Origin of the sequence: Bradyrhizobium sp. CCBAU 53340, from assembly GCF_015291645.1 — a bacterium.
GTDB lineage: Bacteria > Pseudomonadota > Alphaproteobacteria > Rhizobiales > Xanthobacteraceae > Bradyrhizobium.
Window position 1 is genome coordinate 2834131 of record NZ_CP030055.1, and the last position, 226539, is coordinate 3060669.

The 226539-nt window shown below is 63.0% G+C and carries 213 protein-coding genes, 3 tRNA genes and 11 pseudogenes (1 of these 227 only partly in view); 124 read left to right on the forward strand and 103 right to left on the reverse strand.

The features are described from left to right. Positions 1-92 precede the first annotated feature (92 nt). The 3 genes from XH89_RS13340 to XH89_RS13350 all read left to right on the forward strand — a co-directional run bounded on the left by XH89_RS13340 (position 93) and on the right by XH89_RS13350 (position 2516). Complete coding sequence (locus XH89_RS13340) at positions 93-794, forward strand: glutathione S-transferase N-terminal domain-containing protein (protein WP_194467493.1); 702 nt, start codon at positions 93-95, stop codon at positions 792-794. 136 nt (positions 795-930) lie between these two features. After that, positions 931-1539 (forward strand): 2-hydroxychromene-2-carboxylate isomerase, encoded by a 609-nt coding sequence (locus XH89_RS13345; RefSeq protein ID WP_194467494.1) that lies wholly within the window; start codon positions 931-933, stop codon positions 1537-1539. Continuing rightward, complete coding sequence (locus XH89_RS13350; protein WP_194467495.1) at positions 1539-2516, forward strand: NADPH:quinone oxidoreductase family protein; 978 nt, start codon at positions 1539-1541, stop codon at positions 2514-2516. Before XH89_RS13345 ends, XH89_RS13350 begins: the two co-directional genes overlap by 1 nt. A 107-nt stretch (positions 2517-2623) precedes the next feature. Here XH89_RS13350 and XH89_RS13355 read toward each other — a convergent pair whose 3' ends face one another. The 8 genes from XH89_RS13355 to XH89_RS13390 all read right to left on the reverse strand — a co-directional run bounded on the left by XH89_RS13355 (position 2624) and on the right by XH89_RS13390 (position 12810). Further along, a complete protein-coding gene (locus XH89_RS13355; RefSeq protein ID WP_194467496.1) occupies positions 2624-3514 on the reverse strand; it encodes a crotonase/enoyl-CoA hydratase family protein in 891 nt (296 codons plus the stop codon). 86 nt (positions 3515-3600) lie between these two features. Then, complete coding sequence (locus XH89_RS13360; protein ID WP_194467497.1) at positions 3601-5022, reverse strand: amidase; 1422 nt, start codon at positions 5020-5022, stop codon at positions 3601-3603. A 2-nt stretch (positions 5023-5024) separates the two neighbouring features. Beyond that, the gene (locus tag XH89_RS13365) at positions 5025-6188 is read right to left on the reverse strand and encodes a M20 aminoacylase family protein (RefSeq protein WP_194467498.1); all 1164 of its coding nucleotides are present in this window, start codon (positions 6186-6188) and stop codon (positions 5025-5027) included. A gap of 13 nt (positions 6189-6201) precedes the next feature. Then, positions 6202-7707, reverse strand: a complete 1506-nt coding sequence (locus tag XH89_RS13370) for a M81 family metallopeptidase (RefSeq protein WP_194467499.1) — start codon at positions 7705-7707, stop codon at positions 6202-6204. A gap of 213 nt (positions 7708-7920) precedes the next feature. After that, the gene (locus XH89_RS13375) at positions 7921-9588 is read right to left on the reverse strand and encodes an ABC transporter ATP-binding protein (protein ID WP_371825212.1); all 1668 of its coding nucleotides are present in this window, start codon (positions 9586-9588) and stop codon (positions 7921-7923) included. Next, entirely contained in the window at positions 9588-10475 is an 888-nt protein-coding gene (locus tag XH89_RS13380; protein ID WP_194467500.1) for an ABC transporter permease, read from the reverse strand. Before XH89_RS13380 ends, XH89_RS13375 begins: the two co-directional genes overlap by 1 nt. 17 nt (positions 10476-10492) lie before the next feature. Next, positions 10493-11434 carry an ABC transporter permease gene (locus XH89_RS13385; RefSeq protein ID WP_194467501.1) on the reverse strand — a complete coding sequence of 314 codons (942 nt, stop codon included), beginning with the start codon at positions 11432-11434 and terminating at the stop codon, positions 10493-10495. 245 nt (positions 11435-11679) lie between these two features. Further along, positions 11680-12810 (reverse strand): M20/M25/M40 family metallo-hydrolase, encoded by a 1131-nt coding sequence (locus tag XH89_RS13390; protein WP_194467502.1) that lies wholly within the window; start codon positions 12808-12810, stop codon positions 11680-11682. A gap of 267 nt (positions 12811-13077) precedes the next feature. Here XH89_RS13390 and XH89_RS13395 point away from each other — a divergent pair, with 267 nt between their 5' ends. Further along, positions 13078-14688, forward strand: coding sequence for an ABC transporter substrate-binding protein (locus XH89_RS13395; RefSeq protein ID WP_194467503.1), 1611 nt, complete (start codon positions 13078-13080; stop codon positions 14686-14688). A gap of 438 nt (positions 14689-15126) precedes the next feature. After that, positions 15127-16725, forward strand: a complete 1599-nt coding sequence (locus XH89_RS13400; protein WP_194468470.1) for a glycosyltransferase family 39 protein — start codon at positions 15127-15129, stop codon at positions 16723-16725. 202 nt (positions 16726-16927) lie between these two features. Here the strand turns inward: XH89_RS13400 and XH89_RS13405 are convergent, their stop codons facing one another. Both XH89_RS13405 and XH89_RS13410 read right to left on the reverse strand, forming a co-directional pair. Then, positions 16928-18178, reverse strand: a complete 1251-nt coding sequence (locus tag XH89_RS13405; protein WP_194467504.1) for a multidrug effflux MFS transporter — start codon at positions 18176-18178, stop codon at positions 16928-16930. Between the two features lie 134 nt (positions 18179-18312). Continuing rightward, the gene (locus XH89_RS13410; protein WP_194467505.1) at positions 18313-18894 is read right to left on the reverse strand and encodes a TetR/AcrR family transcriptional regulator; all 582 of its coding nucleotides are present in this window, start codon (positions 18892-18894) and stop codon (positions 18313-18315) included. A gap of 86 nt (positions 18895-18980) precedes the next feature. Here XH89_RS13410 and XH89_RS13415 point away from each other — a divergent pair, with 86 nt between their 5' ends. Beyond that, the gene (locus XH89_RS13415; protein WP_194467506.1) at positions 18981-19760 is read left to right on the forward strand and encodes a crotonase/enoyl-CoA hydratase family protein; all 780 of its coding nucleotides are present in this window, start codon (positions 18981-18983) and stop codon (positions 19758-19760) included. A gap of 56 nt (positions 19761-19816) precedes the next feature. Here the strand turns inward: XH89_RS13415 and XH89_RS13420 are convergent, their stop codons facing one another. Then, positions 19817-20956, reverse strand: coding sequence for a hypothetical protein (locus tag XH89_RS13420; RefSeq protein WP_194467507.1), 1140 nt, complete (start codon positions 20954-20956; stop codon positions 19817-19819). 283 nt (positions 20957-21239) lie between these two features. After that, positions 21240-21328 (reverse strand) — tRNA-Leu (locus XH89_RS13425). A 173-nt stretch (positions 21329-21501) separates the two neighbouring features. Between XH89_RS13425 and XH89_RS13430 the strand changes: the two genes are divergently transcribed. Next, entirely contained in the window at positions 21502-21912 is a 411-nt protein-coding gene (locus tag XH89_RS13430) for a twin-arginine translocation pathway signal (RefSeq protein ID WP_194467508.1), read from the forward strand. A gap of 96 nt (positions 21913-22008) precedes the next feature. Here the strand turns inward: XH89_RS13430 and XH89_RS13435 are convergent, their stop codons facing one another. Further along, positions 22009-23211 carry an FAD-dependent monooxygenase gene (locus XH89_RS13435; protein ID WP_194467509.1) on the reverse strand — a complete coding sequence of 401 codons (1203 nt, stop codon included), beginning with the start codon at positions 23209-23211 and terminating at the stop codon, positions 22009-22011. A 19-nt stretch (positions 23212-23230) separates the two neighbouring features. Then, positions 23231-23476, reverse strand: a complete 246-nt coding sequence (locus XH89_RS13440; RefSeq protein ID WP_007602543.1) for a zinc-finger domain-containing protein — start codon at positions 23474-23476, stop codon at positions 23231-23233. 319 nt (positions 23477-23795) lie between these two features. Here XH89_RS13440 and XH89_RS13445 point away from each other — a divergent pair, with 319 nt between their 5' ends. Together XH89_RS13445 and XH89_RS13450 are read left to right on the forward strand one after the other, a co-directional pair. Beyond that, positions 23796-24932 (forward strand): hypothetical protein, encoded by a 1137-nt coding sequence (locus XH89_RS13445; RefSeq protein ID WP_194467510.1) that lies wholly within the window; start codon positions 23796-23798, stop codon positions 24930-24932. Positions 24933-25045: 113 nt separating this feature from the next. Beyond that, the gene (locus tag XH89_RS13450) at positions 25046-25801 is read left to right on the forward strand and encodes an alpha/beta fold hydrolase (RefSeq protein ID WP_194467511.1); all 756 of its coding nucleotides are present in this window, start codon (positions 25046-25048) and stop codon (positions 25799-25801) included. Here the strand turns inward: XH89_RS13450 and XH89_RS13455 are convergent. Then, positions 25787-27163, reverse strand: coding sequence for a hypothetical protein (locus XH89_RS13455; RefSeq protein WP_194467512.1), 1377 nt, complete (start codon positions 27161-27163; stop codon positions 25787-25789). The two genes, XH89_RS13450 and XH89_RS13455, sit on opposite strands and share 15 nt — an antisense overlap. Positions 27164-27437: 274 nt before the next feature. Here XH89_RS13455 and cysE point away from each other — a divergent pair, with 274 nt between their 5' ends. Beyond that, positions 27438-28262, forward strand: a complete 825-nt coding sequence (gene cysE, locus XH89_RS13460) for a serine O-acetyltransferase (protein WP_194467513.1) — start codon at positions 27438-27440, stop codon at positions 28260-28262. Positions 28263-28385: 123 nt separating this feature from the next. Then, positions 28386-28604, forward strand: coding sequence for a DUF3126 family protein (locus XH89_RS13465; RefSeq protein WP_007602550.1), 219 nt, complete (start codon positions 28386-28388; stop codon positions 28602-28604). An 89-nt stretch (positions 28605-28693) separates the two neighbouring features. Here XH89_RS13465 and XH89_RS13470 read toward each other — a convergent pair whose 3' ends face one another. Together XH89_RS13470 and XH89_RS13475 are read right to left on the reverse strand one after the other, a co-directional pair. Further along, positions 28694-28957 carry a helix-turn-helix domain-containing protein gene (locus XH89_RS13470; protein ID WP_194467514.1) on the reverse strand — a complete coding sequence of 88 codons (264 nt, stop codon included), beginning with the start codon at positions 28955-28957 and terminating at the stop codon, positions 28694-28696. A 188-nt stretch (positions 28958-29145) separates the two neighbouring features. After that, positions 29146-29472, reverse strand: coding sequence for a nuclear transport factor 2 family protein (locus XH89_RS13475; RefSeq protein ID WP_194467515.1), 327 nt, complete (start codon positions 29470-29472; stop codon positions 29146-29148). Positions 29473-29585: 113 nt separating this feature from the next. Here XH89_RS13475 and XH89_RS13480 point away from each other — a divergent pair, with 113 nt between their 5' ends. Both XH89_RS13480 and XH89_RS13485 read left to right on the forward strand, forming a co-directional pair. After that, positions 29586-33824, forward strand: coding sequence for a LuxR C-terminal-related transcriptional regulator (locus tag XH89_RS13480; RefSeq protein ID WP_194467516.1), 4239 nt, complete (start codon positions 29586-29588; stop codon positions 33822-33824). A 53-nt stretch (positions 33825-33877) separates the two neighbouring features. Then, positions 33878-34093, forward strand: a complete 216-nt coding sequence (locus XH89_RS13485) for a hypothetical protein (protein ID WP_194467517.1) — start codon at positions 33878-33880, stop codon at positions 34091-34093. Positions 34094-34167: 74 nt separating this feature from the next. On the opposite strand, the gene XH89_RS13490 is transcribed toward XH89_RS13485, so the two are convergent. Beyond that, on the reverse strand, positions 34168-34563 hold the full coding sequence (locus XH89_RS13490) for a PaaI family thioesterase (RefSeq protein WP_246767823.1): 396 nt from the start codon (positions 34561-34563) through the stop codon (positions 34168-34170). Between the two features lie 130 nt (positions 34564-34693). Here XH89_RS13490 and XH89_RS13495 point away from each other — a divergent pair, with 130 nt between their 5' ends. Continuing rightward, on the forward strand, positions 34694-36298 hold the full coding sequence (locus XH89_RS13495; protein WP_194461977.1) for an IS1182 family transposase: 1605 nt from the start codon (positions 34694-34696) through the stop codon (positions 36296-36298). A 139-nt stretch (positions 36299-36437) separates the two neighbouring features. On the opposite strand, the gene XH89_RS13500 is transcribed toward XH89_RS13495, so the two are convergent. Then, complete coding sequence (locus tag XH89_RS13500; RefSeq protein ID WP_194467519.1) at positions 36438-37157, reverse strand: hypothetical protein; 720 nt, start codon at positions 37155-37157, stop codon at positions 36438-36440. A gap of 222 nt (positions 37158-37379) precedes the next feature. Between XH89_RS13500 and XH89_RS13505 the strand changes: the two genes are divergently transcribed. From XH89_RS13505 to XH89_RS13515, 3 genes are all read left to right on the forward strand, one after another. Then, on the forward strand, positions 37380-37709 hold the full coding sequence (locus XH89_RS13505; protein ID WP_194467520.1) for a hypothetical protein: 330 nt from the start codon (positions 37380-37382) through the stop codon (positions 37707-37709). A 78-nt stretch (positions 37710-37787) separates the two neighbouring features. Next, positions 37788-38318: a gamma carbonic anhydrase family protein gene (locus XH89_RS13510; RefSeq protein ID WP_194467521.1), complete on the forward strand. Its 531-nt coding sequence runs from the start codon at positions 37788-37790 to the stop codon at positions 38316-38318. 114 nt (positions 38319-38432) lie between these two features. Next, a complete protein-coding gene (locus XH89_RS13515; RefSeq protein WP_194467522.1) occupies positions 38433-40130 on the forward strand; it encodes a PAS-domain containing protein in 1698 nt (565 codons plus the stop codon). Between the two features lie 28 nt (positions 40131-40158). Here the strand turns inward: XH89_RS13515 and XH89_RS13520 are convergent, their stop codons facing one another. Continuing rightward, the gene (locus XH89_RS13520) at positions 40159-40323 is read right to left on the reverse strand and encodes a hypothetical protein (RefSeq protein WP_194467523.1); all 165 of its coding nucleotides are present in this window, start codon (positions 40321-40323) and stop codon (positions 40159-40161) included. Continuing rightward, positions 40320-40550, reverse strand: coding sequence for a hypothetical protein (locus XH89_RS13525; protein WP_194467524.1), 231 nt, complete (start codon positions 40548-40550; stop codon positions 40320-40322). The genes XH89_RS13520 and XH89_RS13525 overlap by 4 nt, the downstream gene beginning before the upstream one ends. Before the next feature lie 95 nt (positions 40551-40645). Between XH89_RS13525 and XH89_RS13530 the strand changes: the two genes are divergently transcribed. After that, positions 40646-40954, forward strand: a complete 309-nt coding sequence (locus XH89_RS13530) for a hypothetical protein (RefSeq protein WP_194467525.1) — start codon at positions 40646-40648, stop codon at positions 40952-40954. Between the two features lie 102 nt (positions 40955-41056). Continuing rightward, positions 41057-41341 (forward strand): hypothetical protein, encoded by a 285-nt coding sequence (locus XH89_RS13535; protein ID WP_194467526.1) that lies wholly within the window; start codon positions 41057-41059, stop codon positions 41339-41341. 218 nt (positions 41342-41559) lie between these two features. On the opposite strand, the gene XH89_RS13540 is transcribed toward XH89_RS13535, so the two are convergent. The 6 genes from XH89_RS13540 to XH89_RS13565 form a co-directional block, all read right to left on the reverse strand. Next, entirely contained in the window at positions 41560-42051 is a 492-nt protein-coding gene (locus tag XH89_RS13540; RefSeq protein WP_194467527.1) for a hypothetical protein, read from the reverse strand. 217 nt (positions 42052-42268) lie between these two features. Further along, a complete protein-coding gene (locus XH89_RS13545) occupies positions 42269-43000 on the reverse strand; it encodes an aspartate/glutamate racemase family protein (protein ID WP_194467528.1) in 732 nt (243 codons plus the stop codon). A gap of 5 nt (positions 43001-43005) precedes the next feature. After that, positions 43006-43884, reverse strand: coding sequence for an ABC transporter permease (locus XH89_RS13550; RefSeq protein WP_194467529.1), 879 nt, complete (start codon positions 43882-43884; stop codon positions 43006-43008). Between the two features lie 3 nt (positions 43885-43887). Continuing rightward, positions 43888-44847: an ABC transporter permease gene (locus tag XH89_RS13555; protein ID WP_194467530.1), complete on the reverse strand. Its 960-nt coding sequence runs from the start codon at positions 44845-44847 to the stop codon at positions 43888-43890. Next, positions 44847-46136, reverse strand: a complete 1290-nt coding sequence (locus XH89_RS13560) for a PotD/PotF family extracellular solute-binding protein (protein WP_194467531.1) — start codon at positions 46134-46136, stop codon at positions 44847-44849. Before XH89_RS13560 ends, XH89_RS13555 begins: the two co-directional genes overlap by 1 nt. 43 nt (positions 46137-46179) lie before the next feature. Then, entirely contained in the window at positions 46180-47166 is a 987-nt protein-coding gene (locus XH89_RS13565; RefSeq protein ID WP_194467532.1) for an ABC transporter ATP-binding protein, read from the reverse strand. A gap of 263 nt (positions 47167-47429) precedes the next feature. Between XH89_RS13565 and XH89_RS13570 the strand changes: the two genes are divergently transcribed. After that, the gene (locus tag XH89_RS13570; protein WP_194467533.1) at positions 47430-48137 is read left to right on the forward strand and encodes a GntR family transcriptional regulator; all 708 of its coding nucleotides are present in this window, start codon (positions 47430-47432) and stop codon (positions 48135-48137) included. Positions 48138-48253: 116 nt separating this feature from the next. On the opposite strand, the gene XH89_RS13575 is transcribed toward XH89_RS13570, so the two are convergent. The 3 genes from XH89_RS13575 to XH89_RS13585 form a co-directional block, all read right to left on the reverse strand. Then, positions 48254-48880 (reverse strand): transglutaminase-like cysteine peptidase, encoded by a 627-nt coding sequence (locus XH89_RS13575; protein WP_194467534.1) that lies wholly within the window; start codon positions 48878-48880, stop codon positions 48254-48256. 329 nt (positions 48881-49209) lie between these two features. Beyond that, positions 49210-49821, reverse strand: a complete 612-nt coding sequence (locus XH89_RS13580) for a PilZ domain-containing protein (RefSeq protein WP_194467535.1) — start codon at positions 49819-49821, stop codon at positions 49210-49212. A 172-nt stretch (positions 49822-49993) separates the two neighbouring features. Continuing rightward, positions 49994-50527, reverse strand: a complete 534-nt coding sequence (locus XH89_RS13585) for an AAA family ATPase (protein ID WP_194467536.1) — start codon at positions 50525-50527, stop codon at positions 49994-49996. 122 nt (positions 50528-50649) lie between these two features. On the opposite strand from XH89_RS13585, the gene XH89_RS13590 reads away from it, so the two are divergent. The 3 genes and pseudogenes from XH89_RS13590 to XH89_RS13600 all read left to right on the forward strand — a co-directional run bounded on the left by XH89_RS13590 (position 50650) and on the right by XH89_RS13600 (position 52657). Beyond that, positions 50650-51801 carry a zinc-binding dehydrogenase gene (locus XH89_RS13590; RefSeq protein ID WP_194467537.1) on the forward strand — a complete coding sequence of 384 codons (1152 nt, stop codon included), beginning with the start codon at positions 50650-50652 and terminating at the stop codon, positions 51799-51801. A gap of 39 nt (positions 51802-51840) precedes the next feature. Continuing rightward, a pseudogene (locus XH89_RS13595) lies at positions 51841-52037 on the forward strand (glyoxalase/bleomycin resistance/dioxygenase family protein); the annotation flags it as partial. A 107-nt stretch (positions 52038-52144) separates the two neighbouring features. Continuing rightward, a complete protein-coding gene (locus XH89_RS13600; RefSeq protein WP_194467538.1) occupies positions 52145-52657 on the forward strand; it encodes a hypothetical protein in 513 nt (170 codons plus the stop codon). Here the strand turns inward: XH89_RS13600 and XH89_RS13605 are convergent. Then, complete coding sequence (locus XH89_RS13605) at positions 52654-53205, reverse strand: hypothetical protein (protein WP_194467539.1); 552 nt, start codon at positions 53203-53205, stop codon at positions 52654-52656. The two genes, XH89_RS13600 and XH89_RS13605, sit on opposite strands and share 4 nt — an antisense overlap. Positions 53206-53490: 285 nt before the next feature. On the opposite strand from XH89_RS13605, the gene XH89_RS13610 reads away from it, so the two are divergent. Beyond that, positions 53491-55500, forward strand: a complete 2010-nt coding sequence (locus XH89_RS13610) for a DEAD/DEAH box helicase (RefSeq protein ID WP_194467540.1) — start codon at positions 53491-53493, stop codon at positions 55498-55500. A gap of 75 nt (positions 55501-55575) precedes the next feature. Here the strand turns inward: XH89_RS13610 and XH89_RS13615 are convergent, their stop codons facing one another. Together XH89_RS13615 and XH89_RS13620 are read right to left on the reverse strand one after the other, a co-directional pair. After that, complete coding sequence (locus XH89_RS13615) at positions 55576-55875, reverse strand: hypothetical protein (protein ID WP_194467541.1); 300 nt, start codon at positions 55873-55875, stop codon at positions 55576-55578. 135 nt (positions 55876-56010) lie between these two features. Then, on the reverse strand, positions 56011-56514 hold the full coding sequence (locus tag XH89_RS13620; protein ID WP_194467542.1) for a GNAT family N-acetyltransferase: 504 nt from the start codon (positions 56512-56514) through the stop codon (positions 56011-56013). Between the two features lie 153 nt (positions 56515-56667). Here XH89_RS13620 and XH89_RS13625 point away from each other — a divergent pair, with 153 nt between their 5' ends. Further along, positions 56668-57057 (forward strand): hypothetical protein, encoded by a 390-nt coding sequence (locus tag XH89_RS13625; RefSeq protein WP_194467543.1) that lies wholly within the window; start codon positions 56668-56670, stop codon positions 57055-57057. Between the two features lie 353 nt (positions 57058-57410). Continuing rightward, the gene (locus tag XH89_RS13630; RefSeq protein WP_194467544.1) at positions 57411-57896 is read left to right on the forward strand and encodes a phasin; all 486 of its coding nucleotides are present in this window, start codon (positions 57411-57413) and stop codon (positions 57894-57896) included. Between the two features lie 276 nt (positions 57897-58172). Here the strand turns inward: XH89_RS13630 and XH89_RS13635 are convergent, their stop codons facing one another. Further along, on the reverse strand, positions 58173-58964 hold the full coding sequence (locus XH89_RS13635) for a Crp/Fnr family transcriptional regulator (RefSeq protein ID WP_246767886.1): 792 nt from the start codon (positions 58962-58964) through the stop codon (positions 58173-58175). A 193-nt stretch (positions 58965-59157) separates the two neighbouring features. Continuing rightward, a complete protein-coding gene (locus tag XH89_RS13640; protein WP_194467546.1) occupies positions 59158-59712 on the reverse strand; it encodes a PAS domain-containing protein in 555 nt (184 codons plus the stop codon). A 453-nt stretch (positions 59713-60165) separates the two neighbouring features. Here XH89_RS13640 and XH89_RS13645 point away from each other — a divergent pair, with 453 nt between their 5' ends. Together XH89_RS13645 and XH89_RS13650 are read left to right on the forward strand one after the other, a co-directional pair. Then, positions 60166-60975: a rhomboid family intramembrane serine protease gene (locus XH89_RS13645; RefSeq protein WP_194467547.1), complete on the forward strand. Its 810-nt coding sequence runs from the start codon at positions 60166-60168 to the stop codon at positions 60973-60975. 187 nt (positions 60976-61162) lie between these two features. Beyond that, the gene (locus XH89_RS13650; protein WP_194467548.1) at positions 61163-61591 is read left to right on the forward strand and encodes a CBS domain-containing protein; all 429 of its coding nucleotides are present in this window, start codon (positions 61163-61165) and stop codon (positions 61589-61591) included. A 19-nt stretch (positions 61592-61610) separates the two neighbouring features. Here the strand turns inward: XH89_RS13650 and XH89_RS13655 are convergent, their stop codons facing one another. Further along, entirely contained in the window at positions 61611-62636 is a 1026-nt protein-coding gene (locus tag XH89_RS13655; RefSeq protein ID WP_194467549.1) for a patatin-like phospholipase family protein, read from the reverse strand. Between the two features lie 245 nt (positions 62637-62881). On the opposite strand from XH89_RS13655, the gene XH89_RS13660 reads away from it, so the two are divergent. Both XH89_RS13660 and XH89_RS13665 read left to right on the forward strand, forming a co-directional pair. Next, a complete protein-coding gene (locus XH89_RS13660; protein ID WP_194467550.1) occupies positions 62882-63955 on the forward strand; it encodes a hypothetical protein in 1074 nt (357 codons plus the stop codon). A 554-nt stretch (positions 63956-64509) separates the two neighbouring features. After that, positions 64510-64704, forward strand: coding sequence for a hypothetical protein (locus tag XH89_RS13665; RefSeq protein ID WP_194467551.1), 195 nt, complete (start codon positions 64510-64512; stop codon positions 64702-64704). Positions 64705-64721: 17 nt separating this feature from the next. On the opposite strand, the gene XH89_RS13670 is transcribed toward XH89_RS13665, so the two are convergent. Next, positions 64722-65714, reverse strand: a complete 993-nt coding sequence (locus XH89_RS13670; RefSeq protein ID WP_246767824.1) for a zinc-dependent alcohol dehydrogenase family protein — start codon at positions 65712-65714, stop codon at positions 64722-64724. A gap of 105 nt (positions 65715-65819) precedes the next feature. On the opposite strand from XH89_RS13670, the gene XH89_RS13675 reads away from it, so the two are divergent. Then, the gene (locus XH89_RS13675; protein WP_194467552.1) at positions 65820-66680 is read left to right on the forward strand and encodes a LysR family transcriptional regulator; all 861 of its coding nucleotides are present in this window, start codon (positions 65820-65822) and stop codon (positions 66678-66680) included. A 121-nt stretch (positions 66681-66801) separates the two neighbouring features. Here XH89_RS13675 and XH89_RS13680 read toward each other — a convergent pair whose 3' ends face one another. Continuing rightward, positions 66802-68406, reverse strand: coding sequence for an IS1182 family transposase (locus XH89_RS13680; protein WP_194464140.1), 1605 nt, complete (start codon positions 68404-68406; stop codon positions 66802-66804). Between the two features lie 1253 nt (positions 68407-69659). Between XH89_RS13680 and XH89_RS13685 the strand changes: the two genes are divergently transcribed. Next, positions 69660-72122, forward strand: coding sequence for a bifunctional diguanylate cyclase/phosphodiesterase (locus XH89_RS13685; protein ID WP_194467553.1), 2463 nt, complete (start codon positions 69660-69662; stop codon positions 72120-72122). Here the strand turns inward: XH89_RS13685 and XH89_RS13690 are convergent. The 3 genes from XH89_RS13690 to thrS form a co-directional block, all read right to left on the reverse strand. Beyond that, the gene (locus XH89_RS13690; protein WP_194467554.1) at positions 72108-73376 is read right to left on the reverse strand and encodes a serine hydrolase; all 1269 of its coding nucleotides are present in this window, start codon (positions 73374-73376) and stop codon (positions 72108-72110) included. The genes XH89_RS13685 and XH89_RS13690 overlap by 15 nt on opposite strands. A gap of 66 nt (positions 73377-73442) precedes the next feature. After that, positions 73443-74006: a nitroreductase gene (locus XH89_RS13695; RefSeq protein ID WP_194467555.1), complete on the reverse strand. Its 564-nt coding sequence runs from the start codon at positions 74004-74006 to the stop codon at positions 73443-73445. 93 nt (positions 74007-74099) lie between these two features. After that, on the reverse strand, positions 74100-76142 hold the full coding sequence (gene thrS, locus XH89_RS13700; protein ID WP_194467556.1) for a threonine--tRNA ligase: 2043 nt from the start codon (positions 76140-76142) through the stop codon (positions 74100-74102). Positions 76143-76328: 186 nt separating this feature from the next. On the opposite strand from thrS, the gene XH89_RS13705 reads away from it, so the two are divergent. Further along, entirely contained in the window at positions 76329-77501 is a 1173-nt protein-coding gene (locus tag XH89_RS13705; RefSeq protein ID WP_194467557.1) for an MFS transporter, read from the forward strand. 91 nt (positions 77502-77592) lie between these two features. Further along, on the forward strand, positions 77593-77985 hold the full coding sequence (locus XH89_RS13710; protein ID WP_194467558.1) for a hypothetical protein: 393 nt from the start codon (positions 77593-77595) through the stop codon (positions 77983-77985). A gap of 25 nt (positions 77986-78010) precedes the next feature. On the opposite strand, the gene XH89_RS13715 is transcribed toward XH89_RS13710, so the two are convergent. Then, positions 78011-79306 carry an alpha/beta hydrolase gene (locus XH89_RS13715; protein ID WP_194467559.1) on the reverse strand — a complete coding sequence of 432 codons (1296 nt, stop codon included), beginning with the start codon at positions 79304-79306 and terminating at the stop codon, positions 78011-78013. A gap of 355 nt (positions 79307-79661) precedes the next feature. Here XH89_RS13715 and XH89_RS13720 point away from each other — a divergent pair, with 355 nt between their 5' ends. After that, positions 79662-81029, forward strand: a complete 1368-nt coding sequence (locus XH89_RS13720) for an APC family permease (RefSeq protein WP_194467560.1) — start codon at positions 79662-79664, stop codon at positions 81027-81029. Positions 81030-81031: 2 nt separating this feature from the next. Beyond that, entirely contained in the window at positions 81032-82246 is a 1215-nt protein-coding gene (locus tag XH89_RS13725; RefSeq protein WP_194467561.1) for a hypothetical protein, read from the forward strand. Here XH89_RS13725 and XH89_RS13730 read toward each other — a convergent pair whose 3' ends face one another. Together XH89_RS13730 and yidD are read right to left on the reverse strand one after the other, a co-directional pair. Further along, positions 82247-82459, reverse strand: a complete 213-nt coding sequence (locus XH89_RS13730; protein WP_194467562.1) for a hypothetical protein — start codon at positions 82457-82459, stop codon at positions 82247-82249. It abuts the gene before it with no gap. An 85-nt stretch (positions 82460-82544) separates the two neighbouring features. After that, positions 82545-82883 carry a membrane protein insertion efficiency factor YidD gene (yidD, locus tag XH89_RS13735; protein WP_194467563.1) on the reverse strand — a complete coding sequence of 113 codons (339 nt, stop codon included), beginning with the start codon at positions 82881-82883 and terminating at the stop codon, positions 82545-82547. Between the two features lie 230 nt (positions 82884-83113). Here yidD and XH89_RS13740 point away from each other — a divergent pair, with 230 nt between their 5' ends. Beyond that, positions 83114-84004, forward strand: coding sequence for a hypothetical protein (locus tag XH89_RS13740; RefSeq protein WP_194467564.1), 891 nt, complete (start codon positions 83114-83116; stop codon positions 84002-84004). A 28-nt stretch (positions 84005-84032) separates the two neighbouring features. Here XH89_RS13740 and XH89_RS13745 read toward each other — a convergent pair whose 3' ends face one another. Then, a complete protein-coding gene (locus XH89_RS13745) occupies positions 84033-84488 on the reverse strand; it encodes an iron-sulfur cluster assembly scaffold protein (RefSeq protein WP_194467565.1) in 456 nt (151 codons plus the stop codon). Positions 84489-84728: 240 nt separating this feature from the next. On the opposite strand from XH89_RS13745, the gene folE reads away from it, so the two are divergent. From folE to XH89_RS13765, 4 genes are all read left to right on the forward strand, one after another. Next, positions 84729-85409 (forward strand): GTP cyclohydrolase I FolE, encoded by a 681-nt coding sequence (gene folE / locus XH89_RS13750; RefSeq protein WP_194467566.1) that lies wholly within the window; start codon positions 84729-84731, stop codon positions 85407-85409. Positions 85410-85436: 27 nt separating this feature from the next. Further along, a complete protein-coding gene (hisI, locus tag XH89_RS13755; RefSeq protein ID WP_194467567.1) occupies positions 85437-85859 on the forward strand; it encodes a phosphoribosyl-AMP cyclohydrolase in 423 nt (140 codons plus the stop codon). 97 nt (positions 85860-85956) lie between these two features. Next, complete coding sequence (locus XH89_RS13760) at positions 85957-87015, forward strand: lytic transglycosylase domain-containing protein (protein ID WP_194467568.1); 1059 nt, start codon at positions 85957-85959, stop codon at positions 87013-87015. Positions 87016-87174: 159 nt separating this feature from the next. Further along, a complete protein-coding gene (locus XH89_RS13765; RefSeq protein ID WP_194467569.1) occupies positions 87175-88350 on the forward strand; it encodes a DUF2336 domain-containing protein in 1176 nt (391 codons plus the stop codon). A 118-nt stretch (positions 88351-88468) separates the two neighbouring features. Here XH89_RS13765 and XH89_RS13770 read toward each other — a convergent pair whose 3' ends face one another. Further along, positions 88469-89047: an Hpt domain-containing protein gene (locus XH89_RS13770; protein WP_194467570.1), complete on the reverse strand. Its 579-nt coding sequence runs from the start codon at positions 89045-89047 to the stop codon at positions 88469-88471. A 31-nt stretch (positions 89048-89078) separates the two neighbouring features. Further along, on the reverse strand, positions 89079-89624 hold the full coding sequence (locus tag XH89_RS13775) for a response regulator (RefSeq protein ID WP_008133731.1): 546 nt from the start codon (positions 89622-89624) through the stop codon (positions 89079-89081). Positions 89625-89794: 170 nt separating this feature from the next. Between XH89_RS13775 and XH89_RS13780 the strand changes: the two genes are divergently transcribed. Genes XH89_RS13780 through XH89_RS13790 form a run of 3 tightly spaced genes read left to right on the forward strand, consistent with a single transcriptional unit; the run spans position 89795 to position 91235 of the window. Next, complete coding sequence (locus XH89_RS13780) at positions 89795-90358, forward strand: DUF2975 domain-containing protein (protein WP_194467571.1); 564 nt, start codon at positions 89795-89797, stop codon at positions 90356-90358. Positions 90359-90360: 2 nt separating this feature from the next. Beyond that, positions 90361-90615, forward strand: coding sequence for a helix-turn-helix transcriptional regulator (locus XH89_RS13785; protein ID WP_194467572.1), 255 nt, complete (start codon positions 90361-90363; stop codon positions 90613-90615). A 35-nt stretch (positions 90616-90650) separates the two neighbouring features. Further along, a complete protein-coding gene (locus XH89_RS13790) occupies positions 90651-91235 on the forward strand; it encodes a hypothetical protein (protein WP_194467573.1) in 585 nt (194 codons plus the stop codon). Positions 91236-91248: 13 nt separating this feature from the next. On the opposite strand, the gene XH89_RS13795 is transcribed toward XH89_RS13790, so the two are convergent. After that, positions 91249-92028: an NAD kinase gene (locus XH89_RS13795; protein ID WP_194467574.1), complete on the reverse strand. Its 780-nt coding sequence runs from the start codon at positions 92026-92028 to the stop codon at positions 91249-91251. Between the two features lie 253 nt (positions 92029-92281). Between XH89_RS13795 and XH89_RS13800 the strand changes: the two genes are divergently transcribed. Next, on the forward strand, positions 92282-93841 hold the full coding sequence (locus XH89_RS13800) for a S10 family peptidase (RefSeq protein ID WP_194467575.1): 1560 nt from the start codon (positions 92282-92284) through the stop codon (positions 93839-93841). On the opposite strand, the gene XH89_RS13805 is transcribed toward XH89_RS13800, so the two are convergent. After that, complete coding sequence (locus XH89_RS13805; RefSeq protein ID WP_194467576.1) at positions 93831-95216, reverse strand: serine hydrolase; 1386 nt, start codon at positions 95214-95216, stop codon at positions 93831-93833. The genes XH89_RS13800 and XH89_RS13805 overlap by 11 nt on opposite strands. Before the next feature lie 109 nt (positions 95217-95325). Continuing rightward, entirely contained in the window at positions 95326-95865 is a 540-nt protein-coding gene (locus XH89_RS13810) for a lipopolysaccharide assembly protein LapB (protein WP_194467577.1), read from the reverse strand. Between the two features lie 254 nt (positions 95866-96119). Between XH89_RS13810 and XH89_RS13815 the strand changes: the two genes are divergently transcribed. The 4 genes from XH89_RS13815 to XH89_RS13830 all read left to right on the forward strand — a co-directional run bounded on the left by XH89_RS13815 (position 96120) and on the right by XH89_RS13830 (position 98598). After that, complete coding sequence (locus XH89_RS13815; protein ID WP_194467578.1) at positions 96120-96512, forward strand: His-rich protein BRANT; 393 nt, start codon at positions 96120-96122, stop codon at positions 96510-96512. Positions 96513-96707: 195 nt separating this feature from the next. Continuing rightward, positions 96708-97130 carry a hypothetical protein gene (locus XH89_RS13820; protein WP_194467579.1) on the forward strand — a complete coding sequence of 141 codons (423 nt, stop codon included), beginning with the start codon at positions 96708-96710 and terminating at the stop codon, positions 97128-97130. A gap of 283 nt (positions 97131-97413) precedes the next feature. Beyond that, positions 97414-98121 carry an outer membrane protein gene (locus tag XH89_RS13825; protein WP_194467580.1) on the forward strand — a complete coding sequence of 236 codons (708 nt, stop codon included), beginning with the start codon at positions 97414-97416 and terminating at the stop codon, positions 98119-98121. A gap of 237 nt (positions 98122-98358) precedes the next feature. Further along, the gene (locus XH89_RS13830; protein ID WP_194467581.1) at positions 98359-98598 is read left to right on the forward strand and encodes a hypothetical protein; all 240 of its coding nucleotides are present in this window, start codon (positions 98359-98361) and stop codon (positions 98596-98598) included. Positions 98599-98618: 20 nt separating this feature from the next. On the opposite strand, the gene XH89_RS13835 is transcribed toward XH89_RS13830, so the two are convergent. Both XH89_RS13835 and XH89_RS13840 read right to left on the reverse strand, forming a co-directional pair. Then, entirely contained in the window at positions 98619-98873 is a 255-nt protein-coding gene (locus XH89_RS13835) for a hypothetical protein (protein WP_194467582.1), read from the reverse strand. 310 nt (positions 98874-99183) lie between these two features. Beyond that, positions 99184-99570: a hypothetical protein gene (locus XH89_RS13840; protein ID WP_194467583.1), complete on the reverse strand. Its 387-nt coding sequence runs from the start codon at positions 99568-99570 to the stop codon at positions 99184-99186. A gap of 106 nt (positions 99571-99676) precedes the next feature. Here XH89_RS13840 and XH89_RS13845 point away from each other — a divergent pair, with 106 nt between their 5' ends. Together XH89_RS13845 and XH89_RS13850 are read left to right on the forward strand one after the other, a co-directional pair. Beyond that, on the forward strand, positions 99677-99841 hold the full coding sequence (locus tag XH89_RS13845; RefSeq protein WP_194467584.1) for a hypothetical protein: 165 nt from the start codon (positions 99677-99679) through the stop codon (positions 99839-99841). A 237-nt stretch (positions 99842-100078) separates the two neighbouring features. Then, positions 100079-100798, forward strand: a complete 720-nt coding sequence (locus XH89_RS13850; protein ID WP_194467585.1) for a bifunctional 2-polyprenyl-6-hydroxyphenol methylase/3-demethylubiquinol 3-O-methyltransferase UbiG — start codon at positions 100079-100081, stop codon at positions 100796-100798. A 10-nt stretch (positions 100799-100808) separates the two neighbouring features. Here the strand turns inward: XH89_RS13850 and XH89_RS13855 are convergent, their stop codons facing one another. Beyond that, on the reverse strand, positions 100809-101564 hold the full coding sequence (locus XH89_RS13855) for a dienelactone hydrolase family protein (protein WP_194467586.1): 756 nt from the start codon (positions 101562-101564) through the stop codon (positions 100809-100811). An 87-nt stretch (positions 101565-101651) separates the two neighbouring features. Here XH89_RS13855 and XH89_RS13860 point away from each other — a divergent pair, with 87 nt between their 5' ends. Further along, positions 101652-102365, forward strand: a complete 714-nt coding sequence (locus XH89_RS13860; protein WP_194467587.1) for a class I SAM-dependent methyltransferase — start codon at positions 101652-101654, stop codon at positions 102363-102365. Here the strand turns inward: XH89_RS13860 and XH89_RS13865 are convergent. Then, positions 102355-103389 carry an acyltransferase gene (locus XH89_RS13865; RefSeq protein WP_194467588.1) on the reverse strand — a complete coding sequence of 345 codons (1035 nt, stop codon included), beginning with the start codon at positions 103387-103389 and terminating at the stop codon, positions 102355-102357. The genes XH89_RS13860 and XH89_RS13865 overlap by 11 nt on opposite strands. A 159-nt stretch (positions 103390-103548) precedes the next feature. On the opposite strand from XH89_RS13865, the gene XH89_RS13870 reads away from it, so the two are divergent. Then, positions 103549-103965, forward strand: a complete 417-nt coding sequence (locus XH89_RS13870) for a GFA family protein (protein WP_194467589.1) — start codon at positions 103549-103551, stop codon at positions 103963-103965. Positions 103966-103980: 15 nt separating this feature from the next. On the opposite strand, the gene XH89_RS13875 is transcribed toward XH89_RS13870, so the two are convergent. Next, positions 103981-104055: transfer RNA gene (locus tag XH89_RS13875), tRNA-Thr, on the reverse strand. 164 nt (positions 104056-104219) lie between these two features. Then, positions 104220-104687 (reverse strand): hypothetical protein, encoded by a 468-nt coding sequence (locus tag XH89_RS13880; protein WP_194467590.1) that lies wholly within the window; start codon positions 104685-104687, stop codon positions 104220-104222. 268 nt (positions 104688-104955) lie between these two features. Here XH89_RS13880 and XH89_RS13885 point away from each other — a divergent pair, with 268 nt between their 5' ends. Continuing rightward, on the forward strand, positions 104956-105441 hold the full coding sequence (locus XH89_RS13885) for a hypothetical protein (protein ID WP_194467591.1): 486 nt from the start codon (positions 104956-104958) through the stop codon (positions 105439-105441). A gap of 43 nt (positions 105442-105484) precedes the next feature. After that, entirely contained in the window at positions 105485-105970 is a 486-nt protein-coding gene (locus XH89_RS13890) for a hypothetical protein (RefSeq protein WP_194467592.1), read from the forward strand. Between the two features lie 351 nt (positions 105971-106321). Here XH89_RS13890 and rlmB read toward each other — a convergent pair whose 3' ends face one another. Continuing rightward, a complete protein-coding gene (rlmB, locus tag XH89_RS13895) occupies positions 106322-107152 on the reverse strand; it encodes a 23S rRNA (guanosine(2251)-2'-O)-methyltransferase RlmB (RefSeq protein WP_194467593.1) in 831 nt (276 codons plus the stop codon). A 207-nt stretch (positions 107153-107359) separates the two neighbouring features. On the opposite strand from rlmB, the gene XH89_RS13900 reads away from it, so the two are divergent. Beyond that, a tRNA-Tyr gene (locus XH89_RS13900) sits at positions 107360-107445 on the forward strand. A gap of 79 nt (positions 107446-107524) precedes the next feature. Here XH89_RS13900 and XH89_RS13905 read toward each other — a convergent pair. From XH89_RS13905 to XH89_RS13920, 4 genes are all read right to left on the reverse strand, one after another. Further along, complete coding sequence (locus XH89_RS13905; protein WP_194467594.1) at positions 107525-108505, reverse strand: site-specific integrase; 981 nt, start codon at positions 108503-108505, stop codon at positions 107525-107527. Positions 108506-108549: 44 nt separating this feature from the next. Next, complete coding sequence (locus XH89_RS13910) at positions 108550-108894, reverse strand: hypothetical protein (protein WP_194467595.1); 345 nt, start codon at positions 108892-108894, stop codon at positions 108550-108552. A gap of 230 nt (positions 108895-109124) precedes the next feature. Further along, a complete protein-coding gene (locus XH89_RS13915) occupies positions 109125-110051 on the reverse strand; it encodes a response regulator (RefSeq protein WP_194467596.1) in 927 nt (308 codons plus the stop codon). Beyond that, positions 110035-113406, reverse strand: a complete 3372-nt coding sequence (locus tag XH89_RS13920) for an ATP-binding protein (RefSeq protein WP_194467597.1) — start codon at positions 113404-113406, stop codon at positions 110035-110037. The genes XH89_RS13915 and XH89_RS13920 overlap by 17 nt, the downstream gene beginning before the upstream one ends. A gap of 171 nt (positions 113407-113577) precedes the next feature. Here XH89_RS13920 and urtA point away from each other — a divergent pair, with 171 nt between their 5' ends. The 18 genes from urtA to XH89_RS14010 all read left to right on the forward strand — a co-directional run bounded on the left by urtA (position 113578) and on the right by XH89_RS14010 (position 133207). Beyond that, the gene (urtA, locus tag XH89_RS13925) at positions 113578-114837 is read left to right on the forward strand and encodes an urea ABC transporter substrate-binding protein (RefSeq protein WP_194467598.1); all 1260 of its coding nucleotides are present in this window, start codon (positions 113578-113580) and stop codon (positions 114835-114837) included. A 131-nt stretch (positions 114838-114968) separates the two neighbouring features. Continuing rightward, positions 114969-115895: an urea ABC transporter permease subunit UrtB gene (urtB, locus tag XH89_RS13930; protein ID WP_092295354.1), complete on the forward strand. Its 927-nt coding sequence runs from the start codon at positions 114969-114971 to the stop codon at positions 115893-115895. 18 nt (positions 115896-115913) lie between these two features. Then, complete coding sequence (urtC, locus tag XH89_RS13935; protein WP_194467599.1) at positions 115914-117056, forward strand: urea ABC transporter permease subunit UrtC; 1143 nt, start codon at positions 115914-115916, stop codon at positions 117054-117056. A gap of 10 nt (positions 117057-117066) precedes the next feature. Further along, a complete protein-coding gene (urtD, locus tag XH89_RS13940; RefSeq protein WP_194467600.1) occupies positions 117067-117822 on the forward strand; it encodes an urea ABC transporter ATP-binding protein UrtD in 756 nt (251 codons plus the stop codon). A 12-nt stretch (positions 117823-117834) separates the two neighbouring features. Next, complete coding sequence (gene urtE / locus XH89_RS13945) at positions 117835-118524, forward strand: urea ABC transporter ATP-binding subunit UrtE (RefSeq protein ID WP_092295360.1); 690 nt, start codon at positions 117835-117837, stop codon at positions 118522-118524. 28 nt (positions 118525-118552) lie between these two features. Continuing rightward, positions 118553-119782: a formamidase gene (gene fmdA / locus XH89_RS13950; protein WP_194467601.1), complete on the forward strand. Its 1230-nt coding sequence runs from the start codon at positions 118553-118555 to the stop codon at positions 119780-119782. Between the two features lie 82 nt (positions 119783-119864). Continuing rightward, entirely contained in the window at positions 119865-120242 is a 378-nt protein-coding gene (locus XH89_RS13955) for a zinc ribbon domain-containing protein (RefSeq protein WP_194467602.1), read from the forward strand. Between the two features lie 45 nt (positions 120243-120287). Continuing rightward, complete coding sequence (locus XH89_RS13960; protein ID WP_194467603.1) at positions 120288-121328, forward strand: aliphatic amidase; 1041 nt, start codon at positions 120288-120290, stop codon at positions 121326-121328. Between the two features lie 752 nt (positions 121329-122080). Continuing rightward, positions 122081-123367 carry a 3-oxo-tetronate kinase gene (gene otnK, locus XH89_RS13965; protein ID WP_246767827.1) on the forward strand — a complete coding sequence of 429 codons (1287 nt, stop codon included), beginning with the start codon at positions 122081-122083 and terminating at the stop codon, positions 123365-123367. Further along, positions 123364-124011, forward strand: a complete 648-nt coding sequence (locus XH89_RS13970; RefSeq protein ID WP_194467604.1) for a class II aldolase/adducin family protein — start codon at positions 123364-123366, stop codon at positions 124009-124011. Before otnK ends, XH89_RS13970 begins: the two co-directional genes overlap by 4 nt. A gap of 40 nt (positions 124012-124051) precedes the next feature. Further along, entirely contained in the window at positions 124052-124813 is a 762-nt protein-coding gene (locus XH89_RS13975) for a shikimate dehydrogenase (protein ID WP_246767828.1), read from the forward strand. Positions 124814-124925: 112 nt separating this feature from the next. Then, entirely contained in the window at positions 124926-126035 is a 1110-nt protein-coding gene (locus XH89_RS13980) for an ABC transporter ATP-binding protein (RefSeq protein WP_194468473.1), read from the forward strand. Further along, a complete protein-coding gene (locus tag XH89_RS13985; protein WP_246767829.1) occupies positions 126032-126910 on the forward strand; it encodes an ABC transporter permease in 879 nt (292 codons plus the stop codon). Before XH89_RS13980 ends, XH89_RS13985 begins: the two co-directional genes overlap by 4 nt. Further along, positions 126907-127713 carry an ABC transporter permease gene (locus XH89_RS13990; protein WP_194467606.1) on the forward strand — a complete coding sequence of 269 codons (807 nt, stop codon included), beginning with the start codon at positions 126907-126909 and terminating at the stop codon, positions 127711-127713. The genes XH89_RS13985 and XH89_RS13990 overlap by 4 nt, the downstream gene beginning before the upstream one ends. A 21-nt stretch (positions 127714-127734) precedes the next feature. Beyond that, positions 127735-128802, forward strand: a complete 1068-nt coding sequence (locus XH89_RS13995; protein WP_194467607.1) for an extracellular solute-binding protein — start codon at positions 127735-127737, stop codon at positions 128800-128802. Positions 128803-128851: 49 nt separating this feature from the next. After that, positions 128852-129202 carry a hypothetical protein gene (locus tag XH89_RS14000; protein ID WP_194467608.1) on the forward strand — a complete coding sequence of 117 codons (351 nt, stop codon included), beginning with the start codon at positions 128852-128854 and terminating at the stop codon, positions 129200-129202. After that, positions 129192-131453 carry a N,N-dimethylformamidase beta subunit family domain-containing protein gene (locus XH89_RS14005; RefSeq protein ID WP_194467609.1) on the forward strand — a complete coding sequence of 754 codons (2262 nt, stop codon included), beginning with the start codon at positions 129192-129194 and terminating at the stop codon, positions 131451-131453. The genes XH89_RS14000 and XH89_RS14005 overlap by 11 nt, the downstream gene beginning before the upstream one ends. Positions 131454-131530: 77 nt before the next feature. Further along, the gene (locus XH89_RS14010; protein ID WP_246767830.1) at positions 131531-133207 is read left to right on the forward strand and encodes a N,N-dimethylformamidase beta subunit family domain-containing protein; all 1677 of its coding nucleotides are present in this window, start codon (positions 131531-131533) and stop codon (positions 133205-133207) included. Between the two features lie 109 nt (positions 133208-133316). Here XH89_RS14010 and XH89_RS14015 read toward each other — a convergent pair. After that, positions 133317-134021, reverse strand: a pseudogene (locus XH89_RS14015) (GntR family transcriptional regulator); the annotation flags it as partial. Positions 134022-134238: 217 nt separating this feature from the next. On the opposite strand from XH89_RS14015, the gene XH89_RS14020 reads away from it, so the two are divergent. Continuing rightward, positions 134239-135396, forward strand: coding sequence for an aminotransferase class III-fold pyridoxal phosphate-dependent enzyme (locus tag XH89_RS14020; protein ID WP_371825230.1), 1158 nt, complete (start codon positions 134239-134241; stop codon positions 135394-135396). A gap of 531 nt (positions 135397-135927) precedes the next feature. Here XH89_RS14020 and XH89_RS41255 read toward each other — a convergent pair. Both XH89_RS41255 and XH89_RS14030 read right to left on the reverse strand, forming a co-directional pair. Then, complete coding sequence (locus XH89_RS41255; RefSeq protein WP_246767832.1) at positions 135928-136128, reverse strand: tripartite tricarboxylate transporter substrate-binding protein; 201 nt, start codon at positions 136126-136128, stop codon at positions 135928-135930. A 455-nt stretch (positions 136129-136583) separates the two neighbouring features. Then, on the reverse strand, positions 136584-137543 hold the full coding sequence (locus XH89_RS14030; RefSeq protein ID WP_194468476.1) for a LysR family transcriptional regulator: 960 nt from the start codon (positions 137541-137543) through the stop codon (positions 136584-136586). Positions 137544-137707: 164 nt separating this feature from the next. On the opposite strand from XH89_RS14030, the gene XH89_RS14035 reads away from it, so the two are divergent. From XH89_RS14035 to XH89_RS14080, 10 genes are all read left to right on the forward strand, one after another. After that, entirely contained in the window at positions 137708-138328 is a 621-nt protein-coding gene (locus XH89_RS14035) for a UbiX family flavin prenyltransferase (protein ID WP_194467611.1), read from the forward strand. A 25-nt stretch (positions 138329-138353) separates the two neighbouring features. After that, entirely contained in the window at positions 138354-139766 is a 1413-nt protein-coding gene (locus XH89_RS14040; RefSeq protein ID WP_194467612.1) for a UbiD family decarboxylase, read from the forward strand. A 127-nt stretch (positions 139767-139893) separates the two neighbouring features. Continuing rightward, a complete protein-coding gene (locus tag XH89_RS14045) occupies positions 139894-140733 on the forward strand; it encodes a helix-turn-helix transcriptional regulator (protein ID WP_194467613.1) in 840 nt (279 codons plus the stop codon). A gap of 143 nt (positions 140734-140876) precedes the next feature. Next, entirely contained in the window at positions 140877-143879 is a 3003-nt protein-coding gene (locus XH89_RS14050) for a molybdopterin cofactor-binding domain-containing protein (RefSeq protein WP_194467614.1), read from the forward strand. Then, positions 143876-144691: a xanthine dehydrogenase family protein subunit M gene (locus XH89_RS14055; RefSeq protein ID WP_194467615.1), complete on the forward strand. Its 816-nt coding sequence runs from the start codon at positions 143876-143878 to the stop codon at positions 144689-144691. The genes XH89_RS14050 and XH89_RS14055 overlap by 4 nt, the downstream gene beginning before the upstream one ends. Further along, positions 144688-145206 (forward strand): (2Fe-2S)-binding protein, encoded by a 519-nt coding sequence (locus tag XH89_RS14060; RefSeq protein ID WP_194467616.1) that lies wholly within the window; start codon positions 144688-144690, stop codon positions 145204-145206. Before XH89_RS14055 ends, XH89_RS14060 begins: the two co-directional genes overlap by 4 nt. Continuing rightward, positions 145199-146743 (forward strand): AMP-binding protein, encoded by a 1545-nt coding sequence (locus XH89_RS14065; protein WP_194467617.1) that lies wholly within the window; start codon positions 145199-145201, stop codon positions 146741-146743. The genes XH89_RS14060 and XH89_RS14065 overlap by 8 nt, the downstream gene beginning before the upstream one ends. A gap of 28 nt (positions 146744-146771) precedes the next feature. Beyond that, the gene (locus tag XH89_RS14070) at positions 146772-147578 is read left to right on the forward strand and encodes an enoyl-CoA hydratase/isomerase family protein (RefSeq protein WP_194467618.1); all 807 of its coding nucleotides are present in this window, start codon (positions 146772-146774) and stop codon (positions 147576-147578) included. A 76-nt stretch (positions 147579-147654) separates the two neighbouring features. Then, positions 147655-148986: an MFS transporter gene (locus tag XH89_RS14075; RefSeq protein WP_194467619.1), complete on the forward strand. Its 1332-nt coding sequence runs from the start codon at positions 147655-147657 to the stop codon at positions 148984-148986. A 63-nt stretch (positions 148987-149049) separates the two neighbouring features. Then, positions 149050-150747 carry a GMC family oxidoreductase gene (locus tag XH89_RS14080; RefSeq protein WP_194467620.1) on the forward strand — a complete coding sequence of 566 codons (1698 nt, stop codon included), beginning with the start codon at positions 149050-149052 and terminating at the stop codon, positions 150745-150747. A gap of 692 nt (positions 150748-151439) precedes the next feature. Here XH89_RS14080 and XH89_RS14085 read toward each other — a convergent pair. Next, complete coding sequence (locus XH89_RS14085) at positions 151440-152474, reverse strand: aldo/keto reductase (RefSeq protein ID WP_194467621.1); 1035 nt, start codon at positions 152472-152474, stop codon at positions 151440-151442. A 63-nt stretch (positions 152475-152537) separates the two neighbouring features. Beyond that, positions 152538-153218, reverse strand: coding sequence for a GntR family transcriptional regulator (locus tag XH89_RS14090; RefSeq protein ID WP_194467622.1), 681 nt, complete (start codon positions 153216-153218; stop codon positions 152538-152540). 186 nt (positions 153219-153404) lie between these two features. Between XH89_RS14090 and XH89_RS14095 the strand changes: the two genes are divergently transcribed. The 9 genes from XH89_RS14095 to XH89_RS14135 all read left to right on the forward strand — a co-directional run bounded on the left by XH89_RS14095 (position 153405) and on the right by XH89_RS14135 (position 162824). After that, a complete protein-coding gene (locus tag XH89_RS14095) occupies positions 153405-154625 on the forward strand; it encodes an FAD-dependent monooxygenase (protein WP_194467623.1) in 1221 nt (406 codons plus the stop codon). A gap of 92 nt (positions 154626-154717) precedes the next feature. Next, positions 154718-156067, forward strand: a complete 1350-nt coding sequence (locus XH89_RS14100; protein WP_194467624.1) for an extracellular solute-binding protein — start codon at positions 154718-154720, stop codon at positions 156065-156067. A 66-nt stretch (positions 156068-156133) separates the two neighbouring features. After that, complete coding sequence (locus XH89_RS14105; RefSeq protein WP_194467625.1) at positions 156134-157072, forward strand: carbohydrate ABC transporter permease; 939 nt, start codon at positions 156134-156136, stop codon at positions 157070-157072. Next, complete coding sequence (locus tag XH89_RS14110; RefSeq protein WP_194467626.1) at positions 157072-157944, forward strand: carbohydrate ABC transporter permease; 873 nt, start codon at positions 157072-157074, stop codon at positions 157942-157944. Before XH89_RS14105 ends, XH89_RS14110 begins: the two co-directional genes overlap by 1 nt. 24 nt (positions 157945-157968) lie before the next feature. Continuing rightward, positions 157969-158907 carry an ABC transporter substrate-binding protein gene (locus tag XH89_RS14115; protein WP_194467627.1) on the forward strand — a complete coding sequence of 313 codons (939 nt, stop codon included), beginning with the start codon at positions 157969-157971 and terminating at the stop codon, positions 158905-158907. An 11-nt stretch (positions 158908-158918) separates the two neighbouring features. After that, positions 158919-160019, forward strand: a complete 1101-nt coding sequence (locus tag XH89_RS14120; RefSeq protein WP_194467628.1) for an ABC transporter ATP-binding protein — start codon at positions 158919-158921, stop codon at positions 160017-160019. A 69-nt stretch (positions 160020-160088) separates the two neighbouring features. Beyond that, positions 160089-160946 (forward strand): NAD(P)-dependent oxidoreductase, encoded by an 858-nt coding sequence (locus tag XH89_RS14125; RefSeq protein ID WP_194467629.1) that lies wholly within the window; start codon positions 160089-160091, stop codon positions 160944-160946. A 41-nt stretch (positions 160947-160987) separates the two neighbouring features. Next, positions 160988-161890: an NAD(P)-dependent oxidoreductase gene (locus tag XH89_RS14130; RefSeq protein ID WP_194467630.1), complete on the forward strand. Its 903-nt coding sequence runs from the start codon at positions 160988-160990 to the stop codon at positions 161888-161890. A 106-nt stretch (positions 161891-161996) separates the two neighbouring features. Further along, a complete protein-coding gene (locus XH89_RS14135) occupies positions 161997-162824 on the forward strand; it encodes an amidohydrolase (protein ID WP_246767833.1) in 828 nt (275 codons plus the stop codon). A gap of 91 nt (positions 162825-162915) precedes the next feature. Here the strand turns inward: XH89_RS14135 and XH89_RS14140 are convergent, their stop codons facing one another. Next, positions 162916-163320, reverse strand: a complete 405-nt coding sequence (locus XH89_RS14140; RefSeq protein WP_194467632.1) for a carboxymuconolactone decarboxylase family protein — start codon at positions 163318-163320, stop codon at positions 162916-162918. Positions 163321-163421: 101 nt separating this feature from the next. Between XH89_RS14140 and XH89_RS14145 the strand changes: the two genes are divergently transcribed. Then, positions 163422-164399, forward strand: a complete 978-nt coding sequence (locus tag XH89_RS14145; protein WP_194467633.1) for a Gfo/Idh/MocA family protein — start codon at positions 163422-163424, stop codon at positions 164397-164399. Positions 164400-164592: 193 nt separating this feature from the next. Here the strand turns inward: XH89_RS14145 and XH89_RS14150 are convergent, their stop codons facing one another. Genes XH89_RS14150 through XH89_RS14175 form a run of 6 tightly spaced genes read right to left on the reverse strand, consistent with a single transcriptional unit; the run spans position 164593 to position 172052 of the window. Continuing rightward, complete coding sequence (locus XH89_RS14150) at positions 164593-165807, reverse strand: M20 family metallopeptidase (RefSeq protein WP_194467634.1); 1215 nt, start codon at positions 165805-165807, stop codon at positions 164593-164595. A gap of 15 nt (positions 165808-165822) precedes the next feature. Then, the gene (locus XH89_RS14155) at positions 165823-167397 is read right to left on the reverse strand and encodes an ABC transporter ATP-binding protein (RefSeq protein ID WP_194467635.1); all 1575 of its coding nucleotides are present in this window, start codon (positions 167395-167397) and stop codon (positions 165823-165825) included. After that, entirely contained in the window at positions 167394-168224 is an 831-nt protein-coding gene (locus XH89_RS14160; protein ID WP_194467636.1) for an ABC transporter permease, read from the reverse strand. The genes XH89_RS14155 and XH89_RS14160 overlap by 4 nt, the downstream gene beginning before the upstream one ends. Then, positions 168217-169164 carry an ABC transporter permease gene (locus XH89_RS14165; protein ID WP_246767834.1) on the reverse strand — a complete coding sequence of 316 codons (948 nt, stop codon included), beginning with the start codon at positions 169162-169164 and terminating at the stop codon, positions 168217-168219. The genes XH89_RS14160 and XH89_RS14165 overlap by 8 nt, the downstream gene beginning before the upstream one ends. A 15-nt stretch (positions 169165-169179) precedes the next feature. Further along, positions 169180-170727 carry an ABC transporter substrate-binding protein gene (locus XH89_RS14170; protein WP_194467637.1) on the reverse strand — a complete coding sequence of 516 codons (1548 nt, stop codon included), beginning with the start codon at positions 170725-170727 and terminating at the stop codon, positions 169180-169182. Positions 170728-170744: 17 nt separating this feature from the next. Then, complete coding sequence (locus tag XH89_RS14175; RefSeq protein ID WP_194467638.1) at positions 170745-172052, reverse strand: M20 family metallopeptidase; 1308 nt, start codon at positions 172050-172052, stop codon at positions 170745-170747. An 81-nt stretch (positions 172053-172133) separates the two neighbouring features. Here XH89_RS14175 and XH89_RS14180 point away from each other — a divergent pair, with 81 nt between their 5' ends. Beyond that, positions 172134-172892 (forward strand): GntR family transcriptional regulator, encoded by a 759-nt coding sequence (locus XH89_RS14180; RefSeq protein ID WP_194467639.1) that lies wholly within the window; start codon positions 172134-172136, stop codon positions 172890-172892. An 819-nt stretch (positions 172893-173711) separates the two neighbouring features. Next, positions 173712-173958 (forward strand): annotated as a pseudogene (locus tag XH89_RS14185) (helix-turn-helix domain-containing protein); the annotation flags it as partial. A 282-nt stretch (positions 173959-174240) separates the two neighbouring features. Here the strand turns inward: XH89_RS14185 and XH89_RS14190 are convergent. From XH89_RS14190 to XH89_RS14230, 9 genes are read right to left on the reverse strand one after another with little or no spacing between them, the layout of a single operon-like run. Then, positions 174241-175215 carry an ABC transporter ATP-binding protein gene (locus XH89_RS14190; protein ID WP_194467640.1) on the reverse strand — a complete coding sequence of 325 codons (975 nt, stop codon included), beginning with the start codon at positions 175213-175215 and terminating at the stop codon, positions 174241-174243. Further along, complete coding sequence (locus XH89_RS14195; RefSeq protein WP_194467641.1) at positions 175212-176081, reverse strand: ABC transporter permease; 870 nt, start codon at positions 176079-176081, stop codon at positions 175212-175214. The genes XH89_RS14190 and XH89_RS14195 overlap by 4 nt, the downstream gene beginning before the upstream one ends. Continuing rightward, positions 176078-177016: an ABC transporter permease gene (locus XH89_RS14200; RefSeq protein WP_194467642.1), complete on the reverse strand. Its 939-nt coding sequence runs from the start codon at positions 177014-177016 to the stop codon at positions 176078-176080. Before XH89_RS14200 ends, XH89_RS14195 begins: the two co-directional genes overlap by 4 nt. 30 nt (positions 177017-177046) lie before the next feature. Further along, positions 177047-178597 carry an ABC transporter substrate-binding protein gene (locus XH89_RS14205; RefSeq protein ID WP_194467643.1) on the reverse strand — a complete coding sequence of 517 codons (1551 nt, stop codon included), beginning with the start codon at positions 178595-178597 and terminating at the stop codon, positions 177047-177049. Next, positions 178575-179735: an FAD-binding oxidoreductase gene (locus tag XH89_RS14210; protein ID WP_194467644.1), complete on the reverse strand. Its 1161-nt coding sequence runs from the start codon at positions 179733-179735 to the stop codon at positions 178575-178577. The genes XH89_RS14205 and XH89_RS14210 overlap by 23 nt, the downstream gene beginning before the upstream one ends. Beyond that, a complete protein-coding gene (locus XH89_RS14215) occupies positions 179732-181126 on the reverse strand; it encodes an NAD(P)/FAD-dependent oxidoreductase (RefSeq protein ID WP_194467645.1) in 1395 nt (464 codons plus the stop codon). Before XH89_RS14215 ends, XH89_RS14210 begins: the two co-directional genes overlap by 4 nt. Further along, positions 181123-181407: a (2Fe-2S)-binding protein gene (locus tag XH89_RS14220; protein WP_194467646.1), complete on the reverse strand. Its 285-nt coding sequence runs from the start codon at positions 181405-181407 to the stop codon at positions 181123-181125. The genes XH89_RS14215 and XH89_RS14220 overlap by 4 nt, the downstream gene beginning before the upstream one ends. Further along, complete coding sequence (locus XH89_RS14225) at positions 181404-182099, reverse strand: SDR family NAD(P)-dependent oxidoreductase (protein ID WP_194467647.1); 696 nt, start codon at positions 182097-182099, stop codon at positions 181404-181406. Before XH89_RS14225 ends, XH89_RS14220 begins: the two co-directional genes overlap by 4 nt. Then, on the reverse strand, positions 182092-183087 hold the full coding sequence (locus tag XH89_RS14230) for an ABC transporter ATP-binding protein (protein WP_194467648.1): 996 nt from the start codon (positions 183085-183087) through the stop codon (positions 182092-182094). The genes XH89_RS14225 and XH89_RS14230 overlap by 8 nt, the downstream gene beginning before the upstream one ends. A 151-nt stretch (positions 183088-183238) precedes the next feature. Here XH89_RS14230 and XH89_RS14235 point away from each other — a divergent pair, with 151 nt between their 5' ends. After that, on the forward strand, positions 183239-184060 hold the full coding sequence (locus XH89_RS14235) for an IclR family transcriptional regulator (RefSeq protein WP_194467649.1): 822 nt from the start codon (positions 183239-183241) through the stop codon (positions 184058-184060). 657 nt (positions 184061-184717) lie between these two features. Here the strand turns inward: XH89_RS14235 and XH89_RS14240 are convergent. Beyond that, on the reverse strand, positions 184718-185161 hold the full coding sequence (locus XH89_RS14240) for a hypothetical protein (protein WP_194467650.1): 444 nt from the start codon (positions 185159-185161) through the stop codon (positions 184718-184720). A 304-nt stretch (positions 185162-185465) separates the two neighbouring features. On the opposite strand from XH89_RS14240, the gene XH89_RS14245 reads away from it, so the two are divergent. Together XH89_RS14245 and XH89_RS14250 are read left to right on the forward strand one after the other, a co-directional pair. Then, positions 185466-185918: an Hsp20 family protein gene (locus XH89_RS14245; RefSeq protein ID WP_194467651.1), complete on the forward strand. Its 453-nt coding sequence runs from the start codon at positions 185466-185468 to the stop codon at positions 185916-185918. Between the two features lie 85 nt (positions 185919-186003). Next, positions 186004-186327 carry a hypothetical protein gene (locus tag XH89_RS14250; protein WP_194467652.1) on the forward strand — a complete coding sequence of 108 codons (324 nt, stop codon included), beginning with the start codon at positions 186004-186006 and terminating at the stop codon, positions 186325-186327. A 187-nt stretch (positions 186328-186514) separates the two neighbouring features. On the opposite strand, the gene XH89_RS14255 is transcribed toward XH89_RS14250, so the two are convergent. After that, complete coding sequence (locus XH89_RS14255; protein ID WP_194467653.1) at positions 186515-186658, reverse strand: hypothetical protein; 144 nt, start codon at positions 186656-186658, stop codon at positions 186515-186517. Positions 186659-187064: 406 nt separating this feature from the next. On the opposite strand from XH89_RS14255, the gene XH89_RS14260 reads away from it, so the two are divergent. Continuing rightward, positions 187065-188603, forward strand: coding sequence for a Do family serine endopeptidase (locus XH89_RS14260; RefSeq protein WP_194468478.1), 1539 nt, complete (start codon positions 187065-187067; stop codon positions 188601-188603). 1659 nt (positions 188604-190262) lie between these two features. On the opposite strand, the pseudogene XH89_RS41265 reads toward XH89_RS14260, so the two are convergent. Continuing rightward, positions 190263-190364, reverse strand: a pseudogene (locus XH89_RS41265) (NYN domain-containing protein); the annotation flags it as partial. 1110 nt (positions 190365-191474) lie between these two features. On the opposite strand from XH89_RS41265, the gene XH89_RS14265 reads away from it, so the two are divergent. Beyond that, complete coding sequence (locus XH89_RS14265) at positions 191475-192215, forward strand: hypothetical protein (protein WP_194467654.1); 741 nt, start codon at positions 191475-191477, stop codon at positions 192213-192215. A gap of 373 nt (positions 192216-192588) precedes the next feature. On the opposite strand, the gene XH89_RS14270 is transcribed toward XH89_RS14265, so the two are convergent. Beyond that, positions 192589-192750: a DUF2934 domain-containing protein gene (locus tag XH89_RS14270; protein WP_194467655.1), complete on the reverse strand. Its 162-nt coding sequence runs from the start codon at positions 192748-192750 to the stop codon at positions 192589-192591. A 703-nt stretch (positions 192751-193453) separates the two neighbouring features. Here XH89_RS14270 and XH89_RS41270 point away from each other — a divergent pair. Beyond that, on the forward strand, positions 193454-193840 hold the full coding sequence (locus XH89_RS41270) for a hypothetical protein (RefSeq protein ID WP_246767836.1): 387 nt from the start codon (positions 193454-193456) through the stop codon (positions 193838-193840). A gap of 35 nt (positions 193841-193875) precedes the next feature. Continuing rightward, positions 193876-194814, forward strand: coding sequence for a non-homologous end-joining DNA ligase (gene ligD, locus XH89_RS14280; protein ID WP_246767837.1), 939 nt, complete (start codon positions 193876-193878; stop codon positions 194812-194814). A 227-nt stretch (positions 194815-195041) separates the two neighbouring features. On the opposite strand, the gene XH89_RS14285 is transcribed toward ligD, so the two are convergent. Continuing rightward, positions 195042-196442 carry a carbohydrate porin gene (locus tag XH89_RS14285; protein ID WP_194468479.1) on the reverse strand — a complete coding sequence of 467 codons (1401 nt, stop codon included), beginning with the start codon at positions 196440-196442 and terminating at the stop codon, positions 195042-195044. Between XH89_RS14285 and XH89_RS14290 the strand changes: the two are divergent. Then, positions 196353-196613 (forward strand): annotated as a pseudogene (locus tag XH89_RS14290) (transposase); the annotation flags it as partial. The gene XH89_RS14285 and the pseudogene XH89_RS14290 sit on opposite strands and share 90 nt — an antisense overlap. Then, positions 196596-196730 carry a hypothetical protein gene (locus XH89_RS41825; RefSeq protein WP_256440141.1) on the forward strand — a complete coding sequence of 45 codons (135 nt, stop codon included), beginning with the start codon at positions 196596-196598 and terminating at the stop codon, positions 196728-196730. The pseudogene XH89_RS14290 and the gene XH89_RS41825, both read left to right, overlap by 18 nt. Positions 196731-196733: 3 nt before the next feature. Here XH89_RS41825 and XH89_RS14295 read toward each other — a convergent pair whose 3' ends face one another. Genes XH89_RS14295 through XH89_RS14315 form a run of 5 tightly spaced genes read right to left on the reverse strand, consistent with a single transcriptional unit; the run spans position 196734 to position 200568 of the window. Then, the gene (locus tag XH89_RS14295) at positions 196734-197009 is read right to left on the reverse strand and encodes a cytochrome C oxidase subunit IV family protein (RefSeq protein WP_194467656.1); all 276 of its coding nucleotides are present in this window, start codon (positions 197007-197009) and stop codon (positions 196734-196736) included. Next, a complete protein-coding gene (locus XH89_RS14300) occupies positions 197006-197650 on the reverse strand; it encodes a cytochrome c oxidase subunit 3 (protein WP_194467657.1) in 645 nt (214 codons plus the stop codon). Before XH89_RS14300 ends, XH89_RS14295 begins: the two co-directional genes overlap by 4 nt. Beyond that, positions 197643-199250: a cytochrome c oxidase subunit I gene (ctaD, locus tag XH89_RS14305; protein WP_194467658.1), complete on the reverse strand. Its 1608-nt coding sequence runs from the start codon at positions 199248-199250 to the stop codon at positions 197643-197645. The genes XH89_RS14300 and ctaD overlap by 8 nt, the downstream gene beginning before the upstream one ends. Next, on the reverse strand, positions 199247-200188 hold the full coding sequence (locus XH89_RS14310) for a cytochrome c oxidase subunit II (protein WP_194467659.1): 942 nt from the start codon (positions 200186-200188) through the stop codon (positions 199247-199249). The genes ctaD and XH89_RS14310 overlap by 4 nt, the downstream gene beginning before the upstream one ends. Before the next feature lie 26 nt (positions 200189-200214). Next, positions 200215-200568 carry a hypothetical protein gene (locus XH89_RS14315; protein ID WP_194467660.1) on the reverse strand — a complete coding sequence of 118 codons (354 nt, stop codon included), beginning with the start codon at positions 200566-200568 and terminating at the stop codon, positions 200215-200217. A 119-nt stretch (positions 200569-200687) separates the two neighbouring features. Between XH89_RS14315 and XH89_RS14320 the strand changes: the two genes are divergently transcribed. Genes XH89_RS14320 through XH89_RS14345 form a run of 6 tightly spaced genes read left to right on the forward strand, consistent with a single transcriptional unit; the run spans position 200688 to position 207737 of the window. After that, positions 200688-201344 carry a cytochrome c3 family protein gene (locus XH89_RS14320; RefSeq protein ID WP_194467661.1) on the forward strand — a complete coding sequence of 219 codons (657 nt, stop codon included), beginning with the start codon at positions 200688-200690 and terminating at the stop codon, positions 201342-201344. Then, positions 201341-204229: a TAT-variant-translocated molybdopterin oxidoreductase gene (locus tag XH89_RS14325; protein ID WP_194467662.1), complete on the forward strand. Its 2889-nt coding sequence runs from the start codon at positions 201341-201343 to the stop codon at positions 204227-204229. The genes XH89_RS14320 and XH89_RS14325 overlap by 4 nt, the downstream gene beginning before the upstream one ends. Continuing rightward, complete coding sequence (nrfD, locus tag XH89_RS14330; protein ID WP_194467663.1) at positions 204226-205581, forward strand: NrfD/PsrC family molybdoenzyme membrane anchor subunit; 1356 nt, start codon at positions 204226-204228, stop codon at positions 205579-205581. The genes XH89_RS14325 and nrfD overlap by 4 nt, the downstream gene beginning before the upstream one ends. Further along, complete coding sequence (locus XH89_RS14335; RefSeq protein ID WP_194467664.1) at positions 205574-206104, forward strand: DUF3341 domain-containing protein; 531 nt, start codon at positions 205574-205576, stop codon at positions 206102-206104. The genes nrfD and XH89_RS14335 overlap by 8 nt, the downstream gene beginning before the upstream one ends. Further along, entirely contained in the window at positions 206101-206631 is a 531-nt protein-coding gene (locus XH89_RS14340; protein ID WP_194467665.1) for a cytochrome c, read from the forward strand. Before XH89_RS14335 ends, XH89_RS14340 begins: the two co-directional genes overlap by 4 nt. After that, positions 206628-207737: a hypothetical protein gene (locus tag XH89_RS14345; RefSeq protein ID WP_194467666.1), complete on the forward strand. Its 1110-nt coding sequence runs from the start codon at positions 206628-206630 to the stop codon at positions 207735-207737. Before XH89_RS14340 ends, XH89_RS14345 begins: the two co-directional genes overlap by 4 nt. On the opposite strand, the gene XH89_RS14350 is transcribed toward XH89_RS14345, so the two are convergent. After that, positions 207679-208326: an SCO family protein gene (locus tag XH89_RS14350; RefSeq protein ID WP_194467667.1), complete on the reverse strand. Its 648-nt coding sequence runs from the start codon at positions 208324-208326 to the stop codon at positions 207679-207681. The two genes, XH89_RS14345 and XH89_RS14350, sit on opposite strands and share 59 nt — an antisense overlap. 283 nt (positions 208327-208609) lie before the next feature. On the opposite strand from XH89_RS14350, the pseudogene XH89_RS14355 reads away from it, so the two are divergent. Then, positions 208610-208780 (forward strand): annotated as a pseudogene (locus tag XH89_RS14355) (ribonuclease HII); the annotation flags it as partial. Between the two features lie 893 nt (positions 208781-209673). Here the strand turns inward: XH89_RS14355 and XH89_RS14360 are convergent. Both XH89_RS14360 and XH89_RS14365 read right to left on the reverse strand, forming a co-directional pair. After that, positions 209674-210189 carry an inorganic diphosphatase gene (locus XH89_RS14360; protein WP_194467668.1) on the reverse strand — a complete coding sequence of 172 codons (516 nt, stop codon included), beginning with the start codon at positions 210187-210189 and terminating at the stop codon, positions 209674-209676. Between the two features lie 77 nt (positions 210190-210266). Continuing rightward, entirely contained in the window at positions 210267-210782 is a 516-nt protein-coding gene (locus XH89_RS14365) for a ferritin-like domain-containing protein (RefSeq protein WP_194467669.1), read from the reverse strand. Between the two features lie 196 nt (positions 210783-210978). Here XH89_RS14365 and XH89_RS14370 point away from each other — a divergent pair. After that, positions 210979-211237 (forward strand): annotated as a pseudogene (locus XH89_RS14370) (FAD-dependent oxidoreductase); the annotation flags it as partial. A 259-nt stretch (positions 211238-211496) separates the two neighbouring features. Here XH89_RS14370 and XH89_RS14375 read toward each other — a convergent pair. The 5 genes and pseudogenes from XH89_RS14375 to XH89_RS41275 all read right to left on the reverse strand — a co-directional run. Continuing rightward, the gene (locus XH89_RS14375) at positions 211497-212417 is read right to left on the reverse strand and encodes a carbohydrate ABC transporter permease (RefSeq protein ID WP_194467670.1); all 921 of its coding nucleotides are present in this window, start codon (positions 212415-212417) and stop codon (positions 211497-211499) included. A gap of 25 nt (positions 212418-212442) precedes the next feature. Continuing rightward, positions 212443-213561, reverse strand: coding sequence for a carbohydrate ABC transporter permease (locus tag XH89_RS14380; protein ID WP_194467671.1), 1119 nt, complete (start codon positions 213559-213561; stop codon positions 212443-212445). A 94-nt stretch (positions 213562-213655) separates the two neighbouring features. After that, entirely contained in the window at positions 213656-215314 is a 1659-nt protein-coding gene (locus XH89_RS14385) for an extracellular solute-binding protein (RefSeq protein ID WP_194467672.1), read from the reverse strand. A gap of 340 nt (positions 215315-215654) precedes the next feature. After that, positions 215655-215912: pseudogene (locus XH89_RS42080) on the reverse strand (RbsD/FucU family protein); the annotation flags it as partial. A 58-nt stretch (positions 215913-215970) separates the two neighbouring features. Continuing rightward, a pseudogene (locus XH89_RS41275) lies at positions 215971-216219 on the reverse strand (hypothetical protein); the annotation flags it as partial. 390 nt (positions 216220-216609) lie between these two features. Here XH89_RS41275 and XH89_RS14400 point away from each other — a divergent pair. The 4 genes from XH89_RS14400 to XH89_RS14415 all read left to right on the forward strand — a co-directional run bounded on the left by XH89_RS14400 (position 216610) and on the right by XH89_RS14415 (position 218839). After that, a complete protein-coding gene (locus XH89_RS14400) occupies positions 216610-216846 on the forward strand; it encodes a hypothetical protein (protein WP_194467674.1) in 237 nt (78 codons plus the stop codon). A 663-nt stretch (positions 216847-217509) separates the two neighbouring features. After that, positions 217510-217734 (forward strand): hypothetical protein, encoded by a 225-nt coding sequence (locus XH89_RS14405; protein WP_194467675.1) that lies wholly within the window; start codon positions 217510-217512, stop codon positions 217732-217734. 357 nt (positions 217735-218091) lie between these two features. After that, entirely contained in the window at positions 218092-218448 is a 357-nt protein-coding gene (locus XH89_RS14410) for a hypothetical protein (protein ID WP_194467676.1), read from the forward strand. A gap of 172 nt (positions 218449-218620) precedes the next feature. Next, positions 218621-218839, forward strand: a complete 219-nt coding sequence (locus tag XH89_RS14415) for a hypothetical protein (RefSeq protein WP_194467677.1) — start codon at positions 218621-218623, stop codon at positions 218837-218839. A gap of 1520 nt (positions 218840-220359) precedes the next feature. Here XH89_RS14415 and XH89_RS14420 read toward each other — a convergent pair. Then, complete coding sequence (locus tag XH89_RS14420; RefSeq protein WP_194467678.1) at positions 220360-220794, reverse strand: hypothetical protein; 435 nt, start codon at positions 220792-220794, stop codon at positions 220360-220362. A gap of 505 nt (positions 220795-221299) precedes the next feature. Between XH89_RS14420 and XH89_RS14425 the strand changes: the two are divergent. Both XH89_RS14425 and XH89_RS14430 read left to right on the forward strand, forming a co-directional pair. After that, a pseudogene (locus XH89_RS14425) lies at positions 221300-221674 on the forward strand (fumarylacetoacetate hydrolase family protein); the annotation flags it as partial. A 300-nt stretch (positions 221675-221974) separates the two neighbouring features. Then, positions 221975-222250: pseudogene (locus XH89_RS14430) on the forward strand (MFS transporter); the annotation flags it as partial. 170 nt (positions 222251-222420) lie between these two features. On the opposite strand, the gene XH89_RS41835 reads toward XH89_RS14430, so the two are convergent. Further along, a complete protein-coding gene (locus XH89_RS41835) occupies positions 222421-222552 on the reverse strand; it encodes a hypothetical protein (protein WP_256440145.1) in 132 nt (43 codons plus the stop codon). Positions 222553-222650: 98 nt separating this feature from the next. Further along, entirely contained in the window at positions 222651-223556 is a 906-nt protein-coding gene (locus XH89_RS14435; RefSeq protein ID WP_194467679.1) for a LysR family transcriptional regulator, read from the reverse strand. A gap of 123 nt (positions 223557-223679) precedes the next feature. Here XH89_RS14435 and XH89_RS14440 point away from each other — a divergent pair, with 123 nt between their 5' ends. From XH89_RS14440 to XH89_RS14455, 4 genes are all read left to right on the forward strand, one after another. After that, positions 223680-224564: an alpha/beta fold hydrolase gene (locus tag XH89_RS14440; RefSeq protein WP_194467680.1), complete on the forward strand. Its 885-nt coding sequence runs from the start codon at positions 223680-223682 to the stop codon at positions 224562-224564. Positions 224565-224628: 64 nt separating this feature from the next. Continuing rightward, positions 224629-225258, forward strand: coding sequence for an FMN-dependent NADH-azoreductase (locus tag XH89_RS14445; RefSeq protein ID WP_194467681.1), 630 nt, complete (start codon positions 224629-224631; stop codon positions 225256-225258). 24 nt (positions 225259-225282) lie between these two features. Continuing rightward, on the forward strand, positions 225283-226464 hold the full coding sequence (locus XH89_RS14450) for an MFS transporter (RefSeq protein ID WP_194467682.1): 1182 nt from the start codon (positions 225283-225285) through the stop codon (positions 226462-226464). A gap of 35 nt (positions 226465-226499) precedes the next feature. Further along, positions 226500-226539, forward strand: partial view of a nuclear transport factor 2 family protein gene (locus XH89_RS14455; protein ID WP_194467683.1) — the 5' portion only. Its footprint extends 395 nt past the window's final position; the window shows 40 of its 435 coding nt (coding positions 1-40); it begins with the start codon at positions 226500-226502; its stop codon lies beyond the right edge, outside the window.

Consider the following 226539-nt stretch of genomic DNA (forward strand, 5'->3'; position numbering starts at 1 on the left):
CCCTTCCTGCCATGTCCTAACGTCAAGGTACAGAACAACAAAAGTCGCCCTCTATTCCGGCGATGATGACAGGGAAGGCCAGAGGACGGGTCATGATCGACCTCCATTACGCGCCGACGCCGAACGGCTGGAAAATCTCGATCATGCTGGAGGAGCTCGGGCTTCCCTATCGAGTGAAGCCCGTCAACATCCGCGCCGGCGAGCAGTTCAACCCTGAATTCCTGGCGATCTCGCCCAACAACCGCATTCCCGCGATCGTCGACCACGAACCCGCCGATGGCGGCGCGCCGTTCTCGGTGTTCGAGACCGGCGCGATCCTGATTTATCTGGCGGAGAAGACCGGCCGCTTCCTGCCCACGGACTTGCGCGGCCGTTCCACCACCATCCAATGGGTGATGTGGCAGATGGCAGGGCTGGGGCCGATGCTCGGCCAGCACGGCCATTTCGCGCTCTATGCGGCCGAGAAAATCCCTTATGCGATCGAGCGCTACCGCGACGAGGCAACGCGGCTCTACGGCGTGCTCGACCGGCAGCTTGCCAAAACCGGCGCCTATGTCGCCGGCGACTATTCCATCGCCGACATCGCCTGCTTCCCCTGGACCATGACGCACAAGGCGCAGGGTTTTACCCTCGACGACTATCCAAACGTGAAGCGCTGGTACGCCGAGGTCCGGGCCCGGCCGCAGGTGCAGGCGGGGCTCGCGATCGGAAAGTTTGTCAAAGAGCCGTTCGATGAGGAATCACGCAAGATCATGTTCGGCCAGCGCGCTAAGGAAGTGTTGGGAAGGAAGTGACGGCTACGCCGTCATTCCGGGGCGCGCGTAGCGCGAACCCGGAATCCATCGGGCCGCAATAAATTAGGTGAAATGGATTCCGGGCTCGCGCCCAAGAAGGCGCGCCCCGGAATGACGCGAAACACAAGGAAATCCCATGATCGAATTCTTCTTCGACTGCTCCAGCCCCTGGACCTATCTCGCCTTCCACAACATCCAGCCTCTGGCCAAAGAACTCGGCGCCGAGATCATCTGGCGGCCGATCTTGGTCGGCGGCATCTTCAACACGGTCAATCCGAGCGTCTACGCGCAGCGCGAGAAGCCGGTGCCGCTGAAGGCGCGCTACATGAAGAAAGACCTTGCCGACTGGGCGCGCTCGGCGGGTCTGTCGATCAAGATGCCGCCCACAGTCTTCCCGGTGAACAGCGTCAAGGCGATGCGCGGCTGCATCTGGCTCGGCAAGGACATGGTGCCGTTCGCGACTGCAGTGTTCGAGGCCTATTGGGGCGAGGACAAGGACATCTCGCAGGACGCGGTGCTGGCGGAGCTCTGCAAGAAGAGCGGCATCGACGAGCAGAAGTTTCTCGCCGGCATTTCCGAGCAGGGCATCAAGGATCAGCTCAAGGCCAATACTGAAGAGGTCGTCGCCCGCGGCGGCTTCGGCTCGCCGACCATTTTCGTGAACAAGACCGACATGTATTTTGGCAACGACCGCCTGCCGTTGATCCGCGAGGCGCTGTTGCGCAGCAAGGCAAGCGCGGCCTGATGGTACGGGCTGTCGTCTGCCGCGCGCTCGGCGCGCCCGAAACGTTGCGACTGGAAGAGTTTCCGTCGCGCCCGCTGAAGCCGGGTGAAGTCCGCGTCGCGATCCGCGCCGCCGGGCTGAATTTCCCTGACGTGCTGATGGCTGCGGGTGAGTATCAGCTCAAGCCCGAGCTGCCGTTCACGCCCGGCATGGAAGCCGCCGGCGACATCACCGAGATTAGCGCGGAGGCGAGGGGCGTTTCGGTCGGTGACAAGGTCATCGTCAAGATGCGTCACGGCGCGTTCACGGATGAAGCGGTGGTGATGCCGTCGCAACTCACGCCGATGCCGTCGACCTTCGACTATGCGGAGGCCGCAACCTATCTCGCCGGCCACGGCACCGCCTATCATGCGTTGATCGATCGCGGCCGGGTCGAACCGGGTGAAGTGCTGCTGGTGCACGGCGCCGGCGGTGGTGTCGGCCTTGCGGCCGTCGAGATCGGCAAGATGCTGGGCGCAACCGTGATCGCGACCGCGTCCAGCGACGAAAAGCTCGCGGTCGCGAAATCGCGCGGCGCCGATCATCTCGTGCGTTACGACCGCGAGCCGTTTCGCGATGCCGTCAAGCGTATCACCGATGGCCGCGGCGCCGATGTCGTGTTCGATCCTGTCGGCGGCCAGGTCTTTGAGGACTCGATGCGCTGCATCGCCTGGGGCGCGCGGCTACTGGTCATTGGCTTCACCGGCGGCATCGGCTCGGCGAAGACCAATTTGTTGTTGATCAAGGGCGCCAGCGTGCTCGGCGTGCGTGCGGGCGAAGCAGTGCGGAAAAATCCGGCTCTGGGGGAAATGCGCCTGAAGGCGCTGCTGCAATGGGCGGAGGGGGGCAAGCTGCGCCCGAACATCTCACATCGCCTGCCGCTCGAGGATTTTGCGAAGGCGATGCGGCTGTTGCTTGATCGCAAGGCGATCGGGCGTGTGGCGCTGGTGATGGAGTGACGGTGCCGTAACGACGGTGCTGTAGGGTGGGCAAAGCGAAGCGTGCCCACCACCTGTCGCGATTGCCAAGAGATGGTGGGCACGGTGCAAGAGCGCCTTTGCCCACTCTATTTATACTCCCGCTCCGTCCACCACGGAAAATAATCCGGCATATCGTTCGACACCTTGTTCTTGAACTGCGCCGGCCGCTTCTCCAGGAACGACACCACGCCTTCCTTGACGTCGTCCGAGCGGCCGCGGGCGTAGATGCCACGGCTGTCGACCTTGTGCGCTTCCATGGGATCGTCCGCGCCCATCATGCGCCACATCATCTGGCGGATCAGCGCGACCGACACCGGCGCTGTCTTGGCGGCAAATTCCTTGGCGAGCGCGCGGGCGGTCGGAAGCAGATCATCCGGCGGCACGACCTTGCTGACGAGACGGCCGGCGAGGGCTTCCTGCGCCGGGAAGACGCGACCCGAATAGCACCATTCCAGCGCTTGCGAGATTCCGACGATGCGGGGCAGGAACCAGCTCGAGGCCGCCTCCGGCACGATGCCGCGCTGGGAGAACACGAAGCCGAACCGTGCGGCCTCCGACGCAATGCGGATGTCCATCGCGAGCTGCATGGTGACCCCGATGCCGACCGCGGGACCATTCACCGCGGCGATCACAGGCTTCAGGCATTTGAAGATGCGCAAGGTGACCTGGCCGCCGCCGTCGCGCACCTGAGGGTCGCTGTAATCGACCTTGCCGTCGGCAAAGCGCTTCACCGGCCCGCGCCGCGCGTCGCGATCGAAGGTGTTGGCGCCCGAGGACAGATCCGCGCCCGCGCAAAAGCCGCGGCCGGCGCCTGTCACGATGATGGCGCGGACATTGTCGTCCTTGTCGGCGGCGTCGAACGCGTCGATCAGCTCGGCTTGCATCTGCGCGTTGAAGGCGTTGAGCTTGTCGGGCCGGTTCAGCGCAATGGTGAGGATCTGCTCGGCGACCTCGTATTTGATCGTCTCATACGCCATGGCGGGGTTTCCTTCCTTGTCTTGAATGCGGTCTCGATGAGACGAGACGCACGCTCGCCGCTGTCCGTCTTGCGCGGACTGGGCATCTACTTCGCCGGCGGCTTGGGCCAGGGCTTCTGCGCTCCGCGCAGGCCTTCAAACGCCTTGGCGAGGCCGAGCACGCCGATGTCGTCGAAGCGACGGCCGACGATCTGCACGCCGATGGGAAAACCCTGGATATCGAAACCGCCATTGATGGAGACGGCGGGATTCTCCGACATATTCCACGGTACGGTATAGCAGATGTGCTCGAACGGTCGCATCGGATCGTTGGTGGGCGAAGCCCATTCCGCCTCATAGTTCACGTTCGGTGCCGTCGGCGAGATCACATAGTCGAGCTCGCAGAACAGCTTTGAGGCCGCCGCGCGGATCGCCATGGTCTGGTTGAAGCCCCGGATCACGTCGACGCCAGAGAGCTTCGCGCCGGACGCGCCCCACTTGAAGATGTAGGGCAGCACCTTTGCCTGTTCGGCCGGTGTCAGCTTCGACAGATCGTCCCACATCCGCGCACGCCAGAAATTGTCGAGACCATCGAGCATCTCGCGGGTGAGGATGCCATCGACTTCGGTGACGACACTGCCCGCGGATTCGAATGCCTTTGCAGCCTTCACCGCGACGTCGCGGACGGCTCGTTCCGCCGGCAGGCCGACGCCGGCATCCAGCATCAGGCCAATCCGCAACTTGCGCGGAGACTTCTCCAAGCCCTTCCAGTTCAGCGGCTCCGCCGGCAGGCTCATGCCGTCGCGCCGGTCGGGCTTGGCGATCACGCTCATCATCAGCGCGCAATCATCGACGGTGCGGGTCATCGGGCCGGCGACGCGGCCGACATAGGCGGGATCGATCGGCACACGGCCGAAGCTCGGCTTTAGCCCGACGAGGCCACACCAGCCTGCGGGCAGGCGCACCGAGCCGCCGATGTCGGTGCCGAGATGCAAGGGACCATAGCCGGCTGCTGCCGCGGCGCCCGCGCCCGCGCTGGAGCCGCCGGGGTTCTTGGAGAGGTCCCAGGGATTGCGCGCGAGCGCATGGAATGAAGAGAGCCCCGAAGACAGCATGCCGTAATCGGGCATGGTGGTCTTGGCGAAGATGATCGCGCCCGCCTCACGCAGCCGCGCGGCGGGCGGGGCGTCCTTCTCGGCGGGTACCAGCTTGACGCTGGCGGCCCCGAGCGGCACCGGCACGCCCCTGGTCGCGATATTGTCCTTGATGGTCACAGGCACGCCATCGAGCGGGCCGCAAGGCTCACCGCCGGTCCAGCGCGCGGTCGAGGCCTTTGCGGCCTCGCGCGCGCCATCAGGATCGAACGCATAGAGCGCCTTCAGATGCGGCTCCCACGCAGCGACATGCGTGAGCAGATCCTCAAGCACCTCGCTGGGCGAGAACTGCTTGGCGCGATAGCCCGCGATCAGATCGACCGCGGAGAGATCGTGCAACGAGGTGACCGCCTCTTCGACGCTCTTCTTCTGCATTGCTAGCCCACCGGCATGCGCGTTTCGATGATGCGGGCGAACATGCTGGCACCGATCGGCAGGATCTTGTCGTCGAGCACGAAGCCGGGATTGTGCACCGGCACCGAGCCGTCATGGCCGACCCAGAAATAAGCGCCCGGAATGGTCTCCAGCATGTCGGCGAAATCCTCGCTACCCATCTTCGGCTGGGTGCGGGTGATCACCTTGGCGGGGTCGACGACGGTGCGCGCGACCTCCTCGACCACCTTGGACTGCTCGACCTGGTTGATCAGCACGTTGAAGGTGTCGCGGATGTCGACGTCGATCTCGCATTGATAGGCGCTGGCGATGCCGGCGCAGATGGTGCGGATGCGTTCGCCGACCAGGGTGCGGACTTCCTTCGAGAAGGTCCGGATGGTGCCGCAAAGATGCGCATCGCCGGGAATGACGTTGTAGGCGGAGCCCGCATGGATCTGGGTGATCGACACCACGGCAGCCTGCAGCGGCTCGACGTTGCGGCTGACGACGGTCTGGATCGCCTGTGCCAGCGTGGTCGCGATCACGACCGCGTCCTTGGAGCGCTCGGGCATCGCACCATGCGCGCCATAGCCAGTGATGCGAAGGTCGAAGAAGTCGGCAGCGGCCATGGCCGGGCCGGGCAGGATCGCGATCTCGCCGTGGTTCAGATCAGGCGCGTTGTGCAGGCCATAAAGCTCGTCGCAGGGAAACTTCTCGAACAACCCGTCCTTGATCATGGCGCGGGCGCCGCCAAGGCCTTCCTCGGCCGGCTGGAAGATCAGGTGCACGGTACCGTCGAAATTCCGGGTCTCGGCCAAATAGCGCGCGGTGCCGAGCAGCATGGTGGTGTGGCCGTCATGGCCGCAGCCGTGGAAGCGGCCTGGAATCTTCGAGCTCCATTTCAGATTGGTGTTCTCTTCCATCGGCAGCGCGTCCATGTCGGCGCGGAGGCCAATGCGCTTGCTGCCCGAGCCCTTGCCCTTGATGATTCCGATCACGCCGGTGCCGCCGAGGCCGCGATGCACCTCGATGCCCCAGCTCGTCAGCTTGTCGGCGACGATGCCTGACGTGCGCACTTCCTCGAAGCCGATCTCGGGATGGGCGTGGAGGTCGCGGCGGATGGCGGTGAGTTCGTCGGCGTAGCCGTCGATGCGGTCGATGGTGGGCATGTGTCCTGTCCGGTTAGCGTGAAGGGGGCGTGAAAACGGGGCCGTTCGGCTTGATGCGGATGCCCGGACGCAGCCGCGTCCAGGGCAGCGAGGCGGTGTCGGCCGGCATCGCGCCGGGGGCGGCGCAGATCATCAGCTTTTCGGCGATCGGCTCGAAATCGGCACGGAAGTGTACCGAGCTCTTGTTGACCAGGATTTTCTCCCTGGTCGGCTCGATCCCGACATAGCGATACATCGCCTGGTCGGCGAGCTGCGCCTTGTGCGAAGACACGACGACGCGGACGTCGCCGATACGCAAGGCTGCGGACAGACCCATCTCCATCTCGCGGCCGCCAAAATAGGGGCCGGGCGCGATGAAGCGGCCGTCGGAGAGTTTTTCGACGACGAAGGACTCGGTATAGGGTTCGTCGCCGGCGATCCCTGATTTGCCGCCGAGCGAGAGCGTCACGGTGGCGCCGACGCCGGCTGCATGCGCGGCCTTGGCCGATTCAGGATCGTAGATCACGCCGGTTGCGGCGCTCGCCCTGTTGCGGACCAGCGCGCGCAGCATGCCTGTCGTATCGGAATCGCCGCCGGCGCCGGGATTGTCCTGGGTGTCGGCGATGATGATCGGCTTGCTGGCGGTCTTCGCAAGCTCCATGGCGTGGCGCACGCCGTCGTCGGGTGACCAGATCTTGCCGTCGAAATCGTCCTCGTGGCTTTCGATCAGTTTTACAATTGCATCAGCAGCACGATCAGCATCGGCTTGGGTCTTGCCATAGGCGAACACGCTCGGCCCGCAATCGCGGAAATCGGCGGCGGGGAAACCGGGCGCAAAGGACAGCGTCGGAACCGCATCGCTCTCCAGCGCGGCGAGCTTGTCGTAGATGCCTTTGGTCGGAAAGTCGTTGGTGCATTGCCAGCTGATCGCGATCAGGAACGGCAGTTGCCGGAACGACTTTGCGAAGCGCTGTTTCGTCTTCAGCAGCAGCGCGAGGTGCTTTGCCGCGGCGCGGCCGGTCTCGGCCATGTCGACGTGGGGATAGGTGCGGTAGGCGATCAGCGCGTCCGCATGGTCCATCATCTCAGGGGTGACGTTGGCGTGCAGGTCGAGGCTTGCGACCAGCGGAACATCGTTGCCGATGACGCGGCGCACGCGCGCCAGGATCTCCCCTTCGCCGTCGTCGAGATGCTCGGTCACCATGGCGCCGTGCAGATCGAGATAGACCGCGTCGATCGGGCCGGCGGCTTTGATGCCGTCCACCATCACCTTCACGATGCGTTCGAACGCATCCTCGGTGACATGCGCTGATGGGCTCGCGCCGCAGGCGATGGTCGGAACCAGTTCCCAGCCATTGGCTTCAGCGCTGTCGACGAAGCCGGCGAGCCCAACATTGATGCGCCGCATCACCTTCAGCACGTCGGGTCCGACAGTCATCGCGGGCCAGCCGCCGCCATGCTGGAAGTCCGCGAACGTCGCCTTCGTAGGGGCGAAGGTGTTGGTCTCGTGCAGGAAGCCGCCGATGGCGATGCGTGTCATCAATTCAGGTCCAGCCGATTGAAAGTGCGCGACGTTAGCCTTGGCCTTGCGAGGAGAGCAAGGCGAGAAGCAATCGCGCCGTGCATGGGGTCAAGCTGTTTTGGGAATGTGTGCTGCGCACACCGTCATTGCGAGCGTAGCGAAGCAATCCAGAGTCTTTCCGCGGAGGGATGCTGGATTGCTTCGCTGCGCTCGCAATGACGAACGGAGAGGTTACGCGCTCGCCCCCACGCCCTCCGACACCGGCCGGAAGTTCGCAAAATCCCAGTTGCGCCCCGGTGCGGCGTCGAGCAGCGCCCTGGTGTAGGCCTCCTTCGGGTGCGTCAGCACTTCGCCGGCCGGGCCCTGTTCGACGACGCGGCCGTGCTGCATCACCACGACCTCGTCGCAGATTTGCGCGGCAACGCGCAGATCATGGGTGATGAACAGGATGGCGATGCCGAGCCGCCGCTGGATCTCGTCGAGCAGTTCCAGCACCTGCGCCTGCACCGAGACGTCGAGCGCGGAAACCGCTTCGTCCGCGACCAGCACGTCCGGATCGAGCGCAAGCGCGCGCGCAATGGCGATGCGCTGGCGCTGGCCGCCGGAGAACTGGTGCGGATAGCGCGACACGGCGTCGGCCGGCAGGCCGACGAGCTCGAGCAGCTCGCGCGCCCGCTTCATCGCGTTGCCGTGCGAGATGCCGTAGTTGATCGGGCCTTCCGCGATGCTCTCGCCGACCGTGATGCGCGGGTTGAGCGAGCGGTAGGGATCCTGGAATACGATCTGGATCTTCTGCCGGTGCGGCTGCAGCAGGCGGCGCGAGATGTCCGAGATCTCGCGGCCGGAGAGGCGCACGCCGCCCGAGGTCGGATCGATCAGGCGGACGATGCAGCGCGCCACGGTCGATTTGCCGGAGCCGCTTTCGCCGACGATGCCGAGCGTGCGGCCCTTGCGTAGCGTCAGCGTCACCTTGTCGGCGGCGACGACCTCGCGGCCTTTGCCGAAGAAGGCGCGCTCCTTGTAGACCTTGCTGAGGTCGTTGGCCTCGAGCACGACGGGCTCGCGGCTCTCCTCGCGCGGCGGCCGCGGCACCAGGCTCGGCACGGACGCGAGCAAATTGCGGGTGTATTCCATGGTCGGGTTGCGCAGCACGGTCTCGAGCGCGCCGGTCTCGACCAGGCGGCCCTGCCGCATCACCGCGACGCGGTCGGCGATCTCCGCGACCACGCCCATGTCGTGGGTGATGAACAGCACCGCGGTGCCGTGATCGCGCTGGAGCTCGCGGATCAGCGACAGGATCTGCTTCTGCGTGGTGACGTCGAGCGCGGTGGTGGGCTCATCCGCGATCAAGAGCTTCGGCTCCAGCACCAGTGCCATCGCGATCATGATGCGCTGGCGCTGACCGCCGGAGAGGCGGTGCGGGTAGGAGGCGAAGATGCGCTCGACCTGGGGCAGGTGGACCTGCTCCATCATGTCGAGGATGCGCTTCTTGCGTGCCTTCGCGTCGAGCCTGGTGTGGGCGCGCAGGACCTCGTCGATCTGGCGGCCGACCGGAACCACCGGATTGAGGGCGGTCATCGGCTCCTGAAAGATCATCGCCATCTTGGTGGCGCGCAGCTGGCGCAGGCGGCGGTCGGTCGCGGTGAGGATCTCCTCGCCGACGAGCTTGACGCTGCCGCCTGATGGAACCAGCGTGCCCTTCGGCAAGAGGCCCATCGTGGTCAGCGAGGTTACCGACTTGCCCGAGCCGCTTTCGCCGACGAGGCACAGCGTCTCGCCTTCGCGCACCTGGATCGAGATGCCGTCGATGATCTTGTGGCCGCCGGGCTTCCTGCCGACGGACACGACGAGGTTGTTGATGTCGAGGGCGATGTCTTTGGTCATCACGCGATCAGCCATCACTTCCCCTCCCGCTGCTTCATGCGGGGATCGAGTGCGTCGCGGGCGGCGTCGCCGATCAGGTTGATGCTGAGGATGGCGATCGAGAGCAACAGGCCCGGCCAGAAGATCAGCGTCGGCTTGAGCTGAAAATACTGGCGGCCTTCGGCCATGATGTTGCCCCAGGTCGGCGTCTCCGGCGAGATGCCGGCGCCGAGGAAGGAGAGGATCGCCTCGGTGAGGATGGCGGAGGCGCAGACATAGGTGCCCTGGACGATCAGCGGTGCGATCGTGTTCGGCATCAGGTGCCGCCACATGATTTTCGGCAAGGACGAGCCGACCGAGATCGCGGCTTCCACATAGGGTTCTTCACGCGCGGACAGCACCACCGAGCGCACCAGGCGCGCGACGCGCGGGACTTCAGGAATGGTGATCGCGATCAGCACGGTCCAGATGCTGGCACCCGACAGCGAGACCACGGCGATCGCGAGCAGGATGCTCGGCATCGCCATCAGGCCGTCCATGACGCGCATCATCACGGAATCGACCAGCTTGAAGAAGCCGGAGACGAGGCCGATCACAAGCCCGATGGCGATCGAGAAGATCGCCGAGCCGATGCCGATCAGCAGCGAGATGCGGCCGCCATAGATGACGCGCGACAACAGGTCGCGACCATAGGCGTCGGTGCCAAGCAGGAATTGCGCTGATGCGGGCTTGAGCCGCTGCGAGGGCGCAAGCTGGATCGGATCATGCGGCGCGATCAGCGGCGCGAAAATCGAGATCACCACGATCAAGGCGAGCAGGATCGTGGCCGCCGCGATGATCGGCGTCGAGGTGAGGAATCCGAGGCGCGGCCGCAGCGGCGACGTGATCGGAATGGAAGACTGGGGAAGGCTATCGACCGTCATTGTTGTTGTCCTTCGCCCTAGTACCGGATCCGGGGATCGAGCAGCGTGTAGGCGACATCGATCAGGAGATTGACCACGACGTAGATCAGCGAGGTCAGCAGGATCATGGCCTGGATCACCGGATAGTCGCGCGCCAGCACCGCGTCCACGGTGAGGCGGCCGATGCCGGGGATGTTGAACACGCTCTCGGTGACGACGACGCCGGAGATCAGAAGCGCAAAGCCGGTTCCGATCACGGTGATCACGGGCACCGCGGCATTGCGCAGCGCGTGCCGCATCATCACGGCGACCTCGGTGATGCCTTTGGCGCGCGCCGTTCGCACATAGTCTTCGCCGAGCACGTCGAGCATCGCCGCGCGCGTCATGCGTGCGATCAGCGCGATGTAGATGAAGGAGAGCGCGCAGGTCGGCAGGATGATGCGCTCGAAGAACGGCCCGAAGCCGGCCGAGATGCTCTTGAAGCCCTGCACCGGTACCCAGCGCAGGTCGATCGCAAACACCTCGATCAGCACATAGCCGACCACGAACACCGGCACCGAGAAGCCGAGCACCGACAGCCCCATCACGAAGCGGTCGATCCAGGTGCCGTGCTTCCACGCTGCGATCACGCCGAGGGGGACGGCGACGATGACGGCGAGGATGATGGTCGACAGCGCGATCGAAATCGACGGCTCGACGCGCTGGCCGATCATCTTGATGACGGGCAGGTTGGAAATCAGGGAGGTTCCGAGATCGCCGTGCAGCAGCTTATTCACCCAGGTGATGAACTGCACGATCAAGGGCTCGTTGAGGCCGAGCGAGGTGCGGATGCGCTCCAGTCGTTCCGGCGTGGCGTTGTCGCCGGCGAGGATCGCCGCAGGGTCGCCCGGCGTCAGCCGCAGCAGCAGGAACACGAAAAGCGCGACGACGCCCATCACGGGTACGGCAGCGAAAATTCGGCGAAGGAGATATCCGAGCAAGTTGGATCCGTCAGATGAGAGTCAAATCAGCGGCAGCGGTCATGGCCTGTTCTGCCATCAGCCTAACATTTCAGCAATTCCCGTGCCATCCACCCGGTCGTCATGCCCGGGCTTGACCCGCCTGCGCGGCCGAAGCCGCTTCGGCGCGGCGAAGGCCCGGGCATCCACGTCTTTCTTCGCGTTCGGGCGCAAAGGCGTGGATGGCCGGGTCGAGCCCGGCCATGACGGCGGTGATCGCAGTGCGATCACTCCAGCGTCGCCAGCAGTCCCGCCATCAGGCGGCCACGTTCGACCAGGCTTTCGACCTCGATATGCTCTTCCAACGTGTGGGCATTGGCGCCGCGCACGCCCAGGCCGTCGAGAGTCGGAATGCCCATGGCGCCGGTGAAGTTGCCGTCGGAGCCGCCGCCGGAGCTGGCATGCGGTAATTCCGCGCCGAGCGCTTTGGCGATGCCGCGTGCCTTGTCATAGAGCGCCATGGTGCCGGCATCCGGTTCCCACACTGGCCGTGTCACCCCGCGCGTGACCTTGAAGGTCACGTCGTTGCTGGTGCCCGACAGCGCCAGCATCCGCTCGACGCCGCGGTCGAGGTCGGCCTGGCGCTTGGCCATGGAGAGCGCTTCGCCGGTGGCGGTGGTTGCAACGCAATTCACCCATTGGCCGCCATGCACGATTCCGACCGAGAAGGTGCAATCCTCCGTCGTCATCGCGTCGATCGCAAGGATCTGCCGCGCCATCTCGCGGATGGCGGAACGTCCGGCCGATAATGTCGCGCCGGCATGGCTCGGCCGTCCCGTCGCTTCCAGATTGAATCGCGCGATGGCGTAACGTCCGGTGGTGACACCGTTGTCGGCGCGGCCGGGCTCGGGCACCAGCACATATTTGTTGCGCGCGGCCTCCGCCTCGATGATGTCGCGCGTCGAGGGCGTGCCGACTTCCTCGTCCGGCGTGAACAGGACGGTGATCGGCAGGGGCGTGGTGAAAGAGGCGCGCGCAAGCTGCCGGATCGCTTCCAGCGAGAGGTAGTTGCCGCCCTTCATGTCGAAGATGCCGGGGCCGTAGCATCTGTTGCCCTCGCGGCGCCATTTCAGCGTCTCGATGGTGCCGACCGGATGGACAGTATCCATGTGCCCGGCGATCAGGATGCCCGGCTCGCCTTGCCTGGGATGGGGAAACCGCGCGCGCATGACGCCGCCAAAGCCCTGACGGCCGGCGATGCGTTCGATGGTTGCACCCATGATCGCCATATCCCGCGCTGCAATATCGAGCATCCGGTTAACGGCGCCCGCGTCCCAGGTCGGGCTTTCGCATTCCACCCAGGTGCGCAGGCCCGCGAGCATGGCCTCGGAATCGAAGGGAAGATTGGCTGGATTCATCTCAATGTCTCTCAGGCTTCGAAAGATGGAATGCGCATTGCATCAGCATCGGCAGGACGAGCGGAGAGAGTTGTAGAGCCAAACCGAACTTTGTAGAGCCCGTGCATGCGATGCCATGGCTGCACGGAAACCGGATTGACGCGCTCAAGACTGTCTGCAAGTCTCGAAAGATAAAGGCATTGCATGAGGTTAGTTCGCCTAAGGAACGAACCAGGTGCTCAATCAATAATCCGCCTTTGAACAGTTTCACGTCAGGAGAAACTTTCTATGTTGAGCTTGATGCGCCGGGGGCGTCGCGCGTTCGCCTCCACACTCGCGCTGTCGGTCGTCGCGCTTGCCACGGCGATGGCCTCGCCCGTATTTGCGGCCGGCAAGACCATCACTGCGGTGATGCATTCGGATCTGCGCATCATCGATCCGATCTTCACCACCGCCTACATCGCGCGCGACCACGGCTACATGGTCTACGACACGCTGATCGCGACGGATGCGAACTTCAAGATCCAGCCGCAGATGGCGGACTGGAAGATCTCCGACGACAAGCTCACCTACACCTTCACGCTGCGCGACGGCCTGAAGTGGCATGACGGCGCGCCGGTGACGGCGGAAGATTGCGTCGCCTCGCTGAAGCGCTGGGCCGCGGTCGACGGCATGGGCCAGAAGCTGATGGATTTCACCGCCAGCATCGAGGCGACCGACGCCAAGACCATCACGCTGAAGCTGAAGGAGCCTTACGGTCTCGTTCTCGAGTCGATCGGCAAGCCGTCCTCGCGCGTGGCCTTCATGATGCCGAAGCGCCTGGCCGAGACGCCGCCGGACAAGCAGATTCCCGAGCAGATCGGCTCCGGCCCGTTCAAGTTCGTGCAGGGCGAATTCCAGCCCGGCGTGAAGGCGGTCTACGAGAAGAATCCCGACTACGTGCCGCGCAAGGAGCCGCCGAGCTGGACGGCCGGCGGCAAGGTGGTGAAGGTCGATCGCGTCGAATGGATCACCATGCCGGACGCGCAGACTGCGGTGAATGCGCTGCAATCGGGCGACATCGACTTCATGGAAGTTCCGCCGTGGGACATCCTGCCGATGCTCGAGAGCAATTCAGATATCAAAGTCGAGACGCTGAACAAGTTCGGCTATCAGACCGTCGGGCGCATGAACTTCCTCTATCCGCCCTTCGACAATCCGAAGATCCGCCGCGCCGCGCTTCTGGCGATGAACCAGAAGGACGTGCTCGACGCGCTCGTCGGCAATCCCAAATACTACAAGATCTGCGGCGCCTTCTTCATCTGCGACACGCCGTTTGCGACCGACGTCGGCTCCGAATCGCTGGTCAAGGGCAACGGCATGGCGGAAGCCAAGAAGCTGCTCGCCGAGGCCGGCTATGACGGCACGCCCGTCGTCGTCATGGTGCCCGGCGATGTCGTGACGCTGAAGGCACAGCCGACGGTCGCGGTGCAGCTGCTCCGCGAAGCCGGCTTCAAGGTCGATGCGCAAGCGACCGACTGGCAGACGGTGGTAAGCCGCAGAGCCAGCCAGAAGCCTCCGAAGGAGGGCGGCTGGAATATGTTCTTCACCAACTGGGTCAGCGCCGACGTGTCCAACCCGATCACCAATCTCTCGATCGGCGGCCAGGGCAAGAAGGGCGGCTGGTTCGGCTGGGCGGAAGATCTCAAGATCGAGCAGCTCAAGGACCAATTCGTCCGCGCCGCTTCGCTCGACGACCAAAAGAAGATCGCGACCGAGATCCAGAAGGAAGCCTATGACCAGGTGATCTACATCCCGCTTGGCCAGTACCTGGCGCCGAGCGCGTGGCGGAAGTCGCTCTCCGGCGTGCTCGACGGCCCGGCGACGCCGATCTTCTGGAACATCGACAAGTCGGAGTAAGACGGCCGAGCTCGGGCAGGGCGTATCCTGCCTCTTCGCCACGCGGCGCCGCTGTCATCAGCGGCGTCGTTGTCTTTCGCCGTTCTTCCTTCGGCGAGAGCCAAAGCCATCGCTTTTGAGACCCGTTTCCTTGCGCATCCTTCGAGACACCCGCCTCTGGAGGGCCGTCAGGATGAGGGCTGAGTGTGTGTTGGCCGTTGCTGCTTAGCCTCATCCTGAGGAGACCGCGGAGCGGTCGTCTCGAAGGACGAGGCGTGCGCGCAGGTCGCTCAAAAGGCTCCTATGCGATCGCCTTTCGCTGAGCGGGGGCGGCTTTTAACTCTTCCAGTTTCCAATTGTTGCTATTTGTTTCCGATCTGGAATAGATGGTTTGCCTTCCGGCATTACTTTTCTCTGTTCGATTTGAATCTTGTGCCGATCGATTTTGCATTCCAGGCGATGGCCGAACGGTCGGATCGCACGCCTTCGCGCTGGCGGCGGCCGTTGCTGCGCTGGCTCGACGGCGTCGAGGCGGGCTGGGCCGTTCCGCTTCTCATTGCGTGCTTCGTTGCGGTCTGGACGCTCTATCTCGTCATCGCCTATGCCGGCGGCGGCCTGCACCCAGACACGCTCGAGGCCTGGACGCTGGGGCGGAATTTCGCGTGGGGCTATCACAAGCATCCGCCGCTGATGGGGTGGATCGCCGCCAGCTGGACCTCCGTCTTTCCGCTCAACGACTGGTCACTGCAAGCGATGGCGATGGTGAACGCGGGGCTTGCGCTGTTCTTCGTCGACCTAGTGACGCGGCAGTTCGTGACCGGGCACAAGCGCGTCCTGGTGCTGCTGCTCCTGATGCTGACGCCGGCCTATCAGTTTCACGCCCAGCGCTTCAACGCCAACTCGGTGCTGCTCGCGACCTGGCCGCTCGCCACATGGTGTTTTCTGCGCGCGTTCGAGACCCGGTCCGTCCTTTGGGCGATTGCGGTCGGATGCACCACGGCGCTTGCCATGGTCGGAAAATATTACTCGGTCTTCCTGGTCGCGAGCTTCGCCTTTGCGGCGCTGGCGCATCCGGCACGGCGCGCCTATTTCACCTCGGCTTCGCCGTGGATCTCGGTCGTGACAGGGCTCGCGGTGCTGTCGCCGCACATGAGCTGGCTCGCGACCACGGGCGCGTCGACCTTCACCTATGCGCTGGCCCATGCCAACGGCAATACTTTCAGCTCGCTCGGCGAGGTGAAGAATTTTCTGCTGGGACTGGTGGCGGCCATCAGCGTCGCTGCCCTGATCTGGGTGCTCATTGCAGGCCGGCGCCTCAAGCAGTTTCCCGCCGACTTTGTCGCGATGAGCCTGGGCCTTCGGCTTCTCTTCTATGTGGCCATCGGCACGATTGCACTGCCGGTGCTGACCTCGCTCGCGATGGGCACGGACTTGCCATCGCTATGGGCCTTGCAGGGCTTGTTCCTGTTCGTCGTGCTGGTCGTCTGTGGCACCAGCTATTCGATCGAACGCTTCTACACCGTCAATGCCGCGGTCGTCGTTGCCGGGGTTGCGCTTGTCGCCGTTCTGATCGTCGCCCCGATCCACGCGGTCTATCGCAATAGCCACGGCTATGAAGAGGGACGGAATTTCTACGTGCAGGCCGCAGGCGAGCTCACCCGGCAGTGGCGTGAATTGACCGGCGAGCCGCTCGGTGCCGTCAGTGGCGATGATTCACTCGCATTCGCCACCGCCTTCTACAGCCCGGATCATCCGGATTATGCGCGGCCATTCGAGCACCAATACAATTGGGGACTGCCGCGCAGGACGACGCTCGATCGCGGCTGGGCCGCGCTCTGTTTCGATGGGCAAGACTCTTGCGGCCGCTGGATGGAATTCGTGTCCTCAAGGGCCGGCAATTATGTCAGGCGGGAATTCACCGTGCAGGCATCGCTGTGGGGCCGGCAAGGCCTCACACGGAACGTCGTCGTGTTGATGGTACCGCCGCGCGCAAATGGTGGCACGTCACCCGAAAGCGCGGCGGACGATTTCAGTGCGAGCAAGCGCAGCCCGCAGTAGGGCGCGCATTTCAGCAATGACTGTCGCGAACCTGCTCGAGCCCATCACGCGCAAAGGGCGGATTGAAGTCGGCATGCTCGGCTGACGACGTCGACCTTTCAGTTGGCTGACCGTCCTGCTCGTGAGCTTCGTCGCGCTGCTGTGGTTCCATCAAGACCTCTCGAATTGCTGCAGGACAACATCGCGGGGCCTTTGAAGTTCCTCAGACGATCGGACGATGATGCGGTTTGAACAGCCGTCCTTTCTCCACCACCAGCACGATTGCAAGCGCCGCAAGCGTCGACAGGAAGAAACCGACCGAGAACGGCAGCAGCGTGCCGTCGAAACTCTGGCCGATCGCAGTGCCGACCACGATGCCGATCAGTGTCGTGATCGAGCCGTAGAGCGAGGAGGCGGTGCCGGCGATGTGGCCCTGCGGCTCCATCGCGAGCGCGGTGAAATTGGCGACCATCATGCCGAACGAGAACATCATCAGCGCGGACAGCAGCATGAACAAGGACAGCGGCAGCACGCCGAGGATCTCTGTCAGAAGCATCACGCCCGCCACCGCGGCATAGAGCGAGAGCGCGCCGTGCGAGATCACGCGCATGCCGAGCCGCCCGACCAGCCTGGAATTGAGAAACCCTGCAACGGCGGTGCCGGCCGCAATCGCGGCAAAGGCGAGCGGGAAGTAATGGCCGAGATGATAGATGCCGGTGAAGACCTGCTGCGCGGAGAACACGAAAGCGAAGAGCGCGCCCATGACGCTGCCCGCGGCCGTCGCATAGCCGATGGTCTGGCGGTTGGTGACAGTCTGGCGGAACGCCGCGAGCACGTCGGCGGGCGCGAGCGATCTGCGCTCCGTCTCAGGCAGTGTTTCGGGAAGCCGCCACACGCTCCATGCCAGCGCGATGATGCCGTAGAGCATCAGCACGACGAAGATGCCGCGCCAATGCGTGACCAGCAGCACCGCCTGTCCGAACGAGGGCGCGATCACGGGCACCGCGATGAAGATCATCATCGCAAGCGACATCACGCTGGCCATGCGGCGGCCCGCATAACAATCGCGCACGATCGAGGTTGCGATCACGCGCGTCGCCGAGGTGCCGAGCCCTTGCAGCGCGCGGGCGAGCAGCAGCGTCTCGAACGAGGGCGCTGCGACCGCAAGCACGCTTGCCACCGCATAAACCGCCATGCCGCCGAGCAGCACCGGCCGACGTCCGAACCGGTCGGACAACGGGCCCATGATGAACTGGCCGGCGCCGAAGCCGATCAGGAAGGTCGACAGCACGAGCTGGAGATGGTTGGCGACCGGGATGTCGAAGGCCGCCCCGATATTGGGAAGCGCCGGCAGCATCATGTCCATCGCGAGCGGATTCAGCGCCATGATGGACGCGATCACGATGACGAATTCCGGAAAACCCATCGGACGGTGTCCCGAGGACACCCAACTGTCGGCATTGACGTCGGACAAGAAGCCACCTCTGATTTCAGAGGTGATATCTAGCGTCCATGCTGCGACGCACAACCCACGATTTGGGATGGGAGGTAGGCGGGACGGGGAACGGACAACAATTGGTGAAGAGCCCGCGCAGGCAGCCGCTGGCGTCAGCTCGCGTGGCGGGCCTGCTTGACCAGATCCAGCGCCAACCGTCCCGCCGTCTCGACATAGTCGAGATCGCGATGGATCAGCATCACGGTCGTGGCGCCGTCGAGCAGGATCATGATCTGTCGCGCGAGTGCCGCTGCACCGGCAATGCCATGACCGTGCAATTCCGCCGCCAACCAGGCTTCAAAGCGTTTCTTGTGAACCGCGCCGGCCTTCACGGCCGGATGTGCCGGCGTGTTTGCGAGCTCGGCGATCGTGCGCAGGAATCCGCAGCCGCGCCATCGCGGCGTAGCCACGGAGCGTCCGAGCTTGGTGAAGAGGCCACGGACCTTGTCGGCCACCGTGCCCTCGGTTTCGGCGAACCAGCGCATGTAGAGCTCCAGCGTCGGCTGGTCCCTGGCGGCAATGGTCTCGGCGACCAGCTCGTCCTTGCTGGTGAAGTGATAATAGAGCGTCTTCTTGGTGACCCCGGCCTTTTCGGCGACGGCGTCCATGCTGACTGCCCGGATGCCCTCGCCATAGAACAGGCGCGTCGCCGCAACGACGATCTGCTCGCGTGTGGTGTCACCACTTCTGGACATGAGCCAATGTATACTGCCTAGTGAGTATACACGGCAAGGTCGATATGGCTGACTTCCGCCCCTGTTGACCTGCAAGGAGCCGGCACTTGTCTGACCTGATACTCTCGGAAACGCGGGGCGCCGTCGCGCTGCTGACGTTCAATCGCCCGAACAAGCTCAATGCGCTGAGCTACGCGCTCATCGACCAGCTGATGGCGATGCTCGACCGCATCGAGGACGATGCGAGCGTGCGCGCCGTTGTCCTGACCGGCGCGGGAGAACGCGCCTTCTCGGCTGGCGCCGACATCGCCGAGTTCTCCGAGAGCGTCAGGTGCGGCCCCGATGAAGCGGTGAAGGCCTTCGTGCGGCGCGGGCAGGCGATGACGGCGCGGATGGAGGCATTCCCGAAACCCATTATTGCCGCGGTCAACGGCATCGCCTTCGGCGGCGGCTGCGAGATCACCGAAGCGGTGCATCTGGCCGTGGCGAGCGAGCGGGCCAGCTTTGCAAAGCCCGAGATCGCGATCGGCATCACGCCGACCTTCGGCGGCACGCAACGCCTGCCGCGGCTCGCAGGGCGGAAGCGGGCGCTGGACTACCTGCTGACGGGAGATTCCTTTTCACCGCAGCGGGCGTACGAGATGGGATTGGTCAACCGCGTCGTGCCGCATGAGCAGCTTCTGGAGACGGCCTTCGCGCTGGCCCATCGCATCGCGCGACATTCGCGCCTGGCGGTGGCCCGGGTCATCACCGCCGCAACGCGCGGCCTCAACGTCTCGATTTCGGAGGGCCTCGCCATCGAGCGGGAACAGTTTGCGCGCATGGCGGCGACGCAGGATACGCGCGAGGCACTCGATGCCTGGCTCGCCGCCCGCGCGTCGCGGTAAGCGCTTGCCACAGCCGGGACGGCAACCTCACTGTCCTCGGGACGGAAACCGAAGATTCACCATAACGACGGGGACGCCCCATCGGGGAGATGAATCCGCAACGCATCCTGTCCAGTGTGGCCTGACCGGACGCCGGTCAGGCGCCCGGGGAACTCGAGCCACAGGCGGGATTGGATTTGTCTGAGATCACCGGGACAGCACGATGGCCGGGCTCGCCGGTCAGCGCGGCCGGCAGGCGCAACGTCTGGCTCGGCGGCCTGATCGTGCTGGTGGTGCTGCTGGTGCTCGGCAATCTCGTCAGCGACCTCAGGCTCGATGTGAACTTCGGCTGGGACGTGCGGGTCAATTGCGCGGCGGTGGATGCGCATGCCAGTGGGCTCGATCCCTACTTCGTGAAAAATCTGAAGGACACGAAGCTCTCTTATCCCTATCTGCCGGTGACGCTCGACGCCTTCCGTCCGCTGTGCGCGGGAGGCTTTCTCGTCGGCCATTATCGCGGCGTGTTCTTCGCGCTCGCCATGCTCTGCGGCCTGCTGCTGCCGGGGCTCGGCCGCGGGCGCGGCGGCCGACGCGATATTGCGCTCAGGCTGTCCTGGGCGCTCGGCGCCTTCGTCGGCTTCGAATGGGTCCTGGCCTCGGGCAATTTTACCATCATGAGCGGCACGCTGAGCGCGGCTGCGCTGGCGCTGCTGCTTCGTTTCCCTTCGCCTGACGCGGACGATGGCCGGAGCTTCGGCCTTCGCGTGGTCGGCGCTGCGCTGCTCGGCCTCGTCGCCTCGTTCAAGCTGGTCTACAGCCCGGTGCTCGCCGCGCTCTATTTCCTGCCGTTGCCGCGCCGTCAAAAGATCGGCTTGATCGCGGCTGCCGCCGCAGGTCTGGCGCTGCCGGTTCTGCTCTCGATCGCGCTCTATCCCGATCTGTTCTCGAGCTGGCTGCTCGCCATCAAGGGGCAAATTCCCGGCCAGCATTCGATCTATGTGATGGACACCACGCCGTCGCTGCTGCTGCTCACGCAGGGCGCGCTGGACCATGCGGGGCTCGGCGGCAGCAAGGTGCTCGTGTTCGCGCTCTACGCGCTTGCGGCTGTCGCGCTGGTGCTTGCGCCGTTTGCCCTCACCGTGCTGCGCATGACCGGCGGACAAGTCCGTATCGGAGGCGCTTTGCCGGCGCGGCTCGATCGCTGGCTGATCGATCATCGGCGCGAGGCCCTGCGCATCACCGTACTGGCGATGTATGGGCTCTATCTCTGTTCGCCGCGCCTGAAGGAATATGCCTTCTTCGAGCTCGCGCTCTACGGCGCCATTCTCATCGTCGATCTTCCGGCCGCTGCCCTTGCAGCCGTCCTGACCGTCGGCATCGCGGTCCCGACGCTGGCCTCCTATCTCGGGATGTCGATCGAAGGCAGCTCCGTCCAGATGGCGGTCGCGCTTGCCTGCTTCTGGATCATGCTGCGGGCGTGGTGGGTGCCGTCAGCTCAAGTGGTGCGGGCAGCCGGGGTCGAACCGGCACAGCGCTTGCGCACCGAGGGATTTTAAGTCCCTTGCGTCTACCAATTCCGCCATGCCCGCTTGATCCAACGAGATCAAACACTTAAGTCCCGTCCAGCGGTCTGGAATTGGCGCTCATGGGCCGGACAGGGGGTTCTTCCTTAAGCGAGCCGGCGGCACAAGGCAAAGCCTCAATCCGGACATCTGGCCCTGCTTTAGGCATTCTCAATTCACGAAGGACTATTTTTCTGCCCATGCCAGCTTCGCTTTCCCTTTCCCTGCGGCCGTGGTGCGCGGTTGCCACGCTGCTCACGGCCGGCTTCGCGCTGTCCGGCTGTGCTGGCATGAGCGAGACGATCGCTCCGGCCTTTGCCGATCCTGCCAAATACGAATTGTACGACTGCAAGCAGCTTGAGGCGGAACGCAAGAGCCTCGCCGCCCGCACCGCTCAACTGCAGCAGCTGATGGACAAGGCGGAGACCGGAGCTGGCGGCGCGGTCGTGTCCGAGCTCGCCTATCGCAATGATTACGTCGCGGTCCGCGGCTCGGCGCAACTGGCCGAAGACGCCTGGCGCAGCAACAGGTGCCATGAAACGCCGCCCGATGCGACGCCGGCGGCCACCACGCCGCAACGGCCGGTCATCAAGCCGGCGCCGAAGCGCTGAGGGCTGCGGCGTCTCCCATTTTGAGCATGGTCTCCGCGCAAACGCGTTCCGCGTTTGTCGCGAGGGACAACCGTTCCACACTTTTCCGCACCATGCTCAGGGACGCCAGCCGTAGATCCAGTCCTGCCGTGCCAGCATGCGATCCGGCCCGAGCGCACGGATCGCAAGATCGCGCGCGATCGCGAACGCGCCGCCGAGATGATAGATGCGGCCCTGCTGCCGCGCCGTGCCTTGCACCTTCCTGACACGGACCTGACGCATCAGGCCATATTGCTTCAGCGCCGCCGCGATGCTGGCTGTGTCCTCCGCGGCCTCGAGGCTCAGATGCCGGGCCAGCACGGCGGCATCCTCGATCGCCATGCCGGCGCCTTGCGCGGCGAACGGCAGCATCGCGTGCACGGCATCGCCGAGCAGCGCAACCGGGCCCTTGCTCCACGGGCAGCCATCGGGCACGCCGAACAGCGCCCATTTGCGCCAGCTGTCGACGGTTGCCAGCATCATCCGTGCGATCGGCGGCCAGCGCGGCGCGGCGAAGGCTTCCATCACCTCCAGGGGATCGCCTGGCGTGCTCCAGCCCGGCCTGTTCCAGGTGCCCGGCAGCACCGCCACGACATTGAGCTGCCGGCCGCCTGCGATCGGGTAGGCGACCAGATGGGCGTTCGGGCCCATCCAGAGCTGCACCCGCCGCGCCGTAAGATCCTTCGGCAATTGCGTGGCATCGAGCGTGCCGCGCCAGGCAATCAGGCCCGAGAAGCGCGGTTGCACGTCCGGGAACAGATGCTGGCGGACTGTCGACCAGATACCATCGGCGCCGATCAGCGCGCTGGCGAGATCGCTGCGGCGGATCGTGCCGCTGCGATGGACGACCGTCAGTCCCCTGGCGTGGGGCGCGACATCCTCGAAGGTCGCGCCCAGTTTCAAATCGATGTCGGGATGGTCGGCGACCGCGCCTGACAGTGCGGTTTGCAGATCGGCGCGATGCACCACCCAATAGGGGGCGCCGGCGCGTGCGGAGGCCGCTTCGCCGAGCGGCATGCGCACGAGCTCGCCGCCTGCGCGCGCGCTCATGATCGAGACCGCTTCCGGAACGACGGCGCGCAGCTTCAGCCGCTCGGCGAGACCAAGATCGACAAGCACGCGGCTGGCATTGGGAGAGAGCTGCAGGCCGGCGCCGACTTCCTCGAGCCGCTCGGCCTTTTCCAGCACGACGATGCGGAAACCGCGCTGTGCGAGCGCAAGCGCAGCCGTCAGTCCTCCGATTCCGGCACCGGCAATGACGATCGTTCGCGGGAGGGCCACCCCTGACCGAAGGGAACGGTCAGGCCACCTTGTCCTTCAAGACGCATTCGGGGGGGCGAGCCTCGCCCGCCTTCAGGTCGGCGGCGAAGCGGTACAGCGTCGAGCAGTACGGGCAGATGATCTCGTTGTCGTTGCCGAGGTCCAGGAACACGTGCGGATGATCGAACGGAGGATTGGCGCCGACGCACATGAACTCTTGCGAGCCGATCTCGATGACGGGAACACCGGCATCGTTATGGAAGTGCGGGACGACATGGTCGGACATCGTAGTTCATCCTGGAGTGGCAATGGCAGCAGACACAATCAGCAGTGACGCAGCATAATTTCGACGCCGCGGACCATACTGATGGGTGCTTGTGATTGCTAGCCCGCCGGAACCGAAAGGTTCGCAATTGCCCCATGCTCATTTGCTCATGCAAATTCGACACAATCTTGTCGCCTCAGAGAAGCCCTTCTTTCGTCGGGGACGTTGTGTCGCAATTTTGGCATACTATGTCTGTGGACACGCGCAATTGCGACGAAAGACGTACCATCGGACGCAAATGGTCCGGCGCAAATATCCTCTGGATGTCCAGGCTTTCAGCATGAAGTGGCTGCGAATCGGCTCAGCATTGGCAGGAATTGCTGCATGCAGCCTCGTGCTCGCGCAGGTAGCACCGCATGCTCGGCAGGCCGGCGCTGTTCTCGCCGCCCAGGACGATCCGGCGGCGCTGTCCGAGCTCAAGCTCGATGCGGCCCTCGCGAAGAACGATCACCTGGTTCAGGACAATATCGAGGCGGCGCTTAGCGCCGGCGATGCCGATCTCGCCGACAGCTTTGTCGCGCTCGCGCGTGACCGCAACATCGCGCTGCCTGACGATCTGCCGAGCCGCGTCAGCGATGCCGTCAAGTCAGAAACCTCCACCTCGCATTTTGCCAAGCGCTTTGCCACCGGGCTCGTCACCGGCAATGCCGATGATGTCGCGAGCCTGTCGGGGACCGTGGCCGGCGATCTTTTCGTGATTGGCGACATCAGGGACGTCGTGCGCGAGGGCAAGCATCTTGCGATGGGCGAGGACACCGATCGCCTGGTGCTCGGCCTTGCCACTGCAGGCCTCGCGGTGACGGCCGTCACCTATGCGTCGGCCGGCGGCGCGACGCCGGTGCGCGCCGGGCTGTCGCTGGTGAAAGATGCGCGCAAGGTCGGACGGCTCGGCGAGGGTCTCGCCGCATGGGCCGGCCGCTCGGCACGCGAAGTGGTCGACACGCCGATGCTCCAGAACGCGGTCACCAAGGGATCGGTGTTCCGCCCGGGTGAGACCGTGAGCGCGATCAAGGCCGCGTTCCGCGTCGAGAAGGCCGGTGCGCTGGTCCGGCTCGGCAAGGACGTCACGCGCGTCGCCGAGAAGACCGGCACGCGCGGCGCCATGGATAGCTTGCGGATTGCCGAGGGCCCGAAGGACGTCGCGCGCGCGGCGCGGCTGGCGGAAGCGCAGGGCGGCAAGACTCGCGCGATCATGAAGCTGCTCGGCCGCGGCGCGCTGCTGCTCGTCGGCGGCGCGTTCGATCTCACGCTGTGGCTCCTCGGTGCGGCGCTGACGCTGTTCGGCCTGTTGTCCTCGATCAAGGCGACCACCGAACGCCTGACGCAAGCGTGGTGCGATCGCAGACGGGCCCGGCGCCTTCGCCGGGCGCAGCTGGCTGCCGAAGCCGCACTGGCAAACACGGCCGCCACGGCCTAAAGCGCTGCGCGCTTTAGGTTATTGTTTGAGCATGATCTTGCCGGAAAACCGCTGCACACTTTTCCGGATCATGCTCTAAGATCAACCTTTCCCTCAAATCTGCGGAACTGCTGATGCCGAGCTTTCACAACGGCGCCGTTGAAATGGCCTATCTCGACGAAGGCGAGGGTGATCCGATCATCCTGGTGCACGGCTTTGCCTCGAGCAAGAACGTGAACTGGGTCTATCCGACTTGGGTCTCGGAGCTGCGCAAGAACGGCCGCCGCGTCATCGCGCTGGACAATCGCGGCCATGGCGAAAGCGCAAAGCTCTACGAGCCCGCGCAATACTCGATCCCCACGATGGCGGGCGACGTGCTCGCGCTGATGGATCATCTCGCCATCCCGCAGGCCGACATCATGGGCTATTCGATGGGCGGACGGATGACGGCCTGGCTCGGGCTGAACGAGCCGCAGCGCCTGCGTTCGGCGATTCTCGGCGGCATCGGCATCGGCGGCCTGATCGAGGGCACCGGGCCCGGCGAAAACGTCGCCAGGGCGCTGGAGGCGCCCTCGCTCGACGACGTCACCGATCCCGTCGGCCGCACGTTTCGTGCGTTTGCAGACCAAACCCGCTCCGACCGCGTCGCGCTTGCCGCCTGCCTGCGTGGCACGCGCGATCTCATGACCAGGGAGGAAGCCGCTCGCATCGAGGTGCCCGTGCTGATCGCGGTCGGCTCGACCGACGACGTTGCGGGCTCGGCCAGCGCGTTAGGCGAGATCATCCCCGGTTCGGAAGTGCTCGATATTCCGGGCCGCGATCACATGCGCGCGGTCGGCGACAAGGTCTACAAGACAGGCGTTTTGGATTTTCTGTCACGCCGCGCCTGAGGCCGCGTTGGCCGGTTCGTCGTCGCCAAACCCGCGAAACAGCGCCATCAGCACCACAAAGGTCGCAACCCACACCATCCGCGCGCCATAGCGGTCGTGCGGCCCCGAGATCACGCCGCAGATGAAGGCGTTGCCGAGCAAGGACAGCGTCACGGTCGCGGCCAGCAGCGTCAGATCGTCGAGCCTTCTGGTGGCGAACGCGTGTCCGAGCAGCACGACCAGCCCCAGCATCGAGACCAGCGCCACCGGCACGTGCAGCCAGTTGACGTAGTCGAAATTCAGCTCCCAATTCTGCTGGCGCGCCGCGCGCATCGGTGCGACCTGCGCCGGGATGTATCGCTCGATGATGCCGTAGGTGTGCGGGATCCAGACACTGGCCCCTTCGCCGGTCGCCACATGCAGCAATTGCTGGCCCATCGCCCGCAGCGCCGCTCCGGCCTGCCAGGCCGGATAGTCGCCGAGCGATCGCACCACGATGGTGCCCATCTCGTCGTTGAGACCATCGAAGCGGCCGAGCGCGTTGAACATGCTCTTGCCCCACAGGAATTCGTCGGCGGTGGCCGGCAATTCATTGCGATAGGGACAGAGCTTGAACTCTTCGTGCGGGCAGTGATCATTGAGGAAGCGTGCGACGATGCCGTCCTGCATCATGCGGCCGAAGGCAACGCCATAGCCGCCGGGCGTCCAGGCCCATTGGCCCGACAATGCGTGATTGGCCGCGACCAGCATCAGGCTACCCGCGACGATCGTGCAGCTCGCCTGGGCCAGCCCGGCGATCGGCAAGCGACGCCCCAGGAAGGGCCGCGCCATCCAGCCGGCGGCGCAGAGCCCGAGCAGCACACCGAGCGTGGCGCTGTGGGTCGCGGCGGCAAAGGCGGTGAAGACGAACAGCGAGGCCTTCTCCAGCCCCGAGATGCGGTTGCCCCCGACGATCAGGAGAAACAGCGACAGGATCGAAAGCCCGGCAAAGATATCGGTGAGCAGCATGCTGGCGAGCCAGGGCAGGGCGGTCGACAGGATCAGCACCACGCTGATCGCGACGAAGCGAAACGTCTGCATCATCGAGAGCACGCGCAGCGTCAGCTGCAACAGCCACAGCGTTGCCAGCGACTGGACCGCGAGGTTGATCCAGAAACCGAAGTTCTCGCCATAATGCAGATAGAGCCCGAACACGGTCGAACGGCTGGGGACGAGATAACCCTCATACCAGCGCGCCAGATAGCCGCCGGTATCCCATTGCAACAGCGGATAGCCATTCCAGAATGCGGGCGCGATCATGAGGAGGGGCAGGACCACCGCCGCCAGCCGCAGCCATAACGTACTCGCGGCCTGCGCGCGCAATTGATCGGTGGTGATGCTCAAAACCGTTCCGTCCTCGTCCCGACCATGCCCGCAATAACGGTTGCGACGAAATTCACCAATAGTTTGACGCCGCCCGGCTTGAATTTGGCGAGACTCTGACCATTTTGAGCCGACCTTCCCGCCCGGGAGCGCCAGAAGAACCTGTTGTGTTTCAACGTGTTGGCATTCTTTCGCGAGGCAAGGCGCTGTTCACTCTCAGGCAAGCCCGTCAGGACTTTGTCGCCTACACTGTGCTATAGAGCCAACAAAACCCGCCTATTCGAAGAGAAAATCCATGGCAGTGCATCAGGTCAATCCGGGAGGAAAGCTCGCAACGCTCGATCCGATCTGGGATCGGATTCGCAGCGAAGCCGAGGACATCGTCCACCGCGAGCCCGAGCTTGCGACCTTCATCTATTCGACGGTGCTGCATCACAGCCGCCTCGAGGATTCGGTCGTCCACCGCGTCGCCGACCGCCTCGATCACTCGGCGCTGTCAGGCGATCTGGTGCGCCAGACCTATGACGAGGCCCTGCGCGACGACCCCGATCTCGGCAATGCCTTCCGCGCCGATCTCGTTGCCGTCTACGACCGCGATCCCGCGACCTCGCGCTTCATCGATCCCTTGCTCTACTTCAAGGGCTTTCACGCGCTCCAGACCCATCGCCTGGCGCACTGGCTGTATCTGAAGGGCCGCAAGGACTTTGCGTATTATCTGCAGAGCCGCGCCTCCGCGGTGTTCCAGACCGACATCAACCCCGCCGCGCGCATCGGCCGCGGCATCTTCCTCGATCACGCCACCGGCTTCGTCTGCGGCGAGACCGCTGTCATCGAGGACGACGTCTCGATTCTGCACGGCGTCACGCTCGGTGGCACCGGCAAGGAGAACGAGGACCGCCATCCGAAGATTCGTCACGGCGTGCTGATCGGCGCCGGCGCCAAGATCCTCGGCAACATCGAGATCGGTCATTGCGCGCGCATCGCGGCAGGCTCGGTCGTGGTCAAGCCGGTGCCGCACAACGTCACGGTCGCGGGCGTGCCTGCCAAGGTCGTCGGCGAGGCCGGCTGCGCCGAGCCGTCGCGCACGATGGACCAGATGATCAACGCGATGGGGCTTTGATCGCGTGCGTTCAGGGCCGGATTTGCCGGCCCTCTTCGTCCCCAAATTCTTTGGCAATTCATGCTGGCGGTTCGCCGCATCTCGTCCTAAAACCCGCCGACCAATTTTGATCGGAGACTTGCCGTGGACGTCAAAGAAGTCAGAAAGCTGGACGCGTATCTGAAACGCGTATTCGGCAATCCCAAGATCCGCGTCGTGCCGCGGCCGAAGAAGGACGACTCCGCCGAGGTCTATATCGGCGAGGAGTTCATCGGCGTGCTGTTCGTCGACGACGAGGACGACGATCGCTCGTTCCAGTTCCAGATGGCGATCCTCGAGGACGATCTGGTCGATCAAGAGTAGTGCGGCGATCCGCCCCGCGATGGGACCGCAGATGCCGCGGTCTCGTCGCCTTGTTTCCTTGCAAGCACGCGAAGCTGCGCGGTGCGGCCTCAGCCCTGCTTCCGTCTGGGAGTTATTTGCACGCGAAAACCCTTCGCCTCGATCGCGCGGATCAGATCCTGAAGATCGGGGGGCGGTGCTTTTTCGGGGGCAGCGGCTTCAGTCCGCGGCTCCATCAGTGCAGTCGGATTGACGTCAAAAATCTGCGCCACACGTCGTATCGTCGAGGCGATCGGAACGCGATTGCGATTTTCCCAAAGCCATACTGAAGCTGTGGTGACGCCGAGTTGATCGGCTAGCGCGGCGAGCGTCATCTTCCTCGCCTGCCGGAGTTCGCGGAGGCGTACTCCGAAGATTTGGTTCTTGCTCGTTCTCGGCAACCTCGGCCCCCCAGCGCTGAGGGCCTACGAGTTTCCGAGCGTTGCCGACATAACATATGTTAAGAAGGGCGAACCTGAGCGTCCTTTGGAGCCGCCATTGCGGTCAGGATCGCGCCGCAGGTCTAGTGTGAGCGAGCCAGGTTCAGCTCTTTGATCCTGCCAGCGGCGTCGAACGCAAAAAGCGCGTTCACAACGCCTGTACTCGTGACGTACGAGAGAATGGTCCCGTCGTGGTAGGGATTGAGATCATCCAATGACCCTGCCGGATATTTTTGGAGGCGATCAATCCAATCGGCACGAAGCGCCTCGCGGCCGGTAATGGTCTTGAAGCCGCCGAAGCCGCAGTGAACCACGGCGTCTTCGGCATACATATCCAAAATCGATTCAATATCTCCCGCGCGGTAGGCATCGAGCCAATCCACCGCCACGGCCATCGGGTCAAAGGACATATTGCTTACCTGCATACCGTCAAGAGACCGCGATTTAGGTAGGGTTAACCCTCCTAAGTCTCTTTCTACCAACGATTAATTGTATTTTAATGCGCCTACCCGGCCCCGGCCATATGCCGAAGGACATAGACGGCCGGGCCGAGGCACAGTTCATGTTAGACGTGACTGCGAAGCAGTGGATATTTCAGCGCATCCGGCTCTTGATCGTAGATCGACAACCCATCGTTCTACAGGGACTGAAATCGGTATTGGGGGCACAGCAGGACTTCGACGTGGTCGGATCGTCCTGCGATGGGGCGAGCTGCCTCGAAGCAATTCGGAAGCTGACACCCGACGTCGCGCTTGTTGCGGACACCTTGCCGGATCTGACGGTCTCCGAGATCCTCGCCATTGCGAAAGCTGAGAATCTTTCCACCCGCCTGGTCTTCTTTGCCGAGTCCGACACCAACGACGACCTGACCGCGGCTGTTGCTGCCGGCGAATGCAGCGCAATCTCGAAATATGCCTCCCCCGAGACGATGCTGCGATCGCTGAGGCTGATGGCCAAGCGCGGCGTGTCGCTGGAGCAGTCCGATCTCTCCTCAACCGGCGAGAACGCTGACGGCGGCAAGATTGAAAAGCTGCTGGAGCAATTGACGCAACGGGAGCGTCAAATCGTGCGGCTGGTGTCGGAAGGCATGTCGAACAAGGAGATCGCGCGCCAGCTCAACGTTTCCCAGGGGACGGTCAAAGTCCATCTGTACAATATTTTTCAGAAGCTCGAGATCACCAATAGAACGGTGCTCGCGACCATCGCGTTGCTGCAACGAACCTCGGTCTTCGGCACGCTCGCGCTGGCCTTTCTGGCGTTCGCCATTGCGGACGAACTCAAGGCGGCGGAAGCGAATGAGACGCTTCCGAACGGCATGCCTCCGAATGATGACAACGTCGGCCACGTGGCCGAGCACGGCGAATATGAACCCTGGAAGAAAGCCATTCTCCGGCACCGCGTCGCCTGGGAATCCAGCGAGACGCCCCCGCACACTCTGAGAGATTTCTTCGCCAAGCTGGGCCAAGTCGCGAGCCCGGCCGCAGCCATGGATGCGCTGCGCGCGGCCGAGGAATCCGCAAGCGCGAACCTGTGGAAAGGCTACGTTGGATCAAGCACGCTCAATCTTCTCGCGCTCTTGCCGCGAGGAACCGGCGACACCCAGGCTGGAAGTGACCCGGCGCCGGAACATCAAATCCCGCGCCCCACGTTCAATCCGATGTCGTTTGCAGGAGGATTGGGCACCTTCGCAAGTCTCGCCGGAGCGTTGATCTACGCCCTCCAAGACCCTCATCTCGCCGCACAGGCACACGAGGCAAGCAATGTCTCGATCGACAGTCCCCTGGGCCCCACCGGAGAGCATGCGGCGACGAAGGTGGCCACCATCACCGATGCCGACGCTCATCATGCACACAATGCGGCCCAAGCTTTTCTTTCGCAGGAGTCCCAGCAGCCTTCCGCGCTTGCGACCACCGATAGCGTGGCCAGCGGCAACCTTCATCATGTTGGCTTGACGGACCCTGGTCACGATGCCGGGCTTGGAGCCTATGATCAACTGATTGGTGGCAACGTTGTTCAGCGTTCCCCGATCGATTCCGGTTCGACCTCTTCCTCCTCCGCTTTCGATTTCGGATCCGGCTCGGGCAGGGTCAATCTTGCGGCTTTCGGAGCGCTGGCCTGGCTGCATATGACGGCAACAAGCAAGTCGATACCGCCCCATACAGTTGCCTGGATCTACAACGCCGCAACCAATGAAACGATCGTCTATGTGAATTCGACCGATCATAGTCTCGATATCGGCGATCACGGCCTGCTGGAAGTCCATCTGCAAGGGATGGTTTCCGTTGCGGAGTCGGATCTCGTCTCTCAGCCGGAAGTCGCGGCTGTTGCGATCACCCTGGAGCAACTCGAACAAGCGCTGCCATCGGCAACCGTCACCGACGAAACCGTTCAGAGTGCGGACAATGTCCATGCCACCGTCGCAGCGAGCGAGAGCACATCAGGGACTTCAGGATCTTGGAGCGTTCTGGCCGACGACGCTTCAAAGTTTCAGGTCGGACAGACTAGCGCCGGCTCAGGGGGATCGAAGAGCTCCGGTGGTTCGTCCACCGATGCAGCGGATACCGAGGAGAGCGATGGCGCCTCTGACGTACCTGCCCAACCGGTCGGGCTTGCTCATGGCGCGAAGCTTGCGGCAGTTGAAGCTCACGCATTGAAGAGCGAACCGATCGATGCGGACACCGGCGTTTCGCCGACCGCGCAGAACGAGATCGTCCAACCGAGCGTCGCACCAGCCACGGAGGCGGTTAATTCGGCGCCGGGCGATAGTTCCGAGCATCGCGCCGCGGCTTCAGAAGCAGACGGCATGGATCGCGGCAATTCCGGGCACGGAAAATCTGCCAACGCAGAGGAAGCAGCCGACAGTGTCGCGTCTGACGGCGCAACGGCCGACAGCGCGAGCCAGGGCAACTCGCAGCACGAGTCGGAGCCGGGATCCGCGAAGGCGGCAGAAGCACAGGACAAGGAGCACGGCAACTCGGCTCATTCGAACTCTGCAAGCGCAGCGCAAGCGGCCGAGAATGTCGCGCCGGACGCTGCCCCGGTCGACAGCGCGAGCCACGGCAATTCGCAGCACGCGTCGGAGCCGGGGTCCGCGAAGGCGGCCGAAGCACAGGACAAGGAGCAGGGCAACTCGGCTCACTCGAACTCTGTAAGCGCAGCGCAAGCGGCCGAGAGTGTCGCGCCGGACGCTGGTCCGGTCGTCAGCGCGAGCCACGGCAATTCGCAGCACGCGTCGGAGCCAGGATCCGCGAAGGCCGCAGCCACGGAGTTGGTTGAAGTTGGTCCGGGCAACGGCAGTGGAAATGGGCATCCCGATCCGGCATCGGACGCTGCGGCTGCGCCAGCGGGAGTGGCGGCGGCGGATCAGGGCGAGCATGGCAACTCCGGGCACCGTGCACAGTCAACCTCCACAAATACACCGGAAGCCGGGCTCGTCGGACCGAGCGACGCAACGGGCGGAAACGCCGGAGGTAACTCGCAGCACGCTGCGGAGCCAGGGCCTGCAAAGGCGGCCACCGAATTGGCCGAAGCTGACCTCGCGCCAGGCAACGGCGTCGGCAATGACAACGGGCATCCTGATCCAGCTCCGCACGCCGCGGACGTGTCGGCGTCGGCGACATCAGATCGAGGCGAACACGGCAACTCCGGGCACGATGCACAGTCGACCTCTGCAAACCCACCGGAGGCCGGGCTCGTCGAGCCGAACAACGCAACGGACGGGAACGCCGGAGGTAACTCGCAGCACGCTGCGGAGCCAGGTTCTGCAAAGGCGGCCACCGAATTGGCCGAAGCGGACCCCACACCGGCTAACGGCGGCGGCAATGATAACGGGCATCCCGATCCGGCATCGGACGCTGCGGCTGCGTCAGCGGGAGTGACGGCGGCGGATCAGGGCGATCACGGCACCTCCGGGCACGATGCACAGTCGACCTCTACAAATACACCGGAAGCCGGGCTCGTCGGACCGAGCGACACAACGGGCGGAAACGCCGGAGGTAACTCGCAGGACGCTGTGGAGCCTGGTCCTGCAAAGGCGACAGCTACCGAATTGGCCGAAGCTGACCTCGCGCCGGGCAACGGCGTCGGCAATGACAACGGGCATCCCGATCCGGCATCGGACGCTGCGGCTGCGTCAGCGGGAGTGACGGCGGCGGATCAGGGCGATCACGGCAACTCCGGGCACGATGCGCAGTCGACCCCTGCAAACACACCGGATGCCGGGCTCGTCGAGCCGAACAACGCAACGGGCGGGAGCGCCGGAGGTAACTCGCAGGACGCTGCGGAGCCAGGTCCTACAAAGACGACCGCCACCGAATTGGCCGAAGCTGACCCCACACCGGCTAACGGCGTCGGCAATGACAACGGGCATCCCGATCCAGCTTCGCACGCCGCGGATGCATCAACGGTTGTGGCGACGGCAGATCAGGCCGGACCCGGCGACGCGCAGCACGCCGTGCAATCTCCTGCAACCGCGGAAGAAGCCGCACAGCCGGCTAATGCTGCGCCCGAGGCCATCGCAGCAGATCAAGGATTGGTGTTCCGTTTCGATAGCGTGGCAACTCCTCCCGCTGTCGTCGCGGTCGTTGGGCCTGAACAGCTCAATGATCTGGTCGATTCGCACGTCCCGCCCGGCCAGGTCGAGGTCCTCGGGATGATCGTCAATACAGTCTCGGACGTACCGGACGCGCACGCCGCCAACCATGGCAACAGCGCCGCTCCGCATCATCTCATTGTATCTGCGACTCATGATCTGCTGATTTGAAGTGCTGCATTCTCATCGACTGAATATGCGCCGGCGCGCGATAAGAGGACCGGATGTTGAACAGGCGACAAACGAGGACTGGAGACGCGGCTTTCGTCGATATCAATAGCCGGGACCGGGACAAGCGAATATTGGAAGAACGCCTTGAACGCTGCCGCCAACTCGCCAAGGACTTCTCGACCGGGCCGACGGCGGCGCATATCCGCGAGATAGAGGCCGCGCTCCTAGACGACCTTCGCGCCCTGGCAAGCGAAGATCCACAATCTTAAGGGCGAAATCCGGAAGGCTGGATCTGCCGACGACTGCGATGAAGAAAAGCGTCTGTGCTGTTCGCTGCGGCGTCCTATGCCTTCGCGAGAATCCGTAGCCGCGCGACGGCGTCTGCGACAGTGATGCCCGCGGCGTCGATCAGCTCGGCCTGCACGACCATGTCGCGCTCCGTCCGTTCAATCACTCGCGCCCGCGCAGTGATAATTCCCACTGCTGCAGGTTTCAGGAAGCGCGTGTCGAGACTCCTCGTGACCACGATCAGGCCAGGCGAGAGCTTTGCGAGGGCGCAAATCCCGGTTGCGGAGTCCAGCATCGCCGCCAGGAATCCGCCCTGAATGGTCCCATGCCTGTTGGTGAATGCGACCTGGGCCTGAAAGCGGATCAGCGCTTGCCCGCTCTCGTCAAAGCCAAGCCATTCGCGGCCGAGCAATCGAGCCCCGGGCGGAAGATTTGCCGTCGCGTCGCTCACATCGATCACCCTGACTTTGAGCCCGGCTTTGCATCATTCGAATTTTCCGATGATGACACGATGCCCCTGTTTTGCCCGACGAGGCTGGGCAAGAACGTTGGATCTCAGGAGTTGATGTAGGATTCGTCTTATGGCGAATCGCACATTCAAGACCGGAGAGAGCCGGGAGCAACCCAGTCTGCTTCCCGCTCGGATTGAGGACTATGTCGGGCCGGACAATCCGGTCCGGGCGATCGAGAGCTTCGTTCATGTCCTCGACCTTGCCAAACTCGGCTTTCGCCATGCGGGCCGCAAGGCTGAAGGGGCCGGCCAGCCGCCGTACGATCCGGCCGATCTGCTGAAGCTCTACCTTTACGGCTACATCAACCAAATCAGGTCGTCGCGTCGGTTAGAGCGGGAGGCCTGCCGCAATCTGGAACTAATCTGGCTTCTGAAGAATCTGAAGCCGGGTTATCGGACGATCGGCAACTTCCGCAAAGAGAACTGGGCGGCTCTGAAGGCGGCCAACCGCAGCTTCGTGCTGCTGATGCGCGAGCTCGGTCTTGTCGGCGGCAGCGTTGTTGCGATTGACGGCTCGTTCTTCCATGGCAACGCCAGCAAGGCCAGCATCTTTACGCGCAAGAGGCTTGCCGATCAGATCGCAAAGCTGGACCAGGAGATCGAGGCTTACGGCAAGTCTCTTGAGGACAATGATGCCGCGGAAGCCAAGAAGCCGGGCAAGGATGGGGCTGATGGCGGCGACGGAGATGGTGGCGACATCGGCGAGAAGGTTGCGGCGCTGATGACAAAGCGCTCGCGCGCCCAAGCCGATCTTGTTCGGTTGGAAGAGAATGACCAGACGCAGCTGTCCCTGACAGATCCGGATGCCCGGCTTCTGGTCAAGAGCGGCCAAGGGGTTGCAGGCTACAATGTGCAGACCGCAGTCGACGACAAGCACAAGCTCATTGTCGCCAGCGAGGTGGTGAACGACAGCAGCGATGTCGGCCAGCTACATGCACTGGCCGTAGCGGCAAAGGAGTCCCTTGAGGTCAAGGCCCTGCAGGCGCTGGCAGATGAGGGCTATTACAGCAGTCGCGAACTGAAGGCCTGTGAGGACGATGGCATCACGGCCTATGTTCCGGTGCCGGAGGGCAACGCCCGGCTCGAGAAGCAAGGCCGCTTCGCCCTCAAGGACTTCAACTATGATGGCGCATCCGACACCTACCGTTGTCCCGCCGGCCATCAGCTACATCCGATGAAGAGCAGGCAGAAGAACACCAGTGGCCGCATCGAGATCCGCTACGCGGCGCGCGGAGCGACCTGCAAGACCTGCCCACTCAAGGTCTGTTGCCTCGCGTCGAACGCGACCAACCGGACGATCGGTCGCTGGGAGCATGAAGACGTTCTTGAACGTCACCGCGCGCGGATGCAGGGCGCAGGCGAGCTGATGCGCCGTCGTTCGGGGATTGTCGAGCATCCGTTTGGCACGCTCAAATGCCGTGCCGGCTACCGTCATTTCCTGGTCCGCGGTTTCGACAAGGTCCGCGGCGAGTGGAGCCTGATGGCGCTCTGCTACAACTTCACACGCGTGCTCAACATCCTTGGGTTCGACGCGTTTCTGGCTGCGCTGGCAAAGACGCTCGCTCCTTGCCGATCCACCCTCGCAGCCCTGCTGAAGGGCATCCAGGTTGCTCTAGGGGCCTTCTGGGCCAATATACAGCCACGGCTAGCAATCGGCCGGTTCGCTCCGGCCTGAGGGCGCCAACGACCAATTCTTGCCCAGCCTCGACGGGTCAAGCAAAATTCGAAAAAGACGAAGTTGCGAAAATGCAGGAGCTGCCAGTCGCCCGGCTACTGTGCATGGGGTTGTTTTCGAGTTTTTGTCGCGGCCGGGCTCAGCCCTTCGGCCCGCGCAGCTGCGCCGTCAGCTTGTCCATCGCCTCCGCGACGTCGCGCCATTGCGACAGCCAGCTGCGTGGAAAGCGGAAGGTGAGGTCGGCGGCGCCGACGCGGCGCTCGGACAGGCACATGCCGGGCGTCGATGCATCGCGCGTGCAGCGCGCCGTCAGCACAGGCGAGCTTGCGGAATACAGATCCTCGCTGCCATAGGGCGTGTCGCTGCGGAACGGGCGCATCGTCAGTCCGTCCTCCGTGGTCGTGGCTGACAGCTCGAGATAGCGCGGATAGATCGTCGTCGTTCGCTGCTCCGGCGAGAGCGCATCGTGATGCGCCGCGATCGACAGGAAGATGCGGTCGATCGGCTGCATGGCCGTGTCGACGGTGTCGGCGGTCACGTGCCGCGGTCCATTCGGTGCTTGCAGCGACGGATAGAGGAAATCGAGATCGATGCGCTCCTGCGGCCCGGAGTGCCGCTGGATCTTCATCCGGATCGCGGAGATCGGCAGGTTGAACAGCGTGCCGCCGACGCTCACCGGCAGCTTGTCCGGCGCCTCCGCGCCGCCCGTGCTCCAGGTCGGCCACAGCAGATAGGCAACCAGCGCGATCGCGCTCGCCGCGAACACGCCGGTGAGGGCGAGCGGGATGAGATGCGCCCGGGCGCGCGACCTTGCGCTTGTCCTGGAAGGTCGAGGGGAGATTGCCGAAAACACCGTCATGACGTCGCGCAAATGGACCGGAAGTCGGCCGGTGGCCGACGAATCACCGGCGAATATGCCACGCGGCGGCGATTTCGCGGAAGGTTCCCGGCTGCTGGGAACGGGAGGGGGCCCTGCGCGGAGCGGGCGGCGCCGTTAACCTTCGCTTAAGGATAATGTAGCGTTAACCGGCACTATTTGTCACAGGAAGCCACTCGTGTTGCGTATGGGCGGACCGTTCCGATGACACCCGAAGCTCTCAATACTCTCTTCTCGATCTGCATCGGTTTTGCGCTCGCGGGCGCCCTCGCCAATGGCTACCAGGCGCTGTCGCAGAGGCCGGCCGGATTCGGCCTGTTGCAGGAGGGCGTGGCCCCCAGGACGTTTGCGGCGGTGCCGTTCCTGGTGTTTGCGGCCCCCTTCATCATCATGCGCAACACGCTGCGGGGCATGCGGCTGGAAAGCCGCCGCGTGGAGTTCGTGATGATGGCGACCATCATTGCCGGCTTCTGGAGCATGATGAGCGGCACCTTCTTCCTGATGACGCTGCGCGCGACCGGCGTGCTGGGCTGACGCCTTGCCGGGCTGCGCGGGCGGCCCTTTGCCTCCGCGCCGTCGTTTCGCTATGGCTTAGGGCGACAGGAGACCTCTATGGCGATCTACGAGCTCGACGGGCAGGCGCCCGATCTTCCCGCTGACGGCAATTACTTCATTGCGGAGACTGCGACCGTGATCGGCCGCGTGCGCCTGAAGCCGGGCGCCAGCGTCTGGTTCGGCGCAGTGCTGCGCGGCGACAATGAGTGGATCGAGATCGGCGAGGGCGCCAACGTGCAGGACGGCTCGACCTGCCATACCGATCTCGGTTTCCCGCTCGTGATCGGAAAGAATTGCACCGTCGGCCACAACGTCATCCTGCACGGCTGCACCATCGAGGAGGGTGCGCTGATCGGCATGGGCTCGATCGTGATGAACGGTGCGAAGATCGGACGCAACAGCATCGTCGGCGCCGGCTCGGTCATCACCGAGGGCAAGGAGTTTCCCGAACGCTCGCTGATCATCGGCTCGCCCGCACGAGTGATCCGCACTCTCGACGATGCCCAGGTCCAGAGGATGGGAAGCGCCGCGAAGTTCTATGTCGCCAACGGCCCGCGCTTCAAGAAGGGCCTGAAGCGGATCGGCTGACGTCCTCGACGCAGCACGCGGGTTCCATACCGTAAGAATACCGGATGGTACTTTAATCCTCCGCTAGCGCAATTGTGGCTATCGTGGACCGTTTCAACCAGTGGGAGCGGCGCCATGGACGCTGCAGTGGGAACCGGCCTCGCTTCCGGAACCAGGTTTTTAAAGAAATTTGTCCGGTTTGCGCGCGGCGTCGACACTCTGAGCGTTGCGGAGAAGGTGTACAGCATCGCGGGCTTCCTCGCGATCGTCACCATCTTCCTGCTCGTGATGTCGATCCAGACGGTACGATTGCAGACGACCTATCGCCACATGCATGTGACCTCCGCAGAGGCCGAGATCGGCATCGGCCGCATCAACGCGCTGATCTACGCCATTGTGATGGAATCGCGCGGCATCTACATGTCCGCCGATCGTGGTGCGGCGAAACCGTTCGCCGACGCACTGGTGCGACGCAACAGCGAGCTTGCGGAGACCGTGAAGAGCATGGAGCGGACCGTCGATGGCGACGAGGCCGAACTATTCTCCACTTTCCAGCAGCGCATCGCTCAGTTCATTGATTTCCGCCAGGAGCTGGTGCGGCGCGGACTCGAGATCAGTCCCGCCGCAGCCCGCGAGTGGGGCGACAATGATGCCAACCGAACCCTGCGCAGCAAGCTCAACAGCGACCTCGAGGCACTCGAACGCATTTATGGCGAGCGCGCCCGCCGGGCGGATGAACTCGCCGACGAGAACCGCTACGCCGCCGCGTATCTGTTCATGCTCGGCCTGGCGGCTCTGCTTCTGGCGGGGCTGAACGTCGTCGTGATGCGCGGCTCGGTGGTCGGCGCGCTGGCCGACATCACGCAGGCGACCGACCGGATCGCGCAAGGCGACGTCAAGAGCGAGGTGCCGCATCTGAGCCGCCATGACGAGATCGGGCGTCTTGCACGCGCCGTCCAGAACTTCCGTGACGCCATAGCGCGCATCTTCGAGCTCGAAGAGCTCGAGCTCGGCACTGCGCAGGCGCGCGATGCGGCGATGACCGAGCGCGACAAGTTCAACGACAAATACCAGGCCAAGAAGTGGCAGCTCTCGGCCGCGATCAACAGCATGCCGCAGGGCCTGATCATGCTCGACGGCAAGGCCGAGGTGGTCGCCATGAACGCCAATTACCGCAAGATCTACAATCTGCCCGAGACGATCCAGGCGGGCTCGACGCTCGAGGAGATCCTCCAGCACCGGGTCAAGAGCGGATTGTTCAGCGGCGACGCCACGAAATATGTTGGGGCTGTTCTCGAACGCATCGCCAAGCGTGAGCCGACGGCCTATGAGATCAACTTGAATGACGGCCGCACCATCAAGATCTACGAAAGGCCAATGGACGGCGGCGGCTGGGTATCGGTGCAGGAGGACGTGACCGAACAACGTCAGCGCGAGCGCATGCTGGAGCGGATGGAGCGCTTCCTCGCCACCATCATCGAGAACGTGACCGAAGGCATCATCGCCAAGGATGCGCGCAATTTGCGCTATCTGTTCATCAACAAGGCTGCCGAAAAGCAGATTGGCATGTCGCGCGGCGACATCGTCGGCAAGACAGCGCGTGAGCTGTTTTCCACGGAAACCGCCGATCTGATCGAGCAGCGCGACAAGCAGCTGCTAGCCCAGCAGCAGCAACTCGAGCCGATTACGGATACGATCAACAACCCGATCCGCGGTCTGCGCCGGGTGTCATGGCGGCGCCTCCAAATCGGCGGAACCGGAGAGGACTCGCATATCTTCGTGACCATGGTCCAGGATCTCGGCAAGGACAAGGAGATCGGCGCCGCCGCGTAGCGGCTGGCGCGGGCCAGGCGGGGGAGCGTCAGTTTCCCTCGGATTCGCGCTCGTCGATCGCGCCCGCGACTTTCTCGTGGCCAGCTGCCCACAGGGCGTGCTCGTCACTGCCGTCTGAGTAAGGATTGGCTTCAGCCGGAATGTTCTCGCGCGCCGCGCGTTCGCCCTCTGCGAAGGGATCGCGATCCATCATCGTGATCTTGCCTTTCTGGTTCTGGAGCGCGCCGCAGCCTTGTCCGTCATGTCGTCAAGCCGCGCGCTCTTGCGCAAGGCGTCCCTGAGGTCGATGGGAATGCCGTGCTTCTTCAGAAGGTCGGCGAAGGCCTCATCTGCGAGCTCTTGAAACGTCGCCATCCGGTCGCGCCCCAATTGCTTCAGCTTGTCGAACGTATCCTCGTCGAACGCGATCAGTTTGCGCATGATCGTGCTTGCCTTTCTGTTTCAAGCTGATGTGAGGGGATTTGTTCCGGAACCTGTCTTTGCTGCAACCGTTGATGGAGCGAGGAGAATTTCCGATGAGCAAATTGTCCGCAAGCGCTTCGATCAGGACGTTGATCGTCGTCTTCGGCCTTGCCGCGATGCCGGCGATGTCCTTCGCGCAAGGCGCCGGCGGGTCGAGCGGATCAACTGGCGGCGTTACCAATGCACCGGCGCCGCCACCCGGCACCAACAGCCTTGGCACGGCGCAATCCTCCGGCGCCAACACGGCGCCCGGCGTCACCACCGGCGCAGCCTCCGGTACCAATCCCGACGCTGATGCGACGGTGAGCGCCGAGAATCGGTTGCTCGACAAGAAGATGAAGAGCATCTGTCGCGGCTGCTGAGGCTCGCGTGGAAGTGAGCCCGTCCGCCTATCATCAAGGCGCGAGTGACATTAGCTTGGCCTCGTTTTGAAGCTTGGAGCGTTTCCACGCGGGGGATGAGTGATGTTACGCAAGAAGGTGATGGCTGCATTGGCCGTCGCGGCAGTCGGTCTCGCAGCGCCCCAGGCGGCGCAGGCGCGGGGTGGTTTCTGGCCGGGCGTCGCAATCGGCGCCGGTATCGCAGGCGCCGGTTATTACGGCCCGTATGGCTATGGCTATCCTTACTACGGCGCTCCCTATTATTACGGCCTCGGCTATGAGGATTACGGCGCGCAGTGCTACCCCGCGCGGCAGCGCGTGATGACGCAATGGGGCTGGCGCGTTCGCCGCGTTCAGGTCTGCGAATAGGGGCTGCGACTGGCGCGGGTGCCCGGCTGAGGCACCCGAATACCGCGGGGCCAAAAAACAAGGCCGTTGACGCAGTATACCGTCAACGACCTTGCCAGCCCCGGACATTGAAATCGGCTCACGCCATCCGGTATGCGCGAACATCGCGCGGAATCACACGGACGAATGTGATCCATTTCACAAGTGACGAAAATAAAAGGGTATGACGCGGGATCTAATCAGCCCCGAGAGCGTTTGGCGGCGCTGGCGTGCCGGTGGCGCGCGGGTTTCCTCGGAGTAACCGAGGGCGTGTCGGCCTCGTTAGCCCGGACGCTGGCAAAAGACTGCCGCAACCCGTCGATGGATTCGTTCAGATTGGCGACCTGCTCCGACAGGCGCTTGGTGTCGGCCTGCTGCGAGGCGAGCAGCTTCTTCATGGTCAAAAGCTGATCCTGCACGACCTGGAGCTGGTCGATCGATTCCTGCTGGGTCGCCTCCAGCCCCTTGGTCTTCTCGACGAGCTGCTCGGAGGCCTGTGCGGCCCGCGCCTGAAGCTGCCGCGACACCACAACCCGGTCGGTCTCCGGCGTGGCGCCGGTATAGGCGCGCCAGATCGCGATCGAGGTGACCCCGGCAATCAGCAGCAGCAGCGCCGCCGCCGTCAGCGCGATCGGCTGGGCACCGAGACGAAGGAGGGAATTGGACGATGTGTCCTCTGCGAGATCGATCATCGCTGACAAAATCCAAATTGAATCTTGGTGAGTGGCGAAGAGCGGCAGCACTAGAGCGCAGTACGAGGCGGCCGGGACGTCCCGAAAGCGCTACAGTTCGGCAACAAATGGGACCAAAAAGAGGCTGACGGCCAAGAAAAGGGGCATCAGCCGGGCATCGAGATCCGGCGATACCCGTAGAAATACGGGCTTCGCTGACGGCCCAGGCTGGACGGGCTCAGGGCTGAAAGCTTGCGAGCGGACCGGAATAGGGCTTCGAGCGCGGCGCCGCGTAGGGGCCGAGCCGGGACGTCTTCAGGCCGAGCCGGACCAGCCCTTCGGCCAGCGTGATGGCCGCCGCGACGCCGTCGACCACCGGCAGGCCATGGGTGGCGGCCAGCTCAGCGGCGAGGTCGGCCATGCCGGCACAGCCGAGCACGACGGCCTCGGCGCGATCGTCTCTGATCGCGGCCGTGATCTCCGCGGAGATCTTTGCGAGCGCCTCGGTGTTGCGCTCCTCGAGCGCGAGCACCGGGACGTCGGCGGCGCGGACGCGGACGCAGCGCTCGGCCAGGCCGTATTTCTTCAGATTGTGCTCGATCGGCACGATGGAGACACTGAGCGTCGTCACCACGGCAAAGCGCGCCGCAATCAGGCTCGCCGCATGGAAGCCGGCTTCGCCGATGCCGATGACGGGCGCTTTCGCCGCGGCGCGCGCGGCATCGAGGCCGGTGTCGTCGAAGCAGGCGATGATATGCGCGTCGGCACCGTCGCGGTCGGCCTCGCGGATACAGCCGAGCATGCCGGGAACGGCGAAGGCCTCGTCGTAAAATCCTTCGATCGAAACCGGCCCCATTGTCGGTTCGCGTGGGTCGATCACCGTGTCCGGCAGCGCGATTGCACGGGCGGCCGCGGCGATCTTTACCGTCATCGAGGCGGTGGTGTTGGGATTGACGACGTGAAGCCGCATCTCGGTCAGACCAGCCCTTTGCCAGCGTCCGAACCCTTGGCCGCCTGCCGCTTGTTGAGCAGGTGGATGGTGCCGAGCGCAAGCGTGATCACTGCGAAAGAGACCGCGGAGATGATGGTGCCGAGCGCATAGATGTCCGGATTGGTCACCGTCGTGGTGAGGCCCTGGAGATCGAGCGGCAATGTATTCACCGCGCCGATCGCCTGGCTGGAGCGCGCCAGTTCATCCCATGACAGCGTGAAGCCGAACAGGCCGATCCCGATCACCGAGGGCAGGATGATCGGCAGCACGACATGACGGAAGGCCTGCCACGGCGTCGCACCGAGATCGCGCGCGGCTTCCTCGAGCCGGGGATCGAAGCGGTTGAAGATCGCAAACATGATCAGGAGACCGAACGGCAGCGTCCAGGTCAGATGCGCGCCGAGCCCGGAAGTGAGCAGGCCCATCGACGTCTCGAAGTTCTCGTTCCAATGCGCCTTGATCAGATCGTCGATGATGCGGAATTCAAGGGAGATGCCAAGCGAGGTGATGATCGAGGGCACGATCAGGCTCGCAATCGCCGAGTAGAACAGGATGCTCTGCGCCTTGAACTTCCTGCGGAACGCCATGCCGGCGGCAACCGACAGCACGACGGTGACGGCCATCACGATCACGCCGAGCAGCAGCGAGCGGCGGAAGGAGGCGCCGAGATCGATGATGCCGGTGCCCTGGAACAGCTTTGTCAGCCAGTAGGTCGACACGCCGTTCATCGGGAAGGTGAGGCCGCCTTGCGGCCCCTGGAACGACAGCACGTAGATCGCGATCATCGGGCCGTAGAGAAACAGCACATAGGCCGCAAAGAAGATCGCGAGAACGTAGAAGCTGCGCGGGCGTCCTTCCTTCATCGCCTACAGCTCCTTCTTGATGTCGACGATGCGCGACATCATGGTGATGATCAGGAAGGTGATGACCAGCAGGATCACGGCATTGGCGGCCGCGGCCGGGAATTGCAGCGCGTTCACCCGCGTCTCGATGATCTTGCCGGCGGCGGCGATCTGCTGGCCGCCCATCACGCCGATGGTGATGAAATCGCCCATCACGATGGTGATGACGAAGATCGAGCCGATCACGATGCCCGGCTTGGCGAGGGGAATAATGACGTTGATCAGTGTCTGAAGACCGGTGGCGCCGGCGTCATAGGCCGCCTCGATCAGCGATTTGTCGATGCGGATCATCGAATTGAATATCGGCACCACCATGAAGAAGGTGAAGAGGTGCACCAGCGCCAGCACCACGGAGAATTCGGAGAACAGCAGCCATTCCACCGGCTGGTTGATCAGTCCCGTCTTGATCAGGCCGGAGTTGACGAGGCCGTTGCGGCCGAGCAGCGGGATCCAGGCGATCATGCGAATGACGTTGGAGGTCCAGAACGGGATCGTGCAGAGCAGCGATAGTCCCATCTGCCAGGTCTTCGACTTGACGTGGAAGGCGAGGAAATAGGCGACCCAGAAGCCGATGAAGAGCGTGATGGCCCAGACCAGGAAGCACAGCTTGAGCGTCTTCAGATAGGTCTTGGCGATGGTGCAGAGATCGGGGAACTGCGCGATGCAGCCCTCGAACGTGTCGGTGTAGCCGCGACCCGAGAAGGCCGGCAGCAATTGATATTCATTGTAGTCCCAGAACGAGACGATGACGACGAAGACGAGCGGAATGAGAAAGAAGGCGAGAAACACCAGCATCATCGGCCCGGCCTGGAGCCAGGAGACGAAGGAGGGCGACAGGCGCGCCGCTTTCGCAGGGCGCGCCGTGTCCGATCCCCGGACGAGATCCGGGGATACCTGCTGCAGGATGTCTTCCGACGTATCCATCACGCGGCGATGAACTCGTTCCACTTGCGGACCATGTAGTCGTTCTCGTCCATCACGGCATTCCAGCACGCGACCGCGCCCATGCGATCCTCGTAGGAGCCGCCGTCACGAACCGCGCCGGCCTTCTCCAGCAGCGAGCCGTCGGGCGCCTTAATGTCCTTCTCGGCGGGCTTGCCTTCCATCCAGTAGGCCCACTCGTAGGGCTCCATGTTCGCCTTCGCGGTCGAGAGCACGGCCGAGTAGTAGCCCTGGCGGTTGAGATAGGCGCCGGCATAGCCTGACAGGAACCAGTTCACGAACTCATAGGCCCAGTCGAGCTTCGGACCAGATACGCCCTTGGAGACGCAGAAGCCGGACGCCCAGGAGCGATAGCCTTCCTTCAGCGGCTGGAAGGTGCAGGCGATGCCCATCGAGCGGACCTTCGTGACGGCCGGGGACCACATCGACTGAATGACGGTTTCACCCGAGGCCATCAGGTTGACGCTCTCGTTGAAATCCTTCCAGAACGCGCGGAACTGGCCGGCCTTCTTCGCCTCGGTCATCACCTTCATGGTGAGATCGATCTCTTCCTTGGTCATGTTGCCCTTGTCGGCATATTTGTGTTTGCCGGTGGCTTCCACGACCATCGCGGCATCCATGATGCCGATCGAGGGGATGTTGAGGATCGAGGCCTTGCCCTTGAACTCGGGATTGAGCAGCTCGGACCACGAGTTGATCGGGCGCTTGATAAGATCAGGACGGATGCCGAGCGTGTCGGCATTGTAGACGGTCGGGATCAGCGTAACGAACTCGGTCGCCGTCTTGGAGAAGGTCTTGGAGTCCTTGCCTTCGAGATAGAGCACCTTCCAGGGCGCGGTGCCCTGGCCGCCGATCTTCTTGCCGCCGGGCGTCTCGCCCTTGGTGAAGACGGGGGTGATGTTGTCGAATTCCTTGATCTTCTTGGCGTCGAGGGCAAGGATGTTGCCCGACGGCACCAGCTTCTTCAGCGAGAAATATTCGGTGTCCAGCACGTCGAAGGAGTTCGGCTGCGTCATCACGCGCTTGGTGACGTCGTCGGTGGTCGCGGTGATGTATTCGATCTTGATGCCGGTGTCCTTCAGGCACTGCTTCGAGATGTCGTCGCCTTCGTTCACGGCCGTGCCGAGATAGCGCAGCACCTTCGGCTCGGCCGACATCACATAGGGGAAGCCGGTGATGGCGCCGGAGCCGGCGGCAAGGCCGGCGAGACCCGCGGTGCCCTTGAGTAGCGTACGGCGGCTGACGCCGGTCTTCTTGGTGGTCTCGGTCATTCCAGTCACTCCTCTGTGTTGCGCATTTTCTATGATGACGGCGCTATTGCAGACGTTGCGCCTTGGTGGGATCCCAGGTGGCCAGCACGCGGTCGCCCGGCCGGAACGGATGGACGTCGAAGGTGGTTTCGGGAACGTGGGAGAACAGGGCGGTGCCGTCGTCGAGCGTGAGCGAGACGGCGATGTAGGAGCCCTGGTACTCGGTCTGGGTCAGCAGCGCCGGCGCGCCGAACGCGCCGTCAGTGAACGGCACGATGCCGAGCTGATCGGCGCGCACGGCGATGAGGTTGCCGGCGTCGCTGAGCACGTTGTGGCCGCCGATGAAGCGCGCCACGAATTCGGTGCGGGGATGGTGGAAGATGTCGCGGGCCGTGCCCTGCTGCTCGATCCTGCCGTGGTTCATCACCACGATGTGGTCGGCGAGCGCCATCGCCTCTTCCTGGCCGTGGGTGACCTGGATGAAGCTGATGCCGAGCTCGCGCTGCAGCCGTTTCAGCTCGCCGCGCATCTTCACCCGCAGGAACGGATCGAGCGCGGAGAGCGGCTCGTCGAGCAAGAGGATCTGCGGCTCGGTGATCAATGCGCGGGCGAGCGCGACGCGCTGCTGCTGGCCACCGGAGAGCTGGGCCGGCAGGCGGCCGGCATAGGGGCTCATCGCGACGAGCTCGAGCAGCTCGCCGGCACGCTTGTGGCGCGTCGGCTTGTCGATGCCGCGCATTTTCAAGGCAAACGCCACGTTGTCGAGCACAGAGAGGTGCGGAAACAACGCATAGGACTGAAACATCATCGCCGTGCCGCGCTTGGCGGGCTCGAGGTCAGTGACGTTCTGCGCGCCGAGGATGATGTCGCCCGCGCTGACCGCCTCATGGCCGGCGATCATGCGCAACGTCGAGGTCTTGCCGCAGCCGGACGGACCGAGCAGGCAGCAATAAGTGCCAGCGGGGATCTTCAGGTTGACGGTGTCGACCGCCAGCGTCGTGTCATAGCGCTTGGTGACGGCGACCAGTTCGAGAGCGGCGGGAGTGGCCATGGCGTGTCCGCTGGGAGGGCGATGCTGCGCTTCTCTCCGCAAGGTCCGTGCCAACAACGCCAAAATCGGCGAATTCAAAAACTGTGCAATGGAGTCAGGTCGTTAGATCATCCGGCGCGATTGTGCGGAGCAGCGGAGGGCAGGGGTCTGCACACGAAATGGGCGTAGATTGTATAAAGTTTCGCCTGTGATTGGATACAGCTCGTCGATTACCATTCGAGACTGACCGCCGCCGATCGCCCTCAAACTCAACCTTCGAACCGATGGCCGCCAAATCCCGCCCGAAATCCGATGCGCCCGACGTGAGCGATCGCGTCAGCCGGATCAGGGAGGGCGTCACCGCGGCGATCCTCGAGCACCGCCTGCTGCCGGGCACCAAGCTCGGTGAGGACGAGATCGGCGAGATCTACGGCGCGAGCCGCACGCTGGTCCGCACCGCGCTACAACAGCTTGCGCATGAGGGCATCGTCAACATCGAGAAGAATCGCGGCGCCTTCGTCGCGCGCCCGACACCGGCGGACGCCCGCGAGGTCTTCGAGGCGCGCCGCCTGATCGAGCCCAGCATCGTCGATCACGCCGTCGATGCCGTCTCGCCGGCCTGGATCGAACGGCTTCAGCAGCATCTCACTGAAGAGCGCGAGGCCGAGTTGCGGGGCGATGCGCGCGCCTCGGTCCGGCTCTCCGGCGAATTTCACAAGCTCGTCGCCGAGATGAGCGGCCACAGCATCTATCTCGGCTTCCTGAAAGAACTGATCGCGCGCTCGTCGCTGATCATCCTGCTCTATCGCCGTCACGACACGCCGGCCTGCGGCACCGATCATCATGCCGAGATCGTCACCGCGATCCGCAAACGCGACAGGGAGGCCGCGCGCGCGCAGATGCTGTCGCATCTGAACGAGATCGAAGCCGAGCTGTTCCTGAAAGATCCCGCCGCCGACGAGCTGCGGCTTGCGGATGTGCTCGGCGCGTAGGGCACTCGCAAAAAAAGTTGCGCCCAGCCATTGGGGGATGGCTGGGCGCGCGCGAACCGGTCTGGGACGGGGAGGGGTGGGGATGTGACCGGGTCGCGTAACTCGTCCTCTCGTAACTACTGATCTCTTGCGCTGGCGGTGGAGACCGCCGGCTTGGTATCGCCGAGCGACACCCAGACATTGGGATCGCTCTGCGACTGGCGTTTGACGAAGCGGTAGCCGGTCTCCGTCCAGGCAACGACGTTCTCGTTCTGATTGTCGAGAACGAACTCGCCCTTGTCGGTCTTCACCGTCAGCACCGCGTGCCCTTCGCCCTTCTTGTCGCGCACGACGGTGATGAGCAGGGCCTCGCGTGGCCAGCCGGCGTCCATCAGCATCTTGCGCTTCAACAGCACGTAGTCTTCACAGTCGCCGTAACCGTCTGTCGGCAGCGACCATTTTTCGATCACGCCCCAGTGGTCTTGGTCGGTCAAAGGCTTGACGGTCTCGTTGACCCAGCGATTGACCTTGACGAGGTCGCGCCACGCGGTCTGCGACATCACGATGTCGCGCGGCTGCGTCGGTCCGCCCTGGCACTGGGCGGCATTCTCGGCACAAAATTCGACCCAGCCGATCGGCGCACGCGTGGTGTCGCCGAGGCTCGCGTAGAGCAGGCGGCCTTCACCGGCCTGCGCTGCCGCGCCAACCCCGAAGAGCATGGCAGCCAGTGCCAATGCCTTCCCCTGTCCCCTGAAATCAAACATTGCGGCCCCCGTTTCTTGTTGGGACCACATTGCGCATGGAGCTTTTGAGTTGCCGCTAAGTCAGCCAAGTCAACTCGAGACGAATGCAAGTAAAAGGCTCCGCGAATTCGATCTATACTTGAATCGAATTCGAATAAAATTTGAGACAACTGCAATTGATTCAAATTGTAGGGATTAACGCGGGGACGCTGGCGGAACTGCTGTTTCTGCCCCGGGAAGGTCGCGCGTTAACCCGCGCAAGGCTGCAGCCAGATGCAAGAAAGGCGGTGTCCGCATCGCGGAGGCCGCCTTTGAGGCTGGACTATCGGGGATTCCGGCGCGCTTTCGCTTTACCGCGCGGTAACGCTCTCTTCGAGAGTCTCGATCGGCTGCTCGTGCAGAAACTCCAGCGCGAAGCCGTCTTCGAGGTTTCGGACCACGCGGCCCTGGACCCGGCCGAGCAGGACGATCGATTTCAGCGGTGGGCGGTTCTCCGCGGCGATCGCCGCGCCTGACAGCGACAGGTCGATGATGCGGCAGGTCATCTTGGTGCCGTCCTCGAGCGTCAGCACCGCGATCGGGTTGCGCGGCACGATACGGTCGTGGCGGCGATCCTCCGGCAGGTTGAGGATGTCCCGGTTGGCAAGCCACGTCAGCTGGGCCGCGAGCTTGTCGCGCTTGCGCGGCGTTGCGCCCACCGTCATGGCGAAGCCGTTGTCGATGATCCTTGTGATCTTGCCCTCGACCCGGCCGATATGGTCGAGATAGGCGACCACGCGGTCGCCGACATTGCCGATGCCGGGCGCGAGCAGCGCAAGGCCCCCCGGCGACATGTTGATGACCTGGCAGGGGAATTCACGGCGATCCGGCAGCATGTAACGGCCGAGCAGGTGCACCTTCACCCGCTGGAAACGCCGACGCTCCTCGGCGGCCGGAAGAAATTTTTTGTTCGCCAACGCCATTTTCACAACCCGACCCCCCGCCTGGCGGAGTCCAGGACGACCCTAAGGTGCATAGGGTTAATGCCGCGTTATGATTTCGCGCGGCGATTACGAACAGACACAATCGGTTCAAACGGCCATATCGGTGACCGAGAGGACGCCCAAATTGTGTGCAATCGCGACCGTTACGAGACTACGAAGCCGAGTCGCCGATCTTGCCGCGAACATAGGCTTTCGCCTGTTCGACGAGATCATCGACCGTGCCGACGGCTGCATCGAGCACGAGATGCTCCTGATCCCACGGCTCATAATCGCGGTTCACGATCTCGTCCCAGCCTGGCAGCTCCTGACCGCTGACGTCGGGGGATCTGCTTTCCACGCGTTGCCGATGCAGGGACAGGTCGGTGCAGATCATCTCGATCTCGATGATGCAGGCCGAGCTCTGCAAGGCGGTCTGCTGCCAGCCGGCCCGGCTTGCAAATACCGGGTTGACGCAATCGGCAACAACGGGGCGGCCGATCTTGAGATTTTCGGCCGCGAGTGCGTTTGCGATCGCGTAGCCCGTTGGCCCGACTGCGAGGCCTGCTTGCCGTAAGCCCTGTTCGATAGCGTCGATTCGAAGGTAGGTCGCTGCAAGCCGCGTTGCCAGCTTGCGGGAAATCGCCGTCTTTCCCGTGCCGGGCAGACCTCCGAATACGATCAGTGCTGGTGGTCGATGGCTCGTCATGTCTCGTGATCAGTCAGCGTTCGAACGTATACAACCACACCTTGGCACGATCGCGCATCTCACATACGCTTCGCCTCAGCCCGCAACAATCAATCACAACAAGCGGCATCGAGGAAACGGCCATGGACCAGATCCGCGTATGCACTCACGCCGGACCCGGCTCGAAGCCCGTCATCAAGACGGTGCCGTGGCCGAAGGTCGGCCGCAAAGGCGCGCTGATCAAGATCGGCGCATGCGGCGTCTGCGGCACCGATCTGCATATCCTGAAAGGACATTGGCCGAAGCCGCTGCCCTGGCCGTTCACGCTCGGCCACGAGCTTGGCGGCGTCATCGTCGAATGCGGCGACGAGTTCACCGAAGACTTCATGAGCAAGCCGCTCAAGGTCGGCTCGAAAGTGATGATCCCGCCGCTGATGCCGTGCGGCAAATGCTATTATTGCATCCACTATCCGCTAGTAGCCAACAAATGCCTCACGCCGGTCTATTACGGACGCTATCTCGGCTTCGACAAGGCGCCGCATATGTGGGGCGGCTGGGCCGAATATGTCTATGTCGATCTCGACATGCTACCCGGCACCAAGATCTACAAATTGCCCGACGACATGTCGCTGCGGCTCGGTGCACTGTCGGAGCCGCTGACCTCCTGCATCCGCGCCTTCAACCGCGCAAGCCGCGCCGGCGGCTTCACCTGGGCCGACACCGTCGTGATCCAGGGCTCTGGCCCGATCGGCATTCTGGCGGTCGCGGCGGCGAAGGAGATGGGGGCAGGGCGCGTGATTTGCGTCGGTGCGCCGGAAGAGCCGCGGCTCAAGCTCGCGCGCGAGTTCGGCGCGGAAGCCACCGTGAACATCGAGGAGATCACATCGCCGCAAGAGCGCATCGCGCGCGTCCGCGAGATCGTCGGCGGTTTCGGCGCTGATCTCGTGATGGATTGCTCGGGCCACCCCTCAGCCGGCCCCGAAGGCATCGAGATGCTGCGCGACGGCGGCACTTATGTGGAGATGGGCCAGTTCACCGACGCCGGCTCGATCGAGACGTCCTGGCATCGCATCTGCACCAAGGACCTCAACGTGCTGGGATCCTGGGGCTTTACCGGCAATGATCTGCCGCTCGGCGTCGACATGCTCTATCGCACGGCGAGCAAATATCCCTGGCTGAAGATGCAGACGATCTATCCGTTCACGGAGGAGGGCGTCGCGCAGGCCGTCAACGACGCGATGGCGATGAAGACGGTGAAGTCGACCATCGTGCCCTGGCCGGATCTGGTGGAGTGAGGTCTCGTAGCGAGATTTTAGCCCGAGTTTGGAATAAGGATGATAAACGAACCAGGCCGCACCTGCTCATCCATCGACTACACCGTCATCTTCGTCCGCGACATGATCGCGATGCGTCGCTTCTATGAGGATGTGCTCGCTCTATCCGCGCTACGCGAGCTGTCGCCCAACTGGATCGAGTACGGCCTGGGCAGCACACGCTGGCGCTGACAAGGCCGAGCCGGCCGAGCTGTGAACCCGGCAGGTCCACTGCCCCAAAAGTTCCACAAGGAATCCGCGAATGATCCATGTGGAGGGGAAACTTTAGCCCAGGTTCCGGTTTTCAGTTCACGGGAGAGATATCGTGAAGCGAATCCTGAAACCGGTCACCTACATCCTGGCTGCCATCTACTTTCTGGTGGATGCGGTGTTCATGGCCGTGGCGCGGCCGATCTCCCGATGGCTGGCGCAGCATTTCGAGTTCAAGCGGTTGCGCGCCTGGATCAGGTCGTTGCCGCCTTATCCGTCGCTCGCGTTGTTCTCCGTGCCCGTGATCATTCTGGAGCCGATCAAGCCGGTGGCGGCGTACCTCGTCGCGACCGGTCAGTTCCTGAGCGGGGCGGCCGCGTTCATCGGCTGCGAGCTGCTCAAGCTCGTGTTGGTCGAACGCCTGTTCCATCTGACGCGTGACAAGCTGATGCGAATTCCGGCATTCGCGTGGGCCTATACCAGGTTCGCTGAGATGAAGGCATGGCTGCAGGCGACCGAAGCCTGGCGGGCCATCCGCGCCTTGAGCTTCGCCGCAAGAGACTATGTGGTGCGCACCAGGGCAAAGCTGACCGGCGGTGTCAGCAGGCTCGTCACCTCGAGGGATTAGAGCCGCGTCGCGGTCGATCTCATTCCGTCGACCTCCGGGGACGCATCAAGCTCACTTGCCTTCACCACCGTCGCACCCACCACCTTCGTGCCCTCGAGCTCCCGAACGATGCGTTCGTCGGGTCTGACAATGCCGAGGTCGAACTCGCGCTCGGGCGTGACCAGGATCATGCGCTGGCCGACCATCACGACGACCGTCATGTCGTTGCGCTCGCCTTCCTTGGCCCAGGCGCGGATATCGCTGGCGTAGGGCTCCCGACGCCACGCGTTGGGAGAGCCCGGGTCGCAGCGGATCTCGATGCCGTCCTCGGACGTCGTCAGAACCAGCTTCGAGCGGCTCGGCTTCCAGCTCGCATCGAGGAGGTCGTTGACGAGCCAGAGGCAGGCGAACGCCTCGCATTCGGCTGGCCGCCTGTCATAGATCGCGCAGCCGCGGCCGGGCTTGCAATGCGGGCACCAGGCGCTGGCCGGCTTGGCGAGTGCTTCGATAGCCATCACCTTGCAGCAGAGCGTGCAGTCGCCGCACTGACGTTCGCCCGACATGGTCATACATGCATCCCTGGCACGTCCGAATGCGTGCAATTTAAGCGAGATGACCGCGAAAGTCCGCCGTTCCGGGCCAAAACCGCGCAGAATGAGCAGGGGCGAGCGTCCCGGGCTTGTTCACCTTCTCGCCAATGCCATGCATCAAAGGCATGGTGATTTGGCCGCCACTGGCGTAAAGAGCGTCCAAATCAAGATCATCATGGGTGTGACCGGGCCTTCTGCCGCGACGGCAGCATCAGGCCCTCGGCTTTCCGTTCCGCGCCCGGACCAACCAAGGTTTTCCATCTCGTGTCTTTTCCGGCCCTGACCCCGCCGCTCGCCCGTGCCCTGGCCGAGCGCAATTACGATTCACCGACACCGGTTCAGCTCGCCGTGCTCGGCGAGGAGGCTGTCGACCGCGATTTGCTGGTGTCGGCCCAAACAGGCTCCGGCAAGACCGTCGCTTACGGTCTGGCCATGGCCAGGGACCTGCTCGATGACGCCGAGCGGTTCGCGCAGGCCGACGCGCCGCTCGCTCTGATCGTCGCGCCGACCCGCGAGCTCGCCTTGCAGGTCCAGCGCGAGCTGACCTGGCTCTATGCGAATGCTGGGGCGCGCGTCGTCTCCTGCGTCGGCGGCATGGACCCTCGCCGCGAGCAGCGCGAGCTTGCCGCCGGCGCCCACATCGTCGTCGGCACGCCCGGCCGCCTGTGCGATCATTTGCGGCGCGGCCGCCTCGACATTTCGGAATTGAAGGTCGTCGTGCTCGACGAGGCCGACGAGATGCTCAATCTCGGCTTTCGCGAGGACATGGAGTTTATCCTCGAGACCACTCCGGAGACGCGGCGCACGCTGCTGTTCTCGGCGACCTTTCCGCGCGGCATCGTGGCGCTGGCAAAACAGTATCAGCAGGATGCGTTTCGCATCGAAGTGGCGGGCGACGAAGGCGGGCACGCCGATATCGAGTATCGCGCCATCCGGGTCGCTGCAGGTGATGTCGAGCATGCGGCCGTCAATATCCTGAGGTTCTACGAGGCGCCGAGCGCGCTCGTGTTCTGCAACACGCGCGACGCCGTCCGGCATTTGCAGGCGGCGCTGCTGGAGCGCGGCTTCTCCGTGGTCGCTCTGTCGGGCGAGTTGACGCAGAACGAGCGCACGTTGGCGCTTCAGTCGCTCCGGGACGGGCGCGCCCGCGTTTGTGTCGCGACGGACGTTGCCGCCCGCGGCATCGATCTGCCGAGCCTCGACCTCGTCATTCATGCCGACCTGCCGAACGACCCTGAAGTGATGCAGCATCGCTCGGGCCGCACCGGACGCGCGGGCCGCAAGGGTACAAGCGTGCTGCTGGTGCCGCCAGCCCGGCGCCGTCGTGCAGAGTTGCTGCTCAATCTGTCAGGCACCGAGGCTGTCTGGGGTTTGGCACCGCAGGCCGACGAGATCCGCAAGCTCGATCATGAGCGCATGAAGGACGTGTTGTTCACCGAGGAGACGACATCAGACGATCTGGAGTTGGCGAAGGCCCTGCTGGCCGAGCGCTCGGCCGAGGAGATCGCCGCCGCGCTCGCGCGGCTCTATCGTGCGCGGCTGCCGTCGCCTGAGGACATCATCGATCCCGGCGAGGATCGCGGACGGCGCGAACATCGCAGCCGCGACGATCGTGCATCGCGCGGCGACGATCGCTCCGAGCGGCCTCGCGCCAAAACGGGCAAGGGATCGTCGAAGCATGGCATGACCGAGCCCACCGTCTGGTTCCGGGCCGCGATCGGGCGTCGCAAGAATGCCGAGGCGCGCTGGCTGCTGCCGATGATCTGCCGCCGCGGCGGCATCGACAAGCGCGACATCGGCGCGATCAAGATCATGGACACCACGACCGAGTTCGAGATTTCCGAGCGCGTCGCGGACGCCTTCGCCGTCAAGATCAAGCGCCCGGACAAGGAGGATAGCATCCGCATCGAGCCGATGACGGGTGCGCCGCAAGCGAAGGCGCCGGCGGAAAAAGGCTCACGTGCTCCGCTGCGCGATGAAGGAGACGACGATCACGTCGTTCGTCGCAGCGACGATCCGTGGAACGCGGACGAGCCGAAGTCGCACGACAGGCCGCGCGGAAAGGCTGAAGCCATGCACCAGGGCAAGGCACACGCCAAGCCTCAAGTTAAGCCCCACGGTAAGCCCCACGACGGCGGCAAATTCGGCAAGCCGGCCTTCGGGAAGAAGAACAAGAAGTTGGGAAACAAATCCGGTGACGCCAAATATGCCCCGTCGGTCACCGAATGGCCGGGTGCCTCCAGGGAGAAGAAAAAGAAGAAGCGCCGCGGCTGAACTGCCGCTGGTTGCGGACGGCAACGATGCCGCCGGATTGCACCGGCGACATCATCTGAAAAGCCAGCTGTGAGCTCAGCGTCCGCCGCCGCCACCGCCGCCTCCGCCACCTCCACCGCCGCCACCACCGGCGTCACGCATGGCGGAGCTGTAGCGCGGGTCGGACTGCTTCATGTAGGTCGGCGAGGTATCGCGGTCTAGGCGAATGACGAGGCGCCGTCCGGGGCTCGGCTCTTGCAGGTTGATCCCGCAGCTTTCGAACAAGCCGAGGTCGCAGCCATAGGTTCGCAACTGCGCCGCGTTGGCACTGGTTGCGGTGAATGCGGTCGTCGCAGCAAATGCAATCAAAGCAATTTTGGGCAATGTGAGTTTCATGGAAATTCTCCAGCCTCGGTTTTGCGAGACCGGAACGGCTCGCACAGTCCTTCGACGGAGGCTGATCGAAACCGGTTCGAGGCTTGTTCGAGGCTTGGCTTCACGCCCGCGTGAGGAGCTGCAACCTGGTAGGGGCTACGTGGCGAGATCGCGCAGCATGTAGGTCGCGCTTGCGCCATAGGCTGCGAGCTTGGCACGTAGCGCCGAGTCCGGTGTGACGGCATGAAATCCGAGATGCTCCCACATCGGGCGCGTGGTGTAGACCGAGACCAGCGCCAGCGTCGCGATGCCTGATTGGCGCGCGAGCGTTTCGATCGTTGCGACATAAGCGCGCGCCACGCCGCCGCGGAAGCCGGGCAGCACGGCGATATCGTGCACATAGAGGCACTCCGCAGCCTCCGGCAAACGATGCAGGAAGCCGTCGAGCGGCGGGATCTGGTGTTGCATCCAGGGATGCGTAAGGCCGTAGCCGGCGATCTCATGTCCCGCGGCAAGCACACAGCAGCCGTCAGGATAGAGCCGCATCTTTTCTGCGAACACGTCGGGGCGCTCAGGGAGATCAGGGTGAATCCGCGCCGCGATCGCGCCGATCGCGGGAAGATCGCCGGCGTGTGCCCGGCGCCAATGCGGCTTGGTCATCTGATGTTCCGTATCAACCACCGCAATTTATTCCGTTGCCTTGGCGCGCGCAGCCAAAAATATCTTTGCCGGCCTTCGAGGAATAGTGCGCGCGGTGCGGCGTCCTACCCATGCAAGTCAATTTTGCTGGCCAATTGTATGACAGGAGACACCATGACGACATCTTCGATCCGCCTCGCGCTCACGCTCGTTGCGTCCCTCGCGATCACATCTGCTGCGTTCGCCGCACCGCCGACCAAGACCGGCAAGACCGACAAGGGCAACGTGCTGACCGACGCCAAGGGCATGTCGCTCTACACCTTTGACAAGGATATGGATGGCAAGTCGGCCTGCAACGGCCCGTGTGCGACAAACTGGCCGGCGCTGAAGGCCGAGGCCAGCGACGCGCCGGGCGACGGCTACACCATCATCACCCGCGATGACGGCTCCAAGCAGTGGGCCCACAAGGGCAAGCCGCTCTACACCTTTGCAAAGGACACCAAGCCCGGCGACATCACCGGCGACGGTTTCCTGAATGGTGCCTGGCATCTGGCGATGCCGTGATGGATTGATAGCGAGGGGCCGGGCATCGCCGGTGCAGGCGGTGTCCGGCACCCACGCCGGAACTGATCTCAGGTTGGCGTGTACGCCCGCAACAACTTCAAAGATGCAAAATGCAGTCTGCGCCGCTTCGCCGCATGAGTTGATTTAATTTACGCCGAGAGTCCGAAAGCGAACCGAACCCCAGACTTTCGTCGGTCATAGTCGGCTCAGCAAGGGGCGGGGGCGGTTATCCGCAGCAACAATCCTACCGCATTGAGAGTGGGAGTACTGGTGTCCCGGTGCCGCAGGCACTGCTGGATGCCTCGGGGAGTCTTCAATCCATTATCTAGTTTCGCTTGAGAGGATGAAAGCCCGTGAGTGATGCCAATCTGAACGCCGATACGAATGCCGCTCCGCAGAACGGAGGAGCCAATGGAAGCGCAAAGCTCCAGTTCGACGTACCGTTCTTCAACATGCAGACGATCTTCGGCAACCTCGCCGAACAGGGCGCGACACGGGCCCAGGCAAATTTTGCGCAGATCAAGGCGACCTCCGAGGAGATGACCGCAGCTCTCTGCGATGCCTGCTCGACCAATGCCAGGCGGGCCGCCGACTACCGCAGCAAGCTCATCGAGATATCCCACGTCAACACCACTTCCACGCTCGAATTCATTTCCCAGCTTGTCGATGCGAGGTCGTTTGCCGATCTCGTAGATCTCTCCACCGCCCACAGTCGAAGGATCCTCGAAACAGCTTCGGCCCAGAATTGCGAGCTCTGGGATCTCGCTCAGAAGGCTGCGACCGAAACGGCTGAGCCGATCAAGCAGAGCTTGAACCGGGTTTTGCGTAGCGCTGCTTGAATCGAAGCGGTTGGCCGCGCGGACCGGCTGGATGAGCGTCTTCGCAAGAAGAGATGCCGTCCAGCCGGTTGCGGGCCATCATAATCGAGGTGATGCCAATCTGGAGGAAATCAGGATGGGTATGGTCATGATCAAGTGCCCGGAAACGGGAAGCGCCATTCCGACGGGCATCGAGATGGATGATGAAAGGTTCCGGTGCAGCACGGTGTTCTTCTCGCGCACCTATTGCAGGATGTGCGCCGCGACGCACGAATGGTTCGCCAGAGAGGCGTGGGTTTACGAGTCAGTCTTGGCGAATGGTGGGTCCGGAGGGAGGCCGCCGAGCCGCGCCGGTGCGGCGTGAAGCAGCCTTGGTGCATCCTGGGAAATGATCCGATCGATCCTGCGGCTCATCACCTTGTAGCACTCACAGGCGACGGCCTCGAGCCGATGCCTGTCGATCTCGAGCTGGCCGCGCCGGCTGGATTTGATCGCCCGTGATGTTCTGAGCGCGCTCACCACGTGCGTGACCGTGGTGCGCCGGACCCCGAGCAATTCCGACAGCGTCTCCTGCGTTAAGGACAGGACGTCACCACCGTCGGTCCGGTCGTGGATGTGCAGAAGCCAGCGGGCGAGGCGCGCTTCGACGGAATGCAGCGCATTGCAGGCCGCGACGTGCTGGAATTGCGTGAGCAGCGCCCTGGTGAGAAGCTGAATCGAATTGGCGATGGCGGGACTGCGTTCGAGCGCCATGTGAAATCTCGCGGGCGAAATCTGTAGCGCTGTCCCCGCCACGCGGACGACGGCGGTCATGGGTGATCGGGTCGGGGCGAGCGCTGTCATCAGCCCGATGCTCCCTTCGTTGCCGATCACGGCAGTTGCCGCCGTCTGTCCGTTCGGCAGCTCCATGATGAGGGCGATCGCGCCGGTGCAGGGAAACCAGAGATGCTCGACCTTGTCGCCCGACCGAACCAGGACTGTGTCGTGTGGGAGTGGTACTTTCCGCAAGTGCGGTGCAAGCAACGCGAAGTCCGCCGGCGGTAACGCAGCTAACAGGCGATTGCCAACTCTAGTCGCGTGCTCCATCACGGGAATCGTCCCTGGACGGAGGCCCGGCAGATGCAGCTTCACCGGCCGAGCCGCGTGGCCGCTTGCCCATAGTGGACTGGGCAAACGCACCTTGAATGTTAAGGTTCCAGTGACGGATTGCAGGTCCGCGCGCAACTATGACCGGACGCATTGGGCTGCTTGCGATGCTGCGCGTCGGACGCGAGGGCTGGTCCTAACGCAGCCCCTCATACACCATCAGCCCGCGTGCGACCTGCAGTTTGCGGATCGCGCGCGGCAGCAGCTTCTCGGGCTGGTGCAGGTAGCGCCAGGAGGTGACGGTGAACGGGCCGAGCGCGCCGCATTCGTCGTCGAACGGCGCGAGCACGCCGGTCACGCTGACCGGCGTGTGCGGGCGGGCGTTGAAGGGCAGCAGCAGCAGTTCGAGATGGGCCTTGCTGCCGTCCTCGCGCTGCGCGGTGAGGCCGGCGATCGCACCCAGCGTCTCGTCGGCGACGATGGTCGTGATCTCCTCGATCTCGCCGCGGCTGCCTTCCGTGAACAGCGCGGCGAAGCCCTGGTCCTTGAGATCGACGCCTGCGAGTGCGCAGACGCGGGTGCCGGCGACGCGGAACGGAAAGCCGAGTTTTGGCTCGCACGACAGCACGAAGATGTCGCCCAGCAGCTCGCGCACGGCGGCCGGGTCGATATCGGCCCGGTCGGGGGCTCGCGCGCTGCCGCGCTTTTTGTCCCAATATGCGAAGAACGCGCGGCTCGATGGATGTTTCATGACTGACGCTCACTCTCGGCGCAACCTCGTGGGACAAACCTGTCCCGCTTCAGCGCACCTGAGATCCCTTTGATGTTGTGCAGGAGGGGAATTGCAGCGTCCATGCCGCGGGGGCGTTTTCAGCCCGTTACGCGCCGCCTTTGTGTCGTTAACGTTAAATTAACTATGCGCTTTCGCCCTGCCTCGCGGCTGCTATGGTGATCGCAGTCGCAAGCCTCGCCGCTTTTCTCCAGGTTCTCGGCGAGGCCTGTACACGGGCGTCAAACAGTTTGGTCACTGGCCGCGGGGAGGGGTGGGGATGCACCTTGTTCTTCCGTTGCGTCGGAAAGGCCGACACGGACAGGCAGGGCTTTCCCAGGGCCCTGCCTTTTCCTTTTGTGCACTTGCGCAAGGCCGGTAAAGGCGACTATCTCCAAGCCTCTTGCTTGGATCGCGCCTGAAAGCGAAACCGCCTTGGATTCCTCGCCACAACCCCCGTCGGACCATCAGGTCGTCGTCGAACAGGCCCCGCGCGAACCGATTCTGACGTTGCCGTGGCCGCTGACGGCCTATGTTGTCCTCCTGGCGCTGATCCATCTGCGGGTGCTGCTGCCGCCGGAACTTGAGAACTGGACCATCGACGCGTTCGGCTTCATCCCGAAGCGCTACGATTCCTCGCTGGTCAATTTGCAGTTCGAGGGCGGCGCGGGGGCCAAGGTCTGGACCTTCGTCACCTATTCGCTGCTGCACGCCAATCTCACCCATCTGGCCTTCAACGTGTTGTGGCTGTTGCCGTTCGGCAGCGCGCTGGCGCGGCGCTTCGGTGCGTTGCGTTTCTTCGTGTTCCTGGCGGTGACGGCGGCAGCCGGCGCGCTCGCCCATCTCCTCACCCACGAGCACGCTCTGGTGCCGATGATCGGCGCCTCGGCCTCGGTGTCGGGCGCGATGGCGGCGGCGATCCGCTTCGCCTTCGTGCACGGCAGCTTCCTGTCGTTCAGCCGTTCGGATGCCGATACCGCCGCCAAGGTTCCGGCGCTACCGCTGTTGCGGGCCCTGCGCGACGGGCGCATCATCGGCTTCCTGGGCGTGTGGTTCGTCCTCAACTTCGCCTTCGGTGCCAGCGGAATTGGCGTCGACGGCGACAGCGCCAGCGTTGCCTGGCAGGCGCATATCGGCGGCTTCTTCGCGGGCCTGTTGCTGTTCGCGCTGTTCGATCCCGTGCCGCGTGTGCGAAACGATGATGCTGCGGATGCGTCATCACAGGACATTTCAAACGGTATTTGAAGCGGCGCTTGCGGCGCCGCCCGAATTCATCCATCATCCGGAAGAAGAATGTTCCGAAGCAGCAAGCGCATAGAAGCTGCGCTTCGCAAAGCGCCTGAACGTGAACCGGCGCCATAACTGTTAGTTGAAGACTCGCGAACAAGTCCGGACCGCGCAAAGCGGACGGGTCCAATTCAGGGAGGCAACAATGACGGTACGTTCCATTCTCAACACCAAGGGCCACCAGATCATGAGCGTCGAGCCCGACGCGAAGCTGGCCGCTGCAGTCAAGCTGCTCGGCGAGAAGAAGATCGGTGCGGTGCTGGTGATGAACCAGAGCCGGCTCGAAGGCATCCTGTCGGAGCGTGACATCGTCCGTGTGCTCGGCGAGCGCGGTGCTGGCGTCCTGGATGAACCGGTGAGCCAGGTCATGACCCGCAAGGTCGTCACCTGCAAGGAGACCGACACGGTCGCCGAGCTCATGGAGATGATGACCAAAGGCAAGTTCCGCCACTTGCCCGTGCTCGAGAACAACAAGGTGGTCGGCCTGATCTCGATCGGCGACATCGTCAAGCGTCGCGTCCAGGAGTACGAGTCCGAGCAGGAAGCCTTGCGCGACTACATCAAGACGGCCTGAGCCGCTTGATGCGCTGAGCTTACTCGACCGCTTTGGGTGCGGCGCCGTCGGGCGCCGGCGCCAGCACCTCGATCGTTTCCTGGATCTGCTCAAGCGCGCGTTCGGCGGCGCGCACGCCGTGCGCGATCAGATCCTCGGCGCGATGAAAATCGAACCAGCCGAACTGGCCGACCCGCGGCGTGATCAAGAGGTCCGGCGGATCGCCGGCCAGCCGCGCACGGGTGATGCGGTCCTGCATGATGTTGAAGGCATCCACCATCACGGACGAAATGCCAGGGCGGCCGGCGGTGCCGAAGAATTCGCGCTTGACGGTTCGCTCCGGCGAGAACAGGCGCTGAAAGCGCCGCTTGACCGGGACCTCCTCGGCGACAGGGGCGGCGACGGGCATCGTCCCATGCGCATGGATCGTCGTCGAATGGGTGAAGACGTCGGTGGACAGGTTGACGGCGATGACGATCTCGGCGCCGAGCGCCCGCGCCGCCGACACCGGCACCGGATTGACCAGCGCGCCGTCGACCAGCCAGCGGTCGCCGATCATCACGGGCGAGAAGATGCCGGGCAGCGCATAGGAGGCGCGCATCGCCTCGACCAGCCGGCCGCGCGTCAGCCAGATCTCATGACCGGTGCGAACCTCGGTCGCGACCGAGGCGTATTTCATCGGCAGGTCCTCGATCAGGGTCTGGCCGATCGACTCTTCCAGCCGGCTTGCGAGCTTCTCGCCGCCGATCAGGCCGGAGCCGTTGAGGCGGATGTCGAGATAGCCGAGGATGTTGCGCATGCCCTGCAGGCTGCGCGCCCAATCCTCCAGCGCGTCGAGCCGGTCGGCCGCATAGGCGCCGCCGACCGCGGCGCCGATCGAGGTGCCGACCACGACATCGGGCACGATGCCGTTGGCCAGCAGCGTTCTCATGATACCGATATGGGCAAAGCCGCGCGCCGCACCGCCGCCCAGCGCCAGGCCGAGGACGGGCCGGCGGATACTGCCGAGACCGACCTTCTCGCTGTTTGCGCCGTTCACGCCCCGACCTTTCAAGATATCCAGCACCGAAACTCTCCTACTCCGGGCCAGCCCTCACTCCAGAGTAGGCACCGTGCTTCCGCTTCGCCAGCAACAGGGCAAAGCTTGGTTTACAGCGTTCGGGACGCAGGGGGCAGGAGTGTGGCGAGGGCCGGTTGCCTCTGATGTAATCACGCAGGCGTCAACCAGGTTCCTATGTTCGGTCGCGAGGCCGTATTTCCCGGGGTTTCAGAGGCTTGAATTTGCCGCGTTTTCGGTGAAAAGCAGGGGGCATGACTCTAGGGGGTGACGGCATCATCGGATGGCGGCGCGGCGGCAGGCTGCTGCCGGCGCTTGTCGTTGTCGGTTGCCTCCTTGGCCTGGGCCAAAATACGGCTCAGGCGCAACTGTTCTCCGATCGCCCGCCGCCGGTGCCGCCGGCTTCGGTGCCCGACCCCGGCGGCGCCGTCAGCCTGGCGCCGCCCTCCGGCCCAGGCGCAGGTCCCCCGAGCCTGCCGCCGACCCTGACCCAGCCGAGCACGCCGAGCATGCCGCCCCCTGCGGTGTCGAGCGTGCCACCGGCCGCCCCCCTCAATGCTGCCGCGCCCGGGCAGGCCGTGCTGTCGCTGTCCGCCAAATACGGCAAGGACACGCCTGCGATCACCAGCGGCCTGGTCTGGCGGGTGTTCGCCGACCGGCCCGATGAGAATGGCACCTTCAAGCTGATCCGCGAGGATCGCAACGCCACGCCCAACATCGTGCTGCCGCCGGGCAACTATGTCGTGCACGTCGCCTTCGGCCTTGTCAGCGCGGTCCGCACCGTCAGCCTGAAGGCCGAGACCGACCGCGAATCCTTCGTGTTGCCGGCCGGCGGCCTGCGCATCGAGGGCCGCGTCGGCACCAGCCGCATTCCGCAGAACCAGATATCGTTCGCGATCTACAAGGGCAGCCAGTTCGAATCCGGCGAGCGCGCCGCGCTGGTGCCGAACGTCTCAGCCGGCGATGTCGTGCTGATTCCGGAGGGCACCTACTACATCATCTCCAATTACGGCGACGCCAATTCGGTGGTGCGCTCGGACATCCGCGTCCAGGCCGGCAAGCTAACCGACGTCACCATCACCCACCGCGCCGCCGTCATCACGCTCAAGCTCGTCAGCGACAAGGGCGGCGAGGCGCTCGCCAACACCGCCTGGTCGGTGCTGACCCCCGGCGGTGACGTCATCAAGGAATCGATCGGCGCCTTCCCGCGCGTCGTGCTCTCCGAAGGCGAATACCGCGCCATCGCCAAGAACGAGGGCAAGGTCTATGAGCGCGGCTTCAACGTCGTGAACGGCGTCGACGGCGAAGTCGAAGTGGTGGCGCGGTAGCGCACTTCGTATCCCGGGCCGTGCGGCATGAAATGCCGCTCCGCAGAGCCGGCAACCATCAAGCAACACGGCACAGTGCGGAGGCACGGGCCCCGGCTCAGCAGCGCACCGTCGAAGAGACGCCGCGCTGCGTCCGGGGCACGAAAGTGCGCTCCCTCACGTCCGGGACCGCGGGCGCTCCCACCAGCAGGCTGTCGCAGCGATTTCCGCAGCATCGTACCGCGCTTCTCATCCAGCGCACGCAACGCCAATCAGGCGCTGGTTCGGTGAGTGTTCGCTTACCGGACATTCGTGTTGTGTTTCTGTTTGAATATCCCGGCCGGCACCACCGCGCCGCGCCGCAAAGGCTTTAGAAAAACACCGCCAGCATCGGCTTATTCCCGTCTTGCCGCGACTTCCCCATCTCAGGTGCAAGATACGCATTTCCGATAATCAATTTCATTCGCTTTCCGTACTGCTGCGTTATATGTCGGGCATCCGTCCAATGGGGGAGGCCGGCGCAGCCTTGGTAGGTTTGCGGGACCGGCAGGGAGCAGGGGACCAAGCGCGTCGGCATGTTCGAAGTGATCCTTACCAGGCGCAAACGGTTCGGTTGGCGGTGGCAAGTCTCCGACCAGTCCGGCAAGATTTTTGCCGACGGCTTCGAGCGCTCGCGTCCTTCAGCCAAATATCACGGCGAGCGGGCACTATTCTTCCTGTTGTCGCAGGCTTATCTGCGCAACCGCTCCGCGGCGTCCAGCGAGGATTAGCGGCGCGTGCTGCGCCCTCAAATCTCGACCACCAACTTGCCCTTGGCGGCGTGATCGCGGATCAGCGCATAGGCCTCGCCAACATTCTCCATCGTAAAGCGCCTGGGATCGAGCAGCGGCACCAGCTTGCCGGCCTCAGTGAGGCGCGTCGCTTCCGCCATGATCTCCCCGTGATGCGCGCGGCCTTCGCCCGAGAGCAGCGGCAGCAGCGTGAACACGCCGGAATAGGTGGCGGCGCGGAATGACAGCGGCGCCAGCGCATGCGTGCCCCAGCCGAGAGCACTCACGACATAGCCGAAGCGTCGCACCGCAGTGAAGGACGCATCGAGCACCTTGCCACCGACGGTGTCGTAGACGATGTCGAAGCCGCGGCCTCCGGTGTGTTCGGCGACGTAAGACTCAACCGTGGTGTCGCGGTCGATGAAGACAGCGCCAAATCCGTCGATTGTTGTGCGCTGCGAGGCCGAGCCGGTTGAAAACACCTCTGCGCCGAAGGCGCGCGCGATCTGGATCGCGACATGGCCGACGCCGCCCGCACCGCCATGGATCAACACCCTCTCGCCGGCTTTCAACGCGGCGCGGTCGATCAGGCCTTCCCACGCTGTGATAAAGATCAGGGGCAGGGCGGCCGCTTCGCGCATGCTGAGATTGGTCGGCTTCAATGCCAGGAGATCGGCATCGACCACGGCGAATTCCGCCAGCGATCCCTGCACGCCACCGACGCCTCCGGTCATGCCGTAGACTTCTTCGCCGACCTTGAAGCGCGAGACCTCGCGTCCGGTCTGCTCGACCACGCCGGCGAGATCGATCCCGGGAATCGCCGGCAGCGGATGGCGCGCGTGCGCGGCAGCACCGGTGTGGATCTTGGTGTCGAGCGGATTGACCCCGCTTGCGCGCACCCGCACCAGCACCTCGCGCGGGCCGATCTCGGGCGTGGAGATGGTTGAGACTCGCAATGGCGCGTTGTGGGTCTCCAGTACGCCTGCACGCATTATCGATGGTCTGGTCATGTTCGTCTTGCTCCGTTGTCGCCCTCCAATATGCCCATGATTTTTTGCATGGGAAGGAACAAGGATGTACGATGATCGTGCATTTTTGAATGAGCGGGATTTCAGATGGAATGGAGCGACCTGCGCATTTTCCTCGCAATTGCGCGCGAGGGCACGCTAGGGGCGGCCGCGCGAAAAATCGGCCAGACCCAGCCGACGATGGGGCGGCGGCTGCGTGCGCTCGAACAGGCGCTCGGGCAGACGCTGTTCCAGCGTACGGCGGACGGTTTTTTCCTGACCGATGAAGGCACCGCCGTGCTGGCGCATGCCGAGCGGATCGAGGAGGAAGCGCTCGCGCTGCAGCGGCAGGCGACGGGGACGGAGACGCAGCTCGACGGCACCTTGCGTCTGTCCTCGTCGGACTGGTTCGGCACGCTGATGCTGTCGCCGGTAATCGCGGCCTTCGGCAAGCGCTATCCCAAGGTTATCGTCGAACTCCTGACCGATGCGCGGCTCTACAGCCTGCCGCGGCGCGAGGCCGACCTCGTGTTTCGCATCAAGCCGTTCGACGAGCCCGAAATCATCTCCCGAAAGCTCCTTCACATTCCCTATGCGCTTTACGGCAAGAAGGGCTTTAAGCCGCCGCGTGCCGGTGACGGCAGCGGCGTCCGCGTCGTGACCATGAACGCTGAATTCGCCGACATGCCCGACGCCGTCTGGTTGAAGCGCACGCTACCGAAGGCGGAGATCGCCGCGCGCAGCAACAACAGGCAAGTGCAGGCCGAGCTCTGCGCGGGCGGCAGTGGGCTCGCCGTGCTGCCGTGCCCGCTCGGCGACCGTGATCGGCGTCTCGTCGCGCTCGACATCGGCGTGAGTCCACCTGGCCGCGACACCTATATCGGCTATCACCGCGATCTCAGGCGGCTGGCGCGCCTGCGTGCTCTGGTGGATCTGGTGATCGAGAAATTAGCCAACACAACTCCGTAGCCCGGATGGAGTGAAGCGAAATCCGGGGTCGCCGTGTCGCGATGGATGGAATTCGCTCCATCCGGGCTACAAGAGCTTGCGTTGTCCGTCGAGGCTGGGCAAGAATTGGTCGTTGGCGCCCTCAGGCCGGAGCGAACCGGCCGATTGCTAGCCGTGGCTGTATATTGGCCCAGAAGGCCCCTAGAGCAACCTGGATGCCCTTCAGCAGGGCTGCGAGGGTGGATCGGCAAGGAGCGAGCGTCTTTGCCAGCGCAGCCAGAAACGCGTCGAACCCAAGGATGTTGAGCACGCGTGTGAAGTTGTAGCAGAGCGCCATCAGGCTCCACTCGCCGCGGACCTTGTCGAAACCGCGGACCAGGAAATGACGGTAGCCGGCACGGCATTTGAGCGTGCCAAACGGATGCTCGACAATCCCCGAACGACGGCGCATCAGCTCGCCTGCGCCCTGCATCCGCGCGCGGTGACGTTCAAGAACGTCTTCATGCTCCCAGCGACCGATCGTCCGGTTGGTCGCGTTCGACGCGAGGCAACAGACCTTGAGTGGGCAGGTCTTGCAGGTCGCTCCGCGCGCCGCGTAGCGGATCTCGATGCGGCCACTGGTGTTCTTCTGCCTGCTCTTCATCGGATGTAGCTGATGGCCGGCGGGACAACGGTAGGTGTCGGATGCGCCATCATAGTTGAAGTCCTTGAGGGCGAAGCGGCCTTGCTTCTCGAGCCGGGCGTTGCCCTCCGGCACCGGAACATAGGCCGTGATGCCATCGTCCTCACAGGCCTTCAGTTCGCGACTGCTGTAATAGCCCTCATCTGCCAGCGCCTGCAGGGCCTTGACCTCAAGGGACTCCTTTGCCGCTACGGCCAGTGCATGTAGCTGGCCGACATCGCTGCTGTCGTTCACCACCTCGCTGGCGACAATGAGCTTGTGCTTGTCGTCGACTGCGGTCTGCACATTGTAGCCTGCAACCCCTTGGCCGCTCTTGACCAGAAGCCGGGCATCCGGATCTGTCAGGGACAGCTGCGTCTGGTCATTCTCTTCCAACCGAACAAGATCGGCTTGGGCGCGCGAGCGCTTTGTCATCAGCGCCGCAACCTTCTCGCCGATGTCGCCACCATCTCCGTCGTCGCCATCGGCCCCATCCTTGCCCGGCTTCTTGGCTTCCGCGGCATCATTGTCCTCAAGAGACTTGCCGTAAGCCTCGATCTCCTGGTCCAGCTTTGCGATCTGATCGGCAAGCCTCTTGCGCGTAAAGATGCTGGCCTTGCTGGCGTTGCCATGGAAGAACGAGCCGTCAATCGCAACAACGCTGCCGCCGACAAGACCGAGCTCGCGCATCAGCAGCACGAAGCTGCGGTTGGCCGCCTTCAGAGCCGCCCAGTTCTCTTTGCGGAAGTTGCCGATCGTCCGATAACCCGGCTTCAGATTCTTCAGAAGCCAGATTAGTTCCAGATTGCGGCAGGCCTCCCGCTCTAACCGACGCGACGACCTGATTTGGTTGATGTAGCCGTAAAGGTAGAGCTTCAGCAGATCGGCCGGATCGTACGGCGGCTGGCCGGCCCCTTCAGCCTTGCGGCCCGCATGGCGAAAGCCGAGTTTGGCAAGGTCGAGGACATGAACGAAGCTCTCGATCGCCCGGACCGGATTGTCCGGCCCGACATAGTCCTCAATCCGAGCGGGAAGCAGACTGGGTTGCTCCCGGCTCTCTCCGGTCTTGAATGTGCGATTCGCCATAAGACGAATCCTACATCAACTCCTGAGATCCAACGTTCTTGCCCAGCCTCGTCGGGCAAAACACCCAACATCTTCGTCAATCCGCACACCTGCAAATATTCCGCTTTACCGAAATTCGGAAATGGCGTATGTGTCGTGGCGACCCGGCCCAAGGAAGAGGGGCGTATCGCGATCGTCACGACGCGGGCCGGGCGGCGGTGGACGCTAGTCACATCGGCGCGAAGGGTCTTGCAGGGCGGGCAACCGTGGGCGAGGCCGTCGCGCACACGACCGGTGTGACTGCGTACGGCAAAATCGTGTGGTCCTGGCGCCCGGAGCCTGTGCGCCAAGTCTCGTGGTGATGTGCGATGTCCAACCGGATGCGCACATCGGTCATCTGCGAGACGACGGGGGCAATAGTGCATCGCTCCCCGGGGAGATCACGACATAAGCCGTCAAACCACTGCGCAGGGAAGGCCGGATGTTTCGGCTTCACCTGTATGCCGCTGTGCAGCCTCTTGTAGCGCAATCTTCGCACAGTGGACCGCGGGTGCCAGTCGGGCACCCGGCCTTCCCTGCGCCCTCTTTCAGATGAGGGTGAGGTTGATGAAGCAAAGCTCGGGCGAGATGAGCCGCGAGGCTGCGAAGGTGCGTCTGTGATTGAAAGATCGAATGCTAACGTTGCCGCGAACACTGTCCTCTGACCGTCGCCCTGAGGCGGCCGCTACTTCAGCGGCCCTCGAAGGGCGACAGCCCGGCTGCATCTCGGCCGTTCATCCGTCGAGGCTCGCAACGCAGTGCAGATGCACTGCGTCACTCGCACCTCCAGCGACAACCGCTTCGCGGTTGCGCGGGGATGACGGAATGGGCATTGCAGGTGCGGAAAGATTCTGGATTGCTTCGCTGCGCTCGCAATGACGATCTGGAGATATTTGCGCGTGACCGCGCCGCTCTCGTGCCCCGGACGCTGCGCAGCACTCCCGGCGATGCGAAGCATCGTCCGACGTGATGCGCTGCAGAGCCGGGGCCCATGCGTCAGCGTGCTCGGTCGCTTCCTGGGTCCCGGCGCTGCGCAGCAGCGTAAGAACGCTGCAGCGCGTCCGGGACACGAGAGCTGCGCATTTCAAGCCACTGTCATAGTCTCTAACGCGCACTAACCAATACGCGACTTAAAACTGTCATAATCACTGAAGCGAGACCCGCGCCGCATCGTTTTTACATGGCATTAAGCGCGCCCGCATTGGATGCGGCCGGAAAGTGCGTTGGGGACTGCTATGAGTGCCGCGAAGAAGATGCCGGGCAAACCGGCCACCGAAATGTTCGACGACATCCCGGTGCTTCAGCGCAAATGGCGCGCCGCGTTGAAGCCGGGTGACCGGCTGCCACGCTATGAAGACGTGATGCTTGGCAGCCTCGGGCGGCTCGCCGACCACATCGCGCTGCTCAAGAGCGACGGTACACTCGAACTGTCACGCAGCGGACGTTACGTCCAGACATGGCTCGGCGAGGAGCGCTGGGACATTCCGATCACGGAGCTGTCGCCGGATTGTGCCACCGCGCTGTCGGAAGCGGCGGTGAATGCGCTTGCAACCGGGCAGCCACATCATGCGAGCGCGCATTGCGTGCGCGATGGCATGGTCAGGACATACGACGTGCTGGCGCTGCCGACCGCCTCGCGCTGGGGCGCAACGCTGGTCGGCGCCTACGTCAACGAGCGCGGTGCGCAATATAATCTGCTCGACGCAATCTTCTCGTCGACCGACGATGCGGTCATTTCGCTGGCGACCCTGCGCGACGCCGGCGGTGCGCCGTTCGATCTTCAAGTCGTGCACCACAACAAGAGCGCCGCGCTGCTGCTGAAAGCGCCGACCGGAGCGCTGCTGTGGCGGCGGATCGGCGAGGGCAGCACGCTGCTGGCCGCACCCGAGATCATGGAATTCCTGCTCAGGGCCGTCTCCGGCGGCCGCGGCGAACAGCTCGAGATCGAGCACGAGGGCCGTTATCTGCGACTGAGCGCCACCGCGTTTGCCGACGTGATCTCGCTGACGATCTCCGACGTCACGGCGTTGAAGCGGCGCGACGCCTCGTTCCGGTTGCTGTTCGACAACAATCCGATGCCGATGTGGGTGTTCGACGCTGAGACCAAGCAGTTCCTTGGCGTCAACGACGCCGCGGTCCAGCATTACGGCTACAGCCGCGCGGCGTTCCTGCGCATGAAGCTGCACGAGATCTGGCCCGAGGACGAGTGGGACAGCCACGCCCAGGCGCTGGAGCGCATCGGCGATACCTATCATTCCTCGCGCAACTGGCGGCACCTGCGCGCCGACGGCAGCGAGATCGAGGTGCTGACCTTCGGCCGCCGGGTCGCGTTTGACGATCGCGACGGCTATCTGGTCGCCGTGGTCGACATCACCGAGCGGCGCAAGGCCGAGGCACGGATCGCCCACATGGCCCATCATGACGGGCTCACCGACCTGCCGAACCGCGAATATTTCCAGGAACGGTTGAAGCAGGCGCTCGACCAGGCCGGCGGCAAGCGTGTCGGCGTGCTCTATATCGACCTCGACCTGTTCAAGAACGTCAACGATTCCTTCGGCCATCCGGCGGGGGACCGCGTGCTCAAGGACGTCGCCGGACGCCTGACCACCGCGGTCCGCGGCGCCAATCTCGCAGCAAGGCTCGGCGGCGACGAGTTCGCCGTGATCCTGGCGGCCGACGTCTCGCCGAACGAGGCAAGCGGCTGCGCGAGCCTGCTGATCGACATGCTGAAGGCCCCCTACGACGTCGACGGCCAGGAGATGGTGATCGGCGCCAGTATCGGCATCGCGCTGTCGCCGGGCGACGGCGTGACCACGGAGGAGCTGATGCGCAACGCCGACATGGCGTTGTACCGGGCGAAGTCCGATGGCGGCGGTGTGCACCATTTCTTCGAGCGCGAGATGGACCTTCAGGCGCAGAAGCGCCGCGATATGGAGGTCGACCTGCGACGCGCGTTTGCCCATGGCGAGTTCGAGCTGCACTACCAGCCGCTGGTGTCGATCGCCTCCGACCGCATCTCCGGTTTCGAGACGCTATTGCGCTGGCGTCATCCCGAGAAGGGCATGATCTCGCCGGCGGAATTCATTCCGGTCGCCGAAGATATCGGCCTGATCACGCCGGTCGGCGAGTGGGTGCTGCGCGAAGCCTGTGCCGAAGCTGTGAAATGGCCCAACGACGTCAAGGTCGCGGTCAATCTGTCGCCGGCGCAATTCCGCAGCCGCAACCTGGTGCAGGTCGTGATCTCGGCGCTGGCGCAATCGGGCTTGTCGCCGAAGCGGCTCGAGCTCGAGATTACCGAGTCGATCTTCCTTGCCGAGACCGACGCCAACCTTGCGATCCTGCATCAGCTCCGCGAGCTCGGCGTCGGCATCTCCATGGACGATTTCGGCACCGGCTATTCCAGCCTGAGCTATCTGCGCAGCTTCCCGTTCGACAAGATCAAGATCGACCGGTCCTTCGTGAAGGATCTGGCGCAGCGGCCCGATTGCGTCGCGATCGTGCGCGCGATCTCGGGCCTCGGCCGCAGCCTCAACATCACCACCACCGCGGAGGGCGTCGAGACCGAGGACCAGCTCGACTGGCTGCGCGCCGAAGGCTGCAACGAGGTGCAGGGATTTCTGTTCAGCGCGGCGCGGCCGGCCGCAGAGATCGCAAAGCTGCTGGCCGATTTCGGCCAGCGCACCTCACGGGCGGCGTAGCTCCTCGGGGTAGCAGTCATAGACCAGCGCCTTGAATGCGGGCGTAATGCGGCCGCGCTCATTCTGGGTCTGCTGCATCAGGAGGTAGACCATGTCGAGCTTGGGATCGACGCCGAAATAGGTGCCGCTGCCACTGTCCCATTTCAATTCGCCGAGCGATCCCGGCGGCGGCGGTTTCGCGTCGCCGGGCTCGGTGCGTACCGCGAGACCATAGCCGTAGCCAAAGCCGTCGCCCGGGAAATAGAAATAGTCGCGCCCGACGCCGGAGCCCGGTCCGATCTGGTCGGTCGTCATGTCCTTGAAGGCGGCCGGGCTGAGATAGCGCTTGCCGTCGAACTCGCCGCCATTGAGCAGCATCTGCGAAAAGCGCTGGTAGTCGGTGATGGTCGAGAGCAGGCCGCCACCGCCGGATTGCCATTCCCGATGGGCAAGCCGTTCGCGCTCGGCATCGAGCAGGATCTGGTCGCTCGGCAGCGGCCGCGCCATGCGCTCGATCTCGTCCGGTGTCGACAGTACGAATTTCGTGTTGGTCATGCCGAGCGGATCGAGAACGCGTTGCTTCAAGGCGTCGTACAAATTCTGCCCGGTGATGATCTCGATGACGCTGCCGAGCACATCGGTGGAATGACCGTAACGCCACAACGTGCCCGGCTGCCGCGCCAGCGGCAGCTTGGCGATGCGATCGGCAAATTCCCTGTTGTCGAACTGGCCGGCAAAGATGTCGGCTTCCTTGTAGGCGAGCTCGACCCATTTGCCGCCGATATAGTCGTAGCTGATGCCGGAGGTGTGCCGCATCAAATCCCTGATCGTCACGGGACGAATTGGAGGCACCAGATCGAGCGCCAGCGAACCGTCGGGCTTGGTGACCTCAAGACCCACCTTGGTGCCGGCGAAGAGCGGGACGTATTTCGACACGGGATCGGTGAGCGCCAGCTTGCCCTCGTCGATCAGCATCATCGCAGCGAGGCTGGTGATCGGCTTGGTCATGGAATGGATCGCGAAGATCGTGTCCGGTGTCATGGACAGCCGGGTCCTGACGTCGCGCACGCCGAACATCTTGAAATAGACAGGCTTGCCATGCTGCTGGATCAGCACGATGGCCCCCGGCAATCGGCCGGTGGTGACCTCGTTCTCGAAGAACGAGGTGATGGGGCGCAGCTTGTCAGGCGCGGGGGCAGGAATGTCGCCGGCGCGGCTGCGTGTCATTCCGCCGGCCAGCAGCGCAGCCCCGACCAGAAATTCGCGACGCTTCATCCGGGCTCCCTCCCTCGCGGCAGGGATCAAAGCCGCAAGACGTCAGAGGCGTCAACAAGACTTCGATTAAAACCGCGTCACGATGTCGGAAAGGACCGGTCGCGGACGATCCTCGCTGGGCTTGGTCGGCTTGCCCACGTGGACGAAGCCGGCGAGCTTTTCGTCCGCCTTCAGGCCGAGGCCATCAAGCACGTCGCGATCGAACGAGAACCAGCCGGTCAGCCAGCAGGCGCCGTAGCCGAGTGCGGTCGCCGCCGTGACAATGTTCATGACGCTGGCGCCCGCCGACAATTCCTGCTCCCACGCCGGCACCTTCGGATGCGGCTTGGTGAAGCTGACGACGCCGATCACCAGCGGCGCATCGGTGAGGCGCTTGCGTTCGGTCTCGATATCGGCGGCGGGGGCGCCGGGATTCTTGCGGGCGAAGACCTTGGCGATCACCTCGCCGGCGCGCTGGCGTGCGTCACCCTCGAAAATGATGAAGCGCCAGGGCGCGAGCTTGCCGTGATCGGGCACCCGCGCGCCGATGGTCAAAATGGTTTCGAGCTCGGCCGGCGAGGGGCCGGGCCCGGTCATCTCGCGCGGTTTGACCGAGCGGCGGGTTTTCAGGAGTTCGATGGCATCAGGCATTGCGATGGCCTCTTCGGATGGGCGACGGGCGTGCCATGCCGAGATAGGCATGCACGCCCGCAACCGAAAGCGAGTTTAGACCGATTTCAGGTATCAGACCGCGCCGCGCGCCCGCCGGACATCCGGCGGGGTCGCTTCGTCGACCAGGGCGGCGATAGCCTCCTCGGTCGTCATCACCTTCTGGCCATCGCTGCCGAGCCGGCGGACCGAGACCGAATGCGTCTCGGCTTCCTTTTTGCCGACCACGAGCAGCGCCGGGATCTTGGCCAGCGAGTGCTCGCGGACCTTGTAGTTGATCTTTTCGTTGCGCAGGTCGATCTCGACCCGCAAGCCCGCGCGCCGCGCCTGCTCCAGCACCACCTTGGCGTACTCGTCGCCTTCCGACGTGATGGTCGTGACCACCGCCTGCACCGGCGAGAGCCAGAGCGGGAAGTTGCCGGCATAGTGCTCGATCAGGATGCCGATATAGCGCTCCATCGAGCCGCAGATCGCACGGTGCACCATCACGGGCGGTTTCTTGCCGCCGTCATGGTCGATGTAGAACGCACCGAACCGCTCCGGCAGGTTGAAGTCGACCTGCGTGGTGCCGCACTGCCAGTCACGGCCGATGGCGTCGCGCAGCACATATTCGAACTTCGGCCCGTAGAAGGCGCCTTCGCCCGGATTGATCTCGGTCTTGATGTGGTTGTTCTGCGCCTGGATCTCGCGCAGCACCGTCGCCATCACGCGCTCGGCGTGATCCCACATCGCATCCGTGCCGACGCGTTTCTCCGGCCGCGTCGACAGCTTGACCGTGAGATCGCCGGTGAAGCCGAAATCCGCATAGGTCGACAGGATGAGATCGTTGATCTTCAGGCATTCCTCGGCGAGCTGGTCCTCGGTGCAGAAGATGTGCGCGTCGTCCTGGGTGAAGCCGCGCACGCGCATCAGGCCGTGCATGGCGCCCGACGGCTCATAGCGGTGCACCACGCCGAACTCGGCGAGGCGCAAGGGGAGGTCGCGGTAGCTCTTCAGGCCGTGCTTGAAGATCTGGACGTGGCCGGGGCAGTTCATCGGCTTGAGCGCAAACCAGCGCTTGTCCTCGGCCTCGTCGCCGGCCGACTGCGCCGCGAACATGTTCTCGCGGTACCAGCCCCAATGGCCCGAGGTCTCCCACAGCACCTTGTCGAGGATCTGCGGCGCATTGACCTCGCTGTAATCGCCGGTCAGGCGGCGGCGCATATAGGCGATCAGCTGCTGGAAAATCGTCCAGCCCTTCGGGTGCCAGAACACGACGCCGGGACCTTCCTCCTGGAAGTGGAAGAGGTCGAGCTCGCGTCCGAGCTTGCGATGGTCGCGCTTCTCGGCTTCCTCGATCTGCTTGAGGTAAGCGTCGAGGTCCTCCTGCTTGGCGAAGGCGGTGCCGTAGATGCGGGTCAGCATCGGGTTGTTGCTGTCGCCGCGCCAATAGGCGCCGGCCACCTTCATCAGCTTGAAGGCATTGCCGACCTTGCCGGTCGAGGTCATGTGCGGGCCGCGGCACAGATCGAACCAGTCGCCCTGGTAGTAGATCTTGATCGGCTCGGTGCCGGGAATGGCGTCGACCAGCTCGACCTTGAAGGCCTCGCCCTTGTCGCGGAACACCTGTTTTGTTTTCTCGCGATCCCAGACTTCCTTGGTGAAAGGTTTGTCGCGCGCGATGATCTCGCGCATCTTTTTCTCGATCGCGGCAAAGTCGTCCGGTGTGAACGGCTCGTTGCGGAAGAAGTCGTAATAGAAGCCGTTCTCGATCACGGGGCCGATGGTTACTTGCGTGCCCGGCCACAGCGTCTGCACGGCCTCCGCCAGCACGTGTGCGCAGTCATGGCGGATCAGCTCGAGCGCCTCGGGCTCGTCGCGGGTGATCAGCCTGAGCTTGGCGTCGGCGTCGATCGGATCGTTGAGGTCGGTGAGCACACCATCGAGCGCCATCGCAACCGTGCGCTTGGCGAGCGAGGGCGAGATGCCCTTGGCGATCTCGAGGCCGGTAACGCTCTTGTCGTATTCGCGCCGGGCGCCGTCGGGGAAGGTGAGGGTGACCTTGGCGGCAGGGGTCACGGGCTTCAGGTTGCTGAGGGAATATTGGAAGCCGGATTCGGATTTGGGCTGGTCGGACATTGCTTTTCTCCTGAGGCTCACTCCTGCGAACGAGCGCAGGTAAGCGGGAACGAGCGATATATCAGGCGATTCGGCCTGCGCAATCCGGCAAATCCAAGAAAGTGGCGCGCAAAAGCCGGGGCGGTGCGCCAACTATTTCGCGGTATGCCCTTTAACTGGCCACGGGCCTGCTCTACATGCAGTTGCATGGAAAATTCCGGCGCCGGCCGTTTCGCTCCCACCGCCCTGATGCTCGGCAATCTCGTCACCGGCTGCTCGGTGCTGGCGCCGGCGGGGATGCTGCCGGAATTGTCGGCGGGGCTGGGCATCAGCATCCACGCCGCCGGGCTGCTCATCACCTTCGGCGCGATCACGCTGTGCATCGGCTCGCCGCTGACGGCGTGGCTGACCAGCCGCATTGAACGGCGGCTCCTGCTTACGACCACGCTGGCGGTGCTCGCCCTCGGCAATCTCGCCTCGGCCTTTGCACCTGACTATGCAAGCCTGCTCGCCATCCGCCTGGTGATGCTCGCCGTCGGCGCGCTGTATACGCCGCAGGCCGCGGGCACGGCGGCGCTGATCGTGCCGGCGGAGCGGCGCGGGAGCACGATTGCCTTTATCTTCCTCGGCTGGTCGCTTGCTGCCGCCGCGGGCCTCCCCCTGATCACCTTTATCGCCAGCCGCTATGGCTGGCGCGCCGCCTATGGCGAGATCGGTGCGCTCGGCTGTGTCAGCTCCCTGTTCTTGATGATGCGGCTTCCAGGAGGCTTGAAGGGCGCCCCGGTGGATCTGAAGACCTGGGTCGACGTCGGCCGCAACAGGATCATCCTGCTCCTGCTTGCGATCACCATGCTGCAAATGTCGGGGCAGTTCGTCGTATTCACCTATATGGGTCCGCTGCTCAACAAGCTCACCGGCGCCGGCCCCGATGCGATCGGCCTCGTGCTCGCGCTCTACGGCGTTTGCGGCTTTCTTGGCCTCGTCATCGCGACCCGCATTGTCGACACCGCAGGGCCTTATCGCACCTCCGTGCTGTTCACTTTCCTGTTGCTGGCGGGGATGACGGGCTGGGCGCTCGGTGCCGGCACGCTCGTGCTGATGGCGGGCGCGGTCGCGATCTGGGGGCTTGGCTTTGCATCGACCAATTCGATGCAGCAGGTGCGACTGGTCGCGGCCGCACCGGCGCTGGCATCGGCGACCGTCGCCCTCAATACATCCGTCCTCTATGTCGGACAGGCAGTCGGCTCCGCCGTTGGCGGGATGCTGTTCGCCCGCGAGCAGTTGCATATGCTCGGCTTCGTGGCGGTCGGCTTCGTCGTGCTGGCGGTGATCGTGGTGATCGTGACCCGGCCTAGGCCGCTGCCTGCTGCCAAGGCCTGAATCCCGCGTTTTCATCTGCGCAAGGCGCTTGGCAAACCGCGCATCAGAGCGCTAGAAGGCCAGTCGTGGGGATCAAAGAGAGTTGACTGAGATGAGGATGATTCTGGCGGTTGCCGCGGTGCTCTATTCAGCCTCCGCGTTCGCGCAAACCGACAAGCCACCGATGGTGGGGGACAAGCCACTCGTGCAGGTAAAGCCCAAGGGGGCCAAGGCCGGGACGAAGGAAGCGGCTGCCAAGCCGGCTGCTGCGGCGCCAAAAGGCAAGCCGCAATCGATTGCCGTACGGCTCCAGGCGTGCCTCGACATCGATGACGGCACCAAGGACCGTCTCAACTGCTACGACGCCGTAATTCCACCGGCGCCGAAGCCCAAAGCGCCCAAGGCCAAGGGTGTCGCCGACTGCAAATTCCTCAAGGAAGAGGACGAGCGGCTGGCCTGCTTCAACGGCTTTGCCGAGAGCATTCCGAAGCTGCCCAAGAGCTGAACAAAGAGCTGAACAAGAGCTGGAATTATCGGCTCGACGCCGAAGGGCTGGTGGCTACGATGCGCGTCAGCGCTAGCGCCGGCGTCGCCGACATCTTTACCAGCACATCCTTGAGCGGATACTGCGTCCACGCGCGGTTGACGTAGTCGCGGTGGGTGATGCCGTCGCCGGTTTCGACGAACACGACGCTGCCGGGACGCAACGGGCCATCCATGTCCTCGGAGACGCTGATGCCCTTCTGCCTGAGCATGCTCATTAGCTCGTGGTCGCGCCGTGCGGTGTAGTGCGTGTAGGAGCTGACGAAGAAGCCCGAGCGGTGGCTTTCGATCCAGGACGCGAACTTGTCCATCTCGCCATAGACCGCATCGAGCAGCACGACGCCGCGGACGCGATCGCTGATGCCGCCGACCTCAAGGCTCCAGGCGGTCGGCAGGAAGCCGCCGCTATAGCCCACGATCACGATCGGCATGTTGGCGAAGGCCCGCGCGCTGTTGGGATCGCCGGTGAGACGGGCGAGATGGTTGGCCGATTCCTCCATGAAGCGCTTGAGGCCGCCGGGCTGCCAGAATTTTCCGGCGCTGGAATCGGCGGCATCGACAGCCATCTGCGGGGCGAGCAGCACGGCATTGGCGCCGGACGCGGTGATCTGCTGTGGCACCAGCTGACGGTCGCGCACGTCGCGCTCGAGCGTCGCGCCGTTGCCGTGGAAGAACACCACGATCACGCCAGGCTTGCGCACGTCGAAATGCTCGGGGACATGCACCAGCACGCGGCTGTCGTTGTAGGTCTCATCCTGCCAGAACACGCGTCCTGAGAAGCTGCGATGGCCGCGGCGGTCACCCTTGGAGACGTTGAGGAAAGGCGCGTCGGAGGCGGGGTTGTTGCCGAAATAGGGGAAGGCCGAGGATTTCATGCTGACGAGGGTCGTCAGATCCTCACGCGGCGGACGCCGATAAGGGATCTGCGGCTCCAGTGAAGCGACCTTGTAGGGCGCTTGCTCCGGCTGGGGAGGCTGCTGCACGGCGCGCTTGGGCGAGAAGTCCGACATCTGCCGTTGCAGGAAACTCTCGCTCGCCGAGGGAAAGCGCTCCTTGAATTGCGGGGCGGGGAAGCGGTCCTCGAACGTGTCGCCGCTTGCGACTTGCGGGTTGGTCTTGGCGACGACCTGGACATTGGCCTGCGAGTTCGCCGCGAGCGCCGCCGGGTTGGGCGCCTGGCCACATTGAACCAGCGTCAGCAACAGTGGCACCAAGCCGGAGATCAGGGCGATCCGAAGCGCACGACCGCGCGTTCCGGACGCCTTGGTCCGGTCAACGCGCATGTCTGCTTTCAATTTCGGAGCGGCCCCGACCATCCACCCATGACCCCAAGTCACGTCTATCGGCAAATTTGAGACAGTTGAGCCGACTGGCGTTTAGGCGACGTTAAGCGTCCGGAGAAACTAATCCCCACATCCGGAACGATCAAAAAAGACCACGCAATCGTGTCGCGATTGTGGGAGGGGAGCGTGCATTTCCGCGGCCGACTACGGGTTTATGGCCAACAGCGGGCGTTTGAGGTGGCTAATTACCTATTCTGGCCCGCCTCATTTAACCCTTGTTAACCCTGCTTGAATTGACTGGACCAATCTGCACGATGGCTCTCACGAGGCGCGACGCCTGAGGCGAAGGACCCAGATGACGGCATCAGATGCGGGAACCGCGCCCTGGACCGCCCGGCTGACTGGAGGCCGCTCCGGGGTTTCCGTTCTTGTCGCAACCGCCATCGTCGTTGCCGACATGATCGGGGTCGGGGTCTTCACCAGTCTCGGCTTCCAGGTCAAGGACATCCTCTCGGGCTTCTCGATCCTCGCGCTGTGGACCGTTGGTGGCATCGTCGCGCTGTGCGGCGTGTTCTCCTACAGCGAGCTCGGCGCGATGTTTCCGCGCTCGAGCGGGGAGTACAATTTTCTCGGACGCGCCTATCATCCGGCCTTCGGCTTTCTCGCCGGCTGGGTCTCGGCAACGGTGGGCTTCGCGGCGCCGGTTGCGCTCGCGGCCATGGCCTTCGGCGAATACGCCAAGTCCGTCATGCCCGATCTGCCGCCGATCCCACTCGCGATCGGCGTGGTGTGGCTGGTCTCGATCGTGCAATTGACCGGCGTCAGGCACTCCTCGACCTTCCAGTTGATCTCGACCATCCTCAAGGTCGTGCTGATCGTCGCTTTCCTCGTCGCCGGCTTCATCATCGGCACGCCGCAGCCGATCTCCTTTACGCCGCAGGCCGGCGATCTCGCCCATATCGTCAGCGCGCCCTTCGCGATCGGGCTCGTCTTCGTGATGTATTCGTTTTCGGGCTGGAATGCCGCGACCTACATCATCGGCGAGATGAACACGCCGCAGCAGAGCCTGCCGCGCGCGCTGCTCGCGGGGACGCTGATCGTGCTGGTGCTGTATGTCGCGCTCAACGCGGTGTTCCTCTACTCGACGCCGATCAGCGCCCTGGCCGGTCAACTCGACGTCGCGAGCGTCGCCGGCAGCGCCATCTTCGGCAATCTCGGGGGCCGGATCGTCGGCGCGATGATCTGCGTCGGCCTGATCTCCTCGATCAGCGCGATGATGTGGATTGGTCCGCGCGTGATGATGACGATGGGGGAGGACATCCCGGCGCTGCGCGTGTTCTCGAAGAAATCGGTGAACGGCGCGCCGGCCTACGCCATCCTGTTTCAGCTCGCGGTCGCCAATCTCCTGCTGTTCACGCGCAGCTTCGAGGCGGTGCTCGACTTCATCCAGTTCGCGCTGTTGTTCTGCTCGTTCTTCACGGTTGCCGGCGTGATCAAGCTGCGCATCACCGCCCCCGACCTGCCGCGGCCCTATCGCGCCTGGGGATACCCGTTCACGCCGCTCATTTTCCTGCTCGTGACCGCGTCCATGATGTACTACCTCTTGACCGAGCGGCCGGTGCAGTCGGTGTCGGGGATGCTCGTCATGCTCTCGGGCCTGTTGATTTATGCTGTTTTCCGCAGGCGGCCGGTCGCCGCTGCCACGTCACATAATCGCGAATAGACATGTTTCGAACCATGAGACTTGCGGCCGTCGCTCTTGCCCTTATGGCTGCGGCCATCTCGTCCGCGCGCGCGGCCGACGTCACCTTCGACGACACTGCGCGTTTCCTCGCAGGCATGCAGCCGTCTGCGGACTCGCCGCTGGTGCCGCTGACCAAGGATCCGTCCTGGCAGCATCATGCAAAGTTCTTCGACGGGGCCTTTGCTCAGCTCGAGCAGCGGCAGCTCTCGAAGATCCAGAACTGGTCTGACGTCAATCTCGCCGCGCCACGGCCGACCATGTTCTACTTTTTCAGCGGCCCGGATTTCCTTTACGCCAACGCGTTCTATTCCAAGGCCAGCACCTATGTGCTCGGCGCGCTGGAGCCGGCCGGCGCGGTGCCCGATCTGACCAGGCTGCCGCGCGGCTCGGTCAATGCCGCGCTCTACAATGTCGAGCGCTCGCTCGGCTCGATCCTGAGCTTTTCCTTTTTCATCACCAAGCAGATGAAGGTCGACCTGCACGCCAACCAGGTCAATGGCACCTTGCCAATCCTCTATGTCTTCCTGGCGCGCTCCGGCAAGACCATCCGCAACGTCGAGATGGTCGCGCTCGACGACAAGGGCGGGGTGCATACCGGCAGCGATAATCCGGGGCCGAACGCCACGCGCGGCGTCCGCATCACGTTTGCTGGCGCCGACGGCGAGGCGCGTACGCTGTATTATTTTTCCACCGATCTCTCCAACTCGGGCGCACGTGCAGCCGGATTCCTGAAGTTCTGCGAGACGCTCGGGCCCGGCAACAGCCTGATCAAGAGTGCCTCGTATCTCCTGCACGCAGGCAATTTTACCGTCGCCCGCGACTGGCTGCTCGCCAATAGCGCGACCATCATCCAGGACGATTCCGGCATTCCGCTTGCCAATTACAATTCACGGCAATGGCGCTTCTTCCCGTTCGGCCGTTATCTCGGGCCGATCGGCGAATTCCCCGGCCGCTACCAGGAGCGCTACGCTGAATTGTTCACCCGCGCTCAGCCGATCGATTTCGGCGTCGGCTATCGCTGGCGGATGCATGAGTCGAATCTGCTGCTGTCGGTGAAGATCCCGGGGAGCGAGATCGCCCCGGCCGCCGAGACCACTTCGTCCGCCGAGCCACCGCCGAAACCGGCGCGGCCGAAGCGTCCGCGTCCACCCGAACCGATTCCGCCGCCGCCCGGACGTTTCTTCTGGTTCCGCTAACTACCAGTGCACGCTCTGGCTCGGCACGATGAACGCTGTCGTGCTTGATGGCGTTGCAAGGCTTGCCGCCAGGTACCATCCGGAGCCGACGACGAGGACGAGCAACGCGATGATCGCGAGCATGTCGATCGTTCTGGGATCGTGATCCCTGGGATGAAAGCTAAGATGCGAACCGGGCCTGAAGTGAAAATGATGGCTGATTTTCCAGCGCATTGTTGTTTCCTCCCGCGGGAGCATCACAACAACGCGAGGGCAGAGTTCCGGTTCCGCTCAGGGCAGCAACGCGCAAAGTCACTGCTTACGATGCGTTGACGCCGCGCCAGCGCGCGTAGCGCCATGGCAAGTACCAGCATGCACCTTGGGGGGCGGTGAGGGGGACGTTGTCGATGCCTGATGTGCCGAATGGATTGCAGCGCAGCAGGCGCGCCAGCGTCATCCAGCCGCCGGCCCAGAGTCCGAACCGTTCGATTGCCTCATCGCCATAGACGGAACAGGTCGGCAGATGGCGACAATTGTAGCCGACCAGGGGCGAAAGCGTATGGCGATAGAGCCAGATCAGCGCGCGGCCGAATCTGCGCGGCAACCGGGAGGCTTCGGCCAGGGAGGCGGAACAGTGCTCGCAGGTTGAGTGCTTCATGTGCGCTGTGCCGACATCCTGAGCGCGTTGATGCCCGGTTCCAACGCAGGGAACAACGAGCTGTTGTAGGCGCGCCATATTTTGCCTGCTTTCAGGGAGCAGTGCAGCAAGTACCTATGGACGATCTGTATTCCCCCGGATACCATTTTTGTGACGTCCATGTGTAGACTTGTTGGAACGTCGAAACGGGGCTTGCCTGACTGCTTTTGGGGCTTGGGGAAGGAACCAGTTTGAAAGTTCTGAAGTCGCTCAACCTTCGCGGCTGGTTGCTGGTGGGAACCGCCGCTTGTGGTGTCGTGCTGGCGGGCGCCATCGCGACCTTTGGCTCGCCGGCCAGCGCCGGCGCTTCGCTCGAAGAACGCAAATTGCCGATGAAGTTTGCCTGGGTTGCCTGCGAGCCCAATTGCCGCGGCTGGATTAGCGCGGTCGGCATCATCACCGCAGATACACCGAAGGATTTCGACGACTTCGCCCGCGCGCGTCAGCTCGGCGGCGCTACCGTGGTGCTCGACTCCAGCGGCGGTTCCGTCAACGACGCGATCACGCTCGGCCGGCGCTTCCGCAATCTCGGCCTTCTCACCACGGTCGGCATCACGCAGCCGAACAACAGGCAGGGCGTCCGTCCGGCGGTGGCGTCGGAAGCCTATTGCGAATCGATGTGCGTGTTCCTGCTACTGGCCGGCAAGAAGCGCTACGTGCCGGAAGCGGCCCACGTCCGTGTCCATCAGATCTGGATGGGCGATCGCGCCGACGACGCCAAGGCGGCGAGCTACAGCGCGCAGGACCTGATGATCGTGGAGCGCGACATTGGCAGGCTCGCCAAATACACCTTCGACATGGGCGGCGCAGGCGACCTGCTGTCGCTCGCGCTCAACGTGCCGCCCTGGGAAGAGCTGCACGAGCTCGACGCGGCCGAGCTGAAGCTGACCAACCTCGTGACCACCGATCTGGTGGCCGATGTGCTGCCGCATGTGGAAATGACCGCGCCTGCAGTGGCTCAGCTTGCGCCGAAGACGCAGGCAAGATTCGGTGAGGAGCCGCCCGCCAAGTCGACCAAGACAGCGGAAGCCGTGGTGCCGACCGGAGGCGTAGCGGCGCCGGCTACGGCACCGCAGCAGTAAGAGCTTCAGTCTTAATCCAGCCCCCGACTCAGCCTTGCGCGGTGGCGGGCTGTTTTGCCTTGGCTTCGATCTGACCGATCGCATCGACCACGGCATCAAAGGTCAAGAGCGTGGAGGCGTGGCGCGCCTTGTAGTCCCGGACCGGCTCCAGGAACTTGATCTCGTCCCATTTGCCTTGAGGAGGGGTGCCATTCTCCTTGAGCATTCTGCGAACGGTTTCGCGTAACTCACGGAGTTCGCTCGCGGTCGAGCCGACCACGTGACTTGCCATGATGGATGAAGAGGCCTGTCCCAGTGCGCAGGCCTTCACGTCATGGGCGAAGTCGGTGACGGTGTCGCCGCTCATCTTGAGATCGACCTTCACGGTCGAGCCACACAATTTGGAGTGAGCGGTCGCGGTGGCATCGGGGTCCGGCAGCCGCCCGAGGCGCGGAATATTACCGGCCAGCTCGATGATCCGCTTGTTATAGATGTCGTTCAGCATGTGATGGAGTCCAACACTTCCGGGCCGGATCGGCCTTGGCGGGCGCCGTCCACGGTCCTATATAGGGGCGGAACTGGCGGAAAAACAGTCCAGCGGTGCGTCGGCTGCGGTCCAGACCTGCGCTATCGACGTTGTGACCGAAGGGCCTTTTCGCCAAGATTGTTTTCTTCAGGCGTCCGGCGGCTTGCCGCCCCGTCTGCCGGTGACACTCCGGCCACAAGGCCGTCGAACGGAGTAGACATGGACGCTACCATCAAGCCGATCCGCCCCAACAAGCAACCCGAGAGCCGTCCGGCCGAGCTTGACCCTTCTGAATTCCTCGCAGTTGCCGTCCGTGCCGACCAGCCGCGCCCGGCGCGTGCCGAGGCGGAAGCGGCGGTGAAGACGCTGCTCGCCTATATCGGCGAGAACACCGACCGCGAGGGCCTGCTCGACACGCCCCGCCGCGTGGTCGAGGCCTTCGACGAGCTCTATCAGGGTTACCATCAGTGCCCGGCGGAGGTGCTCGACCGCACTTTCGGCGAGACTGCCGGCTATGACGACTTCGTGCTGGTGCGCGACATCGAGTTCACCTCGCAATGCGAGCACCACATGATGCCGTTCTACGGCAAGGCGCACATCGCCTATACGCCGGTGGAACGCGTCGTCGGCCTGTCGAAGCTCGCGCGCCTGACCGACATCTTCGCCCGAAGGCTTCAGACCCAGGAGCATCTGACGGCGCAGATCGCAGCCGCGATTGACGAGATCCTGAAGCCGCGCGGCGTTGCCGTCCTGATCGAGGCCGAGCATACCTGCATGTCGGTGCGTGGCGTCGCCAAGCATGGCGCCTCCACCTTCACCAGCCGCTACACCGGCATGTTCCGCGACAATCCGGCGGAGCAAGCCCGTTTCCTGTCCATGGTGCGAGGCATGGACCGCTGACCTCGCAAGTCATTCGCGAGATGCCCCGTGTCCGCTCACTCCCATGAGATCGAGGAAGGCTTGGCCTTCCTGCCAAAGTTCGATGCTGCCGGCCTCGTGACCTGCGTGGCGACCGACGCCGCCACCGGCGACGTGCTCATGGTCGCGCACATGAATGACGAGGCGCTGCGCAAGACCATTGCGACCGGCGAGGCCTGGTACTTCAGCCGCTCGCGCAATGCCTTGTGGCGAAAAGGTGAGACTTCAGGTCAGACCCAGCGCGTCCTTGAGATGCGCACCGATTGCGACCAGGACGCGGTCTGGATTCGCGTCGAGCAGTTCGGCGCCGCCTGCCACACCGGGCGGCGGTCCTGCTTCTACCGCAAGGTTGAAGCCGAGGGCGGCGGAGCGAAGCTTGTGTTCGTCGATGCCGACAGGCTGTTCGATCCGAACGCGGTCTACAAGAAATAGAGCTCGCATCTGAGGCGAGCCCCGGAATGACGGCGACCGCCGAATTAACCCCGCATTAACCATACCTGTCCCACGGTAGGACGATCAGGCGTCCGAATTGCCGGCGCCGCTCAACGCCACGCGGGCCGGGCACCCCATCATGTCGGTCGACAATTCCAGTGCCTCGCAGATAACCGCTACGGATGGTGCGCGTCGCGTCGCGGGCGCGATCAAGCAGGCCTCGAGCCAGACCGGCGTCAGCTTCGAATACATGCTGACCACCGCCAAGATGGAATCGGATTTCGATCCATCGGCCGGCGCCACCACCTCGTCCGCCCACGGCCTCTATCAGTTCATCGACCAGACCTGGCTCGGCACGGTGAAGGAGGCGGGTGCCCAGCTCGGCTATGGCAACTATGCCGATGCGATCACCCGGACGTCGTCAGGTACCTATACGGTCGACGATCCCTTCATGAAGCGCTCGATCATGAAGCTGCGCGACGATCCGGAGGCCGCATCCAGCATGGCGGCGGCGCTGACGCAGTCCAACAGTTTCAAGCTGACCGGTCTGCTCGGCCGCAGGCCATCCGACAGCGAACTCTACATGGCCCATTTCATGGGGGTCGGCGGCGCGGCGAAACTGATCGCCAATGCCGAAGACAATCCGCAGGCGGTCGGTGCACGGCTGTTTCCCAATGCCGCATCCGCCAACCGCTCGATCTTCTATGCCAGGGATGGTCGTGCGCGCAGCGTCTCCGAAGTCTATTCGGTCCTGAACGCCCGCTACGCCAGCGCCGCGAACGCAAGATCGACGCGCAGTGCGATGGCGATGTATGGCGATACGCCGTCGACCACGCAGGTCGCCAGCGCCAACGGCGTGCAGCCTGCCGCGCCGATGGTCAATGGTGCCGCCTATCTCCAGACCTTCCCCGACCAGCGCGCGGTAACGCCCGTGAGTGCGACATCGTCGACATCGGTGGCCGACAACGCGCCGACTGCGCCTGCATTCCGTTCGATCTATCAGCCGGGCGATGCCACGCAGCCGGTCTCGACGACGGTGCAGAAATTGTGGGGCAACAACGCCTCGCTCACATCCGTTGCCGCGGCGACAGCTGACGTGCGGCCGCCGCAACCGCTTGATCTCTTCAGCGATCGCAGCGGCACATTCTCGAGCTAGCCGCGCTGCCGCGCCGACGGGGCGCTTCCGGCCCTTAACAAATCATCAATAAAACCAGCCGGTTATGGTGAACGCTTTGTTAAGCGTCGTGGTTTATTTTGTGTTGCAGGTGACATCCAGTCATCGTTTCGTTTTTTCGTTGCGTAAGCCGGAAGCACCATGATTGTTCGGCAGTTCATTAACTGGATCAGGACCGCGTCCGCCGGTGAGCGGGCGGAGGCCACGCGGGCATTGGCTCGGGCCTGGCTGATCTCAGACCTTTCCCATGATGATCGCATCGCAGCCGAAGGCGCGCTGCTGATGCAGCTCGACGATCCGTCGCCGCTGGTACGGCAGGCGATGGCCGAGGCTTTTGCCCGCAGCACGGATGCGCCGGCATCGATCGTGCGGGCGCTGTCGGCGGACCAGCCGGCCGTGGCGCTCCCGGTGCTCGAACATTCGCCGCTGCTGATCGATGCGGATCTCGTCGACATCGTCGCGACCGGCAATGACGAGGTGCAATGTGCGGTCGCCCGCCGCATCGTGCTGCCGGTCTCGGTCTGCGCCGCCATCGCCGAGGTCGGTTGCGCCGCCGCCGCCCTCGAGCTGATCGAAAATCCCCACGCCGAGCTCGCGCCATTCTCCTGGACGCGCATCGTCGAGCGTCACGGCCATCTGGCCGCGATCCGCGAGGCGATGCTGGTGCTCGATGACATTCCGGCCGCAACGCGTGCCGCGCTGGTGGCAAAGCTCTCCGAGACCCTGGCGCAATTCGTCGTGGCGCGGAACTGGTTGAGCGCCGATCGTGCCGAGCGCATGACGCTCGAGGCGCGTGATCGCTCCACCATCAATATCGCAGCGCGCTCGCGCGGCGACGACATGCAGGGCCTGGTGAAGCATCTGCGTATCACCGGCCAACTGACCGCGGGCCTGATCCTGCGCGCGCTGCTGTCCAGCAATCTCGAACTCTTTGATGCGGCGCTTGCCGAACTCGCCGACCTGCCGCTGGCGCGCGTCTCCGCGTTGCTGCATGACCGCGGCGGCAACAGCCTGCACGCGCTGCTCCGTCGCGCCGGGTTGCCCGAGGCGACATTCGCCGCCTTCCAGGTCGCGCTCGATGCATGCCACGAGCAGGGCTTTGTCGACACCGACGACACCGCGACGCGCTTGCGCCGGCGCATGGTCGAACGCGTGCTCACCCATTGCGAGACCGACCGCGGCGCCACCGAGCCCTTGATGGTTCTGCTGCGCCGCTTCGCCACGGAGTCGGCGCGCGAAGAGGCGAGATTGTTCTGCGACGAGCTGGTCGCGGAGGATGCGATTGATCCGGTCTATGACGACCTGATCGCGGCGTAGTCCGAGCTGGTCCCACAAACTCCGTCATTGCGAGCGCAGCGAAGCAATCCAGACTATCCCCGCGGAGGGATTTCTGGATTGCTTCGCTGCGCTCGCAATGACGAGGGAGAGAGGCGTACTATTCCGCCGGGATGATGCTGGGCGCCAGGATTACTTCGAGATGCTCAGGGCGGTCGCGGTTGACGTCGGCGAGATAGTCGTCGGCGACCTTGCGCAGACGGCGGCTGAGCTCGGCGGATACGCTGATGGTGTCGAGCTTGGTGTTCTCGTGCACGATGGCAAGGATCGCGTTGATATGGTGCGTGAACAGTTCGGCCGGCACCTTCTCGAGGTCGGGTGCGTGCTCGATGATGCGGCATAGGCTCTCGGCAACACCCGCTGCGGCCGGAAAGCCGAACGTGGCGGCATCGCCCTTGATATCGTGCGCGGCGTGGAACAGCTCGTCGCGCCGCGCCTTGGTGAAGCCCTCGTTGCGGATGGCAACGTAGGCGGCCGACAGCCGGTTGACCTCGGTCGTCATCCAGTCCTTGAACTCGTTGGCGAGTCCCGCCAACGCCTGCTCGGCGCGGCCAATCGGATCGTCCATGTCTTTTTCTTCGACACGGCGCAGCACCTTGCGCAGCGGGTTGGGCTGCGTGATGACGTGATGCGTGGCGAAGGCCTTGACCTCGATGTCCTTTGTGCTGTTCTTCGCCATGATGCCTGCCTCGTCGTGAGAGACGCCTGCGCTAGATGGAGGAGCGGGCCTTGTCGAGCAGAGAGGGCTGCTGCAGCACCTCGTGCTTTTCGCCGACGCGGCGCTCGGGGCCCATATAGGCGGAGTTGGTGTTGCGGCGCCGGTCGGGGCCGAAATAGGTCTTGGTCTTGATGAAGGGGCGGGGGCTGGCGACCACGTTGAGGATGCGCTGATAGAGGCCCTTGGCCGAAATCGGCTTGGCGAGGAATTCGGTGACGCCGGCATCGCGCGCGACGGTGACGCGGCGCTTCTCGGAATGGCCGGTCAGCATGATGATCGGCGCGTAGGGGTTGCCCTTGGATTCCGGCTGCCGGATCATCTGCGCAAGTTCGAGGCCATCGAAGATCGGCATCGCCCAGTCGGTGATGACGATGTCGGGCACGTAATGGCTGTACATTTCAAGCGCAGTCGCGCCGTCCTCGGCCTCATAGACCTCGCGCGCGCCGAATGAATGCAGCAGCGTCCGCAGGATGCGGCGCATGTGCGGATTGTCGTCGCAGACAAGGAAGCGCAGCTTGTTGAAGTCGATGCGGAACATGACGCCCGGGCCAAAGCGGACAACCTTCGTTAACCATATCGCGCCGGGAGTTAATGAAGGGTTGCCGCCGCATTTGGCGGCATGTCGTCGGTCAAGGACGCGAATATCGTAATTCTGCCATTTTTTATCGTAAAACAATAAAAATATTCAAATCAGCGAGGGCTAGTCCGATGAGCATCATCGCGTTTCCTTATCCGGTCCCGACCGAGCGGCGGTTGCGACGCATCGGACGCACCGTGGCCGTCGGTGCACTCGTCTGCATCGTGGGGGCGATGCTTGCGGTGCCGCTGCTCTGGTCGAGCGACGACATGCTTCGGCACTGGATCGCGACCCAGTCTCCGTTGGGCGCGCGGCCGTTCACGCTCAATCCCGGCACGCGTTTCGCCGGCGCACTGATCAGCCTGGTCGGGCTTGCGCCCGTCATCTATGCGCTGATGCAGCTCTCGATGCTGTTCTCGTGTTTCGCGCGTGGCGAGGTCTTCGTGACCAGCAATTCCTGGCGTATCCGCCGTATCGGCCTCGCGTTGATCGTCAACGCGTTGATCTCGCCGCTGGTGCAGATGCTCACCACGATCAACCTGACGCGGGCCAATCAGCCCGGCCAGATCGTCGTCATGTTCGGCATCGAGCAGTCGCATGTGCTCTCGGTGCTGAGCGGCCTTGCGCTCGTCGCGTTCGCGACCGTGATGGCCGATGCCGTTCGTGTGTGGCTCGAGAACAGCGAGATCATCTGACCATGCCGATCGTCGTCAATCTCGACGTCATGCTCGCTAGGCGCAAGATCAGGTCGCGTGAGCTTGCCGCACGCATCGAGCTCACCGAGGCGAACGTCTCTCTGCTGAAGTCGGGCAAGGTGAGGGGCATCCGTTTCGACACGCTCGAGCGGATCTGCGCCGTGCTCGACTGCCAGCCGGGCGATATTCTCGAATATGTCCCCGACAGCGCCGACGACACGCTGGCGCCTGGCGCGGCCGGCCATAGATCGGCCTAGGCGCATCCTCTCATTCCAGACTGGAGATGCCTGCGATGAACGGCCTCGTGCGCGTTCTTGCGAGTGCGGCTGCGCTCGTGCTCGCCGGATGCAGCTCGGTGCCGCTGACGTCGATTCCGTCGCTCGCCCGCATCGATGCCAAGACGACGGATCTGTCGATGCTGCGCGTCGGCGTGCAGTTGCCCGATGCGCTGCGGCCGCGATCGGGCGGCGTCAAGCTCGACGTCGTCACCAAGGTGACGGGCGAGGCCGAGACCAAGACGAGTTTTGCGATGATGGAGATCAGCGAAGCGCGGGATCGCGTTGGCTTGCCCGTACCTCCGCAGGGCTCTTCAACCTATGCCTATCGCTTGTCATCGGGCGATGCCGCGCGCTTCGAAGCGCTACGTGCGTCGATGATCGAGCAGGGCAAGCAAGGCAAGCGCGGGTCAATGGGGCTGGGCGTCGCGGCCAGGGAATTCTGCCGAGCAAATGCGGCGCCGCAACCCTCGCTGCCCGTGACGATCTATCTGATGACGTCGGAGACGAAGAGCTTCATTCCCGTCGTCCAGGATTTCGACCTGCTCGAGGATCCAGCAATCGCGGGAGGGCTGGGGTCGATTCAACCTTGCGATCAGTGATTGGCGCTGAAGTTCAGTACCCGAACTGCTCGCGCAGGATGCGCTCTTCCAGGCTGTGGCCTGGATCGAACAGCATCCGCATCGAGATGGTCTTGTCCGAGAGCACCTCGACGCGGCGGACGTCGCGTACCTCGTCATGGTCGGCGACCGCGGCGACGGGGCGCTTGTCGCCTTCCAGCACCTCGATCACGACATAAGCCGTGTTGGGCAGCAGCGCGCCGCGCCAGCGGCGCGGACGAAAGGCGCTGATCGGCGTCAGCGCCAGCAGCGCGGCGTTGATCGGCAGGATCGGTCCCTGCGCCGACAGATTGTAGGCGGTGGAGCCGGCCGGCGTTGCTACCATGATGCCGTCGGCGATCAGTTCCGGCATGCGCTCGCGCTCGTCGATCAGGATCCTCAGGCGTGCGGCCTGGTAGGTCTGCCGGAACAGAGCAACCTCGTTGATGGCGTGGTGCAGATGCACGCGGTCGTTGACGTCGGTCGCGCGCATCAGCAGCGGATTGATCTCGGACTCATGCGCGGCTGCGAGCCGTGCGCGCAGATCGTGCGTCGAGTACTCGTTCATCAGGAAGCCGACCGTGCCGCGGTGCATGCCGTAGATCGGCTTTCCCGTGTGCATGTTCTGGTGCAGCGTCTGGAGCATCAGGCCGTCGCCGCCGAGTGCGACCACGACGTCGGCCTGGTTCGGCTCGCAATTGCCATAGTCCCTGGTGAGCTGGCCGAAGGCGGCCTGCGCCTCGCTGCTCGGGCTGGCGACGAAGGCAATTCGGTCGTATCGCGATGGCTTGGTCATGGCTTCCGGACAGGCCGCTGGCTCGAGAAAGTTCCGCCGCGCTCGTCTATACGAGGTGGGCCCGCATTGTCGAGGACGACCACCGTTCAAGGCAAACGGGCGACGGTCCATCCCGATTCAGGGACGAAACCGGGGCGATTTGAGCTCGGAAGGCCTCTGCAGCCGCCGCGACCCCATGATCCCCCAAACTGTCGCAATTCCTCGCTAGCTATCGTTGCGCACCGGCTCACCGAGCCGGGCAGGGAGGACGATCATGGTTTTGGGTTCGCAGCTGCTTCGCCGCGCGATGCTGGTGCTGACTATGTCGGCTTTCGGGCCCGCGGGATTGGCGCGCGCGGACGATCCGCCGCAGCTGCGAAACGAGGCGACGGCGCCCGCGGGGCAGAAGGGTGGCCGTGGTGGCAACGCAGCGCCGGCCGCGCCATCGGCCGCCGACCAGCACCGCTTGCCCGGCGACTCGACCACGAAGCAGACCCTCGATCTGCCGGGCCGAACGCTCAACTTCGCCGCGACCGCCGGCTCGATCCGTGTGTTCGACGGCAAGGGTGAGCCGCTCGCCGACATCGCCACCACCTCCTACGAGCTCGACGGCACCGATCGTGCCACGCGCCCGGTGACCTTCCTGTTTAACGGCGGGCCCGGCGCCTCCTCGGCGTGGCTCCAGTTCGGCGCGGTCGGACCCTGGCGGCTGCCGCTCGATGGCGAGAGGCTGTCGCCATCGGCCTCGCCGGAGGTGAAACCCAATGCGGAGACATGGCTCGATTTCACAGACCTCGTCTTCATCGATCCCGTCGGTACCGGCTATAGCCGTGTCATCGCGAGCGGCGAGGATGCGCGAAAGCGATTCTACTCGGTCGAGGGCGATGTCAATTCGATCGCGCTCGTGATCCGGCGCTGGCTCGAGAGGCACGACCGTCTGACTTCGCCGAAATACGTCGCGGGTGAAAGCTATGGCGGCATTCGTGGGCCGAAGGTCGTGCGGCAGTTGCAGCTTCAGCACGGCGTGGGCGTCAGGGGATTGATCCTGGTGTCGCCGCTGCTGGATTTTCGCGAGTTCACGGGCACCAGCCTCCTGCAATATGTCGCGACCCTGCCGAGCTATGTCGCGGTCGCGCGTGAAGCCAGGGGGCCGGTGAAGCGCGCCGATCTCGCCGACGTCGAGGCTTACGCGCGCGGCGAGTTCCTGACCGATCTCGTCAAGGGCGAGGCCGACAAGGAGGCTACCAATCGCCTTGCCGACAAGGTCGCCCAGCTCACCGGCATCGACCAGGCAGTGAGCCGCAGGCTCGCCGGCCGCTTCGACGTCGGCGAATTCCGCCGCGAGCTCGATCGCAAGAACGGCATGGTGACCGGACGCTACGACGCGTCCGTGCGCGGCTTCGATCCCTATCCGGATTCGAGCAGCTCGCGTTTCGGCGACCCTTCCGGCGATGCGCTTCAGGCGCCGCTGACGAGTGCTGCGGTCGACGTTCTCACCCGCAAGCTCAACTGGCGACCGGACGGCTCCTATGAAGTCCTCAACGGCGCCGTCGAGCACAACTGGGATTTTGGCGGCGGCATAAGCCCGCCGCAGTCGTTGTCGGAGCTGCGCCAGATTCTCGCGACCGATGCGAAGCTCAACGTGCTGGTCGCTCACGGCCTGTTCGATCTCGCCACGCCCTATTTTGGGACGAAGCGGGCGCTCGATCAACTGCCGGCCTTCGCGACATCGCGGGTGAAGTTCGTCGTCTACCCCGGCGGCCATATGTTCTATTCGCGCGACGGTTCGCGGCAGGCGTTTCGCAGCGAGGTCGAGGCGCTGATCAGGGAGTAGGGCGCCTCTTGCGCGGTGCATAGCGCCGCGCGATCTCGCGCGCCACGACGGCTGCCGGCTTCACATTGGCGCCGGCGATCCAGATGTCGCTGACCTTGCCGCGCGCGTTGCGGATGCGGCGCACCGGCTCGCCGTGGCTGGAATAACCGGCGGCCCAGGCGAGCTTGCCGGCGTCGCGACCGGTCACCTCGATCTCGGCGGCATCCATGAACGGATTGTTGAACTGCGGATTGGCGATCAGCACGCGGTTGCCGGCAGGCACGAAGTCCGTCGCGCCCCAGATCGTCCACCAGCGTCCGGTCCAGTCGCGCAGCCGTCGGTCGGGTGCACCGCGCGTCTTGAAGACGCGCAGGATCTGCATTGCGCCATCCATCCAGAACGGCGCCGCGCCGTCGATGGAATTGCTGAGGATGCTGATTGCGAGCTCGCAGGCAGGAATGGAGCAGGTCCGGGAGATATAGCCCTGGAAGCCGCCGCCATGGCCGAACCAGTCCCAGCCGTCGGTCTTGCCGGCGTTGACGCCGAGGCCGTAATAGGCCTCGAAGCTCTGCGGGACGCGCCAATGATGCCGCGTCATCTCGCGGCGGCTCGCGACCGACAGCACGCTCTTCCTGGCATTGGGCGCGAGCTGGGCGAAGAAGCGCGCGGTATCCGCGGCGGTGGCGACGAAGCCGGCTGCCGATGCCATCGCGTGGGCCGGATTGTCGCCGGGGATGACGCAGCGCTCGCCCAGGGGCAGACTTCGCGTATGGCCGCGCGCAAACGGCGCGCCCTTGGGAAACGGCGCATTCGGCTCGGTCTCGCGCAGCCCTGCAGGCTCGATGATCTCGCGCTTGATCCAGGCGGCGTAGGATTGCTTCGTGACCGCCTCGATGACGAGGCCCATCAGGGCAAAGCCGTGGTTGGAGTATTTGAAGCGCGTGCCTGCTTCGATCGCGGTCGGCAGCTTCAATTCCGCAAGGAGCTCTTTCGCGTTGAGATAGGGACGGCCGTCGATGAACTGGCCGGAATCGGCGCCGTCGCGTGTCAGCCCGGCGCTGTGCGAGAGCACCTGCGCGATCGTGGTCTCGGCGATGTGCGGATGCAGACCGTTGACATATTCGCCGATGGAATCATCAAGCCTGAGCTTGCGCTGCTCGCGCAGCTTCATGATGCCGGCCGACGTAAAACTCTTCGAGTGCGAGGCGATGCGGAAGCGGTGGCGCGGGGTGAGCTTCTCGCCGGTGTCGAGATTGGCAAGACCGAACGCATGCTCGGCAACGACCTCGCCGCGATGGACGAATGCGACCATGACGCCGGGCTGTTGGAAGGCTGTCTGCTGGAATTCAATCCAGGAGCCGATGTAGTCGATCGCGGATCTCAGCCACGTGTCCATTGCGCCACCGGTTTGCGAGGGGAAGGGTGCGCGAAGGCTAGCCGAGAAAGCAGAACGGGCACAACCCGGAAGGTTGTGCCCGTTCGCTTGAAGCGAAGATGCGGTGTCTTCAGTAGACGAGCGTCGCGCCGGTCGGCTTGTCGAGCGCAGCGGCCAGCGAGCGATATTCGGAGCTGTCGGTGCCAGCGAGCGAGGCGATCTTGTTCAGATGATACTGAGCCTGTTCGCGGTTGCCCTGCTCGAGCTGCCAGAGGCCATAATACTGCCAGGTGCGGACGTGGTTCGGATCGTCCTTCAGCGCGATCTCGTAATAGACCTTCGAGGACTGATAGTCGCCGAGCTTGCGATAGGAGTACCCGATCAGGTTGGCAACGTCGGCGACGTCGTCGCGCTTGAGCTGCTTCAGCTGGCCGATTGCGTCCGTGTAGTCGTGCTTGTCGTAGATCGTGGTGTAGGCTGTGCGATAGGCGGCGAGGAATTTGGGATCGCTGACGGAAGAGCTTTTCTTCTTCCCTTTCTTGGTCGAGGTATCCGACTTCGGCGGCGAGGGCTCGTCGCTACCGGCGGCATAGGCGCTTGTCAGCACCGGTCCGGCTGCCAGTGCCAGCGAGACAAGTCCCGGTACCAGAAGCATGGAAAGTTTGCGCATCTAAGTTCTCCCGTATGGAACGTGGCGATCCTACACGATTGCCCAAAGACCGGAACACCCGGCTGGCGAAAACATTCCCGGCCCTCGGTGGTCGCCCGGTCGTCCCGCGGCAAGATGACAAACTTGTCATCCAGATGAACGGAAGCTTGCCGGGCGCTTCAGAACCGGTTCAGCGCGCGCCCTCTAGGCTCTCACCATGATCGAAGGGTCGGCGAGAGGGCGCCGCCTCAAGATCCTTCCAAGAGGAGACCACCATGTTGAAGACCATTTCCGCAGCCTTGCTCGCAGCTTCCGTCATCGCAGCGCCGGCCTTCGCCGCTGAAGCCGGCAAGACCACCACGACCGCTCCGGTGATCAAGGCCGACCAGACCCAGAGCAAGGTCTCGACCACCGCCGCCAAGCCCGACGCCGGCCTCAAGGCCGACGCCAAGACGGGCGCCAAGGCCGACGCCAAGACCGCCGATGTCAAATCGGGTGCCAAGGTCGATACCAAGACGAAGGCGATGAACGCCAATGCCGCGATCACGCCCGACGAACACAAGACCGTACGGATGCATCGCCATCACCACAAGCATCTGTCGGCCAAGAAGTCGCTCAAGGCCCAGCCGGACCTCAACAAGCCGGCGACGACCGAGAAGCGCAGCTAACGACTGATCCCGCAGGGGCGGCATCCATTGCCCGCCGCCCCGTGCGGAGTTCAGGCCCGGCCCGTTTCGTCATGCCTTGCGCGAAAGCGCAAGGTGCTGGCGGCGGGCCGGTGCGCCGTTTGCGGAAGCGAATTCCCTTTATGCGGTCTTGAAGCTAGAACACTCCGAACCTGACTGGGCAGAGAATCTGATTCCTTGAGTCGATTGGCGAAACGCGCGGCGATCCTGGTGCTGCCTCTGGCACTCGCGGCCTGTTTCGGCAGCGACGGTGATCGCCCATCCCTGATGGAAGGAGGGCAGGCCGGAGGGCCTCAGCCGTTTCCCGACAATTTTCGCGGCGACGCACTCGCTCTGATTCACGCCTATCTCAACAATCCGGTCGGAGTGCGCGACGCCAGCATGGCGGATCCTGTGCTGCGTGAGATCGGCGGACGGCAATTCTACATCAGCTGCCTGCACTTCACGCCGCGCGAAAGCGACGGCAGCTACAAGGCCATGCGCGAGCGCGCCGTCGTCTACGTCAATGGCCGCGCCGACCGTGTCGTCGATCGCGCCAGCGAGCTCTGCGCCGGCGCGGTTTACACACCCTTTCCGGAACTGGAAAAGATGGCGCGGTAGCGCAAAGTCCGCCTTCATCGCGGACTGCTAGAGTAAGCGCTGCCGGAGCCGCTGAATCACATTTTGGCGAGCTTTGAACGAGACGGTTTTGCCTTGCGACAAATTGTTACGGCTGGACATGCGCGAACGGGATCTGTCGGCGCAAACGGACGTGACGGAACAAAATCGCGATGTTGCCGCCCCGTCACAGTAACGAACGATCAACGTTCCGGCATCGCCGCGAAGCAACCAAATTCACGCCACGTTGTTTCCCGAGGGTCGATTTGAAAGAACGGGGATGACCATGAAGACGATCTTGCTCGGTGCAGCGGCTCTGCTGGCGCTGGCCGCACCGGCGGCCGCGGCCGACATTCAGCCGCGCACCTACACCAAGGCTCCGGCCTACACGCCTCCCCAAGTGATCTACAACTGGACCGGCTTCTACATCGGCGGCCACGTCGGCGGCGCCTTCGCCGGAGACAGCACCTTCCAGTCGAGCGACGCCCGCTTCCTGGGCGGCGTGCAGGGCGGATTTGACTACCAGTTCGCACCCAATTGGGTGCTGGGTATCGAAGCCCAGTACTCCTGGCTGCCGACCAACAACAACGGCGTCACGTTCCCGCTGGGGACACAGGTGACGTCCAACACGGATCAGCTCGGCTCGGTGACCGGCCGCATCGGCTACACTTGGGGCCCAACGCTACTCTACGCCAAGGGCGGTTACGCCTGGCGTAACGGCGGGCTTGGCGTCAACGTCGCTGGCGTGCCGCAGGCCTTCACCGCCACCGGCAACAGCAAGGACGGCTATACCGTCGGCGCCGGCCTCGAATACATGTTCGCCCCGAACTGGTCGGCCAAGGCCGAGTACCAGTATTATAATTTCGGCAGCACCACCTTCACCTCCGGCCCGGCCGACATTGTCGGCGTTCGCGGCCGGGACGAGGAGCATACCGTCAAGGTCGGCGTGAACTATCGCTTCGGCTGGGGCGGTCCGGCGGCCTCGCGCTACTAACCGCTGAGAAACGACCACGATCTGACAAAGGCCGGCTTCGTGCCGGCCTTTCGTTTGCCGGTCCCTGTTTATATTGCGTGAGCCATCTGGCGCGTCATTTGCAAGCAAGCAGTCTGGCGCGCGCCTTCTCACGCGTGTCACGGGGCGCAGGTAAAGCAAAAATAATTTTTGCGACTTACGGAACTCGCGCTTCTGAAAGCGTTATTATTCAATTCCCGGGCTGGTGGGACAACGAACATGCGTATCTTGGCGTTGGCGGTAGTCTGGTGCTTCGTGGCCCTGCCTTGCTTTGCCCAAACAATCCTCAAATCCGAGCCTCTGATGTTGGCACCTTACGAGGTTGCCTTCGTGAAGGACCTCGCCTGTCCGTCCGGCCGGGTGCTGAAGGTGACCGGGGCGATCCGCGGGCTGCACCGTCGCAAGGCCTGCGTCGCGCTCGCCGGTGAGCAGGCCTCGCTGGCGACCGCGACGCCCTGAGGCGGCCTTGCGGCCGCGCCTTACGGGCTTAGCTGAAGCTCCATCCTGGATTCCCGCTCGGCGTCCGCCTTGTTCTTGGCGGGATCTTCGCCTTGGGCGGCGGGGCACGATTTGACTTCATAGTCATTGTCGAGAACCCGGCGCGGACCCTGTCGCTCCTCGTCGGTGCCGACATCCACAACGAGGCCGCTCCGCTGCGCGAGCTTCCAGACGTCAGCCTCGCTCGGATAGGCTTTGCTGATCTGGCTGTCGTTGCAGAACAGGGCGTAGGGCATGTTCTCCGCTCCCGGAAAGCGCGTTAACGGCCGGAGGGGGCGAGGGTTCCGGGTCAATCACGGGGGCGTGATCGGGGGCCTCCGGCCGCCGGAGCCTGAGTCCTTAACGAGTCCTGAATCCCCAAAAAAAGAAACTTTGGGACTCGTTTGGCGGAATCAGCGGATGTTTCAGGCCATGACGACGGACCTGAAAACCTGCTGCGGGCATATGCTCCTGCCACTGACGCTGGCACTGTTTGGAGCCTGCGCAGCCAATCTCTGGCTGGTGTGGTCCTGGCTGTAAGTTCTCGGGCTTGTAAGCGAGCCAGCCTCACTTCGGTGCCGGTGGCGGGGGCAGCGTATCGCGAATGGCGGCGCGTAGCTTGGTCAGGGTCGTCGCGCAATATTCCTCGCGCTCGCGCTCGAAGCGCTCCTGGTGCTTTCTGAAACTGGCGATGCGGGCCTGCATCTCGCTGCGGAAGTCACTTGTCCGTGGAGCGGCCGGTAACGGCTGCGGTGGCGAGATAGTCTGCGGGGGTACGGCGTCCGGCGGTTCGAACGCGACAGCCACGGCCTGTACAGAAATGATCTCCACCGCCGGGACGGGCGTAGCCGCAGCGGTATCCTGTTGACGAAGGTCGTCCTTCTTGCCGGAGACTGATTGCACGAAGGCCAGTGTCTGCGCGATCAGTGCGTCGCGCTCCCTGATCCACTTCATGGTCCACCCACCCTGTTGGAGCCATTCCATCAAAGCTAGAGCGCCGAATCAAGCGGGCTGTTTGCAAGGGATTGCATATTTTTCCCGGACGCCTGACATTGGACGGATGGAGTCCAAAGCCGCCCCATCCGACGAAGTGCAGGGCCTGCGACTTGTGCGCGCCTTTCTCTCGCTGCCGCCCGACAAACGGGCGGAGGTGATCGCGTTTGTCGAGAATCTGGTGCGCGCCCATGCCCGACCCGACGACGGCCAGGGGGTCTCGCCAGCTTAATCGCTACGCTGGGGACCTTGTACTTATCGCGGCAGCAAGAACGCCATCGCGACGGCGAAAAGGAAGAGCGTCGCGACGACGGCCGCGACCGCTCCGGCGATGATCTTGGCGCTTTCTCGGCTGGTGTAGGGTCGCATGCAGCGTGTATGCTACCTTATGTTGAGGTCTGGTCCAATCTGTGGTCAGTCGTCGTCCCGCACTTTCGCGCGGCGAACATCAACTCCCGAAGGCCGAGATATGAACGAGGATGTCAGCGGCGGCTGGAGCACGTCCGCGGCCGCCTGGATCGTCGAGCAGGGTGACGACGGCGATTATGGCCGCCGTTTCGTGCTCGATGCGCCGATGCGGGCGCGCGTCGAGGGACGCGGCTTCCGCGATGCGCTCGATGTCGGCTGCGGGGAAGGGCGCTTCTGCCGCATCATGCAGCGCGCCGGCATCCGCACCACCGGCATCGATCCGACCGAGGCGTTGCTCGCGCGCGCCAGGCAATTGGATCCGCAGGGCGACTATCGGCTCGGCCGTGCCGAGACGATGAAGGTCGGTGCGGAGTTCGACCTGGTCGTCAGCTATCTCACTCTGGTCGACATGCCCGATCTCGTCGCGGCTATCGCCAAGATGGTGGCGGCGCTGCGGCCGGGTGGCACGCTGCTGATCGCCAATTTGACCAGCTTCAACACCGCCGGGCAGCCCGAAGGTTGGACGTGGGACGGCGAGAACGGCGTCCGTTTCGCCATCGACCATTACATGGACGAGCGCGCGGTCTGGTTGACCTGGCGCGGCATCCGAATCCAGAACTGGCACCGCCCGCTCAGCACCTACATGACACTGCTGCTCGACCACGGCCTGCTGCTGCGCCTGTTCGTCGAGCCGGAGCCTGTCGGGGGCGATCCCGCAAAAATTGCGAGGCACCGTCGTGTGCCGTACTTCCACATCATGGAATGGCAGAAGCCGGCATGACGTGTCGCGGTCAGGCGGCGAGCCGCGCCTCGAAGAATTTCGTGACCCGATCGATCGCATCCGCCGTCATCGGATCGGTGTCGGAGAAATCAAAGCCGTGAGCCTTGCCCGGATAGGGCACAAACTCGGTCTCGGCGCCGGCCAATTTGCCGAGCGCAACCAGTTGCCGACCTTCAGCGATCGGGACGTTCCGGTCTTCCTCGCCATGGAGTACGATGAGCGGCGGCATGTGCTTGATCTTGGTGGTCATAGCCTGGGGCATGCCGCCATAGAGCGCCGCGAGGGCTGCGATACGGAGGTCGCGCGCCGCGGCCTCGGCGGCGATGTAACTCCCCAGCGAAAAGCCGAGCAAGCCGACGCGTCCCGAACAGTCGGAGCGGCCGAGCACGGCCGTCACGGTGGCGGCGACAATATCGGCCCAGCCGTCGAACCGTGTCGTCTCGTAAGCCTCACGGATCTCATGCGAGGTGGATGTCAACGCGGCCATGTCGGCTGGCGTCATGTAGCGGAGAAAATAGGTATCGATGCCCCGTGCCGTCAGCGCATCGGCGTAACGCTCGTAAGCGCGCGGCTTGAGCTCGACGCCGCGGGCGCCGTGCAGCGCGATCACGGCGGGACGCCTCTCCGATCCGGCCGCCGCATAACGCGACACGGAGAGGCTGTCGCCGCCGGAGGTGACCTTGAACTCTTCGCCGGAAGCGCCGTGTGCGGCGATGGGGGAGAGCAGGGTGGCAAGGCCAGCTAGGACCGTTCGTCGGGCGATCATCAGCGAACCTGCCTCGCGGGAAATTCCGGATTGAATACTTCGCGCGTATAGTATGCTTGCGACGGAATCTTGACGCGAGTCCATCCGGTGATTTCCAATCGTCCCCCTGTGCTCGCCCATGAGCGGTTCGTTGCCGACCGCGCGAATTTTGCCGGCCTCGACCTCGCCGCCCGCTTCGAGCGGATCGAACAGACCAACCTGTGGGGAGCTGCAACCTCGGTCTCGGGTCTCGGCTCGGAGGATCGCGCCACCGCTGCGGTCCGCGAAGCATTGCCCGGCCTGTTGCAGCGGCTCGGCGCGCGTTCGCTGCTCGATGCGCCGTGCGGTGACGCCGGCTGGATCGGGAGCATGAAGCTCGACGTCGATTATATCGGCATCGACATCGTGCCGTCGCTGATCGGGGCCAACAACGCGCGCGTCGCGCGAGGCGAAGCGCGCGGCCGCTTTCTCGTCGCCGACATCACGCACGATTTCCTGCCGGGTTGCGATGTCATCCTGTGCCGGGATTGTCTCGTGCATCTGAGCTATCATAACATCGCGCGCGCCATCGCCCGCTTTCGTGCCAGCTGCGCGCAATTCCTGCTGGTCACGACGTTTCCGCAGTGGGAAGATAATCGAGATTGCGACGACGGCGATTGGCGCGCGCTCAACATGACGAGGTCGCCGTTCAACTGGCCGCGCGCGCGCGAGTTGATCAATGAGCGCTGCGACGAGGGCGATGGCGGCTGGCGCGACAAGAGCCTGGGGCTCTGGCGACTGGATGACTTGACCGGCCGCGAGTCCCCGGAGGTCAGCCGCTGACTGCGACAGCAGGGCCGGGAGCAGGGATGCGCGAGCGGTCGGCGAGCCTGTTTCCAAGCGCGATGAATGGCGTTTCGATCGTGCGCCAGGTGAGGGTTGATACGAGGCAGCTCACTGCGAGCGCTGCAAACCGCCAGACTTCGCACAACCAGTCGGGCAAATGGTTGATCTGTAGGCCGAGCCATGCGGCATAGAAAAGGATAATGCCGTGCAGGAGATAGATCGAGTACGAGGCGTCTCCGACCTTCACCAGCCAATGCAGGGATGGATGCGTCCACGGGACATTGATGTGAACCATCCCCAGCAGCATGAAGCCGAGGCAGATCGTCGTCGCGAACGGGAAGAGTTTCGCCGGTACGAGCCACAGCGACACTAGCCCGACGATGCCCCCGACGAGGGCGAACCATGCCAGTGGCGGCATGATCCGCGCGGCGAGTGGCACCATCCGCACATATTTGCTGAGCATGAACACCAGAACGCCGGCAAGGAAATCTGCCTGATAGGTCGACACCAGATGGCATGACCACGGATTGTGGTAGGTGTACCCCGCCCAGGCCAGCGCGGCGAGCACAGCGGCAAGCCCAAGAACGCCGACGAGCGGGATCGTAATCGCCGCCAGCGCATAGAACACCAATTCGCGTTCGAGCGTCCAACTTACCGAATAGGCCGGCAGTCCATGCTGCGGAAGCAAGGTCAGTGAATAGAAATATTGTCCAGGAGTCACGGGGTCCGGATGCTTGCCATACCAGATCATCACTGCGACGATGGCCATGGCTGTCCAGTACAGAGGATAGAGACGGAAGAAGCGCTTGATGAAGAAACTGCGCAGCGTGAACGATGATTTGGCAACAACGAGGCAGATCACATAGCCGCTGATGGCGAAGAAAAAATCGACGCCCATGTGTCCCCAGTCAGTGAGGAACGGAATCGGATGCCGGGCAGCGTCGGGAAATACCCACCTGACCGACATATAGGAGTGATAATAGGCGACACTGAGCGCTGCGATGGCGCGTGCAGCCTGCAACCCCTCGAGCTTGTGATCTTTCCCCATCTGGATCTACCCTAAATGGAATTCAGCCGGAACAGCAAGGCCTTCCTATCTCAGGACGAGCATGCACGCGCGGCCGCTGGGCTTCCAGACGCGAGGTAAAGGTTGGAAGGATCAATCTCAGGAGTGCGTTTGATGATCGACGCCAGATGCAGTTGTGGCGCGCTTGCGCTGTCGCTTCCGGGACCGGCCAAGCTGGTCGCGGCCTGTCACTGTCTCGAATGCCAGCGGCGGACCGGCGCACCATTCGGCGTTGGAGCCTTCTATCCGGTCGAGGCCGTCGCGATCTCGGGGACGCCGAAGGAATATGTTCGCTCAGGCGAGAGCGGCGGCAAGGTCCGCTGCTTTTTTTGCGCAGATTGCGGCTCGACGGTTTTTTGGAAGCCCGACAAGTTCCCTGGGATGATGGGTGTTGCCGTCGGCGCGATCGCTGACCCGAAGTTTCCGGCGCCGATCAAATCAGTGTTCGAGCGATCGAAGCATGGCTGGGTCGAGATCACGGGCGTCGGCATCGAGCATCTGCAAGGCAGTGCGCCGAAGCCTTCAGGCTGAAGGCACATCAAGCGCTGGTGCCGGCTGAGGGGATTGAACCCCCGACCTTCGGTTTACAAAACCGCTGCTCTACCGCTGAGCTAAGCCGGCGACGCCGCAAGGGAAGCGGGCAGGGCCGGCACGCGCCGGGCTGCCCGCCCGCGCGTCGCAATACCAGACTTGGTTGGAAAGTGCCAGAACCCGCGTGTCTCTTGTCGGCATGAAACAGGCGGCCCTGAGCCGCCTGTTCGCGTGCATGCGAGAGTTGGACCGGCTTACTGACAGATGTGCCGGCGGCCGTCCTCGCCCTTGAACCAGGTACCGGGCGTACAGACGAAACCGTTGCGCTGGGCGTAGCTGCGGGTGTCCCAACCGCGATTGTCCCAGCCACGATTGTCATAGGCGTAGCTGTTGTCCATGGCGCGGAACGGGGCGGTTGCGATCGCGCCGGCAGTGCCGATCGCAGCGCCGGCCACGTCACCCGCAACGTCGGTCGGCCAGAAGCCGGTGTGCGTCCTGTTCCAGTCGTTATTCCAGTCGCGATTGGTCTGGCGGTAGCTCACACGGCGATGCCGATAGCCGTTGTCGGTATAGGGATTGCCGGGTCCGAGGTTCGTGCAGTTGGCGTTGGGGAATTGCGCCGCACAGCGTCCCGGGTTGGTCACGACCGCTTGCGCCATCGCAGAGCCGGACACCAGGGTCGCCGCAATCGCGGCTGCGCCGAGAAGTTGCATCTTCGTCATTGTTGTCTCCCATCCAATTGACGGGGGGCTAAATGTCGGGGGCGCTCGTCGTTCCGGACGTCAGGCTGATTTTCCGACGACCTCGGGTCAAACGGATGTGAGCGGATGGGAACAAGGCCCGGCCGTTAACGCTTCGCTAGTGCGCGTTGCAGCATTTGAGCAGAGCGAAACCCTTACGCGTTAGGCTTACCGGAATTTGGTGAGCTGTCCTTAACCCTCTCTATGCGGCCTTCCGATAGGTTGTGTTCCGGACAACCGGGATACTTCCATGCGCGTTATGGCGCTTGCGACCTTTCTGATCGGACTGCCCGCGACGGCCTTTGCCGGCGGCGGTTTCGATATCGTCGTGCCCGGCCGTCCCGGCGTGCCCATCATCATCAACAATATCGATGCGTCCTACAGCGTCATCGAAGGTGTCTGGGGCCTGGGTAAGAATGTCCAGGTGCAGCCCACGATCTATGGCGGGACATATGTCCCGGAACGGCAGCCATCCGATGTCGGCCATTATTATCCGAGCCTGGGCTTGCAGCCCGGCTATGGCCGCCTCGAGGTCGAGCCACCCGCGAACCGCAAATTGCCAAAGCCGGCGGAGAGCTATCACCAGAGTTGGGGCGCCTCGTCAGCGCCGCTGCCGCCGCAAATGGATGTGCCGGTCAACCCGCCACCGGTGATCCTCGCACCCGAGATCAACGACCATCCGCGGCGTCCACGACCAAGACCGCATGAAGAAATGCCCGGCAAGCCGCCGGGTTAGAAACGTCAAAATCAAACAAGACGAAAATCAACAGGAGAGAGTAATGCGTCAAATGATTTCGGGACTGGTCGCGGCGGCTGCCGTGATGTTTGTGGGCGCTGCGCCCGCCATGGCCTGCGGCTTCAGCCCGTGCGAGCCGGTTGCACCGGTGTTCTCCGGCTGCAACACCGGCTGCGGCGGTTATGGCTACGGCGCCGGCTACGGTTATGGCTATGAGCGCCTCGCCGAGCCGACCACGCAATATTACTACGTCAACCAGGGCCCGACCTACACCGGTCCGGGCGCCTTCGCGCCGTATCCGACCTACCAGGAAGACGCGGTCGTTGCGCCCGCCAATTATGGCTACGGCTATGGCTATCGCGCTGCCTATCCCTATCACCGCCCGTACTACCGTCCGTACCGCTACGGCTACGGCCCGCGCTACGGCTACCTGCCGCGCACGCATTACGGCTATGGTCCGCGCTATGGCTACACCCATCGCTACGCACCGTATTACGGCGGCCATCGCGTGCTGCGCCGCTATTACTGATCTCTTATCGCTGAGCCAAAAGAAGCGCCCGTTCGCACGAATGCGGACGGGCGCTTTGCTTTGTCTCCAAAACAACCCCATGCACAGTAGCCGGGGACAGCGAAATCAACGACTTGAAGCGCAACGCGGTCGAGATGCGCGATCATGGCCCCTTGGCGTGCTATTCGATGTCGAAAAACCGAAAATTCCTTGATCCGTCGGGCAAAACAGGGGTACTATGGCATCATCCGGATATGCAGGCGACGCCTAAAGCGCTCGCGCTTTAGGTCAGTGCTTGAGCATGATCTCCGCGCAAACGCGTTCCGCGTTTGTCGCGAGGGAAAACCGCTACGCACTTTTCCGGATCATGCTCTAGCGCTTCATCAGCCCCAGCCGGCTCGCACCGACATAGAGCGAGAGCACCGCGGCGTTCGAGACGTTGAGGCTCTTGATCTCGCCTGGCATGTCGAGCCGCGCCACCACGCTGCAGGTCTCGCGCGTCAATTGCCTGAGGCCCTTGCCTTCGGCGCCGAGCACGAGGGCAAGCGGTTCGCGCAAGGTCACGTCCGAAAGATCCTCGCTGCCTTCGCTGTCGAGGCCGACGGTCTGGAAGCCGCGCTCGTTCAGGGCGGTCAGCGCACGCGCGAGGTTTTGCACCGTGACCATCGGCACCAGCTCCAGCGCGCCCGAGGCGGCCTTGGCCAGCACGCCGGTCGCTTCCGGGCTGTGGCGCGCGGTGGTCACGATCGCCTTCACCGCGAACGCCGCGGCCGAGCGCAGGATGGCGCCGACATTGTGCGGATCGGTGATCTGGTCGAGCACCAGCACCATGCCTTCCTGCTTCAAGGTCTCGATGTCAGGCGAGGGCAGGGGATCGGCCTCGGCGAGCAGCCCCTGGTGCACGGCATCCGGCGAGAGCAGGCGATCGATCTCCTGGGGACGGACGATCTCGGGGGCAATCCGGGTTTGGATGTTTTCATCGGCCAGGCGCCGTGCGGCGTTCTCGGTCAGCGTCAGCTTGCGGATCCGCCGCTGCGGGTTGGCGAGCGCCATGGTGACGGTGTGCCAGCCATAGAGGATGACGGGCCCGTCGGGGTGCGAATCGCGCTCGCGCCAGGCCGGCCGGCCAGCCGATTTTCCTGTTCTATTGAAGGGCTTAGCCCCGCCGCGGGGCCCCCTCGGAGCAAATTTTTTATCCTTCATGGGCTCGCTTGTGTCACGGGTGCCGGAATATGGCAATTTGGGTGGCAACAAGGGCGATTTTTGCTGTTCGCCTCGGTTGACTTTGCCCCACCGCTTCGCCCATAAACGCGCCCGGTCGCGCCCCCATCCGGGCTGTCGCGGCCTTCACGTTCCATGGCCGTCTTCGGTCCGCCGGCAAGGTCCGGCCCGATTGTGCTGCCGTCGAGCGGGGGAGTGTCCCGAGTGGCAAAGGGAGCTGACTGTAAATCAGCCGCCTCATGGCTTCGCAGGTTCGAGTCCTGCCTCCCCCACCATCCTGCGCTTCGGCGTTTGATCCTGTTGAGTTTTCCGTCCTGAAATTACCACCTCAGAGAGGGTGGTAATTATAACCGTTCACGCCGCGTTCTCTGCGCGCTCGGTCTCCAATTGAAGATATTCGAGGTCGAATGCCTCCACGGCATCTTCGGATGATGGGCGGGCCCACTTCGCCATGGCGCGTGCGGCCAGCCGCCTGCGGTCAGCTTTTCGTGTGTACAACTGCGCCATCTGGTGGCCGCTCCAGCCGAACATTGCGTTCAGCTCCGCTTCCGTGGCGCCGCTCTCGGCCGCGATGGTCGCTGATGCCTTGCGTAAGCCGTGGCCGGAATAGCCCTTGTCCTTCGATCCGCGCTTCGTAACCGGGATGCCGGCCGCCTCGACCGCCTCGCGGAAGAGATTGCCAACGCTCTCCTTGCTGAAGTTGGTGCCGTCGGGCTTGGCGATGATTGCTAGACCGCGCGAGGGACAAGCCTTGATCGATGCTGCCAGCGCCGGATGTACCGGCACATAGATGGGCATCTTGCCTTGGCTCTTCTCGGTCATCAGGTGCACGGTTCCGCGCCTAATGTGTTGCTTGCCTAGTCGGGCTGCATCGCCGCGCCGAAGGCCGATATAGAGATAGACATCAAAAATCAATCTCTGCCTGCTGCCGATCGGCCATCGCTTTTCGAACTGTTCAATCAAATCGATGGGCCATGCGAGATGTCCGTCACCGTTGTCCTTTTTGACTTTGATGCCATCGGTGGGATTGCGATCATGGTGCTCGTTATCGACAGCCCACTTAAAAACACCGCGCATGGTGTCGTAGAAGTGCCGCCCCTGATTCTCGGTGCGGGCCATGATGCCATCTTCGACGTCCTTGCGCTTGATCGCAGCGTACGGGACATCGCCGTTCTCATCTTCTTGCTGTTGGAGGATGCCGCTGCGTTGTTTGCGTGTGCCTGCCGATAACTCATCGCACCAAGATCGCGACTTGCGGTACTGTTGGATCAACCAACCCAGCGATCCCTTCTCTCCGTTCGCACGCTTAGCTGGAGCAGTGGTCGGTGCTTCCACGTTGAGCGCTGGCGAGCACGCTCGCCGACTTTCAGTTCGACGATCTATACGGCGTCGGCTGGCACAAAACAGCTGATGATGATCATGCCGCGGTGATGTACGTACCACACCACGGCCTGACCGACTGGATTGCCGCGATTGCGGATGACGGCTCGCTCGGGCACAACCATCCATTGTCCTTCAATTGGAACCCAATAGGCGCCCTCACGATAATCATAGTCAGTGCGATGACCGTCCGACATGTCGCAGCACGGCACGCCGTTCGGCGCCGTCACCGCCTTGAACCACGAGCGGATGTCAGGCGAGACGTTGTCGTATTGTTCGCTATCGAAAGCGAGCGCCGCGCTAGTCAGCGTAGCGACGAACGCCAGCAGAGCGAGCCATCGCATCCGATCCTCCGCCACATGCTGGCGTTCTTGCCTACCTATCGTTGAACACGATTCGACGTTGTCGCGATTAAGCCTGAGCTCCGCCGGGGTTGCACGCTCAAAAATTGAGCGTTCGTGGCACTGGTAATGGTGCAGCGCAAAATCAGCGTTCGTTTCGGCTTTGCAAATGGCAACGTCTCTACGACAGCAATCCTTCCGATTGGGAGCGTTGCTTCATTAAAGATGCATTCTTATGAATTGCGCCGGCTTGCGTTCGTCGCAATCGCCGCCGCTGCGGTCCGGTTCTCCACGCCGAGCTTGGCGTAGATCTGCTCCAGATGCTTGTCGACGGTGCGCGGGCTCAACCCCAGGATCTGCGCGATGTCGCGGTTGGTCTTGCCCTTGCTAAGCCAAGCCAGCACCTCGCCCTCGCGCGTGGTGAGGCCGAGTTCGCTGGTAAATTCCGGCGGCAGCGCCGTGCCGGCTTCCTTGGACAGCCGAAGCAGAAACTCGTTCGGCGCGGTTTCGCCCATGTAGTAGATGCGGAGCTGCGGATTGTCGGGTAGGGACGCTGCCTGCGACTTCGCGCTGCCTCTGCCCTTCGCCTGCTCCAGCCATTGCAGCAGCGACGGCGGCAGCACGAAGTCATCGGCCTGCGCGCCGTGATGATCGGCCAGTAGCTTCTGTGCCTGCGGTGTTGCCCAAAGGATGTGGCCCTGGCGGTTGACCGCGAACAGGAAGCGGCCGGAGACGTCCAGCGCGGCCCGGGCGCTCTGGGTCAGCCGCGCATTGCCGAGATGGACGCGGATGCGCGCCAGCATCTCCTCAATCACGATCGGCTTGGTCACGTAATCGACGCCGCCGGCCTCCAGCCCGCGCACGATGTGCTCGGTTTCGGCCAGGCCCGTCATGAAGATGACAGGGACATTCGCAAGGCCCGCGTCGCGCTTGAGCCGCCGGCAGGTCTCGAACCCGTCCATGCCGGGCATCACGGCATCGAGCAGCACGATGTCGGGCGTGATCTGGTCGACGATGCGCATCGCGCTGGCGCCGTCGAGCGCCACCATCACAGTCATTCCGGCGCCGTCGAGCGCGTCGGTCAGCAGCCTCAAGGTCTCCGGCGAGTCGTCGACAACGAGCGCGACGTCGCGCTTTTTCGGCTCAATGCTCATAAGCATGCAGTGTTTTCAATGTTGTCATGTATTGATCAAGGTCGAAGCGATCGACCAGCGATCGCATTTCGACGACGAAATCTGCGTGTTCAGGATGCTCGCTGCCGATCTCGTCCAGCTTGAGTTGGATGGCTTTGACGTAGCCGATCTGGCCGAGCCCGATCAGCGCCTCGATGTGCCTGACCGGCGGCCGCGAGCAACTCTCCGGCCGCCACAGCGGCACGACCGTCTCCTCCGAGCCGTACTGCCATTCAACCTTGAGCAATTGTCTGATGGTCTCCAGCAATCGCGGAATGTCGATCGGCTTCATGAGATAGCCGTCATGGAACGGCTGTGCGAGCGGTGCGCCATGCGCCTCCAGCGCGCTTGCCGACACCATCAGGATGCGAGCCTGGTGATGGCCTGCTGCGCGCAGCTGTTCCGCCACCGTCCAGCCGTCCATGCCAGGCATGGAGATGTCAAGCAGGAACAGGTCCGGCCGGCAATGCTGCGCCAATGCAAGGCAGCCGGGGCCGTCGGCGGCACTCAGCAGGATGAAGCCGAGCGGCGTCAGCACCTCGCGCAGGAGATCGCGATGAACAGGGTCGTCGTCGGTGATGAGGATGGTCTTGCGTGCGCCATGATAGCCTGAGACCGGCGCCTCCACCGGCGCGGTGCGCCGGGGATTGGTGACCTCCGACAGCAGCATCTTCACCTTGAATGTGCTGCCGCGGCCGACGGTGCTGGTGACCTTGATGTCGCCGCCCATCACGCCGGCGAGCAACCGGCTGATGGTGAGGCCCAGCCCTGTGCCTGTCTGCGGCTGCGAGACCCCGAGCGCGCCGCGCTCGAACGGCGCAAAGATGCGTTCGAGATCGTCGCTCTGGATACCGGGCCCGGTGTCGATCACCTCGAACTCGGCGACCGGGCTGCGGTAATGCACGACGAACTGGACGCTGCCGGTCTGGGTGAATTTGATGGCGTTGGAGAGCAGGTTGATCAGCACCTGACGCAGTCGCTTCTCGTCGGCATAGACGACGCTCGGTAGTGTTGTCGGCCGCCTGAAGACAAAATCGATGCCCTTGGCGCCGGCCTGGAGGCGGAACATGCCGACCAGCTGATCGAGGAATTCGCTCAGGCGGACTTCGTCGCGGGAGAGATAGAGCCTGCCCGCCTCGATCTTGGAAATGTCCAGAATGCCGTCGATCAGGCCGGAGAGATGGTCGGCGCTGCGGCGGACGACGCGAACCTGGTCGCGCGGCTTGGTGTTCAGCGTCGCATCCTGCTCCAGAAGTTGCGCATAACCGCTGATCGCGTTCAGCGGCGAGCGCAGCTCGTGGCTCAGTCCCACCACATAGCGGCTCTTGGCAAGGTTGGCGGATTCGGCAACCTCCTTGGCGCGCTGCAGCTCGGCATCGGTTCGCTTGTGCGCGTCGATTTCCTGGATGAGGAGCGCAGTCTGCCGCCGCGTCTCGGCCTCCGCTGCTCGGCGGCTCTGCTGTGCCAGCACGAACAGCCAGGCGACCACGCCGATGATGATGCTGAGCGAAAAGAACACCTTCCACAGCACGTTGGAGACCAGCGCGTTCTCGCCGTGCACGCTTGCTGATGTTTGCAGGTAGATTAGCCCAAGCACCAGCGCCACGAGGCCTGCGGAAACGACGAACACGCCGATGTAGTGGCCGAACTGCGAGTTGATGCGCTGATAGATAGGCTGCGGCAGGATTTTTCCGAGTGCCTCGGAGAACTGCACCTGCGCCCGTCCATGGGGCTTGCATAGATCGTGGCAGCGGGCGTCGAGCGAGCAGCACAGCGAGCAGATCGGGCCGGCATAGGCCGGGCAGGAGGTGGTATCCTCGGGCTCAAAGCTGTGCTCGCAGATACAGCACTGTATCGCCTCGATATTGGCCCAGCTTCGCTTCGGCTTGCGCGCGATGTAGAATTTTCCGTCGGTGAGCCACGCGATCACAGGCGCGGTGACGAAAGCCACCGTCAGCGCGACGAAGGCGGCGAGCGCCTTCATGGTCGGGCCGAACAGACCGTAGAACGCTGCGATCGAGACGATGATCGCGAGCGTCATCGCGCCGACGCCGACCGGATTGATGTCGTAGAGATGCGCCCGCTTGAACTCCATTTGCGGCGGGCGAAGCCCAAGCGGCTTGTTGATGACGAGATCAGATACCAGCGCGCCGACCCAGGCGATCGCGACGTTGGAATAGAGCGCGAGCGTCTGCTCCAGCGCCTTATAGACGCCGATCTCCATCAGCAGCAGCGCCACCATCACGTTGAACACCAGCCAGACAACGCGGCCGGGATGGCTATGCGTCAGGCGCGAGAAGAAATTCGACCAGGCGATCGAGCCGGCATAGGCGTTGGTGACGTTGATCTTGATCTGCGACAGCACCACGAAGAAGCCGGTGAGCGCCAGTGCGAGGTCCGGATCCGACAATACGTAGCGAAACGCCACGAGATACATATGCGCGGGCTCGGCGGCTTCCTCGGGCGGCACGCCGTGGCTGAGAGCAAAGAAGGCGAGGAACGAACCCGCCAGCAGCTTCAGCGCGCCGAGCACGATCCAGCCCGGCCCCGCGCTCATCAGCGCGATCCACCACGACGCCTTGGAGGTGCGGCGGTCGCGCGGCAGAAATCGCAGGAAGTCGACCTGCTCGCCGATCTGCGCCACCAGCGAGAATACGACGGAAGATGCGACGCCGAACAGCAGCAGATCGAAATGGCCGCCGAGGTCGCCGTGCTCGCCGGCGAATTTGTGCCATTCCGTGAAGGCGTGGGGGCTCGCCCATGCGATCGCGGCAAAGGGCAGGATGTGCAGGATGATCCAGAGCGGCTGGGTCCAGAGCTGGAAGCGGCTGATCAGCGTGATGCCGTAGGTCACCAACGGGATGATCGCGATCGCGCTGATAAGGTAGCCGATCGGGCGGGGAATCCCCAGGCACATCTCCAACGCGGTCGCGAGGATCACCGCCTCGATGGCAAAGAAGATGAAGGTGAAGGAGGCGTAGATTAGCGAGGTGACGGTCGAGCCGATATAGCCGAAGCCGGCACCGCGCGTGAGCAGGTCAATGTCGATGCCGCATTTGGCGGCATAATAGGCAATCGGAACGCCGCAGCAGAAGATGATGGCGGAGACGACGAGAATTGCAGAAGCGGCGTTGGTCACGCCGTAGTTGAGGGTGATGGTACCGCCGATTGCCTCCAGCACCAGAAAAGAAATCGCGCCAATCGCGGTGTTAGCGACGCGCGCGGCGGACCAGCGTCGCGCGCTCTTGGCCGTGAAGCGCAGCGCGTAGTCTTCCAGCGTCTGGTTGGCGACCCATTGGTTGTACTGGCGCCTGACGCGGTCTATTCGCTGCCGCCCTGCCACGCTTTACCCCACTCCCGATACGGACCCGGAGCCCTCGCAAATCCCGTACCAAAAGCCTACGTCGGTATTTTGCGGTGCAGTATACGCGATCTTGCGTATGCTTGCGGTGCACAAATTCGAGCCATCCTCACGACACCAATCGCGTGTCCTCGAACAAACTGTGGGGTGCTCATGTCAGACGAAACCAACAAGGGCTTGTTGTCGCCGCTCCGGCGCAAACTATTGATGGGAATGGCGGCCGTTCCGGCCATCACGATGCTGCCGCGGGCGTCGTTTGCGCAGGCCCCGGCGACTTCGGCGGTCAACACCACCGGCCTTGCCGTCACCGACACCGAGGTGACGGTCGGCATCCTGCATTCGGCGACCGGTACCATGGCCATCTCCGAAACCGGCTCGATTGAGGCCGAAAAGCTTGCCATCGAGCAGATCAACGCCGCCGGCGGCGTGCTCGGCCGCAAGATCAAGTTCATCCAGGAAGATGGCGCCAGCGACTGGCCCACCTTCGCGGAGAAGGCGAAGAAGCTGCTCGTGAACGACAAGGTTGCGGCGATCATGGGGTGCTGGACCTCGGCCTCGCGCAAGGCGGTGCTGCCTGTGGTCGAGCAGTACAACGGCATGCTCTACTACCCGACCTTCTACGAAGGTCTCGAGCAGTCCAAGAACGTGATCTACACCGGCCAGGAAGCGACCCAGCAGATCCTCGCCGGCCTGAACTGGATCGCCAAGGAGAAGGGCGCCAAAACCTTCTTCTTCATCGGTTCCGACTACATCTGGCCGCGCACCTCGAACAAGATTGCGCGCAAGCATGTCGAGAACGTGTTGAAGGGCAAGGTGGTCGGCGAGGAGTATTATCCGCTCGGCAACACCCAGTTCAACTCGGTCATTAACAAGATCAAGCTGACCAAGCCCGACGTGATCTTCACCGACGTCGTCGGCGGCTCCAACGTCGCCTTCTACAAGCAGCTCAAGGCCGCCGGCATCGATCTCGCGAAGCAGCCGCTGCTGACCATCTCGGTGACCGAGGACGAAATCGACGGCATCGGCGGCGAGAATATCGCGGGCGCCTATGCCTGCATGAAGTACTTCCAGTCGCTCGACAACCCGAACAACAAGGCCTTCGTGCCCGCGTTCAAGAAGATGTGGGGCGAAAAGACCGTGATCGGAGACGTCACCCAGGCTGCCTATCTCGGTCCGTGGCTGTGGAAGTTGACGGTCGAGAAGGCCGGCTCCTTCGACGTCGACAAGATCGCGGCAGCTTCCCCCGGCGTCGAGTTCAAGGGCGCGCCGGAAGGCTATGTGCGCATCCACGAGAACCATCACCTCTGGTCGAAGACCCGCGTCGGCCGCGCCAAGCTCGATGGCCAGTTCGAGCTGATCTACGAGACCGCCGATCTCGTTGAGCCGGATCCGTTCCCCAAGGGCTACCAGTAAGTCGCGGCATTCGTCGCAGCATCCCTCGAGCTCAAGCCGCTCCCTGGCGTGGATTGCAAGTCCATGCCCACGACCCCCGCGTCGCGCATTTGCGCGCAACGCGGGACCCTATTCCCTGACGGAGGACATCGATGTTCGGCGACTACTCGCTTGGTGATCTTGGCTCCATCTTCGTCATGCAGGGTTTTGCAGGACTGATCCTGTTCTCTGTCTACGTGCTGATGGCGCTCGGTCTTGCGATCATCTTCGGCCAGATGGGCGTCATCAATATGGCCCACGGCGAGTTCATGATCCTTGGGGCCTACGTCACCTGGATGACCTCCAATCTGTTCCAGACCTACATGCCTGGCCTGTTCGGCGGCTACTTCTTCCTCGCCATGATCCTCGCCTTCCTCGCCTCTGGTGCGCTGGGGATGCTGGTGGAATGGGTGCTGATACGACATCTCTACAAGCGTCCGCTCGACACGCTGCTCGCGACCTGGGGTCTTAGCCTGATGTTGCAGCAGGCCTATCGCTCCGTGTTCGGCGCGCGCGAGGTCGGCGTCGAGCTGCCGCAATGGATGCTCGGCTCGCTGCAGGTGACCTCCAGCATCGAAGTGCCGATCAACGGCGTCTTCGTGATGTGCCTGACGGTGCTGATCACCATTGGCGTCGCCTATGTGATGTTCAAATCGCGCTGGGGCCGCCAGGTCCGCGCCGTGGTGCAGAATCGCATCATGGCTGGCGCCGTCGGCATCAACACCGAGAAGGTCGACCGCTACACCTTCGGCCTCGGCTGCGGCATCGCCGGTGTCGCCGGCAGCGCCTTCACCATGATCGGCTCGACCGGGCCGACCTCGGGCCAGCTCTACATCGTCGACACGTTCCTGGTGGTCGTGTTCGGCGGCGCTGCAAGCCTGCTCGGCACCATCGCCTCGGCCTTCTCGATCTCCCAGACGCAATCCACCCTCGAGTTTTTCATGTCGGGCTCGATGGCCAAGGTGCTGACGCTGCTCGCCGTTGTCGGAATCCTGATGCTGCGGCCGCAGGGGCTGTTCGCCCTCAAGGTCCGCAAGTGAGAATGTGGGGCTGATGCAATGACCGATAACAGGTTCTTCAATCGATCGGAGCTGATCGGAATTCTGGTGCTCGCGGTCTTCCTGGTGGTGGTGTTGCCGCTCGCGCTCGATGTCTTCAGGCTCAACCTCGTCGCAAAATATTTGACCTATGCCTTCGTCGCGTTGGGGCTGGTGATCTGCTGGGGTTATGGCGGCATTCTCAGCCTTGGTCAGGGCGTATTCTTCGGCCTCGGCGGCTATTGCATGGCGATGTTCCTCAAGCTCGAGGCCTCGAGCGTTGAGAACACCAAGATCCAGTCGACGCCGGGCATCCCCGACTTCATGGACTGGAATCAGCTCACCGCGCTGCCGTTCTTCTGGAAGCCGTTCTACAGCCTCACCTTCACGATCGCGGCGATCGTCCTGGTGCCGGGCATCTTCGCCCTGATCATCGGCACCGCGATGTTCAAGCGCCGCGTCGGCGGCACTTACTTCGCCATCATCACCCAGGCGGTCGCGGCGATCCTGACGATCCTGATCGTGGGCCAGCAGGGTTACACCGGCGGCATCAACGGCATGACCGATCTGCGCACGCTGAAGGGATGGGACATCAGGCCCGATCACGCCAAGATCGTGCTCTACTTCTTCGAGGTCGGCTGCCTGTTTGTCTGCATCATGATCGCGCAGTTCGTCCGGCACTCCAAACTCGGGCGCATCCTGGTCGCGATGCGCGAGAAGGAGGACCGGGTCCGCTTCTCCGGCTACAGCGTCGCGAACTTCAAGATCTTCGCCTTCTGTATCGCCGCCGTGTTCGCCGCGATCGGCGGCGCCATGTTCGCGCTCAACGTCGGCTTCATGTCGCCGTCCTTCGTCGGCATCGTGCCGTCGATCGAAATGGTGATCTACACCGCGGTCGGCGGCCGGCTGTCCATCCTGGGGGCGATCTACGGCACGCTGCTGGTGAATTTCGCCAAGACCAGTCTCTCAGAGACGTTCCCTGAATTGTGGCTGTTCGGCCTCGGCGGCCTGTTCATCGCCGTGGTGCTCGCCTTCCCGAATGGGCTTGCCGGCATCTGGGGCGACTATGTGCAGCCGCGCATCGATCGCTTGATCTCGTCGCGCAAACAAAAACCCGAGGGTTGGACCGACAGCTCGGTCGCCGACGGCGCCCCGGCGGAGTGAGGAGATCGTCATGCTCGTAGGTCATCAGCCCAAGGAATTCCTGCTCGCTGTCGAGGCACTCACCGTGTCGTTCGACGGGTTCAAGGCGGTCAACGATCTCTCCTTCTATGTCGACGAGAACGAGATCCGCGTCATCATCGGCCCCAACGGTGCCGGCAAAACCACCGTGCTCGACCTGATCTGCGGCAAGACCAAAGCGACGTCAGGCTCGATCCAGTTCCGCGGCAAGGAGCTGACGCGGATGAAGGAGAACGAGATCGTCAAGGCCGGGGTGGGGCGCAAATTCCAGAACCCGTCGATCTACGACGATCTCACGGTGTTCGAGAACCTTGAGATCTCCTACCCGCGCGGCCGCTCGGTGTTCGGGGCGCTGACCTTCACCCGCGATGCTGCCGTGCGCGACCGGGTGCATGAGGTCGCGGAGATGATCTTCCTGCAGGACAAGCTGAATATGAGCGCCGACCTGCTCAGCCACGGCCAGAAACAATGGCTCGAGATCGGCATGCTGCTGATCCAGGACCCGGACCTTCTGATGCTCGACGAACCCGTCGCCGGCATGAGCGTCTCCGAGCGCGCCAAAACCGCCGAACTGCTCAACCGCATCATCAAGAACCGGTCGGTGCTCGTGATCGAGCACGACATGAAGTTCGTTGAGGACATCGCGCACAAGGTCACCGTGCTGCACCAGGGCCAGATCCTCTCGGAGGGGACGATGGAGAAGGTGCAGAACGATCCCAAGGTCATTGAAGTGTATCTCGGCCATTAAGGAGGCGTGACGATGCTGGCAATTTCCGATCTTCACGTCGCCTACGGCCAGAGCGAGGTGCTGCACGGCCTCAACGTCAAGGTCGCGCCCAACGAGATCGTTGCGATCATGGGCCGCAACGGCATGGGCAAGACCACGCTGATGAAATCGCTGATGGGCATCCTGCCGGCGAAAAGCGGCTCGGTGACCATGGACGGCGCCGAGCTCGGCGGCCTGCCGAGCTATGAGCGCGTCGCCAAGGGCCTCGCCTATGTGCCGCAGGGCCGCATGATCTTCTCCACCATGACGGTGAAGGAGAACATCGAGACCGGTCTCGTCGTCTCCGGCGGCTCCGAGGTGCCGAGCGATATCTATGAACTGTTTCCGGTTCTGCTGGAGATGAAGGGCCGCCGCGGCGGCAATCTCTCCGGCGGGCAACAGCAACAATTGGCGATCGCCCGCGCGCTCGCGACCAAGCCGAAAGTGCTGCTGCTGGATGAGCCGACCGAAGGTATCCAGCCGTCGATCATCAAGGACATGGCACGGACACTCAAGCGCATCCGCGACGAGAAGGGCCTCTCGATCGTCGTGTCCGAGCAGGTCCTGAGCTTCGCGCTCGACATCGCCGACCGCGTGCTGGTCATCGAGAACGGCGCGATCGTGCGCGACGATCCGCGCGATGCCGTCGATGCCGCGCAAGTCTCCAAATATCTGTCCGTCTAACCATCAGTAGTAAAAGGGGAGAATCTCGATGCCAGAGACACTGATCAAGGTCGATCTCACCAAGTCGGCTTACGATAACGACATGGTGCACAACCGCTGGCACCCCGACATCCCGATCGTGGCCTGGGTCAATCCCGGCGACGACTTCATCATCGAGACCTATGACTGGACCGGCGGCTTCATCAAGAACAACGATTCCGCCGACGACGTGCGCGACATCGACCTCTCGATCGTGCACTTCCTCTCCGGCCCGATCGGCGTCAAGGGCGCCGAGCCCGGCGACCTCCTGGTGGTCGACCTGCTCGACGTCGGCCCGCTCAAGGAGAGCCTCTGGGGCTTCAACGGCTTCTTCTCCAAGCAGAATGGCGGCGGCTTTCTCACCGACCATTTTCCGCTGGCGCAGAAGTCGATCTGGGACATCAGGGGCCTCTACACCTCGTCGCGCCACGTGCCCTGCGTCAATTTTGCCGGCCTCGTCCATCCCGGCCTGATCGGCTGCCTGCCCGATCCGAAGATGCTGGAGACCTGGAATAAGCGCGAGGCCGAGCTGATCTCGACCAATCCGACCCGCGTGCCTGGTTTGGCCAATCCGCCGTTCGCGGCGACCGCCCATGGCGGCCGTGCCAAGGGTGACGTGAAGGCCAAGATCGGCGCGGAGGGTGCGCGCACCGTGCCGCCGCGCGAGCACGGCGGCAATTGCGACATCAAGGATCTTTCGCGCGGTTCGAAGATCTACTTCCCGGTCTATGTGCCCGGCGCTGGTCTGTCGATGGGCGACCTGCACTTCAGTCAGGGCGATGGCGAGATCACCTTCTGCGGTGCGATCGAGATGGCCGGCTGGCTGCATCTGAAGGTCGAAGTGATCAAGGACGGCATGTCGAAGTACGGGATCAAGAACCCGATCTTCAAGCCGTCGCCGATCACGCCGAACTACAAGGACTATCTGATTTTCGAAGGCATTTCGGTCGACGAAGCGGGCAAGCAGCACTATCTCGACGTCCACATCGCCTATCGCCAGGCGTGCTTGAACGCGATCGAATACCTGAAGAAGTTCGGCTATTCCGGCGCCCAGGCCTATTCGATCCTCGGCACAGCGCCGTGCCAGGGCCACATCTCCGGCGTGGTCGACGTGCCCAACGCCTGCGCCACGCTGTGGCTGCCGACCGAGATCTTCGACTTCGACGTGATGCCGTCGGCGGCGGGACCCATCAAGCACATCACCGGCGATATTCAGATGCCGATCTCGCCGGACAAGTAATCCCTGCGCGACGGGATGCGGGACGGTGCCTCTTGCCGCCCCGTATCCGCCGCGAGGTGTGTTGAAGCATAGGGAAGATGCGATGCCGGTCTATGAATATCTCTGTGACGATTGCGGTCCGTTCAAGGACCTCCGCCCGATGGCGGAATGCGATGATCCGCAAAACTGTCCGCATTGCGAGACGATGGCGCCGCGGGTGATGCTGACCGCGCCGAATTTCTTCTGCATGACGGCGGAGAAGCGCAAGGCGCATGCCGTCAACGAGCGCAGCACGCACGCGCCGCAGACGCTGGCGCAATACAAGGCCTCGCACGGTCCGGGCTGCGGCTGCTGCTCCTCGGGCAAGACCGTCAAGGACAAGAGCGGGACGGACAAGAAGAAGCCCGCGCGGCTGATGACCAAGACCAAAGGCGGCGCCAAGGGCTTTCTCACCGCACGGCCCTGGATGATCAGCCATTAACGCCACGCGCCAACATCAAGCAAATAAAAGTACAGGAGCGTCCCAATGCTTCACGGCGACATTTCCAGCAGCAACGACACGGTCGGCGTTGCAGTTGTCAACTACAAGATGCCTCGCCTGCACACCAAAGCCGAGGTGCTCGACAACGCCCGCAAGATCGCCGACATGCTGGTCGGCATGAAGGCCGGCCTGCCCGGCATGGATCTCGTGATCTTCCCGGAATATTCGACGCAAGGCATCATGTACGACGCCAAGGAGATGTACGAGACGGCCTCCGCCGTGCCGGGAGAGGAGACCGCGATCTTTGCGGAAGCTTGCCGCAAGGCGAAAGTGTGGGGCGTATTCTCGCTGACCGGCGAGCGCCACGAAGAACATCCGCACAAGGCGCCCTACAACACGCTCATCCTGATGAACGACAAGGGCGAGATCGTTCAGAAATATCGCAAGATCATGCCGTGGGTGCCGATCGAAGGCTGGTATCCCGGCAACTGCACCTATGTGTCCGAAGGCCCGAAGGGGATGAAGGTCAGCCTGATCATCTGCGATGACGGCAATTTCCCGGAGATCTGGCGCGACTGCGCCATGAAGGGCGCCGAACTGATCGTGCGTTGTCAGGGCTACATGTATCCGGCCAAGGAGCAGCAGGTCACGATCTCCAAGGCGATGGCCTGGGCCAACAACGTCTATGTCGCGGTTGCCAACGCCGCCGGCTTCGACGGCGTCTACTCTTACTTCGGTCACTCCGCGATCATCGGCTTCGACGGACGTACGCTCGGCGAGTGCGGTGAAGAGGATTACGGCATCCAGTACGCCCAGCTCTCGAAGAACCTGATCCGCGATGCGCGGCGCAACGGCCAGTCGCAGAACCACCTGTTCAAGCTCTTGCACCGCGGCTATACCGGCATGATTAATTCCGGCGAGGCTGCGAAGGGACTCGCCGCCTGTCCCTACGATTTTTACTCAAAGTGGATCGCCGACCCCGAAGGTACGCGCGACATGGTGGAGGCGATGACCCGCCCGACTGTTGGCACCGAAGAATGCCCAATTGACGGCATTCCGAACGAGAAGTCCGGCACGAATTACTAGACCATCCGGTGGGGTTAACAGATTTACTGGAGGGCGTGCCTCTGGTATCATCTGCCGTGAGCGTCATCAGGAGCTTGGATCACCTCCGAAATCGAATCGCTACCGCTTCCTGAATCCTGGAGATCAGGAAAAATCAGACCGAAGCCAATCTGCGCAAGCATGTTGCGCATGTGCATGATCTGAACTTCCGATAGCAGGGCGTGGGCGATCTTTACAAGCAGTCTTACTGCTCGATACGGAACAGTTGAACGTGGTTTGACTCCCACTCTCTCCGTCATCTTGCACCAGCCGCGCGAGTTCGCAGGTGACCGCCGCGTCGGAGACGGCAACTGCTGAGAACAAATTGCCACCAGCTAATGTGCGCGAGTCGACCCCTCGTGTGTCAAGGCTGTTCGGCAACCCATAGGTCGAAGCGATTAATCTCATTTGGCCGTGGATGTCTGGTTCCGAGGCGTCGCTCGTCAATGTGATTCCGCTCGCCGGCGTGGTTCGGCACATCGAGCACTATTCGATCTCTTTCCTTTTCATCGCCGAGGCACCACGCCATCTTAGCGCCTGCGACGGGGTACGTTCCGCCGCGTCAGCAAAAGCGTGCGCGGCCGGGGAGCAGGGTTCAGCGATATGGCGGACCTTTAGCAGTGCAAGCTTCGCGATCGAAAGTTAGGGGACCCTTTGCGTGGTTGTGAGCTATTGCTAATATTTGATATATCATGTATCATGACTGCAGGAGTTGCACTGGATCTGCGAGACGCATGACGACGCTCATCTTCGGAGTGGTGGCGGACGATCTGACGGGCGGCATGGAAACGGCCGCCATGCTGGTCGCTGCCGGCATCGAATGCGGATTTGTCACCGACCCCGATCTCGTCGGCAGCTGCGGCGATGTGCCGGCTATCGTTATCGCGCAGAAGACGCGGGTGATCCCCGCGGGCGAAGCCGTCTGCATGACGGAGAGGGCTGCACGGGCACTGCTTGCGCGGGATGTCAGGCAAGTCTTCTTCAAATATTGTGCGACGTTCGATTCCACCGACCAGGGAAATATCGGCCCGGTCTCCGATCTGCTAATGAGGCTGACCGGCGCCGAATACACCGTCTTTTGCCCGGCTTCTCCGACTCTTCGAAGGACCGTCTACAATGGTCATTTGTTTCTCGGGACCGAGCTGATCTCAGACTCGCCGAAACGCAATGATCCGCTGACGCCGATGACCGATCCTGATCTGGTCCGGGTTCTGCAGCGCCAAACGCGGACCAGGGTTGGCCTTCTGGCGCATTCCCTGGTGAGCGCCGGCTCTGATCCGGCTGGACGTGCCATTGGGGAAGCGGCGGCTCGAGGTATCCGCTACTTCATCGCGGACGCGATCTACGATCGGGATCTCGATACGCTTGCCGCGCTCACCTGCGACTGGAAGCTGATGACGGGCAATGCGACAATCGTGCAGCACTATCCTGATATATGGAAGGCGAGGGGGCTCATCCCCGCGGTCAGAAGACCACCGGGCTTGCGCGCGGTTGGCGGCGGCGGCGTGGTTCTGGCCGGGAGTTGCGCCGAGCGGACGTTGGAGCAACTCGCTGAATTCGAGAAGAGTCATCCCGTGCTTCGTATCGATCTCCTGAATGCTGGGGATGTGGCGGCGACTATTGGCGATGCGCTCGACTGGGCGCGGCCACGGCTGGACGATGGTCCTGTCGGCTTCGCCACGTCGGAGGTGCCCGAGGCCGTAAAAATAGCTCAAGAACGATACGGCCGTGAAGGCGCAGCGCGACTTGCTGAAACCATTCTTGGTCGGCTCGCTGTCGCTCTTCGCGAGATCGGCGTGCGGCGCTTCGTCGTGACCGGTGGCGAGACCTCCGGTGCGATCGTCGAGCAGCTCGGCATTCGACGTTTGCGTGTCGGTCCCTATGGCGGACCCGGCATCGGCATCGCGGTGACTGAGGACGACGACCCGCTGGCCCTCTGCCTCAAGTCCGGCAAGCTCGGTCCCGTCGATCTGTTCGCGACAACGCTCGAAGCGATGTTGAATCCGGAGGGAGTCAAGTGAACGAACGCGAACTCAGGCAATCATTGCTGGATATCGTGGCCCGCCTGGAGGCCAGGGGCTTTAACCACGGCAACAGTGGAAACGTCAGCTGTCGCATCGGAGAGGACATTCTCATTACGCCGACGGGCGGCAACACCAGCAACACGACGATTGACGGTCTCGTCCGGTTGAAGCGTGACGGAACGGTGGTCGGAGACGGCTTGCCCTCCAGCGAATGGCACATGCATCTGGCTGTTCTAAACGCCTATCCGCATGTGAACGCGGTGCTTCACACTCATGCCGACTGCTGCGTCGCGCTGTCCTGCCTCGCAAAGTCAATTCCGGCGTTCCACTACATGATCGCCAGCTTTGGCGGAAACGACGTGCCTTGTGCGCCCTACGCCACATTCGGCACCAGGGCTCTCGCTGATGGCGCCGTCGCAGCGCTGAAACAGCGCAAGGCCTGCCTGCTGGCGAACCACGGCATGATTGCCGTCGGCAAAGACCTGCAGGCGGCTTTCGACCTCACCGTGAAGCTCGAAACCCTCGCCCGACAGTATCTGCTGGCCTGTCAGGCCGGCGCGCCCGCGATCCTTGCCGACGATGAGATGGCGCGGGTGGTCCAGCGCTATGGCAGTTACGGTCGCGCTTCACTGCCGGCCTGAGAAGGACAGCTCCGTGGAGGTCACCGGGAAGACCAAGATCATGTTCGTGCTCGCCGACCCGATCGATCATGTGCGGGCGAGCGCGGTCATGAACGCCTATTTCGAATCGATCGGCGACGATCTGGCGGTGTCGCCGATCCATGTCCTGCCTGGCGACCTCGGCCACGTCGTTGCAAGTATCAGGCTCATGCGCAACGTCTACGGCTTCGGCGTAACGATCCCGCACAAGACCTGCGTGATAGAGCACCTGGATGAGATTACGCCGACGGCACGGCTCATCGGCGCGGTCAACTTCGTCAAGCGGACGGCCGAAGGGCGTCTTGTCGGCGACAATCTGGATGCGAGGGGATTCATCGACAGCCTTGCTCAGCATGACATTGCCGTGCGCGATCGGAAGGTGCTCCAGGTCGGCGCTGGTGGCGCGGGGCGCGCAACTGCATTCAGCTTGGCGGAGGCCGGCGCGCGCGAACTCATGATCATGAACCGGGATGACGAGAAAGCCCGCGCGCTCGCGGTTGCCGTGGCTGCCCATTTTCCCGCGACGAAGGTCAGCGCCGGGCGCACAGAGGCGCGCGCATTCGATCTCATCGTCAATACGACGTCGCTCGGCATGAAACCGGATGATCCGCTTCCACTGGACATTGATGGCATAGGTCCGGCCGTGACCGTCAGCGACATCATCGTCAATCCTGCTGTCACGCAGCTTCTCGCAAGGGCGGCTGCACAAGGCGCAAAGATCGTCGGCGGAAAGCCGATGCTCGATGCGCAGATGGCGCTTGTCGCGCGGCTCATCGCGCGCTAGCCTGATATATCAAATATTATATCGAGCAGGAGAATGCGTGGCGACTGAAGATCGAGTGGAAGGGCGGCGCCCTGCACCGACGCAAGGGAAGAGGAAACGAGACTCCGTGAATATTGCATCGGCCAGACAATCGGCGTCGGGCGCATCGATCCGCATCAGTCGCCTGGAGAAGCGTTTCGGTGCCGTATCGGCCGTCGACGGCGTCGATATCGATATTGCTGCCGGTGAGTTTATCGCCCTGCTCGGACCGAGCGGCTCTGGCAAGACAACGATCCTGATGAGCGTTGCAGGATTCGAATTCCCGACCAACGGCACCATACACGTCGATTCCGAAGACCTGACCTATGTCCCTTCGAACCGGCGCAACCTGGGAATGGTGTTCCAGAACTATACACTGTTTCCTCACATGTCGATCCTCGACAATGTCGCCTTTCCCTTGAAGATGCGCGGTCTGCGGACAGCTGAACGTCATGCGCGCGCCGAAGCCGCGCTCGCGACCGTGCGTCTGGCAGGCTATGGCCATCGTCGTCCGAATGAGCTTTCCGGCGGCCAGCAGCAGCGTGTGGCGCTTGCGCGTGCGATCGTCTATCAGCCACGCGTCCTCCTGATGGATGAGCCGCTCAGTGCGCTCGACAAGAATCTGCGCGAAGACATGCAACTCGAAATCAAGCGATTGCATGCCGAGCTTGGTATCACCGTCATCTTCGTCACCCACGACCAAAGCGAGGCGCTGACGATGGCCGACCGGATCGCCGTCCTGAAGGATGGCAAGATCCAGCAGATCGGGCCGGCGCGCCAGCTTTACGAAAGGCCCGCGAATCTTTTTACTGCCGGCTTCATCGGCGAGATGAACTTCGTCGACGTCACGGTCGAAAGCGTCGGCGACGATGTCTCGGTGGCGCTGCCATGGGGCGAAACTTGGCGCCTGCCGGCCACGGCGGCGGTCGAGCCGGTGGGAGCCAGCGAAGCCGCGGTGCTGGCCGTGAGGCCCGAGCGGTTGCAACTCGGCGCCAACTCCGCCGGGCAAGTCGTCACCGTGACGCTGAGCGACATTGTCTATGCCGGCGCAGCCCTGCTGCTGATAGGTCGTCTGCCTGACGGCACCGAGATCCGCGCGCGAATCCCCGGGGCTTCGCAGCTCAGCTCCTTGGTCCCGGGCGACATCGCGTCCTTCACCATTCCCGCGGAGGCGATGCTGCTCTACCGAGGGAAGCGGCAATGACGGAGGCGGGACGTTCACAGTTTTGGCATTCCGACGGCCGCCGGCTGAGCGGCCTGTCGACGCTGCTGCTGCTCGTGCCATTCTTCGCCATCATCGCCTTTGTCTTCGTCTATCCGATCCTGCAGCTCTTGATGATCAGTGTCCTCGAGCCGCATCCGACCTTGGACAACTACGCCCGCGTCGTCGAAAATCCGGTTCACCTGCGCGTCCTGATGCGCACGCTCTGGACCGCCACGCTGGTGACGGCCTTGTCGGTGCTCCTCGGCTTCCCGGTGGCCTATTACATGAGCCGGGCAAAGGGGACAGTCGCAGCCCTTGTCGCAGTCTGCGTCATCCTGCCGCTCTGGTCGAGCGTCCTGGTGCGCACCGCCGCCTGGTCCTTTCTGTTCCAGCGCAACGGGCTGATCAATTCGGCGTTGATGGCTCTCGGTCTGACCTCACAGCCGTTCAAGTTGCTTTATACCCAGAGCGCCGTGGTCATCGCCATGACGCACGTGCTCTTGCCGTTCATGATCCTGCCGATCTACGGCGCATTGCGCAGTATTCCGAACGATTATGGCCGTGCGGCCGCCGTGCTCGGCGCAACGCGCCTGCGGACCTTTCTGGAAGTCATCCTTCCTCTGAGCCTGCCAGGCGTCGTCTCCGGCTCGCTGCTCGTGTTCCTCACGGCGCTCGGCTTCTTCATCACGCCCGCGTTGCTCGGCTCGCCGCAGGAAATGATGATCTCGACGCTCGTCTCGAAGCAAATCCGTGAGGTGCTCGATTGGCCGTTCGCGGCCGCGCTGGTCGGGGTGCTGACCGTGTTCGTGACCTTGCTGGCGATCGTCTTCGGCAAGACGCTCCGGTTCGACCGGTTGATGGGGAATGCCTCGTGAAACCGCCAACCGACCGCGGATCGCTCGCGCTGGGGGCCTATGTCTATGCCGTGCTGGTCTTCATCATCGTGCCGCTGGTGATCGTCATTCCAATGTCGTTCAGCCAGAACGACTATCTGGCATTTCCGCCGTCCGGCTTTACGCTGAAATGGTATTCGGAATATTTTGACAGCAGGCAATGGCGTGCAGCTACCTTGCTCAGCGTACAGGTGGCCTTGCTGACCGCTCTTTTCGCGTCGATTATCGGCACAGCCGCGACCTATGCCATGATCCGTGGCCGCAGCCGGCTCGTTACCGCTTTCCAGATCCTTCTGATCGGGCCGATCATCGTGCCGCATATCGCGCTTGCCGTCGGCCTTTATCTGTTCTTTCAGACGATCGGACTCTCCGGGACCATTCCCGGCTTCGTGCTGGCGCATACAGTGCTCACCTTGCCGTTCGTCGTTTTCACGATGGCCGCGGCCCTCGGAAAGGTCGATGCCAGTCTGGAGGCGGCGGCCATGAGCTGTGGTGCGACGCGCTTCCAGGCCTTCCGCCTGGTCACGCTGCCACTTGTCCTGCCAAGCCTCGCCAGCAGTGCGCTGTTTGCCTTCATCATCTCCTTCGACGAGCCGGTGGTGTCGTTCTTTCTGTCCGGGGTGCGTCAGAAAACGCTGCCGCGCCGCATGTTCGAAGACATCGAGCAGAATCTGACGCCGGTGATTCCCGCGATTGCGACGCTGCTGATCGTCTTGTCCATTTTAATTCTGCTGGGAGCCCATGTCCTCAGATCCCGCAGCGTCACCCAGTCGCGAGCCAGGTAGAAGCCAGAGAGGAGACCCTCGATGTTGAAAACAGGTTGGACGTGGAACTCGGCAGTTTTGGTGCTTGCTTCAGTTCTTTGCGGAGCGTTGCCGGCGGCCGCTGAAAAGTTGGAAGACCAGTTGGTGATTGCCACGACCGGTGGCCTGATGGGCAACACCCTCGCGAAGTATTTCTATGATCCCTTCAACAAGGCCAAGAATGTCGAGATCGTCCCAGTCGCAATCGAGGTCCCCGACCAGTGGGCGCGCGCCAAGGCGATGCAGCGAACCGGCAAGGTGGAGTTCGACATCGTCACGGCAACAGGTCCCGACCTGGTCGGACGCACTGACATGCTCGAGAAGATCGACTGCGCGAAATTGCCGAGCGTCCAGAAGTTCGGCGTCTCCGACGCCTGTCAGCCCTACGGTGTTGCCCGCACGACGGGCGGCATGCTGATCACCTACAATACCGAGACGTTCAAGGACAAGGCGCCCAAGACGTGGGCGGACTTCTGGGACGTCAAGCAGTTTCCCGGGCCGCGAGGACTGCCCGATACCGGCGACAGCGATTGGTGGGTTCCAGTCGCCGCGCTGCTCGCCGACGGCGTCAAGCCGGAGCAGCTTTTCCCGCTGGACCTCAATCGCGCTTACAAGAAGCTGGATGAGATCCGTCCAAACGTCGCGGTGTGGTGGAAGACAGGCGACCAGGTGCAGCAGATCATGCGCAGTCGCGAGGTCGTCATGGCCATGAGCTACTCAGGCCGTGCGCTCGCCGTCGTGAAGGAGGGCGTACCGGTCGCCATGTCCTGGGATCAGGCCATTCGCGACACCGGTTACATGGCTGTCCTCAGGGGCGCACCTGACCTCAATGCCGCCATGGCCTATCTCGACTTCTTCTATGCGAGCTCAGATGCACATGTGCCGTTCATGCGCGCCGTCAACTATGCGACAGCCAGCAAGTCGGCCATCGAACTGCTAAAGCCGGAGGAGCGCAATCTCTACGCGACCTCGCCGGAGAATTACGAGAAGCTGGTCAAGCCCGATTTCGCCTGGATCGGCGAACACCGCAACGAACTGCGGGAGCGGTGGATCGCCTGGCTGACCCGCTGATCCCCGGCAGCCTCGTCCGCCGTTCGCGTTACAAGATGAGGACCGACCCATGGATCACACCAGTGACCCCGGTGCGATGCGCTACATGATCGATCCCGGAAGGCTCGATCTCGTCAAGGAGTTCCGTGCAAGTCCGCTCGGCGTGCACAGTCCGGAACTTCGCAAGCTGTTGGCGCGGATGCGATGGGGCAAGCCGCAAGGGCGGCTGGTCCTGATCGTGCTCGAACCTGGGAAAGCCTGGCGGCTGTCGCGCATCCCCAAGCGTCGGGGCGATCCCATGCCTTTCGTCGATGATCGCGTCTTCACCTCTCTCGCTGAAGCGGAGTGGCACGTCTTCAAGCTGCGTTGGCAGGAAATGACGGGAACGACGCTGCCTGCGGAGGTCTCCGGTGATCTATAGGACCAACGAGTATCTCGGCTATCCGGATCGCATCAGCGTGCCGGCCGGCGAGGCCGTCAGATTCCAGCTCAGCAGCAAGCAGCCGAGCGTGAAGGTCGAGGTGCTCAGACTGCGCTGCGGCGATGTCGATGCCAACGGCCCGGGCTTCAAATATGAGGTAATGACGAGCCACATTGACGGTGTGCATGCCTGCCTCGACCAACCGATCCGCCCGGGATCAAACGCCGTCGTTGACCACGGTGGCGCGCTGGTCCCGACCGGCGGGCACTGGTGTTTCGGAGCCTATGTGTATCCGACGCGGATCGTGGATAATGCCAAAGCCGTGATGGGAAATTGGTGCGAGCGCTCGGCGCGTGGCTATGCGCTCGAACTCGACGAGCAGGGGCATCCGGTCCTGGTGCTGGGCCAGGCGAATGGTGCGCCGGCCCGTTTTGCCCTCGACGTCAAGCTGCGCCTACGCGCTTGGTCGTTCGTATCGTGCGCGCTTGACCTTGCGCAGGGATCGGCCTCGGTGTCGCTGATCGTTCCGGCAGACGGCGTTCGGCCGGCGGCCGCCTATTCGAAATCGTTCGCCCTGCCGCAAGCGGTCGCGCTCGACTCCGGACTGCCGTTTCTGATCGCGGCCCATCATCTGAACGACGATCGCCAATATACCTCGCACTTCGACGGCAAGATCGAGGCGCCTCGTGTCTTTTCGCGTCCGCTGGACGCTGAGGCGCTGCGTGTCTTCGACGGCCGGCAGCGGACGGGAGCAAGCGATGCCGGGCTTGTGGCCTTCTGGGATTTCTCGAACGGAATCTCGTCACTGGCGATCAAGGACCTTTCGCCGAACGGCCTGCATGGCAGCCTTCGCCAGTTGCCGCGCAGGGGCGTGACCGGCTTTCACTGGTCCGGATCCGTCCACGACTGGCGGCTGTCGCCGCAGGAATATGCGGCGATTCATTTCCACAGCGACGACATCTACGATTGCGAGTGGCGGACCACCTGCACGCTCGATGTGCCGGCCCACTGGCGGTCAGGAGTCTACGCGCTCCGGCTGACCCCGGGCGGCGACAGCCCCGACGTGGCTTGCGAGAGCTACGTCACCTTCTTTGTGACGCCCGGCAAGACGTCCAGGCGTGCAGATCTCGTCGTGGTCGCTTCGGTTGCGACATACCTGGCCTACGCCAACAGCGCGCTGCGGCTCTATCAGGTTCATTTCGAGACGCTGATGGAGCATGTTCTATGGTTGCCGCAAGACGACGTCTTCATGCAGGAGAACCCGGAGATCGGCCAATCGACCTATGATTGCCACGTCGACGGCTCGGGGCGAGCATACAGCTCCTGGCTGCGGCCCGTCCTGAACATGCGCCCGCGTGGCTATTGGTTCAATCTGATCAACGATACCCATATCCTCGACTGGCTCGAGGAGAAGGGGGTCGCTTACGACCTGATCACGGATGTCGAGCTTGATCGGGAAGGCGCGCGGGCGCTTGCTCCTTACCGGGTCATGATGACGCCGACCCATCCCGAGTATTACAGCTTCAACATGATGAACGCGATCATGGCGTATCAGAACGCCGGCGGGCGGCACATTTCGATGGGGGGCAATGCATTCTATTGGCGCTGCGGCTTTCATCCGGCCGCGGCCGCCGCGCTCGAGGTTCGCCGCGGCATGGCCGGAACCCGCACTTGGGAATCGGAACCGGGCGAAGTTCATCTTGCCGGCACCGGCGAGCCGGGCTCGCTGTGGCGGCATTCGGGCTTTGCACCCCAAAAGCTTGTCGGCGTCGGGTTCTCGGCCATGATCAATGATACCTGCGGCTACTATTTGCGGACTGTCGAAAGTGAGGATGCGCGCGTCGCGTTCATTTTTGAGGGCACGGGCCGCCACGAGAAGTTCGGTGATTTTGGATTTCGCTACAATGGTGCTGTCGGCAGTGAGATCGACCGCTACGATCTCGAGCTCGGAACTCCGCCGCATGCGTTGCGGATCGCGACTTCAGAAGGATTGGGCGCGGGCGCGCTGCCGACACCAGAGGAGTTTCGCACCGTGGTCGATGGACTCGACGGTACGCAGAACGCGCTGGTGCGCGCCGACATGGTGTTCTTCGAAACTGCCCATGGTGGCGCCGTCTTTGCGACCGGATCGATCACCTATGGCATGTCGTTGGGCCACAACAACTACGACAACAACATCAGCACCATTACGGCAAATGTCGTGAACCGGTTTCTTGATCCACGGCCTTTCGTCGTGCCTGCCGAAGCCTAGAGGGCTGGCTGGACCTCGGCCCAACAAGAATTTCCATCTCGTCGCCAGAGATGGTTTCTCGAACCAGGGAGGCTGTCATGCCGGACAAGCGCGAGTTTCAAGCCCCGGAATTGGGAGCCCTCAACGTCGCTCCTCGCAGGGCGCGTCCGATGCATGCGGACGAGCACTGGGGCAGCCAACCCTGGTACGAAGCTCCGCGCGGCGATCCCGCCGTGGCCGAGGTCTACACCTATACCGATGCGATGTCTTACGACCCCGGAGACGAAATCGTCTTTCGCTCGTCCGCAACGGCAAAGGTCTGGCGGCTGCAGATCTATCGCGATGATCTCGAACCCGAGATGGTGCATGAGATGGACGCGCTAGTGGGCGTGTTCACGGCCACGCCGTCAGATGCGTATCGCACTGGCTGCAACTGGCCCGTCGCTCATCGCTGGAAATTGCCGACGGATCTGCGCTCGGGCTTCTACCGCGTGGTCTCGTCGTGCGAGCGAACGAACGGGGCCCGCTTCGTCCAGCATCATTTCTTCGTCGTGCGCCCCTCGGAGAAGACACGGCGCGCCAAGATCCTGATGATCCTACCGACCGGCACCTGGACCGCGTACAACGATTTCGGCGGTGCCAATCACTATTTCGGCGTCGAGGGTCCCGGCAGAGACGAGCCCTCGGCGGTGTTGTCGCTGCAGCGACCATGGACGCGCGGCGTGGTCTGGCTGCCGCCAGGCGCGCCGCGCATCTGCGCCAATCCCGCACCCGAGATGGGAGACGCGCCGCGCTATCCGATGAAGGAGTGGGCGTTCGCCAACGGCTTTGGCCAGTATTACGCGGCGGCGGGCTGGGCTCAGTTCGACCGGCATTTCGTGCTCTGGGCGCAGAAGGAAGGCTACGCCCTCGACATGATCACCCAGACCGATCTTCACTACCGGCCCGAGCTGCTCGATGCCTACTCTTGTGTCACCATCATCGGCCATGACGAGTATTGGACCTGGGAGATGCGCGAGGCGATCGAGCGCTATGTGGAGGGCGGCGGGCGGCTCGCGCGCTTCGGTGCCAACTTCCTGTGGCAGATCCGGCTCGAGGAGGAGGGCAGGCGCCAAGTCTGCTACAAGTTCAAAGCCATCCACAAGGACCCGGTCGTCGGCACGGAGCGCGCGCGTCTGATGACGTCAGCCTGGGAAGATCGCAATGTCCGTTGGCCCGGCGCCTCGACGGTCGGTGTGAACGGTGCGCACGGCCTCTACGCGTCCTGGGGCGGTTTCGCGCCGAACGGCCAACGCGGCTTTACCGTCTATCGCCCCGAACATTGGGCGTTTGCCGGCACTGGACTGCACTATGCCGATGTCTTCGGCGACAAGCAGCACATCTTCGCCTACGAGGTCGACGGGCTGGACTACACCTTTCGCAACGGTCTTCCGTTTCCGGTGCCGGTCGAGGGGCAGCCCGAGACCATTCAGATCCTGGCGATGGCCCCGGCCGTCCTGGCCGAAGACGAGCCGCCGGGCGAGGGCTTCCGCTACTACGTGCGCAGCAGCGACCATGAAGGCCTGGTGGAATGCATCACGGGCGAGGTCACGCCCGAGGGGCTCGCTCGTTACAAATACGGCTCCGGCATGATGGTGCACATGACCCGCGGAAAGGGCGAGGTGCTGACGGCGGCGACCTGCGAATGGGTGATGGGGCTGAAGCGCGGCGATCCGTTCACGCAGCGGATCACCCGCAACATCCTCGATCGCTTCTCAGCGCCTCGCTCCGCGTGAGCGGTTGTCAGCGACGCCTGGATTTCGCGCGCGCTGCTCTGGCTGGTGGTGCGGCGCGCGTCTGCGTCGCTTCAATCTCGACGTCTTCGTCGATGGCGGTCGCCGGGGTGATGAAGCGCGTGCCGCCATGCTTCTCCAGCAACCGGACGAGGTTCTGGCCGCCCTCCATCATGTCGGCCTGGATCGACTCGCGCACCTTGTCCGGCCGGCGCTGCCGCAGATTCTTGAGAACGGACAGGTGCTGATGTTCGTTTGGATAGGTCGGGGGGGCGTGCGGGTAATGGAAATTCAACAAGGGTCCGTTGCGCATCCAGATATCGTCGAGGATGGCGAGCACTTCGGGAAGACCCGATCCATCGTAGAGACCGCGGTGGAATTGCCAGTTGGCACGAACCGCGTCGGACCATCTGCGCTCCTTCTCCGCGCTGATGAGTTCGCGGTGAACAGCCTCCATCCTGTCGATATCGGCTTCCGAGATGCGCGTGGTGGCGTGCTCGGCGGCGAGGCCCTCGAGAAACAGCCTGACAGTCCTGAGCTCGATGTACTGCTTGGCCGTCATGTGGGCGACCATGATCGAGCGTCCCGCCTGCATCTCGAGCGCACGGCCGCGCACGAGCTGCATCAGGGCTTCGCGGATGGGCGTTTCCGACACGTTCATGGTCGCAGCAAGGTCGCGAATCTTGAAGCGATGGCCCGGCCAGAACCGGCCTTCCATCAAGGCCTGGCGCAGATTGTTGTAGACCAGGCTCGTCAGGCTGTCGCGAGCGACCGGCCCCACGCCGCCCTCACCAGGTCTCTGTTTAACATCAGCCATTCTCGGTCCCCGAAAGATCTCGGCCGTTTCGGCCATCCGCGCCAATACGCTTCGATATGAGGGTCTACGGTCCCCAGCCGGCAAAGCAACAATTCCCTTGTTGCCGACAACATAATATATGATATATCAAAATTGACAGGAGATGAGGGTGTCGGAATTGACCAAGACAAGGGATGCTGCCCTGCGGGCGCGGGCCGAAAAGGTTGTGCCAGGCGGGATGTGGGGTCATCTCCACGCGGCGAAGCTGCCGGAGACGTACCCGCAATTCTTCAGCCGCGGCGAGGGCGGCGTGCTCTGGGATGTCGACGGTCACCGGTATGTCGACTTCATGTGCAGTTGGGGGCCTAATCTGCTCGGCCATCACCATCCCGAGGTGGAGGAAGCCGCCGAGCGTCAGCGGCGCGACGGCGACTGCCTCAACGGTCCGGCAGAAGTCATGGTCGAGCTCGCCGAGCTCATCGTCGACATGATCGGCCATGCCGATTGGACGCAGTTCCAGAAGAACGGTACCGATGCCACGACGACGTGCGTCACGATCGCAAGGGCTGCAACAGGCCGACGAAAGATCCTCGTCGCGAAGGGGGCCTATCATGGTGCCGTGCCGTGGTGCTCACCGTCGCTTCTCGGGGTGACGGCGGAGGATCGCGCTCATCTCGGATACTTTACTTTCAACGACGTCGAGAGCCTTGAAGCGGCGGCCAAGACGGCCGCCGACGATCTTGCCGGAACTCTGATTTCGGCGTACCGCCACGATCTCGGGTTCGACCAGGAGCTTCCAACCGTCGAGTTCGCGCGTGCGGCGCGTCGCATCTGTGACGACAAGGGAGCCGCGCTGATCATCGACGAGGTTCGCGCCGGCTTCCGCTTGAATGCCGCGGGGAGCTGGGAAGGGCTTGGTGTTCGGCCCGACCTGTCCGCCTGGAGCAAGGCGATCGCCAACGGCCATGCCCTGGCGGCCGTGACCGGCGCCGATTGGCTGCGCCGCGCCGCGTCCCAGGTCTTTGTCACGGGGTCATTCTGGGCTGGCGCCGTCGCCATGGCTGCTGCCGTCGCGACGTTGAAGATCGTACGCAGGGACAATATTCCGAGCCGCCTCGCGCAGCTCGGGCAAACGTTGCGTGACGGCCTCGAGACGCGTTCCCGTCAATTCGGCCTTTCAATCCGTCAATCGGGACCGGTGCAAATGCCAACCCTTTTGTTTGAAGAGGACCCAGACTACCGGAAAGGTTCGGCCTTCTGCAGCGCGATGCTTGCAAGGGGCGTCTACTTCCATCCCAAGCACAACATGTTCCTCTGCGCCGCCCATACCGAGGCCGACATCGCCGCTGCTCTCCAGGCCTCAGAGCACGGCTTTGCAACTGTGGCGGCGCTTTGATTGTCACGTGGTGCAAACACGAATACCTCAATTTGAAGATCGTGCCGCGGCAATGCGTCGTGGCCAATCGACGGATCACCGCTCCCCGTTCAGGGCGGTCGCTTGATTGCATCCCGTTCTGTGCCACGACCAACCCGCTATCTCGCCGCGTCGGTGTGAATAAGCGCCGAAGTTTGACCTCCATCGGCTTACAACATTGACCCCACGCTCGACGCCGAAACTGCTGTGCGAGCGCGCTAGCCTAATCATAATCCTCGGGTGGGGAGCTCGAGTCCCCCATCGACTCGAACCCCGATTGGCAGTGGCGGCAGCCCAAAAATCTTGCACTGGCTAGCGTCGGCTCCTCCGCCGCAACTCCAAGATCCGGACGCCGGGTGAAGGCACGTGCCGAGCTTCTTAGAGCCAGCTGGAATGGCCTTTATTTGGCTGGAGCGAGCTCAAATTGGCCATGATGGATTGGAGCGTTCAATTTTTTCAATCCGTTAGAGGGTCTGGTGCGCGCGACGTGTGCACCGGGAGATCCAGAAAAATCTATCGACGGCAAGTCTGAGGAGGCATTCTGAGCCGGGATGCGGAGATCGGGCTCAAGGCGATCGAATTGACAAGAGTAGTGGCGCTCATCAGCAGCATGTATCCGTCGGGGGCTACGTGTGCTGCGGCGGCAGTGCCGATATTGCCGCCGGAGCCGGGGCGGTTGTCGATCAGGAAAGCTTGACCGAGCGATGTGGACATACGGTTGAGCAGGATGCGCGTGACGACGTCGCTGGCACTCCGCCGGCAAAGGGCACGAGCGCTTGTACCGGCCGGGCGGGATAGTCCTGCGCCTGCGCAGGACACAGCCCTATGGCGGCGAAGGCCGCGAATGCGCCGGACGACAGCAAAGACCTGCGGCTGGGGTGAAAGCCGCTCGTGCGCCGCGCTGCGCTGACCGTGATCTTGCTGCGATCGAAGCGTGTCATCTCGGACTGGATCTCCCGATTGCGTCTCGTTCTGCAAGACCTGGGATCATCAGGGAGAGAAATCATCGGATGCGGGCCAGGTTCGCGAGCTTCTGCGCCTGGAGCGTAATGAGCGGCTCGCTGCCGCCGTCATGCCAGCCGGTCTCAAAATTTACCAAGGCGTCTCATTTTGCGGCGGCCGCGACAGTTTGCCCGTGCGGGCCGAGCGAGCCCCGATCTCGATCGGCTCTAACCGGCGCGATTCCGTGGTGCCTTGCGCGAGGGCGAGCTTGCGCGGCGGGAAGCAGGCTCGACGAATTCCCTCGCCACGAAAGCTGCTTGCGCAAGATCGTGGCTGATGACGTCGAGCACGGCCTTCGCCGCGACCGATACTGCGCGGCGCGGGTGGTGCACCCAGGCAATCGAACGCACGATCCGTTGTTCATCGAAGCGATGCGCCCTGATAGTCCCGTTGGCGAGCGACTGCCGGAGCGCGATGGTCGGCAGCACCGTCGCGAAGTCGGTGGTCGCGATCACGTCGCAGAGCGCAGGCAGCGTATCGAGCTCGAGCCGTGGGCGCAGGTCGATGCCGATGGCGGCGGCGTGCTCGTCGAGGATCAGGCGCAGACCGTGCCGCTTCGAAGGAAGCACGAGATCGAAGTTGGCGATGTGGTCGAAACGCAGCTTGGCAGGCGGCCGGATCGGGCCGTCCTTCCGGCAGGCGAATACCATCTCCTCGTCCATGACGTGATGCCCGGCCAGCGGCGTCTTGCGGCGCGGCACGTTGATCAGCGCGAAATCGAGCTGGCCGGTGCTGACCCAGTCGACCAGCGTTTCGGTATAGCCCTCGCAGACCGACAGCATGATCTCTGGATAGCGGCTGGCGACGGTCGCCGACGACCTCGCCATCGTGCTCTGCGCCACCGAGGTGATGAGGCCGACCGAGACGCGGCCCGAGATGCGCCCGCCGAGTTGGGCCATCTCCTGTCGGGCATATTCGGCGTCGCGCAGGATCGGCGCCGTCAGCCGCACCAGCGCTTCGCCGGCGCTGGTCAGCGTCATGCCCTGGACGCTACGGTCGAACAGCTTTTGACCAAGCTCGGCTTCGAGTTTGGCGATCTGCATGCTTAGTGCCGGCTGCACGATGTTGAGCTGGCGCGCGGCCCTTGTGACGTTCTTTTCCTCGGCTAGGCACAGGAAATATTGCATCTGCCTGAGTTCCACGGGCCTGTCCTTCGGTCGCTGATCTCTTATTATCATCACAAATGATCGTCTGCATAATCAATCATTATTTGTGGTGATGGATGCAACTACCTAGTCTGGCCGCGGACCGGGTAACCTCGGATGGAGTTCCAGGGAGCGAAACCAGACCTATGCAGGACGCCAGCCCCAAGCGGATGATTATCGGCATTTCCGGCGCCTCGGGCGTCACCTATGGCGTGCGCCTGCTGCAGCTTCTGCGCAATGCCGGCGTCGAGACGCATCTCGTGATGTCGAAGACCGCCGAGCAGACCTTTGCCTACGAGACCGACCTGAAGATCGCGGAGGTGAGGGCGCTCGGCAATGTCAACCATGCTATCGACGACATGGCCTCCGCCATCGCGAGCGGCTCGTTCCGCACCGCCGGCATGATCGTAGCACCGTGCTCGATGCGCTCGATGTCCGAGATCGCCTCGGGCGTGACAACGACGCTGCTGACCCGTGCTGCCGACGTTGTGCTTAAGGAGCGCCGCCGTCTGGTGCTTATGGCGCGCGAGACCCCGCTGCACATCGGGCACCTCAGGACCATGACGGCGCTATCGGAGATGGGCGCGATCATCGCGCCGCCCGTGCCGGCCTTCTACGCCAAGCCGGAAAATCTCGAAGACATGGTCGAGCACACCGTCGGCCGCGTGCTCGACTTGTTCGATATCGACATCGGCGTGGTGCGCCGCTGGGGCGAGGACGAGGCCCTCAAGCGCCGCTCGCCGACGCTGCGCAAGATCGCGCCCTGATTTGAGACCTTGAGGAAAGACCCGTATGGCAATGGACAATGTTGCGAGGAACGCGCCCGCCGATCTGCGCGCTTGGCTCGCTTATCTTGCCGAGCGCGGCAAGCTCGCGATCGCGCGCGAGGGCGTTGCGCTGGTGGACGAGCTCGCCGCCATCGCCAAGCGGCTGGAGCGCGACAGCGCGGTGCTGTTTCCGCGCCCTGAAGGGCACGCGATCCCCGTGGTCGCGAACCTCTTTGCCGGCCGCGACTGGGTCGCCGATTCCATCGGTGTGACCGAGGACCAGTTGCTGCCGCGGTTCCTGGCGGCTGCCAGCCATCCGTTGCCGACGCACGAGGTCGCGAGCGGTCCAGTGCAGGAGGTCGTCCATGACGACGTCGACCTGCTGCGCCAGCTTCCGGTCCCCAAGCACAATGAGCGCGACAGCGGCCCCTATATCACAGCCGGCCTGCTGATCGCTCGCAACCCGAAGACCGGCGTCCAGAACGTCTCGATCCATCGTTGCCAGATCTCCGGCAAGAACCGCATCGGCGTGCTGCTGCTGCCGCGGCACACTTTCTCCTATTATCGCCTCGCCGAGCAGCTGGGCCAGGCGCTGGAGATTGCGATCGTGATCGGCGCGCATCCGGCCTTGATGCTGGCCTCGCAGGCGATCGCGGCACTGGACGAGGACGAGATGGCGATTGCCGGTGCGCTGTTAGGCGCGCCTGTCAATGTCGTGAAGTGCCGGACCAATTCGGTCCGGGTTCCCGCCCATGCGGAGATCGTGATCGAGGGGCGCATTCTGCAAGACGTGCGTGAGCCGGAGGGGCCGTTCGGCGAATTCCCCCAATATTACGGCCCGCGCGCCAATCGCGAGGTGATCGAGGTCGACGCGATCACGCATCGTAAGAAGCCGATCTTCCACACCATCGTCGGCGGCGGCTTCGAGCACCTGGTCCTCGGCGGCGTGCCGCGTGAGGCGACGCTGCTCCAGCATCTGCGCCGCAGCTTCCCCAACGTGCTCGACGTTCGACTGACGCGCGGCGGCACCTGCCGCTATCATCTCGCGATCAAGATCGACAAGGCCAATGACGGCGAGCCCAAGAACATCATGATGTGCGCTTTCGGCGCGCATTACGACATCAAGCAGGTGGTCGTCGTGGACAAGGACGTCGACATCTCCTCGTCGGACGAGATCGAATGGGCGGTGGCGACGCGCTTCCAGGCTGATCGCGATCTCATGGTCGTCTCGGGCGCGCTCGGCTCTAAGCTTGATCCGACCACCGACAACGGCATCAGCGCCAAGATGGGCCTAGATGCGACCGCACCGGTCAGTGCGCCCGAGCTCGCCTTCAAGCGCATCCGCGTCAAGGGCGAGGAGGATGTCGATCTCGTCACCGCGTTGCAGGCCGACCCCAGCGCCGCCATCGTGCGGCTTCTTGCGGAGGCACGAACGTGATCCGATCAACGCGTGCGAGAAACTTGCGTCGGTTTGCGCGGTTGGAATATGAAGCGGGTGCCGCTTATAGTGTCGCGCCAATGAGCCAATCGTGTTGCAGCGCAATGCTGCCGGGAGGAAGGAACTGATGTCGACGGCCCTGCGCATCGCTCACGGCGCTTTCGGCCGGGTCGCGCTGCTCGACATGGACCGTTCGCTGGTCCGTCACGCTCATCATCACTGTCACGTCCTGCTCAAGGTCGAGGGCGCCGACACGCAGTTCCTGGTCGGCGACCAAGTCACGCCGCTTACCGGTACCGCGGCCGTGCTCGTCGACGGCTGGAAGCCGCATGCTTACGTGCACGACGTCAATCGTCCGCGCACGCTGATCATGGCCCTCTATATCGAGCCGGAATGGCTGAAGGAGTTTCGCCCCGGTTGGGCCGCCAGCGGCGCGCCGGGCTTTTTCGAGCGTCCCTCGGGCGAAGTGTCGCCGCGCATCCGTCAGCTCACGCTGCATCTGGCCGCTGAAATGATGGCAAATCCCGATGCGGTGCGGACCCACGAGCAGACGCTGTCCGACCTGATGATCGCGGTGATCGAACGCTTCACGCCCTGGCGCACCTTCCCGACCTCGATCCGCGGCATGAGCGCCGTGAGCTGCGACTGGCGCATCCGCCGTGCGATGGACGCGATGCGGGTGCATGACTCCTACGCCAATGTCGATCAGTTCGTGAAGGGGGCAGGGCTCTCGCGCGCGCAGTTCTTCCGCCTGTTTGAGACCTCGCTCGGCGTCTCGCCGAAGCTCTATCTCAACGTCGTCCGCATGGAGCGCGCGCTCGAGGCTGTGATGCGCGAGGACACGCCGCTCGGTGAGCTCAGCGAGCGCTTTGGTTTTCCGGAGCCGGCGCATTTCACGCGCTTCTTCCGCGATCACGCCGGCGTCAGCCCGCGCGAGTTTCGTAACGTCTCGCGTCTTGCGGGTTGAGTCTCACAAGCTGATATTGCGCTGCACGCTCTCGAATGAGACGATTTGGTAAGTCGTGAGAGCGGGCGGTATGGCTCCCGCACACCCAATCCTGACAAACGTCATCGTCGCGTCAAAGAGCGCGTCGGGAGGTATGCCGGGATATGCTGCAGGCGGTCGAATCCGCAAATCCGGGAAGTGGCGATGAGCCGTGGGTCGGGCGTTCGATCGAGCGCTTCGAGGACGCCGCGCTGCTCAGCGGCCGCGGTCGCTTCATCGACGATCTCGGCGTTCAGCCCGGCACGCTGCACGCAACCATCCTGCGCTCACCGCACGCGCATGCCGACATTCTCTCGATCGATGCTGAAGCTGCAAGGCGCCTGCCGGGCGTCGCCGCGGTTCTGACCGGCAGCGACGTCAAGGCCGTCACCGCGAGCCTCGTCGTCGGCGTGAAGGCGCCGGTCGAGTGCTGGCCGATCGCGATGGATCGCGTGCGCTATGTCGGCGAGCCCGTCGCCGTGGTCGTCGCCACCGATCGTGCGCGCGCAGAGGATGCCGCCGAGCTCATCAACGTCGAGTACCGCCCGCGCGGCGCCGTCGTCGATCCGCTGGGCGCGCTCGCCGCGGGTGCGCCGGTGCTGCATGACGGCTTTCCCGGCAATCTTGCCAGCGACCGCTCGTTCCGCTATGGCGATCCTGAAAAGGCCTTTGCGGATGCGCCGCATCGCCTCTCCATCGACATCAGATATCCGCGCAACTCCTGCACGCCGATCGAGACCTATGGCGTCGTCGCATCGCATGACGCCGGCGAGGATGCCTACGAGGTGCTCGCCAATTTCCAGGGCCCGTTCAGCATCCATACGGTCATTGCGCGCGCGCTGAAAGTGCCGGGCAACCGGCTGCGGCTGCGCACGCCGCCGGACTCCGGCGGTAGCTTTGGCGTCAAGCAGGGGGTGTTTCCCTACATCGTGCTGATTGCGGCCGCTGCGCGCGTCACGGGACGGCCGGTGAAGTGGATCGAGGACCGGCTCGAGCACCTGACCGCTTCGGTGTCGGCCACCAATCGCGCGACGACCTTGTCGGCGGCCGTCGCGGCCGACGGCAAGATTCTCGCGCTTGACTGGGATCAGGTCGAGGATTGCGGCGCCCATCTGCGTGCGCCAGAGCCGGCGACGCTCTATCGCATGCACGGCAATCTGACCGGCGCCTACGACATCCACAACGTCAGGATTCGCAATCGCGTCGTCGTCACCAACAAGACCCCGACCGGGCTCAATCGCGGCTTTGGCGGCCCGCAGGTCTATTTCGCGCTCGAACGTCTGGTGCAGCGGATCGCGATCTGCCTCGGCCTCGATCCGCTCGATGTGATCGAGCGCAATCTGATCGACGCCGGTGCGTTCCCGTATCGCACTGCGACCGGCGCGTTGCTCGATTCCGGCAATTACCAGGAAGCCGTTGCTCGTGCGGTGGAGCAGGGCAGGCTCGCCGAGCTGAAGGCGAAGCGCGACGAGGCGCGGGCCCAGGGCCGTCTCTACGGCATCGGCTTCACCGCGGTGGTCGAGCCCAGCGTCTCCAACATGGGCTACATCACGACCGTGCTGACGGCGGCCGAGCGCCGCAAGGCTGGTCCCAAGAACGGCGCGCAGGCAACCGCGACCGTCGGGCTCGATCCGGTCGGCAGCGTCACCGTGCACGTCGCCTCGGTACCGCAGGGGCAGGGCCATCGCACCGTGCTGTCGCAGGTCGTCGCCGACGTCTTCGGTCTCCAGCCCAAGGATATCCGCGTCAACACCGAGATCGACACCGCCAAGGATGCCTGGTCGATCGCGTCGGGCAATTACGCCAGCCGTTTTGCTGCGGCGGTGGCGGGCACGGCGAAGATCGCGGCCGAGCGCGTCGCCGGCCGTCTCGCTCGCATCGCCGCGAGCCAGCTCAACGTCGAGGCCGCGGACATCGTGTTCGCAAAAGGCTTCGTTGCTTCGAAGCACAATCCTGAGAACCGCATCGCGTTCTCGCGGGTCGCCGCGCTCAGCCATTGGTCACCGGGCTCGCTGCCTGACGATGCCGGCCAGACCATCCGAGAGACCGTGTTCTGGACGCCGCCCGAGCTCACGCCGCCCGACGAGGACGACCGCATCAACTCCTCGCTCTGCCACGGTTTCATCTTCGATTTCTGCGGTGTCGAGATCGATCCTGTGACGCTGGAGACGCGGATCGACCGCTACGTCACCATGCACGATTGCGGCACTATCCTGCATGCTGGCATGGTCAACGGCCAAATCCGCGGCGGCTTCACGCAGGCGCTCGGGGCAGCGCTCCTTGAGGAATATGCCTATGCCGAGGACGGCAGCTTCCTGACGGGCACGCTTGCCGACTATCTGCTGCCGACCACCACCGAGGTGCCGGAGCCCGAGATATTCCACATGGAGACGCCGTCGCCGTTCACGCCGCTCGGTGCAAAAGGCGTCGGCGAAGGCAATTGCATGTCGACGCCGGTGTGCCTCGCCAATGCGGTAGCCGATGCACTTGGCGTTGCCGGCGTCACCTTGCCGCTGGTGCCGGCGCGGCTCGTGGAGCTCGTGCGCGGCGCCGAGCCGCCGCCTCCCGCGGGTCGTGCGACCGCTGCCTCCGCGCGCGATGGTGATCGGCGCTTGCGGGGTGAGGGGCAGGCTGTGGTGAAGGGCGCGCCCGAACAGGTCTGGGCCATGCTGCTCGATCCCGCGACGCTGCAATCGGTCATTCCGGGCTGCCAGCGCGTAGACAAGGTCACCGACACCCATTTCCGCGCCGATGTCTCGCTCGGCATCGGCCCCGTCACCGGCCGCTATCGCGCCGATGTCGAGCTGTTCGACCTCGACCCGCCACGCGCAGTCACCTTGCGCGGCAGCGCCACCGGTGCGCTCGGCTTCGGCAATGCCGAGGGACGCATCACGCTGGCGCCCGATGACAATGGCGGAACCAAGCTGACTTACAGCTATGACGCCGCGATCGGCGGCAAGGTCGCCAGCATTGGCGGCCGCCTGCTCGATGGCGCAACGCGCGTGATCATCGGCCAGTTCTTCACCGCGCTCGCCCGCAAGGCCGGCGGCGGTGGCGCGGAGGCTGGCGGCTTCTCGCTGGTCGCGCTGCTCGCGAAGGCGGCCAGCCTGTTCGGAGGGCGCCGATGAAGCCGCCCGCATTCGACTATCTCCGCGCCGGGAGCATCAGTGACGTCCTCGAAGGCCTCGCACAGCACGGCGGCGATGCCCGTGTGCTCGCGGGCGGGCAATCGCTGATGGCGATGCTGAACATGCGTCTCGCCAAGCCAAAGCTGCTGATCGACATCATGAGGATCAGGGAGCTGTGCCAGATCGAGCGCAAGGGTGATGCCGTCGTCATCGGCGCCGGTGTGCGCCAGGCCGATCTGCTGGCCTGGCCCGATCTTGCCGAGACGCTGCCGCTGGTGGCGCTGGCGCTGCCCTGGGTCGGGCACATGCAGACTCGCAGCCGCGGCACCATCTGCGGCTCGCTCGCGCATGCCGATCCCAGCGCAGAGATGCCGCTGACGCTGGTCGCACTCGGCGGCGAGATGCTGTTGCGCAGCACCAGGCGCCGCCGCCGCGTCGTGGCAAAAGATTTTTTTGCCGGCATGATGCTAACCGCGCGTGCCGATGACGAGCTGATCGAGGGCATCTCGCTGCCGGTGGTTAAGGGGGCGCGCGTCGCCTTCCGCGAGGTCGCGCGCCGTCACGGCGATTTCGCCATCGTCGCCTGCGCCGCGATGAAGATTCCGACCGGCGTGCGTCTCGCTGTCGGCGGTGTCGCTGATGTCCCGACCGCGCGCGACTGGCCTCACCTGGAGGGCAGCGCGCTCGACGACGCTCTCAATGCCTTTGCTTACGAACTCGGTGCCCGCGACGACGTCCACGCCAGCGCGCGCTATCGCCGCGATCTCGTGCGCATGATCGGTCGCGACCTCATCGGCGAGGTGCTGCAATGACCCGTCTCAAGGCCGATCGCCGCCATCCCGTCCGCCTCACGCTCAACGGCAAGCCGGTCGAGGGCGAGGCCGAGCCGCGGGTGCTGCTGTCGGATTTCCTGCGTCACCAGCTCGGCGCGACCGGAACCCATGTCGGTTGCGAGCATGGCGTCTGCGGCGCCTGCACGATTGTCGTCGACGGCATGCTGACGCGGTCCTGCCTGACGCTCGCGGCGCAGGTCGATGGCTGCGAGCTGAAAACGGTGGAGGGGCTCGCCCCCTCGGCCGGCCGGCTGGCTGTGCTGCAGCAGGCGTTCCGCCGCAACCACGCCCTCCAGTGCGGCTTCTGCACCGCCGGCATCCTGATGTCGCTCGACCATTACCTCGTGAAGAATCCGTCGCCGACTGAAGCGGAGATCCGCGATCTCCTTACCGGGCATATCTGCCGCTGCACCGGCTACACCCCGATCATCCATGCGGCCTTAGAGGCTGCCGCCGAGCTTGCTTCATCCAACAAAGAGACGTCCGATGCTTGATCTCGCAAGCAGCTTCATGGCCAGCGCCGCGCGCGATCCGAGCGCTATCGCATTGGTCGATGGTGACCTCCGCCTGAGCTACCGGCAATGGTACGACAAGGTCTCCGCGCTGGTGGCCTCGTTCGACCGCCTCGGCCTCAAGCCCGGCGATCACGTCGTCACGCTGCTGCAGAACCGCTGGGAGGCGGCGACACTGCACTGGGCCTGCCAGTTCGCAGGGCTCGTGATCACGCCGATCAACTGGCGCGCCAAGGCCGACGAGCTCGATTACTGCATCGACAATGCCGAAGCCTGCGCGGTGTTCTATCAGGCCATCTCCGCCGAGGCGGTGCAGCGCTCGGCGTTGGCAGGCAAGCTGCTGCGTATGTCCGTCGACCCCGGCACTGGCGATGCGACCAGCTTCGCCGATCTGATCAAGAACAGCGCGCCGGACGCCGAGCCGCGCGTCGGCGCCGACGCCTGGTCGATCATGCTCTATACCTCCGGTACGACCTCGCGCCCCAAGGGCGTGCCGCGGCGGCATCGCGCAGAACGCGCCGCCGCGATTGCCCATGTCGCGCAAAATCTCTACGGCCGCGGCGAGCGCACGCTCGGCGTGATGCCGCTCTACCACACCATGGGCGTCCGCTCGCTGCTGGCGATGTCGCTGATCGGCGGCACCTTCATCTGCCTGCCGCGCTATGACAGCCGCCAGGCGCTGGCGCTGATCGAGCAGGAAGAGATCACCAACCTCTATCTGGTGCCGACGCTCTATCACGACCTGGTTCACCATGAGGCCTTTGCCCGGACCGACGTCTCCAGTGTGCGCAAGCTCGGCTTCGCCGGCGCGTCGATGACCGACGGCCTGCTGAAGAAGCTGAACGAAGTCTTGAAGCCGGAATTGTTCGTCAACCACTACGGCAGCTCCGAGATCTACACCTTTACGATCGACCAGAACGCGGCGGCAAAGCCGGGATCGGCCGGCAAGGCCGGGCTGAACCAGCACGTCAAGGTCGTGCGCATCGGCGCAAAGTCGGTCGCGGAGCTTGCCGCGGTCGGCGAGGAGGGCGAGATCATTGCGACGCTCGCCGGCGATGAGGCCTTCGAAGGCTATTGGCGCCGCCCTGAAGCCGACGCCAAATCGCTGCGCGAGGGCTGGTATTTTACGGGCGATACCGGCTTCGTCGATCCCGACGGCGACCTGTTCGTCACCGGCCGCGTCGATGACATGATCATCACCGGGGGCGAGAACGTCTCGCCGGTCGAGGTCGAGAGCTGCTTGTCGCTGCATCCCGGGGTCGACGAGGTCGCGGTGGTCGGCGTCGGGGACGAGAAGTGGGGCAAGATCGTCGCCGCCTTCGTCAAGCGTAATCGCGCGGTCTCGGACGTCGAGCTGGAGCAGTTCTGCCGCACCTCGGGCCTTGCCAATTTCAAGCGGCCGCGCCGCTACGTTTTCGTCGACGCGATCCCGAAATCGCCGGTCGGCAAGCTGCTGCGGCGACTGCTCGTCGCCGGAGAATACGAGGCCGAGCGCCTGCCGCCGTCGGACGCGGCCTGATCATTCCCATCAACAGAAGGAAACCAAGATGCCGTCAGCCTATAATTTCACCGATCCCCGGCTCGCCAAGCTCGACGGGTTCAAGGTCGAGATCGACGAGGCGCAGGAGCGCGCCGACATCATCTTGGGCCGTCCGCCCTACAACGTCGTGGCGATGCCGCAGCGCGACCAGCTGCGGCTGACCTTCGAGACGCTGGACGAGGACCCGCGCGTGCGCGTCATCGTGGTGCGCGGCGAGGGCGAGCACTTCTCCAGCGGCGGGAATATCGGCGGCTTCATGGAGGCGAGCCCCGAGCACGTCTCCAAGCTCGCCTGGAACATCGCCGCGCCCGCGCGCTGCGCCAAGCCCGTGATTGTCGCCAATCGCGGCTATTGCTTCGGCGTCGGCTTCGAACTGTCGCTGGCCTGCGACTTCCGCATCGCGTCGGAGACCACGCAATACGCGCTGCCGGAGCAGAAGCTCGGCCAGATCCCGGGTTCGGGCGGCTCGGCGCGCCTCCAGAAGATGGTCGGCATCACCCGCACCAAGGACATCGTGATGCGCTCCAAGCGCATCTCGGCCAAGCAGGCCTATGAATGGGGCATCGCCACCGAATGCGTGCCGGATGTCGAGCTGGAGAAGGCGACCGACAAGCTCGTCGACGAGCTCCGCACCTTCTCGCCGCTGGCGCAGCGCACCGCAAAGAAGCTGCTCAACGATACCGAGGATTCGACGCTGGCCATCGCCATCGAGCTCGAAGGCCATTGCTACAGCCGCCTGCGCCAGTCGGAAGACTTCAAGGAAGGCGTCGAGGCTTTCAACGCCAAGCGTCCGCCGAAATTCGCCGGCCGCTGATACGCGATGCAACGCACTGCCGCGGTTCGCGATGACGCGAACCGTGGCGCCATTCAAACGGGGGAGGTAAGACAACATGGCTGAGATGGATATGCCGGTCGCGGGCGCACAGGCGTCCGCAGACAACAAGCAGATGGTCAACGCGATCATCGCGTCGGTGCTCGGATGGGCGCTGGATCTGTTTGATTTGTTCATTCTGCTCTACGTGGCGCCGGTCGTCGGCGCACTGTTCTTTCCGTCGAGCAATGCGGCGCTGTCGCTGGCCGCGGTCTACGGCTCGTTCGCGGTGACGCTGCTGATGCGTCCGCTTGGCTCGGCGGTGTTCGGCCATTATGCCGACGTGCACGGCCGCAAGCAGGCCATGCTGGTCGCCATCGTCGGCGTCGGCGTCAGCACCGCAGCGTTCGGCCTGCTGCCGACCATCGCGCAGGTCGGCGTGCTTGCGCCGATCATCTTCCTGATCCTGCGCCTGGTGCAGGGCATCTTCGTCGGCGGCGTCGTGGCCTCCACCCATACCATCGGCACCGAGTCCGTGCCGCCGCAATGGCGCGGCGCGATGTCCGGACTGGTCGGCGGTGGCGGTGCCGGCATCGGGGCGCTGCTTGCATCCTTTATCTTCCTGATCACGTCCTCGGTCTTCCCCGGCGATGCTTTTGCCGTGTGGGGCTGGCGCTTCATGTTCTTCTCGGGCCTGCTGAGCTCGCTGCTCGGCTGGTTTATCTTCCGCAACCTCGAGGAGTCGCCTTACTTCAAGGAGCTCAAGCGCCAGCAGGGCAACAAGCAGGCGAAGGTCTCGAAGGCGCCGGTCAAGGACGTGTTCTCCGGCCAATATCGTGGCGTGCTGCTCATCAATCTACTGATCACCTTCGGCGGCGGCGCCGGCTATTACCTGACCTCAGGCTACCTGCCGAGCTTCCTCAAGGTCATCAACGCGGTCCCGAACCAGACCTCGTCGCTGATCCTGATGGGCGCGAGCGTGTCGGCGTTCTTCTCTGCGGTCCTGGTCGGCGCGCTGAGTGACCGCATCGGCCGGAAGAAGACGTTCCTGCTGATAGGCGTCTGCGCCGCGGTGCTCTTGCCACTGTGCTATCTCAACCTCGCTGCAACGAAAGACACGACGCAGATCACGCTCTATGCGCTCGCCATCGCTTTCATCGGCAATGCCGGTTACGCGCCGGTGCTGATCTTCCTGAACGAGCGTTTTCCGACCGCGCTGCGCGCGAGCGGCACCGGTCTGTCCTGGAACATCGGTTTCGCGCTGGGCGGCATGATGCCGACCTTCGTCTCGCTGGTGAGCGGCAGCCCGGCGGAAATCCCGATGTCGCTGGCCTCCTTCGCGGTCGGCGTGTTCGTGATCTACCTGATCGGTGCGATCGTGATCCCCGAGACCAAGGGTAACTTTCGTTAGGCTCGATCGGCGCGGCTGTATCTACGGCCGCGCCGACCCATCGAATTGCGCGACGAGAATGGAATGGATGAGCTGCATTTCGACGATGTGATCGTTGGCGGCGGGTCGGCAGGCTGCGTGCTCGCCAATCGGCTTTCTGCGGATGAGAGCCGCCGCGTGCTTCTGATCGAAGCTGGCATGGACACCCCGCCGGACGCGACGCCGCCGGAAATCCTCGACAGCTATCCGATGACGCTGTTCTTCGGCGACAAGTACATCTGGCCGGGTCTGTCGGCGGCAGCCGGCCGCAATGCCGGGGGCAGGCCGGTCGTCCGCGCCTACGAGCAGGCGCGGGTGATGGGCGGCGGCTCCAGCATCAATGTGCAATCGGCCAATCGCGGCCTGCCGCGCGACTATGACGAATGGCGCGATCTCGGCGCGCGGGGCTGGGGGTGGGCGGACGTGCTGCCGTATTTCCTCAAGCTCGAGACCGATCTCGATTTCGACGGGCCGCTGCACGGCAAGCACGGCCCGATCCCGATCCGCCGCATCGCCCGCGAGGAGATGCCCGAGTTCGGCCGCGCCGTGGGCAAGGCGTTATCGGCAACCGGGCTGCCGTTCCGTAAGGATCAGAACGCGGAGTTCGAGAACGGCATCTTTCCGCCGGCGTTCTCCAACAGCAACGATCGGCGCGTCTCCACGGCCGCTGGCTATCTCGATGCAGCGACGCGCTCGCGGCCGAACCTCACCATTTGGGCTGACAGTGTGGTCGAGCAGCTTCAGCTCGACCGCCGCCACGCGACGGGTGTGGTGGTCTCGCGTAGCGGGCAGAAGCTCACGGTCGGCGCCGGCCGCGTGGTCCTCACCGCGGGCGCGTTGCAATCGCCGGCGATCCTGATGCGGGCGGGTATCGGTCCGGGTGCGGCGCTTCAGGCGCTCGGCATTCCCACGGTCATCGATCTCCCCGGCGTCGGCAGCAATCTGCGCGATCATCCCGCGCTGACCTTCTGTCAATATCTGCCACGCGGCCTTCGGCTCCCGCTGGCCCGGCGGCGTCCTAACTTTGCGGCGATGCGCTACTCGTCGGGCAATCCGGGCTGTGACGCCTCGGACATGTACATCACGGCCTCGGCCCGTGGCGGCTGGCACGCGCTGGGCACGCGGCTCGGTCTCTATTTCCTCTGGTGCAACCGGCCGTATTCGAGCGGCTCGCTCACCTTGGCGGCGCCTGATCCCAAAACCTATCCGGTGGCCGATCTCAACCTGCTGTCCGACCCGCGCGATGTCGAGCGCATGATCGCGTCCGTTCGGCTGCTCGCGAAGCTTGTCGTCCATCCCTCGCTCAACCCGGAGGGGGGTGATTTCTTCCCGGCCTCCTATTCCCCGCGGATCAAGCGTTTGAGCCGGTACAGCACGGCCAACCGCATCGTCGCCTCGATCCTCGGCCCGATGCTCGACGTGCCCGCGGGCCTCAGGCAGCTCCTGATCCGGCTCGTGCTGCTCAACGGCACTGCCTTCCAGACGACGCTGGCGGACGAGCGCGCCCTGGAGGCCTTCGTGCGGCAGAGCGTGTTCGGAGTCTGGCACCCCGTAGGCACCTGCCGCATGGGCGATCCGGCTGACCCCATGGTCGTGGTCGATCCCGAGGGCAGAGTGATCGGCAGCGACAATATCTTCGTGGCGGACGCCTCGATCATGCCGCGGCTGCCGACCGCGAATACCAACATCCCCGTGATCATGGCGGCCGAGAAGATCAGCGATGCGCTTTTGCGACAAAGCTAGACTTTGCGATGCGCCGACCGCGGGTGCGCGCAAGATCGCCGAGATCGCCCGCCGCGTCACCGAACTTCCGGATCAGCTAGACTGGACACCGACAAATGGCAAACCGGACTACTATCAGTGGGTTGTGGGCCAATGACCGCCGACGGTATCGGCTGACAGTGGCCAAAGCCCAAGAGGAGTCCGCTTGAGCTTAATGTACGTCCATGTTCGCCGACTGATACCGATAGTTTCTAAAAGTGCCGACCCTCAGAGCCTCGGGAATTTTCCTGTGAACTCAAGACCAAACACTTGGGGCGGGTATACCGTCTGCATTTGGTCGACGTATTTGAACATTTGTTCTTGCAAATCAACGACGAAACGTCGTTCGAAATGATTGAGTGGGAGCATTGCGGCTTGCTGGCAGCGCGTAGTTTGGCGCGGTTTGGTCGAGCTGTTCTCGCTTCCTTCGCGTCCCGTAGTAGCGCGCTTGGCTTATCCCAGCAGAGGTCGGAGATCCATTGCGCCTTCACTAACGGAGTATCACAGCGTGCTACACCGTACAGAAGGGGCGGTCGTTTAAAGCTTGGCTAGCCAAACCGACAGGCTTTGGCGCAAAACGGATCACTCATTACGGCCTCAATCGTCGCGCGAGCGCCGTTCTCCGGACGGACTTGTCCAAGCGCTTGGATCGAACCTCGAACACCGGCACGACCTTAGCGAAGGGTAGCCGGAAGGCGATCGCCGTGCTGTCGCGCCAGCATCCACTGGGGATATTCCGGCCTCAATGCGCTGACCTTATCGAGAGCAGCCAGCTCATCAGCCGAGAGCTGAATATCGGCAGCGGCAAGATTGTCGTCGAGCTGCTCGGTCGATTTGGCGCCGATGATGACGCTGGATACGCTCTTCTGATGCAGCAGCCACGCCAGCGCGATGCGCGCCACCGAGACTCCGCGGGATGCTGCGATCGGCTTGATCGCATCGATGACGTCGTAAGCGTGCTCCTTGTCAACCGGCGGAAAATCGAACGACAGGCGGCGGGCATCGTTTGAGGCGGCCGCGCCTTCGCGCGTGAATTTTCCGGAGAGGAAGCCCCCGGCCAGCGGCGACCAAATCATCAGGCCGAGCTGCTGGTCCGTTGCCATCGGGATGATCTCCCGCTCGAGGTCTCGGCCGGCGATGGTGTAGTAGCTCTGGATCGATTCGAAGCGGGCATAGTTGTGCTGATTGCAGATCCCCAGCGCCTTCATGATCTGCCAGGCCGCCATGTTCGATGCACCGATGTAGCGGACCAGGCCGCGCGCGACCAGATTGTCGAGCGCGCGCATGGTCTCCTCGATTGGCGTCACGAGGTCGGCACCATGCACCTGGTAGAGATCGATATAGTCGAGCCCGAGCCGCTTTAGGCTGGCTTCGACGCCCTGCATGATATGGCCGCGCGACAGGCCGACCTGATTGGGGCCGGGCCCGGTGCGGCCGCGCACCTTGGTCGCGATGATAACGTCCTCGCGGTTCACCTTGAGGTCGCGCAAGGCCTGGCCGAGGATGCGCTCGGAGTGCCCTTCGGCGTAGACGTCCGCGGTATCGATGAAGTTAACGCCGGCGGTGAGCGCGCGTTCGACCAGCAAGTTGGCACTCTGCTGATCGACCTCGCCCCACACTTTCCACCAACCCTGGCCGCCGAACGTCGCCGTTCCCAGACAGAGCTCGGACACGTAGAGACCAGTTCGGCCGAAAGGACGATGCTTCATGGTTTGCTCCCCGTATCACTGCCGCTTGGCGCGGCTATGGATTGTCGTTCGTCGCGGACACACTCACCATTTGTGACGAAGCAGTTCGTCGACCATGCGCGCAGTGCGTTCGAAATGCTCCTGCAGCAAGTCCGTGGCGGTCTCCGCATCACGCCGTATCGCCGCTTCGAAGATGTTCCGGTGCTCGGTGCGGATGTCCCGAGGGATGTCGTCGACGCCCACGGAGAGGCGACGATAGCGGTTCGCGCGCGCCGACAACTGGCTGCAGAAGCCGAGCAGCACCTTGGACTGGCAGGCCGCGATCAACGCCTCATGAAATGCGGTATGACGCTTTTCCCATTGCTCATCCGCCGCGGTCGGCAGGTCCGCCCGCTCGCGATCCATGCGGTTCAACAGATGGTGCGCGCTGATGAGCTGCGCCTCCCAATTATCGTCGCCATGCTGGATCGAGAGCCGAAGGGCTTCGCCTTCGAGCCGCTGGCGGTTGCGCAGGATGTCCCAGAGATCTTCAGACGAGACCGGCGCCACCCTATAGCCGCGATGGCCTTCGAGTTCGGTAAAGCCTTCCGCCGTCAACCGGGTCAAAGCTTCCCGAACCGGCGTGACGCTCGTGTCGGTCAGCTCCTGCAATTCGCTGAAACGCAGCTTCTGGCCTGGTTGAAGCTTGCCGCTGTGCATGGCGTCGCGGATCCGAGAGTAGGCCTCGTCGGCAAGTGTGCGCGTGACTTCCCCGATCGCAATCATTTCGCAATCTTTGCCGACTTTTGTCTGGAAGGCAATAGTTTCGAAAATCCTTGACGAGGTATCTTGTGCCCGATTAGGCTTTGTCAGTCCGAGGGGAATGTGCATGTCAGATGCGCACGACATCGCCAATGAATGGCGGGGATTTGCGGATCTTGAGACCGTCTCGCGTGCGAGCGACGTGACGGCATGACAAGCTTGGGCCGCCAGCGCAGGGTGATCATTGCGGGCGGCTCGGTCGCCGGACTCTTTCTCGGAAACCTGCTCGTCAGATCCGGCTGGCACGTCGACATCTTCGAACGCGCCTCGGACGCCCTCGTCGAGCGGGGCGCGGGCGTCGCAGGTCATGCCGAGCTCGAGGCCGTCCTCGGGGCGCCTGCGAATCTCGACAGAATTGAGATCGAGCAGCGCGTCGCCTATGACCGCTTAGGTCGCGTTGTCGCGCGGCATGTACATCGGCAATATGTGACGTCCTGGAACGTGGTTTTTGCCCGCCTGCGCGACGCATTCCCTGAGCCTTGCTACCATTCTGGTGTCGAGGTTGTCGACGTCGCGCAGGGCGAGAACGATGCCACCGCGTCGCTGTCCGACGGCCGCCAGCTCTCGGCGGATCTTGTCGTGGGCGCTGACGGTGTCAGGTCGGGGGTGCGGGCGAGGTTGGCTCCGGACGTGCTGCCGCGCTATGCGCAATATGTCGCCTGGCGTGGTGTGCTCGATGACGTCGGCACGCTCGAGCCCGGACTTGAAGACCTTTTCAGTTTCTGCTTTGCGCAAGGCGGCCAGTTCATCGGTTACCCCTTGCCCGGGGCCGCCGGGCATCCGCGCTACAATTTTCTCTGGTACTATCGCGTGCCGGAAGGACCAGGGCTCGACGACCTGCTCACCGATGCTCACGGGCGGCGGCACGAGTACAACATCCCGCCGCCGTCGATCCGGCCGACCCATATCGACGCGTTTCGGCGCGCGGCGCGGGAGCACCTGCCGCAGCAATTTTCGGACGTGGTCATGTGCGCCGACCGCTTCATGTTGCAGCCGATTTACGACGTGCAATCCAGCAGCATCGCCTTTGGCTGCGTTGCTCTGATCGGCGATGCCGCCTTCGTGGTGCGTCCGCATGTCCGCATCGGCGTTCTCAAGGCAGCGCAGGACGCACTCTCTCTGGCGCGATGCCTTCGGCGGTCTGAGCGGGTCTCGCACGCGCTGCAGTGTTACGACAATGAGCGGTTTCAGACCGGCCTCGAGGCCGTCGAATTTGGACGTCGCCTCGGCGCGTTCATCGAGCGCGGCCTGGACACCCCGACGAGCGATCCCGCGCTGGGGCTGACCTACGATTTCATCTTGCGCGAGAGCGCGCGCCTGCCACGTGGAACGATTTCAGCAACCAGTACGGCTCCGAGCCTTGTTCATTGAGGAGAGACGGACAGCGGAACGACAGGCCAACGGACTTCGGGTGAAAAAGGAATCGGCAAAAGCCGATCCGGACACAAAGGGAGGAAAAGGGCATGGCGAAGTTTCAGTCAAAGAATCTGACGCGCAGAACGGTCGTCGGGGGAATTGGCGCCGCCGGACTGGGCGCGACCTACGCGGCACTGGCGCCGCGGGCGTATGCGCAGGAGAAGAAGCCGGTCAAGATCAGCTTCTGGACCTTCGACAATCCGCAGCAGCGTCCATGGGTGAACAAGCGGGTCAAGCTATTCACCGAGCAGAATCCGCATGTGAAGGTGGATTTTCAATGGTTCGCCTTTGCCGACCTCGGCAAGAAGCTCAGCGTCGGATTTGCAACCGGCACAGCGCCCGATGGCTTCGTCAGCCAGGACTGGTTCATGCCCGTCTGGCTCGACAAGAACCTGCTCGCGCCGCTCGATCTGGGTAAGCTCGGCTACAGCAGCTATCAGTCGTTCGCGAACGACTTTGCCCCGGCCTTCATCGAAGGCGCCACCGTCGGCGGCAAGGTTTACGGCTACCCGATGTGGTTCTACGGCTACTGCAATTACCTCAACACCAAGCAATTTAAGGAGGTCGGGCTCGATCCGGACAAGGACAGGCCCCAGACCTGGGACCAACTCGGCGAGGTCGCCAGGAAGCTCACCGTGAAGGACGGCGACAAATTCGTGCGGCAAGGCTTCAAGTTCGCCATGCATGCCGCGCAATGGACCATGATCCAGTTCAACCCGATCCTGATCGGCGCCGGCGGGGCCTGGTTCGATCAATCCGGCAAGTGCGTCGTCAACAACGAGGCCGGCGTTCGGGCAATGACCATCCGTGCCTCGATCGCTCAGAAATACGGCGCGGAAGATCCGGCCGATTCGATTGCGACCAATCCGATACCCGGCATGGACTTCCTCAAGGAGCGGGCCTCGATGTTCTTTTGCCACCCGCTGCCGATCGAGCTTGTCAAGGCGCAGAACCCGACGATGGCCGAGGGCAATTACTTCCGCCCCGTGCAGTATCCCGGAAGCACGCCGGGCAAGGGCATCTCGACAACCTACGGCTTCAATCTGGTGGTCAACGCCGGGGCACCGCCGGAGAAGCAGGAGGTCCTGCATGATCTCTACAAGTTCATGATGAGCGATCTGGTCGATGCCTGGAAGGATGCGGCTCCCTTCACCTTCGCAAAGAAGGGCGGATGGGAGGACAATCCGGAGGTGCAGAAGTTCCCCTACGTCAACGAGATCATCAAGGCGCGAAGCGATGGCGTCGCGCTGCCGCGGACCCTTGTGTTCAATGAGTTGGCCGATTCGATGCACCGGGGCGTTCAGAAGATCATGCTGAGCAAGGCCGACATCAAATCAACGCTCGATGAAGTTGCGGCCGAAGTCGATCGCGCCACCGCCGCCTACAAGAAAGCCTGATCGGAGGCGAGAGGCCGGCGCGCGCCGCGCCGGCCCTTGCAGTGAGTGCACCCTGTCGGGATTGAAATGGCAGAACTGGCAACGACCAACCAACGAGACGAGCTGACGTCGGAAAGCCGTGCCTGGCACCTGCATCATCGTCGCAAGATCACCCTGTGGGGGATCGGCTTCGTGATGCCGACTATCATCTTCTTCTTGGTGTTCAAATATGGACCGATGCTGTGGGCGATCGAGCTCAGCTTTCATTCCTACGACATGGTCTCCGCGCCCCGCTTCGTCGGTCTTGACAATTATCGCAACCTGATCGCCGACCCGATCTTCCGTTCGACCCTGTTCAACACGCTGATCTACATCGCGAGCTCGACGACGCTGCTCACGGTGATCGGGCTGATGCTGGCGCTCGCCATCAACACCGGCATTCCGGGGGCGCGCCATTGCATGACCGCGATGTTCCTGTCGAACCTGATGCCCATCATCGCGGTCTGCCTGGTCTGGCGGTTTCTCCTCCACCCCTACGGCGTCGTCAATCAGCTGCTCCAATATGTCGGCTTCGGGCGCATCGATTGGTTGACCAGCGTGTGGACCGCCATGCCGTCGATTATCATGGTCACGGTGTGGCGCTTCGCGCCGTATTTTATGGTAGTATTCCTCGCGGCGCTGCTCGCGCTTCCCGATGACTATTACGAAGCGGCCGAGATCGATGGGGCGGGCCCGATCCGGCGCTTCTTCCACATCACGCTGCCGCTCCTGATGCCAACCATCTTCTTCGTCGTCGTGGTCTCGGCGCTGCTGTGCGCGCGGATCTTCCTCTATCCATATCTCATCACGGGCGGCGGGCCTGGCAATGCCACACGCGTTCTGTCGATGCTGATCTACGAGACCGGATTCTCCTATCTCAAGATGGGGCAGGCGGCCGCCATCTCGGTGGTGCTGTTTGCCATCATGCTCGTCTTCACGTCCTTGCAGATCAGGCTGTTCACGCGCAGCGAGAGGATCTATTTTTGATGACGGCCATCAACGAGTCCGACTGGACGCCTCCATCGCCTGGCTTGCGCAGGTCCCTGAGAGTCCTGCGTCGCTCGATTGGACTCGTGCTGTTGATGGCGTTGACGGCTGTTTTCGTCCTGCCCATCGCCTGGATGCTGCTGATGTCGTTCCAGGCGGGCGAGAAGATGTTTCAGCTGCGCACCGAGTGGATTCCGACTGTCTGGCATTTCGAGAACTATCCGAATGCGTTGAGCCGGGCGCCGTTCGCACAATATTTTCTCAACAGCGGCATCGTCTCGGTCGTCGTGATGATCACCAACGTGGTGTTCTGCACGCTCGCCGGTTACGGCTTGGCAAAATTTCGTTTTCCCGGTTCGTCGCTGCTGCTGCTGTTGATCCTCAGCACCATGATGTTGCCGCTAGAGGTAACTCTGGTGCCGACGTTCCTCGTCGTGCACAAGTTCGACTGGATCAACACCTACCAGGGAATCGTGGCGCCGCTCTTGATCGATGCGTTCGGCATCTTCCTGATGCGGCAGTCGATGATCTCGATCCCCAAGGACTTCATCGAGGCGGCCCGCATCGATGGTGCGGGCGAGCTCCGGATCCTGCTCCAGATCATCCTGCCGCAATGCCTTCCGGCCCTGTCGGTGCTGGCGATCTTCTCGTTCCGTGACAGCTGGGACCAGTTCCTCTGGCCGCTGACGGTGGTCTCCATGGATGAGCTGCGAACCTTCCCGCTCGGGTTGGTCCAGTTCGGCGAAGACTACGGCAATCCGCCGACCGAGCAGATGGTGATCGCCGTCCTGGCGACGATCCCGGTGTTTTTGTTGTTCGCGATCCTGCAGCGATCGGTGAACAAGGGATTTGGATTGAGCGGCTTGAAGTAAGGTTTGGGAAGGCGAGGCAAGTCAATGGACAAGATCAAGATCGCTATGGCCCACCGCGGCGCGGGCGTCGCCCCGGTCTTTGCGGCGCTCGAGGGCGGTTATTTCCGTGAGAACGGTCTCGAGCCGGAGCTCGTGTTCTATCACGGTCATTCGAATTCCCTGAAGGCGCTGATCGCGGGAGAGGCGGACTTCACCAACGCCGTCGGGGCCGAGCTCCTGCTCGCGAACCACCGCCATGGCGGTGATGCCGTGGTGTTGGCGTCCGCCATCGCGTGCAGTGCCCAGCAGGTGGCGGCTCGTCCGGGCATCACCTGCCGCGAGGACCTCAAGGGGAAGAGGTGGGGCGTCACCTTCCGCAACGATGCCGACGAATGCGCGATCATCATGGCGTTTGATCGCTGGGGCTGGACCGTCGGCAAGGACATCGAGATCGTCGTCGTGGGGAACGAAGGCAAGCGCCTCGATCTGCTGCTCGATCCGTCCAAGGTCGACGTGGCCATCATGCACGCGCCGGAGACGTATCAGGCGCCGAAATACGGCTACCACATCGTCGAGGATTTCGGCCGGCTCGGCGTCGCCTTTCAGAACAGCTGCGCCGCGAGCACGCGAAAGTTCATGCTGGCCAACCTCGATGTGGCCCTGCGCTATGTCAAAGCCTTCTGCCAGGCCGTGCATCGATTCCGGAGCGATGCCGAATTCGGCATTCACGTGCTGCGTAAATACAGTGGAGAGGAGGACATCGCGATCCTGCGGCCGACTTGGGTGCTGTTCGCCCGCTATATGAGCGACATGATGTTCCCGAACCTGGAGGGGATGCGGAATGCCTCGGCGATCCTGCACCGGGTCGGCGCCTTGCCGGCGCCAGTCGCACCGGAGCTCGCGGTCGATCAGGGGCCGGTGATCGCCCTGGAGAAGGACGGGTTCTTCGACGCGCTGATGGGCGCTTCCGCGGTGAAGCCGTAAGGACGATCCCGATGGCCGATGTACTTCTGCGCAACGTGGTGAAGCGATACGGCTCCTACCAAGCCGTGCACGGGATCAGTCTGGAGATTCCCGATTCCAAGTTCGTCGCCTTGGTCGGGCCCTCCGGCTGCGGCAAGACCACGACGCTGCGGATGATCGCCGGGCTCGAAGACGTCAGCGCCGGTGAGATCAGGATCGGCGGCAGGGTGGTGAACGACGTGGCACCGAAGAATCGTGATATCGCGATGGTCTTCCAGAGCTATGCGCTCTATCCGCACATGACCGTGTTCCAGAACATGTCGTTCGGCCTCAAGATGCGCGGCATGTCGAAAGCGGAGATCAAAAGAAGCGTCGAGGACGCGGCGCGCATCCTCGACATCCATGATCTCCTCGGCCGCCGTCCCAAGGAGCTCTCGGGTGGTCAGAAGCAGCGGGCCGCGATGGGTCGAGCGATCGTCCGCAACCCAAAGGTGTTCCTGTTCGATGAGCCGCTGTCCAATCTCGATGCCAAGCTCCGGGTGCAGATGCGGACCGAGATCAAGCGTGTTCATCAACAGGTCAAGACCACGACGATCTACGTCACTCACGACCAGATCGAGGCCATGACGCTTGCGGACTACGTGGTGGTGATGAACCGCGGGCGTATCGAACAGGTCGGATCGCCGCACGAGCTCTATCACGCGCCGAAGACGCGCTTCGTGGCGGGTTTCATGGGATCGCCGGCGATGAACTTCATCCCGTGCTCGATCGAGCAGAACGCAACGGCCTTGTCGATCCGCCTTGGAGACGGAACGGCGTTTCCCGTCCCCGAGAATCGCTCGCAGCGCTATCGGTCGTCGGTAGGAAAACCAGTGATCTTCGGTCTGCGTCCCGAACACATTACCGAGGTGCGGAGCTCCGACCGGGGAACCTATTCGGAGTTCGACGCGATCCTGGACGTGGTCGAGCCCATGGGGACGGAGGCCATGGTGTTCTTCAGGCTTGGCGAGGTCGTCGTCACCGGACGCGTTGATACCGGCGCGTCGGTGCCGGAGGCAGGCGCGAAAGTCCGGCTCGCGGCCAACATGACTCACATGCACCTGATCGATCCCGATACGGATCAGGTGCTATAGGTCGGCGCCTACGAACGAGACAATATGCGGGAGAACGTCATGAAGGTTGGTGTTGCCGGCTTGGGCCGCATGGGCGCTGCGATCGCGAAGCGGTTGCTCGAGGTCGGGCATGAAGTCCATGTCTGGAACAGAAGCCCGGACAAGGCCGAGCCGCTCGGCAAGGCGGGCGTCACTGTCGCAAAGACGCCGAGCGGTTTGGTTGCGGGCGTTGATACCGTCATCACCATCCTGACCGACGCGGCCGCCATAGCGGCGGTCTACGACGGGGCAGAGGGCCTGCTCGCAGGCGATGCGAAAGGCAAGCTCTTCATCGAGATGAGCACAGTGCAACCGGTAACCGAGATAGCCCTCGCGGAAAAAATCCGGGCCAAGGGCGCAACCATGCTCGAGTGTCCCGTCGGCGGAACGGTCGGTCCGGCCCTGACCGGCAAATTGTTGGGCGTGGCGGGTGGCAGCAAGGAGGATTTCGAGCGCGCCAAGCCGCTCCTTGAGCAGATGTGCCGTCGGGTCGATCTGGTCGGGCCGATCGGGGCGGGGGCCAGCATGAAGCTCGCCATCAATCTTCCGCTCGGGATATTCTGGCTCGCCTTCGGCGAAGCCTATGCGCTGTGCCGTCATTTGAACCTCGATCCGGCATGGCTCGTAGAGCTGTTTGCGGATACATCGGGGGGAACGAATGTGTTGAAGGCGCGCGGTTCGGCGGTCGCCCTTGCCCTGCAATCTAAGCCCTCGGGATCCGCGACATTCGATTGCGACAACATCCGCAAGGATTTCCGCACCATGGTCGCTGAAGCGAAGGAGCTGGGATTCGGCTTGCCGATGGCCGAACAGGCGCTGGCCGTTTTCGATCAAGCCGCCAAGGCGGGATGGGGCGGCAAGGACTGCACAGAGATCCCGGCGTTCTGGTCCACCAGCCACAAGGCCTGAGCTTGCATGTCTATGGAGGAGGCCATCCATGAGAGATCTCAGTGATAACCAAATCTGACAGGACCGTCGGCCTGATCGGGCTCGGGATCATGGGCTACGCGATGAGCAAGAACCTGCTCGCCGCGGGCTTCACGGTTGTCGGCTACGACATTTCTCCACGTGCAATCGAGTCCTTTCGCGCCAACGGCGGGACCGCCGCAGGATCAGTTGCCGAAGTTGGGAAAGCTGCCGGCGTGCTGATCACGTCGCTGCCGTCCGCCAAGGCGTTGTTCGACGTCGTCGCCGAGTTGCGCACGCTCGATCGGCGGGAACGCGTTCTTGCCGAGACCAGCACCTTCACCCTCGAGGACAAGTCGAAAGCCCACCTGCTGCTGGGTGAGAAGGGCATCACAATGCTGGATTGCCCGTTGTCAGGTTCCGGAAGTCAGGCGCTCGAACGTGACGTCCTCGTCTACGGCAGTGGCGAGCGAAGCGCCTACGATCGGTGCCTGCCGGTGTTCGAAGGGTTTTCGCGCGCGCCCCACTATCTCGGGCCGTTCGGCAACGGCTCAAAGATGAAATACGTCGCCAATCTGATGGTCGCTGTGCACACTGCAGTCGCCGGCGAGGCCTTCGCGTTGGCGCGCAAGGCCGGGCTCGATCCCGCGCAGACCTATGCGGTGGTCAGCGACGGTGCCGCCGGCTCGCGCGCGCTGGCGGTGCGCGGGCAGATGCTGATCGAAGACAACTATGAGACGATAAGGACCATGCCGCTCGAGCTCTGGCGCAAGGACATGAAGGTAATCGCCGATTTCGCCGGTTCGCTCGCCTGTCCGACGCCGATGTTTTCGGCGGCAGTCCCGCTGTTCAATGCGGCGGTGGCGTCGGGTTATGGCGCGCAGGACACCGCGGCCGTCGCGGCGGTTATCGAGGCGATGGCGGGCCTGCCGACCCCGAAGAAGTAACAACAGGCGGGGTGCAGCCCAGCGCAGCAGGCGAGGTTCGATCTTGAAGGCAATACCGACAATCGACGGCCATCACCACATCTGGCGCCTGAATGATCTGACCTGGTTGTCAGGCCCCGAGGTGCCGCGCATTTTCGGGTCCTACGGACCGATACGGCGCGACTACCCGATTGACGAATTCCTGGCCGACACGGCTGGCTGCAATGTCGTCAAATCGGTCTACGTGCAGACCAACTGGCCGCCAGGCAAGAGCTACGATGAGGCGCGATGGGTCCAGTCGGTCATTGACCAGCATGGCTGGCCCCATGCAAATGTCGCGCACGCCGATCTGGCCGATCCCGAGTGTGAAGTGCTGATCGAGCGGCTGGCGGCGTTGCCGGCAACGCGCGGCATCCGCCAGCAGCTTCATTGGCATCAGAATCTGCAGTACCGGTTTGCATCGCGGCCCGATGTGATGAACGACGGAGTTTGGCGCCGGGGCCTGTCGCTTCTATCGAAGTACAATCTGCTCTTCGAACTGCAGGTCTTTGCCGACCAGATGCAGGACGGTGCAGCGCTGGCGCGTGCGTTTCCCGAGACAATCTTTGTCCTTGAGCATGCCGGGATGCCGGAAGATCTCTCGGAGGATGGATGGAAGAAATGGCGCGCGGGGATGTCGGCGCTTGCTGAGCAGCCGAACGTGAACGTCAAGCTGTCCGGATTGGGGACGTTCGTACGTGGGTGCCGCGCCGATTTGATGACTTCGATCATTCGCGAGACGGTTGCCATTTTCGGGGCAGACCGCTGTCTCTATGGCAGCAATTTCCCGATCGAGAAGCTCTGGACCGACTATGCGACGCTCTATGGGACATTTCGCGAGGCCATCGACGGTCTCGACCCCCGGCAGCAACGTGCGATCCTGCACGACACCGCCGCCCGCCTTTACCGGATCTGAGAGATTGGCTGCAGGGAAAATACCTATGCTACTGAGAGTGTTATCCCGGCGTAACGAGGGCGACAGGGTAGGGCGTCCCGATCGGGCAGCCCTACACTTTCGGTGTCGGCCCCCCGGGCGCAGCGTCCGCGAACACTTCCGCCGCGATCCGGGTCGTTTCTATCGCGGCGGGGATGCCGCAATACATGGCCACCAGCAGAAGGACGTCCTGCACCTGCTCGGCCGTACAGCCGTTCGCACGCGCACCTTGTGCATGCACGAGGAATTCGGCCGTCTTGCCGGCGGCAGCCGTGATGGCGAGCATCACCAGGCTGCGCATCGGGTCAGACAAACCCTTGCGTTCCCAAATGTCGCCGTAGACGTACGCGTTGATGACGGTTTGCAGCGGTGCTCCGAAGTCTCCCGACGTGGCCATCCGAGACTCGACTTGGGTTGCTCCGAGCATTCGCTTGCGGCGTTCGAGGCCGCGCTCATAGAGATCGCTGACGTCAACCATTTGAGCTCCGGTATTAGGGATCTCATCAGCTATACGCGGAAAATGATCACGCCTCAATCTCGGCTGGGCGCTCGGTGGATCAATCCATTGCGGCGCCCGTCATGATCAAATGTGCGATCGTCGGTCTCGGACGCTGGGGGCGAAGCCTGGTCGAGGCTGCGGGGCGCGGCCGCCGGCTGAAGATCACACATGCCGTCGAGCCCGATGCTAAACGCGCGCGAGACTTCTGCGCGATGCATGGCGTAATGCTCGCCGGGAGCTTCGAGGCGGTGCTCGCGGATTCCGGAATCGAGGCGGTGCTTCTGGCAACCCCACATTCCCAGCATCTTGCGCAGACGATTGCAGCGGCCGAGGCCGGGAAACAGGTTTTCTGCGAGAAGCCACTCGCGCTTCGCCGGGAGGATGCCGCAGCGATGTTCGGGGCCTGTCATTCTGCGGGCGTGGTGCTGGCCGTGGGCCACAACCGCCGCTTCTGGCCGTCCCTCCAGGCTCTGAAGGCTGTTGTTGCCAGTGGGGAACTCGGCATGATCCTTCACATCGAAGGTCACAACAGCAACGAGAACTCGCAAATGATCACCACGGGATGGCGGCTCTCTCCAGCGGAGTCCCCGGGCGGCGGCCTCACCGGCGCGGGCTTGCATGTGCTCGATGCGTTCGTCAGCCTGGTCGGACCGGTGCGGCGGATCTACGCCCGTCTCAGCTCCCGAGCGGCCGGCCCACCCCCGCTCGACAGTGCGATTCTTGCCATTGATTTCACCAGTGGCATCACGGGTACGCTTGCGACCGTTCGCGCCACACCGTTCTATTGGCGCGTTCACGTGTTCGGCACCCACGGCTCTGCGGAGGTGCTGGACGACGTCACATTGGTGAGACGTCGCTCGGGCACCAGCCCCGAGACGATCACATGTCCAGCCTCGGATGTGCTGACAGACGAGCTCGTCGCCTTCGCCGACGCAGTCGAGGGCAGGCGACCCTATCCCGTGCCACACGACGATGTCCTGGCGACGCTCGCTGCATTTGAAGCGGCATTGCAATCTATGCGCACGGGACAAGCAGTGGTTATCGATGCGCAACTGTGAATAAGCGCCGAAGTTTGACCCCCGTCGGCTTACAAAATTGACCCCACGCTCGATGTATTCTTCGGCGCTTGTCCAAGGGCTTCGCCATTGCTCGCCGTGGTCAAGCTTCGGCGCCGACAAGGGGTCAAGCAGTGTTAGCGACCAACGTCGGGGATTCAGCGCGCAATGAAGATATTTGTGCTTTCAAGCGCCATCAACCGCAGATCTCCAGGATGGCGAGCATGTAGATGCGAATCATATCGAGGTAGTCGGCGATATCGACCCGCTCGTCGGGCATCGTGTTGTAGCGTCCGCCGGGGCCGCAGACGATGCCCTCCATCTTGCCGAAATAGTGCAGGTGGCCAGCATCGGTGCCGTAGAAGCAGCTCGGCGCAACGGCTCCCGTCGGCTGGTCTTCGCCACGCACGGAGCGATAAGCGCGGTTGATCGCCGCGACGATCGGGCTCGTGCGGGCTACCTCGAACGGCGGCATGGTCGGCACGCCGGCGCGGTCTTCCGACATGACCGCGGCCTTGAGACCGGGAAAGCGTGCCTCAAGCGCGTCGAGCTCGCGGCGCATGTCGGCGAGCGCGCCGGCCTCGGTCTGGCCCGATGCGTAGCGGCCCGAGCCCTTGATCCGCACGAAATCCGCGACCTGTGGTGCGCGCCATTCGTGCAGCTCGCGGCCGAGCGCGCCGTGGATGACGCCGACATGGACGCGGTTGATTCCCTCATGCTCGGGCGAGAGGGCACCGGAGAATTTCATCGCATTGAGGCGCGGAATGAGATCGCACGCTGCCGTGATCGCGTCGACCGCCTCTTCGCGCTTGGACAGGTGGCGGGTATTGCCGGTCAGCTCGATGATGAACATGAACGCCGCGGCGTGCATGGTCATCGCCTTCAGGTCGGTCGGCTCCGAATTGATGAAATAGTCGGCGCGAAGGCCCTGCTCGACCAGCGAGTAGGTGCCGACCCCGCCCTGCAGTTCGCCAACCACGTAGGTGAGGATGACGTCGCCCTTAAGTTTGACGCCGGCGTCCTTCAGCGTCTTCACCGCGCAGAAATAGGCGGCGTCGCCGGCCTTCATGTTGGAAACGCCGATGCCGTAGATGAAGGCGTCGTCGACCTTGCCGGCCCAGGGATCGACGGTCCACCCCTCCGTCACCGGATTGGTGTCGAGATGGCCGTTGAACATCAGGTTCTTGCCTCCGCCGCTTCCTTTCCAGCGGCCGACGGCATTGACGCGGCCTTCATTGCCGAAGGGCGAGAGCTCGGTCTCGAGGCCGATCTCGCGCATGCGGCCTGCCATGTAGGCCGCAAGCTGCTTCTCGCCGTCCGATTTAGAGTAGCTCTTGTGCTGCACCATGCGTGACAGCAGGTCGAGCGCGGCGGACACATCGATCCGGGCGAGAAGTGCGTCTTGATCCATTGGGTAAATCCTTCGTCAACCGACCGGTACGGGGGAAGCGGCCATCAGTTCGCGGGTGTAGGGATGAACGTGGTCTGCGTCGAAATCCTCGACCGGCAACAGGTCGACCATTTCGCCTTGGCGCATCACGCCGATGCGGTGAGCGATTTGCCGGATGAGGTTGAGATCGTGGGTGATGAACAGAAAGGCGGTTCCGGTCACCGCACGCAGCGCCAGCAGCAACTCGATGATCCGCGCCTGCACGGAGACATCCAACGGCGCAGTGATTTCGTCGCAGATCACGAGCTTCGGCCGTGCGGCAAAGGCCCGCGCGATGGCGACACGCTGCTTCTCGCCGCCCGAAAGCTGGTGGGGCCAGCGTCCGGCGTAGGATGCCGGCAGGCGGACCTGCTCGAGCAGGCGGGAGATCTCGGCGGCGTTGCCGCCATAGAGCTTCAGGGAACGGGAGAGGATTTCGCCGACCTTGTGGCGCGGATTGAGCGAGGCATCCGGATGCTGGAAGATGATCTGCACATCGCGGCGATAGGTCGCGTCCATATCACGCGCGCTAGTTATCATCCGCTTGTCGAAGCAGACTTTGCCCGAGAAGCGGGCAAGGCCGGTGAGCGCCCGCGCCATCGACGATTTGCCGGATCCGGACTCGCCGACGAGGCCGAGGATTTCTCCGGCCCGCACCTCCAATCCGACGCTCTTCGTCGCCGGTGGCGGCGCATGGCCGAAAAGGCCGGCGCGGCCGTAATGGACTTCGATGCCCGAGGCCGAGAGAAGAACTTCGTCGCTGGATTTGTCGTGAACGAGGCGTCGCTCCGACCTCGGCACGGCTTGCACGAGGATTTGCGTCTCGGCGTGACGTGGCGCGCGAAAAATCTCGGCGGCCGGGGCCTGCTCCACCAGATGGCCGCGTTTGAGGACCGCGACCCGGTCGGCGACCCGCGTCACCAGCGCAAGATCGTGGGAAATATAGAGCGCGGCAACGCCCGTCTCCTCGCGCAGCCGGGCAAACAGCTCGAGGATGCGCGCGCCGGTGATGACGTCGAGCGCCGTGGTCGGCTCGTCGAACAGGATGACGTCGGGCCGGCAGCCGAACGCCGTGGCGATGATGACGCGCTGCTTTTCGCCGCCGGAAATCTCGTGCGGATAGCGCCGCATGATCGCGGCGGGATCGCGCAGCTCGACATGACCGAGCAGTTCGATGGCCAGCGCATCGGCCTGGCGTTGCGTGAGGCCGCGATGCTGGATCAGGGTCTCCGTGACCTGCCGGCCGATGGTGAGCGTCGGGTTGAGCGCGGTCGATGGATCCTGGAACACCATGCCGAGCCGGCGTCCGCGGATTTTGGTCAGTTCGCGATGGCTGAGGCGCTGGAGGTCGATGTCACCGAGGTGCAGCGAGCCCCTGACCTCGCGAGCATTGTCCGGCAGGTGGCGCATCAGCGCCCAGGCGAGCGAGCTCTTGCCTGAGCCAGATTCTCCGACGAGTCCGAGCACCTCGCCCGGCCTCACCTCCAATGAAACGTCTTGCAGCACGCGCACCGGCCCGGCGGCGGTCATGTAGTCGAGCGCATAATTCTTGATCGTAAGCGCTGGGGTCACCGCTCATCCTTCGGATTGAGGGCGTCGCGAAGGCCGTCGCCGAGGAGGTTGAAGGCAATGGCGGTGAGCGCGATCGCGACCGACGGCGCGATCAATCCCCACGGCGCCTGATACATGTATTGCCGGGCGTCTGCCACCATGAGCCCCCATTCGGATGCAGGTGGCTGCGCGCCGACGCCGAGGAAGCTGAGCGTTGCGAACAGCATGACGGCAAAGGACACGCGAATGGTGGATTCGATCACGATCGGCGCCATCACATTGGGTAGCATCTCGCGGAAGATGATCCACGCCGCACCCTCGCCACGCGCGATGGCCGCCTTGACGTAATCCTGGTTGCGCACGTTGAGCGCGACCGAGCGCGTCACGCGCGCCATGCCGGGTGCAAAGGCCAGCGCGATGGCGACGACAGCGTTTCCGGCGCCGTTGCCGAGCGTCGAGACCAGCAACAGAGCCATCAGGAGACCCGGGATCGCCATCACGGCGTCGTTGGTACGCATGATGGCCTCGTCGGTTCGACCGCCGAGATAGGCCGAGCCGATACCGATGATCGCGCCGGCTGCGCTGCCGGCCAGAGTTGCGATGAGAGCCATCGGAACGGTTGAACGCGCACCGACCATCAGGCGGCTCAGGATGTCGCGGCCAAATTGATCCGCGCCGAGCCAGTTATGCCAGCCTGGCGCGCGAAACCGCCCAATGAAATCGATCTTCTCCGGCGCATACGGTGCCAGCGCCGGTCCGAACAGGCAGGCGAGGGCAATAAGGGCCAGGAGAGCGACGCCGACAAAACCCTGCGGCCTCCGGATCAGGCGGATGAACAGCTCAGTCATAGCGGATCCGCCGGTCGAGAAGGGCGTACGCCATGTCAGCAAGCGTGTTGGTGACGGCATAGGTGGTTGCCATGATCAACGCGCCGGCCTGGATCGACGGCAGGTCGCGCGTGGTGATGGCGACCATCAGCGCACGTCCGATGCCGGGAATGGCGAAAATCTCCTCGATCACGATGATGCCGCCGAGCAGATAGCCGACGTCCAGCGCGATGATTGTGACCACCGGCAGCAATGCGTTACGCAGGGCATGGCGAAACAGCACGGTGCGTTCCGGCAGGCCCTTTAGCCGCGCGGCGCGGATGTAGTCCGACTTCAGCACGTCGAGCGTCTCGGAGCGCATCATGCGCATGACGTGGGCAATGAGGATCACCGAAATGGTCAGGACCGGCAGCGCCAGATGATGGAGGCCGTCGCCCAAATTTTCCAGCAGTGAAACGTAGCCGGTTGCCGGCAGCCAATGCAGCGTGTCGGCCAGCAGGAGTGCGAGCAGCGTCGCGGTGACGAATTCGGGCAGCGAGACACCGAGATAGGCGATCAGGCTCACGCCAGTGTCGGTAGGCCTGCCTTGCCGCAGCGCCGACACCACGCCGAGCGGCACGGCGACGGCGAGCGTAACGAGGATGGACGACACCGCGAGCAGCAGCGAACGCGACAACGCCGCCAGCATGTCCGGGCCGACCGGCTGGCTCGTCCGCATCGAGATGCCGAAATCGCCGCTGAAGACGTGGCCGGCCCAACGCAGATATTGCTGCCAGGCGGGATCGCCGAGCCCAAGCTTTGCCCTGAGCGCGGCCAGCATTTCGGGCGTCGCGTTCTCACCGAGCAGCGACTGGGCCGCGTCGGCCGGCAGGACCTGCGTAATGACGAACACCAGCATCGAGACGACGATGACGGTGTAGACCATCAGCATCAGCCGGCGCGCGAACCAGGTGAACGACACCCGATGTCTCCGACGTCAGGCGCGCTTCGGCGCGCCGGCGCCTAGCGAGACCATGTCGAGGCGGAACACCGAGCCGCGCGGATGCAGCGTGTAGCCTTCGACATAGGACCGCTGTGCAGCAAGAAGATCGAAGAATGCCGAGATCACCGAAGGGACCTCGGTGTTCATCATCTCCTGCGCCTTGCCATAGAGCGTGGCGCGTTTCGCTTCGTCGGTCTCGACCCGGGCCGCATTGATGACGCTGTCGAACTCGCTGTTGTTCCAGTGGGTTTCGTTCCAGGTCGCGTTGGACGTGTAGAGCAGGTTGAAGATCGCATCCGCCGTCGGCTGCATGTTGTAGAAGCCGACGTAGAAATTGCCCTTCTTCCAGACCTGGTCGAGATAGGTCGCGTGCGGCATCGTCTGCACGTTGATGCGGAAGCCGGCCGCGGCCGCCATCTCGCGAATCGCGACGCCGAGCTGGGTGCGGGTGGCTGGCCTGTCGGAAGCGATCAGCGTCAGATCGATGCCGTTGGGATAGCCTGCGTCGGTGAGAAGCTGCTTCGCCTTGGCGATGTCGGGCTTCTTCATCGGGATATTCTTGTAGAAGTGGTAGGCCGGGTTCAGCGGCGTGTCGTTGCCCGGCGTGCCGTAGCCCCCGGCGACGAAGCCGACGGTTGCCTCGCGATCGACTGCCAGTGCCAGCGCCTGGCGGACCCTGATATCGTTGAAGGGCTTCTGATCGCATCCGAGGTTGATATTGAGGAATTGGCCGGACGGCGTGCGCAGCGCCTTGACGCCGCTCGCCTTCACAAGTCGCTCATACTCGCCTGGCGTCGTCGTCAGGAGCAGGTCGATCTCGCCGGAGATCATCGCGGAGGCTTCGGCGGTGCGGTCCGGATAGACGAGCAATTCCACGCGGTCGAGGTATGGCCGCGTCGGGTCGTAATAGGCGGCGTTGCGTTCGACGACGATCTTTCGGTCGGGCTCATAAGAGACGAGCTTGAACGGCCCGGTGCCGTTCGCCGTGGTCGAGAGGCTGGCGAGATCGGACGCGATGACCTTCGCCGGAACGATGCGCGCGTTGAGATAGGTGAGAGCCACCGGCAGGTCGGCGTAGGCGCCGGTGAGCGTGAACTTGACCGTCAAGGGATCGATCGCTGCGACCTCCTTGATCGGACCGACATTGGTTCGGCCGGGGGATGCGGTCTTCGGATCGAGGATTGCGTTGATGGTGGCGACTACATCTTCCGAAGTCAGCGGCGAGCCGTCGTGGAACGTCACACCAGGGCGCAACTTGAAGGTCCATTCCGTGCGCGTCTCGTTCGGGTCCCAGGAGAGCGCGAGGTCCGGCTCGACGGTCATGTCCGGCTTCAACCGGGTCAGGTTGGAGTAGAGCAGCTCGGTGACGAGATACTCCGGATTGACGCGTGCCAGCATCGGATGAATGACTGAGGCCGCCTGATCCAGCGACATCCGCAGCACGCCGCCGCGCTTGGGTGTATCGGCGATGGCGATCCGGGGAAGCGTGACGAGGCTTATGGCAGTCCCGGCAAGGAAGACGCGGCGGGTGACGGTCAGCATAGGGGTAGGCTCCTGAGTTAGCGAATGGCGGTTGCTTCAGGCGAAAGGTCGGGCCGGAATTCGGCGGACAGATAGGCAAGGACTGACTTCGCGAGCGCGACGATGTCGGTGAGCGTGGTGAATTCGCCGGGCGCGTGGATACGGCTGTCCGAGCGGCCGAGGCCAGTCAAAAGGATCTCCTGCATGCCGGTGGCTTGCACCCAGCCAAAATCGGAGCAGCTCGTGGCGCCCCATTTGGCGAATTCGTCGGGCGCGTAACCGAACCCGGCCGACAGCGCTTCCTGCCAGCGCGGCCAATGAGGGCCCGTCGGATCCGACGTCGGCGTCAAATGACCGGTAAGAGCGATCTCGATTTCGGCCTCCGGCACGGCCTTGCGGATCGTATTCTCGATTTCGCCGCGCGCTGCCACGAAATCCTCCTCCGGAGCGTAACGGCGGGAGACGAGGATCTCGAATTGCGAGGGAATCTGCCCGCCGCATTGGCCGCCATGCGCGGCGGAGATGTCGAGCTGTGCGGCGAGCGGGCCCCTTGCGCCTGGCGCGGCGGGCAGGGCAGAGATGCGCTTTGCAATCTCCGGTTTGAGCGCGGCGAGCGCATTGAGGATCGGCAATGCGGCCTCGATGGCATTGGCGCCGGTTCCGGCAAGCGCGGCCTCGCTCGCATGCACTGTGCGACCATGAACCCTCACCAGCAGCGTGAACAGACCGAAGCACCCGGCCCAGATCCGCGGCGCTGCAACGCCATTGAAATTGAGGATGTGACCTTCGAGCAAGCCCTGCTCGGCGAGATAGCGTATGCCGGGATAGAGCCCGCCTTCCTCATCGGTGCAAAACAGCAGCATCGGATCATAGCCGAGCGGCAGGCCAATCCTGTCGGCCGCGCGCAGCGCCAGCAGCACAGCGGCGATGGTACCCTTCATGTCGGCGGCGCCAAGGCCGATCAGACGATGGCTATCGCGCGTCAGTCGCAGTGGATCGGTTGCCCAGCCCGGCGAGGCCGGCACAGTATCGACGTGGAAATACAAGCCAAGCGCCGGTTTGCCGGAGCGGCGGCGTGCAATGAGATTGGTGCGCGTGCCGTGCGCCGGGCCGCCGGCGACGCGCCACAAGTGCTCCGGCACGTCGACGCGCCGGCGTTCCATGCCGAGCGTTGCGAGTACGCCGTCCATGAGCTCGACAAACGCATCGTATCCCGCGCCGGGGGGAAAGCTCGTATCCACCGCAATCATCCGCGCGAGATCGTCGACCGCACTTTCAGCGCTGCGTTCGATCTCGGCGAAGCTGTCGGCCAGCGTCGGCCCGGGCTTTGATGGAGACAAAATCATTTGCTTTTGGCGATTTCTATATTCTATATAGAAATAAACGATGGGCGCCGATTGCTGTCAATTCCAAAGAATGAGGCACATGTGACCGGCAAACAGGCAAAGGCAGCGACCCTCCCCTCGAGCCTGCCGGTTCCGCTGTACGAGCACGTCAAGCGGCAGATCGCCGAGGCGATCCTCGTCGGCGAGCTTTCCCCTGGTACTGTCTTGCCGGGCGAGGTTGCACTTGCGGCGCGATATGGAGTTGCGGTCGGTACCATTCGCCGCGCCTTGGCCGACCTGACGGCTGATGGCATGCTGGCGCGGCGGCGCAAGACCGGAACGGTCGTAACCGGACGCGCACCGCAGCACAGTCTTCGCTTCTTCTTTCAGTATTTCCGGCTGCATGGCGAGGACGGCACCTTGCAGCATTCCGCGCCCGAGGTTCTGTCGGTGCAGATTGGACCTGCCGACGTTGAAGAGGCTGCGCTCTTCGCCGAGCCCGTTGGTGAGCCGCTGATCCGTCTACATCGCATCCGGCGCATCCGCAGAGCACCCGTGATGCATTCGCGGATCCGCCTGGTCGCACGCCGCGTCCCCGATTTCCCTGACGTGCCGGCCCGAGTGCCCGCGCTTCTCTATCTCCATCTGCTCGACGTCTACGGCATTCGAATTGCGGCGGTACGTGAAAAGCTGCTTGCAGAGCTCGCCGACAAGGACGACCGTCGCCTGCTCGCGCTCCCTTCCCCCAACGCCGTCCTCGTGATCCGGGAGGAAGCCTACGACCAGACGGGCGTGTTGACGCTGCTCAGCGAGCACCGCGCCACGACCAAACGACATCACTATGTCAACGAGATCAGCTGAGAGAGGGTGTTTCTTACAGCCAAGAGGCCACGATGAGGATCGCGATCAGACCGTAACCGGCTGCCCACTATCCTTCAGGCCAGGGCCTGAAATAGCAATTTGAGATGGTTGCGAGGCGGCGCTTTGAACCTGCAATCGCAGCTGAGCGGCTTCAGGGGACTCGGTCCATCCAGCCCCGCGATCGCGGGTCCGAATATTGCGATAGCTTTCGAATTTTGGCGACAGCTTCGCCCGACCGATAGCCCGAGGTCTTTCAACTCTCGCATGTATGAGCGTAAAGCTCCGCTCGCTGTAAACAAGCTTCGAACTTTGACCCCCTCGGCTTCCAACATTGAACCCGCACGAGATGAGCGTTCCGGTGATGATTCAAGCAATTGGGCGGTGTTGAGCGGGATCAACCCTCGGCACCGTTCACGGGTCAAACTGTAGCCGAATAACGCTTAATGGCGCGCCCAACACGAGTTCGAACGTGTGACGTTTGCCTTCGGAGGGTAGGCGTTTCGTTTGGCGTTTAACTCTGACTGCGGCCCGTAATCCGAGGCGGGTGGAATCTGACCAGAGGCCCCGTGTCTACCGGAAATGCGCGCCTTCGAGTTTCCGCGATGGAAGTCGCCTTGACCCGACGGGTAGCCGCAGGGCTTCAATATTCCTTCGCACGAGCGTAGAGCTGCGCTGGTGCTCGTTCTCACGAACTCTATGCGCAACTCTGGATGAGATATCGTAGGTTCGGCTGGTGTGGTGAGCAGCCCGAGACATAGGTGACAGAACGTACCGGAGACATGGATTACACTTTCCGCTTTTTTTCTGCGGGAGGTGTCGATGCCGTGGAGAGCTCGTTCGGTCATGGAAGAACGCCTTCGCTTTGTCGCCCGGCTTCAGGATGGAGAGGCCATGTCCGAGGTCTGTCGCCAGTTCGGCATATCGCGCAAGACCGGCTACAAGATCTTCGTTCGGTACAAGGAGCATGGTCTCGAGGCGCTGTGTGATCGCTCCCGGCGGCCGGTCCTACCCCAATCAGCTGCCTAGCCAGATCGAGACCCTGATCGTTCACTTCAAGGCCGCGCGCCTGTTGCAACCGGAAGCGCCGGTTCCGGGGTAGACCGCCTGAATGCGCTTGAATCGGTACTGGCCGAAGACTTGGATTGCTTCCTCAGCGTAGGAGAGGTGCACCGCAATGACCGGTCGCCGTTGATCCCGCTGTGGCTCGCCGTTCCGGTGGATGACGGTCCAAGCCGGCGACGGCCTTCGTGAGCGGTCGGTGACAGGCCACGATTTGCGCCCCGCCGACGCGAGTCCATGCGATGTCGCCGCGTAGGAGATGATCGCGTACTGCAGCCGATGCGACCAATCAGTTCTCAGGATGATGACAGGCGACACCCGCAGCACCATTAGTCCGCCATTCCGGATACGCAGTGCGGCACAGGTCGGACGCGCGCGGACAACGAGGGTGGAAGTGACATCCTGCTGGCGGATTGGCGGCTGACGGAATTTCGCCAACGATGCGTGGCATCTGGCCTCTTATCTTCGGATCGGGGATCGGCGAAGCATCGCGCAGCACGCGCGTATAGGGATGGCGTGGTGCGCCGAACACGCGGGCCACCGGACCGCTCTCGACGATGCGTCCGAGATACATGACCGCGACACGCGAGCAGAACCACCTGATAACACCGAGATCGTGACTGACGAACACGAAGGTCAGGCCGCGCCGAGCCTGCAGGTCCTTTAACAACAGGAGCACCTGGGCCTGAACGGAGACGTCCAGTGCGGAGACCGGCTCGTCGGCAACGATCAGTTCGGGTTCGACAGACAGAGCACGCGCGATCCCGACCCGCTGCCTCTGGCCGCCCGAAAATTCGTGCGGGTAGCGGTCGTAGGCGGACGGCGGCAGGCCTACCTCCTCCAGCAATGCGATTGCCCGTTCGCGCGCGGCTCGACCGCGGGCGAGGCCGTGCACGCCCAGCGGCTCTGTCAAGCTCTGGCCGATCGTACGCCGCGGATTGAGTGACGAATATGGATCCTGGAAGACGATCTGCATGCGTCGGCGCAGCCGCTGTAGCGTCGATCCATGGGCGGTGGTCACATCGATGTCTGAGAAACGAACACGGCCGGCATCCGGCGGAATCAGACGCAGCACGGTGCGCGCCGCCGTAGACTTGCCGCAGCCGGACTCGCCGACGAGGCCGAACGCCTCGCCGCGTGCCACCACGAAGCTGACGCCATCGACGGCGCGGACCGTCGTAGTGACCGGGCGGGGGAAACCCTTGGTGACCGTGAAATGCTTGGCGAGGTCGTGGACCTCGAGCAGGGCCTGGGACGAGGTCATTGGGCGTTCGCCTTCGGATCGGTCACATCATAAAGGCCGTCGCCGACGAGGTTCAGCCCCAGGACCAGTGCAAGAATTGCCAGGCCTGGCCATATGCACAGCCATGCCGAATCAAGAATGTTCTCGAATCCATCCCGCATCATGCCACCCCAGGTCGGCGTCGGCGGCTTGACGCCGAGCCCGATGAAGGAGAGCGAGGCTTCGGTGCGGACTGCGGTGGCCATCCAGAGCGTGCCCATGACCATGAGATCGTTGACGATGTTGGGCAGCACATGCACGAGCAGAATGCGCACATGCGAGAAGCCGAGCGCGCGTCCGGCCTCGATAAAGGCGCGCTCCTTGAGCACCAGAACGGGTGCTCGCGCAATGCGCGCAAACGGAGCTATCGCGGTCAGCGCAATCGCAATGACGAGATTGGTGACGCTCGAGCCGAGCAGGGCCACCATGATCATGCCGAGAATCAGGCTTGGAAACGACAGCAGGACGTCCATGACCTGCATGGTGAAGAGATCGAACCGGCCGCCAATGTAGCCGCTGACCATACCGATCGCCCCGCCGATGATGACGGCGGCTGCAATGGAAAGAAACGACACCAGCAGAGACACTCGCGCCCCCCAAAGCAGCCGCGACAGCACGTCACGGCCGAATTGGTCGGTGCCGAGCAGATATTCGGAACCGGGTCCCGCTAGGCGATCCAGAATGTTCTGTTCGAGGGGATCGCGTGGAGCAAGCCACGGAGCCAGCAACGCGCCGGCCACGACGATCGTGCAGAGGACAATGCCCGCGACTGTCGTGGGATCGGTCAAGAGCCGTCCGGCCATCGTACGCCAGGACGAGCGTGGTGCGGAAAGGACCACATCCGTCATTGCTTGACCCTTGGATCGATGAAGCCATAGCTGATGTCGGTGACGAGGTTCACGACGACGATCAGGAAACAGTAGATCACCATCATGCCTTGCAACATGGTGTAGTCGCGCTGGGTTAGCGCGCTGACGATCACCTTGCCGAGGCCGGGCCGGTTGAAGACGATTTCGGTGAGCACGGAATTCCCGATGAGGATGCCGACATAGAGGCCGACGACGGTGACCACCGGAATCAAGGCATTGGAGAACCCGTGGCGCCAGATGATGGCGCGCCGTGGTACGCCCTTGGCACGCGCGGTGCGGATGTAGTCCTCCCCAAGGACCTGCAGCATCGAGCTGCGCGTCACGCGTACGACATAGGCTGCCATCACGATGCCGAGGGTCATCGCGGGCAGGACGAGCTTATGCAGGCCGTCGATCCAGTCGCCGGCGCGTGGATTGCCGATCACAGGAAAGAGGTGCAGTTGCAACGCGAACACGATAAGCAGGAAAATTCCCGAAACGAAGACCGGGAAAGACAGCCCGAGCAGTGAAAACAGGCGCGTCAGCACGTCGATCGCGCCGTTGCGGTGTAGCGCTGCCCCGATGCCGGCGGGAATGCCGATCAAGCAGCCAATCGCCATGGCCGCCAGCGTCAACACGATGGTGTGCGGCAATGCTTCGGCAATTTCGGTCCAGACCGGACGGTGCGTGACCATGCTGGTGCCGAGATCGCCGAGCAAGGCATGGCCGAGGAAGTCGAAATATTGCGCGCCGATCCAGCGATCGAGGCCGAGTTCGGCGCGCAATGCTGCGAGGGCGTCCGGAGTCGCCCGATCGCCGAGGATTGCGATCGCGGGATCGCCTGGGACCACGCGCACCAGCAGAAAGACGAGTGTCAATACCGCGAGCAGCGTTGGTATAGAGGCCAGCAGCCTGCGGATGATGAAGCCAATCACCGGGCGATCCTGTGGCTGATCCTGCCTAACTCACTTGAAGTGCGTGGCTTCGGTCAAGAGCGGACCGAGCGACAGTGACGCCTTCAAGTCGTAGCCAAAGTCGAGGTCGGTGCGATGCGCCCAGATCTGCAGACCCTCGGCCAGCGGAACGGCGCAGACGGCTGCGATGATCTTTTTCTGGGCCTCGACCCAGAGGGCAACCTGCTTTTCGGTGTCGGGCTCGGTCTTGGCGGCGTCGATCTCCTTGTCCGCCACGTCGCAATGGCTGAAATTGGTGACCGCCGTTGGCTTGCCGACGATGCTCGCCGAGTGGAAGAACTGGGTCAAGTAGATGTCCGCTATCGGGAATCGCGCCGCCGCATAATAGACGATCGGGCTCAGATCCTTGCGGATCTGCTGGTGGAACGTGGCATGATCGACCACCTCGATATCGAGATTGATGCCTGCCTTCTTCAGCTGCGCCTGCACGACCTGCATGCTGCCCAGCATCTGCGGCAGCTGGGTGTGGATCACCTTGATCGTCACGCCGTCGGGATAGCCCGCCTCCTTGAGCAGAGCCTTCGCCTTGGCGATGTCGGTGCTGACGAGACCGACGTCCTTCGAAAATCCGAGATAGCCGGCCGGAATGACGCTCTGGCCCGGCCGCGCCGTGTCGGCCCCCTGCCACTTCACGAGTTCCGGCCGGTTGACGGCGTAGGCAATCGCCTGTCGCACGCGGATGTCGTCGAGCGGCTTCGCTGTGACGTTGAGATTGAGATTGGCGAGTTCGCCAGGTTCGAAGACGTCGACGGCCGAATTCGGTAACGCGCGGATGCGGTTTATCCAGGCCTGATCCTGCTTGCCGTAGATGAGATCAATTTCGCCGTTCTGGAAGGCAAGGTCCCGCGAGGAGTCTGAGGGAATGTAGCGATAGCTCACGTGCTGCAGTTGCGGCTTACCGCGGAAATAACCGTCGAAGGCTGCGAGTTCGAGCGACTGGTTCGGCGTGTCGGAAACGAAGGCGAAGGGCCCCGTGCCGACCGGATTGCGCGTGTAGTCCGCGCCATATTTCTCGACCGCCTTGCGGCTGACGATGTAGCCGCCGGAATAGTTTGTGAGCAGCCCCAGCAGGCTCGGCACCTGCCGCGCCAGCACGATGTGGACCGTGTAGGGATCGGTCGCCTCGATGGTCTTGAAAGCGGCGAAGTCGGCGGAGAAGGCCGAGGTCTTGGCATCGCTGGCTCGCTTGAGGCTGAAGACGACGTCATCGGCCGTCAACTCGCCGAATTCGCCGTGAAACTTGACGCCGTGACGCAGATGGAACGTCCAGTCGAGCTTGTCGGCGCTTGCTTCCCATTTCTCGGCGAGATCCGGCTCGATCTGTGTGGGATCCATCGTCCCCGGCTTGAAGCGCGCGAGGCCACTATACATCCAGGCAACCACGGTGCGGTCGATTGTGCTGACCGCGCGGTGAGGATCGAGCTGGCCGACGTCTTGTGCAGCCATGCCGATTTTCAGATCGGTCTTCGGTGCCGCCGAAGTAGGCACCGAAACGATTGTGGCGGCCGCGAGCGCTGCACTAAGCGTGATGCGAAGCTTCATGTTTCTGTCCCTGCTGGTTGAGTGATCCGTCCTGCGCGAAACGATCGATCCGGAACGGCTCGAGCGGAACATCGGTGTGTCCGTCAAGAACGAGCTCGCTCATGATGGCCCCGATGGCCGGGCCGAGCTGGAAACCGTGGCCGGAGAATCCGAATGCATGAAACAGGCCAGGCGTGGTGCGGCTCGGCCCGATCACCGGAATATCGTCCGGTGTTTCGCCGTCGATGCCGGTCCAGCTGCGGATCACCTGCACGCCCGCAAGCTGTGGCACGAGCTGCAGCGCCTTTGCCATGACCGCATAGCTTGGTTCGGGCAGCGGCCGTGAACGCGGAACGTCCGGATCGGATTCCCCGCGCCCGCCGCCGAAGATCACGTTGCCGCGGCGAATCTGGCGCAGGTAGACGTCGCCGCCGACGACACCCAGATTGGGCGTGATGAAGTAGGGCAGGGGCTCGGTCACGAGCATGTTGGGGTTGAGCGGCGAAATCGGAACCGCTTCGCCGAACGTGCTCGCGACCGCGCCGCCCCAATAGCCGGCCGTGTTCACGAGATATCGGGCGCGAAATTCATGCTCGCCTGACGTCACAATGAACTGGGTGCCATCGTGGGCCAGAGTGCTGACTGGCCTGAATTCGCGGATGTCAGCGCCCTTGTCGCGCGCGGCTCGCGCGAGAGCTGGACTCAACAGGCGCGGGTTGGCAGCGCCGTCGTCAGGCGCGAGCGAGCCGGCCACGACATCCGGGCCGAGCCACGGATATTGTTGATGGATGGCGTTGCCTCCGATCATGATCAGCGGAAGTCCATTGGCCTTGGCGACGTCGAGATAGGCGACGAGGTTGGCTTCCTCGGCTTCGCTGCGTGCGAGCTTGAGGTGACCGGTCACCTCGAATTCGCAGTTGGTGCCGATGAGCTGTGGCAGTCTCGTCCAGATCTCCCGGGAGCGGCGGGCGAGCGGCAGTTCGGCCGGATGCCGCCCCTGCTGGCGCACGCCGCCGTAATTGACGCCGCTTGCCTGTCCGCCGATCTGGCCGCGTTCGAGCAGAATGCATCGCACGCCGCGGCTTGCCAGATGTAGGGCCGTGGAGCAGCCCGCGCCGCCGCCACCGACGATCAGCACATCGGTCGCCGTCACGCTCATGCGGCCTCCGCGGGAAGGATGGGGATCGGCTTGACGGGCGGCTGTCCGCGCAGGCGACCGACTTGCTCCACCGGGCAGGAGAGTGCGGCCGCCAGCACCTCGGCCGCGGCCGCGCCGCAGACACGACCTTGGCAACGGCCCATGCCAACGCGGGTCAGGGCTTTCGCCCGATTGACTTCTGGTGGCGGCAGCGTTGCCAGCGCTTCGCTCGCGGCCGCGCGCAGTTCGCCCGCCGTGATCGTCTCGCACCGGCACAGGATCGTTTCGTCGGCGATGCTGGCTGCGAGGTTTGCCGGAAATGGAAATGCACGCTCCAGTGCGGCGCGGAAGGTGGCGCCGGCCGCCAGAACCGCATCGAGGCGCGCGACGTCACGCGCATCGAGGCGCGCGACGTCACGCGCATCGACCGCCGAGCCGCGGGCTGCCAGCACAGCCCTGGCGGCACGTGCGCCCGCCGCCTCGGCGAGATCAGCGCCCCGGATGCCACCGCCGTCGCCGGCGAGGAACACGCCTTCGACGGATGTTCGCCCGGCGAGATCCTTGCGCGGCACCCAATTATGCTGCACGGGATCGAACTCGAAGGGGACGCCGGCAAGATCGGCGAGCTGCGCCTCCGGCTTCAGCCCGAAGCCGAGTGCGACGGCATCGACTGCCGCCTCGTGTCTGTCGCCGCGCGCGTCCCGCCAGCTCAGTGTCTCGACCTGGCCGTTGCCCGCGATCGCGAGTGGGGTCGCGCCCTCGACGATGGGGATGCCGTGTGCGCGCAGCCAGGCGATGTAGTAGAGGCCTTTCGCGAAAATTACTCCACCACGCATCAGCCCGAACGCCTGTCTCGCCTTGTTGCTAAACGGTGTCGTGTCAAGCACGGCCGCAATCCGCGCACCAGCGCGGGCATATTGATAGGCGACGAGGTAGAGCAGCGGACCGGTCCCGACAAACGCGACCTGCGCACCGATGGAGCAGCCTTGTGCCTTCAAGGCAATCTGCGATCCACCCAGCGTGAAGACGCCCGGCAACGTCCAGCCCGGCAGCGGGATCACCCGGTCCATCGCGCCAGTGCAAAGGATTGTGTGTGCGAAAGGCACCGCGCTCGCCTTTCCGTCACAGATCGTGTCGATCACGCCGGGGCGCAAATTCCATGCGAGCGTTCGTGGGCGAAAGTCGATCGCGGGACGCAACCGGTCGAAAGTGTCGTGCACGGCCTGCGCCTTTATGGCCTCAAAGCCGTAGAGGGTGCGCGCGCTGCGATGGAATCCTGCGGGCTGACGTTGATAGATGCGCCCGCCGTTGTCGGGCGCTTCGTCGATCACGATTGGGCGCAGGCCTGCGCCGACGAGAACCTCGGCCGCGCGCGTCCCGGCCGGACCGGCGCCGACAATGACAACGCTCATGGCTGCCCCATCCTGCGCGACACGCGCATGCCCTCGGTTATCGGGGTGGTGCAGGCGCGCACGCGGCCGCTCCCCTCGACGTTCACCCAGCAATCTTGGCACGCCCCCATCAGGCAGAAGCCGGCACGGAGACCATCCCCGAATTCGCTCTCGCGCAGGTGATCGTCGCTCGCGAGAACGGCCGTGAGCAAGGTGTCGCCCTCGAGCGCGGTCACGGCAGCGCCGTCGAGCATGAATGACACGGCGGATCGATCCGTCTCCGCCAGCCGTTGCAGTCTCATAACATGTCCTCCAGCCGGCAATTGACCAGCAGTTCGGCGATGGTCGCCGTGTTGGGCAGTCGCAGGACCGTCGCGATCAGCTCGGCGATGTCGCGCGGATCACTCATTTTCTCGCGCGGCCATTTGGTGACATGGGCGGTCATATCCGTGGCAACAAAGCTTGGGCAGATCGCAGTCGCGCGAATACCGTGCTCCCAGCCGTACTGTCGTACGGCATGGGTGAGAGCGAGCAGCGCAAACTTGCTCATCGCATAACCGACGTTGGGATTGCGGACGCGCTTGCCGGACATCGAAGCGACGTTGATCACGCGCCCTTCGCCGGTCTTGGCGAGATGCGGCAGCGCGAGGCGAATGAGCCGCATCGGGGCCTTGACGTTGATCAGCATCATGGCGTCGAGCGCCGTCTCGTCAGGATCGGTCAGATTGGCTTCCGGATTGATTCCGGCAGCATTGATGAGGCTGTCGAGCCGGCCGAAGCGCTCGATTGTCGTTGCAACCCATGCTTCCGCCGAGGGCAGCGACTCGGCATCGTAACGATGCAGCATCAGCCGATCGGACCCGACCATCCCACGGGAATCGCGTACCCCGGCTGAGACGCGATAGCCGCCATCGATCAGGCGCTCCACCACCGCGCGGCCGATCCCGCGCGACGCACCCGAAACCATGACGACGCGACCATCCACCTCAAGCACGGGCAAGCTCCTTGTCAAAAGCGTTCGTTGCGACGTGACACCGCGCGAGATGCCGTGGGGCAGCAGCCGCCAGAACCTGCGGCACCTCACATCCTTCGCGGCGCAACGGGCAGCGCGGCGCGAAGCGACACCCTTTCGGCATGTCGTTCAAGGGTGGCACGCGCCCTGGAATGGCGGCGAGCGCCTGCTCGGCGCGGTCCATGCGCGGGATGGCCGAGAAGAGCGCGTGCGTGTACGGATGGGCGGGCGCTGCGAAAATCTCGTGCACAGGCGCTTCTTCGACGATCTGGCCCGCATACATGACCGCGACGCGATCGGCGATCTGGGCAACGACGCCGAGATTGTGCGTGATAAACAGCATCGCCATGCCATGCCGCGCCTTCAGGTCGGCAAGCAGCCCGAGCACCTGCGCCTGAATGGTGACGTCGAGGGCGGTCGTCGGTTCATCGGCGAGCAGCAGCGTCGGCTCGCAAGCGAGCGCCATCGCGATCATCACGCGCTGACGCATGCCGCCTGAGAATTGATGCGGATAATCGTGGAAGCGCTGCTTTGCAGACGGAATCTTCACTTCCTCGAGCACAGCGAGTGCCTTCGCCTGCGCGTCCTCCTGCGACAGACCGCGATGGACGCGCAGCGCCTCGCCGACCTGCGCGCCGATGCTCATCACCGGATTGAGGCTCGTCATCGGTTCCTGGAAGATCATCGTCATGCGGTCGCCGCGCAGAGCTTCGAACCCTGTCTCATCGAGCGTTCGCAGGTCCGTTCCGTCGAGCAGGATGCGCCCTGCCGACACGCGACCCTGCGGCTGCGGCACGAGACCCATGATGGAGAGGGCGGTGACCGACTTTCCGCAGCCGGACTCGCCGACGAGGGCCAGCGTCTCATTGCGGTCGAGCGTGAAGGAGACGCCATCCACGGCCGGATACCATTCCGCACCAATGCGAAATTCGGCTCGAAGATCTTCAACACGCAAGACCGGTTCGTGCATGGGGCGGGACTGCCAGAGCGAGGACGTCACCCGCTATTCAGGTCTTTGAATGTCTGTCGTGTCAATGCCATATTCCGACATGTGCAAAGAGGTGGCCCTACCTTTCCATTATATGTAATGTTACCGCCCGTTAGCACAGAATATTTTTCATATGTCGAATGATGCCTTAGGAAACGGACCTTCCGGAAGCCTACCGCGCGCAGTTGCACTGCTGCGTGCACTGGCCGCGAGTGGCGGCGAGGGGGCGAGGCTGACGCATGCCGCCCAAACGGCTGGATTGACCCCTGCCTCAGCGCATCGGCTGCTACGCATGCTGATCGATGAAGGCATGGTGGAGCAGGATGCGCGCAGCAAGTACTACCGGCTGAGTGTCGAGTTCTTTTCGCTTGCGGCCCGAGCGGGGAATCCGAGCAATCTGCGCGACATTTGTCGACCTGTGCTGTTGCGGTTGTCCGCTGCGTTGGGCGACACTGTGTTCCTGCTGGTGCGCAGTGGGTATGAGGCGGTCTGTCTCGACCGCTGCGAAGGGCCGCTGCCGATCCGATCCTTCACCAACGACGTCGGCGGCAAGGTGATACTTGGCGTTGGCCAAGGCAGCATGGCAATCCTCGCTCACTTGCCTGAAGCGGAACGCGAGGAGGTGATCCGCTTCAACCTGCCGCGACTCCTCCATTTCGGCCTGTTCGATGAAGTGTTCTTCCGCAATGAGATCGAGCGAGTTCGGGAAAGCGGCTTTGCTGCGCGCGGGTCGGGGCTTCTGCCGGACATGGCTGGGGTTGCGGTACCGATTCTCGATCGCGAGCGCCGACCGCTCGCCGCAATCAGCATCGGCACCACAGTCGCGCGGCTCAATGCTGAGCGTTTGCCGACTGTGGTCCGGGTGCTTCGGCGCGAGGCCGATGCGCTTGCGCCGAAGATCAACCCGTTTGATCCAGCCTTGCGCATGCCGGGGCAGCAGGCCGGCTCGTATTGATATCTCCCATGCACGGTAAGGTACGTGAGTTCGTGCGGACCATCGCAATGAAGCCGCCAAAACACCGTTGCTAGACTAGGGCCGCCGACCGTGCGGGGCGAGGACGGAAAAGCAATTTCAAAAAGGATTGACAGGCCCCCCTTCCGCCATCTGCGTACATACGCGCGATCGTTAGGTACTGCAGGCCGCCTGTCCCGGCGGGAGTTCTCGTGTGACGCAAAACGGACCACTCTTCATTTGCTTCGATCTCACTGGTGCCAGTTAGCTCAAACTTCCCCATGATGGATTGGGCTTGCTGATCCAAGCTCGCCTTGGGCCGTGTTTGATAAAGTAAGCTCATAGAGGATCGAAATGGGACGCGGGAGGAGGGCTCTCTCGCGTGTTGCGCGATCTGATGCTTGGAACCGCAGATCTCGTTTCGACGGGATGTCGACTGACTTGTCGGAACCGGCATTGTCGTTCGCCTTGAATCGAGGCCGCCCCCAGAAGTGCGCCGGCAAGACCCGAAGGGCGAAAACGTGGTCGATCTGATGGTCGCGCTGCGCAAGAGCGTCGGCGGCGCTGCGGCCCAGGCGGCTAGAAGAAGCCTGCCCAGAAGAAAGCGTCAGCCGGCCGGCCGCGAAGGAGCCCGCGGCGGGGGGCGCGTCAGAAGCCGGCCTAGGAACCTGGACGCGCGCGGCCGGTTTCTGTGGCGCCAGCTTTGGAGGTTCCGATGACGGAAGCCTCCGGATTGACGGATGAACAGGGCGGCCTTGAGCGGGTTTCGGCGGAGCGGTCGAACGTGAAGACTGGGTTCGCGGACGGCAGGGCGAACCCGGACAACTTCACAGGATGCAGCGATGCGCTGGGTCGAACGTCTGCGCAACGTGACGGTGAAAGCCCCGCTGCAGTCGCTTTTTGCCGCGCTTCTGCTCGGCATTTGGTTTGCGCGTCGCCGGTAAAGCGCTGCCGATGATCACGCGACCGCAGCAGCTGGGCGAGCACTTCGAACAGGGCTCCCGAGATACCATTGATCTTGCGAAAGGGGCTGGCGTCGAGGCCGCCGATCCTATGGGCGTGAAACAGTCTGATGAACAGGAACAGTCCGGCAAATCCTCGCATTCCAGGCCATCCCGCCTGGAAGAGGCGCGACGGGCCACGCAGGAGTACGTCGAGGACCTCCGGGAGATCCTCAGGAAGCTTCGCGCGCGTCTCTTAAATTAGGTCTGGACCAAGGATTAACCATTCTATGTCACGGTCGAAAAATTCCTTCTTCACCCCTTGAAACTTTTTTTTCGCTCCTAAATTTTTTCGTCGTCGCCGCGTGGCGGCCGGGACGCCTTCGGGGTCCCGCGAAGTAGAGACGGGCGCCCGGACGGTGTCCGGAGCCTGCTCGTACCCATCTTGCTCTTAGGAGGACTTGGATATGAGGTATGATTGGACTCCCCTCTGGAGGTCGACCATCGGATTCGACCGCCTTTTCGACGCTCTCGACGAAGTGCAGCGGACCGCCGAAGAGACCTATCCCCCCTACAACATCGAACGTCTCGATGAGAACCGCTTCCAGATCACGGTGGCGCTCGCCGGCTTCACGCCGGAGGAAGTCTCGCTGACGAGCGAGCAGAACGTTCTGACGCTCGAGGGCCGCAAGAACGACAAGGAAGGCAAGATCTTCCTGCACCGAGGCATCTCGACCCGCAACTTCAAGCGCCAGTTCACGCTGGCCGACTACGTCGAGGTCAGGGGCGCCCGCTTCGAGAACGGCCTGCTACTCATCGACCTGCAGCGAGAAATCCCCGAAGCGATGAAGCCGCGCCGCATCGCCATCAACGATGCCACGCCCGGCAAGGCGACCCAAATCGAATCCAAGGCCGCCTAATCCGAGCGGGCGGTAGCTTGATTCACAAGCCGCGCGGAACGTCCCGCGCGGCACCTGCTCATTCGTCCAAGAAATGGAGAGAGCCATGCGGCCGACGACCGCAATCAACGGCAACGTAATCGATCTCAACGCAATCCTTCATCCCGGCACGGTCTTCGGGCATCCGCGGGAGGTGGTGTCCGACCCCCACCTGAGCCTCTCCGAGAAGCGCGCCATTCTGGCCTCATGGGCCTCGGACGCTTCTGCGATCGCATCGTGCCCGTCGCTGCGGGCGCCCGAAGGGCTGAAAGCGCCGGTGACCATCGACGAGATACTGGAGGCACTTTGCTCATTGGACGAGGGACCCCGGAATCCGCCGGGCGGGAAGCCTATGCGCCTGCGGTCGGTCGAACGCCGTGCTGCGGCGTAGGGGGCGCACATGCCGACGAAAGTGCAAGACTTCTCTGAAACATTTGAACGCGATCTCGCGCGCAAGCTGCTGCGGCAGGTTGCCGACGTTCGCCGGCGCGGATACGCACCGCCGACGGCGTTCAGGTCGAGTGGCGGTACCGGCGGCAGCCGGGCTCGAGCGGTCTGCGCAGCGTAACGGGCAGCTCTTACGGCTCCTGACCGTCTTCATTGGAGGCGCGCCATGAGGCTCTAACTTCTTTGACGCGACCGATCGAGACGGTCGGCTCATCCGCGACGACGTCGCGCAGCGTGGCAAAGAGGCGCCCCATCAGATACGCAGCATTGAGCATTCGCTGTCGTTTCTGAGGCAGCTGGCGCATAGTCGTCCGCGAGGCGACTGGATCGTGTTCGAGCTCGATCTGATCTCTTACGTTCGCTCGCACGGAGCTCATACGATCGGCGGCGATCGGAAGGAGCCGGAGCGAGCCGCTCCGTTGACCGAAAGCCCGCGTTCGCCGAGCAGGCTTGCCGCGCGTTCGAGCTAGTGGTGGGGGTTCCGTCGAAAGTCTAACTCTGCTCGCGGCATCAAGATCAGCGTCAGCCCCGCTGAGTTGCAATCCATCCGACCGCGCCAAGCAGTCGCTTTCCAACGTTCTTGCACATGTCGAACATTTAATCCCGTCGGTACGACACTTTCGCGCAGCGCCGTTCGTTTTAACTCCAGACAAAGGGCAGGTTAGCCACTGGAGGATTTCAATGAACGAACTTGGCAACGCGGGGCAGCCCCGCAAACGGAAGCTATTGGCGACACGGAGTCTGGCGCTCCTTGGGTCGGTCGCCATCATCGGCGGCGCCATGTGGCTCGCTTATCCGCTGGAATATGGCAATCCCGGCAGCCTGTGGTCGTCCCCGGCCCACGCCGCCGAAGTCAACCAAGGACTCGCAGGCTTCCAAGGACCCCCAAGCTTCGCTGACTTGGTAGCCAAGGTGAAGCCCGCCGTCATTGCTGTTCGAGTCACGATCGATGAAAGCGCGGATGCCGCAGACACCACACAAGATCAAACGACCATTCCACCTCAATTTCAGGGCACGCCCTTCGAGCAGTTCTTCCGTCAGTTCGGCGGACTGCCGCCAGGGGTCCAGCAGCACCAGATGATCACGGGCCTCGGCTCCGGCTTCTTCATCTCGCCGGACGGCTACGCCGTGACCAACAACCACGTGGTCGACCACGCCAAGACGGTTCAGGTGACGACCGAGGACGGCAGCAAATACACGGCGAAGGTGATCGGCACCGATCCCAAAACGGACCTCGCGCTGATCAAAGTCCAGGGCAAGTCAGATTTCGCCTATGTCAATTTCGAGAACGGCGCGCCGCGGGTCGGCGATTGGGTGGTCGCCGTCGGTAATCCTTACGGGCTCGGCGGCACGGTGACCGCCGGTATCATCTCGGCAAACGGACGCGACATCGGCTCCGGCGCCTACGACTACCTGCAGATCGATGCGCCCATCAACAAGGGCAACTCGGGCGGTCCGACCTTCGACATGAAGGGCAACGTGATCGGCATCAACACGGCTATCTACTCCCCGTCAGGGGGCTCCGTAGGCATCGGCTTCGATATCCCCGCCCAGACTGCTAAGTCCGTGATCGCCCAGCTCAAGGACAACGGCAAGGTCACGCGTGGCTGGCTTGGCGTGCAGATCCAGCCAGTGACGTCAGGTATCGCCGATAGCCTTGGTCTCAAGAACAACCATGGAGCTCTGGTCGACGAGGCCCAGGCCGATAGCCCGGCGGCAAAAGCCGGCGTCCAATCGGGCGACGTAATCACGGCCGTGAACGGGCAACCCATCAAGGACTCGCGCGAATTGGCCCGCGGTATCGCAGGACTCGCCCCGGGCAGCTCGGTCAAGCTCGATCTGATGCGCAAGGGCGAGAGCAAAACTCTCACGGTCGCGCTCGGCACCGCGCCCAATACACAGCAGGCGAACGCTGCGGAGCCGCAGCGTAAGCAGGCTCGGGCTGTGCCGCATCTCGGTCTTGCGGTCGCACCGGCGGATGAAGTGGCCGGCTCTGGAGACAAAGGGGTCGTCGTAACAGCGATCGATCCCGGGGGAGCCGCGGCAGAGCACGGCCTCCAGACCGGCGACGTCATCCTCGATGTGGCCGGCAACGCAGTCAGCAGCTCGGGTGACGTGCGCAAGGCGCTCTCGGAAGCCAAAGCCGAGGGCAAACGTGACGTGCTGATGAGAGTAAAATCCGCTCAGGCGATGCGGTTCGTCGCCGTGCCCATCGGCTGATCCGCTCCGCGTTCCTCTCGCGGTCTATGTCCCGTCCAGCGAGAGGCGACAAGACTCGAAGGGCCGTTCTCCAGAGGCCCTTCGAGTCGGGAAACTGCAACCACGGATCCCAAAAGTGGCACATCGATGTCCAGGATCGTCGTTTTCTCCGGCAGTTCGATCGTCGCTGCCCATTGCGCTCGCTCACTTCGCCCCTAATGAACTGGTGCGACTACAAGCTATCCGCGCTTCCTTCCTGTCGGCACTGATGTTTGCGGGAATGCTGGTTCTTCCGAGTTGCTCGCGCGGTCTCGAAGGACTCCGAATGTCCGCTGTTTGGGATTAGAGGACAAGCTGGGCAAGGTCGGGGATGTCTGATCATGACCCCAAAGCGGACTTGCATTGCTGTTCTACCTGGCCGTCTTTTCGACCTTTCATTTTTGCAATTGATCGAGCGCCTTCAAGGCAAGGCGAGCATGATCAGCAGCCTTCTCATTTCCCAATTTTGCAATGTGTTCGAGCGCCCGGACCTAATGTTGAATAGCTGCGGCCCGATCTTCTGCTGTGACATCGATCAACGAGCCTCACGGCTCGCACATGAGCGAGTGGCTGAGAACGCCCGGGCTACAGCCGCCCGACTAAAGCCTCAAGGCCAAGTTGCGCCGCGCGCGACAATATAGTTCCCGGCGTTAACCTAAGTTGTCGTATTGGCCCGTTGCCTGCGGCAGTGTGCAGGCATCACCACACGGCCCGTGGCACTTATCGGTGATGAGAGCGGAGCGCTCCCGCCCAACTGGCGCCATGACCAGGCATCGGCGTCGTTTCAAACAAACCAAATCGCTAGAAGCACGCCTTGCTATGGCGGCTTACCGCCTGCGCGCAAAGGCCAAGAAAGCTCCTTCAAGCATCGAACGAGAAGCCCTTCTACTTAGAACGCACCAATTCGAAGAAGGCCAACACATTGCGAGCGATATCCATGCCATTCTAAACGGCACCAAGCCCGGCGATATCCCGTTTATCAGCCCACGAAATTTGAATTGTATATCAATCTGAAGGCCGCAAAGGCACTTTCACTGACCGTGCCCGCGACGATGGCGACGATCGAATCTGCTCCTTCGACATTGTTAGAAGCTCGCATCCGATCGCTTCATGTCCAGCACCGCGGCATTGGAGCAACAGTCTCACAGCACTTTGCACCAGCGCACGATTGTTAATTTGCATCGTCTGCACGATTCAGGCCTGCTCTCTCTGCAAGCCAAACAGAATATAGGGGAAGGCGAGGATGATCATACGGGCGGGGGTCACTGTTGCGTTGTTGCTGATTCCCTTAGGGTCCGAAGCCTTCGCTTCGCGACACCACAGACCCACGTGGCGCATCTCTTGCAGCGAGGTCAGATACTACGTCGCGAAATATTCGGCGTCAGTGGCTGAGATGTACGCACGTAATAACGGCGCTACCGACGCTCAGATCGAACGAGCACGACGTTGCTTGGCCTCAAACGAGACTGCGGAAACGGAGCGACGAGGCGCTTATACAGATTAAGATCGGTACATCGGCTCCTGGTGAACTGGGAAAATGGCTCTCAGCGCTCCTCGAACACCTACCGTGCCCGCACCTGCTTGGACGTTACCGCGCCGCCCTCTCGAGAGGCGTGGTGCTCGTCCATGCCAGCGATGTTAGCTTTGAGATTCGTCGAGGTCGGTGAAGACGTCGGCTTGGCGGCGGAGCTCGTTGGTTCGCACACCGCGGCGCTGAACTGCCTCGACCATCGAGCAGAATTCGCGGCAGTTGTGAACGGCACGGCTTCGTCGATGCGCCCGGGCATCGCAAGGGTTCACGCTCAGGGCGTCGAGATCAATCCGCGCGCTGTTGCAACTATCCAGCGGTTGCCCCAACGCACGATAGAGTCGATCCGCCCGATGCCGGCGACCACGTCTCCCCGTGCTGCCATTCGAACTCCAGCTGGCCCTTCGAGCACCGCCGTTCCGCCGCGAACGTCAAGCACAGCCCAGCCCTCGATAGTCGCCGGCCTTGTGTCGGGGACTGGCAGGAGCGGTCCCGCAGACGCAAGCGATCCCGTCACAGACATGTCCGCGTCAATAACCGAAGAGGCGTTCGAAGCTTCCGCCGATTGCGCCGCACCCGACGCTTTGGCCAGAGTCTTCGGAGCAAGACTCGCGCTGACCGTCGAAGGCTGCCCTAAAGCAGGTGGCGTCCGCCAACCTGATGCTGATGCTATCTTTCGGGCGCTTTCGACCTTAGCACCGCGCTTTGCGTCCGGCATGCGGCGCGAAGCCGTTTCTACCTCCGGAATCGAGTTGAAAGCCGAGATGGTTGCAGGACCGTACCAAGCCCCAGCCCACCCCAACCCGAAGCCGCTAGCCAAGGCGATTAAAACGAGCCGAAAAATAGGTTTTGAGCGATCGCTTTGGCGAAGCAGCGCCAGGACCTCATCTCGATCGGACGTCGAGAAATTCCATCGATCGAGATTGACGGGCGTCGCAACCTGACAACCGTCGTGGTCCGCGGCTGCTTTGATCCTTACCAAGCTATTGGCATGGTCCAGCTGCATGCTTGGGTCCCTTGTGGTTCCCAATGATCATGCCGGGAACTAAACCAACTCTTAACAGCCGACGCCCCTCAGCACGAATAAGTCGGCGATAGGTCGCGCAAGGGTCCAAAGCGAGATCTCTAGCGGCCGGCAGGGGGCTCGTCCCTATGACCGTGAGGCTGAATTTGCAACCTTGAGCAGCTGGGACGGCGCTGCATTCGACCCGGATTTCGTCTTACGAGCACAATGAATCCACTGCATCGCCAGATTTGGGCCGCATGGCGGCCCATGTCGGCGCGAAGGGTCACTCCTGGCGGGAGCGTCACGCCGGGAGTTTTCGATGTCCGGTAGTTTGCGATTGTGCTTTGCTAGTTTGGCACTTGTTGAAATCCTTTCGGCGGCGCCCGCATCCTCCAATCCTCTCGCCGACATCTTCAATTCTGCAGCGTCCCAACCTGCGGCAACCTCTCCACCACAAGCGGAGTGCGTGAGGCGACCCGGCAACTCGCCCCCCGTCGGCCAGCATTGGGTCTATCGAATGGACGGGCATCGCAAATGCTGGTTCCTGACCGAGGGTATAGCGAAGGTGAAGACGACCTCTCCTCGTCGCGTAGTCAAAAACGCCATCGCCGGTTTGGATGAGAACCGGACCGCGTCGTCCAGACAAAGCGCGGTCGTTGACGTGCGGGCGAAGTGGCTACGTTCGGCACCACCCGAGCGGTCTCAGCCGCGCCGTCCGGAAGTCACGCTAGCTGATGCTGCACCCGATCCCGGTGCGACCACCGCTCTGATGTCGGTGACCATCATCGCCGAGCAAAGCCCCCGGCCCACGCTCTCGGTGTCGAGCCACGATCAAGTCGATGTTGAGCAACTTCTCGCGGCCGCGCCGGCCAACGAAACGCTGACTTCGACCGAACCTCCAACTATGCCGATCGACGTGCTTATGCTTACCGAAGAGGCCCGAAACAACGCGCCGAGCCGGACGGCAACTTGGCTAGGCTTATTCCTGGTGATGCTGGGAACGCTCTCTCTCTTGAGCTCGAGCCGCTCGCTTCGGCACGCGGTCAGATTACACTTCTGAGGCGCACTGCACCGGGCGGGGATTATCGCATGCGCCCGTCGGGATCGAAGGGTTCCAGGCGCCTATAGCCGAATTGCCACACGTACAAACGTTCCTCGCGTCAGCGCTTACTTTGGCCCAGCCTTAAACGAAGCCATGGCGGTACCGCCAGAGGATCGGACTTCCTTCACGCGGTATAAAGTGTTCGTGGTGGACAGCAACGGTCAAGCGATTTGCGCCGCAAAGCTCGACTTCATCGACGAGCAGGCGGCGAGACGACGAGCTGAACAAATGTACAGCGAGCACGACGTTGAGCTTTAGGACAGTGATCGGCTCGTCGCCGTGTTTCTAGGTGCAGCGTAGTAGTGCTGTACTCTACAAGCCCGTCCAAACCTCAGAGGTTGTCGGGCGTCTTTAGTTCACGCCTGATCTGTTCTTCTTTGAGCTGTCGTTCGGCCTCAAGCCAGAACTGATTTTCTTTGCTCTCTGGTCGTCCTGCTTGCTCCCATAGCTGGTGAGCACGTTCGCGTATCTTTTGCTCTTCTACTTGCGCCACTTGAAACCTCCAGACGACGCGCGATGACCCAGCATCGCTGCGCAGACGCCCGAGTTCACCCCGACCGGCCCCTTCAGTGATCCAGCCTAGGTTCGTGTGCCGAGCCTGCAAGGATTGCGTAAGCTCGCTCCGCCTGCTCCTTGGTCAAATTGGCTGCGATGTCCGTACCAAGTAACGCCGGGCCTCGGCGCTCTCTATCATAAACCATCCAACCAATGCATCCCATTCGAATGAGAAATCTGTTCGCTGGTCGCCCAATTTCACTCACCACGGCCTCTCAGTGTCTCTTTGACAATCTGACGAGTAGGGCGCGCCCATTCCTCAGCTGCATTGATCTATGTGAATTTGCTCGGGAAAAATATGTAACTGGAACAGTGCGAAAGCGAACAGAGCAGCGCTTCGGTCTGTGAGTAGCCTAGCTTTGCTTGGTGCAATTGGCACCAAGCACCTCCAGCGGCCCCGGCCTTACACCCCAAAGCCCCCACCGGGCCGGGGCCGTCCCACCTGTCGTTTTGGTAGCCGACGATTGAAAGCTGCGCGTCGCCCGATCGAAAGTCGGGGGCCGGACGTCCGCACCGCCGGGTGTTTCCCCGCATCTGTCCCATCACATTGCCCAAGCGTAAATCGTCAGAAGGGTCCCATGTTCCTTCGTCCGGAACATCCGATCGTCGCTGCGGTTAATTCGGCGAGGAGGCAGTCCCGCATGAGCTTGAGACAATTGATCGAAGGTCTCGGACCCTATACTTCGCTGTTCCTGCTGGTGCTTCCGACTGCGGCGGTCGAACCGCTGAAGCTTGTCGCTGTGGCGTTGGCAGGCGAGGGTCATTGGGTCACCGGCACCGCGATGATTGCGGCCTGCTACGCATTTAGTCTCCTGATCGTCGAGCGGCTGTTCGTCATCGTGAAGCCGAAGCTGCTGACAATTCGCTGGTTCGCACGTCTCTGGGCAGGATTTGTATTCACCCGGACCGCCGCGTGGGCGTGTCTTAGGCGCTGGTTCGGCTTTCCTCCCGATCGGAAATCTTCCGGTGCCGCGCCCTTACGCGAGCGCACCAATTCGGCCACAGAGCGGCGGTTCTTCCAGAGATGAGCGGCAAGTCGACGCTGCCGAGACGCCTTTAACCTATGCTGGCCACGCTCACGGACGCGCCATTCGACGACCCGGAGTGGGTATTCGAAGACAAGTACGACGGCTTTCGGATGGTCTCGGAGATTCGCCAGGGCAAGGTCGCCCTCTACAGCCGCAACGGCAAGATCATCAGCCGCTCATACGCCGAAGTCGCGAAGGCTCTAGAGGGCGTGAGGGGCGACGCGGTCATCGACGGCGAGCTTGTTGCCATCGGAAAGGACGGCGTCTCGCGTTTTCAATTACTGCAGAACGCACTGCGTCACGAAGCCAAGCTGCTTTACTGCGTCTTCGACCTAATGTTCGCGGACGGCGAGGATCTGCGGAAGCTGCCGTTGGTCGAACGCAAGGAACGGCTCAAGGCCATCCTGCCGGGCCACAAGCTGATCGCACTCAGCAAACATCGCAAAGGCAGTGGGCGGCAGTTCTTCGCCGAGGCCGAACGCAAGCGCCTCGAAGGTATCATGGCCAAGCGCGCAGACAGCCCGTACGCATCGGGCGGACGGACCGCCGACTGGCTGAAGGTGAAGACTGCGCAGCGGCAGGAGGTCGTGATCGCAGGCTTCACCGCGCCTCGCCGCACGCGGCCGTTCTTCGGTTCGCTTGTTCTGGCGACGCGGGAGGACGGTGCGTGGAGGTACATCGGGCATGTCGGTACCGGTTTCAGCCACCAGACCCTCGAGGAGCTTCACGGCAAGCTGATGAAGCTGAAGGCCGCGGCCTCGCCTTTCCCCAGCAATGTCAAAGATCAGGCGGTCACGACCTGGGTCCGGCCGTCGTTGGTCGCCGAAGTCAAGTTCGCCGAGTGGACGAGCAAAGGCGAACTCCGCCAGCCGGTCTATCTCGGCCTCCGTATCGACAAGAGGGCGACCGACGTTGTGCGCGAGCGGCCGCGGACAAGGAGATATTCCCAAATTAATCGGCGAAAGATCACATAAATCAATGTGAAGCCGGGGCTTACATGCGAGTTTTGTGGGTATGTCCAAATCAGTCGCCCAGCGCTGGATCGACCATCACCTTGAAGCTGCGTCCTCAGAGGCAGAAGCGACTAGTGACGAACAGGCCCGAGCCATCATTGACCGCGCGGTGGCAGAGTTGGCCGCCCTCCGGCTTGACCGAACGCGCCCCGTTCAAAAGCCGGCGCTCTAGCATGGGAGTTGTCAGCCTAGAATTTCAAAGTGGTTCTGAGGCCGAACACCGACGCGGTCTTGAGGCCCCGTCCAGCGAGCGGCCCTGTCGGCGATGTGGCACCGCCGCCCGGATGGACGATGTATTGAAAGTTTGGTTGCACCGTCCAGCCGTCCTTGATCTGATATTGATAGGCCGCCGTGAGCAATCCCTCGAAGCTGCGCACGGGCCAAGTCGGATTCGTGAGGCTCCGAAAATCAGCGTCGAGCGCCTGCGCGCGTTTCGAAACGTGAGCATAACCCGCAGCGATCCCGAATTTGTCGTCCGGACGGTCGTCGCGCAGACCGATGAACTCGAGGCCCGCATCCGCGTAGAGGTCGATCAGGTTGCGATCGGCGGCCGCCCCGGAAACACGCGCGAAAATGCCGATGCCGCGATCGTCGCTCGTCGGCACGCGATAGAGCTTTTGCTCGAAGACCGCCCAACCGCCGGTATCCCCTGACAATAGCAGCGGCTCGCTGCTGCTGTCGGGAGCGGCGAGCGAGACGCCGTTCGACGCCAGCCGTTGGTCCGCGAAAGAGCCGAAGTGCCTCCAGCCTCCGAACTTGATCTGGCCGGCGGGGTTAGGATCCCCCTTCTTGTTATTCCAGGCGTACTGGATCTGGCCGAGAAGGAGGGGAGGATCGTTGACGCGGAAATTCACGCCGTAGCGGTTGCGCTCCTGGGGATCGCCCGGTCCTGGCCCGGCCTGGTTACCATCGAAGATTCCGCCCAGCACGGAAAGCTGCTCCGTTACGTTGACTAGAAGCCGGGCTCCCATAGCAGCCAAAGGCGGTGAAGGTCCGCCGCTGGGGAGGTCGATCGACGTGATTGCCGGCCAGCCCATCGAAGCATTGGTCAAGACATCTGTGTATTTAGTGTTGAAGAACTCGCTATCGGCGGCGAGCAGCCCGAACTTCAACGAGACCTTCTTCGCGCCCCACTGCTTCTCGAAATAGGCTTCGTACAGCCGAGTCGACGGCAGCGCCTCGATGCCGCTGACGACGAAGAAGTTCTGCAGTTTGCTGCGCGACAGCCCGTCGCCATGGATCTGAAACATGTTGGCGTGAAAGGTGAGCTTATCTATGCCGACAAGCTTCTGCAGATCGACGTCGACGGCGAGGTTCAGGCGGCCTTCGTAGATCGCCCCTTGCTTCAGTCCTCCCGAAGCATTGCCGAGCACCTCGCCGATATAGGTCGCCGCAAACTTTACGCCGTACTTCTGCAGTGGATTGGGTAAAAGGCCGAGCGTCTTCTCTTCTACGGTGCTCTCTCCGGTATCGGGATCGGCTGGCTTATCCTCGTCGGTCGCGTCCTTAATGGCATCTTCTGGGTCTTGCGATCCGGAGCGCCATGGCGCGACCTGCCAGACACCTACGGTCCGTACACGACCTGCCACAATCGCTTTGTTCGTTGGCGACAAGTCGGTGTTTGGTCCAAGATTCTGAACGCACTGGCAGGCGCCCATGATGCCGCTGTCCAGATGATCGACACCTCCATTGTCCGCGTCCATCAGCACGGAGCCTGCATCACAAAGAACCAGCGTCAATCGATGGGACGATCACGCGGCGACGCACAGGTCGCGGCGGTTGCGACCTATGTCCGAATCCATTGGGGCAAGGCGCCGCCGGTCAGCGAGGACGAGGCCAGGAAAGAGCGCACGGCGCTGGATGCGAGAACAAACTGAACCTTACGTCCGGGTCAAAAAGTCCATTGACCCCAGCCATAGCAGGATGCCGAGCCAGAACAGCCCCGCGCCCGCGAAGACCAGCGTGAGGCCGCCTCGATGACGCAGCTCCATGAAAATGGCGGCGACAAGCCCCGCCTTGATCGTGCCGATAGTCAGGGCCACGACGCCATTGCCGGCGCCGAGTGGGACATAGGCCATAACCACAGTCAGCGCCAGCAAGGCCAGCAGGCCGAGCCAGGCTGCGACGAGAGCAGTCGGCGGCCGCCAGTCCGTCATGATATCGACCTCCCGGGCAGGTAGATCAGCGCGAATAGGAAGATCCAGACAACGTCGACGAAATGCCAGTACAGCGCCGCGCTGTGCAGGGCCGTGCGATGCCGCGTCGTCGGCGCCCTTCGACAGATGATCGCAAGCGTGACCAGCAGGCAGATCCCGATCAGCATGTGCAGCGCATGGATCGCGGTGGCGATGAAGTAGAAGACGAAGAATAGCTGAACGCCGCTGGCCTTTGGTCCGGCGAACTGGAAGTCGATGCCGGGGACGAGATGCTCGTCGTATTCCTTGCTGTACTCGATGCCCTTGAGCGCGATGAAGACAAGGCCGAGACAGGCAGCACCTACGAGCAGCCATGTGACGATCCCGGTGGTGGCGGGCGAGAAAACCTCGACCGCCCACGCCACCAGAAAGCTCGACGTCAGCAGCAGGGCTGTGTTGGCGGTGCCGATCACGATTTCGGTGTGCCGGCTGCCCGCAGCGAAGCCTTGCGGGAAGACGTGCCGATAGACCAGATAGGCGAGGATCAGGCCGCCGAACAGCAGCACCTCTGTCGCGATGAACACCCACATGCCGAGTTCGGCGGTGTGGTCGCGGTGAGGAATCGATGCATATTGCGGTGAGACGGCGGAGCTCTCAGGCATTTTGCGGCTCCGCCTCGAAACGCTCGTTGTATTGATATGGCTCGCGCGTCACCACCGGCTGGGTCTCAAAGTTGAACTCCGGCGGCGGCGAGGACGTCTGCCATTCGAGGCCAGGCGCGTTCCACGGGTTTGGCGGCGCGCGTTTGCCAAAGAAGGCGGAGTAGCCGAGATAAAACAGCGGCATCAGATAGGCGACGGCGAGGATCGCGGCGCCTCCTGAGGACAGCACGTTCCAGAGCTGAAACTCCGGGGGATAGACGTGATAGCGCCGCGGCATGCCCTCGGCGCCCAGGATGAATTGCGGGAAGAATGTGAGGTTGAAGCCGAAGAAGATCAACATCGCGGCCGTGCGCGCCCAATATTCCGAGTAGAGCCGCCCGGTGATTTTCGGCCACCAGTAATGCAGCCCGCCGAAATAGGCCGTCACCATGCCGCCGACCATAATGTAATGGAAATGGGCGACCACAAAGTAAGTGTCGGTCGCGTGCACATCGAAGGCGAGGCAGGCCAGGAACAGCCCGGTGAGGCCCCCGATCGTGAACAGGCCGATGAAGGCTAGCGCATAGAGCATGGGTGCATCAAAATGGATCGAGCCCTTGTGCAGGGTCGCGGTCCAGTTGAAGACCTTGATCGCAGACGGTACCGCCACGATGAAGCTCATGAAGGAGAAGACGAGGCTTGCCACAAGGGACTGCCCGCTAACGAACATATGGTGGCCCCAGACCAGGAAGCCGACGGCGGCGATGGCGAGGCTGCACCACGCCACGAACTTGTAGCCGAACACCTCCTTGCGCGAGAAGCAGGAGACCAGTTCGTTGATCACCCCCATGCCCGGCAGGATCATGATGTACACGGCGGGATGCGAGTAGAACCAGAACAGGTGCTGGAACAGCAGCGGATCGCCGCCGATCCGGGGATCGAAGATGCCGACGCCGAAGAACCGTTCCGTCGCCATGAGCAGCAGGGTGATCGCAAGCACGGGCGTTGCCAGCACCAGGATGACTGACGTCGCATAGAGCGACCACAGGAACAGCGGCAGCCTGTACCAGGTCAGTCCCGGCGCGCGCAGGCGATGGATGGTGACGATGAAATTGAGGCCGGTCAGGATCGACGAGAAGCCGGCAATGAAGACGCCGGCGGCGGCGACGATCACATAGCTGTTCGAATAGAGCGTCGAGAACGGCGTGTAGAAGGTCCAGCCGGTGTCAACGCCGCCGGCGAGGATCGCAAACAGCGTGATGCAGCCGCCGAGCATGAAGATGTACCAGCTTATCAAATTGAGCCGGGGAAAGGCGAGATCGCGCGCGCCGATCATCAGCGGGACAATAAAATTGCCGAGCGTGTTGGGAATCGACGGGATCAGGAAGAACCACACCATGATGATGCCATGCATGGTGAACAGGCGGTTGTAGACGTCGGAGCTGACGAGGTCGGCCTGCGGCGTCGCCAGCTCGATCCGGATTGCGGTGGCGGCCGCGCCGCCGATGAAGAAAAAGAAGATCAGGCTCGCGAAATACAGGATCGCGATGCGCTTGTGGTCCGTCGTCAGGAACCACGATCGCAGCGTGAAATCGGTGGTGAGATAGTTCTTCTCGCTCATGATTGATGTCCTGCGAGCGACTTGATGTAGATGACGAGCCGCAGCAGCTGGTCCTCGCTGACCTTGCCCTCGAACGAAGGCATCACCGGCTGATAGCTTGCAACCACCTGGCTGCGCGGCAGCAGGATGGAATCCCGAATGTACTTGTCATCCGCGATCACGGTGGTGCCGTCGGAGAGCGGCACGGGCTTGCCGTAGACACCTTCGAGCGGCGGCGCACGAACGGTCCCACCGCCACCATGGCAGCCGCTGCAGCCGAGCTCGCGGAAGAGCTGGCCGCCTTCGCTCGCGAGCGGGCTGGATGGCGCCTGCTGCGTCAGCCAGTTGGAGAAGTCGGCCGGATCCATTGCCACGATCTCACCGATCATGCCGGAATGGTCGGTGCCGCAATATTCGGCGCAGAACAGATGATAATGGCCGGGCTTGTCGACCTCGATCTCGAGGTCCTGGTAGCGGCCCGGAACCACGTCATGCTTGAGCCGAAGCGCCGGGATAAAGAAGCTGTGGATGACGTCTTGCGAGGCCATCACCAGGCGGATAGGGCGCTTGACCGGGATGTGCAGCGCGTCGATCTCCGACTGACCGCCGAGATGCTGCGTCTTCCACATCCACTGCTTAGCCACGACGAACACGTCATGTTCGTCGGTCGGTATGCGATAGATCTGGAGATACACGCTTGTGCCCCAGACGAAGAGACCGAGAAAGCAGACGAACGAAGCGGCAGTCCAGCTCACCTCCCAATGCCAGCTTTTCTTGACGCGGTGGTCGCGATCGGTCTGGTTGCCCGCGCGATAGCGGGCGCAAAACAGCGCGAGCAGAAAGAACAGCAGTGCGAGCGCTAGCGCACTTGCGAGGAGAAGACCTGCGAACAACAGATCGACGTCACCGCTATGCGGCGACAGGCCGGGATGCCAGAACGGGATCCACTGGCGCCACATCTAGGCCAACCCCGATCGGAGCGCGCTCATGGAGACGGCCATCCAGGCAGGCCCTTGCGCAGAAGAATCTCGACCGCGCGATCGATGGGAATGCGGACCTCCCCTCGGCTGCGATCGGCCCAGCCGTAACCGCCCTCGATCTGCGTTTCCCCCTGTCGTGTTGCCTGTAGTGTGGCTTGTGGGCTGACCTCGAGCGGAGGCGCATTGGAGCTCATGGCCGGGCGGCTCGCAGGCGTGACGTGTTTGGTGGACAGCGGAAACAAGAGGGGCAGGACGAGCGGGGTGACTACAATGAAAGTTGCAAGGCCTGCCGCGAGCCAGCTGACAAGGCGGAGTCCGACGTCCGACCGCTCGTAGTCGACGTGGTTGGTGTCCGCCATGCTGCTGTCCTCGATCGCGGCGGGACAATGCACGCTCGGGGATTGTGTTCCTACGTTAGGAACCAACGCGCGGGGACCAGATTGTCGATCGGACAGCTCGCTCTCAGGTCACGGCGAGAATGGTGCAAATATTCTCACCTGTGGCGGACACCTGGATTCGCCTGTTTCTGATTGGCGGCCTGTCGCTCGCCGGCGGCAGCATCGTGGCCGCTGTCGGCTTCGCGCATTCAGCGTACATGACCGAGACCGATATTCGTCCGCATCAACCGGTGCCGTTCAGTCATCGCCATCACGCGGGGGAACTTGGCATCGACTGCCGCTATTGCCACAGCAACGTCGAGGCCGGGCCGCAGGCGGGCCTCCCACCGACCGAGACCTGCATGACATGTCATTCCCAGATCTGGACCAACGCCTCGATGCTGGAACCGGTGCGGAAGAGCCTCGCCGACAACACGCCGATCCCATGGACGCGCGTTACGAAGCTGCCTGATTACGTGTTCTTCCGCCACGACATCCATATCGCCAAGGGCGTTGGCTGCGAAAGCTGCCACGGCCGCATCGACCAGATGGCGCTGACTTATCGTGCCAAAGCGTTCACGATGCAGTTTTGTGTCGATTGCCACCGTGATCCTGCGCCGCATCTGCGCCCCAAGGATCACATCACCGACATGGCGTGGACGCCGCCCGCGAACGCACGCAAGGAGGGCGAGGCCATGGCCGCCCATGAGGGCATTCGCTTCGGTGAACTCACGCATTGCTACGTGTGTCACCGATGAAGCGCCGCAACGACCATCAACCGGCGGACGGGCCGCGCCTGTGGGCAGGCATCGAGGAGCTGTCGGATGATCCGCAGTTCCAGGCCTTCATCGAGGCGGAATATCCTGTTGTCCACGAATTCTCCAAGACCGCGCGCCGCGACTTCCTGAAGCTGATGGGCGCGTCCTTCGCGCTGGCGGGACTGAGCGGCTGCGAGAAGAGCTCGTTCATCACGGCGTTGCCCTATGTCTACCAACCGCCGAGCGAGACCATCGGCCTGCCGCGCTATTATGCGACAGCCGTGCTGCTCGACGGCTACGCCCAGCCGGTGATCGCCACGGCGCATGCGGGTCGACCGACCAAACTCGATGGCAATCCCGGTCACCCCGCAACACAAGGCCGCAGCGACATCTTCATGCAGAGCGCCGTGTTGCAGCTCTACGATCCCGATCGCGCGGCTGCGCCAAGCCGTCATGGTGAGGCCGTGAGCTGGGCCGATGTGGAATCGGCGATCGGTACGATGCGCGAGAACTGGCGCGCCGACCAGGGCTTGGGCGCGCGGCTGCTGCTCGGCCCGACGACCTCGCCGACATTGCTGCGGCAGATCGATGCCTTTCGGAAGCAGTTTCCCAAGGCACGCGTTCACGTCCACGCGGCTGCGGGACATGAGGCGAGGCGGCGACAGATCACAGCCGCAGTCTATGGGCAGGCCGTCGATCTCCATTATGGCCTTGGGGACTGCGATGTCGTTGTCGGACTCGACGATGATTTTCTGGGCCCCGGTCCTGATCAGGTGCGGAACGCGCTGGGCTGGTCGCAAGCGCGCCGACGGTCCAGTGACCGGCCGGGCAATCGGCTGTTCATGGCGGAGAGCGTGCCGACCGCAACGGGCGCCCTGGCGGCGCACCGGCTCATTGCTGACGCGAGGCGAATGCCCGTGCTCGCGGAGGCGCTGGCGAACGCGCTTGATGTGGCCGGTGCATCGAAGCCAGACGTGACGGATGCCGAGGCCGGCTGGATCGCGCGCGTGGTCGCGGCCTGCAAGGACCGGGTAGGGCGTTCGTTGTTCGTGTCGGGCCCGAGCGGCGGTGCAGCTGCAGCGCTCTGGATTGCCAGGATCAACCAACAGCTCGGCAATGCCGGTCAAACCTTAAAGCTGACAGCGCCGATCACGGGCCCGGTTGATACGGGAACGTTGCCCGAATTGGTCTCCGATATCAACGCGGAGCGCGTCACCTCGCTGCTCGTGATCGACTGCAATCCCGCCTACAACGCCTCAGGTGAGCTCAACGTCGGCGATGCCATCAAGCGCGTTCGCTCCTCGCTTCATATCGGTCTGCACCGCGACGAGACCGGCGCGCTCTGCCAATGGCAGCTTCCGCTGGCGCATGCGCTGGAAAGCTGGAGCGACGCGCGCGCCGTCGATGGCACGGCAAGCATCCTTCAGCCAGTGATCTCGCCGTTCTACGACGTCAGATCGGTGCATTATGTGTTTGCGAAGCTGCTTGGCGAGGTTGATCCGGCGCCGGATGCCGCAATCCGCGAGACCTGGCAGGCGAGCTTTGGTGACGCATTCGAAGCGCGGTGGAAGCAGGCGCTGCATGACGGCTTCATTGCGGGGGCGGCACCGTTCGTCACCGCATCGCCTGCAAGCAATCCGATTACGTCCCCGAACAAGGCCGGTGATCTCGACATCGTGTTTCTGCCGGACCCGACGATCTGGGACGGGCAGTTTGCCAATATCGGTTGGCTTCAGGAGCTTCCGAAGACGCTGACGACCGTGACCTGGAGCAACGTGATCGCAGTAGGCCCGGCGCTGGCGAACCGTTTCGGCAGCACGAACGGTGATCATGTCGAAGTGACGGTTGGCGAACGTCGCATCAAGGGGCCGCTGTGGATCATGCCGGGCCAAGCCGAGAACACCGTCGCGCTCTATCTCGGCTATGGCCGAAGCCGCGCGGGACGGGTGGGCGACAATCTTGGCTACAATGCCTATCAGGTACGGCCTGCGGCAGAGCCATGGCTGACGCAGGGGAGCCTGCGCAAGCTTGATAGCCGCGAAGATCTCGCGGTGACGCAACTGCATCATCGCCTCGATGGGTTCGATCTCGCCCGTGAGATCAGCCCCGGACAGGTCGAGAAGGTAAAGTCCGAGGAAGCCAGTCTTTATGCCCCCTGGCCGTCGGCCAAGAACGCCTGGGGCATGGTGATCGACCTCGATAGTTGCATCGGCTGCAATGCCTGCGTGACCGCCTGCACGGCAGAGAACAACGTGCCCGTGGTCGGCGCGGATCAGGTGCGGGCCGGCCGTGAGATGCATTGGCTGCGGATCGCGCGCTACTACACCGGCGACGTCACGGAGCCACGCAGTTTCTTCGAACCGGTGCCGTGCATGCATTGTGAGGATGCGCCGTGCGAAATGGGTTGCCCGGTCCACGCCACTACCCATAACGCCGAGGGCATCAACCAGATGGTCTATAACCGCTGTATCGGCACGCGCACCTGTTCCAGCTACTGTCCCTACAAGGTGCGACGCTTCAATTTTTACGACTATCGGTCGTCCGCGGATTCACCTGAGCATGCCGTCCATAACCCGGACGTCACCGTCCGCTCGCGCGGCGTCATGGAGAAGTGCACCTATTGCACCCAGCGCATCGAGGCGGCCCACGTGGCCGCGGACAAGGAGAACCGCTCCATCCGTGATGGCGAGATCGTCACAGCCTGTCAGCAGGCCTGCCCCACCAAGGCGATCGTGTTCGGCGACATCAACGATCCGAACTCGGAGGTGTCGCGCCTGAAGCGCGACGGCCGGCACTATGTTCTGCTGGAGGAGCAGGGGACACGGCCGCGCACGACCTATCTGGCGCGCTGGCGCGAGGATGATCCGGAATCGAGACAGGGATGAGCGAGCGATCCGACATCTTGCCGACGCGCCAGAGCATGGGCGGTATTACCGACCAGCTCACCGGCATTCCCCTGCATTTCCCGGCGGACCGCCGCTGGGTGATCGCCATGACGGTCGCAAGCGCGCTGCTGCTGTTGCTGATGGCCTCGGTGGTCGCGCTGTTTACGCGCGGCGTCGGCATCTGGGGCATCAACATCCCCGTCAACTGGGCGTTCGCGATCCACAATTACGTCTGGTGGCTCGGCATCGGCCATGCCGGCACGCTGATCTCGGCGCTGCTACTGCTCACCGGCAGCGAGTGGCGCAACTCGCTCAATCGTTTCGCCGAGACCATGACGCTGTTCGCCGTGGTCTGCGCCGGCATCTATCCGATCCTGCATCTCGGCCGGCCCTGGTACGTCTATTGGATGTTTCCCTATCCGGCGACCATGGGCGTGTGGCCGCAATTCCGCAGTCCGCTGGAATGGGACATCTGGGCGGTGCTGACCTATCTGACGGGCTCGCTTGCGTTCTGGTACACGGGCCTGATCCCTGATCTCGCTGCCGCACGCGATCGCGCGACGCGGCGGGGCTGGCAAATTTTCTTTGGCATCACCGCGCTCGGATGGCGCGGATCGGCCAGGCATTGGCAGCGCTGGCAGCAGGCCTACCGGCTGACCGCGGGGCTTGCTGTGCCGCTGGTTGTCTCCGTCCACAGCGAGGTGTCGTTGCTGTTCGCCGCCGGGCAGATCCCGGGCTGGCACTCGACGATCTTTCCACCTTACTTCGTGCTGGGGGCGGCCTTCTCCGGTTTCGCCGTCGTCTCCATCATCACAGTTTCTCTGCGCTCCTGGTTCGGGCTGAAAGACCTCGTGACTGACGATCATCTCGACCTGCTCGGCAAGGTCTTGCTCGCGACTGGCCTGATGACCGGCTATGGCTACGTCTTCGAGGTGTTCGATGCGGTCTATTCCGGCGAGGCGCACGAGATCCAAACGCTGGCCGACCGTTTCACCGGCCCTTATTCCTGGACTTATTGGGGCGCGGTCATCTTCAACTTCATTCCGCTGCAGGCGCTGTGGTGGCGAGAGGTGCGGCGCAGCGGCTGGATGCTCCTGCTGATCTCCGCGTCCGTCGTGGTCGGCATGTGGCTTGAGCGCTACATGATCCTGGTCACCAGCCTTTATCGCGACTTCCTGGTGTCGTCGTGGAGCCACTTCACGCCGAGCTTCTGGGACTGGTCGACTTATTTCGGCACGATCGGACTGTTCCTGGTGCCGTTCCTCATCGCCATCAGGCTCGTTCCCATGATCTCGATCTTCGAGAGCAAGGAGCTCCTCCACGAGGAAAAGGAGGAGCAGCAACATGGCTGAACAGCTCTACGGCGCGCTGGCTGAATTCAAGTCCCCGGAAGATCTGCTGGCGGCGGCACGCAAGGCGCGGGAGGCCGGCTATCGCAGCCTCGATGCTTTCACGCCGTTCCCGGTCGAGGGCCTGGATCGCATCCTGCGGTTTCCGCGGGCTACCATCTCCTTCGTCGGCCTCGGTGGAGCGATCGTCGGCGCAAGCACTGCACTCGCCATGCAGTTCTTCGCCAACTACGACTACCCGCTCAATGTCGGGGGACGGCCGATCTATCCGATCTCGGCCTTTGCGGTCGTGACCTTCGAGCTCACCATCCTGTTCTCCGCGCTTGCCATGCTGTTCGGAATGCTGTGGCAGAACGGGCTGCCGCGGCTCAGCTATCCCGTGTTCAACGGCGAGCGGTTTCACCGCGCCAGCAAGGACCGGTTCTTCCTCTGCGTCGGTGCAGAAGATGCGAGGTTCGATGCGGGTGAGACACTGGCCTTCCTCAGCAGCACCGGAGCGTTGTCGGTGGAGCTGGTGCCGGAATGAACAGGTGGCTGGCCATCGTTACGCTTGCCGGTCTGCTCGGCGCCTGTGACCAGAACATGGACGAGCAGCCGCGTTACAGCGAATATTCGCGCGCGGCGCTGTTTCGCGGCAGCGTGCTGCGACCGCCGCCGGCGAACACGGTCGCCCGGGACGATCTGGATCGGGAGCAGGCGGCCAAAACCAAGCCTGTGCTGTCAGCCCAATTGCTGGCGCGCGGGCGGGAGCGCTTCCGCATATTCTGCTCACCTTGCCACGGCGGCGCCGGCGACGGGACCGGCATCGTCGTCCAGCGCGGCATGCCGGGCCCGACGAGCTATCACGACGACCGGCTGCGCACCGCCGACGATCAGTATTTCTTCGACGTGATCACCAACGGTCACGACGCGATGTATTCCTATGCCGCCCGCGTCCCGCCTGGGGATCGCTGGGCGATCGTCGCCTATATCCGTGCGCTCCAGCTCAGCCGCCGCGCCTCGCTCGACGATGTGCCGGCTGACCAGCGCGCCAGGCTGGAGAGCCAGCCATGAGAGATCCCGGCAGCGCAAGGAGCGTGGTGGCGGTGGTGTCGGGCCTGGCGTTGATCGCCGGCTTTATCATCGACGCCAGATCGACGACATCGGCCTACCTCGTCGCCTGGAGCGCTTTGGCTGCTATTCCGATCGGCGCATTGATCGTCTTCATGACCAGCTATCTGGTGCGGCGGCGCTGGACTGAGACGCTGCATCCGATCTTCGTTGCGACATCTGGCATTCTGCCCGTCGCCGCACTGACGTTTATCCCCGTCCTGCTCTTCATGAGGGAGATCTATCCGGCCATCGCGGATGGATCCTCATTGCCGCCGTTCAGGGCGCACTGGTTTGTGCCGTGGTTCTTTGTGCTGCGGACGGTGCTCTATTTCCTGATCTGGGTCGCACTCGCCCAACGGCTCCGGCGCGCCTGGTGCAATGACGACGCCATGGTGCGCTCGGCCTCGGTGGGATCGATCGTGTGGACGCTGACTGTGTCGTTTGCCGGGATCGACTGGCTGGAATCGCTCGAGCCGGAATTTCACTCCTCGATCTACGGACTCATCTTTCTCAGCTTCCTGCTGGTGAACGGAACCGCGTTCGTCATCGCGGCCGGCCTGTTGTCGTCGCGGCAAATTGGTCCGAGCCGCGGCTATAGCGGCCTGCTGCTCTCGGTCCTGCTGCTGTGGTGCTACCTTCACGCCATGCAGTACATCGTGATTTGGTCGGGCGACATCCCTAAGGAGGTCACCTGGTATCTGGTGCGATCGGAGAACGGCTGGCAGCTCGTGCTCGCCGCGCTCTCATTCGGGCAATTCGTCTTTCCGTTCTGTGCGCTGCTGAGCAGCCGGGTGCGGTCGGACCCGCACTGGCTGCTGGCGCTGTGCGGGTTGACGCTGGCGATGCGGTGGCTGGAAGCCGCGATCCTCATCCTGCCGGCCATTCACGGCGTGTCCGCGATCGTCACCGGCGCCATGTTGATTGCCGCCGGGTTCTTCCTCGGCGCGATCTTCTGGCTGGCGTTCGATGCCGTTCTCACGCGGTCCGAGGAACCAGAGCCGTTGGGCGCTATCTGGTGGCGTGCTCGCGCCGGAGCAGAAGCCCGATCAGCAGGGCAAGGACGATAGCCCCGATGGAGGACGTCGCGATCAGCAGCCGCCGCGCGGCGAGCGTGTAAGTGCCGCTCGCGGGATCGAAGCCGTAGCAGAGCAGATGGACCTGGTCGGTCCAGCCGCCGACGTGTCCTCGGCCGGCCTCCACCACAGCGAGACGCAGATTGGTGTTATCGACGGCCAAGGCTGAGAGCGCGCGCGAAATCCGACCACCCGGCGTTACCACAAAGGCTGCAGCAGGATGGGCGAATTGGTCATGCTCGCGATCGTAAACGGGCTGCACACCGAACGCGCCGGTCAACGTACTGATATCAGGCGCAGTCGCCCGGAGAAACACGCTGTGCTCGGCGAGCCCGTTGCTGGGAGTGAGCTGCGCATTCATCATCGCCAGCGCCTGAGCCGCCGTATCCCTGGGATCGAAGCTGACAACGATGAGCCGAAAATCCTTGCCGGCGCTGAGGCCCGTATCGGCCAGCGCGTTCGACACGATCGAGATCGCCGGCCCGCACAGCGTCTCGCAGGTGTAGTCGGCCAGGATCCACACGGTCGGGACGCCGCCAAGCCAGGTCTGCAGCGATGCGCTGCGCTCCTTCAGGTCGCTCATTCGAATCTGCAGGGGCAGCTGTGCGCTCGGACGAGGAGCGAGGGTGACCTGTTCGAGCTGCGAGGCTGTGAGGGCCGCCTGCGCAGGTGGTGATAGTGCGGCCCAGGCAATCAGCGCGACGGTCCGTCCCACGGCTTTTGCGGGGGGCCACCTTGTGGAAGGGACGTGCAAACACTGAACCGGCAATTTGCGTCTCTGGTTCCCGAGGATGCCCGGAACGAACATGCGCACCCGATAATGGTTCCAAGGGACGGCGGTCACTCGGAAGGGATCGCCAGTCCTCCTGAAAAAACTTGACGCCGCGGCTCGTGAAGAACTCGCGAAGGAGATCAAGGAAAAGGCTGAGAGTTGGTATGTGGCGTTTGTCGAGGTCGAGGAGATCGACGCGATCAACATCTATTGGGCGGACATCCAGGCTATGCAGCGTGCGGTCCGGGGGCTGGGGTTGCTGCCGAGTGCGAATTGATCGCCAAGCGAGCGAATGAAAGTAACCGAGGGCTCTATCTTCGGGCGGGTCAGCACTACTGCGATCTAGCAAACGACATGCGTGCCTTGATTGCATCATTCGACGTCGCTGCATAGCACCCAACGGGGTCCCTCCGACCAATCAGATCGGCCGCAGACCTGGCTTTAGGTCTGAAGGTCCGAAAGGTCTTAGGCCGAGAAGTCCGCAGTAGATCAGATCGGTCGCGGCAGCACGTCTTGGTGCACGCGCGAAATATGTTGTCGTGGACCACAAGTCGCGCTTCCTTACTATGCAAGCAGGAGCGCGCTCGATGTCTTAGCTACCGGCGCCGTCCGTCAGAGCGTGGTGCGAATACATCGGGTCCCGTGGTTCGTTCCGTGCATCGAACGGCATACATCGGCGGCCGCGAGCCGGGAGAATGTGCCCAATCGTCCAGATGTGCCGCTACATTAACTTGTCTGGCCTTCTTTAAAAGTGCGTCACGCTCCGGCCCGGGTGTAGCTGCCTGGCCTGCTCAATGATCTTTAGTGCCCAGATGTAAGGCGAGCTTAAAGGCTGAGGTGTTGTTTGAAACGACGCCGACGACTTGATCATGACGTTGCCCCCGGTTTGAGTTGGGCGGGAGCGCGACGCTGCGTTCTAATCACCGATGTTGCCTTGGGCTGCGCGGTGATGGATGCAATTTGCTGAAGCGGAAAATCATCTCGGGTCGCTTTTGTTCAGAAAGTGATTTGTTCTGTAGGAGCAAATGCCTATGGCAATTGCCGGCAGGGTCGCGAGCATCACTCTCAGGCACCAGCCCGTCGAGCGCTGTGCCCGGCAGGCTCCTTCAAAATACAACCGTGCTTGGCCTGCGAACGACACTGAAGTTCTGGTTCGATTCAGCAGGCCAGCCTTTTGATGGTCTTGGTCGCCCGGCCGGGCCCATGCCAACCAAGGAATTTCAGCGCCTTGTTCTCCAGGGCGTTAGTCGCTTGAAAAAACTGTTCGAGATCATCGCGCGCATGGGAGGGGAGATCGCGGATATCCTTGAGGTTGGTTTCGAGCGGTGATCGGTCGGGCACCGCAAAAATGCGGTCGTTTCGCTCCTTCTTTCCCTTTTTCTTCTGTTCGACTTCGAGAATGCCAACGGGGCGACAGCGCAGCACCACTCCCGGATAGGTCTGCGCATCATGCAGGATCAGCACATCCAGCGGGTCACCGTCATCGGCCTTTGTCGAGGGAATGAAACCCCAATCGTAGGGATAGGTCAGGCCCGCCATGAGCGACTTCGCCAGGGCAAAGACACCGAGGTTGGGATCGAAATCGAGCTTGCACGAGCTGCCGCGCGGCGTCTCGACGACCGCAAAGACATTGTCTTTGTCGGCCCAGCTCGGCAGTTTTGTCAGATTGGTCATGGCAACAGTCGCCTATCGTTGGGGCATCGAAAGGAAGCGGGCCTGACGAAATCATTCGGCAGGCCCGGAGGTGGCGATCAGGCCGCGCTGGAGGCCTTCTTGTTGACGCCCTTACGCAGCGCCACCGTGTTGAGCTTGGTGTTCGCCGCCTTCTCTTCGTTCAGGTTCGTGTTCAGAAAGCGCACGATATCGTCGTGGCCAAGCCCTTCCGCCCAGGCGATCAGCGTGCCATAGCGGCAGATCTCGTAATGTTCGACGGCCTGCGCGTTGGCGACGATCGCCGCATCCAGCACCGCCTTGTCTTCGATTTCGCCGGCCGTCTCGTCGGCTTCCTTGATGATGCCGTCGATAGCAGGACATTGCGTGCCGCTCGGTGACTGGCCCAGTTTTTCAAAGGCCTTTTCGAGACGTTCGACCTGCTTGTTCGTCTCTTCGAGATGGTTCTTGAGGCCGGTGACGAGAGCTCGGTCGGTGGCTTTGTCGATCATTTTCGGCAACGCTTTGAGGATCTGCTCCTCGGCATAATAGATGTCCTGCAAGCCATGCAGCAGCAGATCATCCATTGTCTTGATGTCTTTCGTGAATAGTCCCATGGCGTCTCCTCGCGTTCAAAGCGATGGAACGGCACGGATCGGGCTTTGTTCCTCGCCGCCGTTGCCGCGGCCCGGTCGCGCGGGTTGGATCGCCACGCTGGCTGTCCGTTTGCGAAAGGTGCACGGAGCCCGCTTCCCGTCGCAGGAGGAACTGCCGCTCCAAGCGGGCGTTTTGCTTCATTGCGCGGAGTTCGGGATGGTCAGCACCTCGTTGTGGATGAATACGGAGATTCTGCCGGGGCGGGCGAGCTCAAAGGCGAGGCCCATTGCGATGTAGCTGTAGTTGGCTCAGGCATCGCCGGGCTCTCGACCGCCTACGAGCTTTGTAAACGCGGCCAGTCGGTCATCGTGATTGATCGCAAGGGCATCGCGAGCGGCATGACGGCGCGTACCTCGGCACATTTGGCGCCGCTCTGATGAGCGAGTTCAAAAAGTTGCGCGGCGCGACGGCGGCCGTAACCTGCTGGGCTTATGATGTCCGCCCGTCGGCGGCAGCACCCCGGCTTTTAAATGCGGCATCGGTCTCGAAGAGCTGCGTGCTCGAGACGGAGATGAGGTCGGGGTGCGCTTTCTTCATGACCAGCGCATTCAGGTAGGGCTTTTCGAATTGGACGCCCCGAGACTATCGTCATCCTGGCTGCAGATGGCCTCGGTGCGTCACTGCTGCCCGATTAGGATTCAATTCGAGCGTTGAACTCAGTTTGATCCCTCCGGCTACTTTCCGGCTCCCGTGGTCAAGCCGCTGACGATGTAGCGCTCAAGGAAGATGCCGACCAGGACCAGCGGCGCGATCGCCGCCGTCGACAGCGCAGCCATCGACCACCAATTGATGCCTTGCGAGCCGGTCTGGCTCGCCACCATCACCGGCAGCGTCTTCGCGTCGGTGCTGGTGAGGAGGGCTGCAAAGAAGTATTCGTTCCAGCACAGCACCAGCGAAAGGATGAACGCGGCGGCCATGCCGGGCACCGCGAGCGGCAGGATGATACGCAGGAACGCGCCCCAGGTCGACAGGCCATCCACGAAGGCGGCCTCATCGAGCTCGATCGGAATCGCGTTGAACTGGTCGCGCATGATCCAGATGACAATCGGCAGCACGGTCAGCGTGTAGAGCAGGATCAGGCCAAACGTCGTGTCGAGCAGCGCCAGGGCCTTGTAGAGCACGAGGAACGGCAGCGCGAGAACGACCGGCGGCAGGATCAGCTGCGACATGAAGAAGAACAGGATGTCGTCGTTGCGCATCCAGGCAAATTTGTAACGAAAGCGGCTCAAGCCGTAGGCGGCTAGCGATCCGAGGGCGAGCGCGAGCAGCGATGCGCCGACCGAAGTGATGATGCTGTTGACGAAGCGGTTCATGAACTCGGAACGCGCGGTCGAGGTCCCGAACAGCGTATCGGGCGACAGGCCGATCGAGCGCCAGCCTTTCCAGTCCGGCTGAAAATCGACCCAGGGGATCAGGTGCGCCTGAGTCACATCGACCGCCGATTTGAACGAGGTCGTAACGGTCCAGTAGAGCGGAAACAGGCAGATGAAGGTCCAGAGCAGCAATGCGGCGTAGATCAGCATGCGGCCGAGCGTGCGCCTGGCGCCCGGTCCCGCCGGATGTTTGCGGTTCGGCTTCGATGCGACGCTCGACATGGACAATCGCTCAAACTCCTTTGCTCTACATGACCTTCTGAGTCCAGCGCTTCGACAGGCGCAACATCAGCGTCAGCAGCACGATGATCAAGAGCAGATAGACCATGGCGAGCGCCGTGCCGTATCCGACGTTGGAGCGGTCGCGGTAGACGCGGTAGATGAAGCTCGACACCGTGTCGGTGGCACCGCCGGGGCCGCCGGCCGTCACGTTGATCACGATGTCGGCGAGCTTCAGCTTGAAGATGATGCGGATGATCAGGACCGTGATGCTGACCGGCAGCATGATCGGGAAAGTGACGTGCCAGAACGACTGCCAGCCATTCGCGCCGTCGACCTTGGCCGCTTCCTGTACCTCCTTCGGCATCGCTTGCAGGCCTGCGAGCAGGATGATCATGATGAAGGGGATCGAGACCCAGGCGTCCATCGCCTGGATGCTGAACCGCGCCAACCAGGGCGAGGCGAAGAATGCCGGGTTGTCCCAGCCCAGATAGCGCGCCAGCGTGGCCGCCGGGCCGAAACGATATTCTAGCAGCGACTTGCCGATCATCCAGCTCACCGCGACGGGGCTTAGCATCATCGGCAGCAGGAAGACCACGCGGAAGAATTTTCGCGCGCGGATCTCGGCGCTGAGCAGCAGTGCCAATCCGAATGCGATCGCGTATTCTCCGAGCACCGCGACGGTGTAGAAGACCATGTTGCCGAGCGCATTCCAGTAATAAGTGTCGTTCAGCATGCCCCTGAGATTGTCGAAGCCGCTGAAATGCGGGCCCTCGATCGAGCTGAGATTCCAGTCGAGCGAGGCGATATAGATCCCGAAGATCGTCGGGAAGATCACGACGGCGACGGTGAAGAACACCGCTGGCAGCAGGAACAGCGCACGTTGGCCACGCTCGCCACGGGTCAGAACCTGTCCGACGCCAAAGGCAATGGCCCAGACGAGATATGCGATGAGGATCGGACGCCAATCGGAAAATCCGGCACCAATCGTGCCGGTCGTGTGCAACACCTGAATAAGAACGACAAGCACGAAGCCGAGCGACGCCAGCAGAACAAGCGCGCGGCCAGCGGCCTTCCTGCTGCGGGGCGCGCGCTTCGCCGCTGGCTTGTGGTGCAGGTCATCGCTTACGGATACGAAATTCTGCATTGAGATGAGTCGCATTCAGTGCCGGCTATGACCGGGAATGTTTTCGGCTGGCGCCGGAGCGCCAGCCGAGGGTAGATGATCTCGCGTAGGCGCGCTACGCGCCGAGCGAGGCCTTATAGAGCCCGATCTGCCGCTCCCGGCCGATCTGGTCGGTCAGCTTCTCCCAGGCGGCCGCGATGTTGTTCGCCCCGGTCTGCGCGTCGACCTTGCCGGCGAAGATCTTCGTCAGCTCGTCTTCCGCGATGCTGTAGTACTGGAAGATGCCGGGAATGCGCGGCTCGACCGCCCGATTGGGGTGGTTATACGAGTTGAACTGCGAGTTCAGATAGGACGTGATGTACTTCCTATCGTAGCCCGCCGCCACCCATTCATCGATGTTGGACTGGCTGGTTCGGTGAACCTGGAAGCCCGACGGGTACAGCACCGTCCAGAACGACAGATCCTTGCCGCCGAGATGCGCGGCTGCGCTCCAGGCCGCATTGTGCTTCTTCTCGTCGCCATTGACACGCGCCATCACATAGATGCCCCAACCGAGATAGGCGCAGTTCGGGGCGTGGTTCGGGCCGCTGGCGAGCTTCTCCCACTTGCCGGTCTTGGAATTATAGACATCGTCCGAGCCCGGCAGGATGTCGAAGCCGACAGTGTCGCCGATGACCGATGTGTCGCTTGCTTTCGCCACTTGGCCAATGTCACCCCACCAGGGGATCATCGAGCCGATGCCGGCCAGGAATTGCTGGAAGCCGGTGGTGTTCGGATCGGCGTTGAGCTGATCGGCCGGCTCGGACGGCAGTGCGTCGATCACGTCCTGGATGGCGCGCACCCACGCGGGATTGTTGATGCGCGGCTTCATCGTGTCGATGTCGAACAGCCAGGCCTTGTCGTCCGGATGCTTGGCATAGGCCGTGGCGCGGCTGCCGAGGAAATAGAAGCCGAACCCGCCCCAGGGCTTGGGCGCATCGAGATAACCGTAGACGTTCTGGCCCTTGAACTTCTGGCCCTTGAGGAATTTCGTCACCGCCTGGACCTGCTGCCAGGTCTTCGGCACGCCCCATTCGCTCGCATTGCCGGCATCCTTCCAGGCCTTGGCGAGGGCAGGGTCGGAGAAGACGTCGGTGCGGTAGTTGAAGTTGTGGCAATCGCCGTCGATGGTGACGCGATAGGTCTTGCCGTTCCAGGTGCCGACCGGGGGCTTCAGATAGTCGACATAGTCTTCGATATCGATCTGCTTTTTGACCCAGTCCGGCATCTCTGAGGCCAGGCCCTTGCCGCAGACATCGCCTTCGAACGGTGCGCCCATCTCCAGGATGTCGAAGTCGACCGTGCCGGTCGCGATCGCCTGCTGGAGCCGCGGGTTGTAGTCGGCCTGGGCGAGATCGATCCAGGAAATCTTCGCGCCTGTATAGGCCTCCCATGGCTTGAGGAAGCCGCGGAACAATAGGTTGTGCAGGTTCTGATTGTTCAGTCCCATGAAGGAGAGCTCGACGCCTTTGAACTCGCCCTCCTTGATGCTCGCTTTGGTCGGCCCGAGGCAGAGCTCGCCGACCTTCTGCCAGTCGGCATCGGTCGGCGCGCCCTTGCCGACGCCTGGAATTTGCGAGATCTGCGCGCGCAGATTGTTTTGTGCGAGCGCAATCTCCGAGAACGTGCCGAGCGCTCCGCTCGCCCCCAATGCCGCGGCGCTTGCCGCACCCTTCAGCACGGTTCGCCGGTTCGGACGGAGTGTAGAAAGCCAATCGTAATCTTGCTGTTTCATCGCGATACCCTCCCTTTTGACTTTCTTGATGTGAAGTCTGAATCGCCGGAGCACATCGAGGCCGTTGCGCTCGCGGACTTTGGTGTCGTCGTGATGGGTCATCGAGGCCGCGTCGAGTATGCAACGGCGCATTCCAAAGTCAACGAAAGCAAGCAAGCTATAAGGCCGTCCACGATGTCGACGGACAGCCGTCGAAGATGCCGCGCTGCAAGATGGATGATCAGCCGTGACGACATGCAGCGTCGACGGCGTTCGCGGCACGAATAGGTTGGTTCCCGACGGCGGCAGCTTTTCCGGCGTCAAGTTTGTGCCGGAGGTATCGTGCGCCACCAGAGTTCGATCAGCCGTCGGGCGAAATGTCGCCCTTCTTGAAGATGAAGCAGCCATAGAAGCGCCGTTCGCCGGTCTGAATCACGCAATAGGATTTCTTGGCGAGTTCATAGAAGGCAAATCGCTCGACCGATCCCATAGGAAACGAGCGTCCTTCCGCTGCATCGAATGGCGGCTTTCACTTCGCGCTGCATCTCAGGGATTTCGCCGGGCGGCCGACGATCTCCATGCGCGACGCCGGCTTGTCGACAAAACTGTCGAGCACTTTCGGCGAGAATATCGAAAGCGCAGAACTGCACCTCGTGGTCATGCTTGCGGGAGTGCAGCGCATCGAAATCAGAGATGCCGTCGACGCCGAGCACGACCGCTTCACCATCGAGCACGAAGCGCTTCTGGCGCATCTTGCGCGCAGCCTCGACGATCCAAGGATAGCGATTGGCCCAGTTGTAGCCGCCGCGCGTGATCAGACGCGCGCGATCGCCGTCGCGCTCCAGGCGGAGGCGGTAGCCGTCGTATTTTACTTCATGAAGCCAGTCGGGCCGTTCGGAACCGCAATGCCCTTCATCGGCAGGCAAATCTCAAAATGAACGCATGCTGAAGAAAATAAACATTCGCGGGCCTGATCGCGTGGCAGGTCTCGCTCGACACCGAGTACCAACGGCGCTGGGCAATGGCAGCAAGTCGTCGCCAATGCCGCACGCTTCTGTCCAGAGCCTGACCCGTGTGCTCGGCAGGCTAGGAATCGCTGGCCCAGCCCGCTGCGGTGAGGCAGCACTAATGACCAAAAACACCCCGGCAGGCTTACACGTCCGTGAAGCTGCTTCGTGGACCACGGCAGCCTGAAACCAAAAACCCTCTCGCGAAACACTTTTCCAAGAGCCGGGAAACACCCCTGAATTGATCGTGATGGAAGATCTTCATGCAAGCCGGAGCTGATTCGAACCAAATGCTCAGGAGCCACGCTCATGGATTATTTTCGTCAGGATTCAGCGCATATTGCCAACGGCCTCTCATTGAATCAGCCTGTCGTGAAGACTTCGGAAAATGCGAATACCCACAAGCGCTGGGCGAGGAGTGTGCTCACTTTCTATGCCTGCTTATTCTTGGCCGGCGCAGTCGCGATTGGAATTCATCAGACGTCGTTCAGTGGCACGCAGCAGCATCAGGCCTCGTTGCAAACTGACATTCGATCGCCCCACTAAACAAGAATTTGGAAAACCACCTCGACTTACATCATCAGCGCACCACTGCGCCAATTTCGAAGGGATCTAGGTCATGGAATTCGCTCAGCATATTCATGCCTCGTCCTCAGTGCCACGCAGCCACGACGGATGGTTCATTGCGGTCTATAGTGTCTTGGCAGTCATCACGCTTGCTGCGCTCTATCTAGCCTCAGGTGGTCCGGGCAACGGCGAGGCAGCCCTTGCCGCAATGGTCGCTATGCCCTGATTGATCGCAGACTATGCGAGCGCTTTTGATTCTCTTTGTGGCTTTTGCGATCATGTTGGCGGCACACGGCCAGCATCAATATGGCTTTGTGCCGCTTCCAACCGCGCCCATGCCGCCGATCAACGTGCCTTAACGTCCGTTTCGCGAGTGATGCTGAGGCAAGGCCTCTCATCCGGTGGGCGGCGAAGCCGCGCGGCCAGACGATCCGCTTAGACGCCACCGCCACGTGTCAGCGATGGGCCGCCAGTGCGCCAAAGATCGGGGCGTGCCATGTTACCCGTCGCCGGGATTAACGCGCGCTACCCCTATGGCAGCGGCTCCAATTGGGACTTCCCCAATCGTCCTATTTGACCACTCGCCACCCAGCCGTTACGCTACGGCATTATTTTCCGAATTTGTTTTCGAGTAGGTGCGTCATGTCCAGTGCAATTGAATTGATCGTTGATGGCTACGCTCGGTTGGGGGATCGCGAATCCCTGGAGAGCCTTAGAATGCAAAGGCGTCGGCTGGCCGTCGATCTCAAGTCCATGACTGGCTTCGATTGCAGACGGTCGATCGAACAGATCGAAGGTGACATCGCGGCCATTGAAGCCGGACTCGCCAGTCTGAGCCGGGAGTGGACGACAGGCCAGGCGTCGTAGAACCTTTTAATCGCGCCGACATCGCTGTGTGCAAGCTGAGCAAGCCATCTTGCGCCAGCGCAAAGCGATCGAGCTTCTTTGCTGTTCTATTTGCGGATGTATCACGCAACCTTGCTGACCGGGGTTGTCGAGATATCGAGACGCGGCCGTACGGAATTGCTCGCAGCTTCCGCCGCTCTTTCGGAACAGTGTGTTGACCAGCTCGATGAAGACGAGTCCGTCCTGCTGGGTTGAATGCCGCTGGCGATCTCGAGCAGCTTTCGGGCGCCGGCCTCAGGTCAGCTAAGGGACGAGCAGATGTGTATTTCATTGTCACGAGGGATTGAGTCGCCGTAGCTGACCAACCAAGTGGGCGCCTTGGCCTTCGCCATGAAGTTACTTCGGCTCTTGCCTGCCATCGAATTCGCGAGCGGCCAGGCTAAGCTCAAGTTCTCTGAGCTGTTCGAGCAAGTGTTCTACGATCTCTTCGTAGTCAGTTTGCGTGAGGGAATGTATGCCGCGCAACGTCAGTTGATTGTGGAGGATGGTCGCCATCATGGCTTTAATGCTCATGACTTCTCGCTCAAAAAGCTAATCGTCATAAAAACAATCGAAAGTAGACGCCGAATACTGGGAGTGCGCAATCTCCGTAGAATTACGGCCATGGCGGACCTTTGCAGCGCAAATACGGCATGGCTCGACGACCGCTCCGACCTCGCGCGCTTCGACAATTGAGCGCAAATGAACGCACTGGATTGCGCCCATTGTGATTGACGCGTGATTTGAAACCGCAACGAAAGCCGATCGCGCTTCGGAAAGTATAATTAGTTCTGAGCTATAACTATAATGACTCCGACGCAAAAATAGAAAATAGGGTGGAAAAAACAAAAATAAATGGGAGGAGTAGATGGATACTGTGAGTCGCCTGCGCGCGATGGCTTCGCTGTGCCGTCAGACCGCCGCGCATCATCCCGATAGAAGCTGGAAACTGCTCGCCGAAGCTGAGTACTGGGAGCACTTAGCCAATGATGCGCTGCTCGATCACTCGTGCACATCTGGCATCTCGCTCCCAGCAATCGGAGATGATGCGGACACCACGCAATCGGCTCACAGTATGGCGGCATGACCGCCTTCGGTACCAAAGTCTCCTCGACTGCCACAGCTAGCTCTCACTCTTTGCAGAGCGTTCTGTTCTGGGGAGGAGGTCTCAAACTTCCTCGCGGGGTACGAGCGAGTCAGCGGTTGGCATAGCAATACATCACGAAAAAAGCTGACTACATTTTCTTGGTAGGGTTCTTGGTAGGGGTTGCGTTCATGGATAGCGTAGAGCGGTGCTTCGCCGCAGTGACGGCGATCGGTTTCTTTGTGACCGTCGTCGGAATGATCTTGCTCCAAACGATCTGAGTTCTGGCTCTTTCGCGTTCAACAGCCAGCTCGCGACGAGGCGCCGCGCGGCGGCAATTGCTTACTCCAATGAAGCGGTGCAGAGACGTCTATGCTTGCGCAAGATCAACATGGCTTGCCCCGCTCTCAATAGCCTTGCCCCGTAGCCGAACAACCTGCAGTTCAGGCTGCTGAGGTTATGAGGCCCGGGCTCCTAGGCACTCCGGGCCTCGCCTTATTCCCGCACAGGCGCCGAGACAATCCGCTGGCAAGGAAGGCATTTGTAGACCCGTACCGCCGGCCGATCGGCAATTGCGCGTAATCTTCCAGCGTCACCATTTCGCGGGTGCATTTCTCGCAGGCTGGCGATCGCCCGGTATGGTCATAGGGCAGCATAGCTGAGCGCTATCGGATCACCGGCGGGCCCTGCACTTGAGAAATTTACGGGTGGGCTGGAAGCCGACCTACCGTCGATCTTTACACCATCCTAAGACCGGGTTTGTCGGCCGCCTTCTTCACGTCCAATTCGTATTGCGTTCCGAGAATGCGATTGAGAGTATCAACCAGCCATTTCTGTCGAAGGCTAGCTGCCGCGCGACGAACGCTGGCGAGCAGGAATGGCTGACGCTGAATGACAGAGAGCGCTGTAAGCGCGTTCGGCCTGCTCCTTCGTCAAATTGGCGGCCCAATCGGTGCCAACGAGGGCCGGACCCTTTCGCTCGCGATCGTAAACCATCCAACCGGCGCTTCCCATCCGAACAAGAAACCTGCTTGCCTTCAGTTCTCCTTCACTCACCGAAGCCTCCTCATTCATCTAGCGTGACGGCGGCCCTTCAGTCCCTCGAAGAAATTGTAAGAGATCCTGATTACCAGCGGGTCCGAAGGCGCCATGCGAAGGTTCAAGAACCCCGAAAAAGACCCCAGCTCACTGTTGGGGGCGATGGAGCTGGGGTCCAGACTTGGGGTCTGCCCTTGTGGAAAGGGCATCGGGAAAACATGGCAATCGAACCGTGGTTCCTAACTCGAAGCGCCTTGGCAGCGGCCAAGATGCCCAACATGCGCTGCACTTCCTTTGATGCTTGACCCTCGCGGCAAGACCTTGCGGCTGCATCAGTGCCAGTGCCGCGAACCCATTTGGGACGATTAAGGCCGCCTCAGCTAGCGGCCTCTTTCAGTTACAGCCCATCGTGACTTCCGCTGTTGGCCCCGTTGCTGACCAGCGCTCAATATGAGGCAACGTCCGCTTCCCGAAGATGAGGCGACCTAGTCGCGATAACGGCAAAACTCGTCCCCGTTATCGTATTCGAAGCAGATCTTTACGCGACGATGGGGCCGATCGTCATCGTAGTAGCGCGAGTGACGATCCATATCTTCATCATGCATCCGCTGATTTCGACCCATCGTGCGATGGTCCATATCTTCCATCATGCGTCCCATGTGTTGCTGGCGCATGCGGTCCATGCCCATGCGATCTTGCTCGCGCTGTTGCGTCGTCCAGTCCGGTTTAACGCGGGTATCTTCGGCGCTCTGACGGTCGCGCTCGCGAGCCTGGTCTGACTGTTGTGGCGTGCGCTCTGGCTGGACGGGAGTGGTTTGAGGCTGGTTATCCGGAGAGTTCTCCGATTGTTGTGCGACTGCGGCAGTGCAAGCGAGGCCGGACGACAGCAGCAGGATCGTAACCAGAGCTGAAATGCGCATTGTTCATCCTCCCATAAGGATGATGGTTCAACGGGGTGGATAGGCGTTTGGTTTCTATGGGAGTTTTGCAGGTCGATGATTAGGAACGGGAGGGACAGCAATCCCGACCTAGTTTTCGATGAAGCATTGATACGAGGCCGAGCACCTCGTGCAGCTCACATTGCAGCTATCCGCTGGAGAACGGCGGCGCCGCGTGGCATCCGCAGGCGGTCGCGTTGTGGTGGGAACTGGGAGAGACGGGTGGCGACTGGTCCGTCAACGTCCAGCCGGATCGGGGCCATCACTGTGCTCGTTTCCACTGACGACAACTTTGCTTCGGTGTCGCTCTCGGGAGTTCAGCCAGAGCAGAGCGAGAGCAGCGACGAGAAAAAAGACTGTCAATAGGTCAAGGATCACGCAAACGCCTCCATCACCCGCGTCATCGCCGGGTGCGTCCGGTTCTTCACCTTCATCCAGTGCCTCGATTGTCCCGCCTGATAGGGCCGGTCGCGCCGCTTGCTGACGATACGCGCTTGGCCTCGACATGACGAGGCGCGATCTCCAGAGTGGAATGGCGTTTGAGAAAAAGCCATGGGAAATCGGCAAGAGTTTTGATCACTCAGCCGTGGTTGGTCCGATCCATCCGGTGACAAGCACCGGTCATCTGACCAAAGGCGCAATCTCACTCACGATCAATGGCAAGATTCGGCAAGACTCCGATCTCGACAAGATGATCTGGTCTGTTGCCGAGCAGATAGCAAAACTGTCGGAAGCATTCGAGCTCAAAGCTGGTGATATCATCTACTCCGGTACGCCGGAGAATGTCGGGCCCGTCGTTAAAGGCGATGTATTGCTGTGCAAGCTTGACGGTTTAACCGACATGTCGATCAAAATCGTTTAGGACGAAGATCAGCTCTATCGATGGTCGTCCCCACCTGCCGTGCGACTTTCGTCGCGCGGCGGGGCGCCTCGATTCACGTGCCAAACTTCTGTTTCTGGTCTGAGCTTGCACGAATCAGTGTCAGGTTGACAGCTGATTTCGGACGGAGTCGGACCTGTAGAGGCTAGGGGGGCACGCCCAAGTACAAATCACATCGGCCTTTCTTTTTCTATCAGCGCACGATTGCGGCAATCTAGCCAAACTGAAGTAAAGCGGGACGCGCTATCGGCTCGAACTAGTTGAGCAGCAAGAAGGTCCAGCATGCAAATCTCAGGAGCATGGCGTCACGTCGCGCGCGCATTTCTACCGTTTGCTGCTGGATACTTTCTTTCGCATCTGTTTCGATCGATCTACGCTTTGATCGCCAGTCGCCTCAGCTCAGATATGGGGCTTGGGTCTGCCGACCTCGGGTTGCTTACGTCAGTCTATTTCCTTGTTTTCGCGGCGGCTCAGATCCCCGTCGGCATATTGTTGGACCGCTTTGGTCCACGTCGGGTCCAGAGTGTTCTGCTCTTGGTCGCAGCACCGTGCGCTGCGTGAGCGGCTGGTTTCGGAGACCAAGGATTGGTCGATAATGGAAATGCTCAAAGCGAAGGAGGAGGTTCTGCGCAAGCCGCAGACTCCGATGTCGATCAAGAAATGCCCCGATGCTCCTTGGCGATCGGCTTAAGGCGTTAGATCCATTTCGAGGCGGATGAAGCCCCTCGCTAGACGGCCTCGGCCAGGTAGATCACGGTCCCGTCGGCGGAGGTAAACACTCGGCGAACCTTGGCGACGGACGCGTTCAGGCCGATCTGCAGGTGCTTGGCGATATCGGCATCTGCGGTGCCGATCGTCATACGATTTCCTGCGCCAAACCACGATGCACTGCGATTTTGTGCTCCTGACGGTAGCGATCGAGAGGCCTCGGCGCGAATTGCGTTCTGCGCACGGGTTTCTAAATGGCCGCGTCTGTCACCCGCTCGCGCAGACGCGGGACCACGAAATCGACGAAGGCGCGCAGCTTCAGGGGCAACCGGCTCTGCGTGTCGTAGACGAGATGCACGGGGCGTGGCGCCGGTTCGAAGGATTCGAGGACGAGCTTCAGCCGGCCGCTGCGGACATGGTCGACGATCTGGTAGGACACCGCGCGTACCAGGCCCGCCCCAGAGAGCCCCGCGTCGATCGCGGCATCGATCGTGTTCACACTGAGACGCGAGCGGAATGAAGCAGTGATCTCGGCGCCTTCGGACTCAAAGTCCCAGGAGCTCAACACCGACACGCTCTGAAACGAAATCACGCTGTGCCGCGCGAGGTCGTCGGGCGTCGAAGGTGTACCGTTCGCGGCGAGATAGTCGGGGCTTGCACAAATCACGTGTCGTACCGTGCCCAATCGCGTCGCGATCAGGCTCGAATCCGGTAGAGGACCGATGCGCAGCGCTACGTCGACCTGATCATCCAGGAAATGCGCGACCCGATCGGTCATGACCAGTCCGACGGCAACGTCGGGGTAGGCGGCGAGGAAACGCGTCACTATCGGCAGCACATGCAACCGTCCGAACATGATCGGCGCGGTGACGACCAGATCTCCCTTCGGCTCGGTGTATTCGCCCGCGGCCGCGCGCTCGGCTTCGGTCACCTGCTCCAGGATCGCCTTCGCGGCGCTCACATAGGAGCGGCCGGCTGGCGTCAACTCCAGCCCCTTTGCGGATCGGATCAGCAAGGTTGCGTTCAGGTATGCCTCGAGCTCGGCGACCTTGCGACTGACCGTCGCCAGCGGAAGCCGGAGGTCTCGGCTCGCCTTCGAGAGGCTGCCACTCTCCGCCGCCGCGAGCAGCACCGACATGGCTTCCAGGCGATCCAAGGGCCCTTCCATAAAGCGAGAGGTCTCCTCCCAAACCTAGCGACTGCCGCAGAGTTTTGGAAGGGCATAAACGGTCGGTGGCGCCACACACCATCGCGGCGTCCGAACCGACGAGGAGAGACGATGACCACGATCCGCGCCCACTACCGTAACGCCACCGTGAACGGCCGGAAGATCTTCTACCGCGAGGCCGGCGACCCTTCGGCTCCCACAATCCTGCTGCTCCATGGCCTGCCGACCAGCAGTCAGATGTTCCGCGACCTGATGCCGCTACTCTCCGACCGCTTCCATCTGATTGCGCCTGACTACGTTGGCTTCGGCCATTCGGACGCGCCATCGCGGGATGCGTTCACCTACAGCTTCGACAACCTCGCGTCGCATGTCGCGGGCCTGATCGAGGCATTGAAGCTCGAGTCGTACATCCTCTACATGCAGGACTACGGCGGGCCCATCGGTTTCCGCCTGTTCACCCGAGCGCCCGAGCGGGTGAGGGGCTTCATCATCCAGAACGCCAACGCCTACATCGAAGGCGTCGGAGACGCGCCGAAAAAAGTGCTGCTGCCGCTCTGGGAGAACCGCACGGCGGAAACGGAAAAGGCCGCGCGCGAGTTCGTCAGACTGGAAGGTACCAGATTTCAATGGCTGGTCGGGGCGAGCGATCCCGAAGCGATCAACCCCGACAACTGGATACTCGATCAGGCACTGCTCGATCGCTCGGGCACCCAGGACTACCAGGTCGATCTGCTCGAGAACTACAAGACCAACGTCGCGCTTTATCCTGAATGGCAGGCGGCCTTCCGCGCGCACCGGCCGAAGGCGCTGATCGTCTGGGGCAAGCACGACCCATTTTTCATCCCGCCGGGGGCGCGCGCCTACCTGAATGATCTGCCTGACGCAAAGCTGGTCTGGCTCGATGCCGGCCACTTCGTGCTCGACGAAAACGCAGGGCAGGTCGCCGCCGAGATCAAGGCAGTCTTCGTTCCTGAAGCTGTTTCCGACGCCGCCTGAGCGGCCCCGTGTCGACGTCGGTCGACCATCCGCGATCAAATCCCCTCCAATCAGAACCACGACCATGAGCAAATTGCTGTACATCAAAGCTTCTCCGCGCGGCACCGCCTCCAAGAGCAGCGCCGTCGCCGATGTTTATGTCGCTGCGCTGCGCGAGCGGCGTCCAGGTCTTGTCGTCGACACGCTCGACCTCGCGCAGGAAAGACTTCCCGACTTCGACGGTGACAAGGTCGCCGCGAAGATGGCTGTCATCGCGGGTCAAATCCACGAGGGCCGACAGAAGAACGCCTGGGACGAGATCACGGCAGTGGCGAACCGGTTCATCTCGGCGGACCTCTATCTCATCGCAGTCCCGATGTGGAATGGCGGGATCCCCTATCGCCTGAAGCAGTACATCGACGTGATTCATCAGCCTGGACTCCTGTGGGGCCTTGATCCCCAGGCGGGCTACTTCGGACTGCTGAAGAACAAGAAGGCGGTGCTGACACTGACGAGCGGCGCCTTCGGCCCATCGATGCCGTCTCCGGCCTTCGGCGTCGATCATCACTCGACCTATCTGCGGGACTGGCTGAACCAGGCCGGCGTCACCGAGATCGAAGAGATCCGCTTCCAACCAACTCTTCTCAACCCCGATCCTGAGGGCAGCTTCGAGGCCGCCGCGGCGGTCGCTCGGTTCCTTGCGGCTCGCGCCTGATAAACCGAAATCGGGAGAATGATCATGGACCGCCGCCTTTTGGTATTGGCCATCGGAATGTTTGCGCTCGGCACCGACAGCTATGTCGTTGCCGGCGTGCTGCCGGAAATCACGCGTGCTTTCGATGTGAGCATCGGAGCCGCAGGCCAAATGACGACTGTGTATTCGGTCGCCTTCGCCTTGCTCTCGCCGATCATTGCCGCGATCGCAGCGGCGATACCGCGCAAGCGCCTCCTTCTTTCAGGAGTAGCCATCTTCGTGCTCGCCAACCTGGCAACCGCGATGGCTCCGAGTTTCGGGATCGCGCTGTTGGCCCGAGCCTTCGCCGGCCTGGGCGCGGCGATGTTCTCGCCCACGGCCACGGGATCGGCCGCGATGCTCGTTCCTGCTGAGCGGCGAGGCTTTGCCCTTTCCGTCGTCGTCGCCGGGCTCACTCTGTCCACGGCGCTCGGCTCGCCGACCGGGGCCGTGATCGGCGGCCTCGGCGACTGGCGCTGGACCATGGCTTTCGTGGCCGCTCTCGGTACCGTTGCCGGCCTCGGCGTGTGGGTCTTCCTGACCGACGTGCCGCTGCCCCCGGCGGTCTCGTTGAGCAAGCGCCTCGCGCCCCTCGCTGATGTGCGTGTCGGATTGACGCTCGCGACAACTTTTCTTGGTCTGACCGGCATATTCACCGTCTATACGTACTTCGCCGTCGCTTTCGACCAAGCGATCGACGGAAGCGCCGTCGTGCTCGGTGCGCTGCTTGTGCTGTGGGGCGCGGCTGGCACGTTCGCGAACCTTGGTTCCGGACGCCTGATCGACCGGATCGGCTCGCGCAAGGTGATCCTGACGATGTTGACTGTGCTCGCGATCGACAGCGCGCTGATGCCGTGGACCAGCAGAGAACTTTGGACCGCGGTGCCCGCGATCGCAATCTGGGGCGCCGCCGGTTGGGGGCTACTAGTGCCGCAGCAACATCGGCTGGTTGGTCTCGCTCCGTCGATCGCGCCGGTGCTTCTGGGCCTCAACACGGCAGGCTCCTTCTTCGGGATCTCCGCGGCCGGCGTTGTCGGTGCTGTGGGAATCCAGGTGCTCGGCGCGCACAACCTCGGAATCATAGGAGCTGGGTTGGCTGTCATCGCACTGATCGTTGCCGAGTTCGCCACAACCCGCATCGCCACCGCCAATCTCTCGCGCTCAATAGAGCTTTCTCCCTCGACCTAATCCACATCGTCAACCAAAACATGGAGTAAGGATTCATGAGTCAAGCAGTTCAAACAGTCCGGGCGTTTTACGACG

Coding starts and splice junctions, on each gene's coding strand:
- XH89_RS13640 (WP_194467546.1), bottom strand. CDS start 59,712: ATGAAACATCCATCGAGCCGCGCGTTCTTCGCATATTGGGACAAAAAG.
- XH89_RS14345 (WP_194467666.1), top strand. CDS start 206,628: ATGAGAGATCCCGGCAGCGCAAGGAGCGTGGTGGCGGTGGTGTCGGGC.
- XH89_RS14060 (WP_194467616.1), top strand. CDS start 144,688: ATGACCCGTCTCAAGGCCGATCGCCGCCATCCCGTCCGCCTCACGCTC.
- XH89_RS14045 (WP_194467613.1), top strand. CDS start 139,894: ATGTCGACGGCCCTGCGCATCGCTCACGGCGCTTTCGGCCGGGTCGCG.
- XH89_RS13725 (WP_194467561.1), top strand. CDS start 81,032: ATGTTTCGAACCATGAGACTTGCGGCCGTCGCTCTTGCCCTTATGGCT.
- XH89_RS13780 (WP_194467571.1), top strand. CDS start 89,795: ATGAGCATCATCGCGTTTCCTTATCCGGTCCCGACCGAGCGGCGGTTG.
- XH89_RS13840 (WP_194467583.1), bottom strand. CDS start 99,570: ATGAAGTGGATCAGGGAGCGCGACGCACTGATCGCGCAGACACTGGCC.
- XH89_RS14245 (WP_194467651.1), top strand. CDS start 185,466: ATGAGGTATGATTGGACTCCCCTCTGGAGGTCGACCATCGGATTCGAC.
- XH89_RS13825 (WP_194467580.1), top strand. CDS start 97,414: ATGAAGACGATCTTGCTCGGTGCAGCGGCTCTGCTGGCGCTGGCCGCA.
- XH89_RS14265 (WP_194467654.1), top strand. CDS start 191,475: ATGTCCGGTAGTTTGCGATTGTGCTTTGCTAGTTTGGCACTTGTTGAA.
- urtE (WP_092295360.1), top strand. CDS start 117,835: ATGCTGGCAATTTCCGATCTTCACGTCGCCTACGGCCAGAGCGAGGTG.
- XH89_RS14120 (WP_194467628.1), top strand. CDS start 158,919: ATGGCCGATGTACTTCTGCGCAACGTGGTGAAGCGATACGGCTCCTAC.
- XH89_RS14215 (WP_194467645.1), bottom strand. CDS start 181,126: ATGAGCGTTGTCATTGTCGGCGCCGGTCCGGCCGGGACGCGCGCGGCC.
- fmdA (WP_194467601.1), top strand. CDS start 118,553: ATGCCAGAGACACTGATCAAGGTCGATCTCACCAAGTCGGCTTACGAT.
- XH89_RS13960 (WP_194467603.1), top strand. CDS start 120,288: ATGCTTCACGGCGACATTTCCAGCAGCAACGACACGGTCGGCGTTGCA.
- XH89_RS14250 (WP_194467652.1), top strand. CDS start 186,004: ATGCGGCCGACGACCGCAATCAACGGCAACGTAATCGATCTCAACGCA.
- XH89_RS13395 (WP_194467503.1), top strand. CDS start 13,078: ATGTTGAGCTTGATGCGCCGGGGGCGTCGCGCGTTCGCCTCCACACTC.
- XH89_RS14020 (WP_371825230.1), top strand. CDS start 134,239: ATGTGGGGTCATCTCCACGCGGCGAAGCTGCCGGAGACGTACCCGCAA.
- XH89_RS14125 (WP_194467629.1), top strand. CDS start 160,089: ATGGGCGCTGCGATCGCGAAGCGGTTGCTCGAGGTCGGGCATGAAGTC.
- XH89_RS13995 (WP_194467607.1), top strand. CDS start 127,735: ATGTTGAAAACAGGTTGGACGTGGAACTCGGCAGTTTTGGTGCTTGCT.
- XH89_RS13775 (WP_008133731.1), bottom strand. CDS start 89,624: ATGTTCCGCATCGACTTCAACAAGCTGCGCTTCCTTGTCTGCGACGAC.
- yidD (WP_194467563.1), bottom strand. CDS start 82,883: ATGAAGCACTCAACCTGCGAGCACTGTTCCGCCTCCCTGGCCGAAGCC.
- XH89_RS14415 (WP_194467677.1), top strand. CDS start 218,621: ATGGATACTGTGAGTCGCCTGCGCGCGATGGCTTCGCTGTGCCGTCAG.
- XH89_RS14445 (WP_194467681.1), top strand. CDS start 224,629: ATGAGCAAATTGCTGTACATCAAAGCTTCTCCGCGCGGCACCGCCTCC.
- XH89_RS13660 (WP_194467550.1), top strand. CDS start 62,882: ATGACTCTAGGGGGTGACGGCATCATCGGATGGCGGCGCGGCGGCAGG.
- XH89_RS13805 (WP_194467576.1), bottom strand. CDS start 95,216: ATGGACACGTGGCTGAGATCCGCGATCGACTACATCGGCTCCTGGATT.
- XH89_RS41255 (WP_246767832.1), bottom strand. CDS start 136,128: ATGTCCACATCGCTCGGTCAAGCTTTCCTGATCGACAACCGCCCCGGC.
- XH89_RS41825 (WP_256440141.1), top strand. CDS start 196,596: ATGGGACGATCACGCGGCGACGCACAGGTCGCGGCGGTTGCGACCTAT.
- XH89_RS14030 (WP_194468476.1), bottom strand. CDS start 137,543: ATGCAATATTTCCTGTGCCTAGCCGAGGAAAAGAACGTCACAAGGGCC.
- XH89_RS13400 (WP_194468470.1), top strand. CDS start 15,127: ATGGCCGAACGGTCGGATCGCACGCCTTCGCGCTGGCGGCGGCCGTTG.
- XH89_RS13675 (WP_194467552.1), top strand. CDS start 65,820: ATGGAATGGAGCGACCTGCGCATTTTCCTCGCAATTGCGCGCGAGGGC.
- XH89_RS13880 (WP_194467590.1), bottom strand. CDS start 104,687: ATGACGAAGATGCAACTTCTCGGCGCAGCCGCGATTGCGGCGACCCTG.
- XH89_RS14295 (WP_194467656.1), bottom strand. CDS start 197,009: ATGACGGACTGGCGGCCGCCGACTGCTCTCGTCGCAGCCTGGCTCGGC.
- XH89_RS14150 (WP_194467634.1), bottom strand. CDS start 165,807: ATGGATCAAGACGCACTTCTCGCCCGGATCGATGTGTCCGCCGCGCTC.
- XH89_RS13560 (WP_194467531.1), bottom strand. CDS start 46,136: ATGACCGAGACCACCAAGAAGACCGGCGTCAGCCGCCGTACGCTACTC.
- XH89_RS14085 (WP_194467621.1), bottom strand. CDS start 152,474: ATGAAGCATCGTCCTTTCGGCCGAACTGGTCTCTACGTGTCCGAGCTC.
- XH89_RS13365 (WP_194467498.1), bottom strand. CDS start 6,188: ATGCCCACCATCGACCGCATCGACGGCTACGCCGACGAACTCACCGCC.
- XH89_RS13910 (WP_194467595.1), bottom strand. CDS start 108,894: ATGCGATGGCTCGCTCTGCTGGCGTTCGTCGCTACGCTGACTAGCGCG.
- XH89_RS13810 (WP_194467577.1), bottom strand. CDS start 95,865: ATGCGCAAACTTTCCATGCTTCTGGTACCGGGACTTGTCTCGCTGGCA.
- XH89_RS13540 (WP_194467527.1), bottom strand. CDS start 42,051: ATGATCGATCTCGCAGAGGACACATCGTCCAATTCCCTCCTTCGTCTC.
- XH89_RS14300 (WP_194467657.1), bottom strand. CDS start 197,650: ATGCCTGAGAGCTCCGCCGTCTCACCGCAATATGCATCGATTCCTCAC.
- XH89_RS13570 (WP_194467533.1), top strand. CDS start 47,430: ATGGCCGCCAAATCCCGCCCGAAATCCGATGCGCCCGACGTGAGCGAT.
- XH89_RS13475 (WP_194467515.1), bottom strand. CDS start 29,472: ATGTCCTTTGACCCGATGGCCGTGGCGGTGGATTGGCTCGATGCCTAC.
- XH89_RS13375 (WP_371825212.1), bottom strand. CDS start 9,588: ATGGCTGATCGCGTGATGACCAAAGACATCGCCCTCGACATCAACAAC.
- XH89_RS14160 (WP_194467636.1), bottom strand. CDS start 168,224: ATGACTGAGCTGTTCATCCGCCTGATCCGGAGGCCGCAGGGTTTTGTC.
- XH89_RS13420 (WP_194467507.1), bottom strand. CDS start 20,956: ATGATCGATCAGCCAGCGATCGAGCCGCGCCGGCAAAGCGCCTCCGAT.
- urtD (WP_194467600.1), top strand. CDS start 117,067: ATGCTCGTAGGTCATCAGCCCAAGGAATTCCTGCTCGCTGTCGAGGCA.
- cysE (WP_194467513.1), top strand. CDS start 27,438: ATGGCAGTGCATCAGGTCAATCCGGGAGGAAAGCTCGCAACGCTCGAT.
- XH89_RS13890 (WP_194467592.1), top strand. CDS start 105,485: ATGCGTCAAATGATTTCGGGACTGGTCGCGGCGGCTGCCGTGATGTTT.
- XH89_RS13695 (WP_194467555.1), bottom strand. CDS start 74,006: ATGCCTGATGCCATCGAACTCCTGAAAACCCGCCGCTCGGTCAAACCG.
- XH89_RS14365 (WP_194467669.1), bottom strand. CDS start 210,782: ATGGGACTATTCACGAAAGACATCAAGACAATGGATGATCTGCTGCTG.
- XH89_RS13720 (WP_194467560.1), top strand. CDS start 79,662: ATGACGGCATCAGATGCGGGAACCGCGCCCTGGACCGCCCGGCTGACT.
- XH89_RS13685 (WP_194467553.1), top strand. CDS start 69,660: ATGAGTGCCGCGAAGAAGATGCCGGGCAAACCGGCCACCGAAATGTTC.
- XH89_RS14090 (WP_194467622.1), bottom strand. CDS start 153,218: ATGATTGCGATCGGGGAAGTCACGCGCACACTTGCCGACGAGGCCTAC.
- XH89_RS14170 (WP_194467637.1), bottom strand. CDS start 170,727: ATGCTGACCGTCACCCGCCGCGTCTTCCTTGCCGGGACTGCCATAAGC.
- XH89_RS13585 (WP_194467536.1), bottom strand. CDS start 50,527: ATGACGAGCCATCGACCACCAGCACTGATCGTATTCGGAGGTCTGCCC.
- XH89_RS14105 (WP_194467625.1), top strand. CDS start 156,134: ATGGCAGAACTGGCAACGACCAACCAACGAGACGAGCTGACGTCGGAA.
- XH89_RS13430 (WP_194467508.1), top strand. CDS start 21,502: ATGCCAGCTTCGCTTTCCCTTTCCCTGCGGCCGTGGTGCGCGGTTGCC.
- nrfD (WP_194467663.1), top strand. CDS start 204,226: ATGAGCGAGCGATCCGACATCTTGCCGACGCGCCAGAGCATGGGCGGT.
- XH89_RS14440 (WP_194467680.1), top strand. CDS start 223,680: ATGACCACGATCCGCGCCCACTACCGTAACGCCACCGTGAACGGCCGG.
- XH89_RS13795 (WP_194467574.1), bottom strand. CDS start 92,028: ATGACCAAGCCATCGCGATACGACCGAATTGCCTTCGTCGCCAGCCCG.
- XH89_RS14075 (WP_194467619.1), top strand. CDS start 147,655: ATGGCTGAGATGGATATGCCGGTCGCGGGCGCACAGGCGTCCGCAGAC.
- XH89_RS13390 (WP_194467502.1), bottom strand. CDS start 12,810: ATGAATCCAGCCAATCTTCCCTTCGATTCCGAGGCCATGCTCGCGGGC.
- XH89_RS13870 (WP_194467589.1), top strand. CDS start 103,549: ATGATCGACGCCAGATGCAGTTGTGGCGCGCTTGCGCTGTCGCTTCCG.
- XH89_RS13510 (WP_194467521.1), top strand. CDS start 37,788: ATGGCGATCTACGAGCTCGACGGGCAGGCGCCCGATCTTCCCGCTGAC.
- XH89_RS14190 (WP_194467640.1), bottom strand. CDS start 175,215: ATGACCTCGTCCCAGGCCCTGCTCGAGGTCCACGACCTCGCCAAGCAT.
- XH89_RS14405 (WP_194467675.1), top strand. CDS start 217,510: ATGTCCAGTGCAATTGAATTGATCGTTGATGGCTACGCTCGGTTGGGG.
- XH89_RS13505 (WP_194467520.1), top strand. CDS start 37,380: ATGACACCCGAAGCTCTCAATACTCTCTTCTCGATCTGCATCGGTTTT.
- thrS (WP_194467556.1), bottom strand. CDS start 76,142: ATGTCCGACCAGCCCAAATCCGAATCCGGCTTCCAATATTCCCTCAGC.
- XH89_RS14450 (WP_194467682.1), top strand. CDS start 225,283: ATGGACCGCCGCCTTTTGGTATTGGCCATCGGAATGTTTGCGCTCGGC.
- XH89_RS14260 (WP_194468478.1), top strand. CDS start 187,065: ATGAACGAACTTGGCAACGCGGGGCAGCCCCGCAAACGGAAGCTATTG.
- XH89_RS13520 (WP_194467523.1), bottom strand. CDS start 40,323: ATGATGGATCGCGATCCCTTCGCAGAGGGCGAACGCGCGGCGCGCGAG.
- XH89_RS13620 (WP_194467542.1), bottom strand. CDS start 56,514: ATGACCAAGCCGCATTGGCGCCGGGCACACGCCGGCGATCTTCCCGCG.
- XH89_RS13605 (WP_194467539.1), bottom strand. CDS start 53,205: ATGACCATGTCGGGCGAACGTCAGTGCGGCGACTGCACGCTCTGCTGC.
- XH89_RS13575 (WP_194467534.1), bottom strand. CDS start 48,880: ATGTTTGATTTCAGGGGACAGGGGAAGGCATTGGCACTGGCTGCCATG.
- XH89_RS13445 (WP_194467510.1), top strand. CDS start 23,796: ATGAAGTGGCTGCGAATCGGCTCAGCATTGGCAGGAATTGCTGCATGC.
- XH89_RS14110 (WP_194467626.1), top strand. CDS start 157,072: ATGACGGCCATCAACGAGTCCGACTGGACGCCTCCATCGCCTGGCTTG.
- XH89_RS14055 (WP_194467615.1), top strand. CDS start 143,876: ATGAAGCCGCCCGCATTCGACTATCTCCGCGCCGGGAGCATCAGTGAC.
- XH89_RS13500 (WP_194467519.1), bottom strand. CDS start 37,157: ATGACGGTGTTTTCGGCAATCTCCCCTCGACCTTCCAGGACAAGCGCA.
- XH89_RS14000 (WP_194467608.1), top strand. CDS start 128,852: ATGGATCACACCAGTGACCCCGGTGCGATGCGCTACATGATCGATCCC.
- XH89_RS13790 (WP_194467573.1), top strand. CDS start 90,651: ATGAACGGCCTCGTGCGCGTTCTTGCGAGTGCGGCTGCGCTCGTGCTC.
- XH89_RS14065 (WP_194467617.1), top strand. CDS start 145,199: ATGCTTGATCTCGCAAGCAGCTTCATGGCCAGCGCCGCGCGCGATCCG.
- urtB (WP_092295354.1), top strand. CDS start 114,969: ATGTTCGGCGACTACTCGCTTGGTGATCTTGGCTCCATCTTCGTCATG.
- XH89_RS14375 (WP_194467670.1), bottom strand. CDS start 212,417: ATGTCGAGCGTCGCATCGAAGCCGAACCGCAAACATCCGGCGGGACCG.
- XH89_RS13355 (WP_194467496.1), bottom strand. CDS start 3,514: ATGGCGTATGAGACGATCAAATACGAGGTCGCCGAGCAGATCCTCACC.
- XH89_RS13835 (WP_194467582.1), bottom strand. CDS start 98,873: ATGCCCTACGCCCTGTTCTGCAACGACAGCCAGATCAGCAAAGCCTAT.
- XH89_RS13800 (WP_194467575.1), top strand. CDS start 92,282: ATGGTTTTGGGTTCGCAGCTGCTTCGCCGCGCGATGCTGGTGCTGACT.
- XH89_RS13665 (WP_194467551.1), top strand. CDS start 64,510: ATGTTCGAAGTGATCCTTACCAGGCGCAAACGGTTCGGTTGGCGGTGG.
- XH89_RS14385 (WP_194467672.1), bottom strand. CDS start 215,314: ATGAAACAGCAAGATTACGATTGGCTTTCTACACTCCGTCCGAACCGG.
- XH89_RS14420 (WP_194467678.1), bottom strand. CDS start 220,794: ATGCGCATTTCAGCTCTGGTTACGATCCTGCTGCTGTCGTCCGGCCTC.
- XH89_RS13690 (WP_194467554.1), bottom strand. CDS start 73,376: ATGAAGCGTCGCGAATTTCTGGTCGGGGCTGCGCTGCTGGCCGGCGGA.
- XH89_RS13350 (WP_194467495.1), top strand. CDS start 1,539: ATGGTACGGGCTGTCGTCTGCCGCGCGCTCGGCGCGCCCGAAACGTTG.
- XH89_RS13450 (WP_194467511.1), top strand. CDS start 25,046: ATGCCGAGCTTTCACAACGGCGCCGTTGAAATGGCCTATCTCGACGAA.
- XH89_RS14050 (WP_194467614.1), top strand. CDS start 140,877: ATGCTGCAGGCGGTCGAATCCGCAAATCCGGGAAGTGGCGATGAGCCG.
- XH89_RS13845 (WP_194467584.1), top strand. CDS start 99,677: ATGGAGTCCAAAGCCGCCCCATCCGACGAAGTGCAGGGCCTGCGACTT.
- XH89_RS13955 (WP_194467602.1), top strand. CDS start 119,865: ATGCCGGTCTATGAATATCTCTGTGACGATTGCGGTCCGTTCAAGGAC.
- XH89_RS14335 (WP_194467664.1), top strand. CDS start 205,574: ATGGCTGAACAGCTCTACGGCGCGCTGGCTGAATTCAAGTCCCCGGAA.
- XH89_RS13615 (WP_194467541.1), bottom strand. CDS start 55,875: ATGAAACTCACATTGCCCAAAATTGCTTTGATTGCATTTGCTGCGACG.
- XH89_RS13470 (WP_194467514.1), bottom strand. CDS start 28,957: ATGACGCTCGCCGCGCTAGCCGATCAACTCGGCGTCACCACAGCTTCA.
- XH89_RS13555 (WP_194467530.1), bottom strand. CDS start 44,847: ATGGATACGTCGGAAGACATCCTGCAGCAGGTATCCCCGGATCTCGTC.
- XH89_RS13710 (WP_194467558.1), top strand. CDS start 77,593: ATGAGGATGATTCTGGCGGTTGCCGCGGTGCTCTATTCAGCCTCCGCG.
- XH89_RS14210 (WP_194467644.1), bottom strand. CDS start 179,735: ATGAGCGTGACGGCGACCGATGTGCTGATCGTCGGTGGCGGCGGCGCG.
- XH89_RS13590 (WP_194467537.1), top strand. CDS start 50,650: ATGGACCAGATCCGCGTATGCACTCACGCCGGACCCGGCTCGAAGCCC.
- XH89_RS14145 (WP_194467633.1), top strand. CDS start 163,422: ATGATCAAATGTGCGATCGTCGGTCTCGGACGCTGGGGGCGAAGCCTG.
- XH89_RS14320 (WP_194467661.1), top strand. CDS start 200,688: ATGGTGCAAATATTCTCACCTGTGGCGGACACCTGGATTCGCCTGTTT.
- XH89_RS14255 (WP_194467653.1), bottom strand. CDS start 186,658: ATGCTCAATGCTGCGTATCTGATGGGGCGCCTCTTTGCCACGCTGCGC.
- XH89_RS14080 (WP_194467620.1), top strand. CDS start 149,050: ATGGATGAGCTGCATTTCGACGATGTGATCGTTGGCGGCGGGTCGGCA.
- XH89_RS13515 (WP_194467522.1), top strand. CDS start 38,433: ATGGACGCTGCAGTGGGAACCGGCCTCGCTTCCGGAACCAGGTTTTTA.
- XH89_RS14240 (WP_194467650.1), bottom strand. CDS start 185,161: ATGCGAGGATTTGCCGGACTGTTCCTGTTCATCAGACTGTTTCACGCC.
- XH89_RS13550 (WP_194467529.1), bottom strand. CDS start 43,884: ATGAAGGAAGGACGCCCGCGCAGCTTCTACGTTCTCGCGATCTTCTTT.
- XH89_RS13730 (WP_194467562.1), bottom strand. CDS start 82,459: ATGCGCTGGAAAATCAGCCATCATTTTCACTTCAGGCCCGGTTCGCAT.
- XH89_RS13485 (WP_194467517.1), top strand. CDS start 33,878: ATGTTGAACAGGCGACAAACGAGGACTGGAGACGCGGCTTTCGTCGAT.
- XH89_RS13715 (WP_194467559.1), bottom strand. CDS start 79,306: ATGCGCGTTGACCGGACCAAGGCGTCCGGAACGCGCGGTCGTGCGCTT.
- XH89_RS13885 (WP_194467591.1), top strand. CDS start 104,956: ATGCGCGTTATGGCGCTTGCGACCTTTCTGATCGGACTGCCCGCGACG.
- XH89_RS13380 (WP_194467500.1), bottom strand. CDS start 10,475: ATGACGGTCGATAGCCTTCCCCAGTCTTCCATTCCGATCACGTCGCCG.
- XH89_RS13495 (WP_194461977.1), top strand. CDS start 34,694: ATGGCGAATCGCACATTCAAGACCGGAGAGAGCCGGGAGCAACCCAGT.
- XH89_RS13340 (WP_194467493.1), top strand. CDS start 93: ATGATCGACCTCCATTACGCGCCGACGCCGAACGGCTGGAAAATCTCG.
- XH89_RS14340 (WP_194467665.1), top strand. CDS start 206,101: ATGAACAGGTGGCTGGCCATCGTTACGCTTGCCGGTCTGCTCGGCGCC.
- XH89_RS14115 (WP_194467627.1), top strand. CDS start 157,969: ATGGACAAGATCAAGATCGCTATGGCCCACCGCGGCGCGGGCGTCGCC.
- XH89_RS14220 (WP_194467646.1), bottom strand. CDS start 181,407: ATGAGACTGCAACGGCTGGCGGAGACGGATCGATCCGCCGTGTCATTC.
- XH89_RS13680 (WP_194464140.1), bottom strand. CDS start 68,406: ATGGCGAATCGCACATTCAAGACCGGAGAGAGCCGGGAGCAACCCAGT.
- XH89_RS14235 (WP_194467649.1), top strand. CDS start 183,239: ATGTCGAATGATGCCTTAGGAAACGGACCTTCCGGAAGCCTACCGCGC.
- XH89_RS14070 (WP_194467618.1), top strand. CDS start 146,772: ATGCCGTCAGCCTATAATTTCACCGATCCCCGGCTCGCCAAGCTCGAC.
- XH89_RS14195 (WP_194467641.1), bottom strand. CDS start 176,081: ATGACGGATGTGGTCCTTTCCGCACCACGCTCGTCCTGGCGTACGATG.
- XH89_RS14095 (WP_194467623.1), top strand. CDS start 153,405: ATGACAAGCTTGGGCCGCCAGCGCAGGGTGATCATTGCGGGCGGCTCG.
- XH89_RS13815 (WP_194467578.1), top strand. CDS start 96,120: ATGTTGAAGACCATTTCCGCAGCCTTGCTCGCAGCTTCCGTCATCGCA.
- ctaD (WP_194467658.1), bottom strand. CDS start 199,250: ATGAGCGAGAAGAACTATCTCACCACCGATTTCACGCTGCGATCGTGG.
- XH89_RS14310 (WP_194467659.1), bottom strand. CDS start 200,188: ATGTGGCGCCAGTGGATCCCGTTCTGGCATCCCGGCCTGTCGCCGCAT.
- XH89_RS13370 (WP_194467499.1), bottom strand. CDS start 7,707: ATGACACGCATCGCCATCGGCGGCTTCCTGCACGAGACCAACACCTTC.
- ligD (WP_246767837.1), top strand. CDS start 193,876: ATGCTGGCCACGCTCACGGACGCGCCATTCGACGACCCGGAGTGGGTA.
- XH89_RS13745 (WP_194467565.1), bottom strand. CDS start 84,488: ATGCTGAACGACATCTATAACAAGCGGATCATCGAGCTGGCCGGTAAT.
- XH89_RS13535 (WP_194467526.1), top strand. CDS start 41,057: ATGTTACGCAAGAAGGTGATGGCTGCATTGGCCGTCGCGGCAGTCGGT.
- XH89_RS13580 (WP_194467535.1), bottom strand. CDS start 49,821: ATGGCGTTGGCGAACAAAAAATTTCTTCCGGCCGCCGAGGAGCGTCGG.
- XH89_RS14205 (WP_194467643.1), bottom strand. CDS start 178,597: ATGAAGCTTCGCATCACGCTTAGTGCAGCGCTCGCGGCCGCCACAATC.
- XH89_RS14400 (WP_194467674.1), top strand. CDS start 216,610: ATGGATTATTTTCGTCAGGATTCAGCGCATATTGCCAACGGCCTCTCA.
- XH89_RS13360 (WP_194467497.1), bottom strand. CDS start 5,022: ATGCAGAAGAAGAGCGTCGAAGAGGCGGTCACCTCGTTGCACGATCTC.
- XH89_RS14315 (WP_194467660.1), bottom strand. CDS start 200,568: ATGGCGGACACCAACCACGTCGACTACGAGCGGTCGGACGTCGGACTC.
- XH89_RS13530 (WP_194467525.1), top strand. CDS start 40,646: ATGAGCAAATTGTCCGCAAGCGCTTCGATCAGGACGTTGATCGTCGTC.
- XH89_RS13650 (WP_194467548.1), top strand. CDS start 61,163: ATGACGGTACGTTCCATTCTCAACACCAAGGGCCACCAGATCATGAGC.
- XH89_RS41270 (WP_246767836.1), top strand. CDS start 193,454: ATGAGCTTGAGACAATTGATCGAAGGTCTCGGACCCTATACTTCGCTG.
- XH89_RS14010 (WP_246767830.1), top strand. CDS start 131,531: ATGCCGGACAAGCGCGAGTTTCAAGCCCCGGAATTGGGAGCCCTCAAC.
- urtA (WP_194467598.1), top strand. CDS start 113,578: ATGTCAGACGAAACCAACAAGGGCTTGTTGTCGCCGCTCCGGCGCAAA.
- otnK (WP_246767827.1), top strand. CDS start 122,081: ATGACGACGCTCATCTTCGGAGTGGTGGCGGACGATCTGACGGGCGGC.
- XH89_RS13855 (WP_194467586.1), bottom strand. CDS start 101,564: ATGATCGCCCGACGAACGGTCCTAGCTGGCCTTGCCACCCTGCTCTCC.
- XH89_RS14380 (WP_194467671.1), bottom strand. CDS start 213,561: ATGCAGAATTTCGTATCCGTAAGCGATGACCTGCACCACAAGCCAGCG.
- XH89_RS14325 (WP_194467662.1), top strand. CDS start 201,341: ATGAAGCGCCGCAACGACCATCAACCGGCGGACGGGCCGCGCCTGTGG.
- XH89_RS13765 (WP_194467569.1), top strand. CDS start 87,175: ATGATTGTTCGGCAGTTCATTAACTGGATCAGGACCGCGTCCGCCGGT.
- XH89_RS14100 (WP_194467624.1), top strand. CDS start 154,718: ATGGCGAAGTTTCAGTCAAAGAATCTGACGCGCAGAACGGTCGTCGGG.
- XH89_RS14035 (WP_194467611.1), top strand. CDS start 137,708: ATGCAGGACGCCAGCCCCAAGCGGATGATTATCGGCATTTCCGGCGCC.
- XH89_RS14350 (WP_194467667.1), bottom strand. CDS start 208,326: ATGAGCGACCTGAAGGAGCGCAGCGCATCGCTGCAGACCTGGCTTGGC.
- XH89_RS13770 (WP_194467570.1), bottom strand. CDS start 89,047: ATGGCGAAGAACAGCACAAAGGACATCGAGGTCAAGGCCTTCGCCACG.
- XH89_RS13480 (WP_194467516.1), top strand. CDS start 29,586: ATGCCGAAGGACATAGACGGCCGGGCCGAGGCACAGTTCATGTTAGAC.
- XH89_RS13705 (WP_194467557.1), top strand. CDS start 76,329: ATGGAAAATTCCGGCGCCGGCCGTTTCGCTCCCACCGCCCTGATGCTC.
- XH89_RS13975 (WP_246767828.1), top strand. CDS start 124,052: ATGTTCGTGCTCGCCGACCCGATCGATCATGTGCGGGCGAGCGCGGTC.
- folE (WP_194467566.1), top strand. CDS start 84,729: ATGGACGCTACCATCAAGCCGATCCGCCCCAACAAGCAACCCGAGAGC.
- XH89_RS13345 (WP_194467494.1), top strand. CDS start 931: ATGATCGAATTCTTCTTCGACTGCTCCAGCCCCTGGACCTATCTCGCC.
- XH89_RS13785 (WP_194467572.1), top strand. CDS start 90,361: ATGCCGATCGTCGTCAATCTCGACGTCATGCTCGCTAGGCGCAAGATC.
- XH89_RS13525 (WP_194467524.1), bottom strand. CDS start 40,550: ATGCGCAAACTGATCGCGTTCGACGAGGATACGTTCGACAAGCTGAAG.
- XH89_RS13670 (WP_246767824.1), bottom strand. CDS start 65,714: ATGACCAGACCATCGATAATGCGTGCAGGCGTACTGGAGACCCACAAC.
- XH89_RS13985 (WP_246767829.1), top strand. CDS start 126,032: ATGACGGAGGCGGGACGTTCACAGTTTTGGCATTCCGACGGCCGCCGG.
- XH89_RS14040 (WP_194467612.1), top strand. CDS start 138,354: ATGGCAATGGACAATGTTGCGAGGAACGCGCCCGCCGATCTGCGCGCT.
- XH89_RS14230 (WP_194467648.1), bottom strand. CDS start 183,087: ATGCACGAACCGGTCTTGCGTGTTGAAGATCTTCGAGCCGAATTTCGC.
- XH89_RS13625 (WP_194467543.1), top strand. CDS start 56,668: ATGACGACATCTTCGATCCGCCTCGCGCTCACGCTCGTTGCGTCCCTC.
- XH89_RS13850 (WP_194467585.1), top strand. CDS start 100,079: ATGAACGAGGATGTCAGCGGCGGCTGGAGCACGTCCGCGGCCGCCTGG.
- urtC (WP_194467599.1), top strand. CDS start 115,914: ATGACCGATAACAGGTTCTTCAATCGATCGGAGCTGATCGGAATTCTG.
- XH89_RS13410 (WP_194467505.1), bottom strand. CDS start 18,894: ATGTCCAGAAGTGGTGACACCACACGCGAGCAGATCGTCGTTGCGGCG.
- XH89_RS13830 (WP_194467581.1), top strand. CDS start 98,359: ATGCGTATCTTGGCGTTGGCGGTAGTCTGGTGCTTCGTGGCCCTGCCT.
- XH89_RS13440 (WP_007602543.1), bottom strand. CDS start 23,476: ATGTCCGACCATGTCGTCCCGCACTTCCATAACGATGCCGGTGTTCCC.
- XH89_RS14175 (WP_194467638.1), bottom strand. CDS start 172,052: ATGATTTTGTCTCCATCAAAGCCCGGGCCGACGCTGGCCGACAGCTTC.
- rlmB (WP_194467593.1), bottom strand. CDS start 107,152: ATGAAGGATAAAAAATTTGCTCCGAGGGGGCCCCGCGGCGGGGCTAAG.
- XH89_RS41835 (WP_256440145.1), bottom strand. CDS start 222,552: ATGACGATCGGCACCGCAGATGCCGATATCGCCAAGCACCTGCAGATC.
- XH89_RS13565 (WP_194467532.1), bottom strand. CDS start 47,166: ATGGCCACTCCCGCCGCTCTCGAACTGGTCGCCGTCACCAAGCGCTAT.
- XH89_RS13545 (WP_194467528.1), bottom strand. CDS start 43,000: ATGCGGCTTCACGTCGTCAATCCCAACACCACCGCCTCGATGACGGTA.
- XH89_RS14360 (WP_194467668.1), bottom strand. CDS start 210,189: ATGACCAATCTGACAAAACTGCCGAGCTGGGCCGACAAAGACAATGTC.
- XH89_RS14140 (WP_194467632.1), bottom strand. CDS start 163,320: ATGGTTGACGTCAGCGATCTCTATGAGCGCGGCCTCGAACGCCGCAAG.
- XH89_RS13915 (WP_194467596.1), bottom strand. CDS start 110,051: ATGCTTATGAGCATTGAGCCGAAAAAGCGCGACGTCGCGCTCGTTGTC.